The sequence below is a fragment of the Allocatelliglobosispora scoriae genome, from assembly GCF_014204945.1.
In the GTDB taxonomy this organism is placed as follows: domain Bacteria; phylum Actinomycetota; class Actinomycetes; order Mycobacteriales; family Micromonosporaceae; genus Allocatelliglobosispora; species Allocatelliglobosispora scoriae.
This window is the reverse complement of record NZ_JACHMN010000001.1, coordinates 963,468-1,194,153: the sequence shown is the minus strand read 5'-3', so window position 1 is coordinate 1,194,153 and position 230,686 is coordinate 963,468. Positions and strand designations below refer to the sequence as shown.

Here is a 230,686-nt window from a genome sequence, read left to right as displayed (position 1 = left end):
AGGCCTGGGCGAACTTGACCAGGTAGTCGGCGTAGGTGCTGTTGTAGCTGGCGTTGAGCGAGCCGCCGATGAGGTTGCCGTTGGTCTTCATCCACGCTGGTGCGCTCCACGGCGCACCCATGAAGCTGATCTGCGGGTTCAGCGACCGCGCCTGGGTGAGCAGCGGCAGGATCTGCGCGTTGTCGTGCGCGACGGAGAAGCGGGACAGGCTCGGGTCGGCCGCGCCGTCGTCGTAGGTGTAGAAGGAGGTGGAGAAGTCCGACGCGCCGATCGGCTGCCGCAGGAAGCTCAGGCCGATGCCGCTGGTCGGGCTGAAGAGCGCGGTCATCACGGAGTTGCGGGCCGACGAGCCCGCGATGACCGAGGCCGACGCGTCGGTGATCGACGCGCCGAAGCCGACCATCGACTGGTAGCTGGTGTTCGGGTTGACGGTGATCACCGACCCGCTCCCGCCCGAGCCGAAGGCGACGGCGGGCTTCGACGTGAGCAGGTTCGCCCGGTCCGGCGTGGTGAGCCAGACGGCGGCGTTGGTGGCGGCGTAGGACGCCGGGGCGGCGGCGACCTGGTAGGCGGCGACGGTGGCGGCGGTGATCGCCACCGCCGAACCGATGGCGAGCCATCGACGCCGGGGTGTGGGACGGTTCATCGTGTTCCTCTCTGGGAGAAGTCGGCCCGGTGGACGGCCGGACCGCCAGGTCTGTGTCGCGTGCCCGTCGACGTGGCGACCGGCACGGCGCACGGTGCCGCCGGGTGCGGTTCGGCGCGCGCGGGAGCGCGGCGGCCGAGGCCCCGCGGGGCTCGCCGGAGCCTGCGCACCCGGCGCCGGGCAACGCCGTCAGGCGCCACGTCGACGGGCACGCTCACGCGTAGAGCCGCAGGTCGGCGATGCTCCACCAGTTGCCGACGGCTGCGGTGGCGCTGACCCGCAGATACCGGGTCCGGATGTGTCCGATGTCGACATTCGTGAGCTGCCCGACGCCGGTGCCGGTGGCGAGGGACCGCCACGTCACGCTGTCGTCGCTCGCCTGAAGCGACCAGGAGCGGGCGTAGTCGCCGGTGCTGCCGCCGCTGTCGATCGCGACCCGCCGGACCGTCGTCGGGCGGCCGAGGTCGACCTGGAGGTACTGCCCCGGCGCCTGCGCCGCACCGCTGGACCAGCGGGTCGAGGCGTCGTCGTCGATCGCGAGCGCGGCGTCGGCCGCGTTGGGCGAGGCGGTGGCGGTCGCCCCCGTCAGTGGAAGCTGTCGCAGGTGGGTGCGCAGACCGGGGGAGCGCGGCCAGGTGAAGGTCGCGAGCGCACCGCCGGGCAGGGTGTAGGTGAACGACTGGTCGCCGACGGCGACGGCGAAGGTGCGCGGGTCGTCGTTCTCGTTGTGCACGACCAGCGCGGTGGAGCCGTCCGGGTTGCGGAACGCCACGTCCATGATCTGGCCGTTCCACCCGGTCGTCCCGAAGGAGGTGCTGCCGATCCGCACGGCGCCCGGCTGCACGAACTTCGCCAGGTGCCCGATCGTGTAATACTCCGCGTCGGTGCTGACCGTCCCGTCGGCGCGGACGGTGAGCAGGCCGGTGCAGGTGCCGCAGCCGCCCAGGTGCGGGCCGCTGGTCTCGTCGAGCGCGATGTTCCAGGTCACGACCGACTTCGCCCAGTTGCGGGTGGTCCCGATCGTCAAGGTCCGCGCGTGCCAGGTCAGGGTCCCCCGGAAGATCTGCGCCGGGGTGTCGTCCGGGCCGTGCGACCCCGAGCACTCCGAGAACCAAATACCCTTCGACGGGTACGCCGCGTGCAGCGCACTCTGCGCGGCCGGCTCGCCGTAGTAGCAGTGGTACGCGGTCCCGGCGACCCACTTCGCCGTGGCCGGATCGGCGAGCAGGCGGTAGGGGTAGTCGGTCTCCGGGTCCTGCCCGGGCGGCGTGGACTCGATGTCGCCGGGGTGCGTGGCCCAGTTGTGGTCGTAGGCGAGGATCTTCGTGCGCGGGCTCGCCTTGCGCAGCAGCGGACCCAGGATCTGGATCACGGCCGCCTGCGCGGCGACGTTCATGTCCGTCCCCGGGTAGGCGCTCGGGTGCCGGTTCTGCGGCTCGTTCTGCACGGTGAGGTAGTCGATCGGCACCCCGGCGGCGGCGTAGGCCTGGACGAACTTCAGCAGGTAGGCGGCGTACACCCGATAGATCTTGGGGTCGTTCTTGAGCGAGCCGCCGACGAGCGAGTCGCCGGTCTTCATCCACGCGGGCGGGCTCCACGGCGTCGCGAGCACGGTGAGGCGCGGGTTGAGCTGCTTGGCGCGGCGCAGCAGCGGCAGGATCGCCTGCTCGTCGTGGGCGATGCTGAAGTGCCGCAGCCCGAAGTCGGTCTGCCCGGCGGGCATGTCGTCGTAGGTGTAGTGCGCGGCCTCGGCGGTGAAGTCCGAGGAGCCGACGGGCTGGCGCAGGAAGCTGACCCCGATGCCGGCGGCCGGGTCGAAGAGCGAGCGCATCGCCTGCTCCCGGGCGGCGGGGGCAAGCCCGGTGAGCAGCGCGGCCGACGAGTCGGTGATGGAGGCGCCGAAGCCGTCGACGGTCTGGAACTCGCGCTGCGGGTCGACCGTGATCGTGGTCTCGGGCGACGCGCCCTTGGCGAAGGCGACGGCCGGACGCTGGTGCAGCAGCTCGGCCCGGTCCACGGTGGTCACGAAGACCTGGGCCTGCACGCTCGTCGGCCGGTCGTGGGCCGAGGCGGTGCCGGCCGCCGCGGCGAGACACGCCGCAGCGAGAGCGAGAGTGGCGAATCTCTTCATCACGTGACCTCCCATGTATGAAACAATATGTAACAATTCTGGAACGTTTCTGATACAGAGGAGACATCGACTTCACCCGATTGTCAAGGTGTGGTGTGGACACGGTCCCCACCAAGGGGATCTATGCTGAGGAGATGAGAATGACGCGGTGTAACACGTGACGCGCCCGAGCAGCCCCGGTCGGGCCACCGTGCGCGACATCGCCGCGCAGACCGGTGTCTCCATCGCGACCGTCTCCCGGGTGCTCAACGGCCAGGACAACGTCGCACCGCACACCCGCGACCTGGTCCGCCGCGCCGTCGACGAACTCGGCGCCCAGGCGCCCGCCCCGCGCAGCCAGGGCGCTCCCCGCAGCGCCGAGGCGGTCTTCGTCCGCTGCCCCTACCTGCTCACCGACTACTTCGGACTGATCGTCAGCTCCATCGCCGAGACCCTCGACCTGCACGGCCGCCACATGATCCTCGACGCCGGGGAGCCCGCCGCCGCCAAGCGCGCCCTCGTCGACCTGCACGCCCGGGCGGGCATCAGCGGTGCCATCCTGATCCTGCCGCCCGAGCCGGTCGAGGAGATCATCGCGCTGCGGGCCAGGAAGGTCGCGTTCGTCGTAGTGGACCCGCGTACACCGCTGCCCGGCGACATCGTCGCGGTCTCCGCCGCCCACGCCGCCGGGGCCCGCCGCCTCGCCGCCCACCTGATCGAGCTCGGCCACCGGCGCATCGGCGTCATCGGCGGCCCCGACGAGTGGATGGCGAGCGACGCCCGCCTCGCCGGGCACGGTTCGGCGCTCGCCGACGCGGGCCTGCTGCTCCAGCCGGAGCTGCACCGCAGCGTCCACCCCACGACCGAGGACGGCTATCGGGCCGCGTGCCATCTGCTGGACCTGCCGGACCGGCCGACGGCGCTGGTCGGGTTCAACGACAAGATCGCCGTCGGGGCGCTGCGGGCGGCGGCCGAGCGGCGGCTGCGGGTGCCGCAGGACCTGTCGGTCGCCGGGTTCGACGACATCGAGCTGAGCCGGGCCACGTCGCCGCTGCTGACCACGGTTCGGCAGCCGTTGCAGGAGATGGGGCGGATGGCGGTCACCCAGCTGCTGCGGCTTCAGGAGCGGCACCGGCTCGACGCGCTGCACGTGGACCTCGCCACCGAGCTGGTGATCCGGGAGTCGACGGGACCCGTACCCGCCGCCTGACCGCGCCCCCACGCGATGCCGCAACTCTTCAAGAGTTGGTGTTAAGGCCTAGCGGCCTGAAACACCAACTCTTGAAGAGTTGCGGCTTGTCGGCGAAACACGGTGGCAACGTCGTGGCAACTCCTACTCATCGACAGGGTCGGATGATACCGTCCAGCGGAGAGCGCTCTCTGGCAACATATGCGCAGGTGAACACCGATGTGGTGGCAAGTCCCTGCCGCCGCGACACCTGCGCAACAGGTAACCGTCCTTACCTCTCGGAGTTGACATGAAAACAGCTCTGCGCCGCACCGCTCGCGCATCGGCTCTCCTGCTCGTCCTCTTCGGACTGGGGCTCGCCACGGCCCCGGCCGCCAACGCGGCGGCTGTCCCCGCCGCGCCCGAGGAGCTCGAACTCGTCGCGGGCGCCGACCTCTCGATCACCGTCGAGTGGGAAGCCGTCCCCGGCGCCACCAGCTACAACATCTACCGCGGCACCTCGTCCGGCGGCGAGGGCGCCACGCCCATCGGCTCGACCACGGAGCTGGAGTACGAGGACGAGGGCCTCAGCCCCACTCCGATCTACTTCTACCAGGTCACCGCCGTCAACGCGTCGGGCGAGTCACCGCGCTCTCCCGAAGACGCCTCCAAGACGCCGCCGCCGATCCCCACCGGGGGTGACGTGCCGGGCGTGACCGTCGGCAACAGCAAGGTCTACTACTGCAAGGACGCCGTCTTCGGCGGCTTCGACTGGTTCCAGACGCTGTCCGGCTGGTTCCCGTCGGTGCTCGGCTCCTCCGGCTCGGAGTCGCCCGGTGACCGGGTCGCCGACATGGCGTACGCCGACGAGGGCACGATGACCTTCAACAACGTCGTCGTCCCGACCGCGGGCCTCTACACCCTGGCCTGGCGGTACGCCTTCCAGGGCGGCCTGTTCCCCGGAGTCAACAACCGGCAGATGGGTCTCAAGGTCAACGGCACCGTCATCACCTCGACGCAGAGCTTCCCGATCACCGGCAGCTTCGACGTCTACGACCTCTCCGCCCTGCAGGTGCGGCTCAACGCCGGGGTCAACTCGGTGCAGCAGTTCGCCGTCTCCGACCACGGGCTCTCCCGGGTGGACCAGCTCATCGTCACCCCGGCCACCGCGTCGAGCCCGAGCGGCCCGACCAACCTGCGGGTGACGCCCGGCAACGCCGGTGCCACCCTCACCTGGAACGCCAGCACCAGCGGTGCACCGACCTCCTACCGCATCTACCGCGGCACGAAGTCCGACGGTGAGGTCAACACCCCGGTCGGCACCGTCGGCGGCACGACCACCACCTTCACCGACACCGGCCTGCAGAACAACAAGCAGTACTTCTACTTCGTGTCGGCGGCCAACGCCGTCGGCGGCTCGCCCAACTCCAACGAGGTCTCGGTCATCCCCACCGCGACCGGCGGCATCCCGGCCGCGCCCGGCGGGGTCGCCGCGGTCGGCGGCAACAACTCGGTCCGGCTCACCTGGAACGCCGTCGCCGGTGCCACCGGCTACAGCGTCTTCCGGGGCACCGCCCCCGGCGGCGAGGCGGCGACCCCGGTCGTCACCTCGGCGACGAACAGCTTCACCGACGGGACCGCCGTCAACGGCACCACCTACTACTACAAGGTGGCCGCGACGAACGCCGCCGGGACCTCGCCGTCGTCGGCCGAGGTCAGCGCCACGCCCAGCGGCGGGGGCGGAGCCGTGCTGCTGTCGCAGGGCCAGCCCGCGACCGCCTCATCGGTGGAGAACGCCGGCCTTCCGGCCACCGCCGCGGTCGACGGCAACACGGCCACCCGCTGGTCCAGCGCCTTCAGTGACCCGCAGTGGCTCCAGGTCGACCTGGGTGCCACGCACAGCGTCAGCCGCATCGTGCTGAACTGGCAGACCGCCTACGGCAAGGCGTTCCAGCTGCAGACGTCGGCGAACGGCACCACCTGGACCACGATCTACTCCACCACCACGGGCGCCGGCGGGGTGCAGGACCTCGCCGTCACGGGCTCGGGCCGCTACGTGCGGCTCTACGGCACGCAGCGGGCGACGCAGTACGGCTACTCGCTGCTGGAGTTCCAGGTCTTCGGCGTCTAGCCGGTCAGCGGTCGGGGTGTCGGATCGGTGCCGGCACCCCGACCGCCGACCCGTTGACACCGGGCTGAAAGCGTATTGAAGGCGGCCTCGGCAACCCTGCATCCGAACTCTCCCTACCGGATGCAGAGGGGCCATCGATGCGATCGATCCATGACAGAGGCGGATATCGGAGGTGGTCGGCAGCGGCGCTCGGCGCGGCGATGACCGCCACGCTGCTGCTCGCACCTCCCGCCGCCGCGGCGGCGGCGGCGACGGTGTCGGCCACCGGGCTGACACCGCAGGTCGAGAAGCTGGACGCCGATGGCGGGGAGGTGCGCGGGGCACCCTCGCCGATCCGCAGGGAGGTCCGCGCGAAGGTCCCGCCGCCGGTGTGGCCCGCCCCGGCGACCGCGCGTGCGACCTTGCCGGCGGCGGCCGGCGTACGCATGGGTGCCCTCCCGGTCTGGATGGAGCGGGCCGCCGGGGACCTCGGCGACGTGACGGTGTCATCGCTCGACCGCAGGAACCTGCCCGCACCGGTGCGCGACGGGCTGGTCCTGCGGGTCGCAGCGGCCGACCGCGGCAGCGGCAAGGCGAGGCTGACCATCGACTACAGCTCGTTCCGTGGCGCACACGGCGGTGACTGGTCGTCGCGGCTGCGGCTGTGGTCGCTGCCGGAGTGCGCGCTCGTGACGCCGTCCCTGGCCGACTGCCAGGCGGCGGTGGCTGCTGGCACCTCTCACCCGCCCAGGAGGCCGCCCTCACGGCGGAGCAGGCGACGAAGGGCGCGGGCGCCGGTGCGGGTCTCAAGCTCGAGTTCTCCGATGCGGTCGACAAGGACAGCCTCGGCGGCGCGTTCGACTTCATGGACGGCAGCATCGGCCCGGTCCAGGGCGGGTACGCCTGGGGCAACGGACAGTACGGCGAGCACGTGCACCTGGTGTCCGCGGGTGGTGGCGTCGGCATCACGACCGCCGCGACCGGAAGTTCGACCACCTATGTCAGCGGCTACATCTTCGAGTGGTGCCCTTTCCGGATCTGCAACGTCTTCACCTCCGAAAAGTAGGACAGGGCCGACTTCGAAGCAGTGCGGGTGCCGCAGCCGGACCGGCTGCGGCACCCGCCCCTGTCACAGCCGCGCGGTCGGCACGTCCTGCGCCAGCAGCACGGCGCCCGCCAGCTCCAGGCTGTCGGAGTTGACCAGCGCGTGCTGCGTAGCGACGTTGACGTCGCGGAAGTGCCGCTGCAGCGGGCTCGACAGGTAGGCGACCGACCCGCCACCGGCGCGGTAGAGCAGGCCCACCGCCTGCGCCGACATCGTCGTGGCCGTCGTGATCGCGAGCCGGAGCCGGGCCCGCCGCTCCAGGGTGACGGTCTGGCCCGCCTCGGCGAGGTCCCAGCACCGGCGTACCTCATCGTGCAGAAAAGCCCGCGCGGCCGCGTGCAGCGCGGCGGCCTCGGCGTAGGCGGACCGGGCGGAGGGCTTCGCGGCGAGCGCCAGCCCGCTGAGCGGGTTGACCTTGGCATCGGCGAGGCGCCCGAACTCGTCGAGCGACGCCCGTGCGATCCCCAGCGAGACTGCTCCGATCCCCATCGCCAGCAGGCTGAGCACCGGGAACGCGTAGAGGGCACCGGTCGGCGGCCGGGTCAGGGAGAACGTGTGGGTTGCCGGGACGAAGACGTCGACGGCCTCGAAGTCGTGGCTGCCGGTGCCGCAGAGCCCCGCGGCCGTCCAGGTGTCGTGGATGGTGGTGTCACCGGTGGGCACGACGACGTGCACGACCTGCGGCGCGCCCGTCGGGGTGGTCGCCACTGCGTCGCCGTCCATGACGAGGCACCCGCCGACCAGGTGTGTCGCCTGGCGGCACCCGCTGGCGAAGGCCCAGCGCCCGGTGACCCGGTAGCCGCCGGTGACAGCCCGTGCGCGGCCCGAGGCTGCGGCGACGCCCGCGATGACGAACCGGGGGTCGTCGAGCAGCTCCGCGGCGACGCCGGTGTCGAGATAGCCGAGGACCACGCTGGTGGCCGCGCCGATCATGGCGCACCATCCGGTCGAGCCGTCCGCGCGGCCCAGCTCCTCGAAGGCCTCCAGCATCGTCACCGGATCGGCTTCGAGCCCGCCCGCCACCCGCGGGGCCGCGAGGCGGAAGACGCCCGTCGCGGCGAGCTTGTCGATCAGGAGGTCGGGGACCGCGCGGTCGCGCTCGATCTGCGGCGCGGCCTCCGTGATCGCGGAGGCGAGGACCGTCAGGTCGCGCAGCAGATCCAGGTGCAGGTTAGACATGATCACCAGCATAGCCAGCGCCGATGTCTACAAAGGATGCCACCGGTGGTCCCGCCTGATACCGGATTGAAACCACGTTGAAGGGGGTCGCGGACATCGTGTATCCGCCCGGCACCCCCTTCAACGAGAGGTACCCATGCAACCCTTCAGACAGAAGGTCGATCACCGTCGGTGGCTGGCGGCCGTCGTCGGCGTGACGCTGACCGCGATGATGCTCCACGCGCCACCTGCCGCAGCCTCCCCACATCCCGGCGGTGGGGGATTGACGCCGCAGGTCGAACCGCAGGACAACGTCGGCGGCGAAGTCAGGGGCAAGCCCTGGCCTGCGTCCAGGCAGATCCGGGCCAAGGTGGCGCCCCCGGTCTGGCCCTCCGCCGCGACCGGCCGCGCTGTGCTCCCGGCCGACAACCCCCAGGGTGTACGCGCGGGCACGCTACCCGTGTGGGTGGAACGCACCGCCGGTGACGTCACCGCGGTGACGGTCTCGACGCTGGACCGCAAGGCGTTGCCGGCCGGTCTTCGGGACGGGCTGCTCATGCGGGTCGGAGCCACCGAACGCGGCAGCGGTTCCGCTCGCCTGACCGTCGACTACACGGCGTTCCGCAACGCGTATGGCGGCGACTGGTCCTCCCGGCTGCGGCTGTGGCAGATTCCCGAGTGCACCCTGACCACCCCGGACGCCAAGGGCTGCCAGGCGACGCCGCTGGCCTCGACCAATGCTGCGGGCAAGGTCGCCGCCGTCGTCGGCGTACCGGCGAGCGGCACGAGCGTGGTGGCCCTGGCCGCAGGCGCGGCCGGCTCGGGCGGCGACTTCGGCGCGACCTCGCTCTCGTCGTCGGCGACCTGGGCCGCGGGTGGCTCGGCGGGCGACTTCACCTGGAATTACGCGATGAGGACGCCGCCCTCGATCGGCGGCGACACCCCCTCCATCAGCCTTGCCTACTCCAGCAGTTCGGTGGATGGCCGGTCGGAGGCGACGAACAACCAGCCGTCCTGGATCGGCGAAGGTTTCGACTACGCACCCGGTTCCATCGAGCGCCGCTACGTGAGCTGCTCGGAGGACATGGGCGGCAACGCCAACAACACCGTGAAGACGGGAGACCAGTGCTGGCGTTCGGACAACGCGGTGATGGCGTTCCGCGGCGGCGGCGAGCTGATCTTCGAAACCGGCAAGGGCTGGCACTCCCGGACCGAGTCGGGGATGCGGATCGAGAAGTTGACCGGCGCCGCCAACGGCGACAACGACGGCGAATACTGGAAGGTGACCTCGGCCGACGGCACGCAGTACTTCTTCGGCCTCAACCGGCCAGCCGGGCAGGGCACCGACACGAACTCCGTCTTCACCATGCCGGTCTTCGGCAACAACACCGGCGAGCCGTGCCGGGCGAGCACCTTCGCCAACTCGCGCTGCACGCAGGCCTACCGGTGGAACCTCGACTACGCCATCGACCCGTTCGGCAACACGATCTCCTACTGGTACGACCAGGAGACCAACAAGTACGCCGTGAACAACACGTCGAGCGATGATGTCTCCTACGTCCGCGGCGGTACCCTCCAGCGGATCGACTACGGCACGTGGGACCGGGGTTCGGCGGACCGGTCGGTCACGCCGACGGCTCAGGTGGTCTTCACCAAGGCCGACCGGTGCCTGTCCAACTGCACCACGCACACGGACAACTGGCCGGATGTCCCGTGGGACCAGGAATGCGCGGCGGCCGCGACGTCGTGCACGCAGTTCTCGCCGACGTTCTGGACGACGAAGCGGCTTTCGAAGGTCACTACCAAGGTCTTCGACACCACGGCCGCTCCGGCCGCCTGGCAGGACGTCGACTCGTGGACCCTGACCCACACCTTCCCGCCCACCGGTGACACCACCCACGCCGGACTGTGGCTCGATTCCATCGTGCACGCCGGTCACGTCGGCGGCACCGTCACCATGCCCGCTGTCACGTTCGAGCCCATCGCCATGCCCAACCGGGTGCTGACCTCGAGCGACACGACCAACAACTGGCAGCGGATGAGTGCCATCGTCAGCGAGACCGGCAACCGGGTGCAGGTGACCTACAGCCTGCCCGAGTGCACCTCGACCAACCTGCCGTCGGCGCCTGAGACGAACAGCAAGCGCTGCTACCCGGTGCTCGTCACCAACCTCGCCGACGTGGACGGTCCCGCGCTCACCAAGTACTGGCACAAGTACGTGGTGCTGCAGGTCTCGTCGTCCGACATCCAGCTCACCGGCGGGCACCAGTCGCCCACGATGAACACCTACTACGAGTATGTCGGCACTCCGGCCTGGCACTACTCGGACGACGACGGGCTGACCCAGGCCAAGTTCCGGACCTGGAACGGCTACCGCGGCTATTCCAAGGTGCGGACCCGGACGGGCGACGTGCCGGGCCAGCAGACGCTCACCGAGACGACCTTCATGCGCGGTATGCACGGTGACCGGCTCAACGGCGCAGGCGGTACTCGTGTCGTGACGGTGCCGGCGTCCCTGGGCAGCGAGACCGTCTATGACGAGGACCAGTTCTCCGGCCGCAGCCGGGAGACGGTCGAGTACAACGGCACCGTGGCGATCGCCAAGACGGTGGAGGTTCCGTGGCGGTCGGATCCACCGACTGCGAGCCGCACCATCAACGGCACCACGGCGACCGCGCGGTTTGTCGGCACCGCCGTGCAGTACAAGGCGACCGCGCTCGGTGTCACCGGCGAGCGGGGCTGGCGTACCACGCGTATCGCGTCGACGCTGGACAACACCTACGGGACGCTCGTCACGGAGCAGAACGACGGTGCTGCCGCCGCAGGTGACGAGCAGTGCACGTCGTACACCTACATCCGCAACGCGACGACCAACATCCTGCGCCAGCAGCAGATCACCGCAAAGGCCGTGGCCTGCAACATCACGCCTGCCTCCGTTGACGACGTCATCTCCGACGTGCGGTTCAGCTACGACGGCGCGACGAGCCACACCACGCTGCCGACGAAGGGCATGCGTACCCGGACCGAGGAGCTCATCTCCTGGTCGGCCGGTACCGGCACGCAGTTCCAGGTCGCGGGGGAGCTGACTCACGACGCGTACGGCCGCCTGCTGACCGCGAAGGATTTGCGGAACAACATCAACACCACCACCTACACACCCGCGACGGGGCAGGCGACCCTCGTCACCACTACCAGTCCGGCGCCCTACAGCTGGGTGACGACGAAGCAGGTCAATCCCTACTGGGGATCGACGAAACGCTCGACCGATGCCAACGGGCGGATCGAAGAGGCCACCTACGATCCGCTCGGCCGGGTGGCGAAGGTATGGCGGACGGGCTGGTCCCGTACGGCGAACCCGACCACACCGTCGTCCGAGTACACCTACTCGCTGTCGGCGACACGGTCGGACTACCCGTTCGCCATGACCCGCACCCTCAACGCGAAGGGCGGCTACGACACGGCGTACCAGATCTATGACGGAATGCTGCGTACCCGCCAATCGCAGTCCACGGCGGTCGGCGGCGGCCGGGTGGTCTCGGACACCGTGTATGACGCGCAAGGGCGTGTCGCCACGGAGTACGCCGAACACGCCGAGCCAGGCGCTCCGGGCGGTGTGCTCTGGTGGGAGCCGGAATGGTCGCTACGCCGGATCACCCGGACCCAGTTCGACGCGGCCTCCCGGGCCACCGCGACGATCTTCCTCGCGGGGGACGGTGTCACGAACCTGGTAGAGAAGTGGCGTACCACCTTTCGCTACGAGGGCGACCTCACCTCGACCACGCCTCCATCCGGCGGCGTCCCCTCCACGGTCCTCACGGACATCCAGGGGCGGACCGTCGAGCTGCGTCACCACACCACCGTCAACGGTGTGGACGGTGCATACAACACCACCAAGTATGTCTTCAACCGCAAGGGCCAGCAGACGAAGACCGTGGACCCCGGGCTGAACGAGTGGGTCTCGATCTTCGACATCCGCGGCCGCAAGATCGAGGTCCGCGATCCCGACCGCGGGACCACTTTCAACGAGTACAACAACTACGGCGACCTGGTGAAGACCACGGACGCCCGTGGCGAGGTGCTCGTCTACAGCTACGACCAGCTCGGTCGTCGCGTGGGCATGTACGACGACTCGATCTCGACCGCGACGAAGCGGGCGGAGTGGAAGTACGACCGGCTCTATACCTTCGTCGCAGCCAAGGGCCAACTGACCGAGTCGTATCGCTACGAGCCGGCCGGATCGACCAATGCCTATAAGTGGCAGGTAGTCGGGTTTGATGAGCGCTACAAAGTGACCGGAGCCAATTACGTCATCCCAGAGGCACCGCTCAACGGCACCTACACCTACTCCTACACCTACTCGCCCTACGACGGCACTCCGCTCTCGATATCGATGCCGGGCGCGGGCGGCCTCGCCGGGGAGACCGTCACCACGGAGTTGGACGCCACGTCGGGACGGCCGACGTCGTTGACGACGAACCTGCCCGGTGTCGGCTCCTATGTCATCGGTCAGGACTACTCGCCGTTCGGCGAGCCCACCATGATGACCCGCAAGGTCGCCGGTGGTGTCTACGTCCAGAGCGCAACCTCCTACGACGAGGCGACCCGCCGGATCACACGGACGACCGTCAAGCCGGAGACCGCGTCCGGCACGGTCGCCGACCACTCGTACACCTACGACAACTCCGGCAACGTCACCGAGGTCTCCGACGCTCCGCAGGTCGGCACCGCAGACAGGCAATGCTTCCGCTATGACGCGCAGCGGCGGCTGGAACTGGCCTGGACACCGAAGTCCACGCTCAATTGCTCCAGCACGCCGTCGGCGTACGGTGATCTCGGCGGTGCGGCACCCTACTGGCAGAACTGGACGTTCGATCTGCTGGGCAACCGGCTGACCGAGACGACCCACGCCTCGGCCGGCAACACGGTCCGCACCTACGCGGTCCCGGTTCCCGGCGCCGGTGTCGTCCGGCCGCACGCGGCGACGTCGGTCACCGTGACGGCCCCGGCGACCTCGGCGGTCGTCTCCACCTTCGGCTACAGCCCGATGGGCGCGGTGGCGAGCCGCACCACATCGTCCACGCAGGACCAGACCTACACCTGGGACGCCGAGGGGCACCAGCAGCAGGCCACCGCAGGCGGAGCCACGACGGCCAACGTCTACGACGCCGACGGCAACCGGCTGCTGCGTCGCGAGGGCACCGGCCCGGCCACCGTCCGCACGCTCTACCTGCCTGGGCAGGAGATGCGAGCGGATGCCGCCGGGGTGATCACCGGCACCCGGTACTACACCTTCGACGGCAAGGCGATCGCGAGCCGCTCGTCCGCCACGGGCGTGCTGACCTGGCTGGTGGGAGATCACCAAGGAACTGCCGAACTCTCCATCGACGCCGCCACGCAGGCGGTCACCCTGCGCCGGCAGACGCCGTACGGCCAGAGCCGGGGGCCGGCGGTGACCTGGCCCAACGGCAAGGGCTTCGTCAACGGTGACAGGGAGCCGACCGGCCTGGTCCACATCGGCGCCCGAGAATACGACCCGCTCGACGGCCGGTTCCTCTCGGTCGACCCGCTGCTCGACGTCAACCGGCCGATGAGCATGCAGGGCTACGTGTATGCCGACGGCAATCCCGTCACCCTGGCCGACCCCAGCGGCAAGGACCCGTGCGTCAACGGCGGCGGTGGCTGCTATTACGACGGCAACGACCCGCCGGAGCGGATCAAGCCGCAGCCGGATTCCGGCTGCTACAACGGCCAACGCAGTGCTTCCTGCCCGCCTTACACGCCACCGAAGCGGACGACCTGCGACTCGGCCTGCGCCCGCGCCCGCCTGGCTGCCGCAGCGAAGGCGCAGAAGGAGATGGAGGAGATCTATAAGAGCATCCATAACAACAGCGGCCTGATGACCTTCAGCCATACGACCTACGAGGGCTGGTGGGAGACGATCGGGATGCTTGAAGGCTCCTACTACTCCGCGGAGCAACTCGGGGACACCCACACGGTGACCTTCGAGTATTCCGAGACCCAGTCGACCGCGGATGCCATTTCGGCCGAGGTCGGCGCGTCACTGGGAGCGCTGGGCCTCGACGCCGTCGACGTCACGGTCGGTTTCGAGCACTCGTGGGGCAATTCGACGAGCCCGAACACCGGTGCGAGCGAGGACCGCAAGCCCAGCGCGCAGTGGGCGTACCAGGCACCGGTCCTGAACATCCAGTGGACCCACCACAAGGTGACCATCTACGAGACGAAGACCGTCTACGACGAGAATGGTGGGCCGGCACGGACGGAGACCGTTTCCCGGGGCGAGTTCGAGTACTTCACCATGAAGACCGCGGTCGCGGGAATGAAGGGCGTCCAGGCACCCAACCTGCCGCTCAACGACGATCGGGACTTCTTCTCGAGAATCAGCGACTGGTAGTCGGTTGAACCGGTGCCGGGGCGGCCATCCGCCCCGGCACCGGGAACTCAGCGATGGCGTTCCGCCGCGCTGCGCAGCACGCAGAACTCGTTGCCCTCCGGGTCGGCGAAGACCACCCACCCGGTCCCGTCGGGCACCCGGCGGTCGGCGACGATGGTGGCTCCGAGCTTGAGGACCCGCGACACCTCGGTGTCGCGGGTCGTCTCGGGCACCAGGCAGATGTGCACCCGGTTCTTCACCGATTTCGGCTCGGGCACCTGTTGGAAGAAGAGGTTGGGCCCGTCCGGCGTGAGGATCTCCACCTCGGCATCGCCGGGGACGGCCTCGTCGCTGATCGGCTGGCGCATGACCGCGCTCCAGAAACGCGCGAGCCGGTAGGGTTCGGCGCAGTCGAACGCGACGTTGTGAATGACTGGCATGGTGGCCAGTCAATACCCTCCGGCCGGCCCGCGCAAAGGAAACACTCCGGTCAGCGCCGGCGACCGACGTTCGCCGCCAGTCGGTGCAGGGCGGCGACGAGGAGATCGACCTCGTCGCAGGTGTTGTAGAGCGCCAGCGACGGGCGCACGGTCGACTCCAGCCCGAAGCGGCGCAGGATCGGCTGGGCGCAGTGGTGCCCGGAGCGCACGGCGATGCCCTCGCGGTTGAGCGCCGAGCCGACCTCCTCGGTGCGGTACCCCTCGAGGACGAAAGAGAGCACGCTGGCCTTCTCCGCCGCGGTGCCGATCAGACGCAGGCCCGGCACGGCCCGCATCGCCTGGGTGGCGTAGCCGAGCAGGTCGTGCTCGTAGCGGTCGATCGACTCCAGGCCGATCGACTCCAGATACTCCAGGGCGGCGCCGAGGCCCACCGCGTCGGCGATGTTGCCCGTCCCGGCCTCGAAACGTGCCGGGGGCTGCTGGAACACGGAGCGGTCGAAGGACACGTCCTCGATCATGTTGCCGCCGAACTGCCACGGCGGCATCGACTCCAGCACCTCCGGCTTGGCGTAGACGACGCCGATGCCGGTGGGCGCGAACACCTTGTGCCCGGAGAAGACGAAGAAGTCCGGATCCTGTGCCTGCACGTCGATGCGCTTGTGCGCCACGGACTGGGCCCCGTCGATGAGGACCCGGGCACCGGCCCGGTGGGCCATCGCGATGACCTGGTCGATCGGGACGACGGTGCCGAGCGCGTTGGAGACGTGGGTGACCGCGACCAGCTTCGTGCGGTCGTTGAGCATCCGGCCGAACTCGTCGAGGCGGATCTGGCCGTCGTCGTCGACCGGGATCACCCGCAGCTTCGCGCCCTTCTCGGCGGCGAGCTGCTGCCAGGGCACGATGTTGGCGTGGTGCTCCAGGTGCGAGATGACGATCTCGTCGTCGGTGCCGATGTGCTGGCGGCCCCACGTCTGAGCGACGAGATTGACCGCCTCGGTCGCACCGCGTACGAAGATGACGCTGTCGGCGGAGGCAGCGCCGATGAAGCGGGCCACCGTGGAGCGGGCGCCCTCGTAGGCGTCGGTGGCGCGGGCGGCGAGCTCGTGCGCGGCCCGGTGGATGTTGGAGTTCTCGTGGGCGTAGAAGTACGCCAGCCGGTCGATGACCGCCTGCGGCTTCTGCGTCGTCGCCGCGTTGTCCAGCCACACCAGCTGCCGACCGTTGACCCGCTCGGCGAGGATCGGGAAGTCGCGCCGGACCGCCCCGAGATCGTAGGCCGGAGTCGGCCCGGCCGGCGCCACGTCCCATGCCGGGACCGACGAGGCCGCGAACTCCGTGAAGTAGAACCGCGTGTCGCCGACGGGCGACGGCGGAGCGCTCGGCGCGGGCGGTGTCTGCGGCGCCAACCGCGGCACCGAATAGTCCGGGGCCGGAACCGACGTGGGCCGCGAGGTGAGCGGCTGGGGGTCGGTGAGGAAGTAGTAGGAGGCCGACGAAGGCACCAGCAGGCCCGAGGCGGCTGACACGGCCCCGACCGCAGGCGTCTGCGGTCCCTGCAGCCCACCCGACGAGGCGAGGGCGGCCAGGGCGGCCAGCACCGCGGGGGTCGGCTCGGCAGTCTGCGGCGCCGGCGCCAGGGCCTGTGTGAGAGGCCCTGGCGCGGAGTCGCTGCCGGGCAGGGCGGCGAAGAACTCGCCCGCGAGGCGGTTCATCGTCGCTTCGTCCGGAAGGCCCGGTGGCACGTCGGTCATGACCGCGTCACTTCGTGTAGACCGGCTGGTAGTCGTGGTACCGGTCGACCTCGACATCGTCGAGGACCGCCAGCGCGTCCGGGGTGAGGATCGCGAGCGAGCAGTAGAGCGTGATCAGGTAGGACGCGATCGCGTTGCGGCCGATGCCCATGAACCGCACCGACAGCCCGGGGCTCTGCTCACCGGCGAGGCCGGGCTGGTAGAGACCCACGACACCCTGCCGCTTCTCGCCGACGCGCAGCAGCACGAACTTGGTCTTGCCGTTCTCCAGCGGCACCTTGTCCGACGGGATCAGCGGGATGCCGCGCCACGTCAGGAACTGCGAGCCGAAAAGGCTCACGGTTGGTGGTGGCACGCCCCGCCGGGTGCATTCGCGGCCGAAGGCGGCGATCCCTTCGGGGTGGGTCAGGAAGAACGCCGGCTCCTTCCACACCTTCTTGATCAGCTCATCGAGGTCGTCCGGGGTCGGCGGTCCGGCGAGCGTGGAGATCCGCTGGCTGTCGGCGACGTTGGTGAGCAGCCCGTAACCGGGGTTGGTGAGTAGCTCGCGCTCCTGGCGCTCCTTGATCGTCTCGATCGTGAGGCGCAGCTGCTCGGCGACCTGGTCGTAGGGCTGGCTGTAGAGGTCCGAGACCCGGGTGTGCACGTCGAGCACCGTCCCGACCGAGGTCAGGAAGTATTCCCGCGGGTTCTCCTCGTAGTCGACGTATGTCGACGGCAGGTCGTCCTCGCCGCGGGGAGGCGGGCAGGCCACCTCCACCGAATCCGGATTGCTCGCCTGGTTGAGCCGGTAGATGCCGGCCTCCACGGGCACCCACTGCAGTAGATGCACCAACCAGCGCGGGGTGATGGTCGACATCTGTGCGACGGTCTTGGTGGCGTTCGCGAGTTGCCTCGCCGCGACGTCACCAAGCGCGACACGCGCTTGCCCCTCAGGCATCGAGGCTCCTTCCGTTCATCGACGCCAGGCTACCGATTCTGATCATCAGGTCCAGGGAACGATCAGCATGCGGACCTGCTGTGAACTCCTTGTTAAGGGGCGTCAGAACCGCCGCCGGTGGGCCAGTTCGCTGGCGAGCACCGCGGCGCCCGTCACTCCCGCCCGGGGCCCCAGCTCCGAGAGCACCACCAGCAGGTTCCCGGTCGCGAGCGGCAGCGACCGCTTGTAGACCACCGCCCGGATGTCGGCGAGCAGCAGGTGCCCGAGCCCGGCCAGCCCGCCGCCGATGACGATCATCGACGGGTTGATGAAGCTCACCATGCCGGCGAGGACCTCGCCGAGGTAGCGGCCGCCCACCCGGACGAGGTTCACGCAGGTCATGTCTCCCTCGGCTGCCGCGTCGCCGACGTCCCGGGCGGTCAGCGTGCCCTGCGCGGCGAGCCGCCGGGCCAGTGCCGGCGACGCCCCCGACCGCGCCGCGGCGAGCGCCTCCCGCGCCAGGGAGGAGCCGCTGAAGAAGACCTCCAGGCAGCCGACGTTGCCGCAGTAGCAGACCGGGCCCCTGCCGTCGACCTGGATGTGCCCCATGTCCCCGGCGCACCCGTCGGCGCCGCGGTGGACCAGCCCGCCGAGGTGGATGCCGCAGCCGATCCCGGTCCCGACCTTGACGAAGAGGAAGTTGTCGATCGTGTGGGCGATGCCGCTGTGGCGCTCGCCGATGCTCATGATGTTGACGTCGTTGTCGACGGCGACCGGGCAGCCGTGCTCGATGCCGAGGGTGGAGCGCAGCGGGAACCGGTCCCAGCCCGGCATGATCGGTGGGAAGACCGGCATGCCGTCGCGGACGCTGACCGGGCCCGGCAGGCCCACGCCGAGCGCGTCGAGGCGGCGGTAGGCGCCGTCGGCCCGCATCTTCTGCAGGATCTCGTTGACCCTGGTGAGCACCACGTTCGGCCCGACGCTGATGTCGGCGGCCTCGCTGTGCGCGGCGATGGGTTCCAGGCTGCCATCGGTGATCTCGACATCGATCGAGGTGGTGCCGAGGTCGACGGCGGCGTAGCGGATCTCCGGGTTGAGGCGCAGCAGCAGCGACCGGCGGCCGCCGCGCGACTCGGCCGGGCCCGCGCCCTGGATCATGCCCGCCTCCGCCAGCGCGTCGAGCTCGATGGCGAGGCGCGAGCGAGGCTGGCCCAGTCGGTCCGCGAGCTCCACCCGCGACAGCGGGCCGTGGTCGCGCAGCAGGCAGAGCAGTTGGTACGAGATCGGCTCCGCCCGTTGCGGCGACGGACCCTTATCCTCGGTCGGCATCGGCGGACCGGTCACCGGCGAGCTCGGCCAGGACCTTGCGCAGGTGGGCGAGCCCGTCGGTGGCGAGCAGATCCTGGCTGGGTGCCAGTGGCCGCCAGATCGCCGCGGCGACGGCGATCGCCTCGTTGTCCCCGGTGAACGACTCGATGCAGACGCCGCCGGTGTAGCCGGTGCCGATCAGCTCCCCGAGCCAGCGGGTCCAGTCGATGTGGTCCTGGCCGGGTGCACCCCGGTGCGAGCCGCTCACCTGCACGTGGACCAGGCGCGGCCCGGCGAGGGTGACGGCGGCGTAGGGGTCGGCCTCCTCGATGTTCATGTGGTAGCTGTCGAGCATGATGCCGACGTTGCCGGGCAGCGGGTCGATCGCTTCGAGCGTCTGCTCGACGGTGTTGACGACGCTGGTCTCGTAGCGGTTGAGGGCCTCGATGCCGATCGAGATGCCGCGCTCGCCGGCGTACTCGGCGAGGGGTTCGAGGGCTGCGCGGAGCTCGCGGTAGCAGGCGGCCCGGTCCTCGACGGACATCCGCCAGACCCGGCCGACCGAGGCGTAGAGCGGGCCGCAGACCGAGGGCGCGCCGACCGCGACCGCGGCGTCGATGAGCGCCCGCGCGTAGTCCTGCGTCTGCGCGACGGTCGCTGCGTCCGTGCAGACGAGTTCGCGGCCGGGGGGAGTGACCGCGCAGATCGTGGCGGCGGTGAGGCCGTGCCGGTCGAGCAGGTCGCGGGTGGTCTCGGGGGACCAGTCGCCGAGCTGTTCGACGGGGAGCTCGACGCAGTCGAAGCCCCACCCGGCGATGCGGGGCACGAGGCCGGCGAGCGCTTCGTCGGTGATGGGCGAGGTCCAGACCCAGGGGTTCACGCCGAGGGCGAACATGGCAGGTGCTCCCAACTTCGAAGGCGGCGTGCCGCGCGGCTGGGACGGTAGCCGCGCGGCACGCCAGGTGCGGGGTGGACGATTACTTCCCGCCCCAGTTCTGCGGGTAGCCGGGCAGCGACGTGCAGCCGCACATCGCGTAGTGCAGCGGCGGCATGTTGGGCTGGACGTACTGGCTGAGGTTGCCCTCGTTGATCGTCGGCTGGGGCAGCTTCCACGGGCTCGCCACCTGCTCGCCCGCGAGGATCTTCAGCGCGGCGATGACCGGGGTGCGCCACTGGAAGGTGGGGTAGGTCGGCGCGATCGCGGTGAGCTTCTTGTCCTGCCAGAGCTTCAGGAAGTCCTGCTGGTCCTCGCCGACCAGCGGCGGGATCGGCTTGCCGGCGTCCTCGAACGCCTCGGCGGCGGCGACGGCGGTGGCACCGGCGTCCATCCAGATGCCGTCGATGTTGCCGAAGCGCTGGATGTAGTTGGTGACGATCGTCTTCGTCTTCGCCGGGTCGCCGTCGGTGAACTCGACGCCGACGACGTCCAGCTTGGACTTGTCGAACGCGACCTTCGCCGCCGACCAGCGCGTCTCCAGCACGTCGACGCCGGGCAGGATGCGCAGGGCGAGCACCTTGCCGCCGGACTTCACCTTCTCGGTGAGGAACTCCGCGCCGGTGGCGCCGAAGGCGTACCCGCCGATGGGGTTGATGAACGTGACCGGGCACTTGGTGTTGACGCCGCGGTCGAAGACGATGACCGGGATCTTCGCGCAGGCCTGCTCGACGGCCGGGGTGAGCGTGGCGGTGGTGTTGGGGGAGACGATCAGGGCGCTGCAGCCCTTGCCGAGCAGGTCGGTGATGTCCGAGATCTGCTTGTCGTCCTTGCTCTCGGCGTCGGCGACGGTGAACTTGGTGATCAGGTCCTTGTGCAGCGCGACTTCGGCCTGCATGTTCTTGAAACCGACCTGGCGCCACGGGTTGCCGACACCGGCGTTGGAGAAGCACAGGTGGTAAGGGCCGGCCTTCTTGTACTTCGCGGTGTCGACCAGGGTCGGCTCGAGCGCCTGCTCCCACGGCTTGGCCGCGTCACCGGTCGCCGTCGCGGTGCGCAGCGCCAGCTCCTTGTCGTAGTCGGCCTGCACGAAGAACTTCGACTGCTCGCCGGTGGTCGCCGACTTGCTCACGGCCGTGCTGGGTGACGCCTCGGGGACATCGCTGGTGCAGCCCGCGGCCGCGACCAGGACGGCGGCCACCAGGACGGTGGCACCGATCGATCTTTTCATCCTTGATCCTCCTAGTGAAACTGTTTAAACGCCCGTCAGTTGGCCGCTGGCAAGGCGCACGGCGCCGCCGTGTGCGGTTTGGCACACAAGGTGCCGAGCAACGCCGCCAGCGGCCAACTGACGGGCGTTTTCTAACGGCGGCGCAGGGTGCCAATCGCTACGGCGGCGATGATGATCAGGCCCTGTACCGCGGATTTCAGCGCTCCCGAGACCCCCAGCAGGTTGAGCAGGGTGAAGAGGGTCTCGAGGGTGAGCGCGCCGAGCATGGCGCCGGTGACCGAACCCCGGCCGCCGCCCAGCACGACGCCGCCGAGCACGACGGCGGTGATCGCGGTGAACTCCAGGCCCGCGCCGACCTGGAAGGAGACCCCACCGAAACCGCCGAGCAGGATCGCCGCGACGGCGGCGAGCGCGCCGCTGAAGAGGAACGCGATGGTGCGTACGCGGGCCGTGCGCACCCCGGACAGCGCCGCTGCGCGCGGGTTGTCGCCGACGGCGAGCAAGATCCGGCCGAAGTCCGACCGCATCGTCACGATCACCAGCACCGCGACCCCGATGAGCACCAGCACGGCGTAGGGCAGCTGCCCCAGCACCGGGATCCCCTCGATCCCCTTGCGCCCGATCAGCCGGAACTCCTCCGACAGCGCACCGCGCGGCGAGCCGCCGGTCCAGGTGTAGACGGCGCCGACGAGGATCAGGTACATGCCGAGCGTGGTGATGAAGCTCGGTACGTGCAGCAGCGTGGTGACGACGCCGTTGACGAGGCCGACGAGCAGCCCGAAACCGACCATGACGCCGATGACCGGCCAGGTCAGTGACGGGTCGCCGTCGATGAGGCGGGCGGCGATGACGACCTCGGCGGTGACGAGGGAGCCGACGGAGAGGTCGAAGTCCCCGGCCGCGATGACGAAATACTGCCCGGCGGCGAGGATGACCAGGGGCGCGGCGCGCTTCATGAAGGCGAGCAGCACCGGCGGGTCGTAGAAGTCCGGCTGGCGGAACGCGATGACGACGAGCAGCGCGGCGAGGATCGTCACGATCGGCCAGATCCCGCCGAAGCGGAACCGGCTGCCGGTGGCGGGTGTGACGGCGGCTTCGGCACTCATGCGGCCACGACCTTCCGGGAGGCCGTCCCGCTGCGCATCCGCAGGGCGTAGACGGCGACGGCGGCGACGATGACGACACCGCGTACCACCTGCTTGAAGAAGGGGTCGACGGCGAGCTGGTTGAAGATGGTGTCGATGACCGCGAGCAGCGCGACCCCGCCGACGGTGCCTGCGACCCCGCCCTTGCCGCCGGCGAGCACGGTGCCGCCGAGCACGACCGCGGCGATCGACTCCAGGTCGTAGCCGCCCTCGCTGCCGACCCGGGGCGCTCCCGCGCCGAGCCTGCTGGCGAGGTAGAGCCCGGCGATCCCGGCGCAGATCGAGCAGATCACGTGGGTACGCAGCAGCACCCGGTCCGTTCGCACGCCCGACAGGCGCGCCACGTCGATGTCGCCGCCGACGGCGATCAGGTGGTGGCCGTAGCGGGTGCGCCGCAGCAGCACCCACGCGATGGCCGCGAGTGCCGCCATCAGCACGAACGACAGCGGGATCGGCCCGATCCGGTCGTAGCCGAGGTGCTGGAAGGAGGCGGGCACGCTGCCGGTGGGCCCGGCGTAGCCCTGCTCCAGATAGCCCTTGATCAGCAGCCCCACCCCGAGCGTCGCGATGAACGCGTTGATCCGCAGCTTGGTGATGAGCAGCCCGTTGACGAGGCCGATCACGGCGGAGACGGCGAGCACCAGGGCGATCGCGGGCAGCACGTTGCCATCGGATCCGGCCATCGTCTCGGCCGCGATCAGCGAGGTCAGGCTGATCACGTAGGCGACGGAGAGGTCGAGGGACCCGGCGAGGATGGCGAAGGTCTGCCCGATCGCGACGATGCCGAGGCCCGCCGCGCGCTGGAGCAGGCTGATCGTGCTGGACTCGGTGAACAGCGAGCCGCCGTCGGCCGCGACGAGGATGCCGCCGACGGTGAGGGTCACCGCGAGGGCCACCCAGACGCCGCGGGTCGCGTCGATCGCGGGCAGGCGCAGCCGGTTCACGCTGCCACCGCCGGGATCGCGCCGGTGGCGAGGCCGACGACGGACTCCTCGCCGGCGCCGCCCGCGAGCAGCCCGGCGATCGCGCCGTCGCGCATGACGACGATGCGGTCGCTCATGCCGAGCAGTTCGGGCAGCTCAGAGGAGATCATGAGCACAGCGGCACCCTCCTTGGCGAGCCGTCGGATGAGGTCGTGGATGGCGGCTTTCGCGCCGACGTCGATGCCGCGGGTCGGCTCGTCGAAGAGCAGCACCCCGGGTGCGAGGGCGAGCCAGCGGGCGAGGATCACTTTCTGCTGGTTGCCACCGGAGAGGTATCGGATCTCCTGGTGGTCCCCGGCGGAGTGCACCTCGACGCTCGCGAGCAGGTCCCGGACGCTCGCGGTCCGCGCCGCGCGCCCCCACCACCGGGGTGCGATGGCGCGCCCGGCGAGCAGCGCGTTGTCGAGCACCGACTGGCTGGGCGCGAGCCCTTCGGCCTTGCGGTCCTCGGTGACGTAGGCGATCCCGGCCCGGGCTGCCTGGCGCGGCGACCGGATCCTGATCGGCTTGCCGTCCAGGACGGTCTCGCCGCTGGTGAAGGGGTCCACGCCGAAGATCGCCCGGGCCAGGGCGGAGCGCCCCGCGCCCTGCAGGCCGCCGACGCCGAGCACCTCACCGGCATGCAGGTCCAGGTCGATCCCGCGCAGCTTGGCGTTGGCCGCCGCGCGCAGGGACAGCCGGACCGCGCCGGTGTCACCGGGCTCGGCGCGGGCGGGGTAGTAGGCGGCGAGGTCGCGGCCGACCATGTGCCGCACCAGGATCTCGGGTGTCGCGTCGCCTGTCGCCACGGTGGTGACCCGGCGGCCGTCCTTGAGCACGGTGATCCGGGCGGACAGGTCGAAGACCTCGGTGAGGCGGTGCGAGACGTAGAGGATGCCGATGCCGCGCTCCTGCAGGCGCCGGACCAGGGCGTAGAGCAGCTCGACCTCGTGGTCGGCGAGCGATGCGGTCGGCTCGTCCATGATCAGCACGCGGGCGTCGAGGGAGAGCGCCTTGACGATCTCGACCACCTGCTGCTGGGCGACCCCGAGCCGCCCGACCGCGGTCGTGGGCTCGATTCCGGCGCTGCGCTCGTAGCCGATGCCCGCGAGCAGTTCGGCGGTGGCGGCGTTCATGGCGCGCCGGTCGACGAGGCCGAAGCGGGACGGCTCGCGGCCGAGGAAGACGTTCTCGGCGACGGTGCGGTCCGGCAGGAGGTTGAACTCCTGGTGGATGATGCCGATCCCGGCGGCCTGCGCCTGGCGGGGGGTGCGGAACGCGACAGGGGAGCCCGCGAACTCCATCGTTCCGGCGTCCGGCTCGTAGACGCCGGACACGATCTTCATCAGGGTCGACTTCCCGGCCCCGTTCTCGCCGACGACCGCGTGCACCTCACCGGGGTGCAGGTCAAGATCGATGCCATCGAGGACGCGTACGCCGAAGAAGGACTTTCCCGCGCCGCGGATCCGGAGAACCGGCTCTTCGTGATCTTCTCGCACCGCACCTCCAACTTTCGCTGCTGCTTCGAAGACTTTTGTCAAAATCCTCAGAAGCGCTTGGCGTTGGACGTTAAGCCCAGATCTGTTAATAGACAAGTCTGCAACCAGCCGGAAACGGTAACGGTTCGGCAATGGGCATTTGAGCTGGTCGAATGTGGATAAGTTCGCTCGGAGGTCCAGTCAACTGTGAACAAAGTTTTGTTGGAATCGAGCAAAGTTGTCATCGTTGACCCATTGACGGACCCGATCCGCTGGGTCAGGCTGGGCCACACGCATATCGAGTGACCTACAGGTGTCGATGTATGGGTGGACCGTCCAGTCCGTCCGCATCGGAGTCACCCGGGAGCGACCATCAGTGCTGTCGTCGCGGCGGACGCAGCTCACGCCCCTACCTGCATCACTCCCCAAAGGAGATCCGCTCATGCGCCGCCGCAGATCGATCCTCTGCGCCCTGGTCGCCCTCGTCACGGGATTCACGATGTGGGCACCGGCAACGCCGGCCGCCGCAGCACCCGTGTTCCGGGCCCTGGTGTTCAGTGAAACCGCAGGCTACCGGCACGACTCCATCGCCGCCGGTGTGTCCATGTTCAGCCAACTCGCCACCGCGAACAACTTCGAGGTGGTCTTCTCCGAGAACTCGACGGCCTTCACCACCGCCAATCTCGCCACCTTCGACGTCGTCGTCATGTTCCAGACCTCGGGCATGATCTTCGACAACGACGCACAGCGGCAGGCGATCCAGGCGTACGTCGCCTCCGGCAAGGGCCTGGTCGCGATCCACAACGCCACCGACATGGGCATCGACACCGAATTCCCGTGGTGGGACCAGACCATCAACGCCGGTGCGCACATGACCGCGCACTCGCCCGGCTCCCTGCAGGGCTTCGCCCGCGTCGCCGACAAGGTGCACCCGTCCACGGTCGGCCTGCCGGACAACTGGCAGCGCACCGAGGAGTGGTACAACTTCGACCGCAACGCCCGCGGCGACGTTCACGTCCTGCTCACCGCCGACGAGCGCACCTACAACCCGGGTGGCTCGGCGATGGGTGCCGACCACCCGATCTCCTGGTGCCGCGACGGCGCCGGCGCGAAGGTCTGGGCCACCGCGATGGGCCATGACATCGCCTCCTACAGCGAGACCAACTTCCGCAACCACATCCTGGGCGGCGTGAAGTGGGCGGCGGGCAACCTGCCCGGCGACTGCGGCGGCACGGTCTGGGGCAACTTCGAGAAGGTCAGCCTCGACCAGAACACCGTCGACCCGATGGCGCTGGGCATCGCCCCCGACGGCCGGGTCTTCTACGTCCAGCGGGGCGGCAAGATCGCCGTCTTCAAGCCCGGCACGCAGCAGACGGTCACCTCGGGCCAGCTCGACGTCTACACCGGCGGCGAGGACGGCCTCGTCGGCATGGCGCTGGACCCGAACTTCGCCACCAACAACTGGATCTACCTCTACTACTCGCCGCGTACCAGCTCGACCGACATCAACCGGCTCTCCCGGTTCACGATCAACGGCGACACCCTGGACCTCGCGAGCGAGAAGGTCCTGCTCGACGTGCCGGCATACCGCGACCGCACCTTCGCCGAGCCCGGCCACACCGGCGGCTACGTCGCCTTCGGCCCGAACGGCAACCTCTACCTCTCCACCGGCGACGATTCGCCGCCCAACCTGGACCCGGCCTGGCAGGGCTACGCCCCGCTCGACTGGCGCCCCGGCAAGAGCTTCCTCGACGCCGCCCGCTCCGCCGGCAACACCAACGACCTACGGGGCAAGATCCTGCGCATCCACCCGGAGACGAACGGCACCTACACCATCCCGTCGGGCAACCTGTTCGCGCCGGGCACCGCGAAGACCCGGGCCGAGATCTATCTGATGGGCTTCCGCAACCCGTTCCGCTTCGAGGTCGACCAGCAGACCGGCTGGGTCAACCTCGCCGACTACGGCCCCGACCGGGGCCTGCCCACCACCAACCGCGGCCCCGAGGGCCTCGTCGAGCTCAACGTCGCCAAGCAGGCCGGCAACTTCGGCTGGCCGTTCTGCCACGGCAACAACCAGGCCTACGCGCCCTACAACCCCGACACCGGCGTCGTCGGCGCGAAGTTCGACTGCAACAACCCGGTCAACGACTCGCCCAACAACACCGGCCTGCGGGTGCTCCCGCCGCTGGTCCAGCCCCAGATCTGGTACGGCTACGGCGCCTCACCCGAATTCCCCGAGGTGGGCAGCGGCGGATCCGCACCGATGGGCGGGCCGGTCTACCGCTACAACGCGGCGAGCACCTCCACGGTGAAGTTCCCCGCCTACTACAACGGCGTGCACTTCTTCTACGAGTGGTCGCGCAACTTCGTCAAGGAGGTCCACTTCGACGCCAACGCCGGGCTGGTGAAGATCAACCCGTTCCTGCCGGCGGGCAACTTCATCAAGCCGATGGCGATGCGGTTCGGCCCCGACGGCGCGCTCTACGTACTCGAGTGGGGCTCCGACTTCGGCGGCGGCAACAACGACTCCGGGCTCTACCGCATCGACTACGTCCGCGGCGGCCGGGCACCGATCGCCAAGGCGTCGGGCACCCCGACCAACGGCATCGCCCCGCTCAACGTGGCCTTCTCCAGCGCGGGCTCCGGTGACCCGGACCCGGGCAACACCATCACCTACGCCTGGGACTTCGACAGCAACGGCACCGTCGACTCGACGGCGGCGAACCCGACGCGTACCTACAGCACCAACGGCAACTTCACCGCCAAGCTGACCGTCACCGACAACACCGGCCGGTCGTCGTTCGCCAACGTGCCGATCACCGTGGGCAACACCGCCCCGGTCGTCACGGTCACCGGCCCGCCCAACGGCGGCATGCTCGACTTCGGTCAGCAGGTCGCCTACAGCGTCAACGTGACCGACGCGCAGGACGGCACGGTCAACTGCGCCAACGTCATCGTCAACCCGGCTCTCGGGCACGACGACCACGAGCACGGCACGACCGACCTGCCCGGCTGCAGCGGCACGATCGCCACCGACCAGCTCGGCGGCCACCCGGACGGCGCCAACCTGTTCTACGTCATCAACGCCCGCTACCAGGACAACGGCGGCGCGGGCGGCGCGGCCCGGCTCACCGGTTACGGCAAGTCGATCCTGCAGCCCAAGCACAAGCAGGCCGAGTTCTACACCGGACAGTCCGGGACCCGGATCATCGCCCAGGCCGGAGCCGAGAGCGGCAACCGGATCGGCGACATCAGCAACAACGACTGGGTGATGTTCGACCCGATGAGCCTCTCGGGCATCACCACCGTCAGCTACCGGGTCTCCTCCCCGAACACCGGCGGCTCGATCGAACTGCGGGCCGACACCCCGACCGGTACGCTGCTCGCCACCGCCACGGTGCCCAACACCGGCGGCTGGGACAACTACCAGTCGACGGCGACGGTCAACGTGGGAGCGCTCAGCGGTACGCACAAGCTCTACATGGTCTTCAAGTCCGCGACCGACAACTCCTTCGACCTCGACTCCTTCACCTTCGGTGGAGCGGGCGTCGGCACGGGGAGCGGCATCGCGGGCCGGACCTACACGATGGCGGCGGTGCACAGCAACAAGCTAGCCGACGTCAGCGGGGTGTCGACCGCGGACAACGCGACCGTCGTCCAGTGGCCCGCCACCGGCGGGAACAACCAGAAGTGGCAGGCGGTCGACGCCGGCGGCGGTGCCGTGTACCTCAAGGCGGTGCACAGCGGCAAGTGCCTGCAGGCCACCGGCGGCTCCACTGCGGACGCGGCGGCGATGGTGCAGCTCACCTGCAACAACTCCAACGCGCAGAAGTGGCAGGGGATCGCGACCGGAACGATCGGGGTCTACCAGCTCAAGTCCGTCAACAGCGGTAAGTGCCTGGATGTCAACGGCGCCTCCACCGCCGACAACGCGGCGCTGATCCAGTGGCCGTGTCACACGGCCACCAACCAGCAGTGGCGCCTGACCCAGGCGTAGCACCGACAGCTCTACTGGCACCAGCACCGCAGGTCGCGCTGCCCGGCGTGGCCTGCGGTGTGCGCTCGCGCAGCACCGACCCTGTCCGTTGTGGGACCAACTCATGAAGAGTTGGTCCCACAACGGACAGGGTGCACCGGCGCAGGACCGGTCGGCCGACGCGGTGATCAGGCCGCGACGCCCGCGAGCCAGGCCTGCCACGCCTCGGTCTCGGCCGACGGGTCGCGGTCGTCGAAGTAGTGCGCGGTGGCGAAGACCATGTCGTTGTAGCCGTGGATCAGCGTGTAGAGGGCGTCGTCGGTCCGCATGCCCACGAAGCTCGTCGAGACCACGACCTCGACGGTGCCGTCGACCGGCTCGATCCCGGGCACGCTGAGCCGCGCCGGCTGACCGTCCGCCGCGTCCGTGCCGGCGCCGACCGCCGCCGTCATCGCCGCCCACGGGTCCTTGACGATGGGTCCCGGCAGGAACAGCGAGTTCGTCGCGGTACGCGGAGCGAAGTGCTTCAGATAGACGGCGAGCTTCGTCATGTAGGCGTGGTCGCCGACGGACAGCCCGTTGTATTCGGCCTCCCAGTCGTCGCCGAGCAGGCGCTGTGCACGAAGCGCACCAGCGCTCCGCCGCCGTCGCGTGACTCGATGAGCCACTCCATGGCCATGAACGTGCCGTCCGGGTTCCGGTCCTCCTGCGTCGCGTAGTGGCGACCAGGCTCCCAGGCCGTGATGGTGGAGCGGGACGTCTCGCCGAACATGGTGAACGTGCTGGCCTTGGCGGCGCTGTCGACCTCGGTGCGTCCCATGAGCCAGGAGTCGACCCCCGGCCCCGAGGCGATCGCCTCCCACACCTCGTCGGGCGTGGCGTCGACGGTGAACTCGTCGCGGACCTCGAATGGATGCGTCATGGCTGGTGCTCCTCTGCTGGCGGGTCGGCGTCTTCGGTGATGCCCGGGTGCACCGCGACGATGAGGCGGTGCGGCCGACCGGTTTCGGAATGATATTTGCTGATAATCAGGGTGAGTGCTTCCGTGAGCTCGCCCACGAACGCGGCGCGATCGGCCGGCTTCGCGAATCGCACCTCGGCGTCGAGGCCGAACGTGGCGAGCGGCTTGCCGGCCCGTGCCGCCCCGTTGATGAGCGCGCCCGTCTCCCGCACGAGCCGCGCGGCGAGCGCGAGCAGCCAGCGCGCGGAGAGCCGATCGGGCGACCGGGCCGGATCGGGCGCGACCGCGGCGAGCGCGGACGGCGAGATCACGTAGGCCGCGGCGGAGGCCCGGACGACCCGCTCGGTCATGTTGCCCTTGCGGCGCTCCTCGACCAGCTCGACCAGGCCGTGCTGCTCCAGGGTCTTGACGTGGTAGTTGGCCTTTTGCCGGGAGAGCCCGAGCCGGGCCGCGAGCGTGGTCGCGGTGTGCGGCTCGGCCAGCTCAGCGAGCATCTGGGCCCGGATCGGATCGAGCGAGACCTCCGCGGCGGCGGCATCCTCGATCACTGCGACATCCTGCATGCTCCCCAATCTAGCCACCGACAATTTTTGTTGTCAAGGAAACAAAGAACTGTCCGGAAGAATTTTCTTTCCCTGGGATGGGCCTGCGGCCGGGTGGTCCCATGGAGGGGACCGGCTCTCCGGCTTCTCGCAATGGGGGACAGCGATGACCAGCACATCGTCCGACGGATCGGCGCAGTTGGCGGAGATCGACGGCCAGATCGAGGAGCTGCGCGGCCAGGCCGCGTCCCTGCGGGAGCAGATCGGCCCGAACGGGGACGGCGCGACCGAGCCGGAGGAGCGTGCCGCGGTCTCGGCCAGTGCCCTGGAGCTCGACACGATCATCGGCGAACTCCAGGCCAGGCGAGACCGGCTCGCCGCGGAGTCGGGCGGAGGCTGAGACAAGCCTGAGCACCCCGCCGATCTAGGTGTTTGGCGACGATCTGCATGGGTATGGTCGCTCTATGACCACTGATGCGCAGCCAACGGCCACCCATACCGATCCGCAGCTCAACGCCGGTTTCTTCGACGAGGATGCCGTGCCGGCGGAGAACACCGTCGGCCGGGACGGCGTGATCGACGAGCACGAGACCGACCCCGAGCGGCGGGAGCTGCGAGCGGAGATCGGCAAGTACGTCTCGCTCGCGACCTTCCCAGCCACGTCGCTGACGCTGATCGAGTCCGCCACCGCCAACCGGGCACCGGACGAGGTCCTCGACGAGCTGCGGGCACTGCCCGAGGACCGCAGCTTCGAGACGGCCCGCGACCTGTGGCTCGAACTCGGCCTGGAAGTCGCCGAGCGCTTCTGACCGTCGCCCACGCAAAAACGTCCCCGCCGGGAGCTTCCCGGCGGGGACGATCGGGTGCTTGATCAGGCAGGTCAGCGCCTGCGACGCGTCGCCACGATGATGACGAGCGCGACACCGGCGGCGATCGCGTAGGGCAGCGGGTTGCGGCGAACGCGGTCGACGAGCGACTCGGCGGTCTGGACCGCGTCGACCGCGACCTGGTTGACCTCGTGGCCGACCGCACTGCCGACCTGGGCCACGGTGTCCTTCGCCGTCGAGGCGAGGTCCTGGGCCGTGGCGCCGAGGTCCTGAGCGGTCCCCTTGACCGCGTCTCCGGCGCTGAGCGCCATGGCGCCCGCGACCGCGGCGGTCTCCTTCGCCGCGCTGCCGGCCTCCGTCACCTTCTGCTTCGCCGCTGTACCGGCCTCGACGACCTTCTCCTTCGCGACGGCGGCCGTCTCCGCGGCCTTCTCCTTCACCGCGGCCCCGGCCTCCGTCGCCTTGTCCTTCGCGGCGCTGACGCGCTTGCCGACCCGGGCCGGGACGTCCGCCTTCGCCGCCAGCGCGGAGACCGTTTCACTGAGCGCGGCTCGGTCGGCCGCGACATCCGCCGCGATCTGCGACACGGACGCGGGGGTGTCGACCTCTTCAGGCTTCGTCATCGCCCTTCCCTCTCCTTGACTGCGTGTTCCATGGTCTCGATATCGGTGCGGATGCTGTCGATGGCACGATCCGGTGTCGGCGGCAGCGCACCGGTCAGCTTCTTGCGTCCCAGCAGCGCCGCGATCCCGGCGGTGATGGCGAGCGCGATGGCGACGACGAGCGCCGCCAGCCAGCCGGGCATCGCGTAGGCGAGTCCCAGGCCCAGACCGACGAGGGCGGCGGCTGCGGCGTACCAGCCCGCTGCTGCGGCACCGGCGAGCAGGCCCGCGCCGTACCCGGCTGACCTGGCCTTCTCGCTCAGCTCCGCCCGCACCAACCGCATCTCGTCGCGGATCAGCGCCCCGAGCTGCTGCTCGGCCCGCTGCACCAGCTCCGCGGTCGAGAGTTCGGACATCCGGTCGTCAGCCATGGTGATTCCCTACCCAGCCCCGGCGGGCGCGAAACTCCCCGACGAGCACAAACACCGCCAGACATCGATCGCACACGATGAGTTGGTGCCTCGTCGGCGCGGCGACGAGACTCGATTTCATGACCCATATCGTCAGGAAGGCCGTCATCGCCCTGCTCGCCGCCGGGAGCATCGGGCTCGCCGCCTGCGGCACCGCCCCGAGCCCGGCCGCACCCGTCGGCCAGCCGCCCGCCGCAGATCAGCAGCAGGTCCCGGCGACCCTGGACTGGATCTCCACCACCGTCGACGGCAAGCCCTTCAACGCGGCCTCGCTGGCGGGCAAGCCCGCCGTGCTGTGGTTCTGGGCCTCCTACTGCCCGGACTGCCAGGCCGACGCCGCCGCGATCAGCGCCCTGCAGCAGCAGTACGCGGGCAAGGTGACCTTCGTCGGGGTCGGCGGGCTCGGCAGCGGGACCGCCGCGATGAAGACCTTCGTCACCACCCACCGGCTCACCGGCTTCACCCAGCTCGCCGACGACACCGGAACCGCCTGGAAGCTCTTCGGCATCCCCGTCCAGCGCTCCTACGTGCTGCTCAACGCCGATGCCCAGATCATCCAGTCCGGTCCGCTGACCCCGGCCGCGCTGCGCACCAAGCTGAACAGCCTGGCCTGATGTCGTCGGCGCCCTATCCGCTCGCCCTGGCGGCGGGGGTGCTGGCGGCGGTCAACCCGTGCGGGTTCGCGCTGCTGCCGGCGTACGCGACGATGGTCCTCGTCGACGACGCGGCCCGGCGGCGGCGCCCCCTCGCCGCACTGGCGCGGGCCGTGGCCCTGACCGGCGCGATGACCCTGGGGTTCGCCGCCGTCTTCGGTGCGTTCGGGCTGCTCGCGGCCCCGGCCGCCGACTGGCTCGCGGCCCGGGTGCCGTGGCTGACCGTCGGCATCGGACTCGTCCTGGCCGGTCTCGGCTGCTGGCTGCTCGCCGGGCGCGACCTGCCCTCGCCCGTGCCCAAGCTGGCCCGGGCGCCCCGGCTGGACCGAGGGCTCGGCTCGATGGCGCTCTTCGGGGCGTCCTTCGCCGTCGCGTCGCTGGGCTGCACGATCGGCCCGTTCCTCGGCGTCGTCGTCACCAGCTTCGACACCGGCACCGTCGCCGAGGGCGCCGGGCTCTTCCTCGCCTACGCCGCGGGGATGGCCCTGGTCGTCGGCACCGTCGCGGTCGCGGTGGCGCTGGCCCGCGACTCGCTGCTGCCGCGCCTGCGCCGCGCGGCCCACGCGCTGCACCGGCTCTCCGGACTGATCCTCCTGACCGCGGGGCTCTATGCCGCGTGGTTCGGCTGGTACGAGATCCGCCTGCGGCACGACCCCGCCACCGTGGATCCGATCGTGGCGCGTGCCGGAGCGGTCCAGTCGTGGCTCGCCGCCACCGTCCACGACCTCGGCCCGGCGGCGTGGCTCTGGGGGTTGGCCGGGCTCGTCGCCCTCACCGCGGTGGCGGCGCTCAGGCGGCGCTGACCTCCGCCGCCGGCAGCAGCCGGAAGCGCCGCGTCAGCACCGGGGTGTCGTCGTCCACAGTGAAGTCGGCGCCGAGCTCCGCGCGCACCTCGTCGCTGTGCCAGAACCGCTCGTGCCCGGCCCGCCACTGCGCCACCGACTCGTCACCCTCGCCCTCGTCGATCGCGTGCGCCAGATCCACATCGGCGAGCCGGACCACGCGCACCTCGGTCAGCTCGATCGCCGCGACCCGACCGCCTGCGGAATCGACGACCGCGAGCAGCTGCCCGGCCTCGGGAAGCGGCTCGCCATCGTGCTCGTAACCCGCGACCAGGGCGGAGGTAGAGGTCTTCGCCCCGGCGAGGATGGCGGCCACCAGCTGGTCCCGCAGCTGCCCGGGGAATCCGAATTCGACCACGGGAAGCTCATCCAGGCGCATACCCGCGAGGCTACCCGCCCTCAGGCCTTCCGAGTCGCACCGCGCATCGCCGCCACCGAGCGTCCATCTCCGACGATGGTGGCATGCTGGTCGCACACGCGGACACACCGGGGAGGCGGCGATGGTCGACGACGGCGACGGGCTGGCGGGGTCGCTCGCCGCAGCTCTGGCGGAGCTCTCCTTCGCCGACCTCGACGCCGATCAGGTCACCGCGTTGCTGATCGACACGGTGGTGGCGTGGGGCGAGGCGGCCGGTTGGCGGGTCTACCGGCGGGCCCGCAGCGTGATGACCCTGCCGCCGCCCTACGCCGACCGGCACTCGTGGGTCGACGTGGCGTGCGCCCGGGCCGGTGCGGCTCCGGTCGTCGTCGAGGTGGACCACGCGGATCGACGCCGCACGATCGATAAGCTGACGCAGGAGGCGCAGGCCGGTCGGGTCGCGCTCTGGGTCCGCTGGGGGAGCCCGCCGTTCGCCGAGCCGCCGCCGCCCGTGCGGCTCGTCGCGTGCCCGGTCGTCACCCGGCGCGGTGGTGGCAAGCAGTCCTTCTCGTCGCCGCAGCCCGAACTGCCCGCGCCGTCGCACAGCGGTCCCGGGCTGGACGCCGGTGAGCAGCCCGACCTCTTCGGCGGCGTGGAGCCGTGACCTTGCCGGTCACCTCCGGCGCTGCGATGCTGGGGCGATGAGCGGATCATTGCCTCGGAACGACCTGACGGACTACCTGCGCGAGGCCCGGGTCGCGCTGCTGTGGAAGCTCGACGGCCTCTCCGAGTACGACATCCGGCGCCCGCTGGTCCCGACCGGCACCAACCTGCTCGGCCTCATCAAGCACGTCACCAGCGTGACCGCCGGGTATTTCGGCGACACCTTCGGCCGGTCGATCCTGCCGCCCCGCTGGCCCGCCGATGACGCGGAGCCCAACGCGGACATGTGGGCGACCGCCGACGAGTCACGGGCCGACATCGTCGCCCTCTACGAGAAGGTCTGGGCGCATGCCGACGAGACGATCGCCTCGCTGCCGCTGGACACGGTCGGCCGGGTGCCGTGGTGGCCGGAGCACGACAACGAGGTGACCCTGCACCACGTGATCGTCCGGATGATCGCCGAGGTGCACCGGCACGCCGGCCAGGCCGACATCGTCCGCGAACTCATCGACGGAGCGGCCGGGCGCCTGCCGGACACGCCTGACCTGGCCGTGGAGAACGGCGCATGGTGGCAGGCCTACCGTGACCGCCTGGAGCAGGCCGCCCGCGAGGCAGCCTGACCCTGCGGCCGGCCCTGTCCGCCGTCTCTACGATCAAAACATCGTCAGGCTACGCGGCTGTCCGCCACCCTTCCAGCGGCCCTGTCGTCCAAGATGCGCGCCATCCGACCGGTGGTAAGGTCCGAAAAGGGCTGGTGATGCCATCGGCCTGGCTACCCCGGCCCCACGGTGGCACGCAATTCCTTTTCGGAAGGTAGCCATGCCCACCATCGGTCGTGCACCCGGGCCCTGTGCAGCACCCCGGTGCGCCGGTGCCGACCCGGGGTGCCCGTGAGGGACCGTTTCCAGCAGGTCGAAGACCTCATCGAGGCCGAGCCGATTGCCGACGGCGACGGGCCCGGTGCGGTGGGCGGGCTGCGGCGGCTGTGCGCGGCGACGGCGCGAGCCCTGAGCGCCTCCGGTGCCGGTCTGACCGTCATGGTCAAGACCGGGCTGCGGGCGGTGACGGCGGCCTCCGATCCGGCCACCGAACGCCTCGAGGAGCTGCAGCTGACCCTGGGCGAGGGTCCGTGCATCGACGCCTACGCGTTGCAGCACCCCGTGCTCATCCCGGACCTGGACCAGGCGATGGCCCGCTGGCCGGCGTACTCGCCCGCGGTGCGGGAGGGCGGGGTCGGGGCCGTCTTCGCGTTCCCGTTGCAGATCGGGGCCGCCCGCCTGGGCATCCTCGACGTGTTTCGCACCGAGACCGGCATGCTCACGTCCGACGAGCTCGTCCTCGCGCTCACCTTCGCCGAGGTCGCGGTCACGACCCTGCTCGACGGGCAGGACCACGCCGAGACCGACCACCGCCACGGCTGGCCCGACGATCCGCTGGGTTCGCGGTCGGAGCTGTTCCAGGCACAGGGCATGGTCATGGTGCAGCTCTCGACGACCCTGGCCGACGCGATGGTCCGGATCCGCGCCTACGCCTACGCCAACGACCGGCGACTGAGCGACGTCGCCGGTGACATCGTCGCCCGCCGGATCAGCTTCGACGGGCAGCTCCCATGAGCGCCTCACGGACGATAAAAGCGACTCGACACGGAAGAAGAACGCGGGGCGTCACCGTCGACGAGGCGTTCGTCCTGATCCGCGCATACGCCCGGCGCAGCAACCAGCGCCTCGGGGACGTCGCCCAGGCCGTCGTCGCCGACCCGACCGTTCTGCCAGGGCTGTTCGCGTAGGTGGTGTCGGCCCGGCCCAGGTGCCAGGATGGAGTGGTGACCGAGTCTGTCTGGGATTATCCGCGTCCGCCCCGCTTGGAGCCGAACACCCGCCGCATCGAGGTGATCCACCACGGTGTGACGATCGCCGCCACGTCAGGCGGCTGGCGGGTCCTGGAGACCTCCCACCCGCCGGTCTTCTACATCCCGATCGCAGATGTCCGCCGCGATCTGCTGAAGCCGTCGCAGCGCAGCTCGTTCTGCGAGTTCAAGGGCGCCGCGTCCTACTGGAACCTGCACCTGCCCGACGGCACGGTCGTGCCCGACGTCGGCTGGTTCTACCCCGACCCCACCGATGCGTTCGCCGAGATCAAGGACGCGGTGGCGTTCTACGCGAGCCGGATCGACACCGCGACGGTCGACGGCGAGGTCGTCACGCCGCAGGCAGGGCGTTTCTACGGCGGCTGGATCACCGCGGAGATCGTCGGCCCCTTCAAGTCCTGACGCCTGCCCCTGCTGCTCTGGCACGGGGTGGCACGGGTCGTGCAGGATGGTGCTCATGGTCGGTGCTCTAATGCGGTCGGTGCTCGGGGCTTTGCTGGTCCCCGGATTCTCGCGTCGGCCTCGCCCCCGTCGGCGTCCCGACGGATCGGTCGCGGTCCCTGGACTGGTGCACGGCTTCGATTCGCCCTTCGAGCAGGACGGTTGGCTCGGCGGGCACCTGGTCTTCACCTCGACGGAGGTGACCTTCTCGGTCGACGCCGACGGCGCCGTCGCGCTGCGGAGCATCCCGCTCGCCGGGGCGACGGTGTCGGTGGGCCCGCCCACGGTGCCGGAGCGGCGCAGCCTCGGCAGCCGTCGCGTCGCGCGCATCGTCACCGGCGACGGCCGGTCCTTCGCCGTCGCCGTCGATCATGGATTCGAGGACGCCCTCCAGCCGCGCCGTGCCGTGCGGTCGGGCGACTAATAGACGGCGATGGCGAAGAGCAGCACGAGCAGCGCGATGCCGCCGAGCACCCAGCTGATGACGGCGATGCGCAGCATGCGGCCGTCGGTGAAGACGGCGAGCAGCGGGCGTTCGCCGGAGGTCATGCCGTCCCGAGAGTGCGGGAACAACTGCCCGGCGCAGGCGGCGAACGCGATCGGCAGCAGGGCGCAGCACAGCCAGATGACGAAGAGCGGGCCGGGGTTGGGGGGCGACTGGTCGTAGATGGGGGACCCGGATGTCGTGCCTGCCAGCGGCCAGGCGAGCAACGCGATCACCAGGCCGTAGACGGCGAGCAGACCCGTCGCGACGATGGCGGGCGCGAACCGGTCCCGGCGGCCGATCTCCGGCAGGCCGTGCAGGACGAGGCCGATGGCGAGGGTCATGAAGTAGAAGGCGACGATCAGGAAGCCCTCGGTGCTCAGGGCTTGGCGGACGTAGTAGCGCCAGTTCTCACCGCCGTCGTCGACGACGAGCAACGCCGCGAAGATGTAGCCCGCCACCATCGCCACCAGCGCGAGGAACACCCGTGTGGCGACCCGTGTCATGTCCCCGGTTCTGACCGCTTGATCGCTCATGGCCGATACGGTAACGGGTCGTGCTCGGATCCGAATAGAGGTGGAGAAGCCCTACCGCGGTTGCAGGGCGAGCAGGGCGGTGTCGTCGGAATAGCCTGGGGCGAAACGGTTCGCGGCCTCGGCGATGCTGATGACGGCCTCCTGCGCGGTGAGGCCCCGGGTCGCTGCGAGGGATGCGGCGAACTCCGTGTCACCGAACTGCCGGCCACCGGGCAGCCGCCGCTCGGTGAGCCCGTCGGTGTAGAGCAGCAGCAGGTCGCCGGGGTCGAGGTGGACGTCGACATCGGTGAGGCTGATGCGGGGCAGCGCGCCGAGGAAGGTGCCGAGCACCCCGACGGCGGCGACGGTGCCGTCGGCTCGGCGTACCAGGGGCTTGGGGTGTCCGCCCAGGCACAGCCTCCCGTCCAGGCCGGTGCCGGTGACGCGGAAGGTGGCGTACGCGGCGGTCAGGAACCTGCCGTTGATCCCGTTCGCCGCGAACAGGGTGCGGTCGAGGTTGGCGAGCACGGCGCTGGGCTGCTCGAAGAAGTTCGCGTCCGCCCGCAGGGTGTGGCGGGCCAGCGCCGCTACCTGCGCGGCCTCGACGCCGTGGCCGCAGACGTCGCCGATCGCCGCACCCCACCCGTCGGGCGTGCGGAACAGGTCGTAGAAGTCGCCGACGACCTCCGTGGTCCCGGCGGCGGCCTGGTAGAAGGCGGCGACCTGGACTCCGGGGACGGCGGGCAGGATCGGCGGCAGCAGGCTCGCCTGCAGCGTGCGGGCGAGCGCGACCGCGTGCTCATGGGCGGCGGTCATGTCGACGAGGCGTTGCTCGGCGACGCTGAGCGCCTCGCGGAGCGCGATCTCCTTGGACGCGGCGCGCGACAGGGTGTCGAGGGTCCGGAGTTCCCGCTCGGTCCAGTGCCGGGGTTCGTGGCTGACGACGCAGAAGCCGTCGATGATCTCGCCGTTGGCGCCGCGGATCGGGTAGCCGGCCCAGGCGCCGATCACGAGCTTCGTCACGGTCGGGTTGTCGCGCACCCGGGTGTCGGCGGCGACATCATCGAGGACGACGGGGCCGTCGGCGGCGATCAGGTACTTGCAGAAGCTGTCCCTCACCGGGTTCTGCCGCTGCGTCACATCGCCGATCTCCAGGCCGATGCTGCTCTTCCAGTACGAACGGGTGTCGTCGACGACGGTGATGAACGCGAGCGGGACCTCGGCGATGAGCGTGGCGAGGCGGGCCAGCTCGTCGAAGGCGTCCTCCGGGGAGGTGTCCAGCAGGCCGGTGGCCCGCACCGCAGCGAGCCTGACCGGGTCGAAGACGCCGGCCGGGATCTCGTGCGGACCCGGTAGCAGGAGGGTCATGCCGACCGCCTTCCGTGCGCCGTCGCTGACTGACGTGCGACGCTGAGGGGGGTCTGGCCCGAGCACGCGCCTGCAGTCTATGCACCTACCGCTTTTGCTGTCGCGGCCAGGCTCACCGGTCGGGGTCTCGCCACGCGGTGACGGACATCGCCCCGGAGGCGACCGTGAGCGCGATGCCGGGAAAGAGCACGAAGGTCGAGTTCGCCGGCAGGACCTACCTCCGTCGCGCGTTGGCCGAAACCTTCGTAAGGAAATCCGGGGCGGTGTCGGGTCGGGGGAGAGTGGTTCGTAGTAAGGGTGAGCGGCCGCCCGCGAGGGGCGCCCCGAACCACAGGAGATGATCTAGATGCAGTACCTGCTTTCCGTGATCTTCGACGCGGCCGATCTGGCCACCGACGACGAGATGGCCGCGATCGACGTGTTCAACGACCGGCTCCAGGCCGAGGGTCACTGGGTGTTCGCCGGCGGTCTCGGGGTGCCCGACACGGCCACCGTCATCGACAACCGGGGCGGGGAGGCGCTGTTCACCGACGGGCCCTTCCTGGAGTCGAAGGAGTTCCTCGCCGGCTTCTGGATCATCGAGGCCCCCGACCTCGACGTGGCGCTCAAGCTCGCCGCCGAGGGGTCGAAGGCGTGCAACCGCAAGGTCGAGGTGCGTCCGTTCCTGTGAGCGCGATCGACGTCCGGGCAGCGATCACCCGTGCCCACCAACAGGAGTGGGCCCGGGTGGTCGCAGCCCTGACCAGGCGTTTCGGTGACCTCGACATCGCCGAGGAGGCTGCGGCAGAGGCGTACGCGACCGCCGTCGAGCGGTGGCCGGCCGACGGCGTACCCCCGAATCCCGGCGCCTGGCTGACCACCACCGCCCACCGCAAGGCCATCGACCGGATCCGGCGCGAGAGCAAGCGCGACGACAAGCAGAAGGAGGCTCAGCTGATGTATGTCGACGAACCGCCCGAGCCTCTGGGCGCCATCGACGACGATCGACTCCGGCTGATCTTCACCTGCTGCCACCCGGCGCTCGCGATGGAGACCCGGGTGGCGCTGACGCTGCGGATGGTCGGCGGTCTGACCGTGCCCGAGATCGCCCGTGCCTTCCTGGTGCAGGAGACCGCCATGGAGCGGCGGATCACCCGCGCGAAAGCCAAGATCAAGGATGCCCGCATCCCCTATCGGGTGCCGGGTGCGGAGGATCTGCCGGTACGCATCTCCGGCGTACTCGCCGTCCTGTTCCTCGTCTTCAACGAGGGCTATCTGGCGACGGGGGCCGGCACCGATCCCGTTCGCCACGATCTGACCGCCGAGGCGATCCGGCTCACCCGCCTGATCCGCGCCCTCATGCCGGCCGACGGCGAGGTGGTCGGGCTGCTGGCGCTGATGCTGCTCACCGAGGCCCGCCGCACCGCCCGGGTCTCGGCGAGCGGCGAACTCGTCACCCTCGACGAGCAGGACCGCGGGGCCTGGGACCCGGTTCTGATCGCCGAGGGGCACCGGCTGGTGCGGGAACGAATCGCCGCCCGGGTGGCTCCGGGGCGCTACCAGATCCTCGCCGCGATCAGCGCCGTGCACACCTCCGCCCGCGATGTACGCGATACGGACTGGTCGCAGGTCGTCGCCCTCTACAACCAGCTCGTCCGCCTCGACCCGTCGCCGATCGTCGCCCTCAACCGGGCCATCGCGGTCGCCGAGCTGGACGGCCCGGAGGTGGCGCTGGCGGCCGTCGACCGCCTCGGCGACCCGTTGGCCGGCTATCACGCCTACCACGCGACCCGCGCCGACCTGCTGCGCCGGGTGGGCCGCAGCCGGCAGTCGCGCGAGGCGTACGACAGGGCCATCGAGCTGGCGCGCAACACCGCCGAGATCGCCTACCTGACCCGCCGCCGCGATCAGCTGGGATAGGCCAGAGCTATCTCGTCCGGGTGCCGGTCGGGGCGCAGACCGCGCCAGCTCGGATGGCGCAGCCTGCCGTCCGGGGTCCAGTTGCGGAACTCGACCTCGCCGACGAGCGCGGGCCGGGTCCAGCGGGCCGCCCTGGCGTACTCCCGGGGGATCTCGCCGGTGAACGGGGAGCCGGGCTGCTCCAGTCCGGTCAGCAGGGCGAGCAGGTGGTCGAGGGCCGCGTCGGTGAAGCCGGTGCCGACGTTGCCGACATACGCCAGGTCGCCGCGATCGTCGTGCATGCCGAGCAGCAGCGAGCCCAGGGTTGCGGCGCGGCGGCCGGAACCGGGGGTCCAGCCGCCGATCACCACCTCGGTCGTCTGCCACAGCGGTGTCTTGATCCAGGCGTGGCTGCGTCCCGGGTGGTAGGCCGAGTCGAGGCGCTTGGACACGACGCCCTCCAGCCCGGCCTCCTTGGCGGTGGCGAGCACGTCCTGGCCGGGCACGTCGGTGAACCAGGGCGGGGTCAGCACGTGGGGTGCGCTCAGGGCCAGGTCGTCGAGGAGCTCCCGGCGCCGCGAATAGGGCAGGGCGGTCGTCGGTACGTCGAAGTGGAGCAGGTCGAAGACGTAGAGCGCGATCGGGACGGCGGCGACGAGGTGAGGGCTCGGCGTGCGTACGTGCATGCGTTTCTGGATCTCGGCGAAGCTCGGCGCGCCGCCCGGCCCGAGCGCGACGATCTCCGCGTCGAGCGTGGCCGCGTGGCCCGCGAGCAGCGGGACCAGCGACGCCAGCTCGGGGTAGCTGTCGGTGATCTCGGCGCCGTTGCGCGACACGATGCGCAGGTGCGGCCCGGCGACGCTGACGATCGCGCGCAGGCCGTCCCACTTGAACTCGAATCCGAACCCGGGCATGGTCGGCACCGGACCGGCCGTGGCGAGCATCGGCAGGACGACCGGAGGCAGCTCCACGGCCCCATTCTCGCCAGGACCCGCCCCTCCCTGTCACGTTTTGCAGCAAAGCGTGGCCATCTCGGCACGGGAGGCCACGCTTTGCTGCAAAACGTGACAGGGAGGCCGCTGTGTCGGTGGGCGACCATAGGATGGTGGCCATGGCCCGAGCCAACGACACGGTCGCCCGGCTGTTCCAGGAGTACGCCGACCTGATCTGGATCAACGGTGGCGACGCCTTCAAGGCCAGGGCCTATGAGAAGGCGGCGCGGTCCATCGCCGGGCACCACGACGACGTCGCCGTGCTCGACCTCGCCGGGCTGCAGCAGATCCCCAACGTCGGCAAGAGCACCGCGGTGAAGATCGCGGAGTTCCTGCGTACGGGCAGCGTCGTCGAGATCGAGGAGCTGCGCGAGCTGATCCCCGCCGGGGTCCGCGAGCTCACCGCCATCCCGCACCTCGGCCCGAAGAAGGCGATCACGCTGCACCGCGAGCTCGGTGTCTCGTCCGTCGCGGAGCTCGTCACCGCGATCGAGGAGGGCCGGCTCATCAGCATCAAGGGCTTCGGCCCCAAGTCCGGCGAGCAGATCATGCACGGCATCGAGCTGCTCGCCACCGGTGCGGGCCGCGTCATGGTCTCCACCGCGATGGGCGTGGCAGAGCGGATGGTGGGCGCGCTGAGCGCGATCCCCGGCACCTTGGCCTGCATGTACGCCGGTTCGCTGCGCCGGATGCGCGAGACGATCGGCGACGTCGACATCCTCGCCGCCGCCGAGGACTCGACCGGCCTGATGGACGCCTTCGTCGGGCTGCCCGGTGTCGCCGAGGTGATCGTGCGCGGGCCGAAGAAGACCTCGGTGCGGATGGCCGACGCCAACCTGCAGGTGGATCTGCGGGTCGTCCCGCCCGGCGCCTGGGGTGCCGCGCTCGTCTACTTCACCGGTTCGCAGGCCCACAACATCCGGCTGCGGGAGATGGCGATCCGGCAGAGCCTCAAGCTCTCCGAGTACGGCCTCTTCCAGGCCGAGGACGGCTCCCTCGTCGCCTCGGAGACCGAGGAGCAGGTCTATGAGCAGCTCGGCCTGCCGTGGATCCCGCCACCGCTGCGCGAGGACCGCGGCGAGGTCGACGCTGCGCTCGCCGAGGGCCTGCCGACCCTGCTGACCGTCGCGGACATCCAGGGCGACCTGCACACCCATACCGACCTCACCGACGGTGTCGCCTCGATGGCCACGATGGTCGCCGCGGCGCAGAAGCGCGGCCTGCGCTACTACGCCGTCACCGACCACGCGCCCGATCTGACGATGCAGCGGATGACGACGGAGAAGATGCTCGCCCAGCGGGTCGAGCTGCGCGAGCTCGCGGCGACCACGTCGATGGCGCTGCTGCACGGCACGGAGCTCAACATCGGCCCCGAGGGCGGGGTCGACTGGGACGCGGAGTTCCTCGCCGGGTTCGACGTCTGCGTGGCGTCGGTGCACTCCCACTTCCGGCAGGACCGCGACGCGATGACCCGGCGCTTCATCCGGGCCTGCGAGAACCCCTATGTCGCCATCATCGGGCACCCGTCGACCCGGTCCATCGGGCGCCGCGAGCCCGTCGACGCCGACTGGGACGCGGTCTTCGCCGCCGCGGCCCGGACGGGGACCGCGTTGGAGATCAACTGCTTCCCGGATCGGCTTGATCTGCCCGATGAGCTGGTGTTCCGGGCCCGGCGGCACGGGGTGAAGTTCGCGGTCAACACCGACTCGCACGCCACCGGGCACCTGGCGAATCTGCGCTACGGCGTCGGCATCGCCCAGCGGGGTTGGCTGAGCAGCGAGGACGTCATCAACGCCTGGCCGCTGGAGCGGCTGCAGGCCTTCATCGCCGCCCAGCGCGCCGGTTCCTAACCGGACAGTGCGGTCGCCATCCGGCGGACCGCCTCGCGGATCACGGCCGGTGAGGTGCCGATGTTGAGGCGGACGTGGCCCGCGCCGCCGGTGCCGAAGAGCTCACCCGCTACCAGGGCCACCCGACCCCGCTGCAGGAAGAACGCCGCCGGGTCACCGTCGATCCCGAGCCCTCGGCAGTCCAACCACGCCAGGTAGGTTCCCTCCGGTTGCCGGTAACCGATCTGCGGCAGCTCCCGCCCGAGCAGCTCGCCGAGGAGCCTGCGGTTGCCGTCGATCGCGGCGAGGACCTCGTCGAGCCACGGACCGCCGTGACGCAGGGCGGCCACGTGCGACACGACGCCGAAGTGGCTCGTCGCCTCGGACGCGATCTCCGGCAGCCGGGCCAGGTCGCCGAGCGCCTCGGTCCCGGCGACGAGGATTGCCGCCTTCATCCCGGCGAGGTTCCACGCCTTCGACGCGGACATGATCGACAGCCCGGCCGGATCGACGTCGAGGTAGGGGGTGAAGGCCGCACCGGCCAGCACCAGCGGTGCGTGGATCTCGTCGGCGACCACCCGGACGCGATAGGCGTGGGCCAGCTCGGCGACCCGGGTCAGCTCGTCCCGGGTGTGCACGGCGCCGGTCGGGTTCTGCGGATTGCAGAGCAGGTAGGCGCCGTTGCCCGGCTCCTGGAACGCGGCCTCCAGGGTGGCGAAGTCGATCCGGCCGTCCGGGCCGAGCGGGGCCTCGACCACGCGGCGTTCCATGTGCTCGATGGTGGGGAAGAAGGGATGGTAGACGGGCGGGTTCACCACGACGCCCGCACCGACGTCGGAGATGAGCCGCACCGCCTCCACAACGCCCGTGATGACGTCCGCGACCGGCCTGGCCTGCGCGATGTCGAACCGCCAGCCCCAGCGCTCGGCGGCGAAACCGGCGAGCGCCTCGGCGTAGTCGGTGCCGAACGCATAGCCGGTGTCGCCGCGCTCGATCGCCTGCCGCAGGGCCGCCGTGACCGGTCGGGCTAAGTCGGCGTCCATCTCGGCGACGAACACCGGCAGCACGTCGGGCGGGTAGCGGCGCCACTTCTCGCTGGTCCGGCTGCGAAGCTCGTCGAGGGTCAGCCTGTCGAGAGGATTGCTCACGTCGGGATCATCCCACTGATCTGGAGGACACGTCTGGTTCGGGGAACCAGGCGCAATCATGGCGGACGATTACGGATGGTTCCCCGAACCAGACGGGATCATGGAACGGCCAGCGCGTGGCGGTCGTCGTCGAGGTGGAACACGGCGTACGCCTGGCGCAGCACCGGCTGGGCGACATTGCGTACCCGGATGCCGCCCGGTGTGCGTCCGCTGGCCTTGCCCGCGTGGGCGTGCCCGTGCACCGCGAGCGCCGTGGGCGCCGCGTCGATCGCCTCTCCGAGCAGGTAGGACCCGAGGAACGGGTAGATCTCCGGCGGCTCGCCCATCAGCGTCTCCGGGATCGGGGCGTAGTGGGTCAGCGCGATGATCACATCGCTGCGCAGGCTCCGCAGAGCGCCACGGAGCCGGTCGGCGCTCTCCTCGGTGGTCCGCACGAAGTTCTTCATCTCGCGCTCGCCGAAGGCGCTGGCGCACTTGCCGGCGAACCCGCCGCCGAAGCCCTTGACCCCGGCGACTCCCACGGTCACGCCGCGGCAGTCGATCTCGACGGAGTCGCCCTCCAGCACCGTGATCCCGGCGTCGGTGAGCACCTTGGTGACGAGGTCGCCGGAGTCGCTGTGGTGGTCGTGGTTGCCGAGCACCGCGATCACCGGTATGCCCAGCTCCCCGAACTCCTTGGTCACGCACTCCGTCTCCTCGACGGTGCCGTGCCGCGTCAGGTCACCGGCGAGCAGCAGCACGTCGGCGAGGTCGGGCAGTTCCTCCAGCGCGGCCCGGTAGCGACCCAGCACATCGGTGTCCATGTGCACGTCGCCGACCGCCGCGATCCGGACAGTCACAGCGCCTCCGGTGCCGTCGGTGCGTGCGCGGGCAGCACGCAGATGTCGTTGTGAACGGCGAGCCCGGGGAAGTGCCCGGACACGGCTGCGGCGATGGCGTCGCGCCGCTCGTCGCTCTGCACGTCACCACGGAGCACCACCGCGTCGTCATTGCAGAAGATCTCGATGCCGAGCTCGGCGATCTGCCCGTCCTCGGCGAGCATGCGCTGGATCTCGGCGTCACTGCACCTGTTGGTGGTCACGACGACCTCCTATTCCTGTTCTCCGTGCCGCCGGTGCGGCAGCACGTCGAGCTGTTCGAGCAGGAAGAGAAACGACCGGGCGTAGGGCGACGGCTTCGTGTCGGCGCGCACGCGCTCCCAGTCGATCTGCTCCCGCAGGGAGCGGGCCAGCGGCAGGGCCCGCGTGTAATCGCAGTACTGCTCGGTGAAGGAGAGCAGCTTGTAGGACATGAGCGTGGTCGCCGACAGGACCGGCATCTCGATCGCCTCGACCCGCATCAGCGTGGTGTCGGCGAGCGTCGCGTCGGTGACCGGCAGCCCGACGGGCTCGAAGATCAGGTCGACGAGCCGGTGCTGGTCATAGACCTTGACCAGCCAGTCCTCCGGCGGGCGCTCCGTGGAGAAGCCGGCGGCGGCGAGCAGCTTGAGCGCCTTGTCGGCGTCCTCCCGCCGGATCAGGAAATCCACGTCGTGCTCGCTGCCGCTGCCGCCCCGGGCGTAGACGGCGAAACCGCCGGCGAGGGCGAAGGGCACCTGATGCTCCTTGAGCACCGTGGCGGCCCGTTTCATCGTCACCAGCAACTCCGCGCTCACGCTGTTCGGCATGACACTGTGTTACCCCCGGGCCGGAGTGATCACACGCTCAGGATCGTATTTTGCTGATCTGTCCGGTTATTGCAGTGCCATGACCGGGTATGGAGCTGATATGAAAATCGGACTTTTCCTCTCCAGCGAGGAGTACGCGCCCGCCGACCTGCTCGCGCAGGCCAGGCTCGCCACCGAGCTCGGCATGCACGGGCTCTCGATCTCCGACCACTTCCATCCGTGGGGCGACGCGCAGGGGCAGAGCCCCTTCGTCTGGTCCATGATCGGTGCGCTCAGCCAGATCGGCGACCTGCCGATCCTCACGGCCGTCACCTGCCCCACCGTGCGCATCCACCCGGCGGTCATCGCTCAGGCCGCGGCGACGAGCGCCGTGCTCACCGGCGGACGCTTCACGCTCGGCATCGGCAGCGGGGAAGCCCTCAACGAGAGCATCCTGGGCGGTCCGTGGCCCAACACAGCCGTCCGGCTGGAGATGCTGGAGGAGGCGGTCGAGGTGATGCGGGCGCTGTGGACGGGGGAGGTCGTGACCCACCACGGCAAGCACTACACGGTCGAGAACGCCCGCATCTACACGCTGCCGCAGGCGCCGCCGGAGGTCTACGTCTCCGGGTTCGGTCCCCGCGCCACCGAACTCGCCGCCCGCATCGGCGACGGCTACGTCACCACCAGCCCGGACCGGGAGCTGATCGGCCTGTTCGCCGAGAAGTCGGGCGGCAAACCCGCCGTCGCGTGCGGCAAGGGCTGCTTCGCGCCGACGGCGGACGAGGCGGTCAAGATCGCCCACAAGCTCTGGCCCAACGCCGGCCTACCCGGCGAGCTCAGCCAGATCCTCCCCACTCCGGCCCACTTCGACCAGGCCGCCGCCCTCGTCACCGAGGAGATGGTGGGCAAGGCGTTCCCGTGCGGCCCGGATCCGGTCAAGCACATCGCGGCGGTCCGCGCCTATCAGGACGCGGGGATCGACGAGCTCTACGTCGCGCCGGTCGGGCCGCACTACCGCGAGCTGATCGAGCTCTACGCCCGCGAGGTCCTGCCCGCGGTCAAGTAGACGGCCGCCGCGATTCAGAGCGGTGCCGGGGACTACGGTCGACCGGTGAGACGACGGGGCACGGCGGCGGCGGCGTTCGCGGCGGGGGCCACGGGCCTCGTCGGGCTCGCGGTGGCGGTCTGGCCGCACGGCGTACACGGATATGTGAGCGAGTCCGGCGTCCCCGGCACCGCCCGCGCGGATCTCTACCTGCTCAGCATCGTGTTGATCGCGGTCGCGGCGGCGCTGCTCGCGGGCGCCCTGTGGCCGGTCTGCCGCCAGGCCGGTGCGCTGCTGCTCGCAGCGGCACCGGCGATCGGGCTATCCGGCGCGGTGACCTGCACCGACGGGTGCCCGCTGCCGCCCTATGACCCGACGACGGCCCAGGATCTCCTGCACGCGGGCGCGAGCATCGCCGGGGTGGGTTTCTCGGCGCTGGCGATGCTCGCGGTGGCGTGGTGGCCGACCGGCCGGCTGCGCCCGATCGCCCGCGCCGGGGTCGCCGTGGCCTGGCCGGTGCTGGTGGCGACCGCCGCCTGCATGGTCTTCGTCGGCCGCAGCGGCGTGACGGGGGTCCTGGAACGCCTCGGCCTGCTGGCGTGCGTGGCCTGGATGCTCGCGACTGCCGTGGCGATCGCGGTCGACCCGCCCCGGCCAGGCTGACCCGGTCAGTCGTCCAGGACCTTGCGGAAGCGGTGCATCGCCGGCAGGACATACCACAGGCCCAGGTAGAGCACCCCGAGGATGGAGCTGAGCCACACCGCCCAGGTCAGTCCGGCGACCACGTCGACGACGAGCAGGATGGCACCGATGATCGCAAGCATCAGCGCGAAGATGCCGATCTGCGCCAGCCGTGAGCTGACCTGCACGACCTCCTCCTTGAGGCCCTGGCGGAACACGAGCCGGTGGAAGCTCACCGGCGCGATGATCGTCGCGGCCGCCACCGCCGCCGCGACGAGCGCCGCGATGTAGAGCCAGTGCTGCAGGCCGCTCAGCGCGCTGAATCGCGCCGAGAAGGGCAAGGTCAAGAGAAACGCGAACAGGATTTGTACGCCGGTCTGCGCCACCCGCAGTTCCTGCAGGAGTTCGGCGAAGTTGCGGTGGAGGCGCTGCTCGGCGGTCTCACCGGTCTCGGGGTCGGACATGACGCTCCTGAGGGGATGGTGAGGGGACGCCCCCTCGCACGGCGGCGTCCCCTCGGATGGTGGCTATCAGCGGAACTTGCGCTCGAACTCGCCGAACTGCGCGATGGTCGGCACGTCGAACGCGTCGCCTTCCGGCGTGGTGGTCGGTTCCGGTTCTCCGGTACCGCTGTTCACCTGCGCGTCGACCTCGTTCCGGTCGACATCGGTCTCGGCGGGTTCGAGCTGGTCGGACTCCTCCGCGCGGTAGCGGGGATCGGGATGATCCATGGTCTCTCCTCCCTCCGTGCGCGTCCCGGGGGGAGCCGGGGCGCATGGAGGACATACCCCTACGGGGCGGCGGAGAAACGTCGCGGGCCGCGTCCTCCTCGAGAGGAAGGCGCGGCCCGCGACGTGGCAGGTGCTCAGCCGGGCAGGACCCGGTCGACGAACTTGCGGTACTGCTGCACCGCGACACGCAGCTGCTCGGTGTCGCCGCCATCGGCGGACTGCCAGCTGTCGAGCTCCCGCTGACGCTCGGCGAGGGCCGCCGTGAGTGCCCGAACGGCCTCATCGACCAGCTCCTTGGCCTGTCCGGCAGCGCCGCGCGGGTCGTCCACGAAGTGGAGCAGCACCTGCTGCCAGCGCTGACGCAGATCGTCGGCGTTGCCGACGGGGAGGAGCCCGTCGTGCTCGACCGGGGCCGGGGCGGCCTCATCGGTGTCGTCGGCGCCGGTGGCCGCGACCGCTCCCGCGGCGGCGGCCGAGGCGGCGACGGCCGCAGCGGTGGCGTCGACCGCGGCGGACTGCGCCTCGGGCGTGGCCGGCTCCGGCGTCACATCGGCCGCGAAGGCATCGGTGCCGGGGATGACGTCGGCCGGTGTCGCAACGGGCTCGGGGACGACGTCATCGGCGAAGGCCACCGGCTCGGCCGGCGCCTCGTATCCGGTGACGGGCTCGTCCTCGGTGACCGGCGCGTCCACGACGGACTCCGGCTCGGGGGCGGCCCAGGCGTCGACGACATCGGCGGACTCGTCGCCGACCTCGTCGTCCTCATCGGCATCCGCTGCGGGCGTTGCCGCCTCGTCGGCGGGTGCCAGGTCGGACGGGAGGATCTCGGCGTCCGCGACCTCGGGGGAGTCCTCGGCGTCGGCGCCCGTGAACGTCTCGTCGACCGGCGCGAAGGCGTCGACCGGTGTCAGCGGCTCCGCGTCGGGGCCCGGCGCGTCGGTGAACTCCGCCTCCGCGGTCTCGTCGGTGCTGTCGAGACCCGCCTGCACCGGCTGGATGTCGCCGTCGACCGGCTCGGCCGCGTCGTCGAGCTCGTCGTCGGTGACCGCGTCGTCGATCGGCTCGACGCCGGGCTCGTCATCGGCGTCCGCGTCGATCGGCTCGGCGTTCGCGTCGATGGGCTCGGCGTCCAGGTCGGCTGCGCCGTCGATCGGCTCCGCGTCAGTGTCGGCGTCGTCCGCGTCCTCGACGAGGGCGGCCGGAGCGTCCGGGTCGACCGCTTCGGCGTCGATCGCCTCGACGGCCTCGTCCTCGCTGATCTCGTCGTCGGCGAGCTCAGCGGCGTCCTCGGGCTCCGCCGTCTCCGCGGCGTCCTCATCGGACTCCGCGTCGGCCTGGTCGGTCAGCTCGTCGGTCGTGCTGCCGGGCTCGCCGTCCTGCTCCGCGTCGTGCTCGGTGAGGAATCCCTCGTCGAGCGGGTCCTGTGGGGGGATGACCGCGGCCGGGGCGTCGTCGGCGTGGAAGACGGCGTCGCGGTCGTTGAGGAGGGCGGGCTCGCCGTCGATGTAGTCCTGGTCGTGGGGGCGGTGGGCGATGTCATCGGGCATCGTGGGTGACTCCTTCTGCGTGGTGGCCGGTGGTGACGGGGTCCTGGCCGAGCAGCTCGGCGACGAGCTGCCGGTAATCGATGATCGCGTTGCGGAGGTCCTCCGTCGCAGCCTCACCACGTTCGCTGCGCGCGCTGATCTCGTGAGCCTCCCGGTAGGCGGACAGGGTGCGGGAGTGCTCGACGGAGAGGTGTGCGAGCTGGTCGTCGTAGCTGCCGACGGGGTAGCCGATCTCCTGGATCAGCCGGGTGACGAGCTCGTCGGCGTCCTTGACCGACGCCGCGGGCTCCTCGACGAACCTGGCCTGGATCTCCTGCCAGTCGTCGGCGTAGCGGTCACGGGTGTCGGCGTCGAGCTCCTTGAGCGTCAGCTCGGCGTGCCGGCTCACCCGTTCGCGAAGCTCACGCTCCGCGGCGAGCTTGCTGTCGGACTCGGCGACCGCGCGGTCGTACTCCGGGCCGAAGCGTTGGCGTAGTTGGCGCCGGCGGAGCAGGAACCACCCGCCTAGTGCGACGACGGCGAGCACGACGATCAGGACCAACAGTGTCTGGATGGTTGTCATTTCAATCTCCTCTCCGTCGTGGTGATTACCCGGTGGTCTCGGCGTCTAACCGGGATGCCGGCTGCGGGTCGGTGCGGGGCTGGACGATCTGAACGTCGTTCGGCTCCGACCTGGCCTTATTGATCAGTGCCTTCGCGGCGGCGACGAGCGGAATCGCCATCAGCGCACCCATCAGGCCCAGGACGCTGGCACCGACGAGACCGGCCAGGAGCACCGCCACGGCGGGCACGTCGACCGCGTTGCGCATGATCCTCGGCGCGATGACGTAGTTCTCGATCTGCTGATACAGGATGAAGAACGCCAACGTCAGCACGGTGGTGAGCCAGCCGTCGGAGGTGGCGGCGGCGACGAGCACGCAGACCGCTGCCCCGATCGTCGCGCCCACGAGCGGGATCATGTCGGCGATCGCGACGATCACGGCGAGCGGCAGTGCGAAGGGCACGCCGAGCGCGAGCAGGGCGGCGAAGGTGACGGCCCCGGCGATCAGCGAGATGACCACGTTGCCGATCATGTAGGCGCCGACCTTGTCGACCACGACGGTAACGCCGCGCTGCACGCTGAGGCGGTTGCGCTCGGGGAAGAGGCGCACGAAGCCGAGCCGGATCCGGGGCAGGTCCAGCAGGAAGTAGATCGTGAGCACCACGACGAGCAGGACCGACAGGACCGCGCCGAGGAACTGCGAGGCGAACCCGGCCGCGTCGTCGGCGAGCAGATCGGGCAGGCTCAACAGGTAGGTCTCGACCTTCTCGGGCAGGCCGAGCCGGACCCGGGCGTCGTGCAGGTAGCCGGGGAAGTCGGAGCCGAGGGCCGTCGCCTCCCGGACCAGCGGGGTCACGACGAAGATGACGAAGGCCGCGACCATCAGCACCAGGATGGTGAGTGTGATCGTGACCGCCCAGGGTCGGCCGATCTTGCGCAGGACGAGCCAGCGGACCAGCGGGTCGAGGCTCACCGCGAGGAACAGCGCGACGAAGACCTGGACCAGGACACCTTGCGTGAGGTAGAGGGCACCGACGACGGCGAGCACCGCGACGACGCCCAGGCTCACGCCCGCCCCACGCCGGAAGAGCTCGGGCAGCGTGGGGCGGGTGTGCGGCTGGGTCATGTCGGTGTGCCGGCGACGATGACGACGATGGGGCAGTTGGCCCGCGCGGAGACCTTGCGGCCGAGCTTGCCCAGGCCGAGGTCGGCGATGGAGCCGTTGCCGTTGTCGCCGAGCACCAACAGGGCCGCGTCGGCGGACTCGCGGATGAGTGCCTCGGCACCACCGCTGGGCACGACAGCGGTGGTGACCTGCAGTGCGGGGCAGATCGCCAGGACAGCCGCCTGCGCCTGTGCGACTATCGTCTCACCGGCGGCGATGTGCTCTGGCGGCACCACGAACTCGAATGTAGCCAGATCCCCGACGCTGTCAAGACCATGCACTATCCTCAATGGACGGTCTTCGCGCTCGGCGGCGCGAGCGGCCCAGCGGACCGCGAGATCCGAGGCTGCCGATCCATCGACGCCTACAATTACAGGTGCGTTCGGGCCCTTCTCCATGGGCCCGGTGTTACCCGATCAAGGGGTCGGTGAAACTCCGCCCGCGCGAGGCCCGTACGAGGGCAGCTTCACCACGGTGACGAAGAACTCATCGATCTGACGCACGACGTTGATGAATGTTTCGAAGTCGACGGGCTTGGTCACATATGCGTTGGCGTGCAGGCGATAGCTGCGCAGGATGTCCTCCTCGGCCGCCGACGTGGTCAGCACGACCACCGGAATATGGCACAGTTCGGGGTCCTGCTTGATCTCCAGCAGCACCTCGCGACCGTCCCGCCGGGGCAGGTTGAGGTCGAGCAGGATCAGGTCCGGTGTCGTCGCGTCCGCGTACCCGCCCTCCTTGCGGAGATAGGCGAGGGCGTCGACGCCGTCGTTGACGACGTTGAGCCGGTTGCCGACCTTGTGCTCCTCGAACGCCTCGCGCGTCATCAGCACGTCGCCCGGGTCGTCCTCGACGAGGAGCACATCGATCGGGGTGGACTCGCGGGCGAACAGCTGCGTCATACGGTGAGCTCCTTGGCGGACGCGTCCGGCGACGCGTTGGGTAGGTCCTGCTGACCTGGACGGTACTCGGTGGGTGCGCCCGCGAGCGAGGCGAGGTTGGGCTGGACCGGCAGCGTGAAGACGATCGAGGCGCCGGTCGTCACGTCGGTGTCGACCCAGATGCGGCCCTCGTGGTACTCGATGATCTTCTTCGCGATCGCGAGCCCGATGCCCGTACCCGCGTAGGAGTCCTTCGCGTGCAGGCGCTGGAAGATGACGAAGACCTTCTCCGCGTAGGCGGCCTCGATGCCGATGCCGTTGTCGGTGCAGGTGATGCGCCATTCGTCGCCGTGCCGCTCCGCCGAGATGTGCACCTGCGGGGTGACCGCCGGCTTGTGGAACTTGATCGCGTTGCCGATGAGGTTGGTGACGAGCGCGGCGAGCAGCGGCGCCTCGCCCCAGACGGTCGGCAGGCTGTCGGTCGTCACCCGTGCCTCGGTCTTGGCGATCACGTACTCCAGCTGCGCGACGCTGTCGGCGACCACCTGGTCGAGGTCGACCTCGGTGAAGCCCTCCGAGGTGCGCCCGATCCGGGAGAAGGCGAGCAGGTCGTTGATGAGCTGCTGCATCCGCTGCGCACCGTCGACGGCGAAGGCGATGTACTGGTCCGCCTTCTCGTCGATGCTGCCGGCGTAGCGGCGCTGCAGGAGCTGGCAGAAGCTCGCCACCTTGCGCAGCGGCTCCTGCAGGTCGTGCGAGGCGACGTAGGCGAACTGCTCCAGATCGCGGTTGGACCGCGCCAGCTCCGAGGCGCGCAGCTCCAGCTCGGCGTTGAGCCGCTGCATCTGGGCAAGGTCCGCCGCGATCCGCTGCCGCATCGCGTCGACGTCGCGGGCGAGGTACGCGACCTCGGGCGCGCCGTCCATCACGATCGGTTTCTCGTATTCGCCGCTCGCGACCGACCGCACCTGCGCGGCGACCTGGGTCACCGGTCCGGTGACGAGGCGACGGAGGCCGACCAGGGTGATGATCCCGCTGACCAGGACGATCCCGGCCGCGATGAAGAGCAGCACGACGACCCGTTCGCTGCTGTGGCGCGCCTCCGCCGCGAGCGCCTCGCGGTAGACCCGCAGCCCCTCCTGCAGCGTGACGACCGCCGCACGGATGGCGTCGAAGCGCTGCCTGGCGGCGTCGTTGACCAGTGCCCGGGCGCCGGCCAGGTCGCCGCGGCCACCGGCGGCGATCACGGGGGCCGCGACGGCCGTCCGCCAGGACTCGGTCCGGGTGGTCACCTCGCGGAGCTGGTCACGCAGGTCCGGCCGGTCCGTGAGGGCCGCCTCGATCTGGCCGGTGAGCTCCTTCGCCGCCACGATCCCGTCACGGTAGGGCTGGAGGTCGTCGGCGGCGCCGCTGACGGCGTACCCCCGGATGCCTGTCTCCTGATCGACGACCTTGGTCATGAGCTGCTCGGACGTGGTGCGGACCGGGCCGATCCGGTTGAGTGCGGCGTCGACCGCCTCGCGGCTCTTGCTCGCCTCGACCGCGGTGGCGACGGCGATCGCCGTGAGCAGGAGCGTCGTCGCGAGGGTGAGCATGGTGACCCGGGCGCCTAGGGTCAGCCTGGAGGTGTTCATCGTGCTCAACCTTTCACACGGGCGGAGACGAGCAGCATCGCGATGTCGTCGGCGAGCGCGCCCCCGTTGAGCTGTTCGGCCCGCCGGGCCAGGTGGGCGGGGAGCTGCGCCGGCTCCGGCAGCCCGGGGCTGGTGAGCATCCGGCAGAGCCCCTTGACGCCCAGGCGCTCGGCGCCCGAGTAGCCCTCGATCAGCCCGTCGGTGTAGATGAGCAGTTGCCAGTCGTCAGCGGTCAGGTCGATGACCGTGTGGATGTCGGGCGAGCCGCTCACGACGCCGAGCACCGGCCGTCCCGATCTCCCGACGGTCGCCGCCGTGCCGCCCGTGATGAGCACCGGCGCGGGGTGCCCGGCGAGCCGGACGGTCGCGCTGCGCGCCTCCAGGTCGATCGTCACCATCGCGGCCGTGGCGAAGATCTCGGGCTTGCGCCGCTCGCTCTCGAGCACCTGCTCGAGGGTTCCGAAGATCTTCTCATCGGGTACGCCGGCCAGCACCAGCGCGCGCCAGGCGACCCGCAGCTCCACCCCGAGCGCGGCCTCGTCGACCCGGTGCCCGGCGACGTCGCCGACGATGAGGTGGACCCGTCCCGGTGAGGCCTGGACCGCGTCGTAGAAGTCGCCGCCCAGGACCCCGTCGCGGCCGGCCCGGTAGAACGGGACGATGTCGAGCGAAGCCCCGGTGGCGAGGGGCTGGGGCAGCAGGCCCCGTTCGAGGCGGGCGGACTCGGCGTGGCGGAGCTCCGCCTCCTGCAGTCGCATCGCGTCGGCGTCGGCCCGCTTGCGCTCCACGGCGTAGCGCACGGCGCGGGCCAGGACCAGACCGCTGACCTGGCTCTTGAGCAGGTAGTCCTGCGCGCCCCGGCCGACGGCGGCGACGGCGAGGTGCTCGTCCTCCAGCCCGGTGAGCACGCAGACCGGCAGGTCGCAGACCTCCAGGAGCTTTTCGAGGGCGGCGAGCCCGTGCGCGTCGGGCAGCCCGAGGTCCAGCAGCACGCAGTCGGCGTCCGCGACCATGGTGCGTGCCTGCGCGATGCTGTTCGCCACGGCGACGTCGATGGCGGCGGAGGCCTCGTCGAGAAGTTCGGTGACGAGGAAGGCGTCGCTGGGGTCGTCCTCCACGAGCAGCAGCCGCAGCCTCTTCACGGCGACGGCTGTCGGCCGGGGCGGCGGCTCGACGAGGGGTGTCGGCCAGGTCATGCGGTGGACCTCCGTGGGGGTGTACGCAGGAGCGAAGGGCTGCGCAGCCAGAGTCTTCCCTGCACCGCCCGCCTACGCAAACGTTGTTCATGAGGTAAGGCGTACCCTGTGTTTACTCGACGGTGGCACGCATAGTCAGCCCACACTGTGGGCAAACCTGTGACATGGCCGTTCGTTGTGCAAATGCAACGGCCCGCGTAAGTCACGCGGGCCGGTTCCGTCGCGAGATCGCTCAGGGGAGATACGTGTCTGACCGCGACTACGGTGCCGAGACGGCCGCTAACCGGGGTGAGGTCATGCACGCAGACCAGCGCACGGAAAGTCCCTGGGCGGTGCTGGTGGGCACCGACCCGGTCGCGGTCGTGCAGGTGGGCGGGGCGATCCAGAGGGGTCAGAGCGCGCGCCTGTGCCAGCAGATCGTGGAGGTCGTCGGTGCGCAGTCCGGTGGGGCTGTGCTCGATCTCACGGAGCTGACGCATACCCCGCAGGCACCGCCGGAGGCGCTCGCGCCGCTGCCGGGCCTGTTCCGCGCCTTCGCCGGCCGGGTGGTCGCCATCTGCGGCAGGCCGTCCTGGCTGCGCCCGCCGAGGCTGCCGGGCTTCCGCGATCAGGCCGAGGCGACCCGCCACGTGCTCGCCGCGGATGAGCCGCTGCAGTTGAAGGTGAGCTTCGAGCGGGTGCTCGAGGCGTCGTCGGCGGGCAGGCAGCTCGTCACCGACGCGTGCGAGGAGTGGGACCTGCCGTCGGCACTCACCGGGCCCGCTCAGCTCGTCGTCACCGAGCTCGTCAACAACGCGATCCTGCACGCGGGGACAAGCCTGTCGCTAACTGTGACTCAGCTCACAGATTCGCTGCACATCGCGGTGCACGACGGCAGCACCGTCCTGCCGGCGGTCCGCCGTCCAGCGGCCGGACCGCTTCCTTCCGCAGGTCGAGGGCTTACGCTGATAGAAGCGTTCGCTTCCGCGTGGGGTGCGACCGGGTTGGCCGATGGCAAGATCGTCTGGGCGGAGCTCCAATTCTCCCGATGAAATTTCCCAAGCCATAGGTTTAGCCCATCCGCGGGACGGGTAGTCACCCGGCACGAGGCGCCCACGGCGCCTCGTGCACGATCCGACCAGCGGTTGCAGGAGGTGGCACGGTGAGTACACAGACTGGGCATGCGGTGGGGACAGAGGCCGTGACGGTGGAGCCTGCGGTGTCGAGCGGCGCGACCGCCGGACACCCGCTCCAGACCGCCTTCGCCCGCGACGAACACGTCGAGATCTCGCTCCTGACGCTCCTGTCGACCCTCCCGGCGGGCCACCCGGAGCGCCTCGACATCCGCAACCGGCTGATCATGCTCTACGCGCCGCTCGCGAAGCACTTCGCCCGGCGGATGTGCCACAGCGAGGAGTCGCTGGAGGACATCCAGCAGGTCGCGATGATCGGGCTGATCAAGGCGGTCGACGGCTTCGACCTGCAGCGCGGGGTCGCCTTCACGGCGTACGCGTCGCCGACGATCATCGGTGAGATCAAGCGCTACTTCCGCGACAAGGGCTGGAGCCTGCGGGTCCCGCGCCGGCTCAAGGAGCTCAAGTCCGAGATCGCCAAGGCGCTGGAGGTGCTGTCGCAGCGCGACGGCGTCCGCCCCGGCGTGCCGGAGCTCGCCGAATACCTCGGCGCCTCCCAGGAGGACGTCGCGATCGGCCTGGAGCTCGGCACCGCGCAGCGGGCCATCTCCCTGCAGACCGTGATCGGCTCCGCCGCCGGCCAGCCGATCGAGCTCGGCGAGCTGCTCGGCGGCGACGACCCGGCGCTGGACTCGGTGGAGAGCCGGATGCTGCTGCGCGACGCGCTCGCCAAGCTGGGCGACCGCGAGCGGAAGATGATCGCGCTGCGGTTCCTCGACAACCGCACCCAGACGGAGATCGCCGAGACGTTGGGCATCTCACAGATGCACGTGTCGCGCCTGCTCACCAAGGCGCTGGCCAAGCTGCGGACCGAGTTGGAGCACAGCGCATAACCAGACTGTGTGGCACGAACGCCACAGGACGCCGGTGCCGTGAGGGCACCGGCGTCCTTTACGCATCCCCTCGCGTAGGATCACAGCGGCCCAAGCGAGGAATGGTCCTGAGCACGGATTGTGAGCCGGAATGTCACTGGTAGTGAATGTCGAGCTACGCGATGAGATCGCCATCGTCGAAGTCGAGGGCGAGCTCGACATCGCCACGGTTCCGCAGGTGGACGCCGCGTTGACGGCGGCGCTGGCGGACAACCGTCCGGCCGTCGTGTTCGACTTCACCAAGCTCTCCTTCTGCGACTCCACCGGGCTGCGCCTGCTGGTGCGGGCGCACCAGGAGCTCGAGGCCCGCAGCGGGGCGATGGCGATCGGCGGTGCCACCGCGATCGTCGCTCAGGTCCTAGAGGTCAGCGGGCTGGCGGAGATCTTCGGCTGCGTACCCACCGTGGAAGCCGCCGTGGCCGCCGTGAGCGCGCCCCGCTAGGGCGACCCGGACATGCGGAAGGGCCCGGCCACCCTTGCGGGTGGCCGGGCCCTTGCGGTTCCTACAGGTCTTCGGGGTAAACCTTGCGGCCGGCCATCGCGTCGCGGACCTTGTCGATCGCGCCCATCGCTGGGTCGACCATCCAGTTCCACGGCGGCCGGGACGGCGTCGACGGGTGCGGGCGGGTCGGGGCGGCCTCGTTGTCCATCGCCACCCGGTTGCCCAGCCGGACCAGCTTCTCCCGGGTCACGTGCTGCTCCAGCTCCGGCAGCATCTGAGCGCCGACCACGTGGGTGTGCCGCTGCAGCCGGGCGTCGAGCCGGGCGAGCAGACTGTCGAACTCCGGTGCCGCGACGTCGGTCGACTCCAGGGCCATCAGCTCCCGCAGGGTCGCCGTGTCCTCGGCGATCTCCGTGTCGGCGAGCGACTTGCCGTTGGGGAGCACCGAACGAGCGGTGGGGTAGAGGTCCTGCTCCTCGGCGGAGAGGTGGCGGCTCAGCGCGGCGGTGAAGATCGTCGCGACCTTGGCCCGGCGCTCCGGCTCGGTCTCCCCGGCCATCAGCTCCACCATCAGCTTGTCGAGCTCGCGGTGCTCCTCGTCGAGCACCTCGACGATGGAACGACCACCGAACTCCTCCGGCGGGTTCAGTGCATCGAGACCAGCGAGCTGTTCTCCGTCGTGGGGCATCATCGGAAATCCTCCATTCGTGAGTCTAGGGCTGACGGGATCATGCCCAGGGGCAAACGGCGCCAAACGCATCGTGAAGACGGCCACTTGGGCTTCAGCCGCCCCCGGCCGGGGTAGGAAGAGGACATGACAGACGAAGTCCTGGTCTTCGAGCCGGCACCGATGCTCACCATCACGATCGAACGGCACGGAGAGGTTCCCGAGATCCACCTGCACGCGGGCGGTCAGGGTGTCTGGCAGGCCCGCATGATCTCCACACTCGGCTGCCCGGTCGTGCTCTGCGCGCCGCTGGGCGGTGAGAGCGGGCGCGTGCTGGAGTCGCTGCTCGCATCGGAGGACGTCCGGCTGCGGACGGTCGCGACCGAGGGCACCTCCGTCTCCTACGTGCACGACCGCCGCGACGGCGAGCGCAACGAACTCGCCCGCAGCGGCGCCAGCGCGCTGACCCGCCACGAGATGGACGAGTTCTACGGTCTCGCGCTCGCCGAGGGGCTGAGCGCGCCGGTGAGCCTGCTCAGCGGCACCCCCGACCCGGTCATCCTGCCGCCGGATATCTACCGGCGGCTCGCCGGGGATCTGACCCGCAACGGCGGCCGGGTCGTCGTCGACCTCAGCGGCGATTACCTGCGCGAGGCCCTCGCAGGCGGCCTCACCCTCGTCAAGGTCAGCCACGAGGAGCTGATCGCGTCCGGCCGGGCGACCGGCGACAGCGAGGAGGAGCTGGTCGCAGCCCTCTACCAGCTGCACGACGAGGGCGCCGAGGCGGTCGTGGTGAGCCGGGCGGAGCTGCCGGCTCTCGCCTACCTCGACGGCGCCGCATACCGGGTGCTCGCACCGGAGCTGGAACCGGCCGACCATCGCGGTGCCGGCGACTCGATGACGGCGGGCGCGGTGGCGGTGCTGGCCCGCGGCGGCGACCTCGCCACCGCGGTGCGTACCGGAGCCGCCGCCGGTGCGGTCAACGTGACCAGGCACGGGCTCGGCACCGGCGAGGCCGAGGTGATCGCCCAGGTGCTGGAGCGGGTCACCCTGGAACGGATCACCGCGCTGGCACGAGGAGTGACGAGCGAAGCGAGGAGCCCCGCAGGGCGCGCCGAAGATGCCGCGCTGGCACGAGGAGTGACGAGCGAAGCGAGGAGCCCCGCAGGGCGCGCCGAAGATGCCGCGCTGGCACGAGGAGTGACGAGCGAAGCGAGGAGCCCCGCAGGGCGCGCCGAAGATGCCGCGCTGGCACGAGGAGTGACGAGCGAAGCGAGGAGCCCCGCAGGGCGCGCCGAAGATGCCGCGCTGGCACGAGGAGTGACGAGCGAAGCGAGGAGCCCCGCAGGGCGCGCCGAAGATGCCGCGCTGGCACGAGGAGTGACGAGCGAAGCGAGGAGCCCCGCAGGGCGCGCCGAGGACAGCGTCGGCACCCCTCGTGAAGTGAGTCCGCAGCAGCTCGCCGACGATCTGAAGGTGCAGCCGTGACCCGGGTCCTCATCACCAACGACGACGGCATCGACTCGCCGGGCCTGCACGCCCTGGCCCGGATGGCCGCCGCGCAGGGCTTCGACGTGGTCGTCGCGGCCCCGGCGTCCGACACCAGCGGCGCCAGCGCGTCGCTCACCGCGGTCCAGGAGTCCGGGCGCATCGTCACCACCCGCCGCGAGCTCCCGGACCTGCCCGACATCGCCGGGTACGCCGTATCGGCCTCACCGGCGCTCATCGCGCTGATCGCCACCCGGGGTGCCTTCGGTCCGCCCCCGGATCTCGTCCTGTCCGGCATCAACCGGGGCGGCAACATCGGCCACGCCGTGCTGCACTCCGGCACGGTCGGCGCCGCCCTCACCGCGAGCGCGCAGGGCTGCCCGGCGCTCGCCGTCTCGCTCGCGTCGGAGTGGGCTGCCGACGGCACCGAGTCGCACTGGGAGAGCGCCGCCACCGTCGCCGCCGGGCTGCTCGCCGAGGCCCTCGCCGCCCCGCCGGGGGTGGTCCTCAACGTCAACGTGCCGGACCTGCCTTTCGACAAGGTCGGCGGGGTGCGCCGGGCCACCCTGGCGGCCTTCGGGATGGTGCAGACGAGCGTGGAGGCGGGTGACGGCTTCGTGCGGATGACGATCGCCGAAGCGAAGGAGACCCCTGTTCCGGGGACCGACGCGGCGGCGCTCGCCGACGGCTACGCCTGCGTCACACCGTTGCGCGCGATCACGGAGGCGTGAACGGTCGAAGGGGCGGACCGGATGACCGGTCCGCCCCTTCGCTCATGCGTCTATATCTGCGCCGGAGGGTTCACTTCCGGCGTACCCCCTGGGCTGGGGCTGGGTAGTTCGGCGGGCTGCGTGTTGTGCGGACGGCGCTCGCGCTCGTCCTCCTCGGTCGGGTAGTCGCGGTTCAACGGGTCTGGCAGCTCCGCCGGATCGCGTGGCTCCAGGGGAGCGGGTCGCTTCAGCGGCGGGCGAGGCTTGGGCCTCTCCTGGTCGTTCATGATCGAACCTCCTGGTCACCGACACGGCAGGGGCGGCCCGAGCGGGCCGCCCCTGACTGGCTGGATCCTAGCGGCCCATGACGTCTTTCGCCGCGTCCTTGACCTTCTCGCCAGCCTGCTTCGCCGAGGCACCGGCCTGATCGAGCTTGCCCTCGGCCTCGAGACGGTCGTTGTCCGTCGCGTCGCCGAGAGCCTCCTTGGCCTTACCCTTAACATCCTGCGCGGTGTTGGCGATCTTGTCCTGGATACCCATGACATGCTCCTTTCGGCCTTAACAGCTACCTTCGATGCCTTACCCGGGGCTCCCACCAGCCAAACCAGGTTTTGTCTCCGCCCCGACCGGGTAGACAGACAGGTATGACATATGCGACGAACACCACCTTCGAGGCGCCCCCGGAGATCGTCTTCGACGCGCTCACCGACCCGATCGGCATGGCCCGGTGGCTGCCCGACGACGTCTCCCGCAACCCGGTCGGCACCGGGCGGATGCAGGTGGCTCAGGCCGCCGGGGAACCCGCGGCGATCGGTCCGGCGGAGGTGGGCATGACCTATCTGCCGGCACCGGAGCGGGCCTGGGTCGCGGCGGTCGTGATCGCGCCGCTGCCCGCGGGCGGCACCAGTCTGGAGGTCACGGTCGAGCCCGCCGGGGAGAAGGCCTCGTCACTCGTGGAGGCGGCCCTGACCGGTCTGCACCGCGAGATCGGCGAACGATTCACCACCGGATGATCGATCAAGCGTTTGCGGTGCCCCGGCGGCGGGTAACGGCCGTAGCAGAACACCTTAAGCCCACGACACATCACTGGAGGATCCAATGATGATCACTCGCCGACAGGACGCCGACGTACGCCGGGCCTGGGATGAGCTCGTGGCGACGCTCACCTCGGCTAAGGAGACCACCGTCGATCAGGCCAAGGGCCTGTTCAACGATGCTCAGGACACCGTCTCCGACACGCGTCGGGTGGCGAGCCGCAGGCTGCACAACGCAGCCGGTGCGCTCGCCGGACGGCCCACCCCGCCGAGGTGGGGGCTCATCGCGGTGGCCGGAGTGGTGGGGGTGGCGGTTGGCGCGGCGGCGATCGTCGCGGCCGCCAACCTGCTGACCCGCTCCCGCAAGGCTGTGGAGATCGAGGAGCAGATCCTCGGTGCCGATGAGATCCTCTCCCCGGCCGAGCGCGACCGGATCATCTCCTCTCCCAAGAGGTAGATCCACCGCAGGTCCGCGCCCCGGTCACCGCACCACCGGTGACCGGGGCGCAACCATGTCATGATCGCCCCATCTTTGGCGAAAACGGTGCGATCAAGGGTCATGATCAGGCCAACTTCGCCAAAGATGGCCTGATCTTGGGAGGGAAGCTCGTGCGCGAGTGGGCCCGTGCCCTCGTGCGCGTCGCGGAGTGGGTTGCCCTCGCCTGCGCGGACGGATGGGACCAACTCTTGAAGAGTTGGTCCCAGACAGGAGCAACTCTTCAAGAGTTGCGGCGATCTTGAGCGGCGGACAAGCGCGACGCGCCGGACTGGTGTGGGTCAGGCGGCGGCTCGGTGGTGGCGGTAGCGCTCCTCGGACCGGGCCAGCTCGGCGGGGCCGGTTCTGGTGTAGAGGCCGGCGCAGACGAGGAACATGCCCAGGACCATCCCGACGGCGGCCGCGCCGACGGTGAAGTTGAGCTTGTTGGCACCGCTGTTCACCATCGCGAGCTGCATCAGCGACCCGATGACCATGACCCCGCCGCCGCCGAGCGAGACCAGGTGGACGAGGTTGCCGCCGAGGATCGACGCGACGAGGACCGCGCCGCCCACGATGACCGTCAGGAGGCCGAAGGCCAGGTTGGTGTGCAGGCCGAAGACGGTGACGTCACCCCGGTCGAAGAACGGATCGCCCCAGGCCCGGATCAGGCTCAGCACCCCGAAGACGAGGACCGCGAGGCCGATCAGGGCGGCGAGCACCCGGTAGGCGCCGCGGAGCGGATGGTTGACGGGCATATGCGACATGGCGCACCTCCACCGTGCTCTACCGCACCGGGTTGCCGGTCGGCCAGGTCATCGGAGTCTCGGTGGGGGCGTGGTCGTAGGCCGCGGAGATGTTCTGCGCGACCTGCTGCGGACTGATCCGGGCGGCGACCGCCGCGAGCTCGATCTTCACCGCCGTGATGCTGTCCGGATTGCCGTGATCGTCGTCGGGGTTGCCGTTACCGCAGCTCACACACATGATCAGACTCCTCTCCTCCACCTCAGTGTGACGGTCGCCGAGGAGGACCGGGGGAGAAGGGGACAAATCGGCGGTCAGGGCTTCTGGCCGACCCCGCCGTAACCGGAGTAGACCGGCGGTGCGATGGCGGACTCGGCCTCGTCGGGGCGCCAGATCTCCATCGGCACGAGACCGGGCTCGACCAGGGGGAAGTCGGCGAAGAACGCCGCGATCTCGGCGTGCGAGCGGAACGCCATCGGGCTGCCGCTGCGGGCGTAGAGCCCGGCGATCCGGTCGGCCTCGTCGGCGAGCCCGTCCCGGCTGGCGTGGGAGAGCGCGAGGTAGCTGCCGGAGGCCACCGTCTGCAGGATCTCGTCGATGATCGCCATCGGGCCGATGCCGTCGGACACGAAGTGCAGGAGGCCGAAGAGCAGGACGGCGACCGGCTCCTTGAAGTCGATCAGGCAGCGCAGGTCCCGGTGCCGGAACACCTGCCGGATCTCTGTGATGTCGCCCTGCACGACGGCGGCACCGGGGTTGCCGACGAGCATCACCCGGCTGTAGAGCACGGCCATCTCGTCGTGGTCCACATAGACCACCCGCGCGCCCGGGTCGATCGACTGGACGATCTGGTGCACGTTGCCGACGGTCGGCAGGCCCGAACCGAGGTCGACGAACTGCCGGATCCCGGCGTCGCTGAGGAAGCGCACCACACGGCCGAGGAAGGCGCGGTTGAGGCGGGCGACCTCCGGCAGGGCCGGATAGGTGGCGATGACCCGCTGCGCCATCTCCCGGTCGGCCGGGTAGTTGTGGCTGCCGCCGAGGTAGTAGTCGTACATCCGGGCGACGTTCGGCCGGTCTGTCGCCAGCCCGTCGGGGGCCCCGTCGTCCCAGGTCTGCACGCGCTCATCCTGCGGCTGCCGACGAGCAAAGTCAACGAGCCGGACGGGTGATACGTCTGGTTTCACGCCACGAACTGGTTCTGCACGAAACTGATGATCATCGCTCCCTGGAGCATCAGCGCACAGAAGACATAGACCCGGTGGAGGTGTGGATTGCGGCCCATCCGCCCGAGCACCATGAAGGCCGGAATGCACTCCAGCACGTAGCGCCACAGTGAGCTGAGCGGGTAATAGGTCGCCAGTGGATGGGTCAGCGGCAGCAGCACCACCATCGTCGCGAAGATCACCAGGTAGGCGTACTCATGGCCGAGCTTCCAGGGGCCGACCAGCGCGAGCACCAGCAGCGTGAGCGTCACCACCGCGGCGGTCAGGTTGGCGATGTTGCGGATGTCGTCGGGGTGCAGGTACGAGTTGGTCGAGCCGAGCATCTCGAAGATCTTCCCCGCGGTCGTCCACGGCCACTCGAACTCGGCCCGCGACCAGGCCTCCTGCGCCTTGAGGAAGGCCGTCGGATTCCCCAGCTCCGCCGCGCAATAGGCCATATAAGCAAACAACCCGCCGGGTACGAGCACCGCCGCCAGCACGTTCCACCGGATCCGGCGCCAGGAGAACCCGGCCTGGCGGAGGTACTCGTAGGCGAAGGCGAGCCCGAGCAGCACCCCGGCGAGCCGGGTGGCGCTCGCGAAGCCGGCGAGCAGCCCCGCCCACCACCACTGCCCGCGCCGCATGCAGTAGAGCGACCCGGCCGCCAGCGCGATGAACAGCGACTCGTTGTAGGCGGCCAGCAGGTAGAAGGCGGTCGGGAAGGCCATCAGGTAGAACACGGTCCGCCGGGCGTCGTCCTCGCCGAGGGCGCCGACGGTCAGCCGGTGGATCACGGTGAGCGCGGCGATCGTCGCCAGCGACGAGACGAGCAGCGCCGCCACGATCGTGTTGTCGGGCACGAGGGGGGCGATGCCGCGTACCAGCATGGGGTAGAGCGGGAAGAACGCGGCCGCGCGGTCGTCGGCGTGGTAGCCGACGTCGGCGATGAGCAGGTACCACGTCGTGTCCCAGCGGTGCCACAGGTCGAAGAAGGAGCTGACCGACGTGGACGGGTCGCCGGCCTTGGCCGGGAGGTCCTGATAGGGCAGCCAGGAGACCGCCGAGAGCAGGACGCAGGCGGCGAAGGCCGCGGCCCAGGTCGAGACGCCGGTGATGAGGGAGGGGCGCCACTGCAGCCAGGCTCCGGCCTCGGCGGGGGCGGGCTCGGCGGAGGCGGGCTCGGGAGCGCTCAGGGTGGGTTCGGCCACCGGGGGAGTATGCCAGCCCGGACTCGAATTAGGGGGAGTATCCCGGTCCATGGCGGGGTATCAGAGGGGTGGGCCGCCATCCGTCGCGCCCGAGAGGAGCAAAGACCATGGGTATCGGTGCCAGTGTATTTCTGCTAGCCCTGGGCGCGATCTTCACGTTCGCCCTGGACGTCAAGGTGGGCTGGCTTGACCTGGACGCTGTCGGCTGGATCCTGATGGCCGCCGGGGCGTTCGGTCTCGTCTTCACCCTGATGCTGATCAACCGCCGTCGCAGCACGGCGGTCGTGACCCGCGACCCCGCCACGGTCACCCACGTCGAGGAGCGCACGGACATCCCCACCGAGCTCCGCTGACCCCCGTTACGTTGTGCAGCAAAGCGTGCCCTAGACCGCGGTCTAGGGCACGCTTTGCTGCACAACGTAACGGCTCAGACGGGGATCTGGGCGCCGCGGATCGCGGCCGACGCGTCCGAGCAGAGGAACCGGATCGTCTCGGCGATCTGCGCCGGAGCCGTCCAGCCGGTCCGGTCCGCGTGCGGCATCTCCGCCCGGTTGGCCGGGGTGTCGATGATCCCCGGCAGGATCGTGTTGACCCGCACGTGCTGGGAGGCGTATTCGGCGTGCAACGCCGCCGCGAGCCCGAGCAGAGCGGTCTTCGAGGTGATGTAGCCCGACGCGCCGGGGAAGGGTCGCAGCGCCGACTGGGCCGAGACGCAGACGATCGACCCGCCGCCGTTGTCGATCAGCACCGGCAGCGCCGCCTGGCAGACCAGGTACGCCGGGCGCAGGTTGATCCGCAGCAGCCGCTCGAACTCCTCGATCGGCGTCTCGTGCAGCCGCCCGCCCATCGCGAAGCCGCCCACGAGGTTGACGACCGCCCGTAGCGGCGACGCGCCGTGCCCGCTCGCCGCCGCGACGCAGGCCTGCACCGCGTGCGGATCGAAGAGGTCCGCTTCGATCGTGGTGAGTTTGTCGTCCTCGGGCAGCCGCTTCAGCTCCGCCGCCGACCGGTAGGGCACGACGACCCGCCAGTCGTCGGCGAGCAGTCCCGCCGTCACCGCCGAGCCCAATCCGCCGGTCCCGCCGGTCACCAGAACAGTCCGTCCCACGCGGGCCAGCCTAGAACCACGCCAGGCGCGCCGGACGGGATCATCATCCGGCGCGCCGAGGCTCGTCTGTCAGCGCGGCGAGGGGTCGCGCTTGAACAGAGCCCGCGCCCACACGTAGCCGCCGAGCGCGATCGCCGCGCACCACCCCGCCGCGATGATCGCGTTGTTCCCCACCGGCGCCCCCGCCAGCAGCGCCCGCAGCGTCTCGATCATCGAGGTGAAGGGCTGGTACTCGGCGAACTGCCGCAGCCCGGCCGGCATCGACTCGGTCGGCACGAAGGCGCTGCCGAAGAACGGGAGCAGCAGCAGCGGCATCGGCAGGTTGCTCGCCGTCTCCACGCTCTTGGACACCAGGCCCAGGGCCACGCAGAGCCAGGTCATGGCGAAGGCGATCATCGCGAGTACGCCGACCACGCCCGCCCATCCCAGCAGGTCGGCGTCGGGCCGGAACCCGATCAGCACCGACACCCCGGCGACGATCGCCACGCAGAGCATGCCCTGCGCCATGCTGCCCAGCACGTGCCCGGTGAGCACGGAGGAGCGGGCGATCGCCATGGTGCGGAAGCGGGCGACGATGCCCTCGGTCATGTCCATCGCCACCGAGATGGCGGTGCCCTGTGCCGCGCTCGCCAGGGTCATCAGCAGGATCCCGGGCACCACGTAGTTGAGGTAGTCGGACCGGCTGCCCGATCCGCCGCCGAGCCCCGCTCCCATCGTGCCGCCGAGGACGTAGACGAAGAGCAGCAGGAAGACGATCGGCATCCCCGCGAGCATGAGGGTGAGCGACGGGTAGCGCTTCATGTGCCGCAGGTTGCGCCGGAACATCGTCGACGAGTCGCGGACGGCCATCGTGAGTGTGCTCATCGCAGTGCTTCCTCAGCTTCCTTCTGGGGCTGGCCGGTGAGGGCCATGAAGACGTCATCGAGATCGGGGGAGTGGGTGGCGAGGGACGCGACCTCGACCGACGCGCCGTCGAGCCGGTCGAGCAGGGCCCGCAGCGGGCCGACCCCGCCGTCGTGGGGGACCTGGAGGGTCAGCTCGCCGCCGGTGCGGGCGGTGTCGCCGAGGGCGAGTGCCGCCGCCGCGAGGGCTGTCTCGTCGGCGAAGTGCAGGCTGATGTGCCCGCCGGGGATCTGCCGCTTGAGCTCGGCCGGCGTGCCCTGCGCGACGAGCTTCCCGTGGTCGAGCACGGCGATCCGGTCGGCGAGGACATCGGCCTCCTGCAGGTACTGCGTGGTGAGGAAGATCGTCACCCCGCTCGCGGCGAGGTCGCGGATGATCTGCCACATGGTGTGGCGGCTGCGCGGGTCGAGGCCCGTGGTCGGCTCGTCGAGGAAGACGACGCGGGGGTCGCCGACGAGGCTCATCGCCAGGTCCAGCCGGCGGCGCATGCCGCCGGAGTAGACCGAGGCGAGCTTGCGGGCCGCGTCGACCAGGTCGAACTTCTCCAACAATTCGGCGGTACGCCGTCGGCCGGCCGCCCGGTCCAGGTGGTGCAGATCGGCCATGAGCATCAGGTTCTCCTCGCCGCTGAGCAGCCCGTCGACGGCGGAGAACTGTCCGGTGACGCCGATCGCGGCGCGGACCGCGTCGGGTGCCCGGTGCAGGTCGTGGCCGCCGATGGTGGCCGCTCCGCTGTCGGCGCGGATCAAGGTGGAGAGGATCTGCACCGTGGTGGTCTTGCCGGCGCCGTTGGGGCCGAGCATGGCGAAGATGGTGCCCTCGTTGACGTGGAGGTCGATCCCGTCGAGGACCACATGGTCGCCGTAGGACTTGCGCAGACCGGTCGCCGTGATGGCGTACCGAGGGGTGGGTGTCATTGTCGCCTCATTTCATTATTTTTCGAACGTCATGCGGGCGTGCGCCATCACCGGAGCGACCGTGCGCGGTCTCCGGGCAGAGCTGGCGGTTGTTTCTAGCTGCGGCGGATCACGATGTCGCCGAAGCTGGTGCGGGCGCGGATCTCCACGCGCTCGTCCTGCTGTGCCGGTGCGTCCACGGCTGAGAGCCGGTTGTGCACCTTGCCGGCCGACGTGTGCAGGTCGAGCAGGGCGGCGGTGCCCTCGCGGATGCCCACCTCCAGCTGGCCGAGCGAGGTCGTGACCGAGACCGCGCCACGGACGACCTCGCCGATGCGCACGTCGCCGTTGGAGCTGCTGGCGGTGACGTCGGCTCCGGCCCGGTCGACGAGGATGCTGCCGTTGGCGGCCTTCACCCGCAGGTCGCCGGCGACGGTGCCGATCCAGGTGTCGCCGTTGCTGTTCTTGACCACGGCGGTGCTGCCGAGCACCTCGCACCGCACCCGGCCGGATCCGCAGCTGATCTGGGCGTCGCCGTCGACCTGGCGCAGCACGATCGTGCCGATCGAGGTGTTGAGGTCGAGGGTGCCGGTGTGGTCGAGGTGGACATCGCCCGCCGCGGTCTTGACGCGGCAGTCGCCGAACTGCCCGGTGCCGTGGATCGATGCCATCGCGGCGTCGGCCTGCAGGCGGGAGCCGGTCGGCAGGGCGATCGTCACGTCGACGGATCCGGCCTTGCCGAAGAGGCCGAGGGTCCGTTGCTTGGCTGATTTGACGAGGAGGCGGCCGTCGGCGAACTCGACGCGGATGAGCTCCGCCGCGCGGACGTCCGCTTCGACGGCGGCGTTGCTCGGGCGGACCTCGACGACGGTGTCGCCGCGGTCGCTCGCCGTGATGCGGGCGTCGCCGACCGCGAGATCGATCGTGGCCGAGATCGGACCGGGTGTGGTGAATGTGGGCATGGCAGAGTCACCCTCCTGATGGGCGGTTCGACGTCCCTGGTCGGGACGGGTGTCGTGGAAGAAGACGCGGTGCCGGCGAGGCCGGTCAGCGCACCCAGCCGTTGTAGCGGTTGCCGACGCCCGTCCAGGCGCCGGGCGAAGCCGGTTGCGGGGGCTGCACGGCGGTGGTGGCGGCCCGGACGAGCCAGGCGTTGACCGAGAGGCCGTCGCGGGTGGCCGCCTCCTCGATCCGGCCCTTGAGCTGGTCGGAGAGGCGGAAGTTGATGCGCGAGGTCGCGCCGTCGTCGGTCTCCGGCGGCACCGGGGCGGAGCTCTGCGCCGCAGGCCCGGGCTCCCCGGCGAAGGAGGTGTCCGACGGTGGTGGCGTCACGAGGAAGCTGGGCTCGCGCCCGCGCAGGCGGAGCTCGACGGAGCCCGGTGCCAGATCGAGCGTGATCTCGTCGGCTGCTGCGGCGAGGGCGTCGAGCAGTGCCAGTCGGAACGCCGACTCCAGTGGGCCGGTGAGCCGCTCGGCCAGTGCCCGAGCCTCGTCACCACCGAGCTCGGCTGCGTCCGCAAGCTCTCGGCAGACGTTGTCGACATACGGCGTGAGGTTCATGGCACCATCATGGCACCACGATGGCGCCACTGCAAGTAGATTTGGCTCAACGATGGCGTCACACGTGTTGATCAGGGCGGAACCGGGTCGCCGCGCATGGAGGCGGCCGAGTCAGTATGTTGGCTGAGATGAGCAGAACCGATGAGCCGATCCTGACCGGCATCCGTGATGCCGCCGCCGATGCCTCCCCGTCGACGGCGATCGAGGCCGTCACGCGCCACCTCTGCGGCGTCTTCGGCGCGTCGGGGATCTCGTTCCTCACCGCGGACCTGGGCGGCAAAGCTCTGGTCCGAATCGTCGCCACGCCGTCCGGCGAGGTCGAGGAGGCGACGGTCCTGCCCTTCGACGGCGGCCCGAGAGAGCGCGCGCTGCGTACCCAGAAGGTGCTGGTCGGCGACGGTCCGGCGGGCTGGACCGTCTTCGCGCCCGTCGTGGAGCGCGGCGATGTGATCGGCCTGCTCGAGATCGAGCTTCCGGCGGAGCCGACACCGGAGACCGTCACCGACATCGGTACGGCGGCCGAGGCGATGGCGTTCGTCGTCATCGCCAACCGGCGCCACACCGACATCTTCGAGGCCGGCCAGCGGACCACCCCGGTGACGCTCTCGGCGGAGATCCAGCGGCGGCTGCTCCCGGCCGCGTTCACCTGCGAAGCCGACACCTTCGCCCTCTCCGCCTGGCTGGAGCCCTCCGCCAGCATCGCCGGGGACTCCTTCGACTACAGCCTCATCGGCGACGTGCTGCACTTCAGCGTCACCGACGCGATGGGGCACGGGGTGGAGAGCGCCCTCACCGCGACGCTCTGCGTGGGTAGCCTGCGCAACACGCGCCGCCGCCGCAGGTCCCTGATCGACCAGGCGCACGAGGCGAACGACACCGTCGCGGAGCGCGCGAGCCCGACGGGGAGCTACGTCACCGCGCTACTGGGACGGCTCAACCTGCGGACCGGTGCCTGCGCCCTGCTCAACGCCGGGCACGTGCGACCGCTGCTCGTGCGCGACGGCGAGAGCCGAGAGATCGCGCTGCCGCTGAACTTTCCGCTGGGTATGTTCGTCGAGGCGGAGTTCGAAGCCGGGTCGATCGCCCTGGAGCCGGGTGACCGCCTGGTCCTGCTCACCGATGGCATGCGTGACCGCGATGCCGCAGCCCTCGACATCCCCGCCCACCTGCGGAAACTGGCGGACCGGCACCCGCGTGAGGCGGTCCGGGCGATCGCCGACGCGGTGCTGGACCTCGCCGGTCCCACTCTGGCCGACGACGCCGCCCTGCTGATCCTCGACTGGCGCGGTCCGATTTAGCGTCCGGCCGCGCTCGCCTCGGCTTCGGCGACCGTGTCGTAGACATCGATCGCCTTGTCCACGGCGGTGATCTCGATGACGGTGCGGGTGATCCCGCGAGGGGCCGCCAGGCAGAGCCGACCGCCCAGATTGCGCAGTTGCTTGAAGGTCACGACCAGCATGCCCAGGGCGCTGGAGTCCATGAAGCCCACCCCGCCCAGGTCGACCACGACCTGCCGCGCACCCTCCTCGATCGCCGTCTGCAGGCGCCGCCGCAGCTGGTGGGAGGTGGACAGGTCGAGGTCGCCGGTGACCGCCACGATCGTGCAGTCGTGGCCCTGCTCGGATGAGAGCAGCAACTCCATGAAACATCTCCCCAGTGGGTCCTGTCGGCGGAGTCGGGTCGCTGACCCCTCCGCAGGCCGCACGGTATCAGGATGCACTGACACCGGCGCGACGAGCGGGCCTATCCGATCGACGGCAGACCGGGCGAGGTGTAGGCGCGGCCATCGGCGGCGAGCACGGCGTAGTCGTGGCCGGGGTGCCCGGCCAGCCAACCGATGCCGCGCTCGCCCATCGCGAAGGCGGCGGTCGCGTAGGCGTCGGCGATCCCCAGGTCCGGCCCGAGAACCGTGACGGAGCTCAGCCCGGTGGCGCCGCGGCCCGTGAACGGGTCGATGACGTGGTCGCCCCGCTCGTAAGCCCCGGAGGTGGCGATCGCGGTGTCGTCGACCTCGAGCACCCAGGCGAGCTTCGTCCGCTGGAGCGGGTGCTGCACGCCGATGCGCCACGGCCGTCCGGTCGAGGAGTGCCCGCGTACGCGGATGTCGCCCCCGGCGTTGAGGCAGAAGTTGCCGGCGCCCGCCGCGCTGAGCCGGTCCGCCGCGACCTGCACCGACCAGCCCTTGACGTAGCCGGACGGGTCGAGCGAGCCGGTGGCGTATGCGTCGAACCACCCGCCGGTCTCGTCGCCGAGCCGGACGCACTCGGCCAGGACGTGCCGCAGGTCGGCGGAGATCTCCCGATGATCGAGGGCACCCCGTTGCAGGCGGTTGACCTCGCTGTCGGCCCGATAGGTGCTGAACCGGTCGTCCACCTCGCGCAGCCAGGCGAAGACACCGTCGGCGAGGGCGTGCAGCCGGTCCGCGTCGAACGGGTCGGCGAGGTCGAGGCTCACGGCCGTACCCATCACCTGCTCCACCCGGCGCAGACCGCGACGGCCGATCCCGGCGCTCATGCCGCGAAGTGCGCGGCGTCGAGCGCGGCCTGGAGCGACTCCAGGTAGCCCTCGGTCGTGACGGTCGCCCCGCTGACCCCGTCGATCCGGGTGCCCTGCGCCTCGATCACCTGCTCGCGGAGGATCGGCAGCGCCCGGTTGTTGATCTCGATGTCGCGGCGCTCGCCGGTCGGGGAGACCAGCACCACGACGTCGGTGATGCGGCCGGAGGTGATCTTCACCTGGACCTGGACCGGCCCCCAGCGGGTCTCCACGGCGGTCCCGTTGACCGTCACGCTCTTCGCCGTCGTAGCCGGGGGAGCGGCACTCGTCGAGGACGGCGAGGGCGCCGCCGACGGTGCGTCTCCGCCGCCGACCACACCCTCGGGAGCGGCACCGGCGACCGCCGACGGCGTCGTCGTCCCCGGCCCGGAGGTGCTGGTGCGGTAGCTGAAGAGCAGGACAAGTGCGGCGATGGTCGTCATGATCGCCATGGTGATCCGGCGCATCTGCTCAGCGTCCCTTCATCGAGGAGTCGTCGGGGAGTCATCGGGGCGGCGTCTCACCACGCGAACTCCTCGGCGTGGATGCGCTCGCGCGGCGTACCGGCGGCGAGCAGCGCCTGGCGTACGGGCCGCATCCACGGCACCGGGCCGCAGAGGAACGCGTCGCGTTCGCTCACATCGGGTACGAGGTGGCGCAGCCCCGCGACGTCCGACGCACCGGCGAGGTGCGCCGGGAGGAACGAGGGGAACCGGGTCGGGCGCGGCCCCTCCAGGTAGACCACGTGCAGCGGCTGCCGCTCGGTGAGAGCAGCGATCTCGCCGGCGAAGACCGCGTCGTGGCGGTCCCGGGTCCGGTAGAGCAGGGTGACCGGCCGCCCGGCGATGTCGGGGTCCTCCAGCAGCGCCCGGATCGCGGTGATGCCGATCCCCGCCGCGAACATCACCACCGGGCGCCGGGCGGGCGCGGTCGCCGTCATCGCTCCGTAGGGCCCCTCGATCACGACTCTCGTTCCGGGTCGCAGCGACGCCGCCCGGGCGCTGCCGTCGCCGAGGTCCCTGATGGTGATCCGCAGCCGGTCCCCGTGCGGCGGGGCGGAGAGCGAGTACGGATGCGCCCGGGACCAGCCGGGCCCGTCCAGGAACCGCCACAGGAAGAACTGCCCGGCCCGCACCGGCAGCCGGTGCAGATCGCGACCCCGGAGCTGGACCGAGACCACGCCGGGCGCTTCCCGAACGACGCGCTCCACCACGATCCGGTGCCGCAGCGACCGCCACACCGGCAGGCCGAGGCGGAACACGAGCACGCCGCCGAGGGCCGCCGCGTAGAGGGTCCACCAGTAGGCACGCGCCCACGGTGTGCCCACGAAGTCCGCACCGGTCCAGATCTGGTGCGGCAGCCCCAGCCCGACCCCGAGGTAGGCGTAGAGGTGGACGAGGTGCCACGACTCGTAGCGCAGCCGCCGACGGGCGGCCCGGATCGACGTCGCCACCACGGCGATGATCAGCCCTACCGCAGCCGTGGCGAGCAGCATCCCCGGATAGGTCGTCACCAGGCTCCACGCCTGCGCGACGAGACCCGTGCCGGAGCTGACCGCGTACCCGAGGGTGATCAGCACGATGTGTGCGGCGAGCAGCCAGAATGACGTGAAGCCGAACCACCGGTGTCGACGGGCGAGGGCGTCCTGGCCGTAGGACCGCTCCACCCACGGGATCCGCGCCATCAGCAGCACCTGCAGCAGCATCAGGTCGGCGGCGAGCAGGCCGGTGAGGCGGCCCAGCGAGGTCAGCGTGGTGCTGCCGCCGCTGCCGAGCTCCTGGATGCCCCGGTTGCCGACCCACAGCGCGAGGACGACGACGAAGCTCGCCATCGCCGACGAGCCCGCGACATCCGCACACCATCGCTGAGCCCGGCGGGGCTGAGGCGCCCGGTGCCGGACCTGGCCGGGTGTGCTCACGGTGGCGGTCATGCGGCCAGGCTGCCCGGTCTACCTCGGAGCCGTCTGGGAGCGCGCTGAGGTGATCCTCACACCGACTCGGCGCTCCGCCCCGTCACAGGCGGTATCTGCGACGGGGCGGAGCCCTGTGTCAGAGCCGATCGAGGATCTTCTGCAACGCCGAGATCTCGCCGAGCTGCGCCCGCTCGATCGCGACCGCCAGCTGCGTCGCGTCGCTGTTGCGGCCGTCGGCGTGCTCGGCGCGCGCCATCTCGATCGCGCCGAGGTGGTGGTCGATCATCATCTGGGCGAACCGCCGATCGAACGCCGTGCCGGTGGCGGCGGCGAGCGCGGACATGTCGGTCTCCGACATCATGCCGGGCATCGCGGTGCCGCCCATGCCGGGCATGTCGTGCCCGGATGCCGCCGTCGGTCGGCCCCAGGCGGTGAGCCAGCCGGTCATCGTCGCGATCTCCGGGTCCTGCTCCGCCTTGATCTGAGCGGCGAGAGCCTTCAGCTCCGCATCGGACGCCCTGGTGGCGGCGAGGTCGGCCATCGCCACTGCCTGCCGGTGGTGGGGGATCATCGCCTGGGCGAACCGGACATCCGCGTCGTTGAACGCGGCTCCGGCGGGTGCGCTCGTCGGCGCCCCGTGATCCATGCCCTTCATCTCGGTGCCGCAGGCGGCGATCCCGAGCGTGGCGAGCAGCGCGGTGCCGGTGAGCAGGGTACGGCGTACCCCGGTGGGAGCTTTCATGGTTCGGTGCCTTTCGGAGTGTCTGCGGTGGGGGACATGCGCCGTCGGCCTGCCGCGACGGGTCGCGACCGGCGGGGGATGCCCTATATGCGCAGCACGGAAAGGTTGGCGAGACGGAGCCCGACGCCGGGTGGGGGCCGGCTCGACGCCGTGGGGTCGGACGGCCCGGCGTGGACGTCGTGGCCGGTGGCGGGGCCGGTCACCGGGTTGGCCGCAGGGGCCGGCGTCCAGCCGCTGCGGACCACGGCGAGGCAGGCCGACGACGGGTCGAAACACAGGCACGGCTCGGTCTCGGCGGCGGGCCCGTCGCCGACGAGGACCGGCACGGTCGGCTGGGCGTGCGCGCCGACGGCCGAAGGGGCGGTGTGATCGGTGTCGGCATGGCCGAGCGTGTGCATCCCGGCGACGCCGACCGTCAGCGCGGCGAGCAGCAACAGGCGGAGCGGGCCTCGACCTGCCACCCTCGCCACCGCCCTTCACGCGTCGTCACCCGGATGCTATCGGGCGCTCGCCACCGGGCACTACGCGTACCTCCACGCAGCGTCAGCCTAAGATCACCCTATGAGCGGATTCTTCCTGCCGGACCTGATCGCACCCCGGCGCGTCATCGGGACCCGCGAGTTCGATTTCGCCCGCCACATCGCCGTGATGGCCGTGATAAACCGCACCCCGGACTCGTTCTACGACCAGGGCGCCACCTACGCGCTGGAGAAGGCGGTCGAGGCCGTCGACGCGGCGGTCGCCGACGGTGCGGACCTCGTCGACATCGGCGGGGTCAAGTTCTCGCCCAACGACGGCGAGCTGCCCGCGTCCGAGGAGCTCGACCGGGTCATGCCGTTGATCGAGGCCGCGATGGCGGCGCACCCCGATCTGGTGATCAGCGTCGACACGTTCCGCTACGAGGTGGCGCACGCGGCGCTGGAGGCGGGTGCGAGCATCGTCAACGACACCACCGGACTGCACGATCCGCGCCTGGCGGACCTGGTGGCGCAGCGGCCGCGTACCCAGCTGATCATCACGCACAGCCTGGCCCAGCCGCGGACGCACTACCCGCGGCCGACCTACGCCGATGTCGCGGGCGACATCGCCGCGCTGCTGCGGGCCCGCGTGGAGGTAGCGCTGGCCCGGGGGGTACGCCCGGAGCAGATCATCATCGACCCCGGCCACGACCTGAACAAGAACACGTTCCACACGCTGGAGCTGACCCGGCGGATGGCCGAGATCACCGAGATCGGCTACCCCACGCTGGCGGCGGTCTCCAATAAGGACTTCGTCGGCGAGACCCTCGACCGGCCCCGGGGCGAACGCCTCTCCGGCAGCCTCGCCGCCATGGTGGCCTGCGCGTTCCTGGGTGCCCGGATCGTGCGGATGCACAACGTCAGGGAGTCGGTCGACGCGATCCGGATGACCGAGTCGATCCTGGGCTGGCGCCCGCCGTCCTATACGACGCATAACCTGTAGCCCATGCGGATGCTGCTGCCGGAGCCCGGCGCCCACGACCTCGACGAGGCGGCTCTCGTCGGCGCCTGCGCGCCCGACGACCGCCAGACCCCCCGGATCCGGGTCAACTTCATCGCCGCGCTCGACGGCGCCGTCACGCTCGACGGCCGCTCCGGCGCCCTCGGCAACGCCACCGACCAGGAGATGATGGCCCGGCTGCGGCTGCACGCCGATGTCGTGCTGGTCGGCGCGGGCACGATCCGCGCCGAGGGTTACGGCCCCATCGAGCTGGCCGAGGCGGCTCAGGCCTGGCGGGTGGCCCGGGGGCTCGCTCCCAACCCGCGCATGGCGGTCCTGACCCGCTCCGGCGACGTGCCCGAGAAGGTCCTCGCCGGTGATCCGATCGTGCTGACCGACTCGGCCAAGGCCAAGGCGGAGCTGGCCGCGCTCGGCCTGCCGCAGATCCTCTGCGAGGGCGGCCCGCACACCTTCGGCGCGCTCGCCGCCGCCGGAGATGTCGACGAGCTCTTCCTGACGCTGAGCCCGCTGCTCGTCGGTCCCGGCCCGGGCCGGATCATCGCGGGGGAGCGCTTCGACCCGCAGGCGCTGCGGATCCGCCACGCGCTCACCGACGGCGAGCTGCTCTACCTGCGCTACTCGGTCAGGAGCGGCGAGTGACGTCGTTGATGCCGGTCGTCGCGACGCTCGCCTACGTCGTCTCGCCGGATCGGCGGCGGGTGCTGCTCATCCACCGCGACAAGCGGCCCGGCGACATCCACTTCGGCAAGCACCTGGGCCTGGGCGGCCGGGTCGAGCGGGACGAGGACGTGGTCTCCGGCGTCGTCCGCGAGATCGCCGAGGAGTCCGGGCTCGTCGCCCGCGACGTGGTGCTGCGCGGCACCGTCTCCTGGACCGGGTTCGGCAAAGGCGGCCAGGACTGGTTCTGCTTCGTCTTCCGGGTCGACTCCTTCGAGGGCGAGGCCCACGGGGGCAACGACGAGGGCACCCTGGTCTGGACCGGCGTCGACGAGCTCGACTCGGTGCCGATGTGGGAGAGCGACGCGCTGTGGCTGCCGATGGTCTTCGACGACGAGCCGCCGTTCCACGGATACATGCCCTACCGCGACGGCGAGATGGTGAGCTGGAGCTTTTCCCGGGCCTGAAATTGGCGGCTCCGGGCAAAGCAGGTATGACATGTCGCCTGTGCGGGTAGTAAGGAGGCATGGATCAGGTCGGCATGACGGTGGGGGTGGAGGAGGAGTTCCACATCCTCAACCCGGAGACAGGACGGCTGGCGCCCGCGTCACGGCAGATCATGGAGGAGGCACCGGTCGAGGCGGCTGAGCGGGTCAACACCGCCCAGCAGGAGTTCAAGCGCTCGATGATCGAGACGGCCACCCCGATCTGCGAGACGATCGACGAGGTCCGCAGCGCGCTCATCGCGTCGCGCAGCTCGCTCATCTCCTCCGCCGACCGGCTGGGCCTCTGGATCGCCGCCGCCGGCACCGTGCCCGACTCGGGCATCTCCAACGCGCCCGTCTACCCCGACGACCGCTACCGCCGCATCTCCGACGAGTACCGCCAGCTCGCCACCGAGCAGCAGGTCTGTGCCTGTCAGGTGCAGGTCGGCGTACCGGACCGGGATCTGGCGATCCGGCTCATCCCGCGCCTGCGGGGCTGGCTCCCCCCGCTGCTCGCGCTCACCGCGGGGTCGCCCTTCTTCCAATCCAACGACACGGGGTACGCCAGCTACCGCTCGATCGTCGTGTCGCGCTGGCCGACGGCGGGCCCGATGCCGGTCTTCAAGGACTACGCCGACTACCGGCTGCGGGTGGACCGCCTGATCGAGGCCGGTGTCATCGGCGACTACGGGATGATCTATTACGACGTGCGCCCGTCGCACCGCTACCCGACGCTGGAGATCCGCATCGCCGACGCGTGCCCGAGCCTGGAGGATGTGGTCCTCGTCAGCGCGCTCGCCCGGGCGCTCGTCGTGACCGCGGCCGCCGAGGAGGCCGCCGGCAAGGCCCCCGCCGCCGTCACCGACGAGCTGGTTCGCGGTGCGACGTGGCGAGCGGCCCGGTCCGGCCTGCGTGGACAGCTCGTCGACCCGGTCGCGGGGGAGTCCGTCTCCGCCCCGGACCTGGTGCGCCGCCTCGTCAAGCACGTCGGTGACGCACTGGACGAGATGGGCGACCGGGACTATGTGGTGGGTGCCGTGGACGCGCTGCTCCGGCGGGGCAGCTCGGCCCAGCGGCAGCGCCGGGCTTTGGGCCAGGGAGCCGGAATGACCGGCGTCGTGGCGGCGGTCGTCGCGGAGACCCGCGAGGGCCTTACATTGTGACTTAAATTGACAACAGTGTTAAGAGAGGCATAACCTTCGATCGATTCCGTGTCCGGCGGGTCGTCCCTCCGTCGCCACGGTCCACCTGCGAAGGGAGCCCTCCCATGACCGTCCCTCTGCGCCGTATTCGGCGGCGCGGCCTCGTGATCCTCGCGTCGGCGGCACTCATTGCCGCCGGCACGCTGCTCGGACCCGCCGCCCCCGCCGCCAACGCCGCGATCGGCGGCCTGACCTGGTCCGACGAGTTCAACGCCGCAGCCGGCACCGGTCCCAACAGCGCCAAGTGGAACTTCGACCTCGGCGGTGGCGGTTTCGGCAACAACGAGCTGCAGTACTACACGAACAGGACCCAGAACGTCGCCCACGACGGCGCGGGCAACCTGGTCATCACCGCCCGCAAGGAGAACCCCGGCGGATACGGCTGCTGGTACGGCAGCTGCACCTACACCTCCGCGCGACTCAAGACCGAAGGCAAGTTCACCCAGGCCTACGGCCGCTTCGAGTCCCGGATGAAGCTGCCCCGCGGTCAGGGCATCTGGCCCGCGTTCTGGATGCTCGGCGACAACATCGGCAGCGTCGGCTGGCCGCAGAGCGGCGAGATCGACATCATGGAGAACGTCGGCTTCGAACCGAACATCGTGCACGGCACCCTGCACGGCCCCGGCTACTCGGGCTGCTGCGGTCTCGGCCAGGCCTACACCAACGGCGCGCCCCTCGCCGACGCGTTCCACACCTACGCGGTCGACTGGGCTCCCGACAGCATCACCTGGTACATCGACGGCATCCAGTACGGCCGCAAGACGCCCGCCGATGCCGGCGGCAACCAGTGGGTCTTCAACCACCCGTTCTTCATGATCCTGAACCTCGCGGTCGGCGGCAACTGGCCGGGCTCGCCCAACGCCAGCACGGTCTTCCCGCAGACGCTGACGGTCGACTACGTCCGCGTCTACTCCTGGACCAGCGGTCCCGGCGGCGGCGGCAAGGCGATCACCGGCCCCGGCGGCAAGTGCATCGATGTCAACGCGGCCGGTACGGCGAACGGCACGAAGATCCAGCTCTGGGGCTGCAACGGCACCAACGCCCAGCAGTGGACGATCGGCAGCGACATCCGTGCCCTGGGCAAGTGCCTCGATGTCGCCAGCGGCGGCACCGCGAACGGCACGAAGGTCCAGCTCTGGGACTGCAACGGCTCGGGGGCGCAGGTCTGGCAACGGACCGGCATCAACGAGCTCTACAACCCGCAGTCGCAGAAGTGTCTGGATGCCACCGGCGGCAGCACCGCCGACGGCACCCAGCTGCAGATCTGGGCCTGCACCGGCGGCGCCGCCCAGAAGTGGTACCCCGCCGCGTAATCCGGTGTGACGATCAGGGGCGCGGCACCGGTTGCCGCGCCCCTGATTTCGTTCGCCATGGGTCCGGCCGCCGCTTACTCTTCGGCGTACCCATCCGAAGGAGATCGTGATGACGGAGACCTTGACCCTCTGGCGGCCGACCGGGCCCGCGGAGCTGGAGCTCGTGCGCGCGTCCGGCTGGACCGCGTGGCCGCCGCGCCTGCCCGAGCAGCCGATCTTCTACCCGGTCCTCAACGAGGAGTACGCGATCAAGATCGCCCGGGACTGGAACGTGCCCGCCTCCGGCGTCGGGTACGTCACCCGCTTCGAGATCAACCTTGAGTTCTCGCGCCGCTACCCCGTGCAGCAGGCTGGCGGGCGCGACATCATCGAGCTCTGGGTGCCCGCCGAGGAGCTCGAGGAGTTCAACCGGCACATCGTCGGGCAGATCTCGGTCGTTCACGAGTTCCGCTGACTGGACGCCTTCCGCCCGGCCCGGCCGGGGGATGCCAGTGCGATGGCAGAACGGCCGGACCGGGGCGGAAGGCGCGGTGAACATCGTTCCCGCGGCAGGTGAACGATGTGTCCGGTCCATGTACGAATCGGGTAAATCCGCTGGCCGGGCCGTTACGGCATGCGTGCCCTTGTGATCGCTTAGAGTCGTCGGTGCACGGGGCTGATCGGGAGGCGGTGAGCGGCGATGCAGGTTGCCGCGTCAATCATGGTCGGCGTCGTCGCCGTCCTGCACATCTACTTCATGGTGCTGGAGATGTTCCTCTGGACGGGGCCGGTGGGGCGCAAGCTCTCCGGCTTCGACGCGGAACTCGCGGCGAGGACCAAGGGGCTCGCGGCGAACCAGGGGCTCTACAACGGGTTCCTCGCGGCCGGGCTGATCTGGGGGCTGGTGGCCGATGACCCGACCGGGTTCCGGGTGCAGGTCTTCTTCCTGCTCTGCGTGATCGTGGCCGGGGTCTACGGTGCTGTCACGGCCAACAAGCGGATCCTCATCGCACAGGCGCTGCCTGCGGCGATCGCGCTCGCGCTGGTGCTGCTCGCCCGCTGACGCGGGAACCGGGGCGGGCCGATCCTGGTAACAGCCCGCCCCGGAGTCTCCTCCCGCGTGTGTCTCTCCGCGGTACAAGTTTGAGACTTAGTTCATATCGCAATTTAGCCTCACTGTAAAGAGACTGTGTGATTCTCCTGCTATCGGATATCGATGAACCGTGTCGTGATCATGAACGGCATTGACTGGATGCCTTATGGGGTCCTGACGACACGGGTGATCCATTTGTCCGATCGGGACATACGCTGACCGGTCAGCCGACATCTATTAGTAACGCTTCCTTCGTATCCTCGCGACGATGACCGAGGACCGCGCCGAACTCGCCGCCACGTTCTTCCTGCCGGTGCCCCACCGACCGGGGGTGGGACGTGACCTTGCGCTGCTGGCGTGCTCGGTCGCTGCCGTCGCCGGGGGCACGGCGCTCTTCTCCGCCCGCGACGGATACCTCGCGGGTGTCTCGTCCCTGCTGCTCGTCGCGGGCGCCGTCGGTTTCTGCTTCACCCTCATGCACACCATCGGCTGGGTCCTGCGCTACCGGGTGGCGGTCCGCCGGTCGCGGCGCCGTCCGACCGGTGTCCAGATGGACCACTGGCTCGCCGCCGGCGTCGAGCAGTCCGTCGAGCGCGCCGCCCGTCGGCTCGGCGCGGCGAGCACCGCCGCCCGCTGCCTCACCGTCGTCGGCGTGCCGGACCTCACCACCGGCCGCAACGACGTCGCCGACGGCCACTTCAGCGTCTACGAGATCCTCGTGGTGCACCTCATCGACGACCGGTGCGTGCTCTACAGCGAGACGTTGGAGATGCGGACCGGGCAGGCGAAGGCGGGCACCGCCACCGAACGGCCGCTCGCACAGATCGAAGCGGTCGGCACGGTGGTCCGACCGCTGCGCCAGCAACTGCGCGCGCCGTCGTCGCTGGGTGCCGCGATGGAGCCCGTCGACTGGCTGCGCGGCGGCGAGGTGACCGGTGTACGCGTGATGCAGTTCCTCTCGGGCGGTCGACCCGTCACCGAGCTCGTCGTCGGGGTGGCCCTGGGCCGCGCCACCGCGCCTGTCGATGTCGGCCCGGAGCCGGTGGACGTGTTCGTCCACCGGCTCAGCGAGGCGATCTACCAGTCGGGCCGCAGCGGCATCCGGCTGGCACCGGCGGCGTCGAGCTTGACGCCGAGCACCTGATGGAGCTGGACCTCGTTGCGCTCGAAGCCGATCCGGGTCCCGGCGAGATAGAGGCGCCAGACCCGGGCCCGGGCCAGGCCGACCTCGGCCACCGCGTCGTCCCAGTTGGCGTCGAGGTTGCGTGACCAGGCCGCCAGCGTCATGGCGTAGTGCTCGCGCAGGTTCTCCTCGTGGCGGACCTCGAAGCCCACGTCGGTCATGACGCCGATGAGGTGCCCGGGGCCGGAGAGCTCGCCGTCGGGGAAGATGTAGCGGTTGATGAACATCTGCTCGCGGATCGCCGGATCGGTGTTGTTGGGCCGCGTGATGCAGTGGTTGAGCAGCCGCCCTCCGGTCTCCAGCCGGTTGAGCAGGAAGCCGAAGTAGCCCGGCAGCTGCGCGCGTCCGATGTGCTCGGTGAGCCCGATGGAGCTGATCGCGTCGAACCGGCCCGGAGGTAGATCGCGGTAGTCGAGGTAGCGCACCTCGGCGAGGTCCGACAGGCCCTCCTCGGCGATCGCCTTCTGTGCCCACTCGGCCTGGCGGCGCGACAGGGTCACGCCGATCGCGTTGACGCCGTAGTGCTTGGCGGCGTGCATCACCATGCCGCCCCAGCCGCACCCGACGTCGAGCAGCCGCATCCCCGGCTTCAGGGCCAGCTTGCGTGCGACGAGGTCGTGCTTGGCGTACTGCGCCTCCTCGAGCGTCGCGGTGTCGCTGGGGTAGACGGCACAGGTATAGGCCATCGACGGTCCCAGGATCCACGAGTAGAACTTGTTGGAGACGTCGTAGTGGTGCGCGATCGCCGCCTGGTCGCGGGCCTTGGAGTGGCGTCGGCCGCGCAGGCGCACCTCCTGCGGCGGCGGTGGCGGCGGGATCAGCAGCTTGGCTCCGCCGAGCTGGCGCAGCGTGCTGATCCGGTCTCCGAGGGACATCGACAGGTCCATCGAGGCGAGCCGGGACAGCGCCGTGTAGAGGTCGCCGGAGACCTCGATGTCACCGGCGACATACGCCCGGGCGAGGCCGAGGCTCCCCGGCGACGTGGCCAGGTAGGACAGCGCTCGCGGCGACCGGACCTCGACGCCGACCTCGGCGTCGTCGGGACCGGCTTTGCTGCCGTCGAAGGCTTGAAAACGAAGTGGCAGCGCGCCCCCCACGAGGCGCGCAAAGACCTGGGCGATCGCCACAGTTGACTCCTTATCGCATCCCGACACATTTGTCGTACAGATCCGGCAGCCGCTGGTTCGGGTCGTACCGGTGCTTGAGTTCGGCGTAGGCCACGCCGTCATAGAGCCGCCAGAACTCCTCCGGCGGGTAGAAGGACGTCGAGTAGAGGGACTTGTGACCGTCGTGCGCGGTCACCGCCTCCTCGATGAGGCGGTTGTAGTGCCCCTCGGCCTGGCCGGCGTGGAGCGAGACGCTGGACCAGAACCCGACGTTGACGTAGAGCTCACCGGGCTTGAGCGGGTAGAGCGGCCACGCCTGCGGATCGCGCAGGCGCAGCGGGCACAGCCAGATCGGCTCGATGCCGATCTCGCGGTGGAAGAAGTCCAGGAAGGACGGTCCCTGGGCCACCGGGACCTCGATGTCCTGCACCACGGGCTCCTGCTGCGGGTGCCCGCGCCACTTGTCGAGCCGGTTGCTGATGCGGTGCCGCCGGTCCAGCGCGACGAGCCGGCGGTAGACATCGGAGCGGCGCTTGCTCGCGGGCCACATGCGGCGTACCCACGGCTGTTGGACGCCGAGGGCGCGCGAGCACCAGAACCAGTCGGTGTCCCACCGCCAGATGTAGTCGCGGACCGTGAGGTGGTCGACCCGCTTGCGCTGGATGGAGCGGTAGTAGATCTCCATGCCGGTGTAGTCGCTGACCGACGGCGCGGTGTCGGTGAAGGTGGCGAGCGTCAGATACTGCTCGTCGGGGCCGAAGACCGTCCCGTCGATGAAGTCGACGCGCTCGCCCTGGTCGGCGCCGGTGGCGCAGATCGCCTCCATCGCTGCGAAGCAGGAGTGCGCGTCGTCGAAGCGCACGTGCCGCAGCCGGACGTAGGGCTTGACGGGCTCCAGCTCGATCGTCAGGCGCAGCGCGTAGCCGAGCGTGCCGTAGGAGTTGGGGAAGCCGCGGAAGAGTTCCGCGTGCTCGTTGTCGGGCGTGGCGAGCACGATCTCGCCGCTGCCGGTGAGGATCTCCATCTCGAGCACCGACTCGTGCGGCAGCCCGTTGCGGAACGAGGAGGACTCGATGCCGAGGCCCGCGACCGCTCCGCCGAGGGTGATCGTCTTGAGCTGGGGGACGACGAGCGGCATGAGTCCGTGCCGCAGGGTCGCGTCGACGAGCGCCTCATAGGTCACCATGCCCTGCACGTCGGCGGTGCGCCGGTCAGGGTCGATCGAGATGACCTGATCGAAGGGGCTTACGTCCAGACCGGTCTCGCCAGGGGGGCGAAAACGGAACAGATTGGAGGTCTTCTTCGCCAGTCGCACCGGCGCATCGGGCGGCAGCGCCGCATAGGCGGCGCGCAACGCCTGAGAGGCCCGCGCGTGATCGGCTTTGTCATGGTTTCGCAATGCCGGTCCCACGATCGTTACGCTACAACCGCAGGAGTGGCACGTCGATCCGAATGAGGGATCCGACAAGCCCCGCTCCTGCCTCGGCGAGCGCACTCCTGGACCTTGACCAGGCAAGAGTGGAGATCCGGCGGGAGCGAACAGAGCACGGGCTCCGAAGTGATAAATCAGTCGATCACGTCGGGTATCGATATAGTGGTCATCGGTGTTTAAAGACACCGGATTTCGGGCATGAGCGGGGTCATGGCCCTCCAGATCGCCATCCAACTCGCCCTCACCGCCGTCGGAGCCCTGCTGGTGATCGCCGTCAACCGGCGCTCCCTGGGATGACACCGGTAAAGCCCGACACCGGTGTCCTTACGGTGACACCGTTATCTGCTTACAGTGGTGTCGTGAGCACCCCCCAGCAGCTCGCGGTCGTCGCCGATTTTCTCAACACCCTCGACCTGCGCAGCTATGTCCGGCACGGCCGACGCCACCACGGCGGCGACGCGCTGATCACCCCCGGCGACCTGACCCGCTGGCTCGTCGAGCACCACCTGATCAACCACCGCTCGCGGGCCCACCTCAACGATCTGGAGTTGGGGCAGGAGCTCCGCGAGGCGCTGCGGGTGGCGATGCGGCTGCGGGCCGGCGACGGCGTACCGGGGCCTGATCTCTTCGAGGTAAACGGTGCTCTGGAACGGCTGCCGCTGCGGGTGGCGTGCGACTCCGACGGCACCCCCGGTCTGGTGCCGGAGGCGGACGGCGTCCCCGGGGCGCTGGCGCTCGTGGCGGCGGCCGCGGTGCGGGCGCAGTGGTCCGGTTCCTGGGCCCGGCTCAAGGAGTGCGCGGCCGAGGACTGCCGCTGGGTCTTCTACGACAGCTCCCGCAACGGCGGCGGGCGCTGGTGCTCGATGGAGGCGTGCGGCAACCGCGACAAGATCCGCACCTACCGCGCCCGCCAAGCGGCGTAGGCGCCGGCTGTTTCTGGCAGGCGCTCGCGAGGTCACGTTTTGCAGCAAAGCGTGGCCTCGCTGCGCGAGATGGCCACGCTTTGCTGCAAAACGACCAGCTACGCCGGCGCGGGGCCGTGCCAGGAGTGCCACAGCGCGGCGTAGGCGCCGCCGATGCGGACCAGCTCGTCGTGGCTGCCCAGCTCCGTGATCCTGCCGCCTTCGAGCACCGCGACCCGGTCGGCGTCGTGGGCGGTGTTGAGGCGGTGGGCGATCGCGATGACGGTGCGCCCCGCCAGAACCGCGCCCAGCGCCCGCTCGGTCCGGCGGGCCGTCGTCGGGTCGAGTGCGGCGGTCGCCTCGTCCAGGATCAGGGTGTGCGGGTCGGCGAGGACCAGGCGGGCCAGCGCGAGCTGCTGCGCGTCGGCGGCCGGGAGCTGCCTGCCGCCGTCGCCCACCTCGGTGTCGAGCCCTTCGGGCAGGTCGGCCGCCCAGTCGGCGCCGACGGCGGCGAGTGCCGCCCGCATCTGCTCGTCGCTCGCGCCGGGTGCGGCGAACGCCAGGTTGTCGCGCAGCGATCCGATGAAGACGTGGTGTTCCTGGGTGACGAGCGCGATGCGCCGGCGCCGTTCGGCGGGCTCCAGATCGGTCACCGGCAGGCCGCCGATGCGGACCGACCCGGCGTGCGGTGCGTCGATGCCGGCGAGCAGCCGGGCGAGGGTCGACTTGCCGGCGCCGGACGGGCCGACGAGGGCGAGCCGTTCACCGGGCCGGACGTCGAGGTCGATGCCGTGCAGCACGTCCGGCCCGCCCCCGTAGGCGAACCGGGCACCGCGCACCGTGAGGTGCTGCCCGGACGGCGCGGACTCCGCGCCGCGCGGCTCGGGTGGCACCAGGCCCACCCCGAGAACGCGGGAGAACGAGGCGATGCCGCGCTGGGCCTGCTCCATCCACTGCAGCAGCCGGTCGAGCGGCTCGATCGCCTGCTGCAGGTAGAGCGCCGCCGCCACGACCGCGCCAAGGGTCACCATGCCGCGGCTGTAGAAGAATCCGCCCGCGAGCAGGATCGCGGCGACCGGCACCGCGTAGCTCGTCTCGACCACCGGGAAGAAGACGCTGCGCAGTGCGAGGGTGGCGCGGCGGGTCTGCCACTGGCGGCCGATGCGGTCGGTGCCGCGCTCGACGCGGTGGCCGGACAGGCGCAGCGCCTCCACGGTCCGGGCGCCCTCGGCGGTCGCGGTGAGCTCGTCGGTGAGCTCCGCGCTGGCCGCGCCCTCCAGGAGGTACGCGGGGGTCGCCCGGCGCAGGTACCAGCGGCTCACCAGCATGATCGACGGCAGTCCGGTCAGCGCGACGAGGCCGAGCAGCGGGTGCAGCACGAAGACGGCGCCGAAGAGCAGGATCAGCTGGGTGGAGGCGATGATGACGACCGGCACCACGTCGCGGACCGTGTTGCCGACGTTGGCCACGTCCACGGAGCTGCGGGTGGCGAGGTCGCCGGTCCCGGCGCGCTCGACGACGGAGATGGGCAGGGCGAGCGTACGCGACACGAACTCCTCCCGGAGCCGCGCGATGGACCGCTCGCCGAAGCGGTGGCCGAAATACTGCGCGTAGCGCCCGAGGATCACCTGGATCACGACGCAGACGCCGATGAGCAGCGCCAGCCTGTCCACGGAGTCCGCGGTGGCACCGGCGTTGACCTCGTTCACGATCTGCCCGACCAGTGCCGGTGCCGCGATCGCGGCCAGGGCCGCGGCGATGTGCAGGGCAAGGATGAGGGCGACGGCGCGCTTCTCATAGGTCATCAGCGCCCAGGCGGCGCGGCGGACCGTGGGGCGGTCGGCGACGGGCAGGCGGTTCATCGCAGTGCTCCCAGCGCGTCGTCGGTGGCGGAGTCCGCATCCACGGTGCGGGCGACGAGGGCCCGGTAGCCGGTGTCGCGGGCGAGCAGCTCGGCGTGCGTTCCCTCGGCGGCGACCCGCCCCTCCCGCAGGTAGGCGACGGTGTCCGTCCGCCCGAGCAGCAGCGGCGAGGTGGTCATCATGATCGTCGTCCGGCCGTGCCGCGCGGCGCGCAGCCGCTCGGCGATCCGGGCCTCGGTGTGGGCGTCGACGGCGGAGGTCGGGTCGATGAGGATCAGCACCTCGGACTCGGCGAGCAGCGCCTGAGCGAGGCGGATCCGCTGGCGCTGGCCGCCGGAGAGCGACCGCGCCCTCGACTCCAGCGGACTCTCCAGCCCGTCGGGCAGCGACTCCATCACGTCGGCCGCGGACGCGGTGTGCAGCGCCTCGGTCGCCCGCTCGTCGTCGGCGCCGCGCAGGATCTCTCGCAACGTGCCTGCGAAGAGGTAGGAGTCGTGGTCGGCGACGAGGATGCGCTCGCGGACCTCGGGCAGGGCGACCCCGCTGATCGGCAGCCCGCCCCACGTCACGTCGCCGGGTGCGTAGCGGCCGAGCCGGTCGGCGATCGCGATCGCGGTGGCGGGATCGTCGGCGGCGACCCCGATGAACCCGCCCGAGGCCACGGTCAGTCCCGAGTCCGGGTCGTGCAGGTCGCCGGCGCCGCGCGGGCCGGGTCCGTCGCCGGTCGCCCCGGCGGTGTCGGGCTCGATGCTGAGCACGGCGATGATCCGGCGGACGGCGACCCGGCCCTGGATGAGCTCGTAGCCCGCCTCCAGCAGGAACCAGACCGGCACGATGAGGATCGCGACGTAGCCGTAGACGGCGACCATCTGCCCGATCGTGATCTCGCCGTCGGCGGCCATCCGGGCGCACAGCCACACCACCGTGGCGAGGAAGAGGCCGGGGATGCCGACGGTGAGCGCCTCGATCCAGCTCGCCACCGCCGCGACCCGGTAGCCCTCGGTCCGCAGTTCCCGGGAGCGGTCGGCGTAGCGGCGGGCGAAGAGGTCGCGTCCGCCGACCCCGGCGAGCACCCGCAGCCCGGCGACGATGTCTCCCGCCCGGGTGGTGAGGATGCCCTGCTGGCGGCGGTAGCCGGTCTCGGCCCGCTCCAGCCGCCGCAGCAGCGGCCCGACGCCGATCGCGATCGCCGGGACCCCGAGCAGCACGACCGCGGCGAGCATGGGCGAGATCCGCCACAGGGCCACGGCGACGGCGGTGTAGGCCATCACCGCGCCGACGCCCGGCCCGGTCATCGTCAGCACCATCGAGGCTCGGCCGATGTCGGTGCCGCCGACCGTGGCGACCTCACCGGCGGCGAGCTTGCGCGGCAGCACCGCGCCGACGCGGGAGATGTGGCGGAGCAGGACCGCCGCCGACCGGGCGGTGGCGTCCTCGCGGACGAAGGTCATCGTGCGGTGCCGAATGATGCCGAGCCAGGCCAGTATGCCGCCGGCGGCCAGGACCGCCGCCACCCAGAAGAGGAGCGCCCCCTGGTCGTGGGCGAGCAGTCCGTCGTCGATGGCGCGGGCGATCAGGTAGGGGCGCACCGCGAGCCCGATCATCCAGAGCGTGCCGATGACGCTGCCGCGCAGCACCCGCCACGGCTGGCAGGCGACGAGCCACCAGAGATAGCGCAGCGGACCCCGGAGGTCGGGCGTGCCGGGGTCGGGGTGGGGGAGTTGCGGGGGCATATCGTCAGGCTACCGAGTCCTACCAGCGATTTTCGCCCCCTGGGGGGTCGCCCCGGGGCCTAAGGGCCCCGGGGCGGGGCTACATCAGCGGCCCTGGAGGGCGTCGAGGGCTACGGCCATCGACACGACCAGGCGGCGGTCGATGTGGGGGTCGTTGATGGTGACGACGTACTTGTCGCGGATGCCCCATTTCTTCTCGACCGAGAAGATCGTCTGTCCATTGCGGACGAAGTCGAAGTGGTAGGGCAGGAAGCTGATGTCGGTGAAGCGGCGCAGCAGCGCGATCGGGAAGCTGCGCTCCTGGCCGGTGGTGGTGCCCGCGCCGTCCTCGACGTGCCACGTCGACCGCAGCAGCGACGCCGCGAAGTCCTTGCGGAACAGGCCGATCGGCGCGCCGGCCGCGTCCGTCACGTCATAGGCGCCGCCGAGGTCGAGCACCTTGCGGGCCTTGAAGCCGGCGAAGACGTGCTTCTTGGCGTCGTCGGCGTAGAGGGTGACCTGCTCCTTGAAGGCCATCCGCTTCTGCTCGGCGAAGGCCACGAGCTGGTCGGAGGTGGTGCGCACCTCGTAGCGGTTGACCATGAAGGTGAAGCGCTGCTTGATGGTGAGGGTCTGTTGCGCCTGAAGGGTGGCGACGTCCACTGCTTGCCCCGTCTCACGTGAGTGGGCAGCCACATCGGCCGCCCGGAGGCGACAGTGTGTCACTCCCGCACGGAGAACCGCAGGCCCGCCCGGACCAGTCTCTCGATGAGGGCGTCGCCCATCGCGACAGCCGTGGTGGTCTGACCGGACATATCCGGAAGGTCGTCGAAAGCGAGGCACAGCGCGGATTCCGCGAGCATCTTCGCCGTCTCGTCGTACCCGGGATCGCCGCCGGCCACCTCGGTGACGACGCGCTTGCCGCCGCCCTCGCCGACGAACCGTACCGAGAACCAGCTCTTCGCCCGCTTCTCGGCACTGGGACCCTCGCCGGACTTGCGCCGGTCCATGATGAACCGCCGGGCCGGGCCGAGCTGCGCCAGCAGCGCCGCTCCGCCGAGCGCGGCACCCGCTCCGAGCACCACCGGCAGCCGCTTCACCGCGGCGAAGTGCCGGTAGGTGAAGTCGGGGCCGTACCGCTCCAGCGCCGCCGCGCTGCGACCGACCACCTGCGGATCCACGGTCGGCAGCGGCACCGCCCAGGCGTTGACCGTCGCGTCGCGGTGCAGCTTCGCCCCCGAGGTCGAGATCCGCCGCCCGGCAGGTCGCACCTCCAGCGCCCGCCGCGCCTTCGCCGCGTCGCGGGTCTGCCGCTGCCGCGAGAACGCCAGCAGCGCCGACGCGAGCGTCCCGCCCGAGACCTCGCCGCCGGCTCGGACAAAACCTTCGATCACGATGGGTACGCCCTCCGGCAGCAATCCGACCGTGAAGAGCACGCCGAGGTCGTGCGGGATCGAGTCGAAGCCGCACGCGTGCACCAGCCGGGCACCGGTCTGCACGGCGCGGGCGTGGTGGGCGGCGTACATCCGGTCGATGAACTCCGGTTCCCCGGTGAGGTCGACGTAGTCGGTGCCCGCCTCGGCGCAGGCGGCGACGAGCGGCTCGCCGTGCAGCGCGTAGGGGCCGACGGTGGTGATGATGACCCGGGCCGACTCCGCCACCGCCTGCAGCGAACCGGGGTCGGTGACGTCGGCGGCGAGCAGCGGCAGGTCGGCGCAGGCCGGGTTGACCGCGGCGAGCTCGGTGCGCAGCGCCTCCAGCTTGCCCCAGTTGCGCCCGGCGAGCGCCCAGTGGCAGTCGGCCGGGGCGTGCTCGGCGAGGTAGCGGGCGGTCAGCGAGCCGGTGAACCCGGTGGCACCGAAGAGCACGAGGTCATAGGGGCGGGCGGAGTCCTTCGGCATGCCCGTCACGCTACCGATCGGTAGCGGATCGCGCGACATCTGCACGTCGGCGGCCCGGCGGTCCGGGGGCAAGGCGCAACTCTTCAAGGCCTAACGGCCTGAATCAACAACTCTTGAAGAGTTGCGCCTTGACGGGGCGGTGGGCGTAGTTTCGGGGATACGTGGGTTTTGTTCTTATTGGTGGAGGTATGTCGTGGGTGAGAGTCAACGGTCGGTCCTGCCGATTCCGGACCGCACGAACATCGGGCTGACGACCTACGACGCGAAGGACCCCGATACGGCGTACCCGCCGATTGTCGCCCTTCGACCCCCGGCCGGCGCGCCCAACGTGCTGATCGTGCTCCTCGACGATGTGGGTTTCGGAGCGTCCTCGGCCTTCGGCGGACCGGTGAGCATGCCCACCGCGGAGCGGCTCGCCGCAGGCGGGCTGCGCTACAACCGCTTCCACACCACCGCGCTCTGCTCGCCGGCCCGGGTGGCGCTGCTCGCCGGGCGCAACCACCACACCGTCGGCATGGGCGGCATCACCGAGATCGCGACCTCGGCGCCCGGCTAACTCGCTGCGGCCCAACACCTGCGCGCCGCTCGCCGAGATCCTGCGGCTCAACGGATACTCCACCAGCCAGTTCGGCAAGTGCCACGAGGTGCCGGTCTGGGAGTCGAGCCCGATGGGCCCCTTCGACCACTGGCCGACCCCCGGCAACGGCATGGAGCACTTCTTCGGCTTCATCGGCGGCGAGACCAACCAGTGGTACCCGGCCCTCTACGAAGGGACCCGCCCGGTCGAACCGGACCGGACGCCCGAGGAGGGCTACCACTTCATGGCCGACATGACCGACAAGGCCATCGACTGGGCCCGGTCGCAGAAGTCGCTCATGCCGGACAAGCCGTTCTTCATGTATTTCGCCCCCGGCGCGACCCACGCGCCGCACCACGTGCCCACCGAGTGGGCCGACAGATATAAAGGAGCCTTCGACCAGGGTTGGGACGCCGTCCGGGCGGAGACCCTGGCCCGGCAGAAGGCGTCGGGCACGGTGCCGGAGAACACCGACCTCACCGCGCGCAGCGAGCTGATCCCGGCCTGGGAGGAGACCGACCCGCAGATGCGGCCGGTGCTCGCCCGGGAGATGGAGGTCTACGCCGGGTTCCTGTCCTACGCCGACCACCACGTCGGTCGGCTCGTCGACGCGATCGAGGAGCTGGGGGAGCTCGACAACACGCTGATCTACTACATCATCGGCGACAACGGCGCCTCCGCCGAGGGCACGATGCAGGGCTCTCTCAACGAGAGCATGCTGCTCAACCAAATCCCGCTGGAGACACCGGAGTACATGCGCGAGCACATCGCCGACCTGGGCACCCCCCGCGCCTACAACCACTACGCGATCGGCTGGGCGCACGCGATGTGCGCGCCGTTCCAGTGGACCAAGCAGGCCGCCTCGCACTGGGGCGGCACCCGCAACGCCACCCTCGTGCACTGGCCCGCCCGGATCACCGACGCCGGCGGGCTGCGGTCGCAGTTCACCCACGTCATCGACGTGGCGGCCACCGTACTGGAGGCGGCCGGGCTGCCCGAGCCGGTCCAGGTGCACGGTGTCACCCAGGAGCCGATGCACGGCACCAGCATGGTCTACACCTTCGACGACGCGGGTGCCCCCGAGCGCCACGAGACGCAGTATTTCGAGCTCGTCTGCAACCGGGGGATATACCACAAGGGCTGGTCCGCGGTGACGATGCACAAGGTGCCGTGGCTCAGCGCCGCCGAGATGGGCCACCCGGTGCTCGACGACGACACCTGGGAGCTCTACGACGGGTCGACCGACTTCTCCCAGGCGCACAACCTCGCCGCCGAGCATCCGGAGAAGCTGCGGGAGCTGCAGCGGCTCTTCCTCATCCAGGCCGCGCGCTTCAACGTGCTGCCGCTGGACGACCGGTCCGCCGAGCGCTTCAACGCCGAGCGCGCCGGGCGGCCCGAGCTGGTCCAGGGGAAGTCGCAGCAGCTCTACCCGGGCATGGTGCGGCTGTCGGAGAACTCGGTGCTCAACCTGAAGAACAAGTCGCACACGGTCACCGCGAAGATCACCGTGCCGGAGGGCGGCGCCCGGGGTGTCCTGATCGCGCAGGGCGGCGCGTTCGGCGGCTGGAGCCTCTACCTGCACGAGGGCGTCCTGACCTACTGCTACAACCTGCTCGGCGTGCAGCGGTTCACGGTGCGGGCGGGTTCGCCGCTCCCGGCCGGCACCTACGAGGTGGCCGCGGCGTTCACCTATGACGGCGGCGGGATGGGCAAGGGCGGTGAGGTGCTGCTCAGCGCCGACGGCGAGCCGGTGGCGCGGGGGCGGGTGGAGCAGACCCAGCCGTTCATCTTCTCCCTGGACGAGACGGTGGACGTGGGGTCGGAGACGGGTACGCCGGTCTCCGACGACTACGGCGCTCGCGGGAACGCGTTCACCGGGACCCTGCACTGGGTACGCCTGGACGCCGGTGGCGACGACCACGACCACGAGGCCGACCCCGCCCACCGGATGACGATCGCCATGTCCCGCCAGTAGCGCCCGATGCCCGGGCTCGGGAACGCTGATGATCGCGTTGTTTCCGGGAAACATCCCCCTCGACCTGCTCCGGAGGGGACTACTTCCCGGAAGCGACGCGATCATGCGCGGGGATGTGGGCAGGATTACAGCGGCGGCTCTGCCCAGGTCAGCAGCGTGCCGGAGGGCCGGCGCTGAGTAAATCTTGAGGTTCGGGGGTAACCCTTCCTGCTGTGAGCCAAGACCCGCGAACGTCGCCCCAGCGCCGCAGCCGGTACCTAGACGCACTGCGTGCCGTCGCGATCGTGCGGGTCTACCTGCTGCACTCGCTGTGGCTCGCGTGGCTCCCGGTCGTCTTCCCCTCGATGCCGATCATGTTCGCGCTCGCCGGCTACCTCACGGCCGTCTCGCTGGAGCGCGGCGGTTCGGTCAAAACCATCACCTCGCGGGTACGCCGCCTGCTGCCCCCGCTGTGGCTGCTCGCCGCGGTGGCGCTGCCGCTGATGCTGCTGCACGGCTGGATCACCGACCCCGAGCGGCCACTGCAATGGACCGAACTGGTCAACTGGGTGCTCCCGCTCGCCAACCCGCCGTCGAGCACCTGGGGCGGGCCCTTCGCGATGGCGCTGTGGTACCTGCGGGCCTACCTGTGGTTCGTGCTCATCTCGCCGGTGCTGTGGTGGGCCTTCCGCCGCTGGCCGGTCCCCGCCCTGCTGCTCCCCGCGACGGCGGCGGTGCTGATCAGCATCGGTACGCTCCCGCCCACGACCGGCCACATCGGCGACGTCTGCTGGTCGGTGGCGATCTACGGCAGCGCCTGGATGCTCGGGTTCGCCCGGCACACCGGGCTGCTGGAGCGGGTGGCGATCGGCTGGCTCGCCGCCGGATCGGCAGTGCTCGCCGTGACCGGGCTGGTCTGGGCCGACACCCACGGCGTCACCCTCGTCGACCCGGTCGCCGAGATGTTCTGGGGGCTGGCCTTCGTACTGATCGCGATGCGGATCCGGCCCAGCTTCGCCTGGCTCGACCGGGTACCGGGAGCCGCCAGAGTGGTGGACGTACTCAACGCGCGGGCCGTGTCGATCTACGTCTGGCACCTGCCGGCGCTCTACTTCGCGGGATTCCTCGTCGCGGGGATCGGGCCGATCTTCGCGGTGGGCACGGTGTTCACGGTGCTGGCGGTCGCGGCGACCGGCTGGGTCGAGGACCTCGCCGCCCGGCGCCGCCCGGTCCTGATCCCGGGCGCCCCGGCACCGCTGCCTGCTCCGGCTGCCGCCGCTGATGCTGCCGCTGCCGCTGGCGACCGGCCGATGGTGGGCGCGCGGGTCGGTTCAGCCGCGCCGGCCATCGCTGCGGCACTCTCAGCGACGACGGTCGGCGCCCGCTGAGGCTTTTAGCACCAACTCTTGAAGAGTTGGTGCTAAAAAGCGGGACGCGGGCGTTGCCGTTGCCCAGGGTGCGGCGCGGTGGCGCGAGACGTATGGGCGCGCGGTGCGCAAGGTGTGCGCGGTGGCGTCGCGGACCGGTTCGTCGATGAGGTCGGCGATGGAGGTGACCGGCGCGGTCGCGAGCCGGTCCAGCACGAAGACGCGCTGCGTAGGGCGCGGGTGTGCGCGGTGCGCAGGGCGCGGGTGTGCGCGGTGCGCAGGGCGCGGGTGTGCGCGGTGCGCAGGTCCGCTGGGTGCAGGGTGTGGGGTGCGTAGGGCGCGGGTGTGCGCGGCGCGCAGGTCCGCGGGGCGCTGGGTGTGCGGGGCGCAGGGTGTGCGGGGCGCAGGTCCGCGGGGCGCTGGGTGTGCGGGGCGCTGGGTGTGCGAGGCGCAGGGTGTGCGGGACGCAGGGTGTGCGCGGCGCTGGGGCAAAAGAGCGTGACGATGAGCCGGGCAGCAGCCCTGGGCGCGCACGGTGCTGGGCTCAAGGTTCGTGTTGCGTTGCCTCACTGGAGCGCATGATCGCGTTGCTTCCGGGAAACAGTCCCCTCAGCGATTCATGATCGCGCTATTTCCCGGAAGTAGGCCCCTCAGCAGCAGGCCGAGGGGCCTACTTCCGGGAAATAGCGCGATCATGCGCGGTCGGAGCCCGTAGGGGCCCGAGATCTGTGCCCGCCGCGGGCCGAGTAGCGACACTATGTGCCCGCTATGAGCAGGATTGCGTCGGGACGTGCCTGCCATCGATAGCAGTTGGCGCCACTCACGTTGGTGACGCAAATACAGCCCTCACCGCATTCATGATCGTGCCGTTTCCCGGAAACTGTCCCCTCGGTGGACTGTTGAGGGGGCTACTTCCCGGAAGCAACGCGATCATGTGAGCGCCAGCCCCGAGCGCGGCGCCCATCGTGCGCCGAACGGCGGGATGATCTCGGCGTTGCGGGCGGCGCCTTCGCCTGCCACTCAGCGCCATCGTCTCCGAGCCTGACTGTCGGCAGCCCGCCCCGGGCACCAACTCTTGAAGAGTTGCGGCGATCTTGGGTGGCTCGGGCGCCATCGCGGCGATCGCGTACGGATTGATCAAGGGCGTGTCCATCCGTTCTGCCTGCATGGGCCCGGTAAATGGGTGTAATTTACGCAATATGGACAGGAAGATTAGACGATCGATGGCTGCCGCCTGCGGGCTGCTCAGCCTCGCCCTCGTGGCATCCGCGTGCAGCAGCTCCGACGACAAGGACAGCGGTTCGACCGGCGGCGGGCAGACCGTCGACGCCGGCTTCAAGATCGGTCTGCTGCTGCCGGAGTCGAAGACGACCCGGTACGAGACCTTCGACAAGCCGCTCATCGAAGCGAAGCTGAAGGAACTCTGCCCCAAGTGCGAGGTCCTCTACCAGAACGCCGACCAGGACAGCGCCAAGCAGCAGTCGCAGGCCGAGGCGATGCTGACCCAGGGTGCCAAGGTGCTCATCCTCGACGCCGTCGACGCGAAGGCCGCCGGTGGCATCGTCACCAACGCCAAGGGACAGAACGTACCGGTCGTCGCCTATGACCGGCTCGCGACCGGCCCGGTGTCGTTCTACGTCTCGTTCGACAACAAGAAGGTCGGCCAGGTGCAGGGCCAGGCGCTGCTCGACGTGCTGACCAAGGGCGGCGACCCGAAGCGCGCTGACATCGTCATGATCAACGGCTCGCCGACCGACCCGAACGCCGCCGACTTCAAGGCCGGCGCGCACTCGGTCCTCGACGGCAAGGTCAACATCGGCAAGGAGTACGACACTCCGGACTGGTCGCCCGACAAGGCCCAGGATCAGATGACCCAGGCGATCACCGCGCTCGGCAAGGACAAGATCATCGGTGTGTACGCCGCGAACGACGGCACCGCCGGTGGCGCCATCGCCGCGATGAAGTCGGGCGGTTTCACCACCATCCCGCCGACCACGGGCCAGGACGCGGAGCTCGCCGCGATCCAGCGCATCGTCGCCGGTGACCAGTACATGACCGTCTACAAGGCGATCAAGCCGGAGGCCGAGATCGCGGCCGCCATGGCGATCGCGGCGGCGACCGGCAAAGACTACGTCGGCGAGGTCACCGTCAAGGTCAACAACGGTACGCAGGACGTCACGTCCGTGCTGCTCACGCCGGTCTCGGTCACCAAGGAGAACCTGAAGGACACCATCGTCAAGGACGGCGTCTACACCGTGGCTCAGATCTGCACCTCGCAGTACGCCGCAGCCTGCACGGCGGCCGGCATCTCATGACCAGCAGCGACGTTCCGGTGCTCGCCCTGTCGGGCATCTCCAAGCGATTCGGCGCCGTCCAGGCTTTGACGGACGCCGAGCTGGAGGTGCACGCCGGTGAAGTTGTCGCGCTGGTCGGCGACAACGGCGCCGGGAAGTCGACGCTCATCAAGGTGATCGCCGGTGTCGGCCCCGCCGACACCGGCGAGATCCGGTGGAAGGGCAAGACCGTCAGCATCACCAAGCCGGGCGACGCCAGCGGTCTCGGCATCGCCACCGTCTACCAGGACCTGGCGCTCGCCGACAACCTCGATGTGGTCGGCAACCTCTTCCTGGGCCACGAGAAGACCCAGACGGGCCTGCTCAACGAGATCGACATGGAGAAGCAGGCGAGCGAGCTGCTCAAGAGCCTCTCCGTGAAGATCCCCAGCGTGCGCGTACCCGTCGCGGGGCTCTCCGGCGGTCAGCGGCAGTCGGTGGCGATCGCCCGGTCGCTGCTCGGCGAGCCGTCGGTGGTCCTGCTGGACGAGCCGACCGCCGCGCTCGGCGTGGCGCAGACCGCCGAGGTGCTCGACCTCGTCGACCGGCTCAAGCAGCGCGGCCTCGGGGTCATCCTGATCAGCCACAACCTCGCCGACGTCAAGGCGGTTGCCGACCGGGTCGCGGTGCTGCGCCTCGGCCGCAACGCGGGCACCTTCCGCACCGACTCCACGAGTCAGGAGGAGATCGTCCAGGCGATCACCGGTGCCCTCGACAACGCAGTGACCAGGCGACAGTCCCGCACGTCGGGCGCCGCGACACCGGAGGAGACCGCATGAGCGACATCGCCGCCCCACCGGCCGCGGGACCGCTCGCCACGCCGCCGGCCGCCGGGCCGCTCGACGCCGTCAAGCGGCGGGTACGCAGTGGCGAACTCGGCGCGTGGCCGGTCGTCATCGGCCTGATCGTGATCTGGACCGTCTTCCAGATCCTCAACGACCGGTTCCTGACCCCGGAGAACCTCTCCAACCTGGCGTTGCAGATCGTCGGGCCGGGCATCATCAGCGTCGGCATCGTGCTGGTGCTGCTGCTCGGCGAGATCGACCTGTCGGCGGGCTCGGTCGCCGGCCTGGGTGCCGCGACCCTCGCCGTCCTCACCGTCCGCCAGGGCATCGCCGACGTGCCCGCGATCCTGCTGGTGCTCGCGATGGGCCTGCTCATCGGCTGCCTGCAGGGCGGGATCTTCGCCAAGCTGGGGGTGCCGGCGTTCATCGTCACTCTCGCGGGCAACCTGGGCTGGCAGGGCTTGCAGCTCTTCGTGCTCAAGCCCGAGGGGACGATCAACATCCCCTACGACGGGTTCATCGCGAAGCTGTCGAGCACGTTCCTCACCTCGGCGGCCGGGTGGATCATCGGCATCCTGGTGATCGCCGCCTACGCTGCGGCGGTGCTGGTGGACCACGCGCGCCGGACGAAGGCGGGGCTGCCGACGCGATCGATGGTGGCGAGCGCGGTCCGGATCGGCGGGGTCGCGGTGATCGTGCTGGCGACGCTGCTGGTGCTGGGGGGTGCTCGTGGCGTACCCCTCTCGTTGTTGATTTTGGTCGGGATCGTGGCGATCGTGGACCTGGTGCTGCGGCGGACCCGGTACGGCCGGGGGATCTTCGCCGTCGGCGGCAACGCCGAGGCGGCCCGGCGGGCCGGCCTCAACGTCGCCGGGATCCGGATCTCGGTCTTCGCGCTCTGCTCGATGTTCGCCGCGCTCGGCGGCATCATGATCGCGTCGCGCGGTTTCTCGGCCGGGCAGTCCACGGGTGCGGGCGACGTGCTGCTGCTGTCGATCGCGGCGGCGGTCATCGGTGGTGTCAGCCTCTTCGGCGGCCGGGGCAGCACCTACGGCGCGCTGCTGGGAAGCCTGGTCCTGGGCTCGATCAGCAACGGCATGTTCCTGCTGAGCCTGGACAGCTCGGTCCGCTACATGATCACCGCAGCGGTTCTGCTGGCAGCGGTCATCCTGGACGCCCTGTCCCGCCGAGGCCGCCGCAGCAGCGGCCGCGAGTAACGACCACATATTCGCGTTGATCAAGGGAAGACTCGCCATCTCGGGTGTCCGATATGCGGCGAGTCTTCCCTTGATCAACGCGAATTTTGAGCGGTTACTTGCGGCCGCCGCCCTTGTTGCTGCGGGACTGTTTGCTGCTGCCGTTCTTCTTGTTCTTCTTGGAGCGGTCCTTCTGGGCGTTGGCTTGGGCCTCGAACTTCTCCTCCCGCTTCTCCCAACGCCGCAGCGCCTTCTCCTGCTTCTTGGTCAGCCGCTTGTTGTTCTCCAACGCCCGCCTGATGTCGCCGTCGAGCCCACCCGCGTCGTGCTCGGACCGCATCGGCGATTCGCATTCGGGCACCGGCTCCACATAGGCCGGCGACGTCGTCCCGAAGGACCGCATCCGAGGCGGCGGGTGCTGGGCCATATAGATCGCGAGCAGTCCCAACGTGGCGATCACGAGAATCGTCGCGGCGGGAATGATCTCTAGGGCGAACAGGCCGGTGGGGTCGGTGGCGTCGACGGGGTCGTTGGCGACGTAGCTGTAGAGGTTGGTGGTGCCGCCGCCGAACCCGATCGGGTCGGAGCTGATGAACCGGCCCGTTCCCGGGCTGTAGTAGCGGTTGCGGTAGTGGTAGAGCCCGTTCCCGTCGTTGTCGCGCCCGGTGAACCCGGTCGGGCTGCTGCTCGCCGGTCCGCTCGCCGTCGTGGTGCCGAACGGGTCGTAGGAGTAGCGGGTCCCGACCGCCCCGGCCCCGTCGGTGAGCGCGACGACGCTGCCCAGCGCGTCGTCGAGCGGATAGCGGGTGCCGCTCGCGTCGGTGCGCGCGATCACCTCGTCCACATCGTCGCCGAGCAGGATGTTCGCGACGACGAGGCCGCCGCTGAGCTCCTGCACCGGGCTGTCGCCGTCATAGAGCAGGTCCGTCGTGGTCGAGCTGAGGACTTTGCGGGTACGCCGACCGAACGGGTCGTACTGGTAGCTCGCCGTCGTGGAGCCGCTGACCCCGACGAGCCGGTCCCGGGCGTCCCAGGTGTAGGTGTCGTCCCCGTCGCCGGTGAGGTTGCCGTTGGCGTCGTACGTCATCGGCGTGCCGTTCCACGATGTCGCCTGGTTGGCCGCGTCGTAGGCGGTTCCGCTGACCGGCTGCGGCAGGTCGACCTCGGCCCAGCTGCCGGTGATCGCCGATCGGCGCCCGGCCGGGTCGTAGGAGTAGGCGAGCTCGCCGAGGGTGGTGGCGCCGCGCTTGTGCGCCATCCCGGTGAGCCGGCTCGCCGCGTCGTAGGTGTAGCCGGTGCCGACCCCGTTGGGGTAGGCGCGTGACGTGCGCCGGTCGGCGTCGTCGTAGCCGTATGTTGTGGTCGCGCCGGAGCGGGTGATGCCGGTGAGCCGGTCGGCGTTGTCGTAGGCGTAGGTGACGGGGGGCTGCCCGGTGACGGTCATCGAGGTCTGCCGGTCGGCCGCGTCGTAGCCGTAGGTGACGGTGCCGCGCGGTGTCACCTCGGTGGCGAGCCGGTCGAGGGTGTCGTAGGTGCGGGTGACCGGGCCGCCGGGTGCGGTGCTGGCGGCGCTGGTCAGCCGGTCGGCGGCGTCGTAGCCGAACGTGTCGGCGATCGATCCGTTGTAGTCGACGCCGGTCAGCCGGCCGAGCGCGTCCCGGATGTGGACGGTGGTCTGGCCGCGCCGGTCGGTGTGGGTGGCCGACTCGCCGAGCAGGTTCCAGGTGTAGCTGTCGACCCGGTCGAGCGGGTCGGTCCTGGTGGCGAGCCGGTCCATCGGGTCGAAGGTGTAGCGGGTCGTGTTGCCCCGCTCGTCGCGGACGCTGGTGACGTTGCCGTTGGCGTCGTAGCCGATCGTGACCGTGGCGCCGAGGGCGTCGCGGAGCAAGGTCGGCCGGTCGAGGGCGTCGTAGCTGGTCCTGGTCACCGCACCGATCGGGTCCCGCTCGGTGACATCGCGGCCGGCCGCGTCGACGCCATAGGCCGTGATCAGCCCCAGCGGGTCGGTGACGGTGACCAGGTCACCGTCGGACCAGCCGAATCGCCGGGTGTTGCCGGCGGGGTCGGCGATCGCGGTGATCCGGCCGAGGAGGTCTCGGGTGGTGACGGTGGCGTGGCCGAGCGCGTCGGTCTCGCGGATCAGGTCACCGTCGGCGTCGTAGCCGAGGGTGGTGGCGTGGCCGAGTTGGTCGGTGACGCCGCTGGGCAGCCCCGGCAGCGCGGTGCCGCTGTAGGCGATCGTGACCGTGCTCGCGGCGGGGGTGCCGTGGGCGCGGGTGATCGACGTCGGGTTGCCGTCGGCGTCGTGCTCGATCGCGGTGACCCGGCCGAGCGGGTCGGTGACCCGGTCCACCAGGTGCGATCCGGCCCGCCGGTGGTACTGCGTGGTCCGGGCGAGCGGCGTCCCGACCGCCTCGGCGAGGGTGGCGAGGAAGCCGTCGGCGTCGAAGTCATAGCGGGTGATCCGACCGCCCGGATCGGTGACCTTGGCGCTGGTCACCTGGCCGGCGCCGGTCGGCGTGTAGTCCACCTGCCAGACACCGCCGTCGGCGGCCACCTGCCGGGTGGTGCGGCCCTGCGCGTCGTAGGTGTTGGCGGCGACGACGTGGTCGCGGGCGTCGCGGACCGTGGCGACCCGCCCGGCGCCGTCGTGGGTGTAGGCGGTGACGCCGCCGCCGGGATCGGTGACGCCGGTCAGATGGCCGGTGCCGTCGTAGGTGTACGACACGGTGCGGCCCGCGCTGTCGTCGACCCGGGTGACGTGCTTGCCGGTGCCGTCGTAGGTGTAGTGCACCCAGCGCCCGCCGGGTGAGCGGACGTCGACGACGTTGCCGGTGCCCCGGCCGCTGTCGGCGGTGAAGTCGCGGACGATGCTGGTGACGTTGCCGTGGCGGTCGTGGATCTCCTGCAGCGGCAGGTGGTCGCCGTAGACGTAGACGGTGCCGTCGGGGGTGGCGAGGTCCCAGCCGTCGGCGTTCCAGCTCAGCACCGCGTGGTAGAGGTCCGACGGGGTCTGCTGGGCCTGGAAGACCGCGTCGATGAAGCTCTCGCCGGACGAGATCCGGGTGAAGCGGACCTGGCTGCCGTTGGGCAGGTTCAGCTCCACATCGGAGTAGCTGCTGTCGGGCGTGAGCTCGTCGGTGGCGGAGGAGAGGAAGCTGCTGTAGAGGTCGTTGCCGCCGACGCCGAAGGCCCGGTCCACCGTGTCGCCGGAGCTGTAGCCCCGGGTGACGGCGAGCGGCGCCACGGGATCGTCGACGACGAGGTCGTCCTCGGTGACGGTGAAGCGGCCGGTGGCGAGGTCGATCGGGTCGGCGCACTGCGCTCGCGCCGGGCACGTGGTCGGTGGACCCGTCGACGCCGGCTGGCTCGGTACATTGATCATCACGCCGTTGAAGTCGGTGACACCGACACCGGGGTCGGGGACGACCTGGTGCCCGGTCGGTTCGACGACGCCGTTGCCGATGGTGCGCCAGCCGCCGAGGTCGTCCGGCCCGGCCTCGAAGTGCCAGTAGGGTACGCGGGCTCCGGCCGGGCGGGCGTAGCGGTAGTTCGGGTAGTAGACCTGGGCCTGGCCGCCGACGATGGTGCCGCCGGCGGGCTGGATCGTGTAGAAGATCGGTACGAGCACCCCGCGCGGCAGCGGCACCGGGGTGCGGGCGAGCTGGATCGGGGTGATGCCGAGCCGGGTCACCGGGTGCCCGTCGGCGTCGAAGACGGTGGCGCCCTTGGGCAGGTGCACCTCCAACCCGTGCACGGCGGGGTGGGTCAGCACCAGGTCCGCCGCGAGCGGCATCTGCACCGGCACCTCGTTGGCGGTGTCCAGCGGCGGGAGGTAGGAGGTGAAGCCGAGCGGGTTGTCCTGGCCGGGCAGCAGGCTGACCGGGGTGCGGAAGGCGCCGTAGACGACACCGCCGCCGCTCGCGGAACGGCCGTCGATGAGCAGCGACCGCGTACCGGCGGGCAGGCCTGTCAGGGTGAACCTACCGTCGGCGCCGGTGCGGGTGGTCCGGTTCTCGATGCGCAGGGTCACGTCGGCGAGCGGCTGGTCGGCGGTGGTGCGGACGCTTCCGGAGAGGCTGGTGTCCGCGACGACGGGGGTGGGCCGGGGCCGGGCCGGTGCCGGTGGTGCCGGTGCGACGGCGTAGGGGGAGGTGCCGTTGGGGTGCCGGAAGCGGGGTGCGGCCACCGCCGGGACCGGTCCGACCGCGATGGTGATCGCGCCGATGTCGCGGGCGCCGGGGTTGACGTGCAGCCGGTAGGTGCCGGTGCCGGGCAGCGTGACGTCGACGATGTTGCCGTCGTAGGCGTAGGTGTTGAACCACGTGACGTTGTCGGGCGTGATGAGGCTGACCAGGGTCCGGAACGGGGTCGGGTAGGTCACCGATCGGATCTCCACCCGGACCGGCTGCCCGGCGGTCGCCGGGAAGGCCAGGTTGGACTCCTGGCCGATCGCCGTGGTGGCGACCGTGACCGGGCTGCCGTTGACGGTCGTGGTCGCGGCGGCGTCGGCCGGCACGGCGGTCACCGTGGCGGTGGTGCTGCCGGAAGCGACGCCGCCGGGGTTGAACAGCAGGGTGTAGGTGCCGGTCGTCGGGAGGGTGAGCGCGTCCAGGTCGCCCTGTCCGATGACGCAGGCCGAGTTGAGGTGGACGTCGCCGGGGCCGAAGAGCTGGTAGAGGTGGCAGTACCCGATGTCGGCATAGGTGTTGTCGATGGCGAGGAAGACCCGCTGGCCCGCCGTCGCGCTGAAGGCCACGGCCCCGTTCTGGCCCACCGAGGTGGTCACGGTGGCGGGTCCGCCGCCGACCGTCGTGGTCGCGGTGGCATCGGCGGGTACGCCGACCAGCGTCACCGTCGTCGTCCCGCTGACGCCGAGGGCCGGGTCGACCGTGAGCGTGTAGGTGCCGTTCTCGGTCAGCGCCGTGGTGTCGAGGAAGCTGTCGGCCGAGCCGAGGCAGCTGTTGGCGACGGCGGTCGAACCGCCGGGTGTCCGTACCGTGGCACCGACGGTGCAGCTGCCCGCCGTCGAGGTGCTGAAGCGGACGAAGAGGCGCTGGCCCGGCGTACCCGGGAAGGTGATCTTGGCATTTTGGCCGAGCGCGGTGGTGAGCTGGCGCGCGGTCCCGTCGATCGCGCCCGCGACCGCGAGGTCGGCCGGGACCGCCGCGATCGTCGCGCGCAGCGTGCCCACGGCGAGGCCGTAGGGGTCGGCGAGCAGCGTGTAGGTCCCCGCCACCGGCAGGGTGACCGCGTCGGCGTCGACGGAGCAGGTGGTGCCGGACGCGCCGACCTGGCGGCTGGGCGTCCGGATCAGTGCGCCGTCGGGCCCGCGCAGGACCAGGTTGGGGCAGGTTCCCGAGTCGAGCGTCGCGACGACCTGGGTGTAGATCCGGTCACCGGCGGCGGCCGCGATGGTGAACAGGGCGTTCTGGCCCGGCGCGGTGGTGGTGAGCGTGACGCCCGGCCCGCCGGGGGTGACCGCGCCGGTGGCGTCGGGCGCAACGCCGATCAGGCTCGCCGTGGCGCTGCCGGCGACCCCGGTGGGCTGCTCGACGATGATGCGGTAGGTGCCGCGGACCGGCAGCAGAACGGCGTCGATGTCCCCGGCGCAGTGGACCGTCTTCGGGCGGACCGGGGAACCGGTGGGACCCTCGATCCACATCGTCGGGCAGCCGGTGTCGGGGTAGGCGGTGGTGACGTTGCCGCGGATCCGCTGCCCCGAGCTGCCGGTGAAGGTGAAGACCGCCCGCTGCCCGCCGCCGGGTGACAGGGTGACGGCGGTGCCGTCGATGGCGACCTGCCCGGTCGGGTCCGCCGCCACGACGTGCGGGGTGATCGTCAGCGAGCCGGTCGAGTCGCCCGACGGGTCGATGGTGACCTCGTAGGTCGTGGCGTCGGGAGCGGAGAAGGCGGTGGTCTGGGCGCCCGCGGCGAGGCATCCGTTGCGCCACAGCAGCCGCCGACCGGGTGCGTAGACGCGTACGGTGGCGCAGGTGACGAACGTGCTGGCGGGGAACTCCAGGCGTACCCGAGCTCCGGCGGCGGCCTCCAGCATCGCCACCGACACCTTCTGCGCGGCCGCGACCGGCACCGCCGTGGCGGTCTCGGGCGTCAGCAGTGCCGTCGTCGCCACATCGGCGGCGATGTAGGGCGCGGGCGCGGTGACGACGGTGCCGGTCGAGGCGGTCTCGCCCGCCGGGGTGCGGACCCGCAGCCGGCCCGCCGACGAGAACGGCGGTACGGAGACCGTCAGCGTCGTCGCGGTCGCGGCGGTCACCACGGCCCGGGTACCGCCGAGCGAGACGACGTTGTTGCCCGGGACCGGGTCGAACCCGCTGCCGGTGACGGTGAACGACCCGTCCCTGCTGACGATCGACGGGTTGATCGAGGAGATCACCGGCGGGGTGATCGGGGTGACGGTGAACGAGCCGGCCGAGACCGAGCCGCCGCCGGCCGTGACGGTCAGCGTGCCGGTCGTGGCGCCGCTGGGGACGGCGACCCGGATCCGGTTGCGGGTCACTTCGGCCGGGGTGGCGGCGGTGCCGTTGAACGAGACCGTCGCGTTGCTCGCGAAGTTGGTGCCGGAGATGGTGACCTGGCCGCCGACGGGGGCCGACGGCGGGGCGACGCCGACGACGGCGAGCTGGTTGGCGGCGAGCCGGACGATGCCGGTGAGGTTGCCCGCCGCGTCGTAGCTGTAGCGGGCCGCCGCCCCGGTCTCGTCGAACGCGCCGACGAGGCGGCCGTCGGCGTCGTGCGCGAAGGTGGCGGGGTCGCCGTCGAGGGGCGCGGCGGTGAAGTAGCCCGCCGCGTCGGCGAGCACGTGGACGGTGCCCGACGATCCGTTGTAGACACTGATCTTCCCGTTGCCGCCGAGGGTGGCGGCGACGAGGTTGGGCACGGTCTGTCTGGCGGTGAAGTTGAGGTTGGAGGCGTTGGGCCGGGTCACGCCGTCGGGGTGCACGATCAGGTAGCCGCCGGTCGACGGCTGCGTGGCGGTGACGTTGAGCAGGACGGCCGACGCTCCGCTCGCCGGTACGCCGCCGACCCCCGCCACCTGCACGTGGATCGTCGCACCGGCCGCGATCGGCACCCCGTTGAACCCGCCGGTCGTGCCCCGGGTGTCGAGGACCCGGGCCGGGGCGAGCGGGGTGTAGCCGCCGGTGGCGGGTGTGCCCGCGACGAAGTAGCCGGCGGCGTCGGCGAGGACGTGCACGGTGCCCGACGATCCGTTGTAGACGCTGACCCTGCCGTTGGCGCCCAGGGTGGCGGCGACGAGGTTCGGCACGGTCTGCCCGGCCGAGAAGTTGACGTTGGAGGCGTTGGGCCTGGTCGCGCCGTCGGGGTGCACGGTGAGGTAGCCGCTCGCGGCGGGCTGGGTCGCGGTCACGTTGATCAGCACGGCGGCGGCACCCGTCGCCGGTACGCCGCCCGCGCCCGCCACGGTCACCGTGATCGTCGCGCCGGGCGCGATCGGGGTGCCGTTGAAGCCGCCGATGGCGCCCCGGGTGTCGAGGACCCGGGCGGGGGAGAGCGGCACGTATCCGCCGGGGCCGGGCGTACCGGTGGTGAAGTAGCCGGCCACGTCGGCGAGGACGTGCACCGTGCCGGTGGACCCGTTGTAGAAGCTGACCTTGCCGTTGCCGCCGAGGGTGGCGGCGACGAGGTTGGGCACGGTCTGCCCGGTGGTGAAGTTGAGGTTGGAGGCGTTGGGCCGGGTCACGCCGTCGGGGTGCACGATCAGGTATCCGCCTGCCGTGGACTGCGTGGCGGTGACGTTGAGCAGCACGGCCGCCGCTCCCGTCGCCGGTACGCCGCCCGCGCCCGCCACGGTCACCGCGATCGTCGCGCCCGCCGCGATCGGCACCCCGTTGAAGCCGCCGGTCGTGCCTCGGGTGTCCAGCAGCCGGGCGGGCGGCAGGGCCACGTAGCCGCCGGGGCCGACCCCGGCCACGGCCGGCGGCGCGGCCGACGGTGTGGTGGCGGTCCCGGCGTGCGCCGGTACCGCGTGGATCAGTCCTGCCACGAGCGTGATCGTCAGCGCCCCGGCCATCCGGCGAATAGCTGCACCCATGCGCGTGTCTGACGGACGACGCGGATTCGATCGATGACCTCCATTGACTGAAATGTTTCTTACGAGTTACCGTGAGAGCGCTCTCGCACCCCGATGGATATCCTTAACCGCGTTGTGTGAGAGCGCTCTCACGGCCTGGGTACCGTGAGAAATCACCCAGTCCCGCCGCGTACGACGCCGCCCGGCGTCCGCGCGGCCACCCGCCAGCGAAATGCGAGGACACATCGGTATGCGTACCTCCAGAAAGCTCCTCGGCGCGCTCGCCGCGACCGCCATGGCCGTCCCCATGGCGATCGCCGCAGCCGCCACCCCGGCCCACGCGATCGGGCCCGCGCTGCTCCCCGTCACGGTCACCAACAGCACCGGCCGTGGCGACGCGGTCTACCTCTACGTCATCGGCGTCAACCTGAGCAACGGGCGCCTGGGCTACGTCAACGGCGGCGGCACCTTCACCGCCTGGAGCGGCGGGCAGCTCCCGCCCTCGCCCGCGCCGGATGTCGCGATCGGCGGCCCCGGCAACGGCGGCAGCACCACGATCAACGTCCCGCGCGGCTTCTCCGGCCGGGTCTACTTCTCCTTCGGTGAGAAGCTCAAGTTCTTCCTCACCCCGGACGGCCTGGTCCAGCCCGCACCGTGGGCGGCCGGCGACCCCAACCAGAACATCCTGTTCGACTGGAGCGAGTTCACCTACAACGACGCCGGGCTCTGGCTCAACAGCTCGCAGGTGGACATGTTCGCCGTGCCGCACGCCGTCACCGTCACCGGTGCCAACGGCGTCACCAAGCGCACGGGCGACGTCGTCAACAACGGCCGCGACACGATCATCAACACGATCAAGGCGCAGTCCGGCTGGGCGAACACCGGCTACACCCGCTCCGACGGCACCGTGCTGCGGATGCTCGCCCCGGGCAAGGCCGCCGGTGCGGGCCTGTTCAGCGCGACCTACTACGACAGCTACATCACCTCGGCGTGGAACGCCTACGCGTCCAAGACGCTCACCGTGGTGCCCTTCGGGGACCAGCCGAACACCAAGTTCTTCGGCCGGACCAGCGGCAACGTCATGAACTTCACCAACACCAGCGGCGCACAGGTGGCCTCGTTCAACAAGCCCAGCAGCGCCAACGTGTGGGGCTGCGACGGCAACCTCGCCGCGCCCAACGACCTCATCGTCGGGCCGATCTCGCGGACGCTCTGCGCCGCCCTCAACCGGGGCACGCTCGGCACCATCGACACCCAGCCGAGCCTCAACGCGGGCGACTTCTACAAGAACAACCCCGCCAACCAGTACGGGAAGATCATCCACGCGAACATGGTGGACGGTAAGGCGTACGCGTTCGCGTTCGACGATGTCGGCGCCTTCGAGTCCCTCGTCAACGACGGCGACCCGCGCGCGGCCGGGATCATCCTCAGCCCGTTCGGCGCCGGTGGTGGCGGAGGCGGCACGATCCCGTCGAACACCTGGAACACCGTGATCAACAAGACCAGCAACAAGTGCGTCGACGCCCGCTCGTCGGGGACCGCCAACGGCACCGTGATCCAGCAGTACACCTGCAACAACTCCTACGCCCAGCAGTACCAGTTCCAGCCGACCAGCGGCGGATACGTGCGGATCAACAACCGCAACAACTCCGCCCAGGTGCTCGACGTGGCCGGCGTCTCGACCGCCGACAACGCCCTGATCAACCTGTGGAACTACGTCGGCGGCAACAACCAGCAGTGGCTGCCCGTCTCCGAGGGCGGCGGCTACTTCCACTTCGTCGCCCGGCACAGCGGCAAGTGCCTGGACGTGCCGGCGGCCTCGACCGCCGACAGCGTCCAGCTGGTGCAGTACGCCTGCAACGGCACCGGGGCGCAGTCGTTCCGGCTCGCCGTCCAGCCGTAGCGCCCTGCGGTGATCGTCAGGCCGTCACACCCGAGCGGTGTGGCGGCCTGACGCGATCGTGGCCTGTATAGGCTCGGGCCCGGTCGGCACGAGGAGGCCTTACGTGATCGCGGCCTTCATCCCGATCTGGGTCCTGACGCTGCTCGGCTACCTTGCCGGGCGCTACCGGCTGCTCGGCACGGACGCCGACCGGGTCCTCGGCGGCTTCGTCTTCCACCTGGCGATGCCCGCCGCGCTCTTCACCGCCCTGTCCCGGGCCACCCTGTCGGTCAGCGGGCCCGCGCTCGGCGCCTTCGCCGCCAGCACCCTGGTCGTGATGGGCTCGGGATTCTGGCTCAGCAGCCGGATCTTCCGCCGCAAGCCCGGCGAGGCGACGATCGCCGCGATGGCGGCCGGCTACATCAACTCCGCGAACCTCGGGATACCGATCGCCCTCTACGTGCTGGGCAACGCGGCCTTCCTCACCGGAGTGCTGCTCTTCCAGGTGCTCATCGTCACCCCGGTCATCCTGCTGCTGCTCGACCGGGGCGGCGATCGGCGGTTCAGCCTCGGGCGGCTCGCCGCGATGCCGCTGCGCAACCCGGTCATCATCGGGCTCGCGGCCGGTGCGGTCTGCTCGGTGACGGGGTGGCTGCCGCCGGTCGCGGTCACCGGGCCGCTCGAGCTCCTCGGCGCCGCTGCGGTCCCCACGGCGCTCGTCGCGCTCGGGCTCTCCCTGACGGTACGCGGGCCGGCGCTCGCGGGTGAGCGCAGCGAGATGGCCGCGCTGTCGGTGCTGAAGCTGGTCGGGCAGCCGCTGGTGGCGTACCTGGTGGGGATCGCCCTGGATCTGAGCCGGACCGACCTGCTGGCGCTGGTGGTCTGCGCGGCGCTGCCCACCGCCCAGAACACCTATATCTTCGCCCGCGAATACGACCAGGGATCCTCGATCGCCCGGCGGACCGTGATCGCGACGACCGCCCTGTCGATGGTCACCCTCGCCGTCATCGACTGGTGGCTGCACCCGGCATAGCGAACGCTCATTTCTGGTGCCTTTCACATGTCGAGAACCGGGTCCCGGCTCCGACCTGGGGGTGTAGATGTGGTGAGCGGGATGGGAGCCTGACATGCGGAAGATCATTTACTGGGTGCACAGTTCGGTGGACGGGTTCATCAACGGGCCAGAGGGGGAGTTCGACTGGCCGGTGCTGGGGCCGGAGCTCTTCGCGTACTCCGACGGCCTCAACAAGCGGGTCGACACGCTGCTCTACGGGCGGGCGGTCTGGGAGATGATGGTCGGCTTCTGGCCGCAGGCTGAGTCGGCCGTCGACGATTCGCACGTGCGGTCGTTCGCGCCGTTCTGGCGGGCCACGCCGAAGGTCGTGTTCTCGCGGAGCTTCGCCGGTGACGAGTGGACCAGCCGGGTCATCGGGGCCGACGGGCTCGCCGACGAGGTCGCGGCGCTGAAGGCCGGCGACGGCGAAGATCTGCTGCTCACGGGCGGTTCCGGACTCGCGGCGGTGCTGACGGGGCTCGGGTTGATCGACGAGTACCACGTCGCCGTACACCCGGTGGTCCTCGGTGGTGGACGGCCGCTGTTCGCCGAGCCGGGGGAGCGGATCCGCCTGCGCGCGGTCGAGTCGAGGCTCGTCGACGGCGCGGTGGTGGTGACCCACTACGAAAGGCCGTGATTTCTAGATCTTGTGCGTTTTCCGTCGCTCTGGCGACGGAAACGCACAAGATCTACGAATAATGCGCTCAGAAGGGCGCGAGATCCTCGCCGAGCAGGGCCAGGACGCTGGCCTTCGACCCGCCCTTGAGGCTCTGGACGAGCACCTTGGCCGTGCGGCCGTCAGGCATCTCCAGCGTCAAGGTCTTTCCGACCGGACTCTTGATGCTGGGAGAATCGGCGCCGGGACGGAAGTCGCCGGCCCATGGAGGAATGCCGCCCTTGCGGGCAGGCTCGGTGAAGAGGGCGACTGTGCCGGACGTTCTCGTGCCGTCTGCGGACAGCAGCACTGCGGGACTTCGATAGGTAGCCATGTACCTGCGATCTTACATTGGTTGCTGGTTGTTTCAATCACCTTGCGGTGTGAGGAATGACCGCTGCCGAGGAGCGGTGCTCTACGTAGGCTTCGACCCCGTCGAGCAGGAGCTTCAGTCCGAATTCCAGTTCCATCAGCCGTTGTCCTGCGGCGCCGTACTCCTCGGTGCTGCTGGGTGTCGACACGGCGTGGAGGGCGGGGAAGCGGTCTGCGGTGATGACGCGGGACATGGCTTCGGCGATGTCGGCGGTCTCCTGCGCGGATGTGGCTGTGGTGAGGTCGAGTGCCATCGCGGCCTGGCCGCGGACGGAGCCGATGACGTAGAGGCCGAGCGACAGGACTTCGCCGCCGGCGAGTCCGCTGCGGATCAGAGCCTGCAGGGCCGCCTCGAACCAGGCCAATTGGTGGGGGCCGAGCGGGGGGTTGAGGGTGGGGACCTTGAGGACCCATGGGTGTGCGTGGTAGAGCTCCCAGGTAGCCCGGACCCAGCGTTCCAGCTCCTCACGCCAGGTGTCGCCGACCTGGGGTTGCGGTGGCGGCGGGGTCGCGGCGTCGATCATCAATTCGATGAGCTGGTCCTTGCCCGGTACGTAGTTGTAGATCGACATGGTGGTATAGCCGAGATCGCCGGCGACCCGCTGCATGGACAGTGCGTTGATGCCTTCCGCGTCGGCTATGGCGAGTGCTGCGCGCGTGATCTTCTCCAGGTCGAGTCCCGGCCGAGGGCCGCGGGTGCCGCGTGGCGTGTCCTTGCCCCATAGAAGATCGACGGTGCGGAGGACTCCGCCGGTGTCGCGCGACATCTGGCTCCTATCGGAAAAGTGTCAGGACCGGTCCCCATCGTAGAACTCTGTATGCGGTACATTATTTTTTGTATCACATACAGAGTTTTAGTTTCGAGGAGCTGAACCCTTATGAACAGCACTGTCGAGCTGCGGCCCCGCTTCTGGCGCCGCCCCTGGATCGGACCGCTGATGCTCGTCGCCCTGGCCTTCATGGCGTATTCGGTGCCGCGCTACCTCACCTTCGACCCCGCGAACACCAACGTCCCCGCCCCGGCCGGGTTCGGGGCGCATTTCTGGCTCCTGGTCGCCCACGTCGTTTTCGGCTCGGTGGCGATGACGACATGCTGTTTCCAGATCTGGCCGGCCTTTCGCACCCGCTACCCGAGAGCACACCGAGCGATGGGGCGCCTGTACGTCTTCGGCGGCGTACTCCCGGCCGGGCTGCTGGGGATCACGGTCGGCGCGGTCAGCCCGTTCGGACCCGTCGTCCGGACCGGCAACGTCACTCTCGGCGCGGTCTGGCTCATCGTCACCGTCGTCGGGTTCCGGATGGCCGTCGGCCGCCGCACCGCCGAGCACCGGCGGTGGATGATCCGCAGCTTCGCGCTGACGTTCGCCATCATCACCACACGGGTCTGGTCGGTCGTCTTCGCCGTGGCGTTCTTCGGCGATCAGCTCACCCAGAGCGCAGGACCACTCGACCCGACGGTGCAGGTGTTCACCGGAATGGGCGTCTGGGTCGGCTTCATGGTGAATGTGCTCGCCGCCGAATGGTGGCTCGACCGCGGCACGGTGTCCCAGCGGCGGGCGCGCCAGGAGAGACGCGCCCGCCAGCTACGCGTCCAATGAACAGGGTCGGTCCGGTCCGCCCTCCGCCGCGGCCGCATCGGATGGTGGCACTTCACGCACGTCGCCGAGCAGCGGGCTTCAGGTCTCGGGTGTGAGGGGTTACGCTGGTCAGATGGCAGTCCAGCCGCATCGGGTGACGCCGCGCTCCGGCGCGCGTCCCGGTCGGCGTGCCGTCGTCGCACCCGACCTGGCCCTGCTGCACGGCCCGACAGCTGGCGTCGTCGAGCTGCCGCACCGGCTGTTCTGGCAGGCCGACCGCCATGTCGACCTCGACAACGGCAACCTGCTCCGCTGGCTGTACGAGACCGTGCTCCGTGAGGCGATCACGGTCCAGGAGCTGCAGACGTGGCTCGACGGACCGACCCTGCGCTCGCTCTGGGACGAGCTGTACGTCCCGGCGGGCGTACGCGTCGCCTGGGAGTCCCGCCACCCCGGTCTGAAAGCCGTGCCGGCGGCGGTGTGACGACGACGCCTGATCCGCTGCAGACCGAGGTCGCGCAGATCGCCCTGCAGGCGGCTGCCGGTCACGGGTTCGCGCTCGCGGGCGGGCAGGCGCTGATGGCGCACGGCATCGTCCAGCGCCCCACCCAGGACGTCGACCTCTTCACCGATCGGGACGGCGCGGTGCGCTCGGCGACCGCTCTCGTCACCGGCGCGCTGGAGGCGGCCGGGTTCCAGGTCGAGTTGCAGCGGGAGGAGTCCGACCTCGGCGACGTCATCGAGGGACTCGACTCCGAGATCGTCGACCTGCAGGTCAGCCGGTCCACCGACCATGTGCGGCTCTCGCTGGCGAGGTTCGACCGAAACGAGGTTCCGGGGATGATGGAGGTCGGACCGGTGCTGCACCTGGCCGACGTCATCGGCTCCAAGGTCGCGGCGCTGGCCACCCGTGCGGAGCCCCGGGACTACATCGACGTGAGCGCGGCACTGGATCGCTTCACCCGGGAGGAGCTGCTGGAGCTCGGCCGGGCGTCGGACCCCGCGCTCGCCGATGACGAGGTCGCCGACGCGATGGTGCGCCTGGACCGGCTCGCCGACGACGTGTGGCAGCTGCAGTACGGCCTGACACCGCAGGCATGCGCCAGGATCCGGGCGTCGTTCGCCGATTGGCCGCGAGAAGTCGACTGACTTCCCGCCGAGCGCTGGGCATGATTCAAGGCATGGACGCGAGGGTGCGTGGCTGGTCTCTGCTCAAGGTCGAGGCCATCGAGCTGCTCGACGATGACTGGCCGGGCTGGGTTCGCGTGCGCCTGGTCGACGCAGCCGATGTGTCCTGGACTTTCGAGGGCAAGGTGCCGATCTTCTTCGCCGGGGACGCTCCTACCCGGGCCACCAGCCTCCCGGTCGCGGCGCACATCCGCTGCCACGTGCTCCGAACCGATCGCGGGGCGGACGGGCGAGAGGTATCTGTTGTCTCCACCGCCATGGACGGAGTGGAGACCGAGGACGGGCTGGACGAATTTCGAGTGTTCAGCGACCAGATCGAGCAACCCGCAATGGAGTAGCGCGCAAGATCGCGCACGTTCCGGGAAACTGCCCCTACCAGGGTGCGAGATCGTGCTGCTTCTCGGAAGCAAGCCCTACCGATAGGCGCTGAGGGGACTGTTTCCGGGAAGGTACGCGATCATGCGCGATCCCGGGGCCCCGACGCGGCGACGAGAGCCCACCCGGCTGCCGGGGTTGACGAGTCTGCGTACCAGGCATATCGTTTTTCGATATTCGTATTGTTTTTCGATATGCTCGGAGGGTGTCATGGAGACCAGAGGGCTGGGCACGTGGTTGCGGTGGTTGCGGGGGACGGCGACGTTCGTCTTCATCGCCGTCCTCTGCCTGGCGGCGGCGGTGCTGGTGATCACACTCATCCCCGGGTCGCCGGTGATACTGGAGCTGCCGACCGGGACGCTGACCGGGCTGAGGGACGTGGGCGGCGTCGAGCCGGGGGTCGTCGTCGACCCGGACGGCTGGCTCGTCTTCTCGGTCACGGATCCGTCGCCGGCGCAGCGTCTTCTCTACGCCGTGACCATCGTGCCGGGACTGCTCCTGATCGGCGAGATCGCCCGGCGGATGGCGACGCTGCTCAAGGCAGCGCAGGCGAGCGACCCGTTCACGGAGCGGACCGCTCGCGAGCTGACGCTCATCGCCAGGATCACCGCGTTCGGCGGGGTGGGCACGTGGGCGGCGAGCATCCTCGCGAAGTGGTCGCTCTCGGCGACCATGCTCACCTCGGGCGCGGCGGTCGAGGCGAGCCAGTCGCTGGTCGGCTGGCTCGCGGTCGCGTTCATCCTCGCCGCGTTCGGGCAGCTCGTGGCCCGGGGTGTGGCGATGCGGACCGAGCTCGACGCGGTCATCTGATGGGGGAGTCCGCCGAGCACCGGATCGAGGTGCACCTCGACGACCTGCTCGCCGCCCGGGGCATGACCCTCGTGGAGCTCTCCGCGAGGGTCGGGGTGACCGTGGTGAACCTGTCGATCCTGAAGAACGGCCACGCCCGCGCGATCCGCTTCAGCACCCTGACGGCGATCTGCGACGCGCTGGGCTGCACCCCCGGCGAGCTGATCACCATCCAGGAGCCCTGATCGCGCTCATCGCCCACCTGCGATGATGCTCAGGTGAGTACGCAGAATCAATGGACCGCGATGATCCAGGCCGATCCGGCCCACTCGCAGCGCTACATCGACCGCTTCCGGTCGCTGGCGGAGTCGGGGGCCGACCTGGTCGGCGAGGCGCGCCTGATCGACGCGATGCTCCCGCGCGGCTCCCGGATCCTCGACGCGGGCTGCGGCCAGGGCCGCATCGGCGGCTACCTCGCCGGCGTCGGCCACGACGTGGTGGGCGTGGACCTCGATCCGGTGCTCGTCGCCGCCGCGCAGCGCGACCACCCGGGGGCTCGCTGGCTCGTCGGGGATCTCGGCACCCTGGACCTGCCGTCGCTCGGCATCGACGAGGGCTTCGACGCCATCGTGTGCGCGGGCAACGTGGTGACGTTCCTGGCGACCGGAGCCCGCCGGGATGTGCTCCGCGCGATGCGGGCGCACCTGCGCGACGGCGGTCGGGCCGTGATCGGGTTCGGTGCCGGGCGCGGCTACGACTTCGACGAGTTCCTCGCTGACGCGCAGGCGGGCGGCCTGGTGCCGGACCTGCTGCTGTCGACCTGGGACCTGCGGCCGTTCACGCCGGAGTCGGACTTCCTGGTCGCGGTGCTGCGTCCCCGCTGAGCCCTCCGTGGCGTGCACGAAAAGGGGTGGTGGGTGATATCTGAGTAAAAGGCGAATTGTTTCATTTTCTCCTCCTGCTCGGCTACGCTGGCCGTTCGTGCAGCTCGCAGCCCTGCTGAAGGAGGCGACGTGACGCCACAGGCGCTGGCCGGGAGGCCATCGGTGCGAAGATCGGCAGCGCTGCCGACAGCACTCGCCGTGATCGGCGGGGTCCTGGCCGTGCTCAGCCTGGCGCAGGTGCCGCTCGCCGCGCAGAAGGGCCCGTTCTGGGTGATGGCGGTGCTGGCCCTGGGCGCCTCGGCCGCCACCTACATCCCGCCGTCGAGCACCACGCTCGGCGCGGTGGTCAGCCCCTCACTCTGCTTCACCTTCGCGATCCTGCTCTGCTGGGACCTCGGCCCGGCGATCCTGGTGCAGGGGCTCTCGGTGGTGATCATCGCGGTGCGTACCCGGCTGCCCTGGCGGGACGCCGTGGTCGGCGCGGCCCGCTACGCCGCCGCGTTCGGCGCCGCCTACGTGGTGCTGCTGCTCGGCCAGCCCGACCCGTTCCACGCGCTGTCGACCGTCGACCTCTTCACCGACACGATCGCGGTGATCGGCGCGGTCCTGGCGTTCCTCGCCGTCTACGGCTGGTCGGTCGTCGCCACGATGCCCCGGCCCGAGCATCCGCCCGTCGCCGGTCGGCAGCGCGAGCGGATGTCCACTCTGCGGGACCCCGCCGTGCACACCACCGCTCTGATGATGATGAGCCCCGTGCTCGCGGTCGCCGGGCATGTCAGCATCGGGTTCGTGCCGCTGGTGATCATGCCGCTCTACGCCGTCGAGCGGATGGCCCGGCTCTCCGAGGAGCGCCAGCGTGCCGCCCTCACCGACACGCTCACCGGCCTGGGCAACCGGGCCGGCCTGCAGACCGCGTTCGACCGGGCCAACGCTGATCCGCTGCGGAACGGGCGCGGCCTCACCCTGCTCCTGCTGGACCTCGACGGCTTCAAGTACGTCAACGACTCCCTCGGCCACGACACCGGCGACCAGCTGCTCGTCGCGGTCGCCGAGCGGCTCCGCCGAGGTGTGCCGGAGGGTGCGGCCGTCGCCCGGCTCGGCGGCGACGAGTTCGGCATCCTGCTCCCCGACGAGGCGGACCTCGACGGCTCGGTGCCGGCGGCGAATCGGATCAGCGCCGCGCTCAACGGCCCGGTGCCGCTCAACGGCCTCGAGGTCGAGGTCACCGCGGCGATCGGCATCGCCGTCTACCCGCCGCACGGCGACGACTTCGCCACGCTGATGCGCCACGCCGACATCGCTATGTACGACGCCAAGCACGACAATGTCGACGTCGCCCTCTACCGCCTCGGCGCCGACCGGCACCCGCAGCGCCTCGCCATCCTCGACCAGTTCCGCCAGGCGATCGTCACCGAGGACCGCCGGGCCATCGCGGTGCACTACCAGCCGCAGGCGGACCTGAGCACCGGCCGGATCGTGGGAGTGGAGGCGCTGCTGCGCTGGACCGACGCGAACGGGCAGCCGGTGTCGCCCGCCGAGGTGATCTCCGTGATCGAGCACACCCCGGTGATGCACCAGCTCACCGACCGGGTCCTCGACGACGCCATCGCGCAGGCCGGGCAGTGGCACGCGGCGGGGCTGCGACTGCGTACCTCGGTGAATGTCAGTATCCGCGACCTGTTCCGCGACGACCTGGTCGAACGGCTCCGATGTCGTCTCGCCGAGCACCGGCTGCCCGCGCGGCAGCTGCAGCTGGAGATCACCGAGAGTGCGCTGATGGCCGACCCGGGCCGGGCGATGCGCACCGTCGCGGCGCTGCGCGACCTCGGGGTGGGGCTGGCCCTCGACGACTTCGGCACCGGCTTCTCCTCCCTGCAGCACCTGCGGATGATCCCGCTCGACGAAATCAAGATCGACAGGTCGTTCGTCGCCGGGATGACCTCCGACCGGCACGACAACGCGATCGTCTCCTCGGTGATCGCCCTCGCCGGGACGCTGGGGCTGCGGACGGTCGCCGAGGGCATCGAGGACGAGCCGACCCGGCGGCACCTCCAGGCGGCGGGCTGCTCGCTGATGCAGGGATACCTGCTGGCACCGGCCCTGCCCCCGGACCGGATCGCGGGCCTGGTCGCCGCGGGAGGCCTGCCGGCCGTCGCCCCGCTGCCGGGCAACGGGGTCCTCGCCCAGGCCGGATCCCCGGTCCGGCGGTAGCCCGCGGGGCCGCGCCGACCCGTCCGCACAGTCCATGGCCCGGCGGTCGCGGCAGCGGCTACCGTCAGGGCGTGCACAACATCATGTCGGAGACCCAGGCCCCCTGGCCCGCGCGGGACTCCCTGCGGATCACGGGCGTCCGGGCCATCGTCACCGCCCCCGAGCGCGTCCCGGTCATCGTGGTCCGGGTCGACACCAACGACCCCGGCCTCTACGGGTTGGGCTGCGCCACCTTCACCCAGCGCTTCCACGCCGTCGTGGCCGCCGTCGACCAGCACGTCGCACCGATGCTCATCGGCCGGCACCCCGCCGACATCGAGGACATCACCCGGATGGTGCACCTGTCGTCCTACTGGCGCGGCGGACCGGTCCTCAACAGCGCGCTCTCCGGCGTCGACCAGGCGCTGTGGGACATCGCCGGCAAGCGCGCCGGGATGCCGGTCTACGAGCTGCTCGGCGGCCGGGTCCGCGCGGCGGCCGACACCTACCTGCACGCCGAGGGCCCGACGATCGACCACACCATCGAGCACGCGCAGCGCATCCTCGCCGACGGGTTCCGCCACGTGCGGCTGCAGACCGGCGGTCCCGGCGTCGGCACCTATGGCGGCCGGGGCGTGCCGAACTCCTACCCGGACGCGCCCTACCCGGACGGCTGGGACGTGCAGCACTACCTGCGGCAGACCCCGAAGCTTTTCGAGAAGGCCCGCGAGGTGCTGGGCGAGGAGCCCGCGCTGCTGCACGACGTGCACCACCGCCTCACCGTGAAGCAGACGATCGGGCTGGCCCGGGCGCTGGAGCCCTACCGGCTGTTCTTCCTGGAGGACCCGATCCCGCTGGAGCTCTACGACCGGCTGCCCGAGATCCGGGCGGCGGCGCCGATGCCGATCGCCGTCGGCGAGCAGGTCGCCTCCGTCGCCGACGCGGCCCGCCTGGTGACCAGCGGCGGCGTGGACCTGCTGCGGGTGCACATCTCCGCGATCGGCGGCCTCACCCCGGCCCGCAAGCTCGTCGCGCTCTGCGAGCTCAGCGGCGTCGGCACCGCCTGGCACGCGCCCGCCGACGTCTCGCCGATCGGCGCCGCCGCCAACGTCGCCCTCGACGTCAGCACCCCCGCCTTCGGCATCCAGGAGGGCCACCTGTGGCCCGACGCGGTCCGCGAGGTGTTCCCCGGTGCGCTGATGCCCGTCAACGGCTACCTCTACCCCTCCGACCAGCCCGGCTGGGGCATCGACCTCGACGAGGCGGAAGCTGCGAAATACCCGCCCAGCACCCACCTGCACGAACGATGGGCTGCTCGGGTGCGCCGTCCCGACGGCGGGATCGAAGCACCGTGAGACGGGTCCTGGTGACCGGTGCGTCCGGTCGGCTCGGGCGGGCCGTGCTGCGGCTGCTCGCCGAACGCGGCGTCGCCTCGACCGGCCTGGACCTGGTGCCGGTCGCCGACGCCCCGGTCGACCGGATGGTCATCGGCGCCGCCGGCGATGTAGACGCGGTCCGGGAGGCCCTCGACGGGGCCGACGCGGTGGTGCACTGCGCGGCGATCCCGTCACCGTTCCTCGACACCGCCGAGCGGGTCTTCGGCGGGAACTCCCTGGCCACCTTCACCGTCCTGGAGCAGGCGGCGCGGGCCAAGGTGACCCGGGCGGTGCTCGCGGGCAGCCAGTCGATCCTCGGGTTCGCGTTCGCGCCGTCGCCGCTGGTCCCGGCCTACCTGCCGATCGACGACGACCACCCGCTGCAGGCCGCCGACTCCTACGCGCTGGGCAAGCAGGCCGACGAGGCGACGGGGGCGATGATGGCCCGCCGCTACGGGATGACCGTGATCACCCTGCGGTACCCGCTGCTGGGCGGCCTCGGCGACCGGCTGCCCACCTACGCCGACCGCTACCGGTACGAGCCCCAGCGGGGTGCGGCCTCGCTCTGGGCGTACCTGGAGGATCGCGATGCCGCGACCGCCGCGTGGCTGGCGCTGACCGCGCAGCTGTCGGGTTATCGGATGTTCACCGTGGCCGCGCCGCAGACGCTCGCCGCAGCGCCCACCGAGGAGCTGCTGCGGCGGTGGCTGCCGGACGTGCCTAGGCGGCGTGAGCTGCCAGGATGGACCGTGCCGCTGGACCTCGCCCCGGCGACGGAGATACTGGGCCTTCGACCGGAGTATCTCCACCGTCCGAATGGGAGCTGATCGTGCTGCTGGTGGGCTGTTACACCCCCGAACGAGGGCAGGGCGCCGGTGTCGCGGTCGTCGCGACCGAGGCCGGCGTGCCGGTGCGGGTGGAGCGGGTCGTGCCCGCCGCCTCACCGTCCTTTCTCGCCCGGCACCCGACGAGACCCGTGCTCTACGCCGTGGGGGAGACCGAGACCGACACGGGCACCATCGCGGCCTGGTCGACCAGCGGCGACGCGCCGGACGCGCCGCTCGGAGCCGTCGTCGACTCCGGCGGCGCCGACCCGTGCCACCTCACCGTGGACTCCACCGGCCGGTTCCTCGTCACCGTCAACTACACCGGCGGGAGCATCGCGGTGCACCGGCTCGACGGCGGCGGCGCGATCCTGGAGCGCACGGACCTGGTCCACCACGACCGCCACGGCGATCATGAGCGGCAGGACGGCGGGCACCCGCACCAGGTCCGGGCCCTGCCCGGCGGCGCGCTGCTCGTCACCGACCTCGGCGGCGACGCGATCTACCGCTACCGCCTGCGCGACGGGAAGCTGATCGCCGACGGGCTGATCGAGGCACCGGCGCGATCCGGGCCCCGCCACCTGGTCCAGGTCGGCGACGCGTGGCTCGTCACCGCCGAGCTCAGCACGCAGGTGCTGGTCTACGACGCGGACTGGCGGCTGGTCGGGCAGGTCCCCGCGACCCGGTCCACCGGCGAGTGCCTCGTCTCGGAGCTCGCCGTCGGCGGGGATTTCCTCTACGTCGCCAATCGGGGTGTCGACACGGTGAGCGTGTTCCGGCTCGGTGCCGAGCTGCCGGAGTATGTCACCGAGGTGCCGACCGGCGCATGGCCCCGGCACATCGCCGTCGTCGGCCCGCACCTGCACGTCGCCAACCAGAAGTCCGACGAGCTGACCACGATGCTCATCGACCCGGCGACCGGTGTCCCGGCGGTCGTGTCGACCCTCGCCGTGCCCAGCCCCACCTGCGTGCTGGCGCCCTAGACGACGATGCAGATGCCGGTCGCCGTGGCGATCACGACGTCGACCGTGGAACCGGCGGGCACGACCGTGCCTCCCGGCGGGGACTGATCGATGACATAGCACTTGTCGAACGTGGACCTGTACTCGATGCGGGCGACGAGCTCCAGGCGCTTCATCTCCGCCCGGACCTCGACCTCCCGCCAGCCGTACATGCCCGGCACCATCCGCTTCGCGGGCAGCGGGCTCGGCTCGGCCGTGGGGGACGCGGTCGCGGACGGCCCGCCGCCGCTGGGCGCGGCCGAGGCCGAGGGCGCGCGGCGGCTGGGCGTCACGCGCACGGACGGCGACACGCTCGGCGTCGGCACGCCCGAGGCGGCGACGGCAGGGCTCGCGGAAGGCGAGGCCGCGGCGCCCTGCGGCCGAGCGTCGTCAGCGCCGCCATCGGCAAAAACGAAGATCGCGACGGGTACGAGCACCAGCGCCGCCACTGCACCGGCGAGCACCGCCCATCTCCGGCGGCGAGGAGCTGCCGCGTGGGCGGCGACAGGACGGGGCAGCGTCGCCGTCGCCGTGAGCTCCCGGCGGGCCGTGGCGGCGGCGTGCGCGAGTGCGGCGGCGCTGGGCCAGCGTTGGGCGGGGTCCTTCGCCAGCGCCCGCATCACGATGGCCCGGACCGGTCCCGGAATGCTCGCGGGCAGCTCCGGGGGTGCCTCGTTGACGTGCTGAAGTGCCACCTCGAGCGGGTTGTCGCCCGCGAACGGCTTGCGTCCCGCCAGCATCTCGTAGGCGACGATGCCGAGCGCGTACACATCGGTCGCCGGACCGATCTCAGCCCCGGTGACCTGCTCCGGGGCCAGATAGGAGGCGGTGCCGAAGAACTCCCCGGCCGCCGTGAGCCGGTCGGCGGCGATTATCCGGGCGATGCCGAAGTCGGTCAGCGCCAGCCGCCCGTCCAGTCGGAGCAGCAGGTTGGCGGGCTTGACGTCGCGGTGGACGATCCCCTGCTTGTGAGCCACGTGGATGGCGTCGGCGGCCTGGGCCAGGATCCGCATCGCCCGCGACGGCTCCAGCGGGCCCACCCTGTCCACGAGGGAGAGCAGCGACTCGCCCTCGACGAACTGCATCACCAGGTAGGCGAGCGAGTCGGTCTGGCCGTAGTCGTAGATCTCGACGATGCCGGGATCGCTCAGCGCCGCCATCGCCCGCGCCTCGGCCCGGAACCGGGCGGCGAACCCGGGGTCCGTGGCGAGGTTCGGCAGCAGGATCTTCACCGCGACACGGCGATCGAGCACCATGTCGTCGGCGAGCCACACCTCGCCCATCCCGCCGCGGGCGATCAGGGTGACGAGCGTGTAGCGGCCGCCGAGCGTCAACCCCCGGTCCAGCATGGGAGAAGCCTTCGGTATCGGCCGCCGTTTCGTCAAATCCACCGGTTGCGCCAGGTCAGCCGGGCGGGGGACACCGCGGGTCAGGGGCGGTAGGCGGCGGCCTGGATGTTGTAGAGGTCTGCGTACGTCCCGGCCAGCGCCATCAGCGTCTCGTGGGTGCCGCACTCCTGAACGGTGCCCCCGGCGATCACGATGATCAGGTCGGCCATCCGGACGGTGGAGAACCGGTGCGAGACGAAGACCGTGATCCCGCCGGTCTCCTTCGCGACCCGGGAGGCGGTCTCGGCGTACTGGGCGAACAGCCGGTGCTCGGCCTCCGCGTCGAGCGCCGACGCGGGCTCGTCGAGGATCATGAGCAGCGGCTCGTCCCGCATCATGGCGCGGGCCAGGGCGAGCTGCTGCCACTGGCCGCCCGAGACGTCCGTGCCGCCCTCGGCGTGGCTGCGCCCGAGCCGGGTGTCCAATCCGGACGGCAGTGCCGTCACGACCCCGCTGCGGGCACGGGCGAGCGCGGTCTGCACCGCCCGGTCGTCCGCGACGCGGGGCAGGTCGCCGATGCCGACGGCGGTCCGCGCGGTCAGTTCGAACCGGGCGAAGTCCTGGAACCCGGCGGACATCCGCTGCCGCCAGGCGGTGAGGTCCAGGCGGCGCAGGTCGGTGCCGTCGACGAGGATCCGGCCGCTGCTCGCCTCGTAAAGGCGCCCGAGCAGCTTGACGAGGGTGGTCTTGCCGGCGCCGTTCTCGCCGACGATCGCCACGGTGCTTCCGGCGGGCAGCAGCAGGTCGATGCCGCGAAGCACCGGTACGTCGGTCCCTGGGTAGGCGAAGGAGACGTGTTCGAGCCGGATGCCGTCGGTGAGCCGGTCCGGCGGCGGCATCGTGTGGTCGGATCCGACCAGGTTGGTGACGGTCTGGCGTACCTCGTCGAATCGCTGCAGCGACCGGCCGCTGCGCAGGAGCTGCTGCGCGATCGTGACCGCGGCGGCGACCTGCTGGTTGAGCTGCGCGGCGAGCACGATCGCCAGCACGACGTCACCGATGCCGGCCCGGCCGCGGACCGCCTCGCCGACGACGAGGATGAGGGCGCCGACGTAGCCGAAGGCGAAGACCGTCTGCCCGCCGGCCCGCCACAGTCCGGCGGCGAGTTCGCCGCGCCAGATGCGGGTGCTGGAGCGCTGCCAGTGCCGTGCGTAGCGCTGCTGGAGTTCGCCGGTGAGGCCGAGCAGCCGCAGCTCCTTCGCGGAGGCGGCGGCGGTGGTGAGCTCGAAGAGGTGGCGGGCCTGGCGGGTGTCGGTGGCGCTGCGCTCGCGGGCCTGCTCGGCGGCCGCCTGGGCTTTGCGCCCGGCGAGCAGCGGCAGGACGGCGAGCAGTGGCAGGGCGATCAGCGCGGGGTGGGCCAGGGTGAGCAGCACGGTGGTGATGAGGAGTCCGACGGCGAGCGATGCTCCGGTGAGCAGGGCCTGGAGCCCTTCGCCGAGCCGCTGAAGCTCCTCCTGGACCAGTGCCATCCGGTCGGCGTGCTCGGGGCGCTCGTGGTGGTCGAGGTAGGGCGAGCCGTTGCTGACGGCGATCAGCCGCTGGTCCATGGTGAGGACGTTGATCTCGGAGACTTCGAAGTAGGCGATGTGTGCGAAGTGCGCGCAGGTCAGCGCGGCCATCGCGCAGGCGGCGACGATGATCCCGGCGGTGGCCGCCCGGTCGGCGTGCCCGGCGATGGCCTCGTTGGTGAGGTGTTTGAGGGCGAGCGCGCCGGCGGGGACGGCGACGGCGTTGCCGGCCATCAGGGCGATCGCGATCGCCATCTTGCGCGGGTGCTGCCGGAAGGAGAGGAGCAGGAGTCCTCGGATCGCTCGGAACACCGCTGCTACCGGACCTTCTGCGGCTGGGCCGCGTCGTCTGGCGATTCGACCGGGGTGTCCGTGTCGAACCGTTCCGCCTGGAGGGTGAACATCGCCGCGTAGCGGCCGCCGAGCGCCACCAGCTCGTCATGGGTTCCCTGCTCGGCGACGCGACCGCCGTCGAGCAGGACGATGTGGTCGGCGAGCCGGACGCTGGCGAACCGGTGCGAGATGAGCACGGTGGTGCGGCCGCGGGTGAGTTCGGCGAACCGGGCGTAGAACTCGGCTTCGGCGCGGACGTCGAGGGCGGCGGTGGGTTCGTCGAGGACGAGGATCGAGCTGCCGTGGTAGAGCGCGAAGAGGGCGCGGGCGATCGCGATCCGCTGCCACTGCCCGCCGGAGAGGTCGGTGCCGTCGTCATAGGCGCGCGACAGCAGCGTGTCCAGGCCGTGGGGCAGGCCGTCGAGGGCGGCGAGGATCCCGGCGGCGTCGGCGGCGCGCCGGATCCCGTCGGTGTCGTCGAGGTGGCCGACGGCGCCGAAGCCGATGTTGGCGGCTGCGGAGAGTTCGTAGCGGACGAAGTCCTGGAAGACGACGGCGATGCGGGCCTGCCAGTCGGCGGTCGGGAGCCCGGCGAGGTCGACGCCGTCGGCGAGGACGGCGCCGCTGGTGGGGGAGTAGAGCCGGGCGAGGAGCTTGACGAGGGTGGTCTTGCCGGCGCCGTTGACTCCGACGATCGCGGTGCACGTGCCGGACGCGAGCGTCAGCTCGAGGCCGTCGAGGACCGGCCGGTCGGCGCCGGGGTAGCCGAAGCGCACCCCGGCGAACCGGATCTGCGGTGCCGTGCCGATCCGGGCGGCCGCACCGGCTGCGGCCGGGTCGTCGGGTTCGGTGTGGCGGGCCATCGCTGCTTCGAACCTGCTGATCGCGGTGGCGGCGTTCATGCCGTACTGGGTCTGGGTGTCGGAGTCGGGGTAGAACTCGCCGAGCCGCAGCAGCGCCATCACCGCCTGCAGGACCAGGGCCAGCCCGGCCAGGTCCAGCGCGCCGCCGGCGGCCCGGCGGCCCGCCAGTGCCAGCACGACGGCGGTGAGGGTCAACCCCACCAGGGTGTACGCGAGGTACGGCTTGAGGTAGATGCGCCGCCGCTCGGCCCAGACCGGGGCGAGGGTACGCAGGTAGACCTCGCGGTACCGGTCGGCGAACCAGCCGGTGAGCCCGAAGATCCGCAGCTCCTTCGCCGCACCGGCCCCCATCGCGGTCTCCCGCAGGTAGCGGCTCTCCCGGCGGATCGCCGCCACGTCCCGGATGACCCGGGCGTAGCGGCGCAGCCCACCGCGCTGACCCTGCCGGAACAGCAGGACGACCGTGAGCACCGCCAATGCCGCCCACGTGTTGAGCGCCGCCGCGACGACCACGGTGAATCCGGCGACCTGCGTGTAGGGCCCGACCAGGGCGATCAGCCCGGCGTAGGCGGCGCCGGGGGTGCGGAACGCGAACCGCAGCTCGTGGCTCGCCTCGCCCAGCTCGTCGAGGACCGCCTTCTCCTCCAGCGGGGTGATCTCGCGGGAGGAGAGGGCGGCCTGGATGAGGCGGGCGTACATGTGGCCGTCGACGCGGCGGCTGAGCCGTTCGCCGAGCGCCTTCTGCGCGGCCTCGGCGAGCTGCAGCCCGATGAGCGCGCCGCAGGCGGCGATCAGCGCCCGCCACAGCCCGGACAGGTCGACCGCGCCGCCAGCGAGGGCGGCCGGGATGCGGCCGACGGCGGTGCTGACCGCGAGCGCGAAAGCCACCGGCAGCAGTCCGCGCAGCAGGCTCAGGACGATCGCGGCGGTGCTGGCGCCGATGCCGGCCGCGGGCAGCAGGCGGGCGATCCGCCATCGGGCGCCGACCGCGTCGGACCAGAGCCCGGCCCGGGGCTGGGTGGTTGTGCTCGTCATCGGTCCCGGGTCACCCGAAGATCTCGGCCCGCAGCGGCTCGGGCAGGTCCAGCTCCGTGGTGCAGGCGCCCACCGAGGCCTGGTACGCCGACCGCACCTCGGGGCTGTCGGCGACGGCGAGCTCCTCGGCGGTGAGGCAGGTGATCTCGCGGGCGCGGTAGCGGTATTCGTCGCCGGATCCGTGCAGGCCGGGCACGATGTAGGGCTCCGGCTCCACCGGGTTGTGGATCTTCGACTGTTCGGAGTTCAGGTCGCCGGCCTGCCCCCATCCGGTGAGCATCGCCGGGTCGTAGAGGTCGCTGATCCCGATCCGGGCGAACAGCCGCGACACCGTCTCCTCCGGCCGCTTGCTGCACTCGTAGGGGAAGTGCGTCGTGGCGAGTCCTTCACGGGCGGCGAAGCTGCGCATCCGGGCGTAGTTGAGGGTGCTCAGGTAGAAGTTCTCCGCCACCCGCTCGCGGCCGATCTTGCCCTCCCACTTCGCCATCCACGAGTCCATCGACGCGCGCGGCTCCCGGTCGAGCACCATCAGGTGCAGCTTCTCCACCGGCCACCCGGCTTCGATGAGGCACTGGGCGGGGTTGAAGAGGTCCTCGAACGGCACGTACGGCCCGGCCATCTCCTTCGCGAACGCGACCGGCTCGCCGACCGGCGGCTTCCACGGCGCGCCCTGGCCGCCGGTGAGCACGAACCGGCCGATGGTCTTGACCGGCTGGTAGTAGGAGGCGGCCCCGGCCATGCCGAACAGGTTCGTCACCGCGGTCGACCCGACCCGGCAGCGGCCCCATCCGACCACGAGCAGCGGGAAGTCGGCCGCGGCGACCCCGGCGAACCCGGTCCGCAGCGTCGCCACGATCTGCGCGGTCACCTCCGCCACCGTGGTCGTGACGACCTGGTAGCGGTGGTCGGGCGGCAGCGGTGTGTCGAGCAGCTCCGGCGCGTCCTGGGCGGCGAGCTCCCGCAGCGTCGCGAAGGTCTCGGTCATCTATGTTCTCCCTGCTGGTGTCGGTGGGGTCAAGCGGTTCAGGGCAGTTCGAGCAGCTCGCCGACCTCGCTGACCGCGACGTCGCGCAGCACCGCTTCGCACAGGAGCGTCTCGATGCCGCGCAGCGCCCGCAGGCACGCCGCCGGGGAGATCCGGCGGGTGTCGGCGAGCAGCTGCAGCGCGCAGCCGTCGGCGAGGTAGGGCATCTGCAGGTAGAAGGTCATGTCGTGCTTGGCGAGGGCGGCGACCTGCGCCACGGTGGTGGCTGCGCGCAGCCGGTCGAGGTCGGCCCGGGTGGGTTCGGCGGGCAGCGTCGGCTCCCAGTCGCGGCCCATCCGCGCGTCGTTGAAGAACGCCGACAGGTCCCGGTCTGCCGCCTCGGCCGTCAGCAGTGCGGCGAGGTCGTCGGGCGGGTAGGCGGCGTGGAAGTAGGACTCGGTGGAGTCGCGGTAGCAGCGGCTGATCGCCGCCAGCACATCGCCGCCGCCGGGCCGGAAGACGTAGATGCCGTCCTGGGCGGCCTGCGCCGCGAGCTCCTTCTGCCGGGGCGTGTAGCGGTTGCCCGCGATCAGCTTGAGAACCACGTCGTCGCGGCCGCTGGCGGCGCCGAGGACGAGGCCGGTGGCGGCGAGGAGCACCGTGGACGACGACGTACCGGTGCGCTGGGCGAGGGCCGCGGCCGCTGCGGGGATGGCGGTCGACTCCAGCCGCCAGCGCACGATCGGCAGGTCCCCGCCGTCGAGGTCCGGTCCCGCGAAGAGCCGCTGCGGGGCGGCGGGAAGCTGGGCGCGCCAGAACTCCAGGGCCTGCTCGGCCCGCCGCTGCCCGGCCGGGGACTGCTCGTAGGCGGCCTGGTCCAGCGGCCGCCAGCCGACCGGCGGCAGGGCCTGGTCCGATTCCAGCAGGTCGCGGCACTCGCCCAGCAGCAGTTCCAGCGCCCAGCCGTCGAGCACCGCGTGGGAGGCGGCGACCGCGAACGCGTCGGCCTGGCCGTCGGCGGTGATCAGGGCGACCCGGACCGGCCACTGCGAGGTCAGGTCGAACGGCGCCGCCGCCAGCGCGGCTGCCGCCTCGTCGGGGTCGCCGTCGCGCAGCTCCAGCCGGTGGTCGCCGGATGCCTGCACCCGTTGGCGGGGGCCGGTGCCGTCGTCGGTGACGAGGGTCCGCAGCACCTGGTGCCGCCCGACCAGTTCGCTCCAGGCGGTCACGGCGTCGGCGATCGGCACCGGGCGGCCCAGTCGCAGGACGCGCTTGATGTTGAAGTCCGCGCTCGCGTCGCCGAACCACTGCAGCGGCCGCCACATCGCCTGCTGTCCCCAGGTCAGCGGAGCGTCGCCGCTGTCGGCCGCGGCGAAGGGCGCGCGTACCCCACCGGTGTCGGTGCCGATCGGCGGGGCGGGCGCGACCGGCGTGCTGCTCGTGCGCGGTGGCCGCTGCCCGGCGGCCGGAGCCGCCGCGCGGCCGGGACCGCGCCCGGCGAGCGCGGCGGCGAGCGCCCGCACGGTCGGGTGGTCGAAGACGTCGCTGATCGCGGCGGGCAGGCCCAGTTCTTCGTCGAGGCGGGTGACGACCTCGACGACCTGCATCGAGTCGCCGCCGAGTTCGAAGAAGTCGTCGAGGGCGCCGAGGCGGTCGGTCTTGAGCACGTCGGCGACGACGGCGGCGACGGCGATCTCGACCGGCCCGGTGGGCTCGGTGAACGCCGTGGTCAGCGCGGGGCGGATCGTCTGGGCCTGGGCCAGGCGCCGGGTGTCGACCTTGCCGTTGGGGGTGAGCGGGTAGGCGGCGAGGTAGAGCATGCGGGCCGGGATCGACGCCTCGGGCAGCAGGCTCGCCGCGTGCCGGCGCAGCTCCGCCTCGGTCGGCAGGTCCTCGCCTTCGGGGCGCAGGTAGGCGACGAGCTGCACCTCGTGCCCGTCGGGTTCGGCGACGACGACCGCTTCGGCGATCCCGGGGCAGCGGCGCAGCGCGTCCTCGACCGCGGGCGGCTCCACCCGCTGTCCCCGGATCTTGACCTGCCGGTCGGCGCGGCCCAGCACGTCGAGGACCCCGTCGGGGCGCATCGACCCCAGGTCGCCGGTGCGCAGCAGCCGTGCTCCCGGCGGGCCCCACGGGTGCGGCACCCAGCGCTGTGCGGTGAGGACCGGCTGCCCGTGGTAGCCGCGCCCGATCACCGACCCGCCGAGGTGGATCTCGCCGGCCTCGCCGAACCCGAGCGGCTGCCCGTCCGGGCCGAGCACGTAGACCTCGGCGTTGCGGATCGGCGCGCCGACCGGCAGCCGCTCGCCGACGGTGCGGTCCGCGCCGATCCACCACCAGGTGGCGCCGACGGTCTCGCTCATGCCGTAGTGGTTGCCGAAGCCCGACGCCGGGCTGGCGGAGATCCACCGGTCGAACTCCGGGGTCAGGTAGAGCGGCTCGCTGCCGATCATGACCTGGCGGGCGATGTCGTCGACCCCGCCGAGCGCGGTCATGGCCCGCACGTGCGACGGGGTGAGCTTGAGGAACCCGCAGGGCGCCTGCGCGGTCAGCTCGATCAGGGCGTCGAACGGCACCGGTTCCGGTGCCACGACCAGTTCCCAGCCCGCGATCAGGGCCGTGAACAGGGTCATCACCGAGCCGACGAAGTGCAGCGGCGCGTGCAGCACCGCCCGTTCCTTGTCGGTGAACGGGAACTCCGCCGCGCACCACCGCACGTAGTTGACGAGCTGCCGGTGTGTTCCCAGCACGCCCTTGGGGGTGCCGCTGGTCCCGGAGGTGTACATGATGAACGCGAGGTTGTCGATGCCGCAGTCCGGATCGCCGTCGTCTGCATCGGACTCCGGTGCCGGCGGGTGCGCGATGTCGAGCACCGTCCCGCCGTAGCCGGGCAGCAGCCCGGCTGTCGTGGCGGAGGCGATGACGACCGGTTCGCCCGCGTCGGCGAGGATCCGCGCCAGCCGGTCGGGTGGTTCCAGAAACGACATCGGCAGGTACGCCGACCCGCTGTGCAGCACCGCGAGGATGGCGGTGACGGCGTCGACCGACCGGGGCAGCAGCACCGCCACCGGCGTCTCGGCAGCGGCTCCGTGGCCGCGCAGCACTCGCGACCACTCCCGGACCCGGCTGATCAGCTCGCCCGCGGTGACGGTGTCGTCGCCGCAGCGCACCGCGATCCGGTCCGGATCCGCCGTGCAGGCGCGCTCGACCAGCACCTGCACCGGCTGCTCGTCGATCGCCACCCGCGGGCCGAGGGCTCTCGCCGTCGCGGGGTCCACGGCGGCCGCGGTCTCGTCGACGGGGGCCGCGGCGGTAGCCCGCGGCGAGCGCAGCGACCTCGGCCGCAGGTCGGTCCAGTGCTCGGCGACGTAGGCCAGGCATTCGTCGAGCCCGCCCTCGGCGCCGGTGCTGCTCCAGCCGTCGGGTCGGTCGCGGTCGGCGGGCCAGAGCGAATACTGGTCCTCGCCGTTGACGACGACGGTCAACCGGTCGGGGCTCACTGGCCACCGCCGAGGGAGCGGACGGTGTCGAGCCAGGCGGTCTTGGCGTACCACTCGGCGGTGAAGCCGGTGAAGACCGGTGCGTGGCCGCCGTGGGCGTCGGTGTGCGCGGCGATCTCCCGCCAGAAGATGTCGACGAGGGCGGAGAACCGGCTGGCGGTGCGCATGTCGTCCACGGTGAACGGCGGCCCGTCCATCCGGACCAGCCGGATGTCGTAGGCGCCCCGGTAGTTCTTGCCGCCCACGCTCAGCGGCGGCAGCCACATCGCGGCGCCCGGCGCTCGCAGGGTGAAGCGGACCCGGGCGGTGCTGTGCCCGCCGTGGCGCAGGTCCGCCCATTCGCCGATGTCGGGTACGAGCGGCGGGAAGAAGTAGTGCCGGTTGCGGGGGACCTCGGCGCGGTCGAAGTTGCCGGGGACGAAGTGCCAGCGGTTGTACATCATCCGCTGTGCGACCTGCCACAGGATGTCGGTGACCTCCTCCTCCGGCAGGTCCTCGGCCATCGCGGCGCTCGGCAGCACGCAGCAGAAGAAGTCGGGCTTCTTCAGCGCCTGCATCCCTTCGCCGAAGCCCTCCGCCTCCTGCGCGAGCCGGGCCAGGTCCCGGACGCCGCTGGACATGCCGTAGTCGGCTTTCCCGGCGACGACGGCGGCCAGGACGATGCTCTGCAGCACGTCCTGCAGGTCGTCGACGCCCAGGCCGTCGGCGGCCGAGCGCAGGGCGTGGCCGGTCATCCGGCGTACCCAGGTCGCGGCGTCGTCGGCGGCGCCGTCGTCCCAGCGCCGGGCCGAGGCGAGCGCGAGCATGGCCGGGGCGGGCTCGGCGAGCACCCGGTCGTGCTGCGGCCAGGGCAGCAGGAACTCGTCCTTGGCGTAGGTCAGGCCGTTGACCCGGCGGTAGCGCATGGCGTCGCCGCCGTCGACGAGCGGCACCAGGTCGCCGGCGATCGCGGCGAGCTCCGCCAGCGTCGCCGTGCTCAGGTCGGTGGCGGGGGCGGCGCCGAGCGAGGTCCGGTAGGCGGCGCACCGGCCCAGCAGCACCTGGCGCAGTCCGACGGCGCTGAGCTGGCGGCCGTTGAACTCCTCGAACCGCACCGCCCGCCCGGTGCGGAACAGCAGCTGGATGGCGGCGACGAACAGGCGTTCCTCGGGGGCCCAGTCCGCGGGGTCGCGGTCGCGCAGGGCCGGCAGGACGGCGTCGCGGATCAGGGTGCTGGAGCCGGAGTCGGAGCGGGAGAAGATCCGTCGTCCGATGTAGACGAGGACGGTTTCGACGCGTTCGACCCAGTCGATGACCTCCTCCAGGCGCCGGGCGAGGGAGCCGTCGGCGACCCAGCCGGTGAGCAGTTCCTCGAGCTGGCGGCGCTCGTTGTCCTCGGCGGCGCGGGCGGCGCGGTCCTCCTCGTCGACCATCTCGCGCAGCCAGTCCGGCAGGGCCAGCCCGGCGACGACCTCGCTGTCGGGGTGGTCGCCGAGGGCGGGTTCGTGCAGGGTCAGCTTGCCCAGCGCCGAGTGGGCGAGCAGCACGTCGCAGGCGGCGAGGCCCGGGGAGTCCACCGGGGTCAGCGTGATCTCGTCGCGGCCGAGCAGGTGCCGGATGACGGACTGCTCGCGCGGGGTCATGCCGTCGACGGCGGAGCGGAACGGGATCTTCCCGCTCATGGTCAGCAGCCGTACGGTGCCGTGGTGGGCGCTGGCGCCGAAGAGTTCCTGCGGGTCTCGGGCGCGCTGGAGCTCCTGGCTCCATTGGTCGAGCTTGGTGGTGCGTCGCATGGGACCTCCAGCCTTCCTGACCGGGAGTGGGCGGGCCGGTGTTCGGCTTACCGGCAGCCCGCATGACCGCCGGAGCGGCACGGGGGATCCCGGGCGCCAGGATGCGATCGTCGGCCGGAGGACGACGATTCGGAGTGTCTGGCTGGTGTGGGATGGCGTAGGCAGCGGTCGTCGTTGAGCGCTCAACGCCCGAGCGTGTGCCCATGGTCGGGAGAGCGCTCCCATGGACAGGTAGATCATTGTCGAGAAATTCTTCAATGTCAACGCAATGTTAATAGTGATCTAGCGGCTCTTCGATGGGTGCCGGGCGGTTCCCCTGCGGGTGTCACTCCACCCCGATAGTCTCGGCGTGAACCCATGCCCGAGAGGTGAGTCATGACCGATCTGCGCCACATCCTCGACAGCCATGTGAAGGCCGGCCCGGTTCCCGGTGCGGTCGCCCTCGTCGCGCGCGGCGACGAGATCGAGCTGGCGGTGGCGGGCTCCGTCGATGTCGAGGGCACGGCGCCCATGGCCCGCGACTCGATCTTCCGGATCGCCTCCACCACCAAGCCGATCATCGCAGCCGCCGTCATGATGCTCGTCGACGACGGCGTCCTCGCCCTGGACGCGCCGGTCGCGACATGGCTCCCCGAGATCGCTGAGCCCAGCGTCGTGCGCACCCCGCAGAGCCCCGCCACCGACCTCGTCGCGGCCGCGAGGCCGATCACCGTCTTCGACCTGCTGACGTTCCGGGCCGGTTGGGGCTTCCCGTCCGACTTCACCCTCCCGGCCGTCGGGCTGCTCTTCAGCGAGCTGCGGCAGGGGCCGCCCGTGCCGCACGCCGTCGCCGCCCCCGACGAGTGGATGGCGGCGCTGGGCGGCGTGCCGCTGCTGCACCAGCCGGGCGAAGCCTGGCTCTACAACACCTGCTCCGACATCCAGGGCGTCCTCATCGCCCGCGCCTGCGGCCGCCCGCTGCCGGAGTTCCTCGCTGAGCGGATCTTCGAACCGCTCGGCATGCGCGACACCGGCTTCGCCGTCCCCGCCCGCGACCTCGACCGCTTCACCAGTTACTACACGCCGACCCCCGACGGCGGCCTGGAGCTCGCCGACACGCCGGACGGGCAGTGGAGCAGCATGCCCGCTTTCCCCTCCGGTGCCGGCGGGCTGGTCAGCACCGCGGACGACTGGCTGGCCTTCGGCCGGATGCTGCTCGCCGAGGGCAGCTCCGCGTCGGGGCGCCGGCTGCTGTCGGCCGAGTCGGTGCGGCTGATGGGCACCGACCACCTGACCCGGGCCCAGCGCGAGGCGAGCGGGCTCTTCATCGAGGGTCAGGGCTGGGGATTCGGCGGCTCGGTCGACGTCGAGCCGATCGACGAGTGGAATGTTCCCGGCCGCTACGGCTGGGTCGGCGGCACCGGCACGGCAGCGCACGTCATCCCCGCCACCGCGACGGTGTCGATCCTGCTCACCCAGGTGGGGATGGCCGGACCGACCCCGCCGCAGATGATGCGCGACCTCTGGCGCTACGCCGCCTGAGCCGGCGGCGCCTCGGCGAGCGCGCCCTCGACGTAGGCCACCCAGGAGTCGGCGGCCGGCGTCGCGTCCTCGAAGTCGGGCTCGGCCCAGATCCGCCCGTCCTCGCCGATCCACAGCACCAGATAGTCGGCGTATCCGATGTGGACGAGGCCGGGATGGGGCGGGTCGCCGGCGCGGGCCACCTCCCATGCCGCGGGGATCTCGGCGCTGGTCCGCAACCCGAGCCGCAGCCGGCCGAGGATCAGCCCGCCCGCCTCCCGCTCGAACGCGAGCGCCGCCGCGAACGCGGGCTGCCCGGTCGCCGCGAGCCAGTCGCGGGCGGCGTCGCCGAGCGCGAGTTCCGGATCGCGCCCCACCCGGGGGTGCGCCCACAGCGCCGTGATCCGGCTCGTCAGTGCGTCCACGATCAACACCATAGCCGCGTACGCCAACCGCCGCCGGTGCGACGACAGCGGCGCCCGGCGGACGCGGGTCCGCCGGGCGCCGCTTTCTGCGCCGGTCAGCTCGTCTTGACGCCGGTGATGGCGTTGCCGCCGCCGAGCTTGGAGTTGCTGACGGTGAACGTCCAGGTGCCGGAGCCGACCGGCAGCCCGGTCACCTCCACCGTCCACGTACCCCCGGACTGGGTGGCGTTGGTCTGGCTGCCGGTCGGCGGTGTCTTGCCGTAGAACTTCTCGGCGATCGAGGTACTGGAGAAGCGGGCCATCCGCTGCCGGTTGTCGTCGCCCCAGGCGGCCATGAAGTAGCTGACATAGCCGGCCGCGTCGGTCGCGTAGTCGGTCCTGTTGACGAACACGTCGGTGGTGGCGGTCGGGTGGCCCAGCTGCGATTTCATCATCGTCAGCCGGGCGTCGTCGCCGTGGGCGTTGCGGTAGTTGCAGGCCGTGAAGCCCGAGCCCGCCGCCTCGCAGCTCAGGGTGGTCCACTGGCTGTTCGGCTTGCCGTGCCCCTCGAACTGCGCCACCGCAGGCTGGGTGGCGTAGAGGTCGAGGCGGGACCTGCTCCCGGTCGCCCATGCCGCCAGGGTCGCGAGCCCGTACTCCTTGGCGGTGGACGGATAGCTGACCGGCTGCTGGCCGCCGCCCCCGCTCGTCGCGGACGGCTTCGGGGCGGCGCTGGAACCGGCCGTGGCCTGGGCGCTCGCGGTGGGGGTCTCGTCGAGGGTGGTGCCGACCGTGGCGTCGGCCTGCGGGGCGCCACCGTCCTTCTTGCCGCAGGCACCGGTCGCGAGGAGGGCGAAGGCGAGCAGTCCCGCCACGGCCAGTCCTCGGCGCCCGACGCGGGCGTGCTGTCCGCGATGGTTCGGCGAGTGCGGGTGATCGGCGTCGGCGAGCGCGCGGGGCAGCGGTGAGTAGTTCATGGCCGAAAGGTTAAGTTGATCGTGGTGGCATTCCCAGGTCTGGTCGCACATCCGACCTTGAGGGACATGCGGTGTTGACCGCCGCTCCTATGATCTCGCGTTGTGGAAGCCATCCTCCCCGTCGTGATCGTGCTGGTCATCGTCGCGATCGTGCTCGGCAACATCCGCGATTCGAGTCTCGCGAAGAAGGTCGGCCGCGAGGTCGGGGCGCAGAAGGAGAGCGACGATCCGGTGGTGCTGCTGGAGAAGCTGCACCAGCTCCGGATGAGCGGTGCGCTCACAGACGAGGAGTACCGGGCGCAGAAGGAGCGGATCCTCCGCAACGACCGATGACCGAGCGGGAACCGCCCGGGCGCCGCAGGCGTCGGAGGGTGGACATCTGATCGGTGAAGGGACCTCTCATGCGCGCCGTGCTCTCCGTGTTCGCCGCCGTCGTCCTCGCCGCGACGGGAGCCGGTTGTGCTCGCGTGACGGCCGTGGGCAACGCTGCGGAGCCGCCCGCCGCCGCCGGTGACTGGCCGGCCGGGGCGAAGGAGGCGGAGGTCTACGCGCAGGTCCTGCGCCGCTACCTGTCGGCTCCCGGCGAGAACTCCTTCCCGGCGGGCTCCATCGCCGCGGTCTACGTCCTGGACCGGGCCGTTCCCGGTGCGGCGGACCCGGTCGCGCCCAAGACCGGTGGCGAGCCGATCGCCGAGTCCACGCAACGCGAGGTCGTCGCTGCGCTGGCCGACCTCCACGTGATCAGGTTCATCGCCGACCGCGCCACGGTGATCGTGAAGAAGGACGGCTGTGAGCAGGTCAAGGACGGCGGGATCCTGGTGAACCTCGGCCCGGTCGACGGCGATGACAACGACGTGACGGTCGGCGTCTACGGCTATGTGGCCTGCCTCGGCGCGACGTGGCTGACCTACACCGTGCACAACGACTCCGGCGCGGGCGGCTGGCGGGTCACCGGCACGACCGGCCCGATGGCGATCTCCTGACCGCCGCCGTGGGGGCTGTAGCCGCCGGTTGGGGGAGGCGCCGACCCCACGGTTCGTGACAGGCTGGTCGCCGTGAGTGTTGTCTCGGTCCTCAACTACAAGGGTGGCGTGGGTAAGACGACCGTCACCGCCAACCTCGGCGCGGATCTCGCCCATCGAGGATGGAAAGTGCTGCTGATCGATCTGGACCCGCAGTCCAGCCTGACGTTCTCGTTCTACTCGCCGGACGAGTGGGCCGCGGATCTGGCGCCCGCGCGGACGATCATGCATTGGTACGACTCCTTCAGCTACTCCTATTCGGTGAAGGAGCTGTCGCCGTTCATCACGACGCCGCCTGCCGTCAACGAGAGGTTGCGCGGGCGTGGTGGCCGCCTCGATCTGATCGCATCGGACCTGCGCCTGGTCGACGTCGACATGGATCTGGCGGCGGTCGTCGGCGGGGCGCGGCACCAGGCGATGCACCCTGACTACCTACGCCTGCACCGGCTCCTCACGGACGCGTTCTCTGAGCAGGCGTTCCGCGACTACGACATCACGCTGATCGACTGCCCGCCGAACTTCAACCTGATCACCCGGACCGCAGTGGTGGCGAGCGACTACGTGCTCATCCCCGCGAAGGCGGACTACCTTTCGACTCTGGGTATCGACTACTTGCGCCGTCGGCTGTCGAAGCTGGTCGAGGAGTTCAACGGTGTGGTCGGCCCGGACGGGGCCAGGGCGATCAACCCGGTGATCCTGGGCGTGGTCTTCACGATGATCCAGTACGCGGGTCCGGGGATCATGACGAAGCTGCGGCAGTTCATCGACCAGGCCGGTGCGACCGAGGTGCCGGTGTTCCAGAGCATGTTGCGGGAGAGCAAGAGTGTCTTCGCCGACTCCGGCGAGCACGGCGTCCCAGCGGTCCTCGGCGCGCAGACGAACGAGAACGTTCACTACGATCTGCAGCAGCTCACCAATGAGTTCATCGCCAAGATCAGGGTATGAGGAGCGGACATGACCGAGCCGGTCGACCGGACGTACGACATGCTGCAGCGGATCGGGGAGTTCCTCAAGAAGCTCACCCCCGAGAAGTACGAGGCGCTGCTCAGCGGCGAGGCCAAGTTGGAGGTCCTGCCGAAGGGCGCCCGCATCACCGGAGCCGCCCCCGCGAAGGCGGCGGCGCCGGTCGAGCTGCCGGTGCCGGCGAACCTGATCGCCGCCGACCTGGCGAAGTTCACCGACCGCGCCTCCGCGGTCCAGTACCTGAAGGACCTCAAGCTCTCCAAGCCGCAGACGGTGCTTCTCGCCAAGGAGCTCGGCGTCGCGTTCAAGGCGAGCGCGACGGCGGCCGCGGTGCAGGGACTGGTGGTGGACTACACCGTCGGCAGCCGGCTGCGCAGCGACGCGATCCTCAACAGCAGGTAGGGCGGTTTACTCCTGGAGCAGTCGGCGCAGCTCGGCGAGGACGTCGTCGTGCTGCGCCGGCGGCACCTGGGCGCGGATGCGCAGCGCGATCGCCGCGGCCACCTTCTCGATGAGCGCCGGGTCGAACGGCGTCTCGGTCTCCGGCTCGGTGCCGGGCGTCACCGGGCGCAGCGGCAGCGGATCGCCGACGCACACGATGTCGAGGTAGCCGACCGTCCGGGTCAATGCGACGTAGAGCAGACGGTGTCCGCGCTCGTCGTCGGCGACGATCTCCTCGGGCTCGACCACGATGACGGCGTCGAACTCCAGCCCTTTCGCCTCGTGCGGACTGACCAGGTTGATGGCCCGGCCGAGTTCGCCGCGGTCGGCGCTGCTCCAGACCACCCCGTTGGCGGCGAGCGCCGTCTCGACCTCGACGCGGCTCTCCCCGGTGCAGATGATCCCGACGAAGCGGAACTCCTCGCTGTGCGCGAGGGCGAGCGAGACCGCCCGGCCCGCGCGTTCGTCGGGGTCGACACGGTGGATGCCGGGCAGCGCCGGGCCGTCGCGGACGACGACGGGCGGCGTGACGCCGGGGGCGGCGATCGGCAGGAGCTGGGCCGCGAACTCGTAGAGCTGGCGCGGCACCCGGTAGCCGTAGCGCAGGCTCTGCACCGAGGCGGGCAGCGTCTCGGGGAGGCTGGCGAGCACGTCGTCCCAGGCGTCACGGGCCCAGACCCCGGTGGACTGCGCGATGTCGCCGACGACCGTGAGCGATCCGGTCGACGAGCGTCGCGCGATGGACCGCAGCTGCATCGGGGAGAGGTCCTGCGCCTCGTCGACGACGATGTGGGCGAAGCGTTCGGGCTGCCCGTTGATGAGGAAGGCGGCCTCGTCGAGCAGCGGCAGGTCGTCGCGGCTCCAGACCTCCTCGGAGAGGCGGTCGGCGGAGCGGCGGCGCAGCAGCATGATCTCCTCGGCCGAGTAGTCGTCACCGGCGGCGGCGAGGAGGCGGTCGCGGGAGCCGAAGAGGCTGCTGAGCAACGATTGCGGTGTGAGCTGCGGCCAGAGGCGCTCGACGAGGTTGTCCAGGCTGGGGTTGCCACCGGTCAGGTGCCCGCCCCGTTCCTCGACCAGCCGAATGATCAGGTCGCGGAGCCGGGCGCGCCGCTGCGCGTACGGGCCGGGGGTGTTCTTGCAGGACACGACGGCCTGCGCGACATCGGCGCCGGGCAGGGTGAGGAAGCTGCTGCCGATCTGGAGCCGTTCGGCCGATTCGGGGGAGCCGACCCGGGACCGCAGGGCGCGGGCGAGGACCGTGGCCATCCCGGCGTCGCCCTTGATCCGGGCGACGGCCAGTGCTTCCGGGCGTCCCCGCCGGACATCGGGCGCGAGCAGGCTGATGTCGCGCTGGAGCACCTCCTGCTCGCCGAGGGCGGGCAGGACGGTCCGGATGTAGTGCGTGAACGTGGGGTTCGGGCCCACGACCAGGATGTCGGCGGCCCGCAGCCGGTCGGGGTGGTTGTAGAGCAGCCAGGTGACCCGGTGCAGCGCGATCGCGGTCTTGCCGGTGCCCGGGCCGCCCTCGATGACGAGGACCTGGTCCAGCGGTGCCCGGATCAGGTCATATTGCGCGGCCTGGATCGTGGCGACGATGGAGCGCAGGTGCCCGGTGCGGCTGCGGCTCAGCTCGCGCAGCAGGCTGCCGTCGGGGCCGTCGCCGTCCAGGGCGACCTGGGAGAAGAGCACGTCGACGAAGTCGTCGATGGTGTTGCCGGTGCACTCGAAGGTGCGTTTGAGGGTGACGCCGAGCGGGTCGCGGTGGCTGGCCTTGTAAAAGGGCGCGGCGGCGGGCAGCTTCCAGTTGATGACCAGGACGTTCTTCTCGTCATCGAGGATGAGGTGGCTGCCGACATACCACCGCTCGCCGTCCTCGTGGTCGAAGCGGCCGAACGCGACCTGGTCGCCGGGGGAGCCGAGCTGTGACTGCAACGCGCTCGCGTCCCGGCGGATGCCGGCGGCGGCACCTCCGTGGGCGGCGGCCCGGGTGGCCTCGTCGAGCGCGGCCCGGGACTGCTCACGCTGTTTGTGGGCCAGGTCGAAGTACGCCTGCTCCCGCGCCAATTCCCCGGCCTTGGACCCCATTGCGCCACCCTACTATCCGGGAACCCGAAGTCGATCAGCCGCAGTGGTCGGCCGCGAGCCGGACCAGCGTCGCCGTCGCCGTGACGACCTCGGAGATGCGGACGTGCTCGTTGGGCGCGTGCGCCAGGTCGATGTCGCCGGGACCATATTGGACGGTCGGGATCCCGGCCGCCGCGAGCAGCCGCAGGTCGCTGCCGTAGGGCGCGCCCCACAGCTCGGGCTGCCCGCCGGTCGCCCGGACCAGCCGCTGCACCAGCTCCGCGTCGCCGTTGCGGGCGGGCACGAACTGGCCGCCCCACCACTCGACGGTGATCGGGTGGTCGGCGAGCCATGGATCGGCGGCGCAGGCGGTGGCGACGGCCGCCTCCAGCGCCGCCTGCGCCGCGGCGGGCGACTCGTCGAGGGCGACACCGAGCCGGCCCTCGGCGACGAGCTCGCCGGGCACCGACGATGCCCAGTCCCCGGCCCGGACCATGCCGATCTCGATCGGGTAGGCGATGTCCCAGCGCCGCATCAGCGGATCCACCTCCGCGCAGCGGCGTGCCTCCAGCTCCCGCAGCGCGGCGAAGACCGGCAGGAACTTCTCGATCGCGCTGACCCCGCTGCCGCGGCGGGCCGCGTGAGCGGCGAGGCCGGGCACCCGAAGGCGGAAGGTGAGGGCCCCGGCGTTGGCGGGGACCACGGCGAGGCCGGTAGGTTCGGGGATGACGCAGGCGTCGGCCCGCCAGCCGCGTCGCAGCAGGCCGTAGGTGCCCAGGCCGCCGTCCTCCTCGCCGACGACGCAGGCGATCAGCACGTCGCCGCGCGGGCGCGCCTTGCGCAGCTCCAGGACCGCGAGCAGCGCCGAGACCAGGCCGCCCTTCATGTCGCAAGCACCTCGGCCGAAGAGCAGGTCGCCGTGGAGGGCCCCGCTGTAGGGGTCGCCGTGCCAGGCGTCCAGGTCACCGGGCGGGACCACGTCGACGTGTCCGTTGAACATGATGCTGCGCCCGCCGCCCGTTCCGGGCAGGCGGGCGACCAGGCCCCACGATTCGGTGCGCTCGGCCTCCATGCCGGGGAAGTCCGGCTCGGCGGTCAGCTCCGCCAGTGGGAGCCGCCAGTGGTCCACCTCCAGGCCGCTGTCGCGCAGAAGATCCGCCAGGTACGCCTGGATGCCGGCCTCGTCCGGCGTGCCGCCGACGCTGGGGATGCGGACCAGCTCGCGGAGAAGGTCGGCGGCCTGGATCACGGTCACACTCCACTGCTCGGCTGCCCGGGTCGGGTGGTGAGCCTAACTCGCCTGCGGTGTCACGGCGTGGAACGGGGTGGAACGCACTCGAGGTGCGGGGCAGTTCGCCTCGCACCTGAGGAAGGAGTTCCCGTGTCCTTACATCGGCCGATCCTCCAGGCCGTGATCGTGTTCCTGTCGGTGCTGACCGCAGCCTCCCTGGCCCCGGCGCCGGCGGCCTTCGCCGACGAGCCGGACCCGTTGTTCTGCATCGGCAACGCGACGGTGGGGCTGACCGTGTCGTCGTCGACGGTCGGCCCCGGCCAGAGCGTCACCGTGTCGTGGCGGGTCACGTCCGACTGCCCCGGAATCGTTCATGAGATCACCGGCCACGGCTTCGGCTACCCCGAGGCGGTCGCCAGCACCGGCAGCCGGACCGTGACGCCGTGGGGCGACAGCACCTGGACGCTGACCGCCCGCATGCAGAACACCTCGAAGACCGCCACCGCCGCCGTGACGGTGCCGCTGCCGCCCCACGACGGCAAGCCGGTCGTGCACATCTTCGCCAACGACCAGAAGCAGCTGTTCCAGCAGGCGGTGGGCGTTGCGAACGCCCGGGTCCTGATCGCCGGAGATGTCGATCTCGACCTCACCGGGCTGGCGTCGATCCGTGTGGCGCCCGGTGTGCAGATCATCGGCGACCGGACCGCCTTTCCGCGCGGCCCGCGCGTCTTCACCACCGGCTTCCCGCGCAAGCTGCTGCTGATCGGCGCGGACGGGGAGACCGCGCCGAGCGACGGAGTCCGCATCACCGGGATCCGCCTGGACGGCGGGCAGGGAACCGATCCCGCCGCGAGCGAGGTGGCGGACTCCGACGGCATCGTCGTCAGCTCCAGCCGGGAGGTGGAGATCCACGACAACGAGATCTACGGCTGGCGGGGCGCCGGGGTCGAGGTACGCGACACCGGCGGCCGGATCAGCCTCGGCGAGAACGCCTCCACCGTGCGCGTACGCGACAACTACATCCACCACAACCAGCAGTTCCACGAGAACGGCTACGGCGTGGTCGTCTCCAACGGCGCTTACGCCCTCATCGAGCGCAACGTCTTCGACAGCAACCGGCACGCCATCGCCGGTGACGGCCGACCGGGGACCGGGTTCCTCGCCTACCGCAACCTGATCCTCACCGGCGGCGGCGACAACTCCTGGTACAACCAGACGCACCAGATCGACATGCACGGGCGGGAGGACTGCTGGCTCATCGAATTCTGGTGCGGTCCGGCGGGGGAGTACCTGGACCTCCGCTACAACACCGTGCTCTACACCCGGGGGGTGGGCTTCCGCCTGCGCGGGAAGCCGTCGATCCGGGCCGACGTGGCGCACAACGTCTTCGCCGCCGAGCCGGGCGTGGATCCCCCGGCGGTCGACCAGACCGACGGCGACAACCTCCGCACGTGGGACAACACCTTCGATCTGAACACCTATGACGAGACCGGTTACTGCGACTTCGACGGCGACGGCCGGGCCGACCGGTTCCTCGCCACCGGAGCGACCTGGTGGGCGCAGTCCAGCCTCGCCGGGCGCTGGGTCTACCTCAACACCTCCACCCGGCGGCGGTCCGCCGTCACCCTCGCCGACACCAACGGCGACGGCCGGTGCGACGCGAGCGTGGACGGGATGGCCTACGGTGCCGGTCAGCTTCCCCGGCGTACCCACATGCTGGTCAGGAAGAGCGACCGGACCGCGGAGACGGTGTGGCGGGTGGGCCAGGACGGCGGGCTGGCCGGGCAGCGGACCGCGGCGTCGCTCGGCGGGCGCGAGGTGCTCGGCTCCGGCGACCTCGACGGGGACGGTGACAGCGATCTCGTGCTGCGGTCGGGGACCATGATCTCGCTGGCGTTCCTCACCGGCGACGCGTTCGTCGACAACGGCACCGTCGAGCAACAGAAATCGCTGCCCGGCGCGGTGCTCGCGGGCATCGGCGACTTCGACGCCGACGGCACCGACGACGTGCTGTGGCGGCTGTCCGATGGTGCGCTGGAGCTGTGGTTCGCCGGGCGGGAGCTGCGGCGCGGGTCGCCGGGCTGGAGCTGGCCGGGGCAGCCGGTCGAGCCGGAGTGGCAGGTCAAGGGCATCGGCGATGTCGACCGCGACGGCCACGCGGACATCGTGTGGAGCAATGCCGCCACCGGGCAGGTCTCGGCCTGGCTGATGGCGGGGGCGCAGCGCACCGGCAACACCATCTACTGGACGCAGGATCCGCAGGGGCCGTGGCGGCTCGTCGGAGTCGGCGACGTGGACGGCGACGGGTTCGCCGACCTGGTGTGGCGCTCGGCGACCACCTTCGAGCTGATCGTGTGGCTCAAGACCGGCAGCGCCCGGCCGACCTATCAGAACAACGGTGCGCTGCCGGACGCCGCGTGGGCGTTCGCGGGGCTCAGCGACGTCAACGGCGACAGCCGGGCCGACTTCGTCTGGCGGCACACCAGCGGGCAGGTCGCGGTGTGGTTCCTCAACGGCGGGCAGTTCCTCGGCGAGGCCTACCCGGCGAGCCTCGGCACCGACCAGCGGCTGGAGGCGCTGCTGCCGATGGCGCCCCGCAAACCGTTCGCGGGCAACGATCCGGGCAGCAACGCGGCACGGGTGCCCGACGTGCGGGGGATGACCCTTGCCGAGGCGCGGGACACGCTTCGGGTCGCGGGCTACGTCGTCGGCACGGTCGCGGAGCAGGTCGACGCGACCTGCAACAACCTCGGCCTGGTGGTGTCGCAGGTGCCGGGAGCCGGGGTCTATCCGCCGGGCACGGCCGTGAAAGTCTGGATCGGGTCCCGCCCACCGGTCTGCCCGTAATGCGCACCGGTGCCGGTCCGGCCGTCGAGCCGCACCGGCACCGGCCGTCATGCCACGCGCGTGTAGGTGACGTCGAAGCCGAGGCCGAACTGGCGCATCGTGTCGCCGAGGCACGTGTAAGCGTAGACGTCGTTGAAATTCCCGTTCGGTTCGACGAGTTGATCGAAACCGTGAACAGTGGTGGTTGTCAGGCCGGTGGCCTGCGAATCCGGCTCCAGGTATTCGTGGATGACGGAATAATCCGCGGAGTAGCGTTGAGTGACCGATCCGGTCTTGGCCCGCTCGACACGACGGCCGTTGACCGTGGCGGGCAGGTAACGCCGGCCGGTGAAGTCGTAGGTGACGACGCCGTCGCCGTAGGTGGCTCGGCCTCCGCTGGTCTGGAACACCACGGTCCCGAGTTGTGGCACCGGGACCGGGTTCGCCCACTCCTCCTCCTGCCAGGTGCCCACGACGCACTTCTGCGGGTCCGAGCTGTTCGCCACCGCGGCGGGTACGGGCTGCGGCAGCCACAGGCTGATGTTGAGGCTCGCCGTGGCGACGGCGGCCGCGGCGAGCGCGACCGCGACCAGGCCCGCGGCGACTGCGGTGGCCCGGCCCAGGGGTCCTTCCGCCGTGGCGGGTCGGCGTCGCCGCCTGCGGACAGCCAGCCCGATCAGGACCGCCGGCACCGCGACGATGATGCCGCGCAGGAGCTGGTTGTGGACGTAGCCGCCGAGCACATGCGGGCGGATCGGCGGGACGGCGCAGCCGAACTCTCCGGTGAGATCGATGCAGCTCGACACGGTCGAGACGAGGTACCAGCCGCAGGCGCCGATGAGCGCGACGGTGCTGACGGTCAGAGCCGCCAGCGCGGGGCGCAGCCGCGAGCTGCCGGCGGTGACCACGGCCACGGCGACGGCGGCGGCGAGCACGAAGAGTGCCGCGTGGACGTTGATCTGGACGACGTTGAACGTCCCGCTGTCCGTGATCAGCTGTGCTGGGACGTCGCCTTCAAGGCGCACCGATTCGGGCAGCAGCCGTTTTGCCAGGAAGGGCAGCACGGTGCTGACGAGGAGCGCTGCCAGCGCCGCGACGGAGCCGACCAGCATGGCCCTGCCGAAGGGGTTGCGGCCGGTCGGGATCCCGGGTTCGTCCTGCCGGGGTCCCCGCCGGCCGACCATGACGAACGGGACGAGCCACAGCGACCCCAGCGCGGGGATGAGAAGCGGGTTCTGCGCGAGGTAGAGCAACGGCAGGTAGACGACGCCGGTGGCCTTGGCCACCGCGGCGTACCAGCCGATGTCGGCTCCGGGCGACTCGATGGCGCCCCACGTGGCGGCGGAGATCGATCCGGTGTAGAAGGCCCAGTGCCAGATGGTGAAGAGCGCGGCACCGGTCACCACGGCGACGCCGCTGACGGCCCGGCGGCCGCGGGCGCCGGTGCCCGAACCTGCTGCCGCCGTCATGGCCGAGAAGAGCCATGCCGTCAGCGCGGTCATTCCCAGGAGCAGGACGAGCATCGCCGAGCCGAGAACGGCCGGCGAGAGGTAGTTGGGCCCCGTGGCGATGCTGGCGAAGAGGGTCAGAGGTATCGCCGCAGCCACCCCCGCGGTCATCGCGGCCAGCGCGCCCAGCCAGGCTCGCCGCCCGGGGCGGTGACGCGGATCGGCGGTGACCGCGCGCCAGACCGTCAGCGCCAGGTAGCCGGCGATCAGGAGACCGGCGGGCAGCGCTCCCAGCACCGAGGCGAGGTTGGCGCTGCGGGAGAGCGCGACGGAGAGGGTGTCGAAGTTCTGGGTGGCGAGGCTGGCGGTGAAGCCGACGCCGGCGAACTCCCAGGGGCTGACGCGTGCCAGGCGCGTCGGATCGTCCATGGTGGCGAGGCGGGTGGCGGGCGGCGGGTGCGTACCCACCCGGGCGGCGCGCTTCAGCCACGTGGGCGTGCTCGGCGGCGGCCAGGGCAGCGATCCGACGACGGCGCGCAGCGCCTGGCCCGACGGTTGGCGGGCGGCGAGGGCGTCCGCGTAGAGCTCCCTGGTGCGCAGGATGCCGTTGCGGGCGAGGTAGACGACGATTCCGAGGGCGAGGATCGCGACCGCGTTGCCGCCGTCGATGAGCCAGCGTTCCGCGCTGCGCTGCGGCTCCCATCGCGTCGGTGTCGAGAGGAGTCCTGGATGGACGGTGAGGGCGATGAGGAGCGTCAGGGGCACCGTCAGGAAGGTGCGCCACACCGCGATGGTGAGGTAGGTCCGGCCGACATCGCGGTTGCGGATATGGGCGAGCTCGTGGAGGACGACGGCCTGCGCGACGGGCGGGTCGACGCCGTACCGCATGATCAGACCTGCGTCGAGGCTCACCCGGTACCGCCACGGCAGTCCGAACGCCTGCGCCCCGGCGGTGCCGACGTAGGGGTCCACCATCCAGACCGGCGCCCGGTGCAGCCCCATCCCGTGGGCCAGGGCGTCGAGGTCGCGGATCAGGTCGGCGGCCTCGGCGGTGGCGAGGGGGCGCAACCGCCGCCGGCGGATGATCAGCCACGGGTGCAGCAGGTAGAGCAGCACGGCGATCAGGCACTCGACGGCGATCCCGCTGCTGATCCACGCGGTCCTGTCCTGGTAGGCGGGCTGCATGCAGGCGGTCGCCCGGCCGAGTGCCGGACCGGTCACGTTGGTCTGGAACCACAGGCTGGTGGGAACGTTCTCGATCTCGCGGTTGTAGGACTGCACGCACGGGGCGGTGGTGCCCATCACGTCCGCCTTCGCCGGGATCGACGCGTAGGCGAAGTAGAACGCGCCGATGCTCGACGCGAGGACCGCCATGACCAGCAGCAGGAACCGGGTGTCCGTACCCGACGGCACGCGGGCGGAGTCACCGCGGGCCATGGTCGCCCTTGCCCAGCACGCCCGCGCCGACGACGGCGATGGCGAGCCGTTCGGCCCGCTCCGGTGTCATCCTGGCGTGCCGGACCAGCACGGACTCCACGATCCGCGCCACCTCGGCCCACTGCGCCGGGGTGAGCACGGGCTCCGGTTCCGGCTCCGGGTCGGTCGGGGCGTCGGCTGGGGCAACGGCCGGTCGGCCGAACAGCCGCCGCAGCACCGCGGCGGAGGCGGCACCGCCGCGCAGCAGGGCGTGGCCGGTGAGGTAGCCGAGGACCTCCACGGCGGCCTCCATCAGCACCGGGACCAGCAGGACCTCCACGCCGGTGAGGCCGAACTCCAGCGGCCGCCCGCGCCGGTCCCGCCCGGCGAGCGCCCGTGCCGGGTCGGCGAGGTACGCCTCGGCCTGCTGGGGGAAGATCACCCGCGCTGCGGCCTGGTCGGTCTCGACCGCGACGACGCGCTCCAGCATCGTGCGCGCCAACTCCGTCACGAGTACGCCATCCGCCGCAGATGTTCCGCTCACTGCCCCACCATCCCTGTTCAGTCAGCCGGCAACCTGCGTCATCGTATGGACCGGACGCACGCAGATCATCATGTGAGTGGATGCGTCCGGTTCCGTAACGGCGGTGTCGGCGGCGAATGTGGACAGCCGTCAGCAGCGAGAACGCGGGGGATGGATCGGCCGGTGCGGCGACGGCTGTGACCGTTCGAGGTGACACGCGAACGCATAGCCGACCCGGAACGGGTGACGCACCCCGCCCGGGACCACTACCGGGTCCAGCCCGGCACAGAGCAGGTCAGGAAGCCGCCCGCAGCGCGTCGCGGAGCCGCACCTTGCTGCCCGTGCGCAGCACCGCGTTGCGGTAGATCCGGGCAGCGAGCCAGAGCAGCCCCACGACGAGGCCGATCGTGAGCACCACGGAGAGCGCGATCTGCCACACCGGGGCGACGCCCATCGCGATGCGCATCGGCATCAGGGTGGGGGAGAAGAAGGGGATCAGCGAGGCGATCGTCAGCATCGGGTTGTCCGGGTCGGACGGCAGGATCGAGATGCCGAGGATGTAGGGCAGGATGATCAGGAAGAGCGCGGGCGCGGTGGCACCCGCGACATCCTCCTGGCGGGAGACGAGCGCCCCCAGCGCGGCGAACATCAGCGCGTAGACGAGGAATCCGAGCAGGAACCAGACCACGGTCCAGATCGCGGCGCCGGTCGCGATCGACGCGGGGAAGTCGATGACGTCGAACGCCAGGCCGAAGCCGATACCCGCCGCCGCGACCACGATGAGCTGGCCCAATCCGACCGCACCGATGCCGACGACCTTGCCCAGCAGCAGCTGCCATGGCCGGATCGTCGTGAGCAGGGACTCGACGATGCGGTTGGCCTTCTCCTCCACGACGCCCTGCGCCACGACCTGTCCGTAGATCATCAGGGAGAGGTAGACGAGGATCCCGGCGATGATGCCGAGCACGAGCCGTTCGGTCTGGTATTCGCTGGCGGGCTCGAGCCTCGTGATCGTGACGGCGGCCGCCCGCACGGCGGCGTCGACCGCGGCGGGGTCGCCGCCGACCCGGGTGATCTCGTTGTAGAGGGCCTGCTGCTGGACCAGCACCGTGAAGGCCCGGGTGAGCTCCGACGACAGGTCCTTGCGGACGACCACCTGGAAGGCGCCCGGTGTGCCGGTGACGAAGGCGTCCAGCTCTCCGTCGCGTACCAGCTGATCGCCCTCGGCCGCGTCGACCGTCCGCGTGGTGACCGTGGTGCCGACCGCGACCGCGGCGGCCTGCAGCTGGCCCGCGACCGGTGCCGACGCGGCGGTGAAGCCGACCTCGCTGCCGGAGGAGCCGCCGCTCAGCTTCAGGGTGAGCACGAATCCGATCACCACGAGCAGCATGGCGATGGTCGTGATGCGGAACGCCTTCGAGCCGAGCCGGGTCTTGACCTCGCGCCCGGCGACGAGCCGGACGGCGCCCCAGGGGGTCACGGGCTGATGGGTGGCGCTCACGGGTGGACCTCCTGGCTGACGACATCGCGGAACAGGTCCGTCAGCGACGGCTTGCGCTCGCCGAAGGCGTGCACCGGGCCGGTGGCGAGCGCCGCCCGCAGCACCGTCTGGTCGTCGACGCCCTCCGCCAGCTCCAGGACGGTCTGGGCGCCGTCCTGGGCGATCACCCGCACCCCGGTCAGGGCGTCGGTCCAGCCCGCGGTGGCGGCGGGCGCCTCGATGGCCAGGCGGGTGGGGCCGGTGGAGCGGAGCTCGTCGACCGGGCCGACCGCGACCATCTGCCCGCTGCGGACGATGCCGACGCGGTCGCAGAGCCGCTCGACGAGGTCGAGCTGGTGGCTGGAGAAGATGACCGGGATCCCCTCGGCGGCCTTCTCCCGCAGCACGGTGCTCATCACGTCGACGGCGACCGGGTCGAGGCCGGAGAACGGCTCGTCGAGGACGAGGATGCGCGGGTCGTGCACGAGCGCCGCGGCGAGCTGGACGCGCTGCTGGTTGCCGAGACTGAGCTTCTGCACCTCGTCGTCGACGCGGCCCGCGACGCCGAGCCGCTCGGTCCAGGCGGCGACGGAGGCGCGGGCGGCGCCGGGAGACATCCCGTGCAGCCGGGCGAGGTAGGTGAGCTGCTCGCCGACCTTCATCCGCGGGTAGAGCCCGCGCTCCTCCGGCATGTAGCCGATCGTGCGCCGGATCTCCTGCGTCAGCCTGGTGCCGCCCCAGCGGACCTCGCCGGCGTCGTGGGAGAGGACGCCGAGAATGATCCGCATCGTGGTGGTCTTGCCCGCGCCGTTGCTGCCGACGAAGCCGAAGAGCTCGCCGGCCCGCACGTCGAAAGTCATCTCCCGCAGCGCGACCACGTCGCCGTAGCTCTTGGACAACCTGTCGATATCCAGCCGTTCCTCGGTCACGATCAACGACGCTATCAGCCCGGTGCGACACCGGCCCGGCAGAGGGCGGCGACAAGTTTTCGTCCACTCTTTGCCCACAGGCGGCGGCTTAGCGTGCGGACACGCCAATCGAGCGAACGAACCGGAGAGGCCATCATGACCACCGCCACGCCTGTCATCTTCATCCACGGACTCTTCCTGCACGCCACCTCCTGGGGCCCCTGGGTCGAGCTGTTCCGCGAGGCCGGCTACGAGCCGACCGCACCGGGCTGGCCCGGCGTACCCGACAGCGTCTCCGCCGCCCGGGAACATCCGGAGGAGATCGCCGACCACGGCATCGACGACGTCGTCGAGCACTACGCCAAGCTCATCGCGGAGCTCGGCGGTGCCAAGCCGATCCTGGTCGGCCACTCCTTCGGCGGCATGATCGCGCAGAAGCTGCTCGGCCAGGACCTGGCCGCGGCGGCCGTCGCGATCGACGCGGCACAGATCAAGGGCGTGCTGCCGCTGCCGCTGTCGACGCTGCGGGTGGGGCTGCCGGTGCTGCGCAACCCCGCCAACAAGCACAAGTCCGTCTCGCTGACGGCGGACCAGTTCCGGTACGCGTTCGGCAACGCGGTCTCCGAGTCCGAGTCGCTGGAGCTGTTCGAGCGGTGGGCCATCCCGGCGCCGGGCAAGCCGCTGTTCGAGGCGGCCGCCGCCAACTTCGACCCGCACTCACCGGCGAAGGTGGACACCGCCAACGAGCTACGCGGCCCGCTGCTGCTGATCATGGGCGGGCGCGACCACACCGTACCGGAGTCGATCACCCGATCCACCCTCAAGCAGTACCGGCACTCGCACGCGGTCACCGACATCCAGGAGTTCGCCGACCGCGCGCACTCGCTCACCATCGACAGCGGCTGGCGGGAGGTCGCCGACGCGACGCTCGCCTGGCTGCGGCAGCAGGGCCTCTGACCGTGCTCCACCGACACCGCCATCCCCTCACAGTCAGAGATCTGGAGCAGTCATGTTGAAGCCGTCCGCCCTCCTACCGGGTCGCCGCACCCGGCTCGCCATCACCACCGCGGCAGCCGTGGCCGCGCTGGCGGTCACCGGAGCGCTCGTCGCCGCCACGCCGGCGTCGAGTCACACGACCACGAGGCCCTCGACCCCGAAGCCGACGATCGTGCTGGTGCACGGTGCGTGGGCGGACGCGTCGAGCTGGGCGAAGGTGACCCGCCGCCTCCAGGACGACGGGTACCCGGTGCTGGCACCGCCGAACCCGCTGCGCGGGCTGAGCGGCGACGCCGCCTACCTCGCCGCGTTCCTGCAGCAGCGCACCACCGGGCCGGTCATCCTCGTCGGCCACTCCTACGGCGGGGCGGTCATCAGCAGCGCAGCGCTGACCGACCCCGACGTCAAGGCCCTCGTCTACATCAACGCGTTCGTCCCCGACCAGGGCGAGACGATCCTCGGCCTGCAGGGCGGGGGCGGCGACCCGAGCGCGCTGTTCGATTTCGTGGGCTACCCGGGTGCCCCCGCCGGTGACGCCGACCTCTACATCAAGACCGCCGTGTTCCCCGGCGCGTTCGCCGGCGACCTTCCGGCAGCCACCGCGGCGACCCTGGCCGCAGCGCAGCGGCCCATCACCTTCGGCGCACTGCAGGAGCCCGCCGCCACCGCGGCGTGGAAGACCCTGCCGAGCTGGTACCTGCTGGGCACCGACGACCACATCCTGCCGCCGTCGCTGCAGGAGACCATGGCCGAGCGCGCGCACAGCCGCATCACCAGGGTCGCCGCCTCGCACCTGTCCATGCTGTCCAAGCCCGAGGCGGTCGAGAAGATCATCATCGCCGCAGCCCGCTCGGCCCGCTGAGCACCGGGGGTCCGCCGCTCATCCGGCGGGCCCCCTCTCCGCGGAAACGCCGGTTGCGGCCGTGCGTGCCTGACACCATCGAAACCATCATCGATCATGAAGGGATCCGCCATGGATCTGCACCTGTCGGGGAAGATCGCGGTTGTCACGGGTGCGAGCAAGGGCATCGGCCTCGCCATCACCCGGGCCCTGCTCGGTGAGGGGGTGGTCGTCGTGGCCGGTGCCCGGACCGCCGGTCCGGAGCTGTCCGACCTCGCCGGTCAGGGAACCGTCCTCGCCGTCCCGGTGGACCTCGCCACCCCGGACGGGCCGGCCCGGCTGATCGCCGCCGCCGTCGCCGAGTTCGGCGGCCTGGACATCCTGGTCAACAACGTCGGGGCGGTCCGGCCGCGTACCGGCGGATTCCTGTCCGTCACCGACGAGGACTGGATCGCGGCGCTGAACCTCAACTTCCTCGCGGCCGTGCGCACCACCCGCGCCGCCCTGCCGCACCTGATCCAGCGGGGTGCCGGCAGCATCGTGACGATCAACTCGGTCAACGCGTCGCTGCCCGACCCGCTCGTCATCGACTACAGCGCGGCGAAGGCGGCCCTGGGCAGCTTCTCCAAGTCGCTGTCCAAGGAGGTCGGCCCGCGCGGGATCCGTGTCAACACGGTCAGTCCCGGGCCGGTCAGCACCGGGCTGTGGCTCGGCGACGGCGGGGTGGCGCAGACCATCGCCCGGGCCGAGGGCGGCGACCCGGACGCGATCGCCAGGCAGGCCGCGGGCGGCTCGGTCACCGGTCGGTTCACCCGCCCGGAGGAGGTCGCCGACCTGGTCCTGCTGCTCGCCAGCGACCGCAGCGCCAACGTCACCGGCGCCGACTTCGTCATCGACGGCGGCCTGATCGCCACCCTGTGACGTCGCGCCCGGCCGTCGGCAGCGGGCCGAGCCGACGGCCGGACGGGCGCGGTCAGCCGTCGAGCCGGACGCGGACCGCGGCGGCGTCGGGATGGCCGAGGTCGTCCAGGATCTCCAGGGCGGCCTGCCAGACCTTGCCCGCGAGGTCGGGAGCGCCCATGGCCTGGTGCGTGTCGCCGAGGTGGGTCAGCGCGGTGGCCTCGCCGTGGCGGTCGCCGAGCTCCCGGATCAGCTCCAGGCACTGCTGGTAGCAGTTGATCGCTTCGGCGTGCTCGCCGAGCTGGTGGTGTGCGTAGCCGAGGCTGTCCCAGGTGCTGGCCTGCCCGGACCGGTCGTCGAGCTCCTGGAACACCGCCAGGGCCTGTCGGCAGGCGGTCCGGGCCTGGCGGTCGTCGCCGAGCTGCGCGTGCAGCCAGCCGATCGCGCTGAGGGCGTTGGCCTGGCCGCGCCGGTGGTCGGCGAGCAGGAACAGGTCCAGCGCCTGGCGGGCATGGCCGAGCGCCTCCGTGTGGCGGCCCTGCCGCTCGGCGAGCATGCCGAGGTTGAGCTGGACATAGGCCTGCCCGGCCGCGTCGCCGGTCTCGCGCTGAAGATCAAGGGCGAGATCCAGATGGGTACGGGCACCGTCGAAGCGGCCCAGCCGCGTGTGCGCGTAGGCGAGGCGCCCGTGTGCGTAGGCGCGCATCGTCACCTCGCCCAGCCGCTCGGTGGCCGCGACCGCCACCAGCTGCGCCGCGATCTCGTTGTCGAACAGGCCGCGCAGCTGCTGGAAGTCCGTCAGCGTCCAGGCGAGCTGCCATGCCGCAGCGTCGAATCCGTGGGCCGCCGCGTGGTCGATGGACGCGAGGAGCACCGCGTGCTCGGTGGCGAACCAGTCGATGGCCTGCGGGTAGTCGGTCGGGGGCTGGAGGACGACCTCGGGCTGCGGCGCGGCGAGGGCGATCGGAGTCCGGACGGGGTTGAGCACCCGGTTCGCCCCGTAGGAGATGTGCAGGTAGTGATCGAGGGTCCGGCCGACGGCGGCGCGGCGCTGCTCGCCGGTCTCGTCGGTCGTCGCCAGGTCGGCGGCGTAGGTGCGCAGCAGGTCGTGCAGCGTGTACCGGCCGTGGAGGTGCTCGGTGACCAGCCCGGCCCGTTCGAGCTCGGCGAGCACCGGCTGCACTCCGCGTGCCGGGAGCGCGGCGAGGCTCGCCGCCGCGAGAGCGGAGATGTCCGGGCCGGGGTGCAGCCCCAGCAGGCGGAACAGCCGGGCTGCTGGCGGGGTCAGCGACCGGTAGGACCAGGAGAACACGGCTCGCACGTCCGTGTGCGCATCGCCGGTGGTGAGCAGGTCCAGGCGGCTGCCGGTGTCGCGCAGTTCCTCGGCGAGGGCTTCCAGGGACAGCTGCGGGCGGGTGGCGGCGTGGGCCGCGACGATCGCCAGCGCGAGCGGCAGCCGGGCGCAGTGGGTGATCATCTCCTCGACCGCTTCGGGTTCGGCGGCGACTCGGTCGGCACCGAGGCGGCGGACCAGCAGCTGCCGGGCCTCGTCGGTCGAGAGCAGGTCGAGGGTGATGGGGTGGGCGCCGTCGGAGGCGATGAGGCCGGGCAGCCGGTCCCGGCTGGTCACCAGGACGAGGCAGGTGGCGGCGCCGGGCAGCAGCGGGCGTACCTGGGCGGTGTCGCGGGCGTTGTCGAGCAGGATCAGCATTCGTCGCCCGGCCAGCGTGCTGCGGTAGAGGGCGGCCCGCGCGTCGAGGTCCGCCGGGATCCGCGCGGGCGGCACCTCGAAGGTCTCCAGGATGCGGCGGATGGCCTCGCCCGGGTCCATGACCTGCGCGTCCGGGCCGAAACCGCGCAGGTTCACGTAGAGCTGCCCGTCGGGGTAGCGGTGGGCGACGCGGTGCGCCCAGTGCACGGCCAGGGTCGTCTTGCCGATGCCGGCCATGCCGCCGATCGCGCCGATGACCACCGTCGTGGGTGCGCCTGTGTCACCGCTGTGCAGGGCCAGCGCCTCGGCCAGCTCCGATTCGCGTCCGATGAATGTGGACAGGTCGGCGGGGAGCTGGGCGGGAGCGACGGTGGCGGCGGGCTCCGGTGCCCGGGCCGGCGGGAGCTGCGGGGAGGGCGGGCGCAGCACCTCGTCGCGGGCCGCACTGAGCTCCGCACCGGGGTCCACGCCGAGCTCGTCGGCGAGCCTGCCGCGAACCGCCTGGTAGCGGTCCAGGGCCGCCGCCTGATGGCCCGACGCGGCGAGCATGAGGATGAGCCGGGCCTGCAGCGGTTCGTCCAGGGGCGCCCGGTCGGCCGCCTGCTCCACGGCCGGCAGCAGGGTCTCGATCTCGCCGGTGGCCGTCGCCAGATCGGCTGCCGCTCTCGCCGCGGCCAGGTATTCGCGCTCCACGGCCGTGAAGACGGGCTGGCAGCGTACGTCGGCGCCGATGCCGTCGGCGATCGGTCCCTGCCACAGCTCCAAGGCCTGCGCGAGCTGCGCCGCCGCGGGTCGCCCGTCCGCGATGGCGGTGCGGGCCTGCGTCATCAGCCGGCGGAACCGCAGCAGGTCGACGGTGTCCGCATCGACATCGAGCCGGTAGCCGCCGGCGGAGCGGACCACCCACCGGCCGGAGTCGCGGGCTGTCAGCTCCGGCTGGAGCGCCCGGCGCAGCAGCCCGATGCTGCGGTGCACCGCGTTGACGGCGGTGGCGGGCGGATCCTGCCCCCACACCGTGTCGACGATCTCGGCGATGCCCGCCGGCTGCCCGGCCCGCACCAGCAGCAGCGCCAGCACGGCCCGCTGCTGGGGCGCGCCCAGGTCGATCTCGGCGTCGCCGCGCCAGGCCCGTACCGGTCCGAGCACGGTGAACCACAGGGGTTCGGGGAGTGGCTGGTGCCCGGCAAGCTGTCCCGTCGACGGCATCGCCGCAGCTCGATTTCTGCTCATGGTGCTGACGCTAGGGCCTCGGACGACGCGCCCGCGAGCGTCATGTGACGGTCGTCGCCTGCGGCCTGCGGATGAGGGAGCCGAGCTGGGAGCGGGAGGTGATCTCCAGTTTGGGGAAGATCCGGTGCAGGTGCGAGCTCACCGTGCGGTGGGAGAGGTAGAGCCGCTGGCCGATCTCCCGGTTGGTCAGGCCCTCGGCGGCCATCTGGGCGATCTGCAGCTCCTGGGCGGTGAGCCGGTCGCTCACCTCGTCGCTGCGACGGTGGCTCGCCTCACCGGAGGCCCGCAGCTCCTGGCGTGCCCGCTCGCCCCAGGGGATCGTGCCGAGCGTGTCGAAGGTGTCCCGGGCGGCTCGCAGCGGTGCCCGGCACTCGGCGATGCGCCGCTGCCGGCGCAGCCATTCGCCGTAGGCGAGCTGGGTGCGGGCCCGGGTGAACGGCCACTGGACCGACTCTGCCAGCAGCGCGGCCTGGTAGAGCGCCTCCGCATCGGCGTCGTCGGCGAGGACGGCCCTGGCGTAGCGCAGGCCCGCGTGCAGCGCCGGTGCGGGTGTCATGCCCCCCAGCACCTCCAGCTGCGCCACCAGCTCGGTGATCGCCGCACGGCGTCCACAGTGCACGGCGGCGTCGGCCAGCTCCGCCAGGGCGAAGCAGCGCAGCGCCGGGTGGAACGACGGGTCGGCCGGATCGTGCATGCGGCGCAGGTGCTCGTACGCGTCGAGGTAGCGCCCGGCCCCGAGGGCGGCGAGCCCGCGGGCGAGCTGGGCGGTGGCGAGGACCGGGCGGATGCCGCCGGACAGGGCGGCCCGCTCCGCCTCGGCGGCGAGGTCCCGGGCGTGGTCCTCGTGACCGCGCAGCGCGGCCAGGACCGCGCCCGTCGCCTGGCCGATCGCGAGGAACAGCGGCTGCGAGGTCTCCCGGGCCAGGCGGCTGGACTCCTCGGCGGCGGGGATCCCCACGCCCAGATCGGCCAGGTGCGCCGCGCTCCACGCCTGCGCGCCCAGCGCCCGCACCAGGAGCCCCAGCCGGCCCTGCGCCCGCAGCTCGCCGATCGATTCGCCGCAGCACCTCGCCGCCAGGTCGAAGGCTCCCACCAGGACCGCGGCGCTGCCGACCAGCCGCAGCGCCTCGGGGTCGCCGGCCGCTCGCGCCGCGCCCCTGCGCAGGCCGTCGATGACCGCGGTGCCCCGCTCGATCGGCGCGGCGAAGGCCAGGATCGCCAGCAGATCCGGGTCGTCCGGGCCGACCGGGAGGCTCTCGGCGACGCCGACGATGCGGTGTCGGGCCGCCGGGTCGTCGTGGGTCCAGAAGCACCGCAGTGCCGCCAGGTTGAGCAGCCGCAGCGCCACGGAGGTGTGGCCGTCGGCGGCGACCCGCTCGGCGACGTCGGCGAGCGCGCCGGGTTTGCGGCTCTCGTCGCGCAGCCCGCCGTCGAAGCTCGCGCCGATCCAGAGGAGCTGGGCCCGCTGGCGCGAGGACAGCGGCAGTGCGTCGGCCTGGCGTACCAGCCGGACCACGACGTCGTGGCGGCCCAGCTCGACCGCGGCCTCGGCGGCGAGCAGCAGCCGGGCCGCTCGCCGGTCGGGATCGCCGCTGAGCACCGCGGACCGTTCGAGGGCGGCGACCGCGGTCACCACCGCACCCTTGCGCCGGGCGAGGGCGGCGGCCTCCTCCAGCTCGGCCGCGATGCTCTCGTCGGGTCCGTGGCTGGACGCGGCCCGGTGCCAGACCCGGCGATCGGGGTCGCGGGTGAGGACCCGGGCCAGCGCCGAGTGCGCGGCGTGCCGTTGCGCGATGCCGGCCCGCTGCTGGATCGCCGACCGCATCAGGGGGTGGCGGAAGCGCACCGCCTGCCCGTCCACGGTGACCAGCTGCGCGGCGAGGGCGGGGGTGAGGTCGTCGACCGTGACCGCGGTGCCGGTGATGACGGTGGCGGCGTCGAGCGCTTCGGAGATCGCGTCGCCGTCGTTCAGCGCGGCGACGACCAGCAGCGTCGCGGTGCTGTCCGGGAGCCCGGACACGCGGGCCGCGAACGCCTCCTCCAGCCGGATCGTCAGCGGCCGGTCGGCGGGCGGCAGGATGTCGTGGTCGGTCAGCCGAGCTGCGGTGGGCAGCTCGACGAGGGCCAGCGGGTTGCCGTCGGCCTCCGCGAGCAGCCTGCTGCGGACATCCGGCGGCAGGTCCGCGGCGCGGGCGTCGAGGACGGCAGCGGCAGCGGTCGGGTCGAGGCGTTCCAGGCGCAGTTCGGCGAGCCCGGCCGCGAGCGAGCTGTCGAAACCGTCGCGGACGGCGGCGAGCAGCACGACGGGGTCGGACTCCAGCCGCCGGGCGACGAAGGCGAGCACCTCGGCGCTGGCCGGGTCCAGCCAGTGCGCGTCCTCGACGATCAGCAGCGCCGCGGTGTCGGCAGCCGCGTCGACCAGCATGTTCAGCGCCGCCAGCGCGATCAGGAAGAGATCGGATGTCGCGGCCTCGGCCATGCCGAACGCGGCGAGCAGCGCCTCTCGCTGCGGTCCGGGCAGGTCCTCGGCCCGCGCGAGGAGGGGGCGCAGCAGCGTGTGCAGGCCGGCGAAGGGCAGCACCGACTCCGCCTCGACTCCGCTGGTCGACAGGACCAGCATGCCGCTGTCACGGGCGATGCCGCGGGCTGCCCTGAGCAGGGCGGATTTGCCGATGCCGGCCTCGCCGCGCAGGACCAGCGCACCGCCGCGCTCCGCCGCGTGCCGGACCAGGTCGTCGAGGTGGCGCAGCTGGGTCTGGCGACCGAACAGCACCGTCCCCGGTCCGGCCCCCGCCATGCCACGTCACCGTCCACTTCGCACAATCGTCCCTGGTCCGAGCCCTGATCCTATTCGGGCCGGATCCGCGGGGACCATCGCGGGCCCGGGGCACAGTTTTTGTCCACTCTTTGCCCACCGCAGTCTCCCTACCGTGACCGCAGGCGTCATCGCGCTGTCAGCATCGCCGAAGGAGACAGTAATGATCATGGACCGTGACGGGCACCCGTCGAGCAGGCGTACCTTTCTGGGAGTGGTGGCGGCCGCTGCGGCGGTGCCGAGCGTCGGCATCCTGCTGCCCGGCGCCGCCCACGCGCAACCGCCGGCCGGACTGCCCGACTACCTGCCCATTCCCGCGGGTGCGGCCGGGCCTGCGCTCAACGCGGACGGCTATCACGTCGGGCGGATCAACGGCCACCTCCACTGGGTCACCGACGGCTTCTATCAGGCGATGTTCCTCAGCACCCGCAGCGGCGTGGTGCTGGTCGACGCGCCGCCCACGATCGGGCACAACCTGCTGCGGGCGATCGAGGAGGTCACCCGCGCCAACGGCCGCCCCCGCCGGGTCACGCACCTCGTCTACTCGCACTCGCACGCCGACCACATCGGCGCGGCCGACATCTTCGGCCCGCACGTCGAGCGCATCGCGCACGCGGAGACCCGCCGCCTGCTGCGGGTGGCCCGCGATCCGCACCGGCCCGACCCGACCGTCACGTTCGAGGACAGGTACGTCCTGCGGGTCGGCGGGGAGCGGCTGGAGCTGGACTACCACGGTCCCAACCACTCGCCGGACAACATCTTCATCTACGCGCCCGACCACGCGACGCTGATGGTGGTGGACGTGCTCTACCCCGGCTGGGTGCCGTTCAAGAACCTCGCCGTGTCGCACGAGGTGCCGGCCTGGGTCCGCATGCACCGCGTCGCGATGGACTACCCGTGGACGACGCTCGTCGGCGGGCACCTGGGCCGGCTCGGGGTCCGGGCGGACGGCGACGTGCAGCGGCATTACATCGCCGACCTGGAGGCGAGCGCCCGGTCCACGCTGGCGAGCCTGGACCCCACGCCGTTCTTCGAGAAGTACTCCCCGTCGGGCAACTCCTGGGCGGTCTTCAAGGCGTACCTGGACGAGGCGGCCCGGCTGGCGGCGGCTCCGGTGGTGGCCAAGTACGCCGGGAAGCTCGCCGCCGTCGACGTGTTCACCGTCGACAACGCGTTCGCGATGATCGAATCGGTCCGCATCGACCTCGGCGTCCTCGGACCGTTCGGCATCCGTCCGTAGATCTCTGCCGCCAGGGCCGGGAGGAAGTTCAGGAACTACTGATCGGCGTCCCGGATGGCGGTGTGGCTCGTGGAGATCTGAGTGACACCGTGCGGGCTGTGCCAGCAGGCAACAGCTGCTGGAACAGCCCGCACGGTGTAGCGCTCCCGCGATATTTAGCGCTCTGCTTCGTCGCGCGGCTGACTAGTTATTGTTAGATATTTCCTGGTCCCTCGGCCCCATCATGCGCGCCCTGTACTCGGCCTCAATGATGATAATGAACTTCCTCTTAACCTTGTCGTGGGCTTCGGCGGCATGATGCGCCCTATCCTCGGACCAATACTGAACAATTCTTTCCGAGGTAAAGTCGCGGCGGGCGATGTGGCGAATAGTTCCTTCGGAAAACTCGCCGATTCGATATCCAGCCAAATAGTACATAAACCACATGTTTATGTAGCGATGTTCGACGATATGACCGGTCGGAACGTCGTCGGCTTCGTCCCAGGGGCGGGTTAGGGCGGGATCGCTCATTCCCATTTTTGTCAGCTCAAGCTGCATGTTTCTTAAGAGCTCAACTCTATGGATTCCATTTTGCCTATTTTGAAGCGCAAGCGACAGTGCGACTCCAGCAAGGGCCAGGGCGCCAATCATTGTGGACATAATTGTGTATGCCTGGCTTATGTCGCTAGCGACCGCACCCTTCCTTGTGCCTATCAAAAATAGCGGTGAGAGCAAGATCAGTATGAGGATTCCGGATCCTGTGGCAATTGCTCCATATTTGCGAGCAATTCCTTTTGGGGCGGGGAATTTGAGGTCGGCTATGCCGTCTCGTACTGTAGCGGGATTGCCTCTAGATTCTGCAGATACGTCCGACAACGCGATCACCGCTCCGAGAATTGGGTTAGTCTGCAGCGTAGTGGGCGGGTGCAATCTTCAAATCCCTGCTGTGTCGATCATGGGCTGAGTGAGTTCTAATGCGTACCGGCTGGTAGGGCGATTCACGAGCCACGAAAGCGATCTCGTATCCGGAGTTCTGGACATGCTTGAGGTCGTCTCCCGTCGGCGAAGTCAGTAGGAGCGTTTACACAACTACTAGTTGAGGCTTGCAATTGCATTTCAGCGGCTATGCGCCCTTTTTGCGTGGGGGCGGAGTTACGCCGCTTCGATGGGCAGCCACAGTTCGCATGTCGCGGTGCTGAAGTCGTCGGCGCGGTCGAGGACCGCGACGATCGACGGCCCCGGCCGCAGCCGCCACGGGTTGGACGGGAACCACTCCGTGGCCGTCGCGGCCCACGCCGTCTGCAGCGTCTGCGGGTACGGCCCGGCGGCGCTGAAGACCGCCCACCGCCCGCCCGGCACCTCGACGGCGTCGAGGCCGCCGGGAGTGGGCGTGTCCGCGGCGACGGCGACGCCGTGCAGGTAGGTCAGCTCGGTGCCCTCGACCGCGTCGGGGTCGACGCCGTCGGTGATCTGCAGCAGGCCGGCCGGCTCGGCGGTGCTGAGGGCCTTGAGCCGGATGTGCTCCTCCGCCGGCAGGGAGGCGATGTGCTGCTGGATGTGCGGGTTGGCGCCGTGGTGGATCAGCGGCACCCGGGCCGCGTACCCGATGAGGCGGAATGCTGGGCGCTCGACGATGCGGGTGTCCATGGGGATGCTCCCTTCGACGGTCAGGCGGAACCTGAGCTGCGGTTGTGTGCGAAGGGGGCCGCCGTCGCGGCGGACATCGCCGGGGCTCGCCCCGTGCACGGCCCGGAACGCGCGGCCGAACGCCTCGGTCGAGCCGTAGCCGTGCCGGACCGCGATGCTCAGCAGGTCGTCCTCGCCGCGGACCACGTCGGCGGCGGCGACGGTCATGCGGCGGCGGCGGACGTACTCCGACAGCGGCATGCCCGACAGCGACGAGAACATCCGGCGCAGGTGGTATTCGGTGGTGCCGAGCGACGCGGCCAGCCCGCCGAGGTCGAGCTCCTCGGTGAGGTGCTGCTCGACGAGGTCGACGAGCCGGTTGAGTGCCGAGATCATGCGGCCTCCCTTCGACCTCCAGCCTGGCCTGGAGCGCTCTGGCTGCGCCCGATCGTGGCGGACCGATCCGATCATGCCGACCCGTGCGCCGCCATGGCGGGAGGCGGCGCCGGTGCGGCGCCGCCTCCTACCGTGCGATGTCAGTTCGCGCAGATCACCTGGGAGACGATGAAGTCCCAGTCGGTGCCGGTGGAGGTGAGCTCGGCGGCGACCGCGTCGACCTCGCGCCCGTCGAGGTAGGGGTCGACCAGGATCCGGGTCAGGGCCACGTGCCCCGGCGCGGTGAACGCGATGGCGCCGCCCGCGCCGTGGACCTTCTTGCCGACCGGGCACTGCGAGGCGGCGACCTTCTCCGCCTCGGAGTCGGAGTAGGCGGAGGGGTCCTGGACGATCTCGTACCCGGCGGGCGCGTTGACGCAGACCGCGAACGCCGTGGCGTACCACAGGCCGAGGTAGCCGTCGGCGTCCTCGTGGCCCTGGGCGTAGGAGGATGTCGTGGTCAGCGAAGCCCGCATCACCTGCAGCGCGACCTGGCCGCTGGTCGTGGAGACCGACGCCCCGGTGCCGATCACCTTCTTCACCCCCGGGCAGGTGGCCTGGGCGAGCTGGGCCGAGGTGGAGGAGGTCGCCGTGGACGCGCTGACGATCGTGTAGCCGGCCATCGGGTCGGCGCAGATCGCGTACGCGTCGAGCCACCAGTCGCCGGTCTCGCCGGCCGAGGTCTCCGCACCGGTGACGATGAAGTAGTCCAGGGCGCCGCCGCCGGGGTGGACCGGTTCCATCCGGGTCAGCGCCACCGCCCGGCTGTGGTGCTGCAGGTCCCAGACCAGGCCGCCGCCACCGCCGAGGACCTGTTTGCCGGCCGGGCAGTAGGCGGTGGCGCTCTTGGACGCGGTGGAGTTGATCGACGAGATCGCCTTCACGACCTGCTGTCCGGCGACGGCCGACGCGGCAGTGGCGCCGGTGAGCTGGACCGCGGCGACCGCCGCCGCGGTGATCGCCATCGCGCCCAGGAGGCTCGTCAGGCGGGTTCGTGCTGTGAGCATGTGCTTCTCCCTCATCCCTGCGGCGAGGTGCCGCAGGGATGAGGTTCCGGCGGAGGCTCACGGTGGCGTCACGGTCGGGTCAGGGCCGTCGGGCGGCGGCTCCCGCAGGCGCGGAGGCCGCCGCCCGTCGTGGCGGCTAGACCGGGCGCAGCGCCCAGATCAGGTCGCGGTTGTCCCCGGCGACCGTCTGCTGGTCGAGGGTGGACAGCGAGCCGGACGTCATGTTGAGGACCTTGCCGCTGTAGCGGTTGACCAGGAAGTAGGTGCCGTCGGCGACGCGCCGCAGCGTCCACTCCTGCCGGGTGCCGGAGGCGCAGGTGGCCTGCCGGATCTGGACGCCGTTGGCGGTGCTCGCCGACACCAGGTCCAGGCACAGGTTGCTGTTGACGTTGAGGAGCTTCCAGTAGGAGCCGCTCGTCTGCAGCTTCCACCGCTGGCTGGTGGCGCCGGTGGGCGCCGCGTGGTTGATCAGCGCGCCGGACGAGGTCGACGCACCGGCCACCTGGGCGTTCTCCAGGTTGTTGATGCCCTGCAGGTAGTAGACGCCGTTGTTGACCGGGGCCGGGTCGGTGATGCGGTTGAAGACCCACTTCTGGTTGCTGGCACCGGTGTAGACCTGCTGCTGGATCGGTGCGGGGTAGGCGCCGGCGACGGTCAGCGCCAGGCCCGAGAGCCAGTCGAAGATCGCGTACTGGCCGCTGCCGACGGGCAGGTAGGCGAAGCGCATGCCGTCCTGGCCGTTGCAGTTGTACTGCAGGGTGGTGGTGCCGGGCGTGGTGCCGCTGTAGGCGCTGTCCATGCACATCCGGCTGCCCATGTTGATGAACTGCAGACCGGTGGTGTAGCCCATCAGCCACTTCTGGCTCGGGGTGTCGACCCGGGTCCGCTGGCTCATCTCGACCAGCCCGCTGGTGGAGGCGCCGATCGGCTCGATCGCCTCGCCGGTGGAGACGCTGGTGATGGCGTAGGTCCAGCCGACCTTGGGGTGGGTGGTGACGTCGGCGGTGCCGCCGGCGATGAAGTACGCGCTGTTGGCGGTGTTCCAGTGCGTGGCGAGGTAGCTGCCGCCGGTCGGGTTGGCGTTGAAGTAGTCGTCGCGGTTGCAGTCGGGCAGGCGGAAGTCGTTCCACTGCAGGCAGTCCCACGTCGGCGTACCGCCGTAGCACATGAGGTCCCACTGGTCCAGGCAGTGCCAGCTGCCGTCGCTGTGCGCCGCGCTCAGCTGCACCGCGCCCAGCGTGTGGCCGAGCTCGTGGGCGATGGCGTTGGCGCCGAAGCAGCCCGGGATGGCGTCGACCCGGGCGAAGCTCTGCCCGTTGTTGAGGTTGCCCGAGCCGGTGGTGAGGTCGTCGTTCTTGATCTCGCCGACGCCGCAGATCGTGGTGGCCTCGGTCAGCATCAGGTATTTGCGGTCGGCGCTGTTGTAGCCGAGCGCCTGCGCGGCGAGCTTGCTGCTGTCCAGGGTGGCGAGGGCGCCGGCCGGGACGACGTGGTTGCGGACCACGGCCGCGCAGCCGCCGGCGACGGCGGTCGTCACGAACCGCAGGTGCCGGCTGCGGTTGCTGGTCGCCGCCTGGTCGTTGAACTGGTCGTCGGCGTTGGCGAGCCAGGCGCGGAACATCGGCAGGAACTGGGTGTAGCGGTCGGGCATGGTGGCCTCGCGCAGGTAGAGCACCTCGACCCGCTTGCCCGAGGTGCCGTCGCCGTCGCAGGCGACCAGCTGCGGCGTGACCGGTGCCGCGGCCAGGCCCGCGGCCGGCAGGGCCGCCGGACCGGTGCGTTCGCCGACCCGCGAGCCGGGGAACGTGTCGTAGGAGGCGGTGGTGCAGGAGGCGGGCCTCGCCCCGGGGTCGGGGTGGGCACATGGATCGCCTGCGGCGCCCGCGGCCGACGTCGAGGTGGTGACGAGGCCGGTCGCCAGGAGTGCGCCGGTCAGCGCGAGGCTGAGGTGTCGCCGAAGCAACATGGAACTCCAATCGCTCAAATCGCCCGCATGCCGTCTACATGGGACGAGGCAGCGATCATCGTTACATCGGCATTGAGCGATGACAAACGTACGCAATATGTGCCACAAACCCTTGACTCCTCCCAACCGGACCTGTTACCCGACGGGCGAGAGGCCACCGGATGACCCTGCGGTGCAGGCGAAGGAGGTTCGCGGCGGTCATCTGGGATAGAGTCTGGCCACCGGGTTCGAGCTGCCGGGCCGACCCTCACGAACGTCCACTCGGGGAGCCATGTCGCAGACCTTGCTCGTGTCAGCAGCCCAAACGGGTGCGTACCCGACGATCTCCGATGCGATCGCGGTCGCGCCCGCGGGCGCGACCATCGTGATCGCGCCGGGGGAGTACTACGAGAACCTGACCTTCGCCCGGCAGCACGTGACGCTCGCCGCACAGGAGCCCGGCAGCGCGACCATCCACTCCCGCCGCGACGACCAGCCGGTCGTCGAGTGCCGGGGCGGCAGCGTGGAGCTGCGCCATCTGGTGCTGCGCGGAGCGGGAGCCCCGGCGGTGACCGCGGTCGGCTGCACGGTGAAGGTCGTCGACTGCGAACTCTCCGCGGGCCTCGCCGCCGCCGTGCAGATCGGTGCCGGGAGCACGTTCGAGCTGGACCGCTGCCGGGTGACCGGGGCGCAGCTCGGGTTCCAGTTCGACAACTGCAACGGCGTCGCCTCCGGCTGTGAGATCAGCCACGTCGTGGAGGACGGGATCCTGATCCGCTCCGCGGACCTGGCCCTGCGCAACACGACCATCAGCGACTGCGGCTACCGCGGCATCTACATCTATGATTATGCCCGCCCGACGGTGGAGAACTGCGACATCCTCCGCGTCGGCGAGGTCGGCATCGCGGTCGCGCAGGCCAGCTCCCCGATCCTGCGCCGCTGCCGGGTGCAGGAGACCCCCGGCCACGGCATCAGCGTCGGGCCCGGCTGCGGCGGCCAGATCGTCGACTGCAAGACGGAGAACACGGCGCTGCCGGGCATCCTCGTCGCACCCGACAGCACCGCCGAGATCCGCTACTCCTCGGCGGAGCGGGCGCGGGTGGCCCAGCACAGCACCGGCGCGCCGCTCGTCTCCGCCAACGGCGCCGACGCGCACCGGGTGGAGACCCTCCTGGCGGAGTTGGACCGCCTGGTCGGGCTGCCGGGCGTCAAGGCGGAGGTCCGCGCGGTGATCGACGAGATCCAGGTCAACGAGTGGCGGCGCAGCGGCGGGCTGTCGGTGACCCCGTCCAGCGGTCACCTGATCTTCGCGGGAGCGCCGGGCACCGGCAAGACGACCGTCGCGCGCATCTACGGCCAGCTGCTGGCGGCCCTGGGCGTGCTGCCCAAGGGCGCCTTCCGGGAGGTCGCCCGCCGGGACCTGGTCGGTCAGTACCTCGGGCACACCGCCGAGAAGACCGCCGCGGCGTTCGAGTCGGCGATGGGCGGGGTGCTCTTCATCGACGAGGCCTACACCCTGTCGCGGTCCTTCGGCTCCGGCGGCGACTTCGGCCAGGAGGCGATCGACACCCTGGTCAAGCTCATGGAGGACCACCGGCACTCGATCGCGGTGATCGCGGCGGGCTACACCACGGAGATGCGCAACTTCCTCGACGCCAACCCCGGTCTGGCGTCGCGTTTCAACAAGACCATCGAGTTCGAGGACTACACCGGCGACGAACTGGTGCAGATCCTCGCCACGATGGCCGAGTCGAACGAGTACACGCTGCACCCGGAGACGCTGATGGCGGCTAAGGGCTACTTCCGCGTACTGGAGAGGGACCGCAACTTCGGCAACGGCCGCGAGGCCCGCAAGCTCTTCGAGGGCATGCGCAAAGCGCAGGCCCAGCGGCTTCGCCAGCTGCGCCGGATGCCGTCGCAGGACGAGCTGCAGCTGCTCGTGCTCGACGACCTCGCGGCGGTGACGGAGCTCGCCTGATCAGTGGGCGACCAGGGTCACGTTGTCCAGCCAGAAGGTGAAGGCGCCGTTGTTGCCGAGCTGGAAGGAGACCAGGCCCCAGTCGGTGTTGACGTTCGACGTGAACGTGTAGCTGTAATGGCTCATCGACGAGTCGACCGAGGGGTTCTTCCACATCGTGTTGGTGAAGGGTGACCCTCCCATCTGGACGGTCACGGCGATGCTGCGGGTGACCGACGATGCGGCGTCGAACGACAGCGTGTAGGACTTCCCCCGGATCAGTGGCGAGAAGTCGTGCGCGACCATCGCGTCCCACGCCTGCGTGGTGCCGGAGCTGACATCGGCGCGCAGCCGACCGCTGTCGCTCCTGACGGCGACGACCGGTTTCGATCCCCACCAGGGCGAGGTGCCGCTGCTGAAGCTGCCGTTGCTCAGCAGCGGGCCCGGCGCGGGAGGCTTGGGCGACGTGGCGGGCTTGGGCGGTGCGGTCGAGCGCTGCGGTGCCTTCGGCGAGGCGCCCGGCGCGGTGCTGGCCTGCACCGGCCGAAGCGGCGGGGAGGGCACAACCGTCGGCGCCGCGGTCGCCGACTGCACGGGATCGGGATCGGGCGTGGGGCTCGCAACGGTCGGGCTCGGGCTCGCGGTGGCCGCGACCGGTGGCGGCAGCGCATCGGCGGCGGAGCTGCCGGACCCGGCCCAGATCCCGGCCGCGACGACGACGGCGAGCGCCGCCACGGTCGCGGCGGCGATGAGCGTGGGCTTGCGCCGCGGCCGTGGCAGCGCCACGGTCCATTCCGGTCGTCTCAGGGCGAGCCGGGGCAGCCGCAGTTGCGGGAGTCGCAGGCGGGGCAGGTGCAGTCGGGGCAGGTGCAGCTGCGGGAGCCGAGGTCGCGGCAGCGTCGGCCGCCAGGCCACCCGCGCCATGATCGCGCGGTGCCGTGCCCGTGCGGCGGGTGCGGCAGCGACCGGTGCGGCAACCACCTCGACGGGTACGCCCGCCGCCGCCCCCACGGGAGCGGGCACGGTCGGCGCCGGTCCGCCGGAAGTGACCGCCCTCGCCGATCCGGACTCCACCGGTGATGGCGAGACCTGCTCGCCCCGGTCCGCAGTCGTGGGGGTCTGAACAGCCGTCGGCTCGATCCGCTCGGCGGGCCTGGTGACGGGGGCGGGAGCAGGCTCCACCGCTGACGCGACCTGCTTCACCGGCGCTGCCGTCGGCTGTGGACGCGGTGCGACCAGCAGCGCCGCGCATGCCGGGTCCAGGCAGTAGGGGCTCTCGCCGGACGATTCGCGCCCGCACTCCGGGCACTGGAGCAGTTCGCCGCTCATCGTCAGTTCCCCACGCCGTAGGTGCCGCGCTGGGTGCCCTCGGTCTCGGGCTCCTCGACCTGCGCGTCGTTGGTCCAGCTCTCGGTCTCCAGCGCCACGATCTTCGGCTTCGGCCGCTCGTCGCGTCCCCGGCCGGACAGCGCCTTGCTGGCCTCGTCGGCGTCGAGGACGAGTTTCGGACCGCCGGGTCGCCGGACGGTCCGGGGACGGCCGCCGCCACCCGCACCGCCACCGGTGCCGCCGGGCGGCATCATCGGCGGGATCATCGGCATGGAATTGGCCGCGTCGGCCTGGTTGGCGTCGGCCGCGCCGAGCGGGGTGGCGGCGAGGCCGTCGCGCCCCAGCAGCGTGTTCTGGCCCTGACCGGCGCCGAGGCCGGCCAGGTCGGTGTCGCGGGCGGCGTGCTCCCGCCCGGACAGCGCGTTGCTGCCCGGTCCGCCGGTGCCCGGCGTGGCGGGCAGGGTGACGCCGCGACCGCCGCCGGGGCTGCCGCTGCCGGGCGAGCTGGGCAGGCTGACCCCGCCGGGCCTCGGCACGCCGGGCACGGAGACCTGCGGCACGGTGGGGACCACCGGCGCCTGCGGTACGGCGGGTGCCTGCGGCATGACCGGCGGATTGATGCCGGCGATCCCGTTCTTGGCCGACTGGGCCGCCTTCAGGCTCGCCTGCAGGGCGGCGATCTGGGCCTCCTGCTGCTTCTGCATCGCAGCGATCCGGGCCTCCGCCTCCTTGCGCATCTTGTCGACCTGCGCCTGGTACTCCTTCTGCAGCTTCGCCAGGCGTGCCTCGGCCTCCTTGCGCTCCTTCGCCAACCGGGCGAGGAGGTCCTTGATCGCCTTGGCCTGGGCGGCGATCTGCGCCTTGAGGTTCTTGTCGTTGCCGGGGTTCGGCCCGATCTTCGGCGGCTTGGCGCCGCCGCCGGGCCCGCCACCCGGCCCGCCGCCGACGGGACCCATCGGAGGGAACGGATTGGGCTCGGCGCCGGGCAGGCCGAGCATGGCGGGGTACTTCTGCGGCTCGCCGGCCCAGGGGGTGAGGAAGACGATGAGGCTGGCGAAGCTCTGCATGGTGGTGACGGCACTGTCTTTGAAGGGCTTTTCGAGGGCGTCGAGCTCCTCTTGAGGGAGGGCGTAGTTCTCCTTGCGCCACTCGTTCAGCGACGTCCGCATCTCCTTGGACCATTCCTTCATCGACTCGACGACGCCGGGCAGCACGTTGAGCACGTGGCTGCGTTGCTCGATGGCTTTGCCCCACGCTTCCAGCGAGTCCACGGCCATGCGGGTCTCGGCGGCATACATCAGCTTGGCGTGCGAGTTCGCGGGCCATGCGTGGCCGAGGTGTGTCGACTCCGCCTCCAGCTTGGCGTGGGCCCGCGTCGTCGCATCGGCGATCGCGTGCCACCGGGTGGCTTGGTTGGTGAAGTACGCAGCGCTGAGACCGTCGAGGAGGTCGAAGATCGTGTCGACGGGAAAGCTCTCCCACGGCGTCGTGCCGCTGTGGGGGTTGTAGCGCTTGTAATAACCCGTCTGGTGGGGAACTCCGAGCGGCGGAACCTTCACTTGGGTCTGAGCGAGGTAGTCGTCGGCCGGGATGGTGGGGCGGGTGTGTCCGGTCCACGCCCAGGACTCGAGCATCTTGTCGACGTCGCCGACGACCTTCTTGGACTTGACGTCGCCGCCCTGGTAGATGTTGGAGCTCTGGATCGCCGCGTTGCCCAATGCGTTCAGGCCGCTGGCCGAGTCGCTGAGGTACTGGTACATCACGTAGGCGTCCTGCGCGACGGTCTCGGTGAGATCCTTGTACTCCAGAAAGCGCGCCTCGGCGGTCTTGGGGTGCATGACATTCTGATTGTCGGGGGTGTATTTGGCGTTCGGCGATGTGGTGTTGCGGGGCAGGCTGATGAGGTCGTCCGAGCCCTTGGCCGTGTCCCCGTGGCCCTTGAACTCGCCGTAGACGTCGTCGCCGAAGCCGGTCCCCAGCTTCTTGATGGTCCCGCCGTAGGCGGCGAGTTCCTTGCCGCGGACCTCGATCTCTCCCACTGCTGCTACCTCGCCCTAACGTCGACGGTGTGAACGTCCGGTGCCTCGGCTGCCTGCTCGGCCTGCGGCTCGCCGGTGTCCGGTGTGTCGGCGACGGTCCGCCGGCGTTGCTGGTCGTCCCGTGCCGCTGCGGCACGGCGTCCGGCGGCGATCTCGCCCGGCGTGCCCGTACGCGCCTGAGTGGACTGCGGTGTGCCGCGGACCGCGCCGGGCCCCATCCGCCCGCCGAGCGCCGCCCCGGTCGCCAGCGGGGGCACGAACCCCGATGCCGGTGCCGCGTCGTCCTGGGTGCGCTGGGGTGTCGCCTCCAGCCGTCCGCGCAGGAGCCCGTCCTGCCCGGCGAGCTCCGTGCCCGGCCCGAGCACGGTATCGGGGGCCTTCGCCGATCGCCGCCGGGCCAGGGCGCCGCCTCGGCCGGCGATGAGCCCGCCGAAGGCGCCGAGACCGCGCGGGGCGGCGGTCGGCTTACCCCCGGGGGTGTTGGGGTTGGCGCCCAGGGCGCCAGGGGCACGCAGCCCGGACGGCACGGGTCGGCCGGCCAGCACTCCACCGGCTCCCGCGCCGGTGGTGACGACGGGCGCGACGCCCGGCAGCACCGGCGGGGCGGGCGGATCGGGGATCGGCGGCGGCGCCGGCGGGGTCGGCGGCGCTGGCGGGTCGGGGACGTCCGGCAGGTCCGGCGGCCCGGGCGGCGTCGGCACCACGGGAGGCGCCGTGGTGTGCTGCGGCGGAACCCGCTGCCCGGCCGGGTCGGGGGAGCCGAGGAACCCGCGGAAGCGGCCCGGCGGGTGCCAGGGACCGGCGTCGACCAGCTTCTCCCCGAGGCGGCGGCCGAGGTCGCGAGCGGCGTTGGTCGCATCGGTCGTCAGGCCGCGGATCTTGCGGTCCAACGCGGCGATCGCGGTGGCGTCGGTGGCCTTGGCCCGTTGGGCCTGCGGCTCGGTGAGGTCGGTGGCGAGGGTGTCGATGATGTGCCGCAGCTTGACCTGCTCCGCGCGCAGGGCCTTGGCGGCGGCGCGCAGGGTGGCCTCGCGGCGGGGCATGGCGTCGACCCACGCGTCCATCGTGGAGAGTGAACGCTCGACGTGGGCGGCGAAGAACCGCCCGGCGGTGCCGCCCCAGGACAGGTCGGGGACGTCGGCGGCGAGCGTGCGGTGCGCCGCACGCAGGTCCCGCCGCACCTCGCGCCACCGGTCGGCCAGCTCCGCGGGCAGCCCGGCGTCGGCACCGAGGATCAGCTCCCCGATCGTGTCCAGGTCCAGCGCGGCCCAGTCCGTGCGCTGCTCGTGGTAGTCGAGCACCGGGTACTCCGGCTCGGGCCACATCGCGGGCAGGTCCACGGTGTTGGGGCGGCTGCCCAGGTGCGCGAACTCCGACGATCCGGCCTGACCGGCCAGGAGGGACTCCTCGACGTGGTCCAGCCGGTCCCGGGAGTCCTTGTCGGACGATCGGTAGTCGCGCCCGCTGGCGGTCGCGATGCGCCCGGTGGTGTCGAGCCCGTCGATGCTCTCCCCGATGAAGATGGCGAGCATGCGCACGTTGTCGACGCTGATGTCGCCGAGAGCCCGCCACTCGGCGAACCCGGCCGGGGCGCGGATCCCCTGTGCCACCTGGGGCATGGTGCCGCCGGTGTCGTCGGGATGAGAACCGCGCAGGTGGGGCAGCGCCTCGGCGGCGAGGTGCCGGCCGTTGGCGATGGCGGCGTCGCCGAAGGTGATCAGGCTCGCCGGTCTGGTGGTGATGCCGTCGTTGTCGTCGGCCACGCTCGCGTCCTCCCCCCGGATCTCGGCGAACTCCACAGTAACGGCGCGCGTGCCGAAGTTACAGGGGAGGTGGAGACCAGCCGAGCTGGACCAGGCGCGGTCCGTGCTTGCGGGTCACCAGCCACCCCCGCCCCGGCGGCAGGGTGCTGGGGCGCACGCTGCCCAGCAGCGGTCCCTCGTTGCGGTCGCCGGACATCACCAGGCCCGGGGTGTTGAGGTCGCGCAGCCGGGACATCGACGCATCGAAGAACGAGCGGCTGGCGCCGCCGCTGCGGCGGGCCAGCACCAGGTGCAGGCCGACCTCCCGGGACTGGGGCAGGTATTCGACCAGGGCGCCCAGCGGGTTGCGGTCCCCGGCGACCAGGTCGTAGTCGTCGACGAGCAGGAACAGTTCCGGACCGCTCCACCAGTCGCGCTTGCGCAGCTGGTCCGGAGTGACATCCGCCCCGGGCAGACGCTGGCGGAACACGTCGGCGATCTCGGCGATGAGGTCGGCGGCCGGTTTCGCGGAGATCCCGTATCCGAGCAGGTGGCTGTCGGGGATGGCCCCCAGCAGGCTGCGGCGGTAGTCCACGGCGATGATGCGGGCCTGCTCGGGCCGGTAGTGGTCGCTGATGGAGCGGGCCAGCGTGCGCAGGAAGCCGGACTTGCCGCACTCGGTGTCGCCGAAGACCAGGAAGTGCGGGTCGGCGTCGGCCTCCAGGTAGACCGGCTGCAGGTCGTGCTCGGCCAGCCCTATCACCGGTCCGGGCTGGTCGGGGCGCTGCGGCAGCTCGGTGTAGGCGACCTCGGCGGGCAGCAGCCGAACCCGCGGCGCCGCGTCGCCGTCCCAGGCGGCCCGGACGGCGCCGACGAGCTCGGCCAGCTCATCCGGCGTCGCGTAGCCGGTCAGGAACTGGTAGGACTCCGGGGTGATGCCGCGGCCGGGAGCCTGCTGCGGCACGTTGGCGGCGGCCCGGCGCCCGATGACGGAGTCCGACGGGTCGCCCAGGCGCAGCTCCAGCCGGGTGCCGAAGACGTCGCGGATGGACGGACGCAGGTCCATCCAGCGCCCGCAGGTGCCGATGACGTGGACGCCGAAGGCCAGCCCCCGGTTGGCCAGCTCCATCACGTCGCCCTCGAGGTCCTCGAAGTCGTTGCGCAGGGACAGCCAGCCGTCGACGATGAGGAACACGTCGCCGTGCGCGCCGTCGATCTCGCCGCGGGCGAGCAGGCGCCGATAGGTGGCCATGGAGTCGATGCCGCGGCTGGCGAAGAGCTGCTCGCGCTCGGTGAGCAGTTGCGTCAGCTCGGCGACGGTCCGCCGGACCTGGTTGGCCTCGTGGCGGGTGGCGACGCCGCCGACGTGCGGCAGCTCCCGCAGCGGCGTCAGCGCGCCGCCGAAGTCGAGGCAGTAGAACTGCACCTCCCGCGGGGTATGGGTGACCGCCAGGTTCATCATCATCGTCCGCAGCAGGCCGCTCTTGCCCGACTGCGGCGCACCGACCACGATCATGTGGCCGTTGGCGCCGGCGAGGTCCAGCCGCAGCGGATCGCGGCGCTGCTCGAACGGCTTGTCGACCAGCCCGACGTTGACCGTCACGCTCCGGTGCGCGGCCGTGTCCACCGTGGCGAGTCCGCGGCCCGCCGTCACCGCGACCGGGCCGGTGAGCTCGGACAGCGACGGCGCGAGGTCCAGCGGCGGCAGCCACACCTGGTGCGCCGGGGTGCCCTGGCCGACCAGGCGTCCGGTGAGGATGTCCAGCAGCGTCTCGCCCGTGACGTCCTCCAGCGTCTCGGCCGCGGCCACCGCCGGTGCGTCGGCGCCCTGCCGCTGCGGCGCGACGTAGCCGGAGACGAACGCGTGCACCTGCTCGCCGTCGACCTGCGCGGGCCGGGCCTCGTCGCGTTTGTGGGCGCCGGAGACGTAGGCGGCCCGGAAGCGGGTCATCTCCTCGGTGCCGAACTTCAGGTAGCCGTGCCCGGGGGCGCGCGGCAGCTCGTAGGCGTCGGTGACGCCCAGCACCGTGCGGCTCTCCAGCGGGGAGAAGGTGCGCAGGCCGATCCGGTAGGACAGGTGCGTGTCCAGGCCGCGCAGGCGGCCCTCCTCCAGGCGCTGGCTGGCGAGCAGCAGGTGCACGCCGAGGGACCGGCCGACCCGGCCGATCTGCACGAACATGTCGATGAAGTCGGGCTTGACCGAGAGCAGCTCGCTGAACTCGTCGCAGACGATGAGCAGGCTCGGCAGCGGGGCCAGGGGCACCCCGGCGGCGCGGGCGCGCTCGTATTCGCGCTGCGAGACGTAGTTGCCCGCCTTGCGCAGCAGCTCCTGGCGGCGGACGAGTTCGCCGTTGATGGCGTCGGTCATCCGGTCGACCAGCGGCAGCTCGTCGGCGAGGTTGGTGATGACGGCGCTGGTGTGCGGCAGCTTGTCCAGGGTGACGAACGTGGCCCCGCCCTTGAAGTCCACCAGCACCAGGTTGAGCACCTCCGGCGGGTGGGTGATCGCCAGCGCCAGCACCAGCGTCCGCAGCAGCTCCGACTTGCCCGACCCGGTCGCGCCGATGAGCAGCCCGTGCGGCCCCATGCCGTCCTGCGCGGACTCCTTGAGGTCGAGCTCCACCCGGGACCCGTCGGCGCCGATGCCGATCGGCACCCGCAGCCGGTCCCGGTTGGGCCGGGTCAGCCAGGTCTGCACCGGGTCCAGCGTGTAGGGGTCGCCGATGTCGAGCAGCTCCGACAGCCCGTGCACCGAGGCCATCGCCTGCCCACCGGTCGCCGCTGCGGCGAGCCGCAGGGGCGAGAGCTGGTGCGCCAGCGCCTCTGCGGCGACCAGCGACAGCCCGTCGGCGAGGCCGAGCGTCTCGGAGCTGTCGTAGGTGCCCGCGGTCAGGGTGCCGTCGGCGGCGATGCGCAGCAGCAGCGTGGACCGGTCGGGGTGCCGGGGCGGGCGGCCGTTGATCTCCACGACGAGGACGCCCTCGAGACCCACGTCGGCGGTGAGGTGGTCGGAGCCCACGGTCTCGCCGCCGTCGATGACGACCAGCAGGTGCGGGCCGTCGATCTCGGTCTCCACGGCGCTGGGGCTGAAGCGGGGCCGCCGGGCCAGCAGCGTGTCCAGCAGCGCCTCCAGGCCGACGACGGAGGGCGCGAGCAGCCGCAGCGGTCCCAGCGCGTCGGTGTCGGTGGGGTGCGCCGCGTGCGGCAGCCACTTGGCCCACTCCCAGTAGAGGCGCTCCTCGCTGCCCGCGCAGACCGCGACGAGCAGGTCGTCGGGGGCGTGGAAGAACGCGGACTGGGCCACGATCGCCCGGACGAGGCTGCGGGCCTGCCGCTCGTCGCCGAGCACGTGCAGCTTGGCGAAGCCGGTCACGGCCAACACCACCGGCAGCTGCGGCACCTGCCGGTAGGTGGCGAGGAAGCGCCGCAGCGCCCCCGCGCTGACCGGCTCGGCCTTCTCCATCGGGATGAACGGCGGCGCGATCAGCGGCGTGGCGAGGTCGCGCTGGCCCAAGCCGATGCGGATCTGCCCGAAGTCGGCGTCGTCGGCGCGCCGCTCCCACAGCCGCGAACTGTCCACCAGCGACCACAGCGCCTGCGGCTGCGGGTGGCGGTAGTACTCCGCCGTCCACTGTGCCCGGATCGCGGTGCGGACGTTGCGCCGCAGCCCGCCCAGCTCGAACAGGTAGTTGCGGCGCAGGGCCCGCATCTCGGACTTGCTGCCGCCGCTGGAGTGCTGGGAGAACTGCATCGCGACCATGCCCAGCATGGAGACGCCGAGCAGGCCGCCGGTGATCAGCCGCAGCGTGCTGCCGCTCTGCCCGGCGAAGAGCAGCGCCATCGCCACGGCGCCCGCGCCCATCGGCAGCAGCATCAGCACCCGGCTCCAGGACTTGCCCTCCGCCTCGGGGATCTCCGAGGGCTGCTCGATGACGACATCACCAGCCGGATAGGGAGGCATCGGACGGCGTGGCGGTCGTCGGCGTACAACTGTGCTCACGCGAAAGCCCCCCGGCACTTAAGGTCGTCTCCATGACCACAACCGATGGTGGCCTCGTCCGTATCATCATGCTTGCTCCGAAGCGCCGCGTCGAGATGGCTGTACCCGAGCACGTTCCGGTCGTCGGGCTCCTGCCGACGCTGCTGCGCCACGGCGGGCCGACGCTCGCCGAGGACGGCGTGGAGCGCGGCGGATGGGTGCTGCGGCGGCTCGACGGCAGTGCTCTGGAGCCGGACCGGTCGATGGCCGCCCTCGGTGTCCACGATGGAGAGATGCTGGTCCTGGCCCCGCGCGACCAGGAGTGGCCGGAGCCCGCCTACGACGACGTGGCCGAGGCGATCGCCGCCACCGCGCAGCGCCTGGGCGCGCGCTGGAACGCGCAGGCGACCCGCGCGACCGGCCTGGCCGCCGCCGGGGTCGCGCTGGCACTGGGGCTGCTGCTGGTCTGGGTCACGCCCGCCGACAAGCACATCGCCGGGTACGCCGCCCTCGCCACCGCCGTCGTCCTGCTCGGTGCCGCGGCGTTCCTGTCCCGGACCGCAGCCGCGGACCGGGCCACCGCGGTCCTGCTGGCCGGGTTCGGCACGCTCTACGCGGCCGTCGGCGGCGCTGCGGCACCGGCACTGCGCCCGCTCGCCGACGGCATCACCGCCTGGCAGGTCGTCAGCGGTGCCGCGGCACTGGTCTGCGCCGGGATCGCGGGCCGTTTCGCGGTCACCGGCCATGGGCGCTACTCGATCGCGGCGGTCGTCTTCGCCGTCGGCGGCGGTGCGATGGGGTTCCTCGCCACCGTGCAGGAGACCGCCACCGCGGGTGCGGCGGCGATCGTCGGCGGCGCCCTGGCGATGTCGCTGTTCGCGCTGCCCCGGCTCGCGATGAACCAGGGCGGTGTGCCCGCTCCGCCGATCCCGAGCCTGACCGGTGCCGAGGAGCCGATGCCGGTGGCGGCGCAGCTCTCGCAGGCCGTGCAGCGCTCCGACGAGCTGCTGGCGGGGCTGCTGCTGGGCATCGGCGCCTGCATCGCGCTGAGCGTGTGGCTGCTGGTGCTGACACCGAGCACCGGCGCGACCTACCTGGCCGCCGCCATCGTCGCGCTGTGCGCGCTGCGGGCGCGGGCGTTCGCGGCGGTCCGGCACCGCGTTCCGCTGCTGTGCGCCGCGGCCGCCGGTGCGGCGGCACTGGGATGGCTCGGCTGGACCGGCGTCGCCGCCGCCGACCGGCCGGTCGCGCTGATCCCGGCGCTGGCGGTGGTGCTGGTGGTGGCGGGGGCGGTGGCCGCGGCCGGGTCGCGGGTGTCGCGCCGGGCGCCGTCGCCGCACTTCGGCCGGGCCGGGGACATCGCCGACACGCTGGTGACGATCGCGGTGCCGATCCTGGTCGCCCTGGTCCTGGGCCTGTTCGGTGTCATGCGCGGGATCTGGGAGTCGTGAACCGATGCTGACCCGTCGCGATCTGATCCACTCCCGGCAGTACCTGCGCCAGCGCTACCTGTGCGCCATCGTGTCCCATCGGGCCGACCCGCTGGACTGGGCCGGGCGCAACGCCGGGTCCGCCGCGTTCGCCGGGGTGATGATCCTGGTCATCGCGCTGGCCGGTACGGCGGTCCTCGGCAAGATCTTCCCCGGCGGGTCGAGCGCCTGGAACAAGTGCGACGCGGTGATCGTGGAGCGGGAGACCGGCACCAAGTACGTCTGCGGCCTGCAACCCGACACCCTGCACCCGGTGCTCAACTTCGCCTCGGCGGCGCTGATCAAGGGCACGACGAAGCAGGTCACCGCAGCCCGCTCGTCGCTGACCTGGCCGCGCGGGCCGATGGTCGGCATCCCCGACGCCCCGGACAACCTCCCCGGCGCGGGCGGCCTGCTGGTCGGCGCGTGGAACCTGTGCAGCGTGCTGCGCGACGACGGCAGCGGCACCGCCCGACCCGCCAGCGTCGTGCTGGTCGGGTCGGGACCAGCCGGGGCGCGGCCGGCCGACGCCAGTGCGGTGGTCGTGGCGGATCCCGACGGCGGGCGGCACCTGATCTGGCAGGGTGCCCGCTTCCCGCTCACCGACGCGCGGTTCGTGCTGTCGGCGCTGGGACTGACCCCGGAGGCGGGCGTGCCGGTCGCCGCGAGCTGGCTGGCGCCGCTCCCGCTCGGCCCGGCGCTGGGCCCGATCGAGGTCACCGGTGCCGGGGCCGCCGTGCCGGGGCTGCCGTCCCTGCGGGTGGGGCGCTTCGCCACGGTGGCCACGGCCGACGGAACCACCCGGTGGTACCTGGCCCAGGCCGGTGGCCTGCAGGAGGTCACCGAGGTGCAGCGCAGCCTCGTCCGGACCGCCGACCGCACCCCGGTGGCGCTGTCGCCGACCGACCTGACCGCCCCCGGCGTGGTGATCATGCCGCCGATGGCCTACGCGGGGATCCAGCCCCCGACCCGCATCCCCGCCTACACCACGCCGTCGGCGAAGGAGCAGACGGTCTGCGCGGCGTACCTCGGCGACACCGTGGGACTGACCGTCGACGGCACGCTCCCGGTCGCCGGTGCGCGCGCTGTGCCCGCCGCCGCCCGCAGGCCGCTCGCCGCCGACGCAGTCCTCGTCGAGCCCGGACACGGTGCGCTGATCCGGGCGCTGGCCACCCCCACCGCCCCGGCCGGGACGCTGATGCTCGTCACCGACCTCGGAGTCCGCTACGCCTGCGCCGACGACGCGGCCGCGCAGTCGCTGGGCTACCCGCGGGGCACCCCGATCGCGGTGATCCCGGCGGGACTGCTGGCGCTGCTGCCGCAGGGCCCGGCGTTGGACGCGTCGGCGGCGTTGCGGATCTTCGCGCATACCGCAGCAGGTTGATATTCGGCGCCGAACCTTTATGGGGCAGCGGATCGATGTCATCGTGGTGTGGACAGGCGTAGGGCCGATTCACGAACGAGGGGAGGCCCAGGGATGGCGGGCGAATTTCGTACCGATACCAATCTCATGCACCAGGCCGCGAAGGATGTGGACAACACCGCCGACACGCTCGCACAGGAGCTCTCGGCGCTGATGACCAGCCTGGGGCCGCTGGAGGAGGAGTGGCGCGGACGCGCCGGAGCCAGGTTCGACGAGCTCAAGCAGCTTTTCAACACCCGGCTGCGCGATCTGCACGCGAGCCTGGAGCAGCTGGCGTCCTTCATCGACAAGAACTCCACGCAGTACTCCGACGCGCAGTACTCCGCGCACCAGACGTTCGACTCCGTCGGAGCGGACCTGGGCAGCGGAACGCCCCGGACCAACATCACCGCAGCCATGATTCCGAGGGGGTAACCGTGGGTTCGCCAGATTATCTCAAGGTCAATTTCGAGTCCGTCGAAGGCGCCGCGCGAGCCATCCAGAACGCCATGGTCAACATGGAGCAGGAGCTCGTGTCGATGGCGAACAAGCTGCGCCCGATGGTGGAGACCTGGAGCTTCGAGGCACAGCAGGCCTACGTGGCCAACCAGGAGCAGTGGCAGAAGAAGGCCGAGCTGCTCAACCAGACCGGCATCGAGCTCGCCAACCAGATCATCAAGGCCAAGAACATCATGTGGGACACCGAGCAGGCAGCCGTCGCGCTGCAGCGGTCCTTCAGCGTCTGACCGGCACCGTCGTCGCGGTGGGTGCTCAGCGCCCACCGCGGGCGGCCCGGCGGCGCGACCGCACCCCGCGCAGCCCCAGCAGCAGCAGCGCCACCGCCAGGAACACCGCGGTCAGCACCTGCGCGGCGGCGGCCACCCGCCCGTCGGCCGGTGCGACCGCTGCGCGCTCCACCACCTCGGCACCGCGCGCACCGGCCGTCGCCGACGGATCGGGCTCGCTCAGCGCGCGGTAGGGGTTGACATATCCCCACCCGAACCGGTCGCTGCGGCGTCCCGCTGGAGCGGGGTCGGCCGTGGCGGTGAGCCGCTCGGCGACGGCGGCTGCGGTCAATCCCGGCCGGGCCGAGCGCAGCAGGGCCGCGGATCCGCTGACCATCGCGGTGGCGAGCCCCGCGTCGCGGGCCCAGGCGGTGGTGTGCCCGAGCGCGGGCGCGGCGGCGATGAGGTCCAGCCCGGGCGCGGTCAGGTCCACATGGGAGCCCGTCCAGGCCGCCTCTGGCGGATTGCCGGAAGCGTCGGCGCCGACGACTCCGAGCACGCCGTCGTACCCGGCCGGGTAGGACGGCCCGCTCGCGCGCGTGCCGGTGCCCAGCGTCCCGGCGCCCGCCACCACCAGCACATCGTGGCGCACGGCGTCGGCCACCGCGTCGCGGACGGCAGCACTGTCGGGCACGACGAGGGCGATGTTGACGATCGTGGCGCCGTGCGCGGTGGCCCAGCGGATGCCCGCCGCCACCTTCGCCGGGTCGATGTCGCCGTCGGCGCGCTCGACGACGCGTACCGGCAGGATCCGTGCCTTGGGCGCGACCCCGGCGAAGCCGATGCCGTCGGCCGGGCGTGCGGCGATGAGGCTCGCCACCGCCGTGCCGTGCCCGGTGCAGTCGACCCGGCCGGCCCCGGCGTCGCCCAGCAGGTCCACTCCGGGCAGCACCGCGTCGGCCAGCTGCGGGTGCACCCGGTCGACGCCGGTGTCGACGACCGCGACCGTGACCGCGTGTCCGCCGTCGCTCAGCGGCCAGGCCCGCTCGGGGGCGAGCCAGCGCTGCGCCCACGGCCGGGCCGGGATGGCGGTGTCGCCCTTGGCGAACCCGTTGCGGCACGCCGCCGCACCGGCCGCCGCGGCCGGCACCGGGAGGCCCAGGCCCACGAGCAGCGCGGCGGCGGCGATCAGGCTCAGTCCTCGCACAGCGCCACCAGCAGCTCGTCGAACCCGGCAGCCGCCATCGACTCGCCCCGCCACACCGCGCCGGCCGGATCCAGCCACAGTGGATCGCCGCCGAGCCGTCCGATCAGGACGCGGTCGCCGTCGCCGACGGCAGGCGGTGCCGTCGCGGTCCGCTGCGGCACCAGCTCCAGCCGGAGGGTACGCATCCGCAGCCCGCCGAATTCCCCCAGCACCGCGGCGGCCGCCCTCGGCATCGCCGGACCCGCACCGCCGCCCCACCAGTCGCGGACGACCTGCGACACGTCCCGCCCCGGCCGCCACCCGCCCAGGCGCAGCATCGCCCGGGTCTGCTCGGGGAACCGGTGCTGCGCGAGCATCTCGGTGCGGTAGAGGTCCGCGACGAGGGGCGCCGCCAGCGACGGCCACAGGGTCAGCGCGCCGCTGCCCCGGTCGATCACGGCGCTGGCCGCGCCGAGATCCTGCTCCTGCTCGGGGCGGATGTCGATGCGCTGCGCGACGAAACCGAGCTCGAACTCGTAGAGCTCCACGCCGTCGGGGTGCTCGGCCCATTCCGCCGCTATCCGCCGCGCCTCGTGCATGTCCATCACGGTCTCATACTCCATAGTGGATTCCTGGCGCAGGTGGGGGCGGGTGCCGTACGTTGAGGATATGCACGGGGAGGAAGCAGAGACCAGTGGTGGACCCGCCACGGCCGAGGCGGTCGCGCGGCTGCGGGCCCGGGCCGAGGAGCTCACCGGGCAGTTCCAGCAGATGATCGGCTCCTTCGACGACATCGCCGCCAAGACCCGTGCCGTCATGGTCACCGCGACCTCCGGCGACGGCCTGGTCACCGCGACCGTCGGCAGCGACGGACGGCTGCGCAAGCTGCGCCTGGACCCGCGCATCTACCACTACCCGCACGCCAGCGACCTGGCCCGCTCCATCCAGGAGACGATCGATGCCGCCGCCGCCGAGGCGCAGCGGCGGGTCGTCGAGATCTGCGCGCCGCTGGTGCCGGAGGAGACCATCGCGCCCTACCTCGAGCGCGACCACGAGAAGATCATGCAGCGCATGGTGCAGGATCTGTCCACCATGGGGGGAGTGCGGCCATGAGCGAGTCCGAGCTGCCGGATCCGGCGGGTGCACTGGACGCCGCGACGCGGCTCAAGTCCGGCACCGACCACCTGCAGGGCTCCGTCACGGCGGCCAAGGACCTGGTCGAGCGGACGCAGGCCGTCGCGCCGCTGTGGGGCGACGACGAGGCGGGCCGGCAGTACCGGGCCCGCTACGTGCCGACCGACGAGCTGCTCAAGGCGACCAAGCAGATCACCGAGGTCCTCGACGGCCTCGCCAAGGTCAGCGCGGTCGCCGTCGACACCCTGGTCCACGCCGATGAGCGGTCCCGGCAAGCGCTGCCCGACTAACGCCGATGGGCATCGAGCTTCCGGACTTCGGGGATCCGTGGAACGGCATCCGCGACATGGTCATCTTCGTCGCCAACGGGGGCGGCACCTGGCCCTCCGGCGACGAGACCCAGATCCGTGAGCTGGCCGAGGCCTGGCGCGGGGTGGAGAAGGCGCTGCGCGACGGGCTGCCGGCGGTGCAGTCGGCGGGCAATGACCTGAGCATCCTGTGGAGCGGTCCCTCGGGGGCGCTGTTCCGCACCAACTGGGAGCAGCTGGGCGGCACGGAGCTGTCCGAGGAGCTCTACGAGCTGATCGGCAAGGTCGTCGCCGACGCCGACCAGGCCGCCCTCGACATCGAGTACGAGAAGATCAGCACCATCGTCTCCCTCGTCGTCCTGATGATCGAGATCTTCGTCATCATCGTCATGGCGGTGATCGCGTTCTACGGGGCGATGGCCGCGGCGGGCGTGCGGATCGCGATGACCCGGGCGGCGGTCACCACGATGTTCCGCCTGCTGGTCGAGAAGGCCACGCAGTCGTTCGGCCGGGTCGCGCTCAGCCAGTTCCTGCGCCGCGCCGTCGTGCGCGGGCTGCCGCTGGAGATCCTGCGCGAGGTCGGCGCCGAAACCGGCACCGATGTCACCGCGCAGGTGTCGCAGTTCCTCATGGGCACCCGCGTCGACTGGGACGGCAAGAAGACCTTCCTCGCCGGGCTCGGCGGCGCGGTCGGTGCGGCGCTGAGCGTACCGGGCCTGATCGGCGGCAACCTGGTCAACGGTTTGGACAACGTCGTGGCCCGCGCGGCGGCGCGGTTCCTCAACGACTTCGGCGACGAGGTGATCACCGAGACCGGTGCGCAGTTCGTCGTCAACGGCGTCGGCTACGGCCAGTGGCAGGCCAACTTCGACAACCTGCTCGCCAACACGCTGGGTGGGATGGCCCGGGACCGGTTCAGTGCCGGAGCCCGCCTGTCCGACCGCATCACCGAGCACCTGACCGGGTTCCTGGGCGGGCTGCTGCCCGGCCCCACCTACTCCGGCCCGCCATCGGGGACGGGAGGGCCGACCGGCGGGACGGGTACGCAACCCACCGGCGGGACCGGCACCCAGCCCAGCGGCGGGCGGGGGTCCGGACTCGCGCCGGCGCCGGCTCCAGCCCCGGCACCGCGCGCGGGGGAGCAGGGCGAGCCGGGCGCGCCCCTCGTGCCGCCGCTCGTCGCACCTTCGCTGAGCGGCGGGTTGGCGGGCGCGCCACCCGGCGGCCTGCGGACACCGCCCGGCCTGCCGGGCAGCGGACCGACGCCCGGCGACACCCGTGGCGGTGCCGCGCCGGGGGACGCTCGTGGCGGTGCCGCGCCGGGGGACAGCCGCAACGGTGCCGTTCCCGGTGACGACGCGGCGGCGCCGGACGGCGGACCTGACACCGCCGAGCCAGGCGCCGCGGCACCAGACGGCGGGCCCGGCGCCGCCGCGCCGACCCCGGCTCCGGCGGACACGGACACGGCCGGTTCACCGGCGCCCGGGGCCACGGGCGACTCGGGCCTGGCACCAGGACCCGACCCGACACCATCCCCTGTGGACACCGGCTCCCCCAGCGCCGTCGAGGGGGTGCCGCAGGGCGGCGACCCCGGCATGGGCGGTCCGCAGCAGCCCGATGCGGCGGCACCTGTCGCCGGAGCGGGTCCGGTCGCCGCCGACACCCCGCTCGGCGACACCGACCAGGTCGGCGATGCCGATCGGACCGGCCACCCCGAGCACGGTCCGGACGGTGCCGTGGCGCCCGGTGGGCGTAACGGTCAGGAGAGCGTGCCCCAGCTCGCGGCCGCCGCCCTGCTCGGCGACACCGCGGCCCTGCAGTCGCTGACGGCGTTGGCCGGACGGTGGGACCTCGCGGTCGGGCATCTCGTGCAGGGCACCGGATTCGCCGCGACCCTGCCGCAGGCCGAGCGGCACCGCCTGGTCACCGCGATGATCGACGAACGGGTGCCGCAGCTCGCCGGGCTGACCGAGCAGCAGTCCGCGCCGCTGCGGGCCGAGCTCGTCCACGCCGCCGGGGTGACGGCACTGGCACGCCAGGTCCGCACGGCCGAGACCGCCGCGCAGCGGCAGGCGATGCTGGCACTCGCCGATCCGTCGATCGCCCGCAGCGCGGTCCTGCTCGCCTCGATCTCCGCCGACAACCTGACCCCCGCGCTGCAGCACCTGGGGCAGCAGAGCCTCCAGGCGCAGGCCGCCCTGGCCGCGACGACCGACCCGGCGGTGGCGGCCGAGGCGGCGGTGCAGCTCGCCGTGCACCGGCTCACCAGCGAGCTGCTGGGCGAGTCGACGCCGGAGTCCGGGCTCACCTATCCGGGTCCCGACCTGGGCTTCGATCCCGCCTCCGGCAATGAGGAGGAGGCGCTGCGGGCGGAGCTGCCGCGCGAGGGCGACAGGTTCACCCCGCACCCCGACCCGCTGGGCGGCCTGTGGGTCAGCCTGCTGAACGATGGCGGCATCAGCCGACCGGGACGCGGCACCAACTGCGTGGAGGCGACGATCGCGGCGCTGTCGACCTGGCTGGGACACCCGGCGGTCGCCGCCGCGCAGCGCCTGGGCAGCGGCGAGCGGGCCCGGCGCCTGGAGTCCTGGGTGCAGGGGCGCCTGTCGCCGCAGGGCAGCGGTCAGGAGGCGCTCGCCGGCATCGCCGCGCAGCTGCTCGCCGCCGGGCACGGTGCGGCGACCGTGGTGGCGCTGCGGTGGGCGGGCTCCCGCGCGCCGGGGCACATGCTGCTCGCCGTCAACCACCACGGCACCGTCGTCTGGATCGACGGCGCGCTCGGCACCGTGTCGATGACCCCGCCTTACGCGGGCACCGACCTGGTGGGGCCGGTCAGCGCGCTCGCCCTGGACGCCACCGGCCGGCCGCTGCGCAGCGTGCGAGCGGACCTGCCGCCGGTCCCCGCCTCCCGCGAGCGGTTCGAGGGCCAGCCCGTCCCCGCCGGGCAGGACCCGTTCCTCGCGACCAGCGGCACCCCCGACGCCGCAGCGGTCCTGGCCCGCGTCCAGTCCCTGTCCGCCGCACCGATCGGCACCGCCACCGTGACGGCTGCCCCGGTCGCCGGGACCTCCCGGGTCTTGCTGACGGTCGAGCCGGCCCGGGGCGGCAGCTACACCGTCGAGCTGACCATCGGCGTCCCCCCGTCCGGGGCCGTCGTCGAGGCCGCCGCCGGTCCGGGCGCCGCGCACCGGGCGACCATCTCCGAGGGCGTCGCACCCTCCGATGTGGAGCTGGCTCTGGCCCAGGCGCTCGGCCTGATCGACGGGGCCACCGAACGCGGTTCGCTACTGCCGTGGCGCACCAGGACGTCCGGGGACTCCCTGGTACCGGGCCTGCCGACGGGCCCGCTGTCACTGTCGCCGCAGGACCGGGGCCGGATGCAGCTCGCCATCCACAGCGCGGGCCGCATCGCCGCCGAGGACGACACGGCGTTGCGCCAGGCGGAGCTGGCCCGCCTGCTGGCCCGGCTCGACGGGATGGGCCTGCGGGGCGACGGCGCCCACCGGCGCTGGAGCCTCGTCGCCGATCTGCTCGCCGACGCGCCGCCGGGCGCCGCGCAGGTGCTCGAGCTGCTGCGCCAGGGCCGCCCCACGATCCAGCCGGTCTCGGCGGTGTCGATCGCCGAGACCGCCCGCTCGCTCGCCGCCGCCGTGGTCGCCGACGACCTGGGGGGCACGGTCCGCCAGCTGCCCGGCGGCGACCTGGAGGTCCAGCTGCCGGGGCGGCGCGCGTTCCGGGTCCGCATCGCCGAGCAGGTCGTCCCGTCGCCGGTCCTCGACCGCAGCGTCACGCTGCGCCGCGGCACCTACGTGCTCTCCTACGACGTCAACCTCGACCCGGTCCGGCTGCGGGCGCTACTCGCCCGCGACCTGCACCTGCTGCCCGACGCGACGACGCTGCGGGGCAGCGGGATCGTGGTGCACCACGCCAGCTCCGTCCGCGCGTCCCGGGTCGCGGCGCTGCGGGTGGCCGCGCAGCAGCTGGCGACGGTGGATCCCGCCGCCCGGCCCCACGACCACCAGGCACTGCTGACGCAGGTGATGCAGCTGATCGACCAGCTCGGCCTCCGCGAGGGCCAGCAGGGGTTCCGCGCCGCGCGGCTGCGTATCGGCGCGGATCTGGACCTGTCCGTCCTGGACACCCATGGCGGGCTGCCGGATACCCTCAGCCTGCCGCAGCAGCAGGCGCTGCGCCAGGCGAGGTCGGTGTTGGCGGCACAGGCCGAGTGGAGCGCCCCGGCTCGGACGATCTCCCCGCTGTCGCTGCGGTGGTCGCTGCCCGGCGAATACCGCGCCGGCTTCGCGGAGCTCGCCCGCACCCGCGCCCATACGCCCCTCGCCGAGCTGCTCGCCGACCACCAGGGCGAATACCGCGTCCACTCGACACACCGCCTGGAGGACCTGCTCCGCCAGCAGAGCGCGCTGCACGGCGGCCCCGACGCGGCGCTGGCGGCGCTCATCGCCCGCGAGCCGACGCTGTCGCGCCAGGGCGAGCAGCGACTGTGGACCCTGCTGGGCCGATTCCCCGATCCGGGGCTGGCGGCGACAATCGCCGCGCTCGCCCCGTTCGACACCCGCGTCCCCGACAGCGCCGCCTGGCGTGCCCTCGCCACCGCTGTGACGACGGTGCCGTCCGGCCTGACCGGGCCGGTCGCCGACGCGCTGGCCGCGGCGACCCTGCGGTTCGTGTACGAGCTCGTCCCCGACCTGGACCCCGAGGCCGACCTGACCGTCCGCGCCGAGCTCTACCTGCTCGTCCAGACCCTGGCCGCCGCCGACCCGAACGCCACGGCGGGGATGCTCGACCTCGCCACCGGCCGTTTCACCGACGCCGCGCGGACAGCGCTGGCCGGGCGGATCGTGGCCGACCTGGCCCTGGTCAAACTGTCGGGGCTGGACGGCGATGCCCTGACCGTGGCGCGGCTCTCCGACGAGCTGCGCACCGGCGAGATCAACGAGATCCTGCAGGAGCAGATCCGCCACGACATCCTGCTGCTGCGGACCGGCTCCGCCGCCCTGGCCGCGCGGATGATCCACCAGTCCGGCGCCACCGGCCGCACGCCGGAGGCGCGGCTGAGCGACTTCCGCCTGCGCCTGGTCGACGCCGTCACCACCCCGACCCTGGTCACGGTCCGCTACCAGCCCGACGGCAGCACCATCCTGGACTTCCAGCACCAGGGCGCCGACGGGGTCCTCGTCGTCTCCGTCACCGCCACCGTCACCGACGGTGAGCTGTCGCTGGCCCTGACCGACGTGACCCGCCATCCCGCCCTGCTCGCCGGCGAGCCGGCGATCGGACCCCGGCCGCAGCGTGTCGCGGTGCGGGGCATCGGCGGCTCCACCGACCTGCGCGGCACCGGCTCCGACCAGGTCACGGCCGAGACGCTCGCGGCGGCTCAGGCCCGGGTCGCGCCCCTTCTGCCGGGTACGCCGCCCGTGCGCCTCACCGTCGGCAACACCCGCGACGACGCGCCCGCGGAGCTGCGCCACGACAACGGCGGTTACACCCTGGTCGTGCGGCCCGACCTGCCCGTCAACGGCCGGGCCCTGGAACGGGTGATCGCGGACGCCCTGGCCCAGGCCCAGGCGATCGAGCTGCGCCAGGCCAGCGGTGTCACGGCGATCAACGGCGACCTGCTGGCCCCGGGCGCGGCCCCGCACCTGGGCGGCCTGAGCGCCCGCGACGCCGGCCTCGCCGCTCAGCTGCTCGTCCTCGCCCCGGCCGACCCGTCCGGCTGGCAGCCCGCCCCGGAGCTCGGCACCGAGATCCACGCCCTCGTCGAGGCGATGGGCCTGCATACCGACCTCCCCTTCGCCGGGCACCGCCGCGAGGTCCTGCTCGCCCACGCCGCTACCCACTTCTCAGCGGAGGCCGCCGCCGAGCTGGCGGCGATGCTGGACCGCTTCGCCGACCCGGACCACCCGCTGGATACCGGGCGCAACGACGTGCGCGAGATCCGCCGGTCAGTGCGCGAGAACATCGCCGCCGACGCGCTGCTCGACACCATGTTCGGCCCGCCCGCCGACGTGCCCGCCACGGAGATCGCCGCGCTGGCAGGCCTCACCGGGCTGGCGCCGCCGCTGTCGGGAGCGGGTCTGGCCACCGCCGGTGCCACGGCACTCGCCCGGCACCTGCGCGGCGACCTCGGCATCGCCTGGGGCGACGTGCACACCGAGGGCACCACGGTGGCCGTGCGTACGGCGGGGATGTTCGGCATCATCACCGTCACCGCCGCCGCACTGCCCGACGGCGTCAGTGCCCGGATCCACCTGGACCTCGTCGGCGGCCGCCCGGTCCAGGCGATCGTGCTCGCCGACGGCCTCGCCGCGGACCTGGTCGGCCCGACGATCGCCGCGGCGACCACCCTGCTGCGCGCCAACCTCGACCGCGCCACCGAGGGCCGCCCGACGTCGCCGCCGAACCGCCTGGGCCAGGGACCGTTGTCCGCCCGCGACCTGGCCGGCTCCGCCGAGGACCTGAGCCCCACCGACCGGGCCAACATCGCCCTGCTGGTGAGCCTCGCCGGCCGGCAGCCCGCCGCCGACGACTTCCCGGCGCGCGGCCAGGTCCATGCCGTCGTCGACAACCTGGGGCTGCGCGGCGACGGCCGCGCCGAGACCGCCCGGCGCGACTGGGTCCGGACGATCGTCGGCGAGACCGTGTGGCAGCAGGTGGAGCCCTATACCCGGGCGCTGTCCGACCTGCCGGCCCGGGAGCACCGGGCCGCCCGGGTGGGGCAGGCGCTGCTGCGCGCCGTCCCTGACGGCGTCAGCGGCAGGTCGATCCGCTCGCCGCTGATCCTCGGCGCCACCCTGCGGCGCGTGTGGCGGATGCGCGGTCCGGGACAGCGCGCGGGAGGCCGCATCCGGATCCTGCACCAGCTGCACCGGCGCTTCCGGCCGGGTCTGCGCAGCGGCGTCGCGGGCGCGGTCGCCGGTACTCGGCACACGGCGGGCTACTCGGTGACGGGGCGCTTCTACGTCGGCCGCGTCACCCTCGCCGACGGCACCCGCTACGCGGCGGTCGGCCTGCCCGGCCTGTCGTTCACCCGGACCCGGGCGCTGTTCGCCAACGTGCGCCTGCACGAGAGCGGGGGGCCCTCCGACATCCCGGACCCCTACACCGTCGACACGGGCGACCTCGTCGAGCCCACCGAAACCGTCCGGATCAACGACTTCATCAGGGTCGGTGTCAGCACCTCGAACGTAGGCGGGCCGATCCTGTTCCAGGTCCGCCGCGCGACCACCGTCATCCTCGGCCGCCAGCGGCTCCTCGGCCTCCGGCTCGGCCGCGGCGGGGGGCCTCGGGTGCTGCTGCGCCAGCGCCGCCCCGACGGCGTCGAGTCGGTCAGCCACGCCGCCCAGCTCGTCATCTCGCCCCTCTACGGAGCGTCGGGCAGCGTCGAGTTCGGCGTGCCCTACCTGTCCAGCGTCAATGTCTACGGCTGGCTGATGACCGGCCTGGACATCGCCGTCAGCCGCCGCATCAGCGCCGAGCACTTCGAGGCGGTCGTCCGCGGCGACCAGGGCGAGTTCGCCGAGTTCGGCGAGCTGTTCGCCCAGGCACGCCGGGACCTGCGCCAATGGTGGACGTCACCGCGATTCCATTCCGATCCGTCGGTGTCGGTCTCCACCGAGTACCAGATCGCCGAGATCGCCATCGGCACCTGGATCAAGTACCTGCTGCCGGGAATGACGGGCCCTCCGTGGGGCTTGGGCCTCAACAACAACATCGAGGTCGCCGTCAACATCGCCGTGGAGGGCGATCTCGACGGGCCGGCCGCCCGCTTCCTCGGCAGACAGATCCTGCGGTACGGATCGGAGACTGCGGCGCAGGAGAACGCCCCGGAGGCCGTCCCGCCACCCGCCGCGACGCCGGGAATCGCCCCTCCCGCCGGCACCGCGCCGGTAAGAACTCCGCACACCGCCACACCGCCGGTGAACATCCCCGTCGCGCCCGTCCATCCGGACGCGACGCCGCCGGCCGGCGGAGACCCGGGCGGCAACTGGCCGACCGTCGACGCGGTGGACGGCGGCGCGGTCGCGCAGCTCCACCCCCTGTCGTGCGTCTCCGCCTGCGGGGAGATGCTCAGCGGACGGCCCCAGGCCGAGCTGATGGAGCTGGTGGGGGTGCCCGGCCATGCTGGGCGGCTCGTCCAGGTGCTGGGCGGGGCGTGGCGCGGCGGCTATGTCGGACCGGATGTTCTCGACATCTTCCTCACCGGTCCGCCGTGGGCCGCCGAGCTGTTCGGCCCTGGCGCTGAGATCGCGCACACGGTGGTGGTCGACGGTGTTCGGGAGGACGGACTCATACTCATCCGCGATCCGTGGGACGGCGGCAGCACCTACGCCATGACCCGCGCGGATTTCCTGCAGGTGTGGAACGGCATCGCCGTGTTCGGGGGACAGCAATGAGGGAATCGACCGGATGGGTGCTGCGGTCCATCGAGGCCGTGGACGGCACGACCTACCGGGTGGCGCTCGCCGCCGAGGGGCAGGCCGACCAGGAGTTCGTCTTCGCCGCCGACCAGGTCTCGGTGGCCGGGCGCCCGGTGGTGGTCGTGAGCTGCCTGGAGTTCGCCGAACGGACGGCGGGGGATCCGGGGGCGGCTCGTGGCGTACTCAACGCAGTCATGACCTTCCACACGACGCGGTCGGTGGCGCTGGCGCTGGACCGGCCGCCCGCCACCCGGGCGTTCTAGGCGCTCAGACCAGGCCGGCGTCGTGGGCGAGCAGCGCGATCTGGGTCCGGTTGGTCACGCCGAGCTTGAGGAAGATGTGCGTCAGGTGCGCCTTCACCGTCGCGACGCTCATCGTCAGCTCGGCGGCGATGTCGGCGTTGGTGAGCCCGGTCGCCACCGCCAGCACGACCTCGCGCTCCCGCGTGCTGAGCTCGGCGAGCGCCGCGCGGGCGCGGTCGGCCGTCCCGGACTCGGCGACCACCCGGTCCATCAGGCGCCGGGTGATGGCGGGGGAGAGGATCGCGTCCCCGGCGGCGACCCGCAGGATCGCCTCGACGATCCGGTCCGGCGGGGTGTCCTTGAGCAGGAACCCGCTCGCCCCGGCCCGCAGCGCCCGCACCACGTGGTCGTCGGTGTCGAAAGTGGTCAGTGCGATCACCGCGGGCGGGTGGCTGCGGGCCCGCAGCCGTGCGGTGGCGGTGATCCCGTCGACACCGGGCATCCGCAGGTCCATCAGGACCACGTCGGGAGCGTGCGCGTCGACCGCGGTGATCGCCGCACCGCCGTCGGCGGCGACGGCGGCGACGACGATGCCGTCCGCCCCGTCGAGCATCATCGTCAGCGCCGCCCGGACCAGCGGGTCGTCGTCGACGATCAGGATCCGCACCGGACGAGTCACGGCTGCCGCCACGGGATCCGGGCCCGCAGCCGGAACTCGCCGTCCGCCGCGGTGTGCGTGATCTCGCCGCCGGCCAGGTGCACCCGCTCCGCGAGCCCGATCAGGCCGGTGCCGGGGGTATGGCCGACGGGTGCGGGAGACAGCGGGTTACCGACCTCGATGGTGAGTTCGGCGCCTCCCGCGCCGCCGATGACGACGGTGACCGGGTTACCGGGGGAGTGGCGGCGGGCGTTGGTCAGCGACTCCTGCACCACCCGGTAGGCGGTGCGGCCGACCGACGGTGCCAGCGGCGCGGCGAGGTCGGTCCGGGTGTCGAGGCGGACGTCGAGCCCGGCGTCGCGGGCCTCCGCCACGAGACCGGGGACGTCGGCGAGGGTCGGTGCGGGCCGGTCCGATTCGTCGCCGTCCTCGCGCAGCAGCGTCACGACCTCCCGCATCTCCTCCAGCGCCTGGCGGACACCGGCGCGGACCACCCCGGCCGCCGCCGCGAGCCGCTCCGGCGGTGCGTCGGGCCGGTACTCCAGTGCTCCGGCGTAGGTGGCGAGCAGGGACAGCCGGTGGGCGAGCACGTCGTGCATCTCGCGGGCGATGCGGGCCCGTTCGGCGATCCGCGCCTCGACGACCCGGCGCTCCTGCTCCGCTTCGGCCCGGCGGGCCCGTTCGCGCAGCGAGGCGAGCAGATCCGCCCGCGACCGGGCCAGCGCGCCCCAGCCGACGAGGGCCGCGTACGCGATGGTCACCAGCAGCAGCCACCACCCGTAGGTGATGCCGGGCGTGGGCCGCCACCACCCCAGCACCGCGTGCCCGGCGATCCCGGCGGCCGCCACGGCGAGGGCGGCGCGGAAGGGGCGCCTGCGTGCGGTGTGCAGGGCGGCGACGGTCGCCGGTGCCGTGGCGACGGGGGAGAGCGCGGCCAGGGCGCTGAGCACCAGCCCGGCCGGCACCGGCCACCGCACCATGACCGGGACCAGGGCCACCGAGACGATGGCGACGGCCAGGTCCAGGACCGGCATCGACCTGGCCGCGTCGCCGGTGACGCTGATCAGCGCCACTGCGACGAGCACCCCCACCGCCACGGTCGAGGCGACCATGGGAAGCAGGAGAGATCGCGATCGCATGACCCCAGGTTATGCGTCGGCGCAGGTCGGCGGCGACCGACCAAAGTCGTACGCCCGCTCGCGCCGCGGCCGATGTGGCGGTACGGCACCCGGCCGGAAGCTGTGGGCATGACTGACACCTCTACGAACCGCACCCGCATCGGGCGGGCCGCCACCGTCGGCGGCGCCACCGTCGCCGCCTTGATCACCTGGACCTCGCTGCACGAGCTCTCGCACATCGACCTCGCCGCCCGCACCGGCGGCTCCGTCACCCGCGTCGGCGCCCTGGCCGTGGCGATCGCCGCCGTCGTGGTGGGGCTGGCGGGGTGGGCGCTGCTCGCGCTGCTGGAGCGCTCGGTGGCGCATCCGCGTCGAGTGTGGACGATCGTCGCGGTCGCCGTCTTCATCGTGTCGCTGGCGGGAACCCTCGGCGGGGTCACGACCGCCTCTAAGCTCGGCCTCGCCGCGCTGCACACCACAGTGGCGGTGATCCTCATCATCGGGCTGACGCGCTCGCGCCGGGCGGGGTGCTGAGCGAGCGGTCGGCGTACCGGCCCGGGGTTGGTGATCTTCTCAGCTCACAGCCCGGTCCGGCCGCCGCAGACCGTGGCCACCCACGAGGCGGGGGCCTGGTGCAGGCCGCCCACGGTGCCGCCGGGAGCGCAACTCGCCGGGGCCGCACCGTGGACGGCCGGTCCGCCGCCGAAGCCGCTCTGCTCCGGCGGGAGCGCGAATGCCGTCCCCGGGACGGCGAGCGCGGCGAGGACGGCGACGACGAGGGCGGCAGCGTGGCGCGGGGTCATGGGCGACAGGGTCGCCCTTCGCCGCCATGGCTGTCAATAAGTTGATGAAGCCCCACCGCGGGGCGCGCGGTGATCGGCCGCGCGGTAGCATCCGCCCATGATTTTCGGCTCCTCCCGCAAGCTCGCCAAATACTGCGATCAGCTCGAGGAGGCCGACGGCGCGGTGGCCTTCGAGGAGGCGGCGCAGGGGCTGTGGAGCACCGCGCAGAAGGCCTCGCCGCGCGACCTGACCCCCGCGCTCGAACGGTGCGCCTGGCTGCTGACCAGCCAGAGCGTCGGTGCCGGCGGCCGATTCTCGATCCTCTGCGGCTCCCTGGTCGACCTCGGCGCGGAGCCGGGGTCTCTGGTCGTGCCCGTCGCCGACGGGTTGCTGCGTGCGCTGGACCAGGCCGTGCGGTTCCGCGTCTCGTGGCCGCTGGCGAGCTCGGACCCGAAGCTGCCGGACCCGGAGGAGGCCGACGAGCACCTGCGCGACGCCGTCGTCAAGCTGACGCCGGTGCTGGGCGGAGAGGCGGCCTACCGGGCGGCGGAGGGCTGGTTCAGCGTCACAAACTGGGCCCGCCCGGCGGTCACCCTGCTCCAGCGGTCGCCGCAGCTCTGGGCGGACTACCCCCGCCGGGCGGAGCTCGCCGCCGCGATCGCGAAGCTGGTCCCCGACATCCCCGACCTCGGCGGTGTGCACGAGCTGCTCGGCGGCGAGCAGCGGCCGGCCGTGGTCGGACGGCACCGGGCCGCCTGACGCGCTCGTCCTCGCCGGCCACGACCTCAGACATCCTGCCGCCGCGTCGCTATGCTGCGCCGGTGCCACTGCTCAAGACCGGACTCCGGCTGCGTACGAAGGTCATCATCGGTGTCGTCGTGATCCTGCTGGCAGGCTGCGGCTATGCCGGGTTCACGGTCGCGCACTGTGCTCTCGGCTGCCCGTCCGAGCCGAGTCTCGGCGAGGTCGCCGCGATCTCGCAGTTGCGGTTCCCCGCCGACAGCGAGCTGCTCGACTCCGCGCTCAGCGAGTGGACGGACACGGTTCTCTACGCCCGGATCGCCTTTCCCCGCAGCGAACTCGCCGCCTTCCAGTCCACCAACGACCTTCCCGCCGCCGTGGCACAGGAGAGGGGTGTCCCGGCGAGCGAGGTACCCGGCTGGTGGCATCCGGAGAAGCCGGCCACCGTCTCCGGCATCGCCTCGGCCTGCACCCCCACCGCCTGCCGCAGCCTCATGTTCGACCTCGACGGCACGGACACGGTCGTCGTCTGGGTCCACTGGTTCTCCGGCAGCCAACCCGCCGCGACCAGCGAACCCTCGCCCTCGGCGTAACTCGATGTGAGACACGGGCGCGCTGCCGCTATCGTGGTGTGCTGCCGGTGCGGGGGAGCCCGCCGGCATCGAAGAGAGGCTTTGACGTGACGATCCACTGGCGTGCGCTGACCCCCGACGACCTAGGCGTCGTCGCCGAGCTGGCGCAGGCCGCCGTCACCGCCGACGGCGGGCTCGTCTCCACCGCCTCGCCCGCTTTCCTGGAGCGGCGGTACACGGCCGACGGCGTCACCGCGATCGGTGCCTTCGAGACCGAGCAGCTCATCGCCGTCGGATCCGTGCGCACCGTCGGCCAGACCGCCGTCGCGGTCGGCCTCGTCCACCCCGAGCAGCGCGCCCGCGGCATCGGCGGCGAGCTGCTCGACCGGCTCATCGCCGAGGCGCGCCCGCTGCCCGGCGCCCTGCGGGTGGAGACCGAGGCGCTCAGCGCCGAGGCGCACCAGCTGTTCGCCTCGCGCGGCCTGCGCCAGACCTTCGCCGAGGACGTGCTCTACCGCTCGCTGCGGGAGCCGTTCAAGGGCGAGCCGCTCCCCGGCGAGCTCACCGTCGAGGCGTGGACCGCCGACAACCAGGACGCGTTCTTCGAGGCCTACCAGGCCTCGTTCGCCGACCGCCCCGGCTTCCCGAACTGGACCGCGCAGCAGTGGATCGACTGGACCGTCGACGACGAGTTCCTCCCCGCCTCCTCGCTGCTCGCCCGCGATGCCGACGGCGCCCCGGCCGGGTTCGTCACCTGCGCCGAGGGTTTCCTCATCCAGGTCGGTGTCGTGCCGCAGTGGCGCCAGCGCCGGCTGGGGCGGGCGCTCGCCGTCGCCGGGCTGGAGCGCATGCGCGAGGCCTCGCCCGACGGTGAGGTCTTCCTCGACGTCAACGTCGACAACCCCGCCTCGGCCGGGCTCTTCGCCGGGCTGGGCTTCGCCACGGTGGCCCGCCGGGCCCGCTACGAGGAAGCGGCCTGACCTGAGGCGATGAGCATGAGGACCGCGTCGGTCGGGCGGACGTCGCCGAAGGCGCGGTAGACGGTGTGGAGCGTCGCGTTGTGGTCGGCGTCGCGGCGGGCGGCGTTGCCGTCGGCCACCATCCTCGGCTCCATGCGTGGGAGCGTACCCGAGGCAGCGGCCCTGGTTGGAGTGAGACTTGACGATGCATTGCCGGTAGAGTCCGCCCAGTGCCGAACTCGCCCCGCGCCGACGCGCCCACCCATCGGTTTCGCACCAAGCTCATCGCCACCCTCGGGACGATCGCGCTGCTGGTCGTCGGGGCCGTGATCTCGCCGCTCGGCGGGAAGATCGCCGACCTGATCTGGCCCGCCGCCGAGGCCGAACTCCCCGGCGCGGTCGTCGCGGGCGAGCCGTGCCGGTCCGGTGGCCCGGCCGCCAGCATCAGCCTCTCCTACGCCTTCCGGCCCAGCATGTGGTGGGCGACGCCGGCGAAGCTGCCGACAGAGGTGATCGACGAACTCAACCGGGCCGACAACAGCGAGGCGACCGACGCGACGCTCGCGCCCTTCACCCCGGTGCAGTCGATGGGCAAGGCCGGCACCTCGCTGAAGGTGGCGGTGACGGGGTGTGGCCCCAGGCCGGTGGTCATCACCAATCTGCGTCCGGTCGTCTCCAAGCGGGACAAGCCCTTCGGGGGCAGCCTGGTCTTCGTCCGGTCGCAGGGGGAGACCGAGGTCGTCGAGATCGGATTCGACCTCGACGCCCGCGACCCGGCGGCGCTCGCCTACGACACGACGACGGCGAAGCTCGGCGGCGCCTACTTCGACTCGAAGGTCGTCAACGTCGCGCCCCAGGAGACGGTCCCGCTGCGGCTGATGGGGATCACGAAGACCTCCTACGTCGAGTGGGTTCTCGCGTTCGACACCCTCGTGGACGGCAAGGCCTGGAAGTTCCTGGTCGCGCTGCCCGGCGGGGCGCCGATCCGCAGCACCGCGCTGCTGCCGAGCTACCAGTCGCTGTACTCGCTCGACTTCTCCGCCCAGCCGCGACCGCTGTTCAAGCCCGTCAGCCCCGCCTCGCTCCTCCCCGAGCTGCGCGTCCCCTGAGCGCGGCCCACCGGCTCGTGTTCCTGAAGCGCTGATCGACCAGGCGATCGTGCCCGTGCCGCAGGACATGACCGGCACCGAGTCGCACCAATCCCGGAGGGGCACCGCCGGGCGGGCACGCACCGTAAACTGAGCCGCTCAGCGAGCCTGCCCTGTCCCCACCAGGAGGTACACCGCCGATGCTCTCCCTGGTCGTGGCCGCCGCCGTTGCGTTCGCCTTCGCTCTGGTCTGCACACCGCTGGCCGCCCGGGGTCTGGTGCGGCTGCGAGCAGGCCAGCCGATCCGCGACATCAATCCGGCCGCGCATCAGGTCAAACGAGGCACCCCCACCATGGGCGGATTGATCTTCGTCGTCGGCACCGTGCTGGCCTACCTGGCCGGCCACATGGTGATGAACGCGCTCCCGGCGGCCCAGATCGTCCCGTCGGGGATGACGATCACCGGATTGGTCCTGCTCGGCTTGATGGTGTTCTGCGGCGGCATCGGGTTCGTCGACGACTTCCTGAAGGTCACGAAGAAGAACACCGCCGGTTTGAGCGGGCGCTGGAAGCTGGTCCTGCAGCTGGTGGTCGGCACGGGATTCGGCGTGGTGGCGCTGGGCTTTCCGAACGCGGCCGGGTGGTCGGTGTCCGGCACGCGGCTGTCGTTCGTCCGCGAGATCAGCTGGCTGGACGTCGGCCAGGTCGGTGCCGTGCTCGTCTTCATCGCGATCGTCATGGCGGCCACGAACGCCGTCAACCTGACCGACGGGCTCGACGGCCTCGCGACCGGAACATCGATCATCGTGCTGTCCGCGTACGGGCTGATCTCGTTCTGGCAGTACCAGCACTGGTGCGGAGCTCCGGCGATGCAGTCGGCGTTCTGCTACCAGGCCCGGGATCCGCTGGAGACGGCGCTGGTCGCCGGCGGGGCCGCCGGAGCCCTGCTCGGCTTCCTGTGGTGGAACACCTCCCCGGCGCGGATCATCATGGGCGACACCGGTTCCATGGCGCTGGGCGGCCTCATCGCCGGGGAGGCGGTCGCCACCCGGACCGTGCTGCTCCTGCCGGTACTGGCCGCGCTGTTCGTGATCATCACGATGTCGCGGATCATCCAGTACGTCTCCTTCAAGACCACCGGCAAGCGGGTGTTCCGGATGTCGCCGCTGCATCACCACTTCGAGTTGGTCGGCTGGGCCGAGGTCACGATTGTGACCAGGTTCTGGATCATCGCGGGCGCGGGCGTGCTCGCCGGGCTGGGCTTCTTCTACGGCGACTTCCTCAGCCACCTGCCCTGACCGGCCGATGGCCGGGTAGGGGCCGACTGGTTCGCAACGGCTGCGCCGGCAGCACTCAGCGCAGGTCCAGGACGTGGCCCGTCCGCGGCGGCGTGTGCCCGGCGAGCACGTCGAGCCACGCCGCCCGCAGCGCTTGCGGCCCGCGCCCCACCGCGACATCGACCCACGTCTCGGCGGTGCCCGCGAACCGCTGCCAGGCGGCGCTGAAGCGCTCGTCCAGCCCGGCCCGGCCCCAGTCGAGGGTCCGCTTGCGCATCTGGTCCGGCGCGAAGAAGACCGCCGCGGCGCTGGTGGCGTTGGGGGTCTGCGACGTGAGCCCGACGGCGATGTCGTGCACCAGCCGGTCGCCGAGGTGCTCGCGCAGCTCGGCCCGCACCCCGGGGCGGCCGGACAGGTCGAGGTACGCCGTGGGCACCCGCTCGAGCGACGCCACGTCGTCGTAGCCGAGCACCTCGTCGTAGCACCCGAGACCCCGGGTGAACTCGACGTTGTCCGCCGAGGTGAGGCCGACGACGCGAGGGCCCGTGCCGTGCAGCTCGAACGCGGCGGCGTAGGCGGTCTTGCTCGACGCCGACGACAGGACCAGCGTGCGGGCGCCGAAGAAGCCCTGGTCGGCGAGGTGGTCGGCGAGCATGTAGGAGGTGAAGAACAGCGGGCGGAACAGGATGAGCAGGTCCTCGCGTTCGGCCTCGTAAGCGGGGTCGCCGGTGGTCCGCCGGTAGGCGTTGTAGGGCGAGGGCAGGTCGGCGCGGTTCCCGCTGGTGTCCCGGAACCCCTGCCCGTCGACCCGGCCGGGCCGCACGACGAGGTGCGTGGCGGGCGGCAGGTAGCCGTAGAACCGCTGGCCCGGCTCCACACCGGGCACGGTGGACGCTGCGACCTCGCTGAACCCCCACACCGGCGGCAGCCCCCACCGCTCGTCGAGCCCGCGTGCCGTGGCGGGGAAGAACTCCCAGTAGCGGTAGGAGTCGCCGAGCACGGCGTAGGTGACGTTGTTGGCGGTGATGCCGACCCGGTGCACGCGCAGCACCGCCTCGCCGTCGGCGGGCTCCGGCAGCGGGTTCGCGACCAGCGCGGTGCGCGCCAGGTCGTCGCGGCCGACGGCCAGCGTCCAGGAGGCGGTCATGGTGGATCTCCGTTCATTCGCAGAAGTGCTCCCCGCCTACCACCGTAGGCGGGGAGCACGGATCGGGGTCAGGCCGCGATGAAGCTGCGGATCTGGGTGAGCACGCTGGTGTTGGTGAGGAACCCGATGTGGGTCTCACAGGCCACATTGTTGTTCGTGGCCCCGGTCAGCCGGGTGCTGGTGTAGGGCAGGATGATGCCGTCGCAGGCCGAGTACCAGCTGGCGTACTTGGCGCTGCCCGGGGTCTCGTCGCCGTCGGACAGGTCGAGGATGAACAGCGACCCCGGGTACATCTCGATACAGGAGATGTTGATCAGGCACGCCCCTGCGAAGGTGGTGCCGTGGTTGGCGCCGGCGATCGACGCGACGTGGCTGACGTACTGGGAGCCGCCGAGCTCTTCGAGGTACCACCGGGTGACCAGGCCGCCCATGGAGTGGTTGACGATGGCGACCTTGGCGGCGCCGGTCTGGCTGCGGACCTGGTTGACGAAGGTACGCAGGCCCGCCGCGCTGATCTCGTTGGAGCCGGCCCAGTTGTAGTCGTAGGTGTACACCTTGGTGAATCCGCCGGCGCGGAAGACCGAGAGCGCGGTCGTCCAGTTGGAGGCGTTGCCGGTGTAGCCGTGCACGAAGATCACGGGCGTGTTCGTGGCGGCGTTGGCCGTGGTGGCCGGTGCCAGGACCACGGCGGACGTGGCGACCAGGGCGACGGCGAGTGCGGCGAGACGGTGGCGCAGACGCATGGGACGAACCCCCTTCGGGGAGGATAGGGACGGGGCGTTGCGGAGAAGTCTCGCTGCCGGGACGGGTCCAGACATCGGTAAGATTGCCGGTTCCGTTCATGTGATTGACACATTCAAGTGCGTGCAGCACCCTTGGGAGCGCTTCCATTCATCGATCCCGTAAGGACGCCCGACGATGAGAACAAGTCGCACCATCCTGCTCGCCCTCTCCCTGGCGGCAGCATCCCTCACCCTGCCGACCGCCCCGGCCCAGGCCGACCCCGCGGTCACCGTGACCGTCAACGCCCGGGCCGGGCTGGAGACGGTCAGCGACGCCGCGATCGGCGTCAACCACGCCGTCTGGGACACCCACCTCGGCTCGGCGCCCGTCGCCGACCTCATGCACGACGCCGGAGTGCAGCTCATGCGCTACCCCGGCGGCTCCTACGCCGACATCTACCACTGGCGCGACAACACCGCCCCCGGCGGCTACGTCGCCCCCGACACCGACTTCGACCACTTCATGGCCGGTGTCCAGCGCGCCGGTGCGAGGCCGATGGTGATCGCCAACTACGGCACGGGTACGCCGCAGGAGGCCGCCGACTGGGTCCGCTACGCCAACGTGGACAAGCACTACGGCGTGAAGTACTGGGAGATCGGCAACGAGATCTACGGCAACGGCCACTACGGCGGCGCCTGGGAGGCCGACGACCACGCCGACAAGAGCCCCGCCGAGTACGCCCGCAACGTCAAGCTCTTCGCACAGGCGATGAAGGCGGTCGACCCGACGATCAAGATCGGTGTCGTGCTCACCACGCCCGGCAACTGGCCCGACGGCATCGTGGCGAGCGGCGACGCCGGCTCCTGGAACGAGGTCGTGCTCACCATCGCCGGTCCCTCGGTCGACTTCGCGATCCTGCACTGGTACCCGGGCGGCTCCAACGGCGCCGACGCGCTGTCGAAGATCGCCCACATCGGCGACATGACGGCGCTGGCGCGCAAGCAGATCGACCGCTTCGCGCACAAGGACCTCCCCATCTCGATGACCGAGGTCAACACCGGCTACGGCATGAACACGCAGCCCGGTGCCCTGTTCGCCGCCGACGCGTACGCCACCCTCATCGAGAACGGCGTCTTCACCATCGACTGGTGGAACGTCCACAACGGCATCACCGCCGCGAGCACGGTCGAGGGACAGCCCGACTACGCGGACTTCGGCCTGCTCTCCAGCGGCACCTGCCTCGCCGACGGCACCACCTGCGAGCCGGTCCTCAACAAGCCGTTCGCGCCCTACCACGCGTTGGCGATGACGTCGAAGTTCGCCCGTCCCGGCGACCAACTGCTGCGAGCGGGCGCCTCGGACCCGCTGGTGAAGGTGCACGCGGCCCGGCGTACCAACGGCGATCTTGCGGTTCTGCTCCTCAACCAGGACCCGGCCGCCGCCAAGCCGGTGACTCTGAGCTACGCGGGTTACTCGCCCGCGGCGAGCGCGCAGGTGCTCAGCTACGTCAACGGCGGCGCCGCCGTCACGACCGCCACCGGCAGCGCCACGTCGGTGACCCTGCCGCCCTACTCGCTCACCACGCTGATCCTGAAGCAGTCCGCACCCGTCACCCGCCCGGCCGCACCGGGACGGCCCGTCGCGAGCGCGATCACCGCTCGGGACGCGACCCTCACCTGGCCCGCCTCGGCGGCGGGGGTCAAGTACGAGATCCACCGGCAGAACGGCACCATCAGCGAGCAGTGGGGTGAGACGACCGGCACCTCGTTCACCATCCATAACCTCACGCCGGGTACGCGCTACACGGCGAACGTGATCGCCCGCGACAGCGCCGGCCGGGTCTCGTGGGCGTCGCCGCCCGTCGCGTTCGTCACGACGACGCCCGCGACCTCGACCTGTGCGGTGACGTTCACCGACACCAGCGACTGGGGCAACGGCTATGTCGGCAGCATCGACATCACCAACACCGGCACGGCGACGATCGACACCTGGTCGCTGGCGTTCAGCTGGCCGACGGCCTGGCAGCAGCTGGGCAGCGGCTGGAACGGCACCTGGACCGAGACCGCCGGGTCGGTGCGGGTGACCAACGCCGACTTCAACAAGGTCCTCGCGCCGGCTGCGTCGGCGAACGTCGGGCTCGTCGGCAACTACCAGGGGCCGAACGTGCCTCCGGCGCTGTTCACGCTCAACGGGCAGCTCTGCACGACCCGCTGAGCCGAGGCCGGGGCGGGTCGAACCGCCCGCCCCGGCCCACACGGACGGGCCGTGCGGAGTTCGGCGGCGACCGTCACCGATCCGCCGGTTCACAGCGCCGCGGTCAGGTCGACCTCCACGAGCTGGCCGGTAAAGCCCAGGCTGGCGACGCCGAGCAGTGTGCTCGCCGTGGTGAAGGCCACGCCCAGCGGCGACTGCGTCAGCCGCGACCATGCCTCGCCCAGCATCTGCTGGTCGGAGCTGACCACGTATATGACGGAACGGACCACGTCGGCGGGAGTCGCACCGGCCGCGGACAGCGCGGCCAGCGAATTCGCCACGACCTGGTCGATCTGCGCCCCGAGGTCGCCGGGGCCGACGAGGGCGCCATCGAGGCCCATGGGGCATTGCCCGGCGATGTACGCCGTCCGACCGGCCTCGACGATCGTGACATGCGTGTAGCCCGGCGGCTGGTGCAGCTCAGCAGGGTTGATCCGAGTGATGTGTGCCGACATGACAGCACGCTATCCCGGTCGTCCACCGAATTCGCCGCCGTTACCGTGCTCACGCTCGGCTGAGCGCCAGAGCACTGGCATAGTCCGGCTCGCCCGGGTGCAGCTGGCTCATTTGAGAGGCCAGCTGACTCGCCGCGTTCAGGTAGAACCCGGCGTGCTCCGGGTTGAGCAGGTCGGCCATGAACATCAATGCCGACCACACCCGGAAGAACTCGACATAGTCGGCGCCGGTGACGTCGTATGCGTCTCCGGTCAACCGCAGCGCCTGGTAGATCTGCTGCCCCGCCTCGAATCTCTGGCCGCGCATGGCCAGCAGCCGGGCCTGGCCGACCAGCAGGGTGAACGCCGCCCAGCGGTCCTCGTCCGGGATCGGCGCCTCCTGCGCCAGCAGCGCCGCCAGCCGCTGCACCCGCTCCCGCGAGGTCTGCGCCGCCCGCAGCGGCACATCGCGGTACAGCGACAGCAGCGCCTCCCGCTCGATGTCGGTGGCGCAGTCGCGCAGACTCGGCGAGGCGAGCAGGACCTGACTTTCATGATCCTGATGGGTACGCCACAGCGTGAACCCGTAGACCCCATGGTCGGAGTGGCGCAACGGGACGGTCAGCGTCGCGACCAGGTCCGTCCTGAGCGGGTCGACGTCGTAAGGGTCGCCGTTGAGCGGAAACACCCGCAGCCGCACCTTGGCATGACGGTCGATGAGCTTCCGCAACGACGGGATCTCGAACCTCTCCAGCTGCGCCATCGTCGCCCTGCGCTCGGCCGCCGAATACTCCCCGCCCAGCGTGAACGAGAATCGAAGCGGCTGCTCTCCCAGGTCGGTCCCGTCGATCACCCGATTGGGCAGCACCACCCTTCCCGCCCAGGAGAACCGGGCGTCGGCCCGAGGCTTGGTCGACGCGAAGAACTCCTCCCGGGGGCTGGGCTCCAGCCCCGGATACCCTCGCCAGGTCGCTTCGCCGTCGTATGGCGCGGCCACGATGACCGCGGAACCCAAGAAAAGGTGATCGATCGTGAACAGCAGTTCCAGCAACGCCCCCTGCGGCCCCGGCCACGTGTCCTGATCGATGGTCAGCGACAGCTCGGTGATCGGCAGATCCGCCACCCGCTCCAGCCTGCGCCGCACATCCGGCAGCGCCTGCTCGGCCGCGTCCCGCACCGCCTGGTCGGCCAGTTCCGCACCCCGCAACGCGTCCAGCAGCACCCCGTCACGCACCTGCGTCCCCAGAGCCCGCCTGACCCGCAGCGCCACCGCGTCGTCGCTCAGCCCGAGCGTCGCATCGATCGCCACCAGATCGCGCAATCCCTCCGGCAGCGGCGCCGCCCGGAGAATGATCGGCAGCACCTGAACCCCCTGCGTCTCCAACGCCCGGGCCGTCTCGATCTCCTGATTGACCCAGGCCGAGTCGACCGCGGTCGGCGACAGCAGGACACAGATCATGTCGACACTGCGTATCCCCGAATTCAGCTGCTCCGCCAACTGCGCCGACGGCTGGATGTCGAACACGTCCAGCCAGACCTGATGGCCGTCGCCCTCGGCGATCTCCTTGAGCCGCAATGCTTCCAGTCGGTCACGGGAACTGTATGAGACGAAGATGCGCACGCGGACCCCCATGGTCGTTCATCGACAAATCTACGGCTTCCTAAACCATGGAGATTATGGGACAGCGCCCCTTCTCGGGTGTCCGCGCCTCACCCCGAGTGGTGGATGGGTGCTCGGACCAGCACAAGTCCGTGAGTGGGCGAGCCCTCTTACCCAAGCTCCGATATGGCAACAAACGGTAATAGTTCCCATCCTGGTACGAAATTCCACGCCGGGCCCGCCGGGCGACGTCTGGCGCGGATCTCGGCAAAGCCGGGCGGCCGACCGTCGTCGCCGACACAATGAGGTGTCGGCAGGAGGTTCCCATGCCACTTACGAAATTGGCCGCGCTGCTGAGCGCGGGCGCACTCGCCATCGCCGTACCTGCGGCCGCGTACTCCGCGCCCTCGCCCGTCATCGTCGAGGTGCGGGCCGCCGCACCGGTCACCAACCCGGTCCAGGTCGTCCTCGACTACTACAACGCGATCAACGACCGCGACTTCCAGCTGGCCTGGAACCTCGGCGGCAAGAACCTCTCCCCGTCGTACACCGAGTTCGTCAACGGATTCGCCACCACCAGCTTCGACGGGGTGACCATCGGCGCCGTCGACGGCGACACCGTCCACGTCGACCTCGAAGCCCAGCACACGGGCGGCCCGACCACCTACTACACGGGCACCTACACCGTTCGAGACGGCGTCGTCGTCACTGGGAACCTCGCTCCACGCTGATCCGCGCAGTGTCCGTTCCGTGAGCCGTGACGCCGCATTGCCCGGCCGTGTAGCCGTCACTGCACGGCGTAGACCTGAGACAGGTCCGGGCTGCCGGCTGCACGACCTGTCCCTCGGCCGAGGGCGGGCTCCCGCGGCGGCTCTCCTGCGTCGAGCCGCTTGAGCAGCGCATGGACTCGCCTGTTGTCGGGATGGTGCAGGTCGTCGAGGATGTCCCGGGCCTTCCGCCAGGCGGCGCCGGCGGCGTCCGGAACTCCTGCGGCACGGTAGGTGTCGCCGAGGTGGGTGAGGGTTTCGGCTTCGTGATACCGGTTGCCGTTCTCTCCGAACAGGCGGATGGCGTGTTCGTAGCAGGCCACGGCACGCCGGTGGTCACGGAGATGGTGGTGGATGTAGCCGAGGCTGTCCCAGGTGTGTGCGGCCTCGGTCGGTTCGGCGAGCGCGTCGATCACCCGCAGCGCCCGCCGGCAGTGCGCCAGGGCGGGGCGGTAGCGGCCCAACTGCGCGTAGTCCCAGCCGATGTCGTTGAGGGCCTGGCCGTAGGCGTTGGCGATTCCGGCGAGGCGGAAGTGCTTCAGGGCGTGCTGGTTGTGGTGCAGCGCCCGGAGGTGGTCTCCGCCCCGGGAGTAGCTCAACGCCATGGCGTTGTGGGCACGCGCCAGGCCCGCGTGGTCGCCGGGGTCGGCGAAGATGGCGAGCGCACGCCGAAGGTGCGGCTGCATCTTCGCCCACCAGCCCAGGGCGGAGTAGACGCGGGCCAGGCCCAGGTGCGCGTGGCCCTCGCCGGTGTGCTCGCCGCCTCGTCGCGCGGCCCGCATCGCCGTGCGCTGGGCGGATGCCAGGTCGTGCCAGTGGCCGCGGGCGTAGAGGCAGGTGGAGACGATGTGTGCCAGCTGCCAGCAGCGGGTGTCCCACCCCTCGGCCTCGGCTCGGCGCACGGCGGCGAGCAGCGCGGCACGTTCGGCGGCGAACCAGGACAGCGCCTCCATCCGCGTGCGGAGCGTCTCCGGGAGGACCCCCAGTTGCGATGCGGCGATCGGGAGACGCTCGCGCAGCGGCTCCAGCAGGGCGGCGGCGGTGTGTGCCGACACGAGGTAGAAGTCGAGGACCCGGTGCAGGGCCTGCCGCCGGGCCGCGGGGGTGTCCAGGGCCTCGGCCAGCTCGGTGGCGTACGCGCGGAGCAGGTCGTGGAATTCGAACCTGTCGGGCCGCTGCTCCTGCAGCAGGTGGTTGCCGGTCAGCTCGCGCAGCAGCGACCGGGCGCGGCTGGGTGTGACCGCGAGCAGACTCGCCACGGCGGAGGGCGACACGTCGGGGCCGGGGTGGATGCCGAGCAGGCGGAACAGCCGGGCGGCGTCGGGGCCGAGGTGGCGGTAGGACCAGGAGAAGACGGTACGCAGGTCCGTCGACGCGTCGCCGACCGACAGCGTGTCGAGGCTGCCGGAGGGGTCCGCGTCGTCGAGTTGGCGGGCCAGCGCGCGGATCGTCGTGGCGGGCTGGGCGGCCAACCGGGCGGCGACCAGCGCCAGGGCCAGCGGGAGCCGCTGGCAGCGGTCGATGAGGTCGGCGATGGCGTCGGCCTCGGCGGCGAGCCTGTCCGGACTGAGGCGCGCGGCCAGCAGTTGGCGTGCTTCAGCCTCCGGCAGCGGTGACAGGGTGAGCAGGTGGGCGCGCATGCTGACGATGAGCCCGGTCAGCTGGGTGCGGCTGGTGACCAGGACGAAACAGCCGGCGCTGCCGGGCAGCAGCGGGCGGACCTGGTCGGCGTCGGCGGCGTTGTCGAGCAGGATGAGCATCCGGCGCCCGGCGAGCATGGTGCGGTAGAGGGCGGCCCGGCCGTCGTCGCCGGCCGGGATGAGCGTCGAGGCGACGCCCAGCGCGCCGAGGAAGCCGTGCAGCACCTCGCCGGGGCGGGCGGGTGAGCCGCCGGGGTCGAACCCGCGCAGGTTGACGTAGAGCTGCCCGTCGGGAAAGTGCGGCGCGGCGGAGTGGGCCCAGTGCACGGCGAGGGCGGTCTTGCCGACGCCGGCCGATCCGGCGACCACGGCGATCGTTCCCGCGGCGGTCTCGTCCGTCCGCCGGGACAGGTCGTCCAGCTCGGCGAGGTGCTGGGTGCGGCCGGCGAATCCGGCCACCCGCGAGGGCAGCTGGGCCGGGTGGGCCTGCCCGGCGCGGGGCTGCGGCGCGGCCGGCTCGGCATGGGGTGCCGAGGTGGTCAGCACGTGGTGGTAGGCGGTGGTCAGCTGGGTGCCGGGCAGGACACCGAGCTGATCGAGAAGCCGCTCCCGCAGGTCGGTGAAGGCGCGCAGCGCGGCCGCCTGCTCGCCGGCGGCGGCGAGTGCGCGGATCAGCCGGGCGTGCAGGCCCTCGTGCAGCGGTTCGAGCAGGGCCAGTTCGCGCAGGTGGCCGAGCGTCTCGCCGGGCCGGTCCGCCGCCAACGCCAGATCGGCGTGCGCCGTGGCGGCCTCGATCCGCCGACGGTTGAGCCGCACCGCGCTCGGGTGGTGGTGCAGGCGAGGGTCGAAGTCGCCGAGCACCGGTCCCCGCCAGCACCGCAGCGCGTCGAGGTAGCGGTCGGCGGCGGTGTCCGGATCTCCGGCGGCCTGGGCCGCGGCGGCCTGGTCGCACAGGACGGCGAAGTCCGCCACGTCGGTGTGCACTGCCGCGGGGTCGAGCAGATAGCCGGCTGCGCTGAACCGGATCGTATCGCCGGCGGACGGGGGGCGCTGCCCGGTCTGCAGCAGTCGGCGGAGCCGGCCGACATAGACCTGGACAAGATTGTGGCAGGTCTTCGGCGGGTCGTCGCCCCAGAGCGTGTCGATCGCCTCGGACACCGGCACGGGCTGGCCGGGGTGCAGCGCGAGCAGTGACAGCAGCGTTCGGGGCATCGCCTGGTCCACCGCCACCGGGCCGTCCGGGTGGCTGAGCAGCAGCGGCCCCAACACGCCGAGGCGCAGGCCGGGTCGGTCGCGGGCCGGCCTGCGGGCTGCGTGGCCGGCGAACGCGTCGTGCAGCGCGGCGCGGTCGAGGTCGGTGATGGGCAGCGCGGTGAGGATGCGGCGCAGAGAGGTGTCGCGCGGCTTGCTGACGCGCCCGTGCTCGATGTCGCGCAACGTCCGCAGGCTCACCCCGGCCCGTTCGGCCAGCGCGGACTGATCCAGGCCGACCCGGTGGCGATGGCTGCGCAGCAGCCCGCCCGGATCGCTCGGCGGATTCGGTTCCCCGTGCACGAAGCGCCTCCGGTCCTCGGCAGCCATTGACTGATCTGCCGCCGACATTTTACCGGATCTGCCTGACACTGCCGGTTTGCGGCTGCATGGGCTTGATCAGCGCAGGTAGGAGGGCGGATAGATCGTTTGTGCGGGCACGCCGCGGATTCAGTGCCGGTTCAGCGTGCCGACGTGCGGTGATCTCTAGGTTCTCGGCTGTAGGCGTGGCACGGGTGGCCGTACGCGTCGGACGTGGACATCCCCGGCGGCCTGTGCCGCGTACCCAGATAGGTGGATCATGCGGCACCAAGCGCGTTCGCGGATCGGAATGAAACTTCATCGTGACGGCGCCGGCTCGGCTGCTGCCGACGCGGCTATGGATGGTGGGCCTGGTGTTTCGCGCCTGCGGGCGCGGTCGTGGTCGCGGCGTTTCGCGGTGCTGGCCACGGCGCTGTCGTTGCTGGTGGCGCCCGTCGTGGAGCCTGCTGCGCAGGCCTCCTCGGCTCAGGCGGCCCCGGCGCGAACGGAGGCGTGCCCGGCGGTTGCGGTTGACGGTCCGGCGGCGTTGCGCGCCGCGGTGTCCTGCAAGGGCCGGGTCGAGGTGGAATCGGCGCGATCGGAGCGCAGGCAGGTGTTCGCGAACCCGACGGGTTCGTTCACGTCGGTTGAGGCGGCGGTGGTTCAGCGGGTCCGCGACGCGAGCGGCGGCTGGGTGGCACCGGACTCGACGTTGCGTCGCAGCAAGACCGGGTCGTATGAGCCGGCTGCCAGCTGGCTCGGTACCTCGTTCTCCGGTGGTGGTGCCGGTCCGCTGGTGACACTGCGGCGGGGTGGTGCCGAGCTCGCGCTGCGCTGGCCGACGGCGCTGCCCGTTCCGTCGGTGTCGGGCAGGACCGCCACCTACGCGGAGGTGCTGCCGGGTGTCGACCTGCAGCTGACCGCCGAGACCGAGGGCTTTTCCGAGGTGCTGGTGGTGAAGAACGCGGCGGCGGCGGCCAATCCCGCGTTGACGGCGGTGCGGTTCACCACGGCGGTCACCGGCGCGCAGTTCAAGACGGGGGACGGCGGGTCGTTGAGCGTGGTCGACGCGAAGGGCGTCGCGCTGTTCGGTTCGGGGACGCCGGCGATGTGGGACTCGTCCGGCGGGTCGATGGTGTCGGCCCGGTCGGCGGGAGAGGCTCGCGCATCGGTGATGCCGCTGTCGTTGGAGGGCAAGGAGATCGTGGTCCGGCCGGACCTGGCCGTCCTTCGCGGGGCGGCGACGAAGTTCCCGGTGTACATCGACCCGGCGTTCGGCGCGAGCGCGTGGACGATGATCAACAGCCGGTACCCGAACCAGTCGTACTGGAGCTATGACCGCAACGGCTGCCCCAGCCCTTATTCGAGCGTTCAGTGCGCCAAGGTCGGCTACACCGACGAGGGCACCTCGATGATCTACCGGTCGATATTCCGGTTCCCGACGTCCAGCTTCGCCGGCAAGCACGTCCTGGACGCGAAGGTCTCCGTCGACCTGCTGCACTCGTGGACCTGCAGCAAGACCCGGACCAACCTGCACCTCGTCAACCCGATCAACGCCGGCACCACCTGGAACAACAACGCCGGCAGCTGGGGCGGCCCGATCGCGATCCTCGACAACAACACGTGCAACCGGGCCCGGGTCCGTTCGGAGTGGGGCGCGACCGGCGCCGCGCAGACGGCCGCGGCGAACTGGTGGGGCGATGTCACGCTCGGCCTGCGCGCCGGTGACGAGGCCAACCACAACGCGTGGAAGAAGTTCGACGCGGGTACGGCGCTGCTCACGGTCACCTACAACTCGTACCCGAACGCACCGGACCTGATGACGGTCTCGGGCAACGGCTGCGTCACCGGCGCCGACCGCCCGGTCGTGAAGACGGCGACGCCTGAGCTGCGTGCCCGCACCTCCGACCCGGACGGCACGGCGCAACTCAACAACGTGACCTTCTGGTGGTGGCCGGTCGGCGGCACCCGCAACGACAACGACCGGGTGACGCAGAACTCGGTGACGCCGGGCCAGCAGGCGATCGTAAGCATCCCGCCGGGCCGGCTCGTCAACGACGTGAGCTACGTATTCCAGGTCCAGGCCTACGACGGCATCGACACCGGGCAGTTCTCCCAGACGTGCGAGTTCAAGGTGGACACCGCGCCACCGAACCCGCCGTCACAGGTGACCTCCACCGACTACCCATCCGACGGGCAGCGCCACGGCGGTGCCGGGATCGCGGGCACCTTCACCTTCTTCCCGCCGGCATCGATCCCCTCCGACTTCGCCGGCTACGCGTACACGCTGGACACCGGCACGTCGGCGGCGAACGCGATCAAGGTCGCGGCGAACCCCGGCGACCAGAAAGCCACGGTAGGCATCACCCCGCCGACCGATGACGCGTTCACCCTGCGGGTCTGGAGCCGCGACGGCGGCGGCAACTTCTCGGCCTCGCCGACCTCCTACGCGTTCAGCGTCAAGGCCGGCGCCGGACCCGACGCGCGGTGGAAGCTCGACGAGGGGACCGGCTCGACCGCAGCCGACGCGTCGAACCACGGCAACACGATGACGGTGGCCAACCCCGTATGGGTCGCCAGCCGCGGCGGTACCGGCAAGGCGCTGTCGTTCAACGGCACGAACGCCACGGCCGTGACGAGCGGACCGGTCGCCACCAAGTCACCCACGACGGGCGCGCCCACCACGGTGCGGACCGATGCGAACTTCACGGTCTCCGCCTGGGTGAAGGTCGACACGCTCAACGGCACCGGCCAGTACGTCGCGGTCAGCCAGGACGGCACCCGGACGTCGCCCTGGGCATTGGCCTACCAGGGCCCGACCAACCGGTGGCGTTTCGCGATGACCGGCTCGGACGTGGACGCCCCGGCCCTCTACCAGGTGTCGTCGGACGCGGCCCCGACCGCCGGCAAGTGGACCTACCTGGTCGCGACCTACGACGTCGCCACCCACCAGATGCGGCTCTACGTCGACGGTGTCGCGCAGGCCGGTGTCGCCACGGTCACCGGCGGGTTCAACGCGACCGGACCGGTGGTGCTCGGCCGGCGGATGTGGGCCGGCGGCGTCGACAGCTTCTTCAACGGCAGCGTCGACGACGTGCGGATCTACGGCCGGGTCCTGGGTACGACCGAGCCGGAGTTCAGCAACTCGCTGAACCCGGAGTCGCCGCTCGTCACCTTCCCCAACGGCAACGCCACCCAGGTCAACCAGCCGATCCAGGTCACGTTCAACGGGGGTGGCGATCCGGCGGTGACGACGGTCAAGTACAGCCTGGGCGCGGCCGGGCTCGGCTCGACGGCGACCCTGACTCCCGCCGGCGGGCAGGTGACCGTGACGGTCACGCCGGTGGCGGCGGGGGAGGTGCGGCTGTTCGCACAGGCGGTGACCAGTGCGGGGCGGCTGAGCGCGATCACCAGCACGCTGATCCAGGTCGTCACGCCGCCGTCGCTGACCGGCACGGTCGTGGACGTGATGTCCGGCAGCGCGGTCGCCGGGGCCACCGTGACCCTGCAGCCGGGTGGCGCCACGAGGGTGACCGGTGTCGACGGGGTGTACGAGTTCACCGGCCTGACTGCCGGGCTGTACATCGTGTCGGCCGTGGTGCCCGGTAGCTGCGGGGTGTTCGCCAGCACCCAGGTGGAGGTCACCGGTAAGACCTACGCCGATCTGCAGCTGTTCCCGCAGTCCGACGTGTTCGGCTACACCTGCACGGAGTCGGCGCAGCCGTTCGTCGCGGCCGACACCACCGTGCTGCCGCTGACCGGCGACGACAACGTCACCCAGATCAGTCTGCCGTTCGCGATGCCGTTCTACGGCCAGAGCCTCGCCTCTGCCTGGGTGTCGACCAACGGCCTGCTGACCTTCGCCAACCCCGGCAGCGACTCGCTCGGGACCAACGGGAGCATCCCGAACCCCAGCGTGCCGAACTCGATCGTGGCTCCGTTCTGGGCCGACCTCTACATCGACGGAAGCGCGAGCGTCCGCACCACGGTGGTCGGCGTCGCACCTGCACGGAAGTTCGTCGTCGAGTGGCGCAACGCGGCCTTCTACAACGACTTCCCGCGCCGGATCACCTTCGAAGCGGTGCTGTCGGAGAACGGTGACATCACGTTCAACTACGCCAGCCTCGACGACGCCAAGGAGCGCGGCGAGACCGCGACGGTGGGCGTGGAGAGCAACGGCGGGTCGTACGGCCTGCAGTACTCCTTCAACCAGCCGATGCTGACGTCAGGCAAGTCGATCGCCATCGACTACCCGGACTACGCCCAGCCGATCAGCACCTGGACGGTGTCCGGCACGGTCACCCAGGGCGGGTCTCCCGTCGCCGGAGCCACCGTGACGCTGCTGCCGCAGGGCACGACCGTGACGACGGCGGCGAACGGCGCCTACTCCTTCAGCAACCTGGAGCAGGACGGCTATACGGTCACGGCCGCCTACGGCTGCGCCGCGGTGTCGCAACCGGTCTACCTGGCCGGCAACACCACGGTCAACCTGCCGCTGACCGCCGTCCCCGACGGCTTCGGCTACACGTGCTCGACCAGCACCCAGTCGTTCGTGAACGCGGACACCACGGTGCTGCCGTTGACCGGCGACGAAGGCGTCACCCAGGTGACGCTGCCGTTCCCGGTGACGTACTACGGCCAGAGCTACAGCAGCGTCTGGGTGTCGACCAACGGGTTCGCCAGCTTCACCAACCCCGGTGGCGCACACGCCGACGACCGCACGGCGGTACCGAACGCCGCCGGTCCCAACGCCGCGCTGTACGCCTTCTGGGACGACCTGGTCGTCGATGGTTCGGCGAGCGTGCGGACCACGACGCTCGGATCCGCGCCCAACCGGAAGTTCGTCATCGAGTGGCGCAACGTCTACATCTACGGCAACACGTCGCGCCGGGTGACGTTCGAGGTGTTGATCGGTGAGAACGGCACCGTCACGTTCAACTACACCGGTCTGGACAACACCGCCGAGCGGGGCGCGACCACGGTCGCCGGCATCGAGGACCACACCGGCGCCGTCGGGCAGACGTACTCCTCGTTCCAGCCGTCCCTTGTGGACAACCGCGCGATCACCTACACGCCACCGGCCCCATGACCGGCTTCCAGGTCCGGAGTCAACGTCAGCACGTCACCGTCATTTCCCGGAGGTTCTCGGTGCAAGTTCCCCAACTGTCCTCGTACTCCCCTGCGACCTGGAGGCATCGGCGCGCCTGGTCCGCTGCTCTTCGCCGCGGACGGTGGGGGACGCTTCTCGCCTTGCCGTTGGCGATGGCGATGTCGATCAGCGCTCAGGCGCCGGTCTTCGCGGCGCCGCCCAAGCCGTTCGCGCCGACGCAGTCGGCCAAGGTGCCGAGCGTGAAGACGAGGCCGATCGCCGCCGGAAAGCCGGTGGCGGACACGAGCAGGCCGGCGTCGGCGAGTCCGGCCGCGGTCTGGCCGGCGCCGTCCACAGCGGAGCTCGACGTCATCGCCGCCCAGCCCGGGGCGGTGGCGGATGCCAAGGCCGCAGCGCCGACGGGTCCGGTCACTGTCGCACGACCGGCCTCGGCGAAGCAGGCCCGTTCGACCGCCGCCGTGAGCGCGGCGGTGCCGGCGAGGGTACGCGTCGAGGTGCTCGACCAGCAGGCGTCGGCGAAGGCGAACGTGCGGGGCCTGCTGCTGAAGGTCGACCGTGCCGACAACAAGGCGGGCACGGGCTCGGTCAACGTGACGGTCGACTACGCCGCGTTCGCCACCGCGTACGGCGCGGACTGGTCGACCCGGCTGCGCCTGGTGGAGCTGCCGTCGTGCGCGTTGACCACGCCGGGGCTGCCGCAGTGCCGTGCAACGGCGCTGCCCAGCCGCAACGACACCGTGGCCAACCGGGTCTCGGCCGACGTCGTCGTCGGTACGCCCGCCGGTGTGTCGCCGCAGGCCGCGGCGGCCGGCGGGGCACGGATCGTCGCGCTGACCGCCGGGGCCTCCGGCGCCGCCGGCAGCTACGGCGCCACCAGCCTGTCGGCGTCGGGCACCTGGTCCGCCGGCGGTTCGTCCGGCGACTTCTCCTGGTCGTACCCGATGCGTACGCCGCCGGCGCTGGGCGGCCCGTCGCCGACCCTGCAGGTCACGTACTCGGCGCAGTCCGTCGACGGCCGGATGGTCACGTCGAACAACCAGCCGTCGATCGTCGGTGAGGGCTTCGAGCTGTCGACGAGCGGCTACATCGAGCGCCGCTACAAGAGCTGCGGCGAGGACCAGGCCAACGGCGGCAACAACTCGGTCAAGACCGGCGACCAGTGCTGGGCGACCGACAACGCCACGATGAGCCTCAACGGCGGCGGCTCGGAGCTGATCCGGGACAACAGCGACCCGAACAAGTGGCACCCGCGCAACGACGACGGTTCCCGCATCGAGCGCAAGACCGGGGCGTCCAACGGCGACAACGACGGCGAGTGGTGGGTGGTCACCACCGTCAACGGCACCCAGTACTGGTTCGGCCGCAACCAGCTGCCGGGCGCGCCGGCCGGGACGACGACGCAGTCGGTGTGGACATCGCCGGTGTTCGGCAACCACGTCGGCGAGCCCTGCCGCGCCGCGACGTTCGCCGCGTCGTCGTGCACGCAGGCGTACCGGTGGAACCTGGACTACGTCGTGGACCCGCACGGCAACACGATGTCGTACTGGTACGGCATGGACACGAACTACTACAGCAAGAACAACGGCCCGCAGGCGTCGTATGTCCGCGAGGGCTACCTCGACCACGTCGACTACGGCACCCGGGTCGAGCCGGACCTGGCCACCGGTGCGGACACCGTGTTCACCGGGCACGCGTCGGCTCGGGTGAGCTTCAGCTACGCCGACCGGTGCCTGTCGGGCTGCGCCACCAAGGACAAGGCGCACTGGCCGGACACGCCGTGGGACCTCAACTGCGCCAGCGGCGCGACCTGCGCGCAGACGTCGCCGTCGTTCTGGACGACCCGACGGCTGGCGTCGATCACCACGCGGGTGTGGGACGCTCCGGCGTCGAACTTCCGTGACGTCGAGCGGTGGACGCTCACCCACTCCTACCCCGACCCGCAGGACGGCACCCGGGCCGGCCTGTGGCTGGACCGGGTGTCCCACGCCGGGCTGGTCGGCATGACGACGACGATCCCGGACGTCACGTTCGTCGGTACGCCGATGCACAACCGAGTCGACGGGATCGACGCGTCGCCGTCGATGAACTGGAGCCGGCTCACCGCGATCAACACCGAGACCGGTGCCCTGATCCAGATCTCCTACCTCGGCCCGGACTGCGTCGCGGGGTCACGGATGCCGTCGGCGGCGCACACCAACGTGCTGCGCTGCTATCCGGTGCGCTGGACCCCGGATCCGATCACCGGCGAGATCACCGACTGGTTCCACAAGTACGTCGTGGACAAGGTGGTCGAGAACGACCTGACCGGCGGCTCGAAGCGGGTGCTGCACCAGTACACGTACATCGGCGACCCGGCGTGGCACTACGCCGACGACGACGGGCTGATCAGCGCCGACCAGAAGACCTGGTCGAACTGGCGCGGCTACGCGAAGGTCGGCACGTCCTCCGGTGAGGCGCCGACCGCGCCCGGCAACCCGGACGAGCGCACCTACAGCGAGACGCTCTACTTCCGCGGCATGCACGGGGACAAGATGCCGACCGGCACCCGCACCGCCAACGTCACGGACTCGCTGGGCGGCAGTGTTCCGGACGAGGAGGCCTACTCCGGGATGATCCGGGAGACCCGCACGTTCAACGGTGTCGGCGGCGCGGAGGTCTCCGGCTCGATCAACGATCCCTGGCAGTCCGCCGCGACCGCGACCCGCGTCATCAACGGCGTCACCACGACGTCGAAGTTCGTCAACACCCAGGCGGTGCACACGCGGACGGCCCGCGACGGCCGTAGCGCCCGCGTCTCCTCGACGAAGAACACCTTCGACGCCTACGGCATGATCATCCGCGCCGACGACTTCGGCGACGACGCCGTGGCCGGGGACGAGCAGTGCATGACCACCACGTACGAGCCGCGCAACACCACGCTCTGGCTCATGTCGTCGCAGCACCGCACGCAGAGCTTCTCGGTCGACTGCGCCAAGGTCGTCGCGGGCACCACCACCGAGGCGGACGTGATCGGCGACGGCCGCACCTACTACGACGGCGCGACGACGTTCGGCACCATGCCCACCAAGGGCGACGTCACCAAGACCGAGGCGCTCAGCGTGTGGAGCGCCACCAACCCGACGTACTACGAGCTCAGCAGGTCCGCCTACGACGCACTAGGCCGGGTCGTCGAGTCGTGGGACCCGATGAACTACCGGTCGGCGACGGCGTACACGCCCGCCACCACCGGTCCGGTCACCCAGACCGTCGACACCAACCCCCGCGGTTGGACCACGACCACGACCGTCGAACCCGCGCTGGGGCTCATGACCTCCACCGTGGACCAGAACGGCCGCCGCACCGATCTCGCCTACGACGGGCTCGGCCGGCTCACCAGCGCCTGGCTGCCGGGCCGGGTCAAGGGCACCGACTCGGCCAACGTCGTCTACGAGTACCTGATCCGGACCGACGGCGCCAACGTGGTCACCACCAAGCAGCTCAACCCCACCGGGGGCTACACCACCTCGTACAACCTGTTCGACGGGCTCGTGCGCCAACGGCAGACGCAGACGGCGTCACCGTCGGGCGGGCGGCTGCTCACCGACGTCTTCTACGACACGGCCGGGCGGACGGTGCGCAGTTTCGCGCCGTACCACGACGCCTCGGGCGCGCCGGGCACGACGATCGTCGCCCCGGTCGACGAGGGCATCACCGTCCCCACCCAGACCCGCACGGTGTACGACGGCGCGGGCCGCTCCGTCGCGGAGATTTTCCAGCCGTACAACACCGAGCGGTGGCGCACCACCACGAAGTACGGCGGTGACTACACCGCTGTGACGCCGCCGGAAGGCGGTACCGGCAGACTCACGATCGTCGACGAGAACGGCCGGACCACCGAGCTGCGCCAATTCGCGACCCGGATCCCGGGCCCGCTCGACGCCGCTCCCAGCACCTACGACAAGACCACCTACAGCTACAACTCTCGCGGCCTGCTCGAGAAGGTCAAAGACCCGGCCGGATACGAATGGACCTACCTCTACGACCTGCGCGGGCGTAACTGGTCCACCACCGACCCGGACGCCGGCACCACGACGTCGACCTTCGACAACGCCGGCCGGACCACGTCCTCCACCGACGGCCGGGGCAAGGTCCTGCACTACACCTACGACAACCTCAACCGCAGGACCGGCCTCTACCACACGTCGATCACGGCGGCGAACCAGCTGGCCGCGTGGAGCTACGACACCGCGCCGCTGCCCGACCTCACGCTCGCCAAGGGCTATGCCGCGTCGTGGACCCGATACGACAACGGGCGGCAGTACAAGTCGAGCACCACGCAGTACAACGACCAGTACCAGCCCACCGTCAGCACGGTCAGCATCCCCACCGCCGAGACCGGGCTCGCCGGCGACTACACCTACTACACGGGCTACAACGTCGACGGCACGCCGAACAGCACCACCTCGCCGACCGTGGGCGACCTCTCCAGCGAAACGCTGATGTTCGGATACAACGCGCTCGGCATGGCGGGAACACTCAGCAGCTTCTACGGCAACGATCCGCAGAAGTGGCTCGTGGAGCGGACGTCGTTCAACGCGCTCGCCCTGCCGACCCAGTACTCGCTGTTCAACGGCACCGTCTCCACCGACGACAACGACGGCGACGGACCCCGGACCTACCTGTCGCGCGGCTACGAGCTGGAGACCGGGCGCATCGTCAACCTCAAGACCGAGCGCGACAAGGTCGCACCGAACACCGTCACGGACCTGCACTACACCTTCAACGACTACGGCACCATCACGAAGATCGCCGACACCCCCGCCGGCGGCTCCAGCGACGTGCAGTGCTTCGAACACGACCGCTATGAGCGGCTGACCGAGGCGTGGACGCCGTCCTCCGGACTCTGCACCGGATCGAAGACCCTCGGTGGACCGGCCCAGTACCGGGTGCAGTACGAGTACGACACCGTCGGCCGGCGCAAGAAGCAGACCCGGTACGCGACCGCGGCCGGGGACGCCGTCACCGACTACACCTATCAGGCCGGCGGCGCCCGTCCGCACACCCTCACTGGCACGAGCACGACCGACGGCGCCGGCACGAGGACGGCCTCCTATACCTACGACAACTCCGGGAACACGCTCACCCGCCCCGGTGCCGGCGGCAACCAGACCCTGCAGTGGGACTACGAGGGGCGTGTCTCCAGCATCACCGACACCGCCGGCAGTGTCAGCTTCGTCTACGACCCCGACGGCAACCGGCTCATCCGCAAGGACGGCACCGGCAAGACCCTCTATCTGCCCGACAGCGAACTGCGGTACACCACCGCGACCAACGCCAAGTCCTGCACCAGGTTCTACTCGTTCGGCGGGACCACGCTCGGGCAGCGTACCGCCGCGAACGGCATCACCTGGCTGGCCAGCGACAGCCAGGGCACCGCGGACGCCTCCGTCACCGCCGTGGCCCAGACCGTGACCGTTCGGCGGCAGATGCCCTTCGGGGAGGCGCGTGGCACTCCCGGTCCGTGGGTGAACGAGAAGGGCTTCGTCGGCGGTACCAACGATCCGACCGGTCTCGTGCAGGTCGGGGCCCGCTCCTACGACGCCCCCATCGGCCGGTTCATCTCGCCCGACCCGGTGGTCGACCACAACGACCCGCAGCAGCTGCAGGGCTACGCCTACGCGGAGAACAGCCCGGTCACCCACAGCGACCCGACCGGTCTTCGCACCGACGAGCAGTACTACGGCAAGAGCGGCGCGGAAACCATGAACAAGTACGTGGACCCCGCCGAGATGGACCGCCTGCGCCAGCAGGAACTCGACCGGCAGAAGCGGGCGAAGGAACAGCAGCAGCGGGCCTGGTGCAAGAAGAACCCCATCAAGTGCGGGCTCAAGAAGGCCGCGACGTCGACGGTCAACTGGGTCGACGAGCACAAGGCCGCCATCATCGGCACCGTCGCCGGGCTCGCCGTCGGCATCGGCTGCGCCGCGGCGATCGGCATCACCGGTGTCGGCGCGGTCGCCTGCGGCGCGCTCGCCGGCGCCGTCACCAACATGGTCACCTACGCCATCGAGACGAAAGTCGAGGGTAAGGGCAACTTCTCCTGGGGCGGCATGCTCAAGACCGGCGCGGTCGGCGCGATCGTCGGCGGTGTCATGGGCGGCGTCGGCTCGATCGCCGGCCAGGCTCTCAAGGCCGGTGCTTCGGGACTGATGGCCGGTGCCGGCGTGAAGGGTGCGGCCGAGGCGGGCAAGAAGGCCGCGGGAGCCGAAGCGCGCAACATCGCCCGCGGCTTCGGCAACCTCTTCAAGGGATGCGGTAAGAGCTTCACCCCGGAGACCAAGGTCCAGATGGCCGACGGCAGCCAACGGCCGATCAAGGACGTCAAGGCCGGCGACACCGTGGCCGCCACCGATCCGGTCAGCGGCACGACGGAGTCGCGGGAAGTCCTCGCCGTCCACCTCAACCGGGACACCGCCCTCACCGATCTGGTCGTGAAGACCGCGAGCGGTGCGACCACCACGATCGAGACCTCGCAGAACCATCCCTTCTGGGACGAGGTCCGCAAGGTCTGGGTCAACGCCGGCGATCTCCAGCCCGGTGCCGAGCTCCACGTTCGGAGCGGCGAAGCAGCGCAGGTCGTGCTCGTCCGCAACTACACCGGTGACCAGTACATGTACGACCTCACCGTCGCCGAGATCCACACGTTCTACGTGCTGGCGGGCGATACGCCGGTCCTGGTCCACAACTGCAACGGCATCAAGGTCTCGCCCATGGCTTCGGACTGGGCGACCAAGGGCGCCCACCTGCACATCGACGACGTCGAGGTGGCGGTCGGTGTGGTCAAGAACAAGCTGGTTGGTTCGCCTATTCGACTGAAGAACGGTCGCGTACCTTCGCAGAAGCAGATCGATAAGGTCGTCGGCTGCGTTCAGTCGTGTTCCAGCCTCAAGCATGACCTTCTCAAAAAGACGAGCGCGGCCATGGTAGAAATGGCCGAGCACAATTGGGGTAATACGGTGAACAGGGCCATGGACATGCAGCACCTCGTGGATTTCCTGTCATGACCGTGTCCGACTATTCGTTCTTCGCCGACGTGGCGGCCACCGGCCTGATTCTGGGCATCGGCCGCGGCTCGACGATGCAGGAGGTCGAGGACAGCCTCGGCGGAGACTACCTGGACGATCATGGAGACGGCTTCATTCGGCGGGACTACGGGCTGCTGGAGATCACTTTTCTTGATCGAAACGGTTGGAGCTGCGGCTTCATCATCGTGGAGGTTCATCGGCTCGCGGGGGATCGGTCTCTCGTGCCGCCGGCCATCGAGGCGAGGTATGGACCGTTGCCGGCTCGGCTGACGGCGGGGCCGTACTTCACCGCATTGACAAAGAGGGGGTTCGGTCCTGAGCGTGTCGCCGACGACTCGGCGAGTGACTATCTTCGTTATGTCATTCCGGCGACGGAATGCGTGATCGATGTCGTCGACGATCCACAGGACGTGGTCGGCTGGCCCGGCTTCGGTGAGGTCTGGTCGCTTTCCCTGAATCCGCTATCGAAGTCTGGAATGAACGCGCCACGGTAAAGTCGCCCGGTGCGCGTGGAAGTGGGTGTCACTTCCACGCGCACCGGCACGGCAGGGCTCGTCAGGAAATCGGCTCTTTCAAGCTTCGGATCTCTCCTCAGGATTGTCCGGCCGTCCGGGCGGCGCGCTCGGCCAGGAGCTCCGGGACGGTGAAGCCGAACTGCATCGCGCCGCGGATGAAGTCGTCCATGATGTCGCGGAGCCGCATCACGGAGGCCAGCGGGAGGAAGCGCTGGAACATTCCCGGTATCAGGGTGCGCATCGCCTCCATCACCACCGGGTCGCTGAGCCGCTTGGTGAGGGTGTCGAGGTCGGGCAGCACATTCGTGGCGGCCACTCCGTAGGCGAGGTGGTTGACCCAGCTCTGGAACAGGATCGGGTCGGCGACGAGGGTGCGGACTTCGCCGTCCTGGAAGAGGTCGGTGGTGGCGGTGTCGAACCAGCCGAGCAGGTCCGGCACCGTGACTCCGCGCTCGGCCAGGAACCTGTAGGTCGGGATGGCCGACCACTGCCCGCGGGTCTGCTCGGCGGGCGCCTCGCGCGTCAGCGCGACCGACAGTCCGTCCCACACGAGCACATGCGGCACCAGCGTCTGCTGGGAGATGGTCGAATCCAGCACCGGTACGGTTTCCAGCCGGCCGGCGTAGAGCGCGGTGTGCCGTGGCCCCCACAGCGTGTCGTTGCCGACGATGCTGGCTGAGCCCCTGTGCTCGGCGAGGTTGGGCACCGAGACATAGGCCACGAGACCGCGCTCGCGCAGATAGGCGAGAAGCACCACGTCGTCGGGGACCGTTTCGCCCGCCGGTGCCACGGCCAGCTCCCGGGCGACCTGTGCGGGGAGCAGCACCGCGGTCGTGGGGATATAGGGGTCGATCACCGGAACCCAGGAGACGCCCTCGATGGCACCCAGCCGCACGGCGTGAGCGGTCCGCGACCCCCACTCGCTGAACAGGCAGAGGATCTGGTCGGGCATCGCGGCGGCGGCCTGCCGCACGCTCTGCGCGATTCCCGCCACCAGTTCCATGTCGTCCTGTACGACGAGGTGGTGCGTCGCGTCGTCGGCGACCGCGGCCCAGGCCAGCCGTGCGGCGCGCAGAGCACTGGGCGGACCGTCGGGATCGGGGTCTTCGACGATGGCCAGGTCCAATTCGGGATGCTGGGCCCGCAATGCCTCGGCCCTCTGGCGGCGCCTCGGGTGGGTCATCACGACTGCCGACACGCGGACCTCGGCAGATGTATTCGCAAGCACGATTGCAACCCTTCGGGTTCCCGGATACCGCCGCGTACCAGGAGCGACGACTTTCACGGTATCGATACGACGATCAAGGCTACATCGATGTCCGATTCGCTCCCTCGACCGGACGGCCGCCGCGACATCACGTATCGGTCAACAATCTTTACTAAAACTGGCGGCCGGCCTGTCCGCGGCCGGGTCCGGCTGTGTGCGCGTCCGACCAGGAGGGCAGGCCCGCTTCTGTAGCCTTCACCCAGACCGAGCCGAGAGAGGGCCCGATGCTGCATCTACGGATCATCACGCCGACAGACCTCACGGAGCGCACCGTCAAGGTGCTGGAGGCTGAACCGGCCGTCACCCACGTCGTCGTGCTGCCCGGTGCGGCCCGGCAGCCACCGGGCGATCTCGTCCTGTGCGATGTGGCCCGCGAGGGAGCCAACACGGTCCTCGACGAGCTGCGGTCCCTGGGCGTCGACAAGCAGGGTGCGATCACGGCTGAGGACATGGACCTGGTGCTGTCGGCGTCGGCGAAGCGGGCGGCCAGAGCAGCACCCGGGCTCGGCACCGACGCCGTGGTGTGGGAGGAGATCGCCCAGAAGACCGGCGAGGAGACCCGCCTGTCCGCCACTTACCTGGTCTTCCTCTGTGTGGCGACCGTCATCGCCGGGATCGGTGTCCTGTTGGACCAGCCGATCCTCATCGTCGGGGCGATGGTCGTCGGCCCGGAGTTCGGACCCCTCGCGGCGTTGTGCCTGGGCCTGGTCCAACGGCGTCGGACGGTGGTGACGCGCTCGTTGACGACCCTGGTCGCGGGGTTCGCCGTGGCCATGGCGGTGACGGTCCTGACGACGTGGATCCTGACCGGGCTGGGGCTTATCGACGAGGCGATGCTGACCGCCCCCCGGCCCCTGACGGACTTCATCTGGCGTCCCGACGCCCTGTCGTGGGTGATCGCGTTCCTCGCCGGTGTCGCCGGGATGCTGTCGCTGACATCGGCGAAGTCGGGGGCCCTGATCGGCGTACTGATCTCCGTCACCACCGTGCCCGCCGCGGCCAACGCCGCGGTGGCCCTGGCCTACGGCGTCGCCCACGAGGCATGGGGATCCGCGGTCCAGCTCCTGGTCAACATCACTGCGATCGTCGTCGCCGGAGTACTCACCCTGCTCATCCAGCGAATGTGGTGGAGAGCCCGTCCCTGAGCGGCGTCGCTTCGGCATCGCGCCGTGGGCGGGCAAGCGTCACCGGCCGTTGGCGATATGATCTCTGTGCTTATAGTGCGTGGTGGCATGCGGTTGCAGCGGGGTCGCGTTGGAGCCCGGTGCGGTTGTGGGTAACAGCTCGAGCGAAGCGGTCAGCCCGGGCACGAGGTCCGACCTGTCGATGGGATCAGAGGCAATGAGTGGCACAGCGAACGAGTTCGCGATTCCCGCAGTCGTGGACAGCCCGGCCCAGCCCTCCGTGCCGGGTACCCGCGTGGCCCGGTGGCTGGTAGCGGACCGTGTCGCGCCCGTGGGGCCGGAGTCCGACGAAGGCCACGGCACACCGCAGGCATGGTGGAAGGTGATGTGCCTGACCGGAGTGGACTACTTCTCCACCCTGGCCTACCTGCCGGGCATCGCCGCTCTGGCCGCCGGCGCGCTGTCGCCGCTGGCGACCCTGCTCATCGTCGCGCTGACGCTGCTCGGGATGCTGCCGATGTACCGGCGCGTGGCCCGGGAGAGCCCGCACGGACAGGGATCGGTCGCGATGCTGGAGGACCTGCTGCCGTTCTGGCGCGGGAAGCTGTTCGTCCTCGTCCTGCTCGGCTTCGTCGCCACGTCGTGGATCATCACTATCACTCTGTCCGCCGCGGACGCCTCGGTCCACCTGCTGGAAAACCCCCTCGCACCGGCGTTCCTGCACGGCCACGCCGTACTGATCACCGTGATCCTGCTGATCGTCCTGGGCGGTGTGTTCCTGCTCGGGTTCTCCGAAGCCGTCGGGGTCGCGATTCCGCTGGTCGCAGCCTTCCTGATCCTCAACGCCGTAGTGGTCGTCACCGGCCTGGCCGACGTGTTCACCACCGGCGGGGCATGGTCGGGGTGGGTCGACGCGCTGACCACGGGCCGGGGCGGGTGGACGGGTGTCGTCGGCCCGGCTGTTCTGGCGTTCCCGCTGCTCGTACTCGGACTGTCGGGGTTCGAGACGGGGGTGAGCATGATGCCGCTGGTGGCCGCGGGTGGCACCGACGCCAAGGAGCGGATGCGGTCCCGGATCCGCAACACCCGCAAGCTGCTCACCGTCGCGGCACTGGTCATGTCGGTCTACCTGATCGCGACGAGCCTCGTCACCACCATCCTCATCCCGGCCGAGCAATTCGCTCCCGGCGGCGACGCCAACGGGCGCGCGCTGGCCTACCTCGCCCACGAACAGCTCGGTGAGGGCTTCGGCACCGTCTACGACATCAGCACGATCCTCATCCTGTGGTTCGCCGGAGCGTCGGCGATGGCAGGCCTGATCAACATCGTGCCCCGGTACCTGCCCGCCTACGGCATGGCACCGGAGTGGGGCCGCGCCGTGCGGCCGGTCGTGCTCGTCTACACCGTCATCTGCATCGCCATCACGATCATGTTCGGCGCCGACGTCAACGCCCAGGCCGGCGCGTACGCCACCGGTATCCTGGCGATGATGGTCTCAGCCAGCGTCGCCGTCACGATCTCCGCCATCCGCTACCGGCAGCGCCTGGCCACCGTCGGCTTCGCGCTCCTCACGCTCATCCTGCTCTACGCCCTGGTGGAGAACATCCGGGAGAAGCCCGACGGCATCGCCATCTCCGCCATGTTCATCGCCGGGATCATCGTCGTGTCCCTGGTCTCCCGGGTGTCGCGGACGACCGAGCTGCGCGCCGACCGCATCGAGTTCGACGACCGGGCCCGGCGGTTCGTCACCGAATCCCTCGCCTACGACGGGGCCCTGAACCTTATCGCCAACCGCCGCCAGGACGGCGACCGCGACGAATACCGCGCCAAGGAACGCGAGCAGCGCGGCATGAACCCCGTACCCGGCAAGGCCGACGTGCTGTTCCTGGAGATCGACGTCGTCGACCCCTCGCAGTTCAGCGACGTGCTCCACGTCCGCGGCGTCCAGGTCGACGGGTACCGCATCCTGCGCGCATCCAGCCCCGCCGCCCCGAACGCCATCGCGGCGATCCTGCTCGCCCTGCGCGACGCCACCGGCAAACGACCGCACTGCTACTTCGAGTGGTCCGAAGGCAGCCCGCTGCTGCACCTGATGCGTTACCTCCTGCTCGGTCGCGGCGATACGCCGCCGGTGGTCCGGGAGATCCTGCGCAAGCACGAACCGGAACGCACCCGCCGACCCGGCATCCACGTCGGCGGCTGACAACCCGCGCCCGGGTCTTGGTGATTGCGGGCAGCGAGCATGGCGGATCGTTGTCCCCCGACCGCCGCCGCCTCCATCGGCGTCGCGTCGGCGGTCGCCCTGCAGCGGCTTGACACGTGCAGCCGGGCGGGACCGGGTGCGATACTTACATAAATCTTACATATTTCGATTGAATAGTCGGCGTCATTTCGATGTGATGGCTCATCGAGCGACGGAGGAACCGTATGAAGAATCCGTGGGGTACGCGATTGACCGTGCCGGGCACGCTGATGCTGGCACTGGTCGGAATGCTTGCAGTGGCGCAGGCCGCAACCGCCGGCGCCCCTGCCGGGCCACCCGCTGCGGTGCAGGCCTCCGGCACCGCAGCGCCGACGGGCATCACGAACATCGTGTACAAGACGGTGGCCGGAACGCAGATCAAGCTCGATCTGTTCTTCGCGTCCGCGCCGGGAGTCCATCCGCTGATCATCTGGGTGCACGGCGGCGGGTGGCAGAGCGGTGACAAGAGCAACTGCCTGCCCACCCGCCTGAATGTGACCAGCCGCGGCTACCACGTCGCCTGCATCGACTACCGGCTCTCCGGCCAGGCGATCCACCCGGCCCAGATCGAGGACGTCAAGTCGGCGATCGTGTTCCTGCGTGGCCGGGCCGCCCAGTACCGCCTTGATCCGCAGCGGTTCGCCATCTGGGGCAGCTCCGCCGGCGGGCACCTCGCCGCCCTCGCCGGTACCACCTCGGGCGATCGATTGTTCACGACCAATCCCGCCGCCAGCACCGTCCAGGCCGTCGTCGACTACTACGGACCCACCGACCTGCTGGCTCTCGTGCAGACCCCGGGCTACACCTCGCACCAGTCACCCGACTCCGCCGAGTCGCGGCTGCTGGGCGGACCGGTGCTCGACAACCCGCAGGCGGCCGACGCGGCCAGCCCCATCACGTACGTCTCGCCCGCGGACCCGCCCTTCTTCATCGTTCACGGCACTGCGGACCCCGTCGTGCCGCCGCAGCAGAGTTCTCTCATCCGCGACGCGCTGCAGGCCGCCGGTGCGACGGCGCAGCTGACCTATCTCACCGGCGCCGGACACGGCGGGCCCGAGTTCTCCACCCCTGCGCTGACCGACCAGGTCCTGCTCTTCCTCCAACAGCAGCTTGCCTGAGCAGGCACGCCCCGTGTGCCCCTTCATCTCGGGGCCGCCCGGCCGGGGGGTACGGAAGCCGGGCGCGCCAGCTGGTCACCGCAGACGCCGACGTGGTGCAGTTCCAGCCGCTCGCTGCCATCGGGGTGCTGTCGGACCACGCCGCAGGCGGTCACGATGTCGCACAGGTGACCGCGTACCGCCGCAGCGGTGCCCGTCGTGAAGGCGAGCAGGATCGGTGGTCCTCCGTCGTCGGGGTACAGGCGGGCGAGAAACCGCCCGTCGTCGACGACGACCGCGTGCAGGATGCCGGTCACGCTGACACAATCTCGCCCATCGCGATGGCGTCGCGGGACCTCACAGCACGCACGCACCTGCCGCAATACCGTCGCGGGCGGCCGGTCAACCACCTGGCCGCCGTGAGCCCGGTCGCCTCGTGCATCTCGCATCTGTAAACCCATCCGCATGACCTACCCACAGGCCGCCACCATGACACCACCGTCCCGGTGCTCCGGTGTGTACATGTCCGCCCGGCAGGCACGATGTGAACGTGGCCGGGCACGGGCGCTCGGGTATCAGAAGAACCGCAGGTACAGGTAGGGGATGCAGATCGCGACGGTGATAGCTGCGACGATGAGCCCGTACTTGGTGAAGTCCCAGAAGGTGATCTTCTGGCCGGCGCGTTCGGCGATGCCGAGGACGACGACGTTGGCCGACGCGCCAACTGCGGTCGCGTTGCCGCCGAGGTCCGCGCCGAGGGCCAGGGCCCACCACAGGACGTTGCCCTGCGGGGTACCGTCGGCGCGGACGAGGTCGGCGACGATCGGGCTCATCGTCGCGACGTAGGGGATGTTGTCCACGACCGCCGACAGGACGGCCGATGCTCCCAGGAGCAGGACCGTGGTACCCCACAGCTTGCCCGCGGTGGCTTCGGTCGCGGCTTTCGAGAGTTGGTCGATGACCCCGGTGTTGACCAGGGCGCCGACCATGATGAACAGCCCGGCGAAGAAGACCAGGGTGTGCCACTCGACATCCTTGGCGACCTCGTCGGGGTTCAGTTTGGACGCGGCGAGCAGGACCAGCCCGCCGACGATGGCCACGACGGCGGGTTCCAGGTGCAGGACCGAGTGCAGGACGAACGCGGTCAGGACCAGGGCGAGGACGGCGAGGCTGATCGTCAGCAGCCGCGGGTCTTTGATGGCGTCACGCTCGCGCATCGCCATGATCCGGGCGGTTTTGGCCGGGTCGTAGCGGAACGCGTTGTGGAACAGCCACCGGCACAGGGCGAGGAACACGATCAGCAGGATGATCACGATGGGTGCGAGGACGTTGAGGAAGTCGTTGAACGTCAGCCCGGACTTCGACGCGATGATGATGTTGGGCGGGTCGCCGATGAGGGTGGCGGTGCCGCCGATGTTGGACGCCATCACCTCCGCGATCAGGAACGGCGCCGCGGGCAGCCCGAGACGGTCGCAGACGAGAAGAGTCACCGGGGCGACGAGCAAGACCGTGGTGACGTTGTCCAGGCCGGCGGACGCGACCCCGGTGATCACGACCAGGATCACCATCACCGGGTACGGGCGGCCTCGGGCGCGTTTGACGGCCCAGATCGCTAGGTACTCGAACAGTCCGGTGCGGCGCAGCACGGACACGATGAGCATCATCCCGATGAGTAGGACGATGACGTTCCAGTCGATGCCGGCGTCGGGGGAGAAGAACGCATGTTCGGCGTCGGTGGCGCCGACGAGCAGCATCAATACCGCCCCGCCGAGGGCGGCGGCGACCCGGTGGACCCATTCGGTGGCGATGAGGATGTAGGCGGCAGTGAAGATCGCGACTGTCGCCCAGGCGAGGGTGGTCATACGGCGAGGACCCGGTCGAGGAGCCGGTCCAGGGTGATCGCGCCGACCAGCGTGCCGTGGTCGACGACCGCGACGAGCGGAGTCCGGGTTCGGGCCATCAGCGCCGCCACCTCCAGGACGGTGTCGTCGGGGCCCACGATGGGCAGCTCATGCGGTTGCGGCGGGAGGCAGTCGCGGACGGTCCGGTCGCCGAGTTCGGTGAGGAACACGTCGGCGGCGGCTTCGTCGATCACCGCCGCGAGGTTCGGGTCGTCCTGGCAGTAGACGGGTACGGCCAGGCGCAGGACCTGCGTACCCGGCAGCACCGCGAACGGCGCGCCCCGGCCGTCGACCACGATTAGGCCGGGGAGGTTCGATCGGGCGAGGAGCCGGGCGGCGTCGACGGCCAGGTCGGTGAGGGCGACGGTGGGGTATTCCACCATGAGGTCGCGAGTGCGCATCGGGTGCGGGTCCGTTCTGATCGGTCGGCAAAATCGTTGCCGACCAGACTTCCCGGCGCACCACCGATCACCCTACCGGCCGGCCGGGGTTGACGCGCGCCCACCGCGTACTGAGTTCGGTGCTCAGTCGGTGCGCAGTGGTGAAAGCCCGGTGCTCGACCATGTCTTGTCCGCTCTCCGCCGACATCAGTGGATCGTACAGCTGTACGAATTGCGGAATCAAGTAAGCGGGCCGCGGGGGTCGTCCGCCATCCGGCCTGTCACCCGTTGGCGTGGAGGTCAACGCGGCGAATTGCATAAAGATACCGGCGCTTGTATGCTACTGCCGTGTCCAAGGTTCTTACTTCACTCCCCGTCGGCGAGCACGTCGGCATCGCCTTCTCTGGTGGCCTCGATACCTCCGTGGCAGTCGCCTGGATGCGGGAGAAGGGCGCAGTGCCCTGCACCTACACCGCAGACATCGGCCAATACGATGAACCCGACATCGAGTCGGTCCCGGGACGCGCCACCGCATACGGTGCGGAGATCGCCCGCCTCGTCGACTGCCGCGCCGCCCTGGTCGAGGAGGGGCTGGCCGCGCTCGCCTGCGGCGCGTTCCACATCCGCAGTGGCGGCCGGGCCTACTTCAACACCACGCCGCTGGGGCGTGCGGTCACCG

General features: G+C 71.1%; 191 protein-coding genes (2 of these 191 only partly in view). 92 read left to right on the top strand and 99 right to left on the bottom strand.

Annotated elements, in window-relative coordinates; genetic code table 11:
• Together F4553_RS05350 and F4553_RS05345 are read right to left on the bottom strand one after the other, a co-directional pair.
• Positions 1 to 646 carry the 5' portion of an RICIN domain-containing protein gene (locus tag F4553_RS05350; RefSeq protein WP_184832793.1) on the bottom strand. The gene continues 1,202 nt to the left of window position 1, outside the view, so only the first 646 of its 1,848 coding nucleotides appear in the window; the start codon lies at positions 644 to 646; its stop codon lies beyond the left edge, outside the window.
• Positions 647 to 860: 214 nt separating this feature from the next.
• Positions 861 to 2,777, bottom strand: coding sequence for a discoidin domain-containing protein (locus F4553_RS05345; RefSeq protein ID WP_184832791.1), 1,917 nt, complete (start codon positions 2,775 to 2,777; stop codon positions 861 to 863).
• Between the two features lie 157 nt (positions 2,778 to 2,934).
• Here F4553_RS05345 and F4553_RS05340 point away from each other — a divergent pair, with 157 nt between their 5' ends.
• From F4553_RS05340 to F4553_RS05330, 3 genes are all read left to right on the top strand, one after another.
• Positions 2,935 to 3,966, top strand: a complete 1,032-nt coding sequence (locus tag F4553_RS05340) for a LacI family DNA-binding transcriptional regulator (protein WP_184832789.1) — start codon at positions 2,935 to 2,937, stop codon at positions 3,964 to 3,966.
• A 268-nt stretch (positions 3,967 to 4,234) separates the two neighbouring features.
• Entirely contained in the window at positions 4,235 to 6,055 is a 1,821-nt protein-coding gene (locus tag F4553_RS05335) for a discoidin domain-containing protein (RefSeq protein ID WP_184832787.1), read from the top strand.
• Positions 6,056 to 6,713: 658 nt separating this feature from the next.
• Positions 6,714 to 7,100, top strand: a complete 387-nt coding sequence (locus F4553_RS05330) for a hypothetical protein (protein ID WP_184832779.1) — start codon at positions 6,714 to 6,716, stop codon at positions 7,098 to 7,100.
• 63 nt (positions 7,101 to 7,163) lie between these two features.
• Here F4553_RS05330 and F4553_RS05325 read toward each other — a convergent pair whose 3' ends face one another.
• Entirely contained in the window at positions 7,164 to 8,318 is a 1,155-nt protein-coding gene (locus F4553_RS05325) for an acyl-CoA dehydrogenase family protein (RefSeq protein WP_184832777.1), read from the bottom strand.
• A 136-nt stretch (positions 8,319 to 8,454) separates the two neighbouring features.
• Between F4553_RS05325 and F4553_RS05320 the strand changes: the two genes are divergently transcribed.
• On the top strand, positions 8,455 to 14,709 hold the full coding sequence (locus tag F4553_RS05320; protein ID WP_184832768.1) for an RHS repeat-associated core domain-containing protein: 6,255 nt from the start codon (positions 8,455 to 8,457) through the stop codon (positions 14,707 to 14,709).
• A 47-nt stretch (positions 14,710 to 14,756) separates the two neighbouring features.
• Here F4553_RS05320 and F4553_RS05315 read toward each other — a convergent pair whose 3' ends face one another.
• The 9 genes from F4553_RS05315 to F4553_RS05275 form a co-directional block, all read right to left on the bottom strand.
• Entirely contained in the window at positions 14,757 to 15,128 is a 372-nt protein-coding gene (locus F4553_RS05315; RefSeq protein WP_184832766.1) for a VOC family protein, read from the bottom strand.
• Between the two features lie 50 nt (positions 15,129 to 15,178).
• Positions 15,179 to 16,879 carry a family 2A encapsulin nanocompartment cargo protein cysteine desulfurase gene (locus tag F4553_RS05310; RefSeq protein WP_221469698.1) on the bottom strand — a complete coding sequence of 567 codons (1,701 nt, stop codon included), beginning with the start codon at positions 16,877 to 16,879 and terminating at the stop codon, positions 15,179 to 15,181.
• 7 nt (positions 16,880 to 16,886) lie between these two features.
• On the bottom strand, positions 16,887 to 17,819 hold the full coding sequence (locus F4553_RS05305) for a family 2A encapsulin nanocompartment shell protein (protein WP_184832762.1): 933 nt from the start codon (positions 17,817 to 17,819) through the stop codon (positions 16,887 to 16,889).
• Between the two features lie 102 nt (positions 17,820 to 17,921).
• On the bottom strand, positions 17,922 to 19,127 hold the full coding sequence (locus F4553_RS05300) for an ROK family transcriptional regulator (RefSeq protein ID WP_184832760.1): 1,206 nt from the start codon (positions 19,125 to 19,127) through the stop codon (positions 17,922 to 17,924).
• Positions 19,111 to 20,001 carry a sugar phosphate isomerase/epimerase family protein gene (locus tag F4553_RS05295; protein ID WP_184832758.1) on the bottom strand — a complete coding sequence of 297 codons (891 nt, stop codon included), beginning with the start codon at positions 19,999 to 20,001 and terminating at the stop codon, positions 19,111 to 19,113. Before F4553_RS05295 ends, F4553_RS05300 begins: the two co-directional genes overlap by 17 nt.
• Before the next feature lie 82 nt (positions 20,002 to 20,083).
• On the bottom strand, positions 20,084 to 21,271 hold the full coding sequence (locus tag F4553_RS05290; protein WP_184832756.1) for a substrate-binding domain-containing protein: 1,188 nt from the start codon (positions 21,269 to 21,271) through the stop codon (positions 20,084 to 20,086).
• Between the two features lie 131 nt (positions 21,272 to 21,402).
• Entirely contained in the window at positions 21,403 to 22,377 is a 975-nt protein-coding gene (locus F4553_RS05285) for an ABC transporter permease (protein WP_184832754.1), read from the bottom strand.
• A complete protein-coding gene (locus F4553_RS05280; protein ID WP_184832752.1) occupies positions 22,374 to 23,360 on the bottom strand; it encodes an ABC transporter permease in 987 nt (328 codons plus the stop codon). The genes F4553_RS05285 and F4553_RS05280 overlap by 4 nt, the downstream gene beginning before the upstream one ends.
• Positions 23,357 to 24,877, bottom strand: coding sequence for a sugar ABC transporter ATP-binding protein (locus tag F4553_RS05275; protein WP_184832750.1), 1,521 nt, complete (start codon positions 24,875 to 24,877; stop codon positions 23,357 to 23,359). The genes F4553_RS05280 and F4553_RS05275 overlap by 4 nt, the downstream gene beginning before the upstream one ends.
• 421 nt (positions 24,878 to 25,298) lie before the next feature.
• Between F4553_RS05275 and F4553_RS05270 the strand changes: the two genes are divergently transcribed.
• Positions 25,299 to 28,853: a ThuA domain-containing protein gene (locus F4553_RS05270; RefSeq protein WP_184832748.1), complete on the top strand. Its 3,555-nt coding sequence runs from the start codon at positions 25,299 to 25,301 to the stop codon at positions 28,851 to 28,853.
• A 167-nt stretch (positions 28,854 to 29,020) separates the two neighbouring features.
• Here F4553_RS05270 and F4553_RS05265 read toward each other — a convergent pair whose 3' ends face one another.
• Genes F4553_RS05265 through F4553_RS05255 form a run of 3 tightly spaced genes read right to left on the bottom strand, consistent with a single transcriptional unit; the run spans position 29,021 to position 30,356 of the window.
• A complete protein-coding gene (locus F4553_RS05265) occupies positions 29,021 to 29,383 on the bottom strand; it encodes a hypothetical protein (RefSeq protein ID WP_184832746.1) in 363 nt (120 codons plus the stop codon).
• Complete coding sequence (locus tag F4553_RS05260; RefSeq protein WP_184832744.1) at positions 29,380 to 29,754, bottom strand: SRPBCC family protein; 375 nt, start codon at positions 29,752 to 29,754, stop codon at positions 29,380 to 29,382. Before F4553_RS05260 ends, F4553_RS05265 begins: the two co-directional genes overlap by 4 nt.
• Positions 29,751 to 30,356: an ArsR/SmtB family transcription factor gene (locus F4553_RS05255; protein ID WP_184832742.1), complete on the bottom strand. Its 606-nt coding sequence runs from the start codon at positions 30,354 to 30,356 to the stop codon at positions 29,751 to 29,753. The genes F4553_RS05260 and F4553_RS05255 overlap by 4 nt, the downstream gene beginning before the upstream one ends.
• A gap of 145 nt (positions 30,357 to 30,501) precedes the next feature.
• Between F4553_RS05255 and F4553_RS05250 the strand changes: the two genes are divergently transcribed.
• Complete coding sequence (locus tag F4553_RS05250; protein WP_184832740.1) at positions 30,502 to 30,735, top strand: hypothetical protein; 234 nt, start codon at positions 30,502 to 30,504, stop codon at positions 30,733 to 30,735.
• A 64-nt stretch (positions 30,736 to 30,799) separates the two neighbouring features.
• Entirely contained in the window at positions 30,800 to 31,144 is a 345-nt protein-coding gene (locus tag F4553_RS05245) for a DUF2795 domain-containing protein (protein WP_184832738.1), read from the top strand.
• Positions 31,145 to 31,215: 71 nt separating this feature from the next.
• Here the strand turns inward: F4553_RS05245 and F4553_RS05240 are convergent, their stop codons facing one another.
• Positions 31,216 to 31,785, bottom strand: a complete 570-nt coding sequence (locus F4553_RS05240; RefSeq protein WP_184832736.1) for a DUF3618 domain-containing protein — start codon at positions 31,783 to 31,785, stop codon at positions 31,216 to 31,218.
• On the bottom strand, positions 31,782 to 32,195 hold the full coding sequence (locus F4553_RS05235; RefSeq protein ID WP_184832734.1) for a phage holin family protein: 414 nt from the start codon (positions 32,193 to 32,195) through the stop codon (positions 31,782 to 31,784). The genes F4553_RS05240 and F4553_RS05235 overlap by 4 nt, the downstream gene beginning before the upstream one ends.
• 119 nt (positions 32,196 to 32,314) lie before the next feature.
• Here F4553_RS05235 and F4553_RS05230 point away from each other — a divergent pair, with 119 nt between their 5' ends.
• On the top strand, positions 32,315 to 32,848 hold the full coding sequence (locus F4553_RS05230; RefSeq protein WP_184832732.1) for a TlpA family protein disulfide reductase: 534 nt from the start codon (positions 32,315 to 32,317) through the stop codon (positions 32,846 to 32,848).
• The gene (locus tag F4553_RS05225; RefSeq protein ID WP_184832730.1) at positions 32,848 to 33,690 is read left to right on the top strand and encodes a cytochrome c biogenesis CcdA family protein; all 843 of its coding nucleotides are present in this window, start codon (positions 32,848 to 32,850) and stop codon (positions 33,688 to 33,690) included. Before F4553_RS05230 ends, F4553_RS05225 begins: the two co-directional genes overlap by 1 nt.
• On the opposite strand, the gene F4553_RS05220 is transcribed toward F4553_RS05225, so the two are convergent.
• Entirely contained in the window at positions 33,677 to 34,108 is a 432-nt protein-coding gene (locus tag F4553_RS05220) for an ASCH domain-containing protein (protein ID WP_184832728.1), read from the bottom strand. The genes F4553_RS05225 and F4553_RS05220 overlap by 14 nt on opposite strands.
• 121 nt (positions 34,109 to 34,229) lie before the next feature.
• On the opposite strand from F4553_RS05220, the gene F4553_RS05215 reads away from it, so the two are divergent.
• From F4553_RS05215 to F4553_RS05190, 6 genes are all read left to right on the top strand, one after another.
• Positions 34,230 to 34,751, top strand: coding sequence for a hypothetical protein (locus F4553_RS05215; protein ID WP_246465822.1), 522 nt, complete (start codon positions 34,230 to 34,232; stop codon positions 34,749 to 34,751).
• 37 nt (positions 34,752 to 34,788) lie between these two features.
• Positions 34,789 to 35,370: a DinB family protein gene (locus tag F4553_RS05210; protein ID WP_184832726.1), complete on the top strand. Its 582-nt coding sequence runs from the start codon at positions 34,789 to 34,791 to the stop codon at positions 35,368 to 35,370.
• A gap of 270 nt (positions 35,371 to 35,640) precedes the next feature.
• Positions 35,641 to 36,363 carry a GAF and ANTAR domain-containing protein gene (locus tag F4553_RS05205; RefSeq protein WP_312875097.1) on the top strand — a complete coding sequence of 241 codons (723 nt, stop codon included), beginning with the start codon at positions 35,641 to 35,643 and terminating at the stop codon, positions 36,361 to 36,363.
• Complete coding sequence (locus F4553_RS05200) at positions 36,360 to 36,536, top strand: ANTAR domain-containing protein (RefSeq protein ID WP_184832723.1); 177 nt, start codon at positions 36,360 to 36,362, stop codon at positions 36,534 to 36,536. Before F4553_RS05205 ends, F4553_RS05200 begins: the two co-directional genes overlap by 4 nt.
• A 36-nt stretch (positions 36,537 to 36,572) precedes the next feature.
• Positions 36,573 to 37,019 carry a DUF427 domain-containing protein gene (locus tag F4553_RS05195; protein WP_312875096.1) on the top strand — a complete coding sequence of 149 codons (447 nt, stop codon included), beginning with the start codon at positions 36,573 to 36,575 and terminating at the stop codon, positions 37,017 to 37,019.
• A 166-nt stretch (positions 37,020 to 37,185) separates the two neighbouring features.
• The gene (locus F4553_RS05190) at positions 37,186 to 37,482 is read left to right on the top strand and encodes a hypothetical protein (protein ID WP_184832719.1); all 297 of its coding nucleotides are present in this window, start codon (positions 37,186 to 37,188) and stop codon (positions 37,480 to 37,482) included.
• Here the strand turns inward: F4553_RS05190 and F4553_RS05185 are convergent.
• Complete coding sequence (locus F4553_RS05185; protein WP_184832717.1) at positions 37,479 to 38,048, bottom strand: hypothetical protein; 570 nt, start codon at positions 38,046 to 38,048, stop codon at positions 37,479 to 37,481. The two genes, F4553_RS05190 and F4553_RS05185, sit on opposite strands and share 4 nt — an antisense overlap.
• A gap of 81 nt (positions 38,049 to 38,129) precedes the next feature.
• Positions 38,130 to 39,425: a PP2C family protein-serine/threonine phosphatase gene (locus F4553_RS05180; protein ID WP_184832715.1), complete on the bottom strand. Its 1,296-nt coding sequence runs from the start codon at positions 39,423 to 39,425 to the stop codon at positions 38,130 to 38,132.
• 346 nt (positions 39,426 to 39,771) lie between these two features.
• Between F4553_RS05180 and F4553_RS05175 the strand changes: the two genes are divergently transcribed.
• Positions 39,772 to 40,095 carry a YciI family protein gene (locus F4553_RS05175; RefSeq protein ID WP_184832713.1) on the top strand — a complete coding sequence of 108 codons (324 nt, stop codon included), beginning with the start codon at positions 39,772 to 39,774 and terminating at the stop codon, positions 40,093 to 40,095.
• On the top strand, positions 40,092 to 41,324 hold the full coding sequence (locus tag F4553_RS05170) for an RNA polymerase sigma factor (RefSeq protein WP_184832711.1): 1,233 nt from the start codon (positions 40,092 to 40,094) through the stop codon (positions 41,322 to 41,324). The genes F4553_RS05175 and F4553_RS05170 overlap by 4 nt, the downstream gene beginning before the upstream one ends.
• Here the strand turns inward: F4553_RS05170 and ligD are convergent.
• Positions 41,312 to 42,274, bottom strand: coding sequence for a non-homologous end-joining DNA ligase (gene ligD, locus F4553_RS05165; RefSeq protein ID WP_312875095.1), 963 nt, complete (start codon positions 42,272 to 42,274; stop codon positions 41,312 to 41,314). The two genes, F4553_RS05170 and ligD, sit on opposite strands and share 13 nt — an antisense overlap.
• A gap of 140 nt (positions 42,275 to 42,414) precedes the next feature.
• Between ligD and polX the strand changes: the two genes are divergently transcribed.
• The gene (gene polX / locus F4553_RS05160) at positions 42,415 to 44,145 is read left to right on the top strand and encodes a DNA polymerase/3'-5' exonuclease PolX (protein WP_184832709.1); all 1,731 of its coding nucleotides are present in this window, start codon (positions 42,415 to 42,417) and stop codon (positions 44,143 to 44,145) included.
• On the opposite strand, the gene F4553_RS05155 is transcribed toward polX, so the two are convergent.
• The 4 genes from F4553_RS05155 to F4553_RS05140 are packed head-to-tail and all read right to left on the bottom strand — an operon-like array spanning position 44,142 to position 46,938.
• Positions 44,142 to 45,332 carry a MalY/PatB family protein gene (locus F4553_RS05155; RefSeq protein WP_184832707.1) on the bottom strand — a complete coding sequence of 397 codons (1,191 nt, stop codon included), beginning with the start codon at positions 45,330 to 45,332 and terminating at the stop codon, positions 44,142 to 44,144. The two genes, polX and F4553_RS05155, sit on opposite strands and share 4 nt — an antisense overlap.
• A gap of 38 nt (positions 45,333 to 45,370) precedes the next feature.
• A complete protein-coding gene (locus F4553_RS05150; protein WP_184832699.1) occupies positions 45,371 to 46,111 on the bottom strand; it encodes a metallophosphoesterase family protein in 741 nt (246 codons plus the stop codon).
• Positions 46,108 to 46,353 (bottom strand): BON domain-containing protein, encoded by a 246-nt coding sequence (locus F4553_RS05145; RefSeq protein ID WP_312875093.1) that lies wholly within the window; start codon positions 46,351 to 46,353, stop codon positions 46,108 to 46,110. The genes F4553_RS05150 and F4553_RS05145 overlap by 4 nt, the downstream gene beginning before the upstream one ends.
• Positions 46,354 to 46,362: 9 nt before the next feature.
• Complete coding sequence (locus F4553_RS05140) at positions 46,363 to 46,938, bottom strand: nucleotidyltransferase domain-containing protein (protein ID WP_184832697.1); 576 nt, start codon at positions 46,936 to 46,938, stop codon at positions 46,363 to 46,365.
• Between the two features lie 100 nt (positions 46,939 to 47,038).
• On the opposite strand from F4553_RS05140, the gene F4553_RS05135 reads away from it, so the two are divergent.
• Entirely contained in the window at positions 47,039 to 47,986 is a 948-nt protein-coding gene (locus F4553_RS05135; protein ID WP_184832696.1) for a TIGR03557 family F420-dependent LLM class oxidoreductase, read from the top strand.
• A 45-nt stretch (positions 47,987 to 48,031) separates the two neighbouring features.
• Positions 48,032 to 48,628 carry a DUF998 domain-containing protein gene (locus tag F4553_RS05130; RefSeq protein ID WP_184832688.1) on the top strand — a complete coding sequence of 199 codons (597 nt, stop codon included), beginning with the start codon at positions 48,032 to 48,034 and terminating at the stop codon, positions 48,626 to 48,628.
• 5 nt (positions 48,629 to 48,633) lie between these two features.
• Here the strand turns inward: F4553_RS05130 and F4553_RS05125 are convergent, their stop codons facing one another.
• The 9 genes from F4553_RS05125 to F4553_RS05085 all read right to left on the bottom strand — a co-directional run bounded on the left by F4553_RS05125 (position 48,634) and on the right by F4553_RS05085 (position 56,341).
• Complete coding sequence (locus F4553_RS05125) at positions 48,634 to 49,110, bottom strand: DUF6328 family protein (protein WP_184832686.1); 477 nt, start codon at positions 49,108 to 49,110, stop codon at positions 48,634 to 48,636.
• 66 nt (positions 49,111 to 49,176) lie between these two features.
• On the bottom strand, positions 49,177 to 49,377 hold the full coding sequence (locus tag F4553_RS05120; RefSeq protein ID WP_184832684.1) for a hypothetical protein: 201 nt from the start codon (positions 49,375 to 49,377) through the stop codon (positions 49,177 to 49,179).
• Between the two features lie 134 nt (positions 49,378 to 49,511).
• Positions 49,512 to 50,924 carry a hypothetical protein gene (locus F4553_RS05115; RefSeq protein ID WP_184832682.1) on the bottom strand — a complete coding sequence of 471 codons (1,413 nt, stop codon included), beginning with the start codon at positions 50,922 to 50,924 and terminating at the stop codon, positions 49,512 to 49,514.
• Entirely contained in the window at positions 50,914 to 51,486 is a 573-nt protein-coding gene (locus tag F4553_RS05110) for a hypothetical protein (protein ID WP_184832680.1), read from the bottom strand. Before F4553_RS05110 ends, F4553_RS05115 begins: the two co-directional genes overlap by 11 nt.
• Positions 51,487 to 51,511: 25 nt before the next feature.
• Positions 51,512 to 52,591, bottom strand: coding sequence for an AI-2E family transporter (locus F4553_RS05105; RefSeq protein ID WP_184832678.1), 1,080 nt, complete (start codon positions 52,589 to 52,591; stop codon positions 51,512 to 51,514).
• Positions 52,588 to 53,028, bottom strand: a complete 441-nt coding sequence (locus F4553_RS05100) for a universal stress protein (protein WP_184832676.1) — start codon at positions 53,026 to 53,028, stop codon at positions 52,588 to 52,590. Before F4553_RS05100 ends, F4553_RS05105 begins: the two co-directional genes overlap by 4 nt.
• Before the next feature lie 18 nt (positions 53,029 to 53,046).
• Positions 53,047 to 53,532 (bottom strand): response regulator, encoded by a 486-nt coding sequence (locus F4553_RS05095; RefSeq protein WP_184832674.1) that lies wholly within the window; start codon positions 53,530 to 53,532, stop codon positions 53,047 to 53,049.
• The gene (locus tag F4553_RS05090; protein WP_184832672.1) at positions 53,529 to 55,145 is read right to left on the bottom strand and encodes a sensor histidine kinase; all 1,617 of its coding nucleotides are present in this window, start codon (positions 55,143 to 55,145) and stop codon (positions 53,529 to 53,531) included. The genes F4553_RS05095 and F4553_RS05090 overlap by 4 nt, the downstream gene beginning before the upstream one ends.
• Before the next feature lie 5 nt (positions 55,146 to 55,150).
• The gene (locus tag F4553_RS05085; RefSeq protein ID WP_184832670.1) at positions 55,151 to 56,341 is read right to left on the bottom strand and encodes a PP2C family protein-serine/threonine phosphatase; all 1,191 of its coding nucleotides are present in this window, start codon (positions 56,339 to 56,341) and stop codon (positions 55,151 to 55,153) included.
• A gap of 296 nt (positions 56,342 to 56,637) precedes the next feature.
• Here F4553_RS05085 and F4553_RS05080 point away from each other — a divergent pair, with 296 nt between their 5' ends.
• The 3 genes from F4553_RS05080 (at position 56,638) to F4553_RS05070 (ending at position 58,827) form a co-directional block, all read left to right on the top strand.
• A complete protein-coding gene (locus tag F4553_RS05080; RefSeq protein ID WP_184832668.1) occupies positions 56,638 to 57,372 on the top strand; it encodes an ATP-binding protein in 735 nt (244 codons plus the stop codon).
• Between the two features lie 110 nt (positions 57,373 to 57,482).
• Positions 57,483 to 58,346: a SigB/SigF/SigG family RNA polymerase sigma factor gene (locus F4553_RS05075; protein WP_184832665.1), complete on the top strand. Its 864-nt coding sequence runs from the start codon at positions 57,483 to 57,485 to the stop codon at positions 58,344 to 58,346.
• A 130-nt stretch (positions 58,347 to 58,476) separates the two neighbouring features.
• Complete coding sequence (locus tag F4553_RS05070) at positions 58,477 to 58,827, top strand: STAS domain-containing protein (protein ID WP_184832663.1); 351 nt, start codon at positions 58,477 to 58,479, stop codon at positions 58,825 to 58,827.
• Between the two features lie 61 nt (positions 58,828 to 58,888).
• Here the strand turns inward: F4553_RS05070 and F4553_RS05065 are convergent, their stop codons facing one another.
• On the bottom strand, positions 58,889 to 59,518 hold the full coding sequence (locus F4553_RS05065; RefSeq protein ID WP_246465821.1) for a hemerythrin domain-containing protein: 630 nt from the start codon (positions 59,516 to 59,518) through the stop codon (positions 58,889 to 58,891).
• A gap of 123 nt (positions 59,519 to 59,641) precedes the next feature.
• Here F4553_RS05065 and F4553_RS05060 point away from each other — a divergent pair, with 123 nt between their 5' ends.
• Entirely contained in the window at positions 59,642 to 60,982 is a 1,341-nt protein-coding gene (locus F4553_RS05060; protein WP_184832661.1) for a PfkB family carbohydrate kinase, read from the top strand.
• The gene (surE, locus tag F4553_RS05055; RefSeq protein WP_184832659.1) at positions 60,979 to 61,713 is read left to right on the top strand and encodes a 5'/3'-nucleotidase SurE; all 735 of its coding nucleotides are present in this window, start codon (positions 60,979 to 60,981) and stop codon (positions 61,711 to 61,713) included. The genes F4553_RS05060 and surE overlap by 4 nt, the downstream gene beginning before the upstream one ends.
• 333 nt (positions 61,714 to 62,046) lie before the next feature.
• On the opposite strand, the gene F4553_RS05050 is transcribed toward surE, so the two are convergent.
• Complete coding sequence (locus tag F4553_RS05050; RefSeq protein WP_184832657.1) at positions 62,047 to 62,232, bottom strand: CsbD family protein; 186 nt, start codon at positions 62,230 to 62,232, stop codon at positions 62,047 to 62,049.
• A 104-nt stretch (positions 62,233 to 62,336) separates the two neighbouring features.
• On the opposite strand from F4553_RS05050, the gene F4553_RS05045 reads away from it, so the two are divergent.
• Together F4553_RS05045 and F4553_RS05040 are read left to right on the top strand one after the other, a co-directional pair.
• Positions 62,337 to 62,705, top strand: a complete 369-nt coding sequence (locus tag F4553_RS05045; RefSeq protein ID WP_184832655.1) for an SRPBCC family protein — start codon at positions 62,337 to 62,339, stop codon at positions 62,703 to 62,705.
• 88 nt (positions 62,706 to 62,793) lie between these two features.
• On the top strand, positions 62,794 to 63,183 hold the full coding sequence (locus F4553_RS05040; RefSeq protein WP_184832646.1) for a hypothetical protein: 390 nt from the start codon (positions 62,794 to 62,796) through the stop codon (positions 63,181 to 63,183).
• A 320-nt stretch (positions 63,184 to 63,503) separates the two neighbouring features.
• Here F4553_RS05040 and F4553_RS05035 read toward each other — a convergent pair whose 3' ends face one another.
• The 4 genes from F4553_RS05035 to F4553_RS05020 form a co-directional block, all read right to left on the bottom strand.
• Positions 63,504 to 63,968 carry a DUF4383 domain-containing protein gene (locus F4553_RS05035; protein WP_184832644.1) on the bottom strand — a complete coding sequence of 155 codons (465 nt, stop codon included), beginning with the start codon at positions 63,966 to 63,968 and terminating at the stop codon, positions 63,504 to 63,506.
• A gap of 19 nt (positions 63,969 to 63,987) precedes the next feature.
• Positions 63,988 to 64,185, bottom strand: coding sequence for a hypothetical protein (locus F4553_RS05030; protein WP_184832642.1), 198 nt, complete (start codon positions 64,183 to 64,185; stop codon positions 63,988 to 63,990).
• A gap of 74 nt (positions 64,186 to 64,259) precedes the next feature.
• Positions 64,260 to 65,066, bottom strand: coding sequence for an SAM-dependent methyltransferase (locus F4553_RS05025; protein WP_312875092.1), 807 nt, complete (start codon positions 65,064 to 65,066; stop codon positions 64,260 to 64,262).
• Between the two features lie 62 nt (positions 65,067 to 65,128).
• Entirely contained in the window at positions 65,129 to 66,358 is a 1,230-nt protein-coding gene (locus F4553_RS05020) for a mannosyltransferase family protein (protein ID WP_184832640.1), read from the bottom strand.
• A gap of 107 nt (positions 66,359 to 66,465) precedes the next feature.
• Between F4553_RS05020 and F4553_RS05015 the strand changes: the two genes are divergently transcribed.
• A complete protein-coding gene (locus tag F4553_RS05015; protein ID WP_184832634.1) occupies positions 66,466 to 66,711 on the top strand; it encodes a DUF6458 family protein in 246 nt (81 codons plus the stop codon).
• Positions 66,712 to 66,785: 74 nt separating this feature from the next.
• Here F4553_RS05015 and F4553_RS05010 read toward each other — a convergent pair whose 3' ends face one another.
• The 5 genes from F4553_RS05010 to F4553_RS04990 form a co-directional block, all read right to left on the bottom strand.
• On the bottom strand, positions 66,786 to 67,466 hold the full coding sequence (locus tag F4553_RS05010) for an SDR family NAD(P)-dependent oxidoreductase (RefSeq protein ID WP_184832632.1): 681 nt from the start codon (positions 67,464 to 67,466) through the stop codon (positions 66,786 to 66,788).
• Positions 67,467 to 67,535: 69 nt separating this feature from the next.
• Entirely contained in the window at positions 67,536 to 68,330 is a 795-nt protein-coding gene (locus F4553_RS05005; RefSeq protein ID WP_184832622.1) for an ABC transporter permease, read from the bottom strand.
• A complete protein-coding gene (locus tag F4553_RS05000) occupies positions 68,327 to 69,286 on the bottom strand; it encodes an ATP-binding cassette domain-containing protein (protein WP_184832620.1) in 960 nt (319 codons plus the stop codon). Before F4553_RS05000 ends, F4553_RS05005 begins: the two co-directional genes overlap by 4 nt.
• A gap of 95 nt (positions 69,287 to 69,381) precedes the next feature.
• Complete coding sequence (locus F4553_RS04995; RefSeq protein WP_184832612.1) at positions 69,382 to 70,227, bottom strand: DUF4097 family beta strand repeat-containing protein; 846 nt, start codon at positions 70,225 to 70,227, stop codon at positions 69,382 to 69,384.
• Positions 70,228 to 70,312: 85 nt separating this feature from the next.
• Complete coding sequence (locus F4553_RS04990; protein WP_184832610.1) at positions 70,313 to 70,825, bottom strand: hypothetical protein; 513 nt, start codon at positions 70,823 to 70,825, stop codon at positions 70,313 to 70,315.
• A gap of 128 nt (positions 70,826 to 70,953) precedes the next feature.
• Between F4553_RS04990 and F4553_RS04985 the strand changes: the two genes are divergently transcribed.
• A complete protein-coding gene (locus F4553_RS04985) occupies positions 70,954 to 72,123 on the top strand; it encodes a PP2C family protein-serine/threonine phosphatase (RefSeq protein ID WP_184832608.1) in 1,170 nt (389 codons plus the stop codon).
• Here the strand turns inward: F4553_RS04985 and F4553_RS04980 are convergent.
• The 6 genes from F4553_RS04980 to F4553_RS04955 form a co-directional block, all read right to left on the bottom strand.
• The gene (locus F4553_RS04980) at positions 72,120 to 72,467 is read right to left on the bottom strand and encodes an STAS domain-containing protein (RefSeq protein ID WP_184832606.1); all 348 of its coding nucleotides are present in this window, start codon (positions 72,465 to 72,467) and stop codon (positions 72,120 to 72,122) included. The two genes, F4553_RS04985 and F4553_RS04980, sit on opposite strands and share 4 nt — an antisense overlap.
• A 101-nt stretch (positions 72,468 to 72,568) precedes the next feature.
• Positions 72,569 to 73,339 (bottom strand): FAD:protein FMN transferase, encoded by a 771-nt coding sequence (locus F4553_RS04975; RefSeq protein WP_376776181.1) that lies wholly within the window; start codon positions 73,337 to 73,339, stop codon positions 72,569 to 72,571.
• Entirely contained in the window at positions 73,336 to 73,803 is a 468-nt protein-coding gene (locus tag F4553_RS04970; protein ID WP_246465819.1) for an FMN-binding protein, read from the bottom strand. Before F4553_RS04970 ends, F4553_RS04975 begins: the two co-directional genes overlap by 4 nt.
• A 77-nt stretch (positions 73,804 to 73,880) precedes the next feature.
• A complete protein-coding gene (locus tag F4553_RS04965) occupies positions 73,881 to 75,290 on the bottom strand; it encodes a ferredoxin reductase family protein (protein WP_184832595.1) in 1,410 nt (469 codons plus the stop codon).
• A gap of 118 nt (positions 75,291 to 75,408) precedes the next feature.
• Complete coding sequence (locus F4553_RS04960; RefSeq protein WP_184832593.1) at positions 75,409 to 76,014, bottom strand: DUF305 domain-containing protein; 606 nt, start codon at positions 76,012 to 76,014, stop codon at positions 75,409 to 75,411.
• An 83-nt stretch (positions 76,015 to 76,097) separates the two neighbouring features.
• Entirely contained in the window at positions 76,098 to 76,475 is a 378-nt protein-coding gene (locus F4553_RS04955; protein WP_184832591.1) for a DUF6153 family protein, read from the bottom strand.
• A 100-nt stretch (positions 76,476 to 76,575) separates the two neighbouring features.
• On the opposite strand from F4553_RS04955, the gene folP reads away from it, so the two are divergent.
• The 8 genes from folP to F4553_RS04915 all read left to right on the top strand — a co-directional run bounded on the left by folP (position 76,576) and on the right by F4553_RS04915 (position 83,366).
• Complete coding sequence (gene folP, locus F4553_RS04950) at positions 76,576 to 77,475, top strand: dihydropteroate synthase (RefSeq protein ID WP_184832589.1); 900 nt, start codon at positions 76,576 to 76,578, stop codon at positions 77,473 to 77,475.
• Positions 77,476 to 77,478: 3 nt separating this feature from the next.
• On the top strand, positions 77,479 to 78,132 hold the full coding sequence (locus F4553_RS04945) for a dihydrofolate reductase family protein (protein WP_184832587.1): 654 nt from the start codon (positions 77,479 to 77,481) through the stop codon (positions 78,130 to 78,132).
• A complete protein-coding gene (locus tag F4553_RS04940) occupies positions 78,129 to 78,617 on the top strand; it encodes an NUDIX hydrolase (RefSeq protein ID WP_312875091.1) in 489 nt (162 codons plus the stop codon). The genes F4553_RS04945 and F4553_RS04940 overlap by 4 nt, the downstream gene beginning before the upstream one ends.
• A gap of 59 nt (positions 78,618 to 78,676) precedes the next feature.
• Positions 78,677 to 79,798 carry a carboxylate-amine ligase gene (locus F4553_RS04935; protein WP_184832585.1) on the top strand — a complete coding sequence of 374 codons (1,122 nt, stop codon included), beginning with the start codon at positions 78,677 to 78,679 and terminating at the stop codon, positions 79,796 to 79,798.
• Positions 79,799 to 79,902: 104 nt separating this feature from the next.
• Positions 79,903 to 81,150 (top strand): glycoside hydrolase family 16 protein, encoded by a 1,248-nt coding sequence (locus F4553_RS04930; RefSeq protein ID WP_184832583.1) that lies wholly within the window; start codon positions 79,903 to 79,905, stop codon positions 81,148 to 81,150.
• Positions 81,151 to 81,259: 109 nt separating this feature from the next.
• Positions 81,260 to 81,604 (top strand): ADP-ribosylation/crystallin J1, encoded by a 345-nt coding sequence (locus F4553_RS04925; protein WP_184832581.1) that lies wholly within the window; start codon positions 81,260 to 81,262, stop codon positions 81,602 to 81,604.
• 225 nt (positions 81,605 to 81,829) lie between these two features.
• A complete protein-coding gene (locus F4553_RS04920; RefSeq protein WP_184832579.1) occupies positions 81,830 to 82,192 on the top strand; it encodes a DUF1304 domain-containing protein in 363 nt (120 codons plus the stop codon).
• Between the two features lie 298 nt (positions 82,193 to 82,490).
• On the top strand, positions 82,491 to 83,366 hold the full coding sequence (locus tag F4553_RS04915) for a hypothetical protein (protein ID WP_184832577.1): 876 nt from the start codon (positions 82,491 to 82,493) through the stop codon (positions 83,364 to 83,366).
• Here the strand turns inward: F4553_RS04915 and F4553_RS04910 are convergent.
• Both F4553_RS04910 and F4553_RS04905 read right to left on the bottom strand, forming a co-directional pair.
• Positions 83,300 to 84,532, bottom strand: a complete 1,233-nt coding sequence (locus F4553_RS04910) for an SAM-dependent methyltransferase (protein WP_184832575.1) — start codon at positions 84,530 to 84,532, stop codon at positions 83,300 to 83,302. The two genes, F4553_RS04915 and F4553_RS04910, sit on opposite strands and share 67 nt — an antisense overlap.
• A 10-nt stretch (positions 84,533 to 84,542) precedes the next feature.
• Complete coding sequence (locus F4553_RS04905) at positions 84,543 to 85,910, bottom strand: FAD-binding oxidoreductase (protein ID WP_221469770.1); 1,368 nt, start codon at positions 85,908 to 85,910, stop codon at positions 84,543 to 84,545.
• 392 nt (positions 85,911 to 86,302) lie between these two features.
• On the opposite strand from F4553_RS04905, the gene F4553_RS04900 reads away from it, so the two are divergent.
• Positions 86,303 to 86,866, top strand: a complete 564-nt coding sequence (locus F4553_RS04900; protein ID WP_184832571.1) for a CGNR zinc finger domain-containing protein — start codon at positions 86,303 to 86,305, stop codon at positions 86,864 to 86,866.
• A 98-nt stretch (positions 86,867 to 86,964) separates the two neighbouring features.
• Here the strand turns inward: F4553_RS04900 and F4553_RS04895 are convergent, their stop codons facing one another.
• From F4553_RS04895 to F4553_RS04880, 4 genes are all read right to left on the bottom strand, one after another.
• Entirely contained in the window at positions 86,965 to 88,707 is a 1,743-nt protein-coding gene (locus tag F4553_RS04895; protein ID WP_184832569.1) for an ABC transporter ATP-binding protein, read from the bottom strand.
• A complete protein-coding gene (locus F4553_RS04890; RefSeq protein WP_184832567.1) occupies positions 88,704 to 90,440 on the bottom strand; it encodes an ABC transporter ATP-binding protein in 1,737 nt (578 codons plus the stop codon). Before F4553_RS04890 ends, F4553_RS04895 begins: the two co-directional genes overlap by 4 nt.
• Before the next feature lie 84 nt (positions 90,441 to 90,524).
• Positions 90,525 to 91,022: an LURP-one-related family protein gene (locus F4553_RS04885; protein WP_184833247.1), complete on the bottom strand. Its 498-nt coding sequence runs from the start codon at positions 91,020 to 91,022 to the stop codon at positions 90,525 to 90,527.
• A 119-nt stretch (positions 91,023 to 91,141) separates the two neighbouring features.
• Positions 91,142 to 92,320: a saccharopine dehydrogenase family protein gene (locus F4553_RS04880; protein ID WP_184832565.1), complete on the bottom strand. Its 1,179-nt coding sequence runs from the start codon at positions 92,318 to 92,320 to the stop codon at positions 91,142 to 91,144.
• Positions 92,321 to 92,513: 193 nt separating this feature from the next.
• Between F4553_RS04880 and F4553_RS41710 the strand changes: the two genes are divergently transcribed.
• The 6 genes from F4553_RS41710 to F4553_RS04855 all read left to right on the top strand — a co-directional run bounded on the left by F4553_RS41710 (position 92,514) and on the right by F4553_RS04855 (position 100,553).
• Positions 92,514 to 92,876 (top strand): sulfatase-like hydrolase/transferase, encoded by a 363-nt coding sequence (locus tag F4553_RS41710; protein ID WP_312875090.1) that lies wholly within the window; start codon positions 92,514 to 92,516, stop codon positions 92,874 to 92,876.
• Positions 92,877 to 92,880: 4 nt separating this feature from the next.
• A complete protein-coding gene (locus tag F4553_RS04875) occupies positions 92,881 to 94,872 on the top strand; it encodes a sulfatase-like hydrolase/transferase (RefSeq protein ID WP_312875112.1) in 1,992 nt (663 codons plus the stop codon).
• A gap of 212 nt (positions 94,873 to 95,084) precedes the next feature.
• The gene (locus tag F4553_RS04870; RefSeq protein ID WP_184832562.1) at positions 95,085 to 96,239 is read left to right on the top strand and encodes an acyltransferase family protein; all 1,155 of its coding nucleotides are present in this window, start codon (positions 95,085 to 95,087) and stop codon (positions 96,237 to 96,239) included.
• Positions 96,240 to 97,417: 1,178 nt separating this feature from the next.
• Positions 97,418 to 98,533, top strand: a complete 1,116-nt coding sequence (locus F4553_RS04865) for a sugar ABC transporter substrate-binding protein (RefSeq protein WP_246465816.1) — start codon at positions 97,418 to 97,420, stop codon at positions 98,531 to 98,533.
• Positions 98,530 to 99,330, top strand: coding sequence for an ATP-binding cassette domain-containing protein (locus F4553_RS04860; RefSeq protein WP_184832560.1), 801 nt, complete (start codon positions 98,530 to 98,532; stop codon positions 99,328 to 99,330). The genes F4553_RS04865 and F4553_RS04860 overlap by 4 nt, the downstream gene beginning before the upstream one ends.
• Positions 99,327 to 100,553, top strand: a complete 1,227-nt coding sequence (locus F4553_RS04855) for a sugar ABC transporter permease (RefSeq protein WP_184832558.1) — start codon at positions 99,327 to 99,329, stop codon at positions 100,551 to 100,553. The genes F4553_RS04860 and F4553_RS04855 overlap by 4 nt, the downstream gene beginning before the upstream one ends.
• Before the next feature lie 94 nt (positions 100,554 to 100,647).
• Here F4553_RS04855 and F4553_RS04850 read toward each other — a convergent pair whose 3' ends face one another.
• Entirely contained in the window at positions 100,648 to 108,561 is a 7,914-nt protein-coding gene (locus tag F4553_RS04850) for an RHS repeat-associated core domain-containing protein (protein ID WP_184832555.1), read from the bottom strand.
• Between the two features lie 277 nt (positions 108,562 to 108,838).
• Between F4553_RS04850 and F4553_RS04845 the strand changes: the two genes are divergently transcribed.
• The 3 genes from F4553_RS04845 to F4553_RS04835 all read left to right on the top strand — a co-directional run bounded on the left by F4553_RS04845 (position 108,839) and on the right by F4553_RS04835 (position 112,161).
• Positions 108,839 to 110,491 (top strand): beta-1,3-glucanase family protein, encoded by a 1,653-nt coding sequence (locus F4553_RS04845; RefSeq protein WP_184832548.1) that lies wholly within the window; start codon positions 108,839 to 108,841, stop codon positions 110,489 to 110,491.
• A gap of 103 nt (positions 110,492 to 110,594) precedes the next feature.
• Positions 110,595 to 111,503, top strand: coding sequence for an AEC family transporter (locus tag F4553_RS42250; protein WP_184832546.1), 909 nt, complete (start codon positions 110,595 to 110,597; stop codon positions 111,501 to 111,503).
• 94 nt (positions 111,504 to 111,597) lie between these two features.
• Entirely contained in the window at positions 111,598 to 112,161 is a 564-nt protein-coding gene (locus F4553_RS04835; protein ID WP_184832544.1) for a dihydrofolate reductase family protein, read from the top strand.
• A gap of 67 nt (positions 112,162 to 112,228) precedes the next feature.
• Here F4553_RS04835 and F4553_RS04830 read toward each other — a convergent pair whose 3' ends face one another.
• Positions 112,229 to 112,513, bottom strand: a complete 285-nt coding sequence (locus F4553_RS04830) for a hypothetical protein (RefSeq protein ID WP_221469695.1) — start codon at positions 112,511 to 112,513, stop codon at positions 112,229 to 112,231.
• Positions 112,514 to 112,550: 37 nt separating this feature from the next.
• Positions 112,551 to 113,318 (bottom strand): TetR/AcrR family transcriptional regulator, encoded by a 768-nt coding sequence (locus F4553_RS04825; protein WP_184832542.1) that lies wholly within the window; start codon positions 113,316 to 113,318, stop codon positions 112,551 to 112,553.
• 111 nt (positions 113,319 to 113,429) lie between these two features.
• Here F4553_RS04825 and F4553_RS04820 point away from each other — a divergent pair, with 111 nt between their 5' ends.
• The 11 genes from F4553_RS04820 to F4553_RS04770 all read left to right on the top strand — a co-directional run bounded on the left by F4553_RS04820 (position 113,430) and on the right by F4553_RS04770 (position 122,737).
• A complete protein-coding gene (locus F4553_RS04820) occupies positions 113,430 to 114,149 on the top strand; it encodes a DUF2306 domain-containing protein (RefSeq protein WP_184832540.1) in 720 nt (239 codons plus the stop codon).
• A gap of 112 nt (positions 114,150 to 114,261) precedes the next feature.
• Positions 114,262 to 114,612, top strand: coding sequence for a hypothetical protein (locus F4553_RS04815; protein WP_184832538.1), 351 nt, complete (start codon positions 114,262 to 114,264; stop codon positions 114,610 to 114,612).
• Complete coding sequence (locus F4553_RS04810; protein WP_312875089.1) at positions 114,609 to 115,277, top strand: nucleotidyl transferase AbiEii/AbiGii toxin family protein; 669 nt, start codon at positions 114,609 to 114,611, stop codon at positions 115,275 to 115,277. Before F4553_RS04815 ends, F4553_RS04810 begins: the two co-directional genes overlap by 4 nt.
• A gap of 32 nt (positions 115,278 to 115,309) precedes the next feature.
• Positions 115,310 to 115,654, top strand: coding sequence for a hypothetical protein (locus F4553_RS04805; protein WP_184832536.1), 345 nt, complete (start codon positions 115,310 to 115,312; stop codon positions 115,652 to 115,654).
• A gap of 247 nt (positions 115,655 to 115,901) precedes the next feature.
• On the top strand, positions 115,902 to 116,501 hold the full coding sequence (locus tag F4553_RS04800; RefSeq protein WP_184832534.1) for a DUF2975 domain-containing protein: 600 nt from the start codon (positions 115,902 to 115,904) through the stop codon (positions 116,499 to 116,501).
• Positions 116,501 to 116,725, top strand: a complete 225-nt coding sequence (locus tag F4553_RS04795; protein ID WP_184832532.1) for a helix-turn-helix domain-containing protein — start codon at positions 116,501 to 116,503, stop codon at positions 116,723 to 116,725. Before F4553_RS04800 ends, F4553_RS04795 begins: the two co-directional genes overlap by 1 nt.
• A 60-nt stretch (positions 116,726 to 116,785) precedes the next feature.
• Positions 116,786 to 117,364 (top strand): class I SAM-dependent methyltransferase, encoded by a 579-nt coding sequence (locus tag F4553_RS04790; RefSeq protein WP_184833240.1) that lies wholly within the window; start codon positions 116,786 to 116,788, stop codon positions 117,362 to 117,364.
• Between the two features lie 162 nt (positions 117,365 to 117,526).
• Positions 117,527 to 119,575: a putative bifunctional diguanylate cyclase/phosphodiesterase gene (locus tag F4553_RS04785; protein WP_312875088.1), complete on the top strand. Its 2,049-nt coding sequence runs from the start codon at positions 117,527 to 117,529 to the stop codon at positions 119,573 to 119,575.
• A gap of 71 nt (positions 119,576 to 119,646) precedes the next feature.
• Positions 119,647 to 120,909: an enolase C-terminal domain-like protein gene (locus F4553_RS04780; protein ID WP_312875087.1), complete on the top strand. Its 1,263-nt coding sequence runs from the start codon at positions 119,647 to 119,649 to the stop codon at positions 120,907 to 120,909.
• Positions 120,906 to 121,757, top strand: a complete 852-nt coding sequence (locus F4553_RS04775; protein WP_312875086.1) for an NAD-dependent epimerase/dehydratase family protein — start codon at positions 120,906 to 120,908, stop codon at positions 121,755 to 121,757. The genes F4553_RS04780 and F4553_RS04775 overlap by 4 nt, the downstream gene beginning before the upstream one ends.
• 2 nt (positions 121,758 to 121,759) lie before the next feature.
• The gene (locus tag F4553_RS04770) at positions 121,760 to 122,737 is read left to right on the top strand and encodes a lactonase family protein (RefSeq protein WP_312875085.1); all 978 of its coding nucleotides are present in this window, start codon (positions 121,760 to 121,762) and stop codon (positions 122,735 to 122,737) included.
• On the opposite strand, the gene F4553_RS04765 is transcribed toward F4553_RS04770, so the two are convergent.
• The 6 genes from F4553_RS04765 to F4553_RS04740 form a co-directional block, all read right to left on the bottom strand.
• The gene (locus F4553_RS04765; RefSeq protein WP_184832526.1) at positions 122,734 to 124,104 is read right to left on the bottom strand and encodes a serine/threonine-protein kinase; all 1,371 of its coding nucleotides are present in this window, start codon (positions 124,102 to 124,104) and stop codon (positions 122,734 to 122,736) included. The genes F4553_RS04770 and F4553_RS04765 overlap by 4 nt on opposite strands.
• A gap of 80 nt (positions 124,105 to 124,184) precedes the next feature.
• Complete coding sequence (locus F4553_RS42245; RefSeq protein WP_221469694.1) at positions 124,185 to 125,963, bottom strand: ABC transporter ATP-binding protein; 1,779 nt, start codon at positions 125,961 to 125,963, stop codon at positions 124,185 to 124,187.
• 5 nt (positions 125,964 to 125,968) lie between these two features.
• A complete protein-coding gene (locus tag F4553_RS04755; RefSeq protein ID WP_184832524.1) occupies positions 125,969 to 127,882 on the bottom strand; it encodes an ABC transporter ATP-binding protein in 1,914 nt (637 codons plus the stop codon).
• A gap of 10 nt (positions 127,883 to 127,892) precedes the next feature.
• On the bottom strand, positions 127,893 to 128,867 hold the full coding sequence (locus F4553_RS04750) for a sulfotransferase family protein (RefSeq protein WP_184832522.1): 975 nt from the start codon (positions 128,865 to 128,867) through the stop codon (positions 127,893 to 127,895).
• 38 nt (positions 128,868 to 128,905) lie between these two features.
• Positions 128,906 to 132,346: an AMP-binding protein gene (locus F4553_RS04745; protein ID WP_184832520.1), complete on the bottom strand. Its 3,441-nt coding sequence runs from the start codon at positions 132,344 to 132,346 to the stop codon at positions 128,906 to 128,908.
• Positions 132,343 to 134,118: a hypothetical protein gene (locus tag F4553_RS04740; protein WP_184832518.1), complete on the bottom strand. Its 1,776-nt coding sequence runs from the start codon at positions 134,116 to 134,118 to the stop codon at positions 132,343 to 132,345. The genes F4553_RS04745 and F4553_RS04740 overlap by 4 nt, the downstream gene beginning before the upstream one ends.
• A gap of 375 nt (positions 134,119 to 134,493) precedes the next feature.
• Here F4553_RS04740 and F4553_RS04735 point away from each other — a divergent pair, with 375 nt between their 5' ends.
• Complete coding sequence (locus F4553_RS04735) at positions 134,494 to 135,639, top strand: serine hydrolase domain-containing protein (RefSeq protein WP_184832516.1); 1,146 nt, start codon at positions 134,494 to 134,496, stop codon at positions 135,637 to 135,639.
• Here F4553_RS04735 and F4553_RS04730 read toward each other — a convergent pair.
• A complete protein-coding gene (locus tag F4553_RS04730) occupies positions 135,627 to 136,043 on the bottom strand; it encodes a hypothetical protein (RefSeq protein ID WP_184832514.1) in 417 nt (138 codons plus the stop codon). The genes F4553_RS04735 and F4553_RS04730 overlap by 13 nt on opposite strands.
• A 95-nt stretch (positions 136,044 to 136,138) precedes the next feature.
• Complete coding sequence (locus tag F4553_RS04725; protein WP_184832512.1) at positions 136,139 to 136,999, bottom strand: hypothetical protein; 861 nt, start codon at positions 136,997 to 136,999, stop codon at positions 136,139 to 136,141.
• A 102-nt stretch (positions 137,000 to 137,101) separates the two neighbouring features.
• Between F4553_RS04725 and F4553_RS42240 the strand changes: the two genes are divergently transcribed.
• The 4 genes from F4553_RS42240 to F4553_RS04705 all read left to right on the top strand — a co-directional run bounded on the left by F4553_RS42240 (position 137,102) and on the right by F4553_RS04705 (position 139,386).
• Entirely contained in the window at positions 137,102 to 137,332 is a 231-nt protein-coding gene (locus F4553_RS42240; protein WP_184832510.1) for an SHOCT domain-containing protein, read from the top strand.
• Between the two features lie 68 nt (positions 137,333 to 137,400).
• Positions 137,401 to 137,982 (top strand): hypothetical protein, encoded by a 582-nt coding sequence (locus F4553_RS04715; RefSeq protein WP_184832508.1) that lies wholly within the window; start codon positions 137,401 to 137,403, stop codon positions 137,980 to 137,982.
• Positions 137,983 to 138,054: 72 nt separating this feature from the next.
• On the top strand, positions 138,055 to 138,966 hold the full coding sequence (locus tag F4553_RS04710; protein WP_184832506.1) for a ParA family protein: 912 nt from the start codon (positions 138,055 to 138,057) through the stop codon (positions 138,964 to 138,966).
• Between the two features lie 9 nt (positions 138,967 to 138,975).
• Positions 138,976 to 139,386 carry a hypothetical protein gene (locus F4553_RS04705; protein ID WP_184832504.1) on the top strand — a complete coding sequence of 137 codons (411 nt, stop codon included), beginning with the start codon at positions 138,976 to 138,978 and terminating at the stop codon, positions 139,384 to 139,386.
• 6 nt (positions 139,387 to 139,392) lie between these two features.
• On the opposite strand, the gene F4553_RS04700 is transcribed toward F4553_RS04705, so the two are convergent.
• Positions 139,393 to 141,510 (bottom strand): HelD family protein, encoded by a 2,118-nt coding sequence (locus F4553_RS04700; protein ID WP_184832502.1) that lies wholly within the window; start codon positions 141,508 to 141,510, stop codon positions 139,393 to 139,395.
• A 34-nt stretch (positions 141,511 to 141,544) separates the two neighbouring features.
• Positions 141,545 to 142,744, bottom strand: coding sequence for an ArgE/DapE family deacylase (locus F4553_RS04695; protein WP_184832500.1), 1,200 nt, complete (start codon positions 142,742 to 142,744; stop codon positions 141,545 to 141,547).
• A 126-nt stretch (positions 142,745 to 142,870) separates the two neighbouring features.
• On the opposite strand from F4553_RS04695, the gene F4553_RS04690 reads away from it, so the two are divergent.
• On the top strand, positions 142,871 to 145,567 hold the full coding sequence (locus F4553_RS04690; protein WP_184832498.1) for an FG-GAP-like repeat-containing protein: 2,697 nt from the start codon (positions 142,871 to 142,873) through the stop codon (positions 145,565 to 145,567).
• A gap of 47 nt (positions 145,568 to 145,614) precedes the next feature.
• Here the strand turns inward: F4553_RS04690 and F4553_RS04685 are convergent, their stop codons facing one another.
• From F4553_RS04685 to F4553_RS04670, 4 genes are all read right to left on the bottom strand, one after another.
• Complete coding sequence (locus tag F4553_RS04685; RefSeq protein ID WP_184832496.1) at positions 145,615 to 148,431, bottom strand: M48 family metalloprotease; 2,817 nt, start codon at positions 148,429 to 148,431, stop codon at positions 145,615 to 145,617.
• Positions 148,418 to 148,954, bottom strand: coding sequence for a hypothetical protein (locus F4553_RS04680; protein WP_184832488.1), 537 nt, complete (start codon positions 148,952 to 148,954; stop codon positions 148,418 to 148,420). Before F4553_RS04680 ends, F4553_RS04685 begins: the two co-directional genes overlap by 14 nt.
• Positions 148,955 to 149,228: 274 nt before the next feature.
• A complete protein-coding gene (locus F4553_RS04675; protein WP_221469693.1) occupies positions 149,229 to 150,434 on the bottom strand; it encodes an ABC transporter permease in 1,206 nt (401 codons plus the stop codon).
• Positions 150,431 to 151,273: an ABC transporter ATP-binding protein gene (locus tag F4553_RS04670; RefSeq protein WP_184833230.1), complete on the bottom strand. Its 843-nt coding sequence runs from the start codon at positions 151,271 to 151,273 to the stop codon at positions 150,431 to 150,433. The genes F4553_RS04675 and F4553_RS04670 overlap by 4 nt, the downstream gene beginning before the upstream one ends.
• 204 nt (positions 151,274 to 151,477) lie before the next feature.
• Here F4553_RS04670 and F4553_RS04665 point away from each other — a divergent pair, with 204 nt between their 5' ends.
• The 3 genes from F4553_RS04665 to F4553_RS04655 all read left to right on the top strand — a co-directional run bounded on the left by F4553_RS04665 (position 151,478) and on the right by F4553_RS04655 (position 154,079).
• Positions 151,478 to 152,278, top strand: a complete 801-nt coding sequence (locus F4553_RS04665; RefSeq protein WP_184832486.1) for an alpha/beta hydrolase — start codon at positions 151,478 to 151,480, stop codon at positions 152,276 to 152,278.
• 52 nt (positions 152,279 to 152,330) lie between these two features.
• Entirely contained in the window at positions 152,331 to 153,179 is an 849-nt protein-coding gene (locus tag F4553_RS04660; protein ID WP_184832484.1) for an alpha/beta fold hydrolase, read from the top strand.
• A gap of 111 nt (positions 153,180 to 153,290) precedes the next feature.
• A complete protein-coding gene (locus F4553_RS04655) occupies positions 153,291 to 154,079 on the top strand; it encodes an oxidoreductase (RefSeq protein ID WP_184832482.1) in 789 nt (262 codons plus the stop codon).
• Between the two features lie 52 nt (positions 154,080 to 154,131).
• Here F4553_RS04655 and F4553_RS04650 read toward each other — a convergent pair whose 3' ends face one another.
• Both F4553_RS04650 and F4553_RS04645 read right to left on the bottom strand, forming a co-directional pair.
• Positions 154,132 to 156,999, bottom strand: a complete 2,868-nt coding sequence (locus tag F4553_RS04650) for an AfsR/SARP family transcriptional regulator (RefSeq protein WP_221469692.1) — start codon at positions 156,997 to 156,999, stop codon at positions 154,132 to 154,134.
• 40 nt (positions 157,000 to 157,039) lie between these two features.
• Complete coding sequence (locus F4553_RS04645; RefSeq protein WP_184832480.1) at positions 157,040 to 159,796, bottom strand: helix-turn-helix transcriptional regulator; 2,757 nt, start codon at positions 159,794 to 159,796, stop codon at positions 157,040 to 157,042.
• 181 nt (positions 159,797 to 159,977) lie between these two features.
• Here F4553_RS04645 and F4553_RS04640 point away from each other — a divergent pair, with 181 nt between their 5' ends.
• Positions 159,978 to 161,054, top strand: a complete 1,077-nt coding sequence (locus tag F4553_RS04640) for an MBL fold metallo-hydrolase (protein ID WP_184832478.1) — start codon at positions 159,978 to 159,980, stop codon at positions 161,052 to 161,054.
• A gap of 183 nt (positions 161,055 to 161,237) precedes the next feature.
• Here F4553_RS04640 and F4553_RS04635 read toward each other — a convergent pair whose 3' ends face one another.
• The 4 genes from F4553_RS04635 to F4553_RS41695 form a co-directional block, all read right to left on the bottom strand.
• Positions 161,238 to 161,918, bottom strand: coding sequence for a DUF6082 family protein (locus F4553_RS04635; protein WP_312875084.1), 681 nt, complete (start codon positions 161,916 to 161,918; stop codon positions 161,238 to 161,240).
• A gap of 267 nt (positions 161,919 to 162,185) precedes the next feature.
• On the bottom strand, positions 162,186 to 163,055 hold the full coding sequence (locus tag F4553_RS04630; protein WP_184832474.1) for an AraC family transcriptional regulator: 870 nt from the start codon (positions 163,053 to 163,055) through the stop codon (positions 162,186 to 162,188).
• A gap of 140 nt (positions 163,056 to 163,195) precedes the next feature.
• On the bottom strand, positions 163,196 to 164,101 hold the full coding sequence (locus tag F4553_RS04625; protein ID WP_184832472.1) for a hypothetical protein: 906 nt from the start codon (positions 164,099 to 164,101) through the stop codon (positions 163,196 to 163,198).
• Between the two features lie 136 nt (positions 164,102 to 164,237).
• On the bottom strand, positions 164,238 to 166,067 hold the full coding sequence (locus F4553_RS41695) for an RICIN domain-containing protein (RefSeq protein ID WP_184832470.1): 1,830 nt from the start codon (positions 166,065 to 166,067) through the stop codon (positions 164,238 to 164,240).
• Positions 166,068 to 166,338: 271 nt separating this feature from the next.
• Here F4553_RS41695 and F4553_RS04615 point away from each other — a divergent pair, with 271 nt between their 5' ends.
• Positions 166,339 to 168,024, top strand: a complete 1,686-nt coding sequence (locus F4553_RS04615) for a right-handed parallel beta-helix repeat-containing protein (RefSeq protein ID WP_184832469.1) — start codon at positions 166,339 to 166,341, stop codon at positions 168,022 to 168,024.
• Here the strand turns inward: F4553_RS04615 and F4553_RS04610 are convergent, their stop codons facing one another.
• The 4 genes from F4553_RS04610 to eccCa are packed head-to-tail and all read right to left on the bottom strand — an operon-like array spanning position 168,025 to position 177,113.
• Positions 168,025 to 169,332 (bottom strand): carbohydrate binding domain-containing protein, encoded by a 1,308-nt coding sequence (locus F4553_RS04610; RefSeq protein ID WP_184832467.1) that lies wholly within the window; start codon positions 169,330 to 169,332, stop codon positions 168,025 to 168,027.
• Between the two features lie 2 nt (positions 169,333 to 169,334).
• A complete protein-coding gene (locus F4553_RS04605; protein WP_184832465.1) occupies positions 169,335 to 171,371 on the bottom strand; it encodes an OmpH family outer membrane protein in 2,037 nt (678 codons plus the stop codon).
• A 5-nt stretch (positions 171,372 to 171,376) separates the two neighbouring features.
• Positions 171,377 to 173,134 carry a hypothetical protein gene (locus F4553_RS04600; RefSeq protein WP_184832463.1) on the bottom strand — a complete coding sequence of 586 codons (1,758 nt, stop codon included), beginning with the start codon at positions 173,132 to 173,134 and terminating at the stop codon, positions 171,377 to 171,379.
• Between the two features lie 58 nt (positions 173,135 to 173,192).
• Entirely contained in the window at positions 173,193 to 177,113 is a 3,921-nt protein-coding gene (gene eccCa / locus F4553_RS04595; RefSeq protein WP_184832461.1) for a type VII secretion protein EccCa, read from the bottom strand.
• A 32-nt stretch (positions 177,114 to 177,145) separates the two neighbouring features.
• On the opposite strand from eccCa, the gene eccD reads away from it, so the two are divergent.
• The 4 genes from eccD to F4553_RS04575 all read left to right on the top strand — a co-directional run bounded on the left by eccD (position 177,146) and on the right by F4553_RS04575 (position 180,709).
• The gene (eccD, locus tag F4553_RS04590; RefSeq protein WP_184832453.1) at positions 177,146 to 178,543 is read left to right on the top strand and encodes a type VII secretion integral membrane protein EccD; all 1,398 of its coding nucleotides are present in this window, start codon (positions 177,146 to 177,148) and stop codon (positions 178,541 to 178,543) included.
• A gap of 4 nt (positions 178,544 to 178,547) precedes the next feature.
• Entirely contained in the window at positions 178,548 to 179,945 is a 1,398-nt protein-coding gene (gene eccB, locus F4553_RS04585; protein WP_184832444.1) for a type VII secretion protein EccB, read from the top strand.
• Positions 179,946 to 180,038: 93 nt separating this feature from the next.
• The gene (locus F4553_RS04580; RefSeq protein WP_184832435.1) at positions 180,039 to 180,398 is read left to right on the top strand and encodes a WXG100 family type VII secretion target; all 360 of its coding nucleotides are present in this window, start codon (positions 180,039 to 180,041) and stop codon (positions 180,396 to 180,398) included.
• Positions 180,399 to 180,400: 2 nt separating this feature from the next.
• Positions 180,401 to 180,709 carry a WXG100 family type VII secretion target gene (locus tag F4553_RS04575; RefSeq protein ID WP_184832433.1) on the top strand — a complete coding sequence of 103 codons (309 nt, stop codon included), beginning with the start codon at positions 180,401 to 180,403 and terminating at the stop codon, positions 180,707 to 180,709.
• 25 nt (positions 180,710 to 180,734) lie between these two features.
• On the opposite strand, the gene F4553_RS04570 is transcribed toward F4553_RS04575, so the two are convergent.
• Both F4553_RS04570 and F4553_RS04565 read right to left on the bottom strand, forming a co-directional pair.
• On the bottom strand, positions 180,735 to 181,895 hold the full coding sequence (locus F4553_RS04570) for a S8 family serine peptidase (protein WP_184832431.1): 1,161 nt from the start codon (positions 181,893 to 181,895) through the stop codon (positions 180,735 to 180,737).
• Positions 181,883 to 182,497, bottom strand: coding sequence for an SUKH-4 family immunity protein (locus F4553_RS04565; protein ID WP_184832429.1), 615 nt, complete (start codon positions 182,495 to 182,497; stop codon positions 181,883 to 181,885). The genes F4553_RS04570 and F4553_RS04565 overlap by 13 nt, the downstream gene beginning before the upstream one ends.
• A 46-nt stretch (positions 182,498 to 182,543) precedes the next feature.
• Here F4553_RS04565 and F4553_RS04560 point away from each other — a divergent pair, with 46 nt between their 5' ends.
• Genes F4553_RS04560 through F4553_RS04545 form a run of 4 tightly spaced genes read left to right on the top strand, consistent with a single transcriptional unit; the run spans position 182,544 to position 192,017 of the window.
• Positions 182,544 to 182,987 carry a YbaB/EbfC family nucleoid-associated protein gene (locus F4553_RS04560; RefSeq protein ID WP_184832427.1) on the top strand — a complete coding sequence of 148 codons (444 nt, stop codon included), beginning with the start codon at positions 182,544 to 182,546 and terminating at the stop codon, positions 182,985 to 182,987.
• Complete coding sequence (locus F4553_RS04555; RefSeq protein ID WP_184832425.1) at positions 182,984 to 183,298, top strand: hypothetical protein; 315 nt, start codon at positions 182,984 to 182,986, stop codon at positions 183,296 to 183,298. The genes F4553_RS04560 and F4553_RS04555 overlap by 4 nt, the downstream gene beginning before the upstream one ends.
• A 5-nt stretch (positions 183,299 to 183,303) precedes the next feature.
• The gene (locus F4553_RS04550; protein WP_184832423.1) at positions 183,304 to 191,730 is read left to right on the top strand and encodes a toxin glutamine deamidase domain-containing protein; all 8,427 of its coding nucleotides are present in this window, start codon (positions 183,304 to 183,306) and stop codon (positions 191,728 to 191,730) included.
• Positions 191,727 to 192,017 carry a hypothetical protein gene (locus F4553_RS04545; RefSeq protein WP_184832421.1) on the top strand — a complete coding sequence of 97 codons (291 nt, stop codon included), beginning with the start codon at positions 191,727 to 191,729 and terminating at the stop codon, positions 192,015 to 192,017. Before F4553_RS04550 ends, F4553_RS04545 begins: the two co-directional genes overlap by 4 nt.
• Before the next feature lie 4 nt (positions 192,018 to 192,021).
• Here F4553_RS04545 and F4553_RS04540 read toward each other — a convergent pair whose 3' ends face one another.
• Positions 192,022 to 192,675: a response regulator gene (locus F4553_RS04540; RefSeq protein WP_184832419.1), complete on the bottom strand. Its 654-nt coding sequence runs from the start codon at positions 192,673 to 192,675 to the stop codon at positions 192,022 to 192,024.
• Positions 192,672 to 193,793 carry a sensor histidine kinase gene (locus F4553_RS04535; protein WP_184832417.1) on the bottom strand — a complete coding sequence of 374 codons (1,122 nt, stop codon included), beginning with the start codon at positions 193,791 to 193,793 and terminating at the stop codon, positions 192,672 to 192,674. Before F4553_RS04535 ends, F4553_RS04540 begins: the two co-directional genes overlap by 4 nt.
• A 108-nt stretch (positions 193,794 to 193,901) precedes the next feature.
• Here F4553_RS04535 and F4553_RS04530 point away from each other — a divergent pair, with 108 nt between their 5' ends.
• The gene (locus F4553_RS04530) at positions 193,902 to 194,306 is read left to right on the top strand and encodes a DUF6069 family protein (RefSeq protein ID WP_184832415.1); all 405 of its coding nucleotides are present in this window, start codon (positions 193,902 to 193,904) and stop codon (positions 194,304 to 194,306) included.
• Positions 194,307 to 194,350: 44 nt separating this feature from the next.
• Here F4553_RS04530 and F4553_RS04525 read toward each other — a convergent pair whose 3' ends face one another.
• Positions 194,351 to 194,575: a hypothetical protein gene (locus F4553_RS04525; protein WP_184832413.1), complete on the bottom strand. Its 225-nt coding sequence runs from the start codon at positions 194,573 to 194,575 to the stop codon at positions 194,351 to 194,353.
• A 97-nt stretch (positions 194,576 to 194,672) separates the two neighbouring features.
• Here F4553_RS04525 and F4553_RS04520 point away from each other — a divergent pair, with 97 nt between their 5' ends.
• The 3 genes from F4553_RS04520 to F4553_RS04510 all read left to right on the top strand — a co-directional run bounded on the left by F4553_RS04520 (position 194,673) and on the right by F4553_RS04510 (position 196,848).
• Positions 194,673 to 195,314 (top strand): hypothetical protein, encoded by a 642-nt coding sequence (locus F4553_RS04520; protein ID WP_184832411.1) that lies wholly within the window; start codon positions 194,673 to 194,675, stop codon positions 195,312 to 195,314.
• Between the two features lie 62 nt (positions 195,315 to 195,376).
• A complete protein-coding gene (locus tag F4553_RS04515; RefSeq protein ID WP_184832409.1) occupies positions 195,377 to 195,889 on the top strand; it encodes a hypothetical protein in 513 nt (170 codons plus the stop codon).
• 86 nt (positions 195,890 to 195,975) lie between these two features.
• The gene (locus tag F4553_RS04510) at positions 195,976 to 196,848 is read left to right on the top strand and encodes a GNAT family N-acetyltransferase (RefSeq protein ID WP_184832407.1); all 873 of its coding nucleotides are present in this window, start codon (positions 195,976 to 195,978) and stop codon (positions 196,846 to 196,848) included.
• Here the strand turns inward: F4553_RS04510 and F4553_RS04505 are convergent.
• Complete coding sequence (locus F4553_RS04505) at positions 196,830 to 196,982, bottom strand: hypothetical protein (protein ID WP_221469691.1); 153 nt, start codon at positions 196,980 to 196,982, stop codon at positions 196,830 to 196,832. The genes F4553_RS04510 and F4553_RS04505 overlap by 19 nt on opposite strands.
• A 75-nt stretch (positions 196,983 to 197,057) precedes the next feature.
• Here F4553_RS04505 and F4553_RS04500 point away from each other — a divergent pair, with 75 nt between their 5' ends.
• Positions 197,058 to 197,936, top strand: a complete 879-nt coding sequence (locus F4553_RS04500) for a hypothetical protein (protein ID WP_184832405.1) — start codon at positions 197,058 to 197,060, stop codon at positions 197,934 to 197,936.
• A gap of 179 nt (positions 197,937 to 198,115) precedes the next feature.
• Positions 198,116 to 199,213, top strand: a complete 1,098-nt coding sequence (mraY, locus tag F4553_RS04495; RefSeq protein ID WP_184832403.1) for a phospho-N-acetylmuramoyl-pentapeptide-transferase — start codon at positions 198,116 to 198,118, stop codon at positions 199,211 to 199,213.
• A gap of 55 nt (positions 199,214 to 199,268) precedes the next feature.
• On the opposite strand, the gene F4553_RS04490 is transcribed toward mraY, so the two are convergent.
• Both F4553_RS04490 and F4553_RS04485 read right to left on the bottom strand, forming a co-directional pair.
• Positions 199,269 to 200,339 (bottom strand): DUF2855 family protein, encoded by a 1,071-nt coding sequence (locus tag F4553_RS04490; protein ID WP_184832401.1) that lies wholly within the window; start codon positions 200,337 to 200,339, stop codon positions 199,269 to 199,271.
• Positions 200,340 to 200,407: 68 nt separating this feature from the next.
• On the bottom strand, positions 200,408 to 201,082 hold the full coding sequence (locus F4553_RS04485) for an esterase/lipase family protein (RefSeq protein WP_184832399.1): 675 nt from the start codon (positions 201,080 to 201,082) through the stop codon (positions 200,408 to 200,410).
• A 175-nt stretch (positions 201,083 to 201,257) separates the two neighbouring features.
• On the opposite strand from F4553_RS04485, the gene F4553_RS04480 reads away from it, so the two are divergent.
• Positions 201,258 to 203,276: a cellulose binding domain-containing protein gene (locus F4553_RS04480; RefSeq protein ID WP_184832397.1), complete on the top strand. Its 2,019-nt coding sequence runs from the start codon at positions 201,258 to 201,260 to the stop codon at positions 203,274 to 203,276.
• Positions 203,277 to 203,365: 89 nt separating this feature from the next.
• On the opposite strand, the gene F4553_RS04475 is transcribed toward F4553_RS04480, so the two are convergent.
• Both F4553_RS04475 and F4553_RS04470 read right to left on the bottom strand, forming a co-directional pair.
• Positions 203,366 to 203,770 carry a RidA family protein gene (locus F4553_RS04475; protein ID WP_184832389.1) on the bottom strand — a complete coding sequence of 135 codons (405 nt, stop codon included), beginning with the start codon at positions 203,768 to 203,770 and terminating at the stop codon, positions 203,366 to 203,368.
• Between the two features lie 49 nt (positions 203,771 to 203,819).
• A complete protein-coding gene (locus tag F4553_RS04470) occupies positions 203,820 to 205,370 on the bottom strand; it encodes a toll/interleukin-1 receptor domain-containing protein (RefSeq protein ID WP_184832387.1) in 1,551 nt (516 codons plus the stop codon).
• A gap of 305 nt (positions 205,371 to 205,675) precedes the next feature.
• Here F4553_RS04470 and F4553_RS04465 point away from each other — a divergent pair, with 305 nt between their 5' ends.
• Positions 205,676 to 206,080 (top strand): hypothetical protein, encoded by a 405-nt coding sequence (locus tag F4553_RS04465; RefSeq protein ID WP_184832385.1) that lies wholly within the window; start codon positions 205,676 to 205,678, stop codon positions 206,078 to 206,080.
• 56 nt (positions 206,081 to 206,136) lie between these two features.
• Here the strand turns inward: F4553_RS04465 and F4553_RS04460 are convergent, their stop codons facing one another.
• Positions 206,137 to 209,310: a BTAD domain-containing putative transcriptional regulator gene (locus tag F4553_RS04460; RefSeq protein ID WP_184832383.1), complete on the bottom strand. Its 3,174-nt coding sequence runs from the start codon at positions 209,308 to 209,310 to the stop codon at positions 206,137 to 206,139.
• A gap of 610 nt (positions 209,311 to 209,920) precedes the next feature.
• On the opposite strand from F4553_RS04460, the gene F4553_RS42235 reads away from it, so the two are divergent.
• From F4553_RS42235 to F4553_RS04445, 3 genes are all read left to right on the top strand, one after another.
• Entirely contained in the window at positions 209,921 to 214,396 is a 4,476-nt protein-coding gene (locus tag F4553_RS42235) for an NIDO-like domain-containing protein (RefSeq protein WP_184832381.1), read from the top strand.
• A 179-nt stretch (positions 214,397 to 214,575) separates the two neighbouring features.
• Positions 214,576 to 221,460, top strand: coding sequence for a polymorphic toxin-type HINT domain-containing protein (locus F4553_RS04450; RefSeq protein ID WP_184832379.1), 6,885 nt, complete (start codon positions 214,576 to 214,578; stop codon positions 221,458 to 221,460).
• Entirely contained in the window at positions 221,457 to 221,975 is a 519-nt protein-coding gene (locus F4553_RS04445) for a hypothetical protein (RefSeq protein WP_184832377.1), read from the top strand. Before F4553_RS04450 ends, F4553_RS04445 begins: the two co-directional genes overlap by 4 nt.
• A gap of 97 nt (positions 221,976 to 222,072) precedes the next feature.
• Here the strand turns inward: F4553_RS04445 and F4553_RS04440 are convergent, their stop codons facing one another.
• On the bottom strand, positions 222,073 to 223,122 hold the full coding sequence (locus F4553_RS04440; RefSeq protein WP_184832375.1) for a hypothetical protein: 1,050 nt from the start codon (positions 223,120 to 223,122) through the stop codon (positions 222,073 to 222,075).
• A gap of 365 nt (positions 223,123 to 223,487) precedes the next feature.
• Between F4553_RS04440 and F4553_RS04435 the strand changes: the two genes are divergently transcribed.
• From F4553_RS04435 to F4553_RS04425, 3 genes are all read left to right on the top strand, one after another.
• Positions 223,488 to 224,408, top strand: coding sequence for a DUF389 domain-containing protein (locus F4553_RS04435; RefSeq protein ID WP_184832373.1), 921 nt, complete (start codon positions 223,488 to 223,490; stop codon positions 224,406 to 224,408).
• Between the two features lie 196 nt (positions 224,409 to 224,604).
• On the top strand, positions 224,605 to 226,590 hold the full coding sequence (locus tag F4553_RS04430; protein WP_184832371.1) for an APC family permease: 1,986 nt from the start codon (positions 224,605 to 224,607) through the stop codon (positions 226,588 to 226,590).
• Between the two features lie 224 nt (positions 226,591 to 226,814).
• Positions 226,815 to 227,747 (top strand): alpha/beta hydrolase, encoded by a 933-nt coding sequence (locus F4553_RS04425; RefSeq protein ID WP_184832369.1) that lies wholly within the window; start codon positions 226,815 to 226,817, stop codon positions 227,745 to 227,747.
• A gap of 23 nt (positions 227,748 to 227,770) precedes the next feature.
• On the opposite strand, the gene F4553_RS04420 is transcribed toward F4553_RS04425, so the two are convergent.
• The 3 genes from F4553_RS04420 to F4553_RS04410 all read right to left on the bottom strand — a co-directional run bounded on the left by F4553_RS04420 (position 227,771) and on the right by F4553_RS04410 (position 230,028).
• A complete protein-coding gene (locus tag F4553_RS04420; RefSeq protein WP_184832367.1) occupies positions 227,771 to 228,043 on the bottom strand; it encodes a hypothetical protein in 273 nt (90 codons plus the stop codon).
• A 258-nt stretch (positions 228,044 to 228,301) separates the two neighbouring features.
• Positions 228,302 to 229,588, bottom strand: coding sequence for an ArsB/NhaD family transporter (locus F4553_RS04415; protein WP_184832365.1), 1,287 nt, complete (start codon positions 229,586 to 229,588; stop codon positions 228,302 to 228,304).
• Complete coding sequence (locus tag F4553_RS04410) at positions 229,585 to 230,028, bottom strand: CBS domain-containing protein (protein ID WP_184832363.1); 444 nt, start codon at positions 230,026 to 230,028, stop codon at positions 229,585 to 229,587. Before F4553_RS04410 ends, F4553_RS04415 begins: the two co-directional genes overlap by 4 nt.
• 327 nt (positions 230,029 to 230,355) lie before the next feature.
• Here F4553_RS04410 and argG point away from each other — a divergent pair, with 327 nt between their 5' ends.
• A protein-coding gene (gene argG / locus F4553_RS04405; protein ID WP_184832361.1) for an argininosuccinate synthase crosses the window boundary here: on the top strand, positions 230,356 to 230,686 show its start. The gene runs 1,124 nt beyond the window's last position; only the first 331 of its 1,455 coding nucleotides appear in the window; its start codon is at positions 230,356 to 230,358; the stop codon falls past the right edge of the window.

Bases quoted from the DNA above. Each gene is read 5' to 3' on its own strand.
- F4553_RS05345 (WP_184832791.1), bottom strand. From the start codon at position 2,777: ATGAAGAGATTCGCCACTCTCGCTCTCGCTGCGGCGTGTCTCGCCGCG.
- F4553_RS05335 (WP_184832787.1), top strand. From the start codon at position 4,235: ATGAAAACAGCTCTGCGCCGCACCGCTCGCGCATCGGCTCTCCTGCTC.
- F4553_RS05325 (WP_184832777.1), bottom strand. From the start codon at position 8,318: ATGTCTAACCTGCACCTGGATCTGCTGCGCGACCTGACGGTCCTCGCC.
- F4553_RS05320 (WP_184832768.1), top strand. From the start codon at position 8,455: ATGCAACCCTTCAGACAGAAGGTCGATCACCGTCGGTGGCTGGCGGCC.
- F4553_RS05315 (WP_184832766.1), bottom strand. From the start codon at position 15,128: ATGCCAGTCATTCACAACGTCGCGTTCGACTGCGCCGAACCCTACCGG.
- F4553_RS05310 (WP_221469698.1), bottom strand. From the start codon at position 16,879: ATGACCGACGTGCCACCGGGCCTTCCGGACGAAGCGACGATGAACCGC.
- F4553_RS05305 (WP_184832762.1), bottom strand. From the start codon at position 17,819: ATGCCTGAGGGGCAAGCGCGTGTCGCGCTTGGTGACGTCGCGGCGAGG.
- F4553_RS05300 (WP_184832760.1), bottom strand. From the start codon at position 19,127: ATGCCGACCGAGGATAAGGGTCCGTCGCCGCAACGGGCGGAGCCGATC.
- F4553_RS05295 (WP_184832758.1), bottom strand. From the start codon at position 20,001: ATGTTCGCCCTCGGCGTGAACCCCTGGGTCTGGACCTCGCCCATCACC.
- F4553_RS05290 (WP_184832756.1), bottom strand. From the start codon at position 21,271: ATGAAAAGATCGATCGGTGCCACCGTCCTGGTGGCCGCCGTCCTGGTC.
- F4553_RS05285 (WP_184832754.1), bottom strand. From the start codon at position 22,377: ATGAGTGCCGAAGCCGCCGTCACACCCGCCACCGGCAGCCGGTTCCGC.
- F4553_RS05270 (WP_184832748.1), top strand. From the start codon at position 25,299: ATGCGCCGCCGCAGATCGATCCTCTGCGCCCTGGTCGCCCTCGTCACG.
- F4553_RS05265 (WP_184832746.1), bottom strand. From the start codon at position 29,383: ATGACGAAGCTCGCCGTCTATCTGAAGCACTTCGCTCCGCGTACCGCG.
- F4553_RS05260 (WP_184832744.1), bottom strand. From the start codon at position 29,754: ATGACGCATCCATTCGAGGTCCGCGACGAGTTCACCGTCGACGCCACG.
- F4553_RS05255 (WP_184832742.1), bottom strand. From the start codon at position 30,356: ATGCAGGATGTCGCAGTGATCGAGGATGCCGCCGCCGCGGAGGTCTCG.
- F4553_RS05250 (WP_184832740.1), top strand. From the start codon at position 30,502: ATGACCAGCACATCGTCCGACGGATCGGCGCAGTTGGCGGAGATCGAC.
- F4553_RS05245 (WP_184832738.1), top strand. From the start codon at position 30,800: ATGACCACTGATGCGCAGCCAACGGCCACCCATACCGATCCGCAGCTC.
- F4553_RS05240 (WP_184832736.1), bottom strand. From the start codon at position 31,785: ATGACGAAGCCTGAAGAGGTCGACACCCCCGCGTCCGTGTCGCAGATC.
- F4553_RS05235 (WP_184832734.1), bottom strand. From the start codon at position 32,195: ATGGCTGACGACCGGATGTCCGAACTCTCGACCGCGGAGCTGGTGCAG.
- F4553_RS05230 (WP_184832732.1), top strand. From the start codon at position 32,315: ATGACCCATATCGTCAGGAAGGCCGTCATCGCCCTGCTCGCCGCCGGG.
- F4553_RS05225 (WP_184832730.1), top strand. From the start codon at position 32,848: ATGTCGTCGGCGCCCTATCCGCTCGCCCTGGCGGCGGGGGTGCTGGCG.
- F4553_RS05220 (WP_184832728.1), bottom strand. From the start codon at position 34,108: ATGCGCCTGGATGAGCTTCCCGTGGTCGAATTCGGATTCCCCGGGCAG.
- F4553_RS05215 (WP_246465822.1), top strand. From the start codon at position 34,230: ATGGTCGACGACGGCGACGGGCTGGCGGGGTCGCTCGCCGCAGCTCTG.
- F4553_RS05210 (WP_184832726.1), top strand. From the start codon at position 34,789: ATGAGCGGATCATTGCCTCGGAACGACCTGACGGACTACCTGCGCGAG.
- F4553_RS05200 (WP_184832723.1), top strand. From the start codon at position 36,360: ATGAGCGCCTCACGGACGATAAAAGCGACTCGACACGGAAGAAGAACG.
- F4553_RS05185 (WP_184832717.1), bottom strand. From the start codon at position 38,048: ATGACACGGGTCGCCACACGGGTGTTCCTCGCGCTGGTGGCGATGGTG.
- F4553_RS05180 (WP_184832715.1), bottom strand. From the start codon at position 39,425: ATGACCCTCCTGCTACCGGGTCCGCACGAGATCCCGGCCGGCGTCTTC.
- F4553_RS05175 (WP_184832713.1), top strand. From the start codon at position 39,772: ATGCAGTACCTGCTTTCCGTGATCTTCGACGCGGCCGATCTGGCCACC.
- polX (WP_184832709.1), top strand. From the start codon at position 42,415: ATGGCCCGAGCCAACGACACGGTCGCCCGGCTGTTCCAGGAGTACGCC.
- F4553_RS05155 (WP_184832707.1), bottom strand. From the start codon at position 45,332: ATGATTGCGCCTGGTTCCCCGAACCAGACGTGTCCTCCAGATCAGTGG.
- F4553_RS05140 (WP_184832697.1), bottom strand. From the start codon at position 46,938: ATGCCGAACAGCGTGAGCGCGGAGTTGCTGGTGACGATGAAACGGGCC.
- F4553_RS05135 (WP_184832696.1), top strand. From the start codon at position 47,039: ATGAAAATCGGACTTTTCCTCTCCAGCGAGGAGTACGCGCCCGCCGAC.
- F4553_RS05125 (WP_184832686.1), bottom strand. From the start codon at position 49,110: ATGTCCGACCCCGAGACCGGTGAGACCGCCGAGCAGCGCCTCCACCGC.
- F4553_RS05120 (WP_184832684.1), bottom strand. From the start codon at position 49,377: ATGGATCATCCCGATCCCCGCTACCGCGCGGAGGAGTCCGACCAGCTC.
- F4553_RS05115 (WP_184832682.1), bottom strand. From the start codon at position 50,924: ATGCCCGATGACATCGCCCACCGCCCCCACGACCAGGACTACATCGAC.
- F4553_RS05110 (WP_184832680.1), bottom strand. From the start codon at position 51,486: ATGACAACCATCCAGACACTGTTGGTCCTGATCGTCGTGCTCGCCGTC.
- F4553_RS05105 (WP_184832678.1), bottom strand. From the start codon at position 52,591: ATGACCCAGCCGCACACCCGCCCCACGCTGCCCGAGCTCTTCCGGCGT.
- F4553_RS05100 (WP_184832676.1), bottom strand. From the start codon at position 53,028: ATGGAGAAGGGCCCGAACGCACCTGTAATTGTAGGCGTCGATGGATCG.
- F4553_RS05095 (WP_184832674.1), bottom strand. From the start codon at position 53,532: ATGACGCAGCTGTTCGCCCGCGAGTCCACCCCGATCGATGTGCTCCTC.
- F4553_RS05090 (WP_184832672.1), bottom strand. From the start codon at position 55,145: ATGAACACCTCCAGGCTGACCCTAGGCGCCCGGGTCACCATGCTCACC.
- F4553_RS05085 (WP_184832670.1), bottom strand. From the start codon at position 56,341: ATGACCTGGCCGACACCCCTCGTCGAGCCGCCGCCCCGGCCGACAGCC.
- F4553_RS05080 (WP_184832668.1), top strand. From the start codon at position 56,638: ATGCACGCAGACCAGCGCACGGAAAGTCCCTGGGCGGTGCTGGTGGGC.
- F4553_RS05070 (WP_184832663.1), top strand. From the start codon at position 58,477: ATGTCACTGGTAGTGAATGTCGAGCTACGCGATGAGATCGCCATCGTC.
- F4553_RS05065 (WP_246465821.1), bottom strand. From the start codon at position 59,518: ATGATGCCCCACGACGGAGAACAGCTCGCTGGTCTCGATGCACTGAAC.
- F4553_RS05060 (WP_184832661.1), top strand. From the start codon at position 59,642: ATGACAGACGAAGTCCTGGTCTTCGAGCCGGCACCGATGCTCACCATC.
- F4553_RS05050 (WP_184832657.1), bottom strand. From the start codon at position 62,232: ATGGGTATCCAGGACAAGATCGCCAACACCGCGCAGGATGTTAAGGGT.
- F4553_RS05045 (WP_184832655.1), top strand. From the start codon at position 62,337: ATGACATATGCGACGAACACCACCTTCGAGGCGCCCCCGGAGATCGTC.
- F4553_RS05040 (WP_184832646.1), top strand. From the start codon at position 62,794: ATGATCACTCGCCGACAGGACGCCGACGTACGCCGGGCCTGGGATGAG.
- F4553_RS05035 (WP_184832644.1), bottom strand. From the start codon at position 63,968: ATGTCGCATATGCCCGTCAACCATCCGCTCCGCGGCGCCTACCGGGTG.
- F4553_RS05030 (WP_184832642.1), bottom strand. From the start codon at position 64,185: ATGTGTGTGAGCTGCGGTAACGGCAACCCCGACGACGATCACGGCAAT.
- F4553_RS05015 (WP_184832634.1), top strand. From the start codon at position 66,466: ATGGGTATCGGTGCCAGTGTATTTCTGCTAGCCCTGGGCGCGATCTTC.
- F4553_RS05005 (WP_184832622.1), bottom strand. From the start codon at position 68,330: ATGAGCACACTCACGATGGCCGTCCGCGACTCGTCGACGATGTTCCGG.
- F4553_RS05000 (WP_184832620.1), bottom strand. From the start codon at position 69,286: ATGACACCCACCCCTCGGTACGCCATCACGGCGACCGGTCTGCGCAAG.
- F4553_RS04995 (WP_184832612.1), bottom strand. From the start codon at position 70,227: ATGCCCACATTCACCACACCCGGTCCGATCTCGGCCACGATCGATCTC.
- F4553_RS04990 (WP_184832610.1), bottom strand. From the start codon at position 70,825: ATGAACCTCACGCCGTATGTCGACAACGTCTGCCGAGAGCTTGCGGAC.
- F4553_RS04985 (WP_184832608.1), top strand. From the start codon at position 70,954: ATGAGCAGAACCGATGAGCCGATCCTGACCGGCATCCGTGATGCCGCC.
- F4553_RS04980 (WP_184832606.1), bottom strand. From the start codon at position 72,467: ATGGAGTTGCTGCTCTCATCCGAGCAGGGCCACGACTGCACGATCGTG.
- F4553_RS04975 (WP_376776181.1), bottom strand. From the start codon at position 73,339: ATGAGCGCCGGGATCGGCCGTCGCGGTCTGCGCCGGGTGGAGCAGGTG.
- F4553_RS04970 (WP_246465819.1), bottom strand. From the start codon at position 73,803: ATGACGACCATCGCCGCACTTGTCCTGCTCTTCAGCTACCGCACCAGC.
- F4553_RS04965 (WP_184832595.1), bottom strand. From the start codon at position 75,290: ATGACCGCCACCGTGAGCACACCCGGCCAGGTCCGGCACCGGGCGCCT.
- F4553_RS04960 (WP_184832593.1), bottom strand. From the start codon at position 76,014: ATGAAAGCTCCCACCGGGGTACGCCGTACCCTGCTCACCGGCACCGCG.
- folP (WP_184832589.1), top strand. From the start codon at position 76,576: ATGAGCGGATTCTTCCTGCCGGACCTGATCGCACCCCGGCGCGTCATC.
- F4553_RS04945 (WP_184832587.1), top strand. From the start codon at position 77,479: ATGCGGATGCTGCTGCCGGAGCCCGGCGCCCACGACCTCGACGAGGCG.
- F4553_RS04935 (WP_184832585.1), top strand. From the start codon at position 78,677: ATGGATCAGGTCGGCATGACGGTGGGGGTGGAGGAGGAGTTCCACATC.
- F4553_RS04930 (WP_184832583.1), top strand. From the start codon at position 79,903: ATGACCGTCCCTCTGCGCCGTATTCGGCGGCGCGGCCTCGTGATCCTC.
- F4553_RS04925 (WP_184832581.1), top strand. From the start codon at position 81,260: ATGACGGAGACCTTGACCCTCTGGCGGCCGACCGGGCCCGCGGAGCTG.
- F4553_RS04920 (WP_184832579.1), top strand. From the start codon at position 81,830: ATGCAGGTTGCCGCGTCAATCATGGTCGGCGTCGTCGCCGTCCTGCAC.
- F4553_RS04915 (WP_184832577.1), top strand. From the start codon at position 82,491: ATGACCGAGGACCGCGCCGAACTCGCCGCCACGTTCTTCCTGCCGGTG.
- F4553_RS04895 (WP_184832569.1), bottom strand. From the start codon at position 88,707: ATGAACCGCCTGCCCGTCGCCGACCGCCCCACGGTCCGCCGCGCCGCC.
- F4553_RS04890 (WP_184832567.1), bottom strand. From the start codon at position 90,440: ATGCCCCCGCAACTCCCCCACCCCGACCCCGGCACGCCCGACCTCCGG.
- F4553_RS04885 (WP_184833247.1), bottom strand. From the start codon at position 91,022: ATGGTCAACCGCTACGAGGTGCGCACCACCTCCGACCAGCTCGTGGCC.
- F4553_RS04880 (WP_184832565.1), bottom strand. From the start codon at position 92,320: ATGCCGAAGGACTCCGCCCGCCCCTATGACCTCGTGCTCTTCGGTGCC.
- F4553_RS04865 (WP_246465816.1), top strand. From the start codon at position 97,418: ATGGACAGGAAGATTAGACGATCGATGGCTGCCGCCTGCGGGCTGCTC.
- F4553_RS04860 (WP_184832560.1), top strand. From the start codon at position 98,530: ATGACCAGCAGCGACGTTCCGGTGCTCGCCCTGTCGGGCATCTCCAAG.
- F4553_RS04855 (WP_184832558.1), top strand. From the start codon at position 99,327: ATGAGCGACATCGCCGCCCCACCGGCCGCGGGACCGCTCGCCACGCCG.
- F4553_RS04845 (WP_184832548.1), top strand. From the start codon at position 108,839: ATGCGTACCTCCAGAAAGCTCCTCGGCGCGCTCGCCGCGACCGCCATG.
- F4553_RS04835 (WP_184832544.1), top strand. From the start codon at position 111,598: ATGCGGAAGATCATTTACTGGGTGCACAGTTCGGTGGACGGGTTCATC.
- F4553_RS04830 (WP_221469695.1), bottom strand. From the start codon at position 112,513: ATGGCTACCTATCGAAGTCCCGCAGTGCTGCTGTCCGCAGACGGCACG.
- F4553_RS04825 (WP_184832542.1), bottom strand. From the start codon at position 113,318: ATGTCGCGCGACACCGGCGGAGTCCTCCGCACCGTCGATCTTCTATGG.
- F4553_RS04820 (WP_184832540.1), top strand. From the start codon at position 113,430: ATGAACAGCACTGTCGAGCTGCGGCCCCGCTTCTGGCGCCGCCCCTGG.
- F4553_RS04815 (WP_184832538.1), top strand. From the start codon at position 114,262: ATGGCAGTCCAGCCGCATCGGGTGACGCCGCGCTCCGGCGCGCGTCCC.
- F4553_RS04805 (WP_184832536.1), top strand. From the start codon at position 115,310: ATGGACGCGAGGGTGCGTGGCTGGTCTCTGCTCAAGGTCGAGGCCATC.
- F4553_RS04800 (WP_184832534.1), top strand. From the start codon at position 115,902: ATGGAGACCAGAGGGCTGGGCACGTGGTTGCGGTGGTTGCGGGGGACG.
- F4553_RS04795 (WP_184832532.1), top strand. From the start codon at position 116,501: ATGGGGGAGTCCGCCGAGCACCGGATCGAGGTGCACCTCGACGACCTG.
- F4553_RS04790 (WP_184833240.1), top strand. From the start codon at position 116,786: ATGATCCAGGCCGATCCGGCCCACTCGCAGCGCTACATCGACCGCTTC.
- F4553_RS04765 (WP_184832526.1), bottom strand. From the start codon at position 124,104: ATGCTGGACCGGGGGTTGACGCTCGGCGGCCGCTACACGCTCGTCACC.
- F4553_RS04755 (WP_184832524.1), bottom strand. From the start codon at position 127,882: ATGACGAGCACAACCACCCAGCCCCGGGCCGGGCTCTGGTCCGACGCG.
- F4553_RS04750 (WP_184832522.1), bottom strand. From the start codon at position 128,867: ATGACCGAGACCTTCGCGACGCTGCGGGAGCTCGCCGCCCAGGACGCG.
- F4553_RS04740 (WP_184832518.1), bottom strand. From the start codon at position 134,118: ATGCGACGCACCACCAAGCTCGACCAATGGAGCCAGGAGCTCCAGCGC.
- F4553_RS04735 (WP_184832516.1), top strand. From the start codon at position 134,494: ATGACCGATCTGCGCCACATCCTCGACAGCCATGTGAAGGCCGGCCCG.
- F4553_RS04725 (WP_184832512.1), bottom strand. From the start codon at position 136,999: ATGAACTACTCACCGCTGCCCCGCGCGCTCGCCGACGCCGATCACCCG.
- F4553_RS04715 (WP_184832508.1), top strand. From the start codon at position 137,401: ATGCGCGCCGTGCTCTCCGTGTTCGCCGCCGTCGTCCTCGCCGCGACG.
- F4553_RS04705 (WP_184832504.1), top strand. From the start codon at position 138,976: ATGACCGAGCCGGTCGACCGGACGTACGACATGCTGCAGCGGATCGGG.
- F4553_RS04700 (WP_184832502.1), bottom strand. From the start codon at position 141,510: ATGGGGTCCAAGGCCGGGGAATTGGCGCGGGAGCAGGCGTACTTCGAC.
- F4553_RS04685 (WP_184832496.1), bottom strand. From the start codon at position 148,431: ATGGCCCGCGGTGACTCCGCCCGCGTGCCGTCGGGTACGGACACCCGG.
- F4553_RS04670 (WP_184833230.1), bottom strand. From the start codon at position 151,273: ATGACTTTCGACGTGCGGGCCGGCGAGCTCTTCGGCTTCGTCGGCAGC.
- F4553_RS04665 (WP_184832486.1), top strand. From the start codon at position 151,478: ATGACCACCGCCACGCCTGTCATCTTCATCCACGGACTCTTCCTGCAC.
- F4553_RS04660 (WP_184832484.1), top strand. From the start codon at position 152,331: ATGTTGAAGCCGTCCGCCCTCCTACCGGGTCGCCGCACCCGGCTCGCC.
- F4553_RS04655 (WP_184832482.1), top strand. From the start codon at position 153,291: ATGGATCTGCACCTGTCGGGGAAGATCGCGGTTGTCACGGGTGCGAGC.
- F4553_RS04650 (WP_221469692.1), bottom strand. From the start codon at position 156,999: ATGAGCAGAAATCGAGCTGCGGCGATGCCGTCGACGGGACAGCTTGCC.
- F4553_RS04645 (WP_184832480.1), bottom strand. From the start codon at position 159,796: ATGGCGGGGGCCGGACCGGGGACGGTGCTGTTCGGTCGCCAGACCCAG.
- F4553_RS04640 (WP_184832478.1), top strand. From the start codon at position 159,978: ATGATCATGGACCGTGACGGGCACCCGTCGAGCAGGCGTACCTTTCTG.
- F4553_RS04630 (WP_184832474.1), bottom strand. From the start codon at position 163,055: ATGATCTCGGCACTCAACCGGCTCGTCGACCTCGTCGAGCAGCACCTC.
- F4553_RS04625 (WP_184832472.1), bottom strand. From the start codon at position 164,101: ATGCTCACAGCACGAACCCGCCTGACGAGCCTCCTGGGCGCGATGGCG.
- F4553_RS41695 (WP_184832470.1), bottom strand. From the start codon at position 166,067: ATGTTGCTTCGGCGACACCTCAGCCTCGCGCTGACCGGCGCACTCCTG.
- F4553_RS04615 (WP_184832469.1), top strand. From the start codon at position 166,339: ATGTCGCAGACCTTGCTCGTGTCAGCAGCCCAAACGGGTGCGTACCCG.
- F4553_RS04610 (WP_184832467.1), bottom strand. From the start codon at position 169,332: ATGAGCGGCGAACTGCTCCAGTGCCCGGAGTGCGGGCGCGAATCGTCC.
- eccD (WP_184832453.1), top strand. From the start codon at position 177,146: ATGACCACAACCGATGGTGGCCTCGTCCGTATCATCATGCTTGCTCCG.
- eccB (WP_184832444.1), top strand. From the start codon at position 178,548: ATGCTGACCCGTCGCGATCTGATCCACTCCCGGCAGTACCTGCGCCAG.
- F4553_RS04580 (WP_184832435.1), top strand. From the start codon at position 180,039: ATGGCGGGCGAATTTCGTACCGATACCAATCTCATGCACCAGGCCGCG.
- F4553_RS04565 (WP_184832429.1), bottom strand. From the start codon at position 182,497: ATGGAGTATGAGACCGTGATGGACATGCACGAGGCGCGGCGGATAGCG.
- F4553_RS04560 (WP_184832427.1), top strand. From the start codon at position 182,544: ATGCACGGGGAGGAAGCAGAGACCAGTGGTGGACCCGCCACGGCCGAG.
- F4553_RS04555 (WP_184832425.1), top strand. From the start codon at position 182,984: ATGAGCGAGTCCGAGCTGCCGGATCCGGCGGGTGCACTGGACGCCGCG.
- F4553_RS04550 (WP_184832423.1), top strand. From the start codon at position 183,304: ATGGGCATCGAGCTTCCGGACTTCGGGGATCCGTGGAACGGCATCCGC.
- F4553_RS04545 (WP_184832421.1), top strand. From the start codon at position 191,727: ATGAGGGAATCGACCGGATGGGTGCTGCGGTCCATCGAGGCCGTGGAC.
- F4553_RS04535 (WP_184832417.1), bottom strand. From the start codon at position 193,793: ATGCGATCGCGATCTCTCCTGCTTCCCATGGTCGCCTCGACCGTGGCG.
- F4553_RS04530 (WP_184832415.1), top strand. From the start codon at position 193,902: ATGACTGACACCTCTACGAACCGCACCCGCATCGGGCGGGCCGCCACC.
- F4553_RS04525 (WP_184832413.1), bottom strand. From the start codon at position 194,575: ATGACCCCGCGCCACGCTGCCGCCCTCGTCGTCGCCGTCCTCGCCGCG.
- F4553_RS04520 (WP_184832411.1), top strand. From the start codon at position 194,673: ATGATTTTCGGCTCCTCCCGCAAGCTCGCCAAATACTGCGATCAGCTC.
- F4553_RS04505 (WP_221469691.1), bottom strand. From the start codon at position 196,982: ATGGAGCCGAGGATGGTGGCCGACGGCAACGCCGCCCGCCGCGACGCC.
- mraY (WP_184832403.1), top strand. From the start codon at position 198,116: ATGCTCTCCCTGGTCGTGGCCGCCGCCGTTGCGTTCGCCTTCGCTCTG.
- F4553_RS04490 (WP_184832401.1), bottom strand. From the start codon at position 200,339: ATGACCGCCTCCTGGACGCTGGCCGTCGGCCGCGACGACCTGGCGCGC.
- F4553_RS04485 (WP_184832399.1), bottom strand. From the start codon at position 201,082: ATGCGTCTGCGCCACCGTCTCGCCGCACTCGCCGTCGCCCTGGTCGCC.
- F4553_RS04480 (WP_184832397.1), top strand. From the start codon at position 201,258: ATGAGAACAAGTCGCACCATCCTGCTCGCCCTCTCCCTGGCGGCAGCA.
- F4553_RS04475 (WP_184832389.1), bottom strand. From the start codon at position 203,770: ATGTCGGCACACATCACTCGGATCAACCCTGCTGAGCTGCACCAGCCG.
- F4553_RS04465 (WP_184832385.1), top strand. From the start codon at position 205,676: ATGCCACTTACGAAATTGGCCGCGCTGCTGAGCGCGGGCGCACTCGCC.
- F4553_RS04450 (WP_184832379.1), top strand. From the start codon at position 214,576: ATGTCGATCAGCGCTCAGGCGCCGGTCTTCGCGGCGCCGCCCAAGCCG.
- F4553_RS04445 (WP_184832377.1), top strand. From the start codon at position 221,457: ATGACCGTGTCCGACTATTCGTTCTTCGCCGACGTGGCGGCCACCGGC.
- F4553_RS04435 (WP_184832373.1), top strand. From the start codon at position 223,488: ATGCTGCATCTACGGATCATCACGCCGACAGACCTCACGGAGCGCACC.
- F4553_RS04430 (WP_184832371.1), top strand. From the start codon at position 224,605: ATGAGTGGCACAGCGAACGAGTTCGCGATTCCCGCAGTCGTGGACAGC.
- F4553_RS04425 (WP_184832369.1), top strand. From the start codon at position 226,815: ATGAAGAATCCGTGGGGTACGCGATTGACCGTGCCGGGCACGCTGATG.
- F4553_RS04415 (WP_184832365.1), bottom strand. From the start codon at position 229,588: ATGACCACCCTCGCCTGGGCGACAGTCGCGATCTTCACTGCCGCCTAC.
- F4553_RS04410 (WP_184832363.1), bottom strand. From the start codon at position 230,028: ATGCGCACTCGCGACCTCATGGTGGAATACCCCACCGTCGCCCTCACC.